A 210,598-nucleotide genomic window follows, 5' to 3' on the forward strand; every position below is an offset into this window, starting at 1 on the left:
CGGATCAGCAGGATCTCATCCAGCATTTAAACGAGCGAATTACTGAATTGGAACATGTTGATACGGATGGGCGTTTATACAGCCGAGCGACAAAAATGGTCCAACTCGGTGCTGACATCAATGAGCTTATTAAAGAGTGTGAGCTACCTAAAGCTGAAGCTGAGTTGATGATGTCCTTGCAGAAGAAAATTGCAGGGCATGAAAGCATCCCGCCACTGAGTAGTCACCCGGAAGGTCGCGAGTCGGTGCAAAGTACGAGGCGACCTGCAAAAAAATAGTCGAAAGAGCGAAACTAGAGAGGGAAGCCAATGGCTTCCCTCTCTAGTTTTGAATGTGGTTAAATGTAGCCATAAAGTAGTAAATGAGACAGAAAATAATTAAAAATTAACAGTTTCTTACCTAGTTTCGTGACTGGTAATAGTCTTATTATGTTTTGTCTTAGGTGTGGTGTGCTAATATAGCGGCTCAAATTTCTCGATTTAGATGCACATGCTTGAAGTAAATAACCTGACCGCAATTCGTGATGAAAGAGTTCTGTTTGAAGCACTTAGCTTTGTGATTCATGCTGGCGAATTGGTGCAGATTGAAGGACGGAACGGCACAGGTAAAACGACCTTACTACGAATTATTACCGGGTTAGGTGATAGAGAGGATGGTTCTATTTTGTGGAATGGCATGAATATTGAGTCTAATCGTGATGATTACCACCAAGATTTACTGTTTCTTGGTCATCAAACTGGGGTTAAGCGCGATTTGACGGCATTCGAGAATCTTTATTTTTATCAATCAGTGCATAATGCAGAATCGTCTTCTCAAGAGATATATCAAGCCTTGGCTAAAGTGGGTTTAGCTGGCCGAGAAGACGTGGCTGCAGGCCAGCTTTCTGCCGGACAACAGCGCCGAGTTGCGCTGGCTCGTTTGTGGCTCAGTCAACAAAAGTTGTGGATTTTAGATGAACCGTTAACTGCGATTGATAAGCAAGGTGTCAAAGTGTTGGAAGCCTTATTTCTAGCGCATGCGCAACAAGGTGGCATTGTTGTATTGACCACACACCAAGATATGTTTGCTCACTATCCGCAATTGCGAAAAATTAAATTGGGGCATGAGTCATGATCGTGACCATGGGGATGATCATCCGTCGTGAATTATTGATCGCCTTTCGACGTCAAGCCGATATTTTTAATCCACTGTGGTTTTTTATCATAGTGATCACCCTATTCCCGCTGAGTATCGGCCCAGAGCCTGCTTTGCTCGCCCGTATCGCTGCAGGTATTGTTTGGGTTGCGGCGTTACTGTCGGCGCTACTATCACTTGAGCGTCTGTTTCGCGATGATTTTCAAGACGGGTCACTTGAACAAATGATGCTGATCCCAGTGCCATTACCCATAGTCGTTATTTCAAAAGTCGTGGCTCATTGGTTATTGACTGGACTGCCTTTAATTTTAATTAGCCCATTGTTAGCCGTATTATTGTCATTAGATTTTAATACGTGGCTTGCAGTTGTATTGACTTTGTTCATTGGCACGCCAACGTTGAGTTTTATCGGTGCTATTGGTGTTGCATTGACCGTAGGCTTGCAAAAAGGTGGCGTGTTGCTGAGCCTACTGGTCTTACCCTTGTATATCCCGATTTTAATCTTCGCTACATCAGCTATTGATGCAGCATCGCTTGGCATGCTCTACAACGGTCAATTGGCTGTTTTGGGGGCAATGTTTATGGGCGCGATAACATTAACTCCATTTGCTATTAGCGCAGCATTGAGAGTCAGCGTTAACTAAATTAAGTACGAACGATATTTTCAGCAATGCATTTGAGCGTTGCGTATCAACAACACAATAAACTGAGCAGACACATGCTCAGAAGCAATGAAGTAAGAGTGAGACAATACAATGTGGAAATGGCTCCATCCCTATGCAAAGCCTGAATCCGCCTATCGGCTATGTGGAAAGTTCCTGCCTTGGTTTGCAGGGCTCGCTATCTTATGCCTGGTAGTCGGTAATATCCTTGGTTTAGCTTATGCTCCGGCAGACTATCAACAAGGCGACAGCTTCAGAATCATTTACATTCATGTCCCTTCCGCCATTTGGTCAATGGGCATTTATATGTCGATGGCGATTGCGGCTTTCATTGGTCTAGTTTGGCAATTAAAACTGTCAGACATGGCCGCTGCTGCAATGGCGCCCATCGGTGCGGTATTTACGTTTATTGCGTTAATTACTGGAGCAATTTGGGGCAAACCGATGTGGGGTACCTGGTGGGTATGGGATGCTCGTCTGACGTCTGAGCTCATTTTACTGTTTCTCTATTTGGGAGTGATTGCGCTTTACCACGCTTTCGATGATCAAAAAACAGCCGCAAAAGCCGCAGGTCTGCTGGCCATCGTTGGTGTGATCAATCTACCTATCATTCATTTCTCCGTTGAGTGGTGGAATACCCTGCATCAAGGTGCCACGATTACTAAATTTGAAAAGCCTTCCATATCCAGTGACATGTTGTGGCCACTGCTGCTCAATATTTTTGGTTTTGCTTTCTTTTTTGCTGCGGTCACTATGGTCCGCTTACGCAATGAAATTATCAGTAAAGAGAGCCATCGCCCTTGGGTTATCGAATTGGCAACCCTTCAAACACAGAAAGGTAACTGATCATGCATTTTGACTCTTTGAGTGATTTCTTGGCGATGGGCGGTTACTCCGCCTATGTATGGAGTGCATTTGGCATTACCTTTTTATCCATGTTTATTTTACTGATGCTCAGCATCAAGCGTGGCAAAACCTTGTTGCAAGATGTGCAAGCAAAGGTTGAACGCCAAGCCAGAATTGATGCTGCAAAGCATATGGAGAACACCTTATGACCCCAAGACGTAAAAAAAGACTCACCATTATTTTGGCATTGATTATTGGGGCTGGTGCCACCATTGGTTTGATGTTGTATGCACTCAATCAAAATATGGACCTTTTCTATACGCCGACCGAGCTTGTACACGGTAAACCCGATGGGACAAAGCCAGAAGTGGGTCAACGGCTACGCATTGGCGGCATGGTGGTGGTGGGCTCTGTGAAAAGAGATCCGGGTTCACTAAAAGTAAGATTTCAGCTCCACGATGTTGGTCCAAATGTGACGGTCGAATATGAAGGCATCTTACCCGACTTGTTTAGAGAAGGTCAGGGTATTGTTGCGCAAGGCGTATTGAAAGATGCCACCACAGTGGAAGCGTTTGAAGTGCTAGCCAAGCATGATGAAAACTATATGCCACCGGAAATTGCTGAAGCAATGAAGAAAACGCATGAGCCGTTAACCTATAGCTCGGAACAAAAACAAGGAAGTGCTCAATGATTGTTGAAATAGGACATTTTGCCCTTATTGTTTCACTTGGGCTTGCCATATTACTCAGCTTACTTCCACTTGTTGGTGCTTCTAAAAACAATACTATGCTGATGAATACTGCGCGGCCATTAGCATGGGGAATGTTTTCATTGCTATTGGTCTCATTTAGCATTTTGCTGTGGGCATTTTATGTCAATGACTTCACGGTACAATACGTGGCGAGTAATTCGAATAGTCAATTACCCTGGTATTACCGTCTAACAGCGGTGTGGGGGGCGCATGAAGGTTCATTATTGCTGTGGGTTTTAATTCAAGCGGGATGGACTGTGGCGGTGGCTACCTTTAGCCGTGGTATGCCTCAAGAATCTGTGGCGCGAGTCTTATCCGTTATGGGGCTGATCAGCGTTGGATTCTTGCTGTTTGTCATCGTGACTTCGAATCCATTTTTACGCACCTTACCCTATTTCCCAATTGATGGTCGTGACTTAAACCCGCTGCTACAAGATCCTGGGCTAATCATTCACCCACCCATGTTATACATGGGATATGTTGGTTTTTCAGTCGCATTCTCATTTGCGATAGCCTCTTTGATGACCGGGCGTTTGGATACTGCATGGGCCCGTTGGTCTCGTCCTTGGACAACTGCGGCGTGGTTATTTTTGACATTAGGTATCGCGCTAGGTTCGTGGTGGGCTTACTACGAACTTGGCTGGGGTGGCTGGTGGTTCTGGGATCCAGTAGAAAACGCGTCGTTTATGCCGTGGCTTGCGGGAACGGCATTGATGCACTCACTTGCTGTGACAGAAAAACGTGGCACATTCAAAGCTTGGACAGTGTTACTGGCAATTTCAGCATTTTCGCTCAGTTTACTGGGCACATTCTTAGTGCGATCTGGTATTTTGGTTTCGGTACACGCATTTGCATCCGATCCCGCTCGTGGCCTGTTTATCCTTGGGTTTTTGGTGTTTGTCATCGGTGGCTCACTGCTATTGTTTGCCGTTAAAGGTGCGGCAGTGCGCGTCCGTGGCAATGCTGAATTGATCTCGCGTGAAAATGCGCTGCTCTCCAACAACATCTTATTAATCGCGGCATTGGTGGTGGTGTTGGTTGGCACCTTGTTACCTTTAATCCACAAGCAGATTGGCCTTGGTTCCGTATCAATAGGAGCGCCTTTCTTCAACATGCTGTTTGCATGGCTAATGGTGCCATTTGCATTTTTGCTGGGGATCGGTCCACTGATCCGTTGGAAGCGCGATAATTTTTCCAAGCTTTTGAAACCGATGTTGATTTGTGGCCTGATGGCGTTGATTCTTTCGGCGGTTATGGTGTACCTGCTAGCTGAACGCTTTAGCTTGATGGCATTTATCGGCTGGGTCATGGCGTTTTGGATCATCTTGCTACACGTTGTCGAGTTGCACCAACGTGCGACACATCGTCATAGCTTTATGATAGGGGTGACTAAACTACAACGTAGCCACTGGGCCATGATGTTAGGCCATGTTGGTCTTGCCGTTACTGTGATTGGTATTGCGATGGTGCAAAACTACAGTATCGAGCGTGATGTTCGTCTAGCACCTGGGGAATCTTTTGAAATCCAACAATATAACTTTTATTTCAAAGGGTTAAGGGATAAAGATGGCCCGAACTATGATGGTTATATTGCCGATTTTGAAATTACGCAGGATGGGCAATACGTGAATACACTCCATGCGGAAAAACGCTTTTATCGTACTGCCAAGTCAATGATGACTGAAGCGGCCATCGATCGTGGCATCACTCGCGATTTGTACATTGCAATGGGTGAGCGATTAGAAGATGGTCGTTCATGGGCGATCCGAATTTATTACAAACCATTTGTACGTTGGATCTGGGCTGGTGCTTTATTGATGTCATTAGGTGGTGCGTTAGCCATCAGTGACAAACGCTACCGCTTTAGAAAAAGCTCCCAACAGGAGGCGTAGATGAACAAGAAAATTCTATTTATTCCATTGGCGGCTTTTCTTGGTCTAGTTGCCGTGTTTGTTACTCAGTTGGTCAAAAATACCGAAGGTGATGATCCCACAAAATTGGAGTCGGTTCTGATTGGTAAGTCTGTGCCTGAATTTCGTTTGGAAGATTTAGCTGAACCCGGCAAGCTGTATGACCAAGCGATATTTAAAGGCGAGCCTTTGCTGCTGAACGTCTGGGCAACTTGGTGCCCGACCTGCTATGCCGAACATCAATATCTCAATCGGTTGGCGGGTGATGGTGTAAAAATTATAGGCTTAAATTATAAAGATCAACGAGATAAAGCGGTTCAATGGTTAAATGAGCTAGGTAATCCTTACTTGATCAGCCTGTTCGATGGTAATGGTATGCTAGGGTTAGATCTCGGCGTTTACGGTGCGCCGGAAACCTTTCTCATTGATGCCAACGGCGTTATTCGTTACCGCCATGTGGGGGATGTTAATCCAACCAATTGGCAAACAACTTTGCAACCTATGTATCAGAAACTTCTAGAGGAAGCGAAGTAATGAAGCGTTTTATATTATCGATCATTGCTAGCTTTGCTTTGGTATTTTCTGTGCAATCTGCAATTGAAGTGTACGAGTTTGATAATCCACAGCAAGAGCAGCAATTCAAAGAGTTGAGTAATACATTGCGTTGTCCAAAGTGTCAAAACAATACTATTGCCGACTCAAATGCTGCATTAGCACAGGACTTACGTAATAAAGTCTATGAAATGACCAAGCAAGGTAAGTCTGAACAAGACATTGTTGACTACATGATTGCACGTTACGGCAACTTTGTGACCTATAACCCACCGTTGACTTTGGCGACTTCCATCTTATGGCTAGGTCCTTTGAGTGTGGTGTTCCTGGGTTTTGGTTTTATTGTATTACGCAGCAAACGTCGTAAAGCATCAACCGCTCAAAGTGGTGAAGTTTGGGATGCCGAAAAGGAAGAGCGATTAAATCAGTTGCTCGCCGAAGACGCGGTTGATGATGAGAAGCATGGAGACAAACAATAATGACGTTTTTTTGGTTATCTACCCTCATTCTGACCTTCTTTGGTTGTGTCTTCATTGCACTGCCGATCCTCAAAAACAGAGCGAACAACGATGCAGCGCTGCGTGACGAATTGAACAAAGCGATCTTTAAAAACCGCCTTGCAGAGTTACACGAAGAGACGCAAGAAGGGTTGGTTGACAGCGAACAAGAGCTGATTGCTGATCTGAAACAGTCGCTATTGGATGATATTCCTGCGCAATCGGTGCAAGGAAATTCTTCACATGTATCACCGATGGTTGTTTTGATCCCCTCGATTTTATTGGTCGTCATCTTAAGCTATGGCTTTTACCTAAAATTTGGCGCGGCTAGTCAAGTAGAGCAGTGGCAGAAAGTGAACGCTAACTTACCTGCACTCTCAAAAAAAATGATGTCACCAGAAGGTGCCGCCTTAAGTGATGATGAGATGAATGATCTCACACTGGCGCTGCGCACTCGTCTGCATTATCAGCCTCAAGATGCGACCGGGTGGTTGCTGCTTGGACGTATTGGACTTGCTAACAGAGATATAGAAACATCGATTGGCTCAATGAAGAAAGCGTATGCGTTAGATCCAAAAGATGCAGATGTGAAGTTGGGCTATGCGCAAGCATTAATGTTGTCACAAGATGAGCTTGACCAAAATCAAGCACGTGAAATTTTAACGGCATTAGTACAACAAGATTATGTTGATCTACGCGTGTTTTCACTACTTGCGTTTGATGCGTTTGAACGCCAGGATTACCCAGTGGCGATGAAGTATTGGCGATTAATGCAGCAGATGATTGGCCCTGAAGATAGCCGTTATGAGATGCTTTCGCGCAGTATTGAAAGAGCACAAAGCAAAATGCAGCCTAAAGCTATCGATGGGAAAATGGTTCCTGTCACCATCTCACTCGGTGATGGTGTGACTCTTGAACAAAATGCAGTACTCATAGTCTCTGTGCACAGTTCTGATGGTGCACCTATGCCTGTTGCCGCAGCGCGTTATCCACTGACTCAATTCCCTATTAAGGTTGTGTTAGATGATAGCAATAGCATGGTTCAGGGTCGGAAGTTATCCGACCTTGCACAGCTTATTGTTCGAGTACGCTTGGATACGGATGGCAATGTTTCAACCAAACAAGGTGATTGGTTTGGTGAAAGTGCTCCCATGAGCCTCGGTCAACCTGTTGAAGTTGTGATCAATAAGCAGTATTAATAGCACTTATATACAATTAACGTATTGATAGGCCGATGTCTCATCGGCCTTTATACATGGAAATAAATAATGATAAGCCGCCTATCCCGACTGATATGCCCTATGCTGTTCCTTTTCGTATTAGCAGGGTGTGCAAGCGCTCCGGATTCAACGTCAGCCGAATCAAATCAAACGCAGTCGGGCGATCCTTTTGAGGTTTTTAACCGATCAATGTGGACAATCAACTACGATTATATCGATCCATACTTGGTTCGCCCTGTTGCGATTGCCTACGTGGATTACATTCCACACCCCATTAGCAAAACGATCGCCAATGTTCTGTCAAACCTTGATGAACCTTCAAGCATTATCAACAACATATTGATGGGTAATGGTACGAAAGCCGTTGACCACTTTAACCGCTTTTGGATTAATAGCACCTTAGGCCTGTTTGGGATGATTGATATTGCGTCAGAAGCGGGCATCACCAAACACAATGAAAAAGCGTTTAGTGATGCGGTAGGCCATTATGGTGTTGGTAATGGTCCATATTTAATGATTCCTGGATACGGGCCCTACACGATTCGAGAAACCACAGATGTTGTGGATGGCTTGTATGTACCACTTTCTTATCTCAATGTCTGGGCTGGCCTAGGCAAATGGGCTCTGGAAGGATTGGAGACCCGAGCAAGGCTCGTTCCCCAAGAAGTGACGTTGGAAAACTCCCCAGATCCATATTCATTAACTCGCGATGTTTATTTACAACGCCAAGATTTTAAAGCAGAAATTGATACCCAAACGTATGATGAATCGGAAGAAGAGTATCTTGACGATTATCTGGAAGAAGGGTTTTAATCATACCCATGTAGGTCGGCCTTGTACTGCTAGCTAGGCCGACATCACACGTCCGCTAAAGTATTCGTTAGCGACGATGTATTCCGTATTGCGGATCAATTCATCTTGCAGCTCAGCCCAATGGGGCTTCTCATCTACATCACCTTTTGCGCTAGGCACTACGCCTCCGACCCTTATGTTGAAAGGGGTTAGTTCTTTTGCCCAACTCTGCGTGAAACCAGAAACCATAGAATTCGCATTTTCAATTCCCGCTAGGTCATACTCATCATTTTGAGAAATGACGTTCACAATCACACCTGGTTTGTTGTTAATACGCATTCGCTCAGCACTTGCTTGACCAAAAGTGAATAAAGTTGAGGCCATCATGGCGAGCTTCTGAAGAAAGACTTCAGCTCGTTGTTCACCTATCAAGGGTGGGAGGGATGCGTTTGGCCAATTATTGACCAGTACATCCGGTGCCCCATGATAGGTTTGATCAATAAAATCGAACAGCCGATGGATCGTTTCTAAAGAGTAATCTGGTGTGTGGTAATAATGAACATCCTGAGAGATCGCTTTGCAACGAGCAAAGGTTTCCATTAATCCAAATTTGTCTTGGTCACACAAAATAATTTTTGCACCTAAATGTGCGAAATGAACGGCCAGCGTGCTACCAAGCATCGAACTTGCTGAAGTGATTAATATTATTGCACTTTTTATATCCATTGGGTGCCTCACCCTATTGTTTGTTTTATTGTTGTAGCGGGATTTAGTCTCAATAGGATGGTTGATTAACTGTGGGTAGGGTGTGAATAACATCAAATTACTCAGCCTAAGCGAGCGTGGTATGTGTTTTTTTTGGTCATACTCACATTCTGATCTAGAGAATGTCGTTTTGTGTTACATACAAGACATCAAACTTGGGTGCGGATCTGATCTCGCCGGTGGGCAACGGTGAGTTGAACCGACAGATCGGCAACTAAGAGCTCAACGTTTGAGTGGGAGGCAAGATGCCTTCGCTCATGTCCTGACAGATTAAGATATACCTCTTCGGGTAAATCATGCGTATCTTCAGGCAAATAGGCGAGTACTTCAGGAGTCAAGTAGTGGCTGAGTTTCGCACTGGCGAGTCCTCCGTGATGGAAAAGCTCGGCCTGTTTTGCTGAAACAGCGTAAGAGCTTTGGTCGGAACGCAGTGCTTGAGGCTCCGTAAGCTCAAATCGCTTACGTAACAATTCATCGCTAGTGGGTGGGTTTTCAATACGTTCAACAGGAGTGTTGTCGCGTACATCGTTAGAAAACATCGACAGTATGAGTGCAGAGTCCGCACGGCGTCCTTGCTGGACAGCATGGCTTAGCCCCGAGCCAAATTGAAGCTCGTTTATAATACTGGCTTTATCTAATGTATGTACTTGCATTTGCCTCTCCAACCGATGCATTTTTAGCGGCGAGAAAGCAGATAACTTTAGATAAAATAACAAAAAAGCCTGCGACAAAGCAGGCTTTTCATATGACTAAATACCAATCCAAGGGGAAAAGGTTATTTTGCTAGGTTTTCTGCAACGAATGCCCAGTTAACCAGTGCCCAGAAACCATTCATGTAGTCAGGGCGTAGGTTACGGTAATCGATGTAGTAAGCGTGTTCCCACAGATCAACCGTCAGTAGCGGAGTCACACCTTCGTGAGTCAGTGGTGTGGCTGCATTTGAAGTGTTGATGATCTCTAAAGAACCATCCGCATTTTTCACCAACCAAGTCCAAGATGAACCAAAGTTATTGATCGCTGAGTCAGTGAATTTTGCTTTAAAAGCTTCAAAAGAACCAAATGCGGCGTTGATTGCGTCTGCAACGGCACCTGTTGGTTCGCCACCTGCATTTGGTGCAAGGCAGTGCCAATAGAAGGTGTGGTTCCAAATTTGAGCGGCGTTATTAAATACGCCACCAGTTGAAGTCTTGATGATCTCTTCGAGAGATTTACCTTCAAATTCAGTGCCAGGGATAAGGCCGTTAAGCTTCACAACGTAAGTGTTGTGGTGCTTACCGTGGTGGAAATCTAGTGTTTCGGCTGAAATGTGTGGTTCTAGAGCGTCTTTAGCGTAAGGCAAAGCTGGTAATTCGAATGACATTGCTCGATTCTCCGTTGTGTAGAAAGAGTGAAAGTCTCTTTCAGTAGCTTCCAGATATTATAATGATATTCGTCGATACGACTGACTTGAAGGTATTTTAGCAAGTTTTTACTTTATTAAAAGTCCTAATGTTGAAAATTGTTGTATAGGCAGGATATCCATAAATAATATGTGCTTTTTATTCTCTATTAATGATTTAGAATGTCAGTAACAAACCGCACTATCCCCATTAAGAGGAAGCAATGGAAACTATTGATAAAATTAAACAGCAACTTGAAGAAAATGCCATTCTGCTATACATGAAAGGCTCTCCTAAGCTACCAAGTTGCGGATTCTCTTCTCAAGCTGCGCAGGCTTTGATGGCTTGCGGTGAGAAATTTGCTTATGTGGATATTCTGCAAAACCCAGATATCCGCGCTGAGCTGCCTGTATACGCACAGTGGCCTACTTTTCCACAATTGTGGATTGAAGGTGAGTTGATTGGTGGTTGTGACATCATTATCGAAATGTTCCAAAAAGGCGAACTGCAACCTTTAGTGAAAGAAGCCGCTGCACGTGCAGGCAATGAAGAGTAATACTGTATAAAATAACAGTTTTTCTTGATTTATTAAGGTCACATTGGTTAATGTGGCCTTATTTTTTGCGTTGATTTGAGTTTATGACCCGTTTATTCATTGCTGAAAAGCCCAGCTTAGGGCGCGCTATAGCCGATGCTCTGCCGAAACCACACAAGAAAGATCAAGGTTTCATTCGTTGTGCGAATGGCGACATCGTTACTTGGTGTATTGGGCATTTACTCGAGCAAGTTGAGCCGGATGTTTATGATGAACGCTATAAAAAGTGGAATTTACTCGACTTACCTATCATTCCTTCACAGTGGCAGCTTAGACCGCGCAAAACATCGAGCAAACAGTTGACTGTGATTCGTCAGCTTTTGAAAGAAGCATCGCAAATTATCCATGCAGGAGACCCGGATCGCGAAGGGCAACTATTAGTTGATGAAGTGATTGATTATTGCAAAGTAAGCCAAAGTAAAAAAGAGCAAGCATTGCGGCTACTGATCAGCGATTTAAACCTTCCAGCCGTGCAGCGTGCACTGAAACAGATGCGCAGTAACCGCGAATTCATCCCTTTATCGGTTTCAGCGCTCGCGCGTTCAAGAGCCGATTGGTTGTATGGCATGAATATGTCACGGGCTTATACTTTGCTGGGGCAGAAAGCGGGCTATCAAGGTGTCTTGTCGGTTGGACGGGTACAAACTCCTATTCTCGGGCTTGTGGTACGTCGGGATGAGGAGATAGAAAACTTCATCCCGCGAGACTATTTTACATTACATGCGTTAATCCCTTATCAAACTGATCAAGTGGCGTTTGATATCCGTGCGCGCTGGAAACCCAGCGCTGCTTGTCAGCCGTGGCAAGATGAAGAAGGGCGAGTCTTAAACCGCAAGTTGGTGGAAAATGTCGCACAGCGCATCGCAGGGCAACCCGCCACAGTGATTGAAGCCGAACAAAAGCAAACTAAGCAAGCCGCGCCGTTACCTTATTCCTTATCTGCACTGCAAATTGATGCAGCGAAGCGCTTTGCAATGAGCGCCCAGCAAGTGTTAGACACTTGCCAATCTCTGTATGAGAAGCATAAATTAATCACCTATCCGCGCTCAGATTGTCGTTACTTACCACAAGAACATTACGCTCAAGCTTCGTCAGTAACTCAAGCTATCGCGTGCAACGCCAAAGAGTTGTTAACGGCGGTCAGTGGCGCAAACTTAGCTCTTAAATCCAAAGCATGGAACGATAAGAAAGTGGACGCGCACCATGCCATTATTCCCACACCAAAGCAGGCATCCGTCAATGCCTTGTCGGGAAATGAGATGAAAATATACCAATTGATTGCGCGCCAATACTTGATGCAATTTTATCCCGCCGCCGTGTACGCGGAAGCCAAGCTGGTGTTTGATATTGCGGGTGGCTTTTTTGTTGCGTCAGGGCGACAACTGGTTGACACCGGTTGGAAGAGTTTGTTAGGCAAAGTCGATGAAGAAGAGAACGGAGTCGATGCCGTTCCACCACTGAGTAAAGGGACGGTGCTGACGTGTCGAGAAGGGGAAATTCACGATCGAAAAACCGAGCCTCCTCGTCATTTTACTGAAGCGACTTTGCTACAAGCGATGACGGGAATTGCTCGCTATGTTGAAGATAAAGAGCTGAAAAAAATCTTACGTGAAACCGATGGTTTGGGTACGGAAGCGACGCGAGCGGGGATCCTTGACACTTTATTCAAGCGGCAACTCTTAACACGTCAAGGTAAGCTGATTCTAAGCTCGCCAGCGGGAAGGGGTTTAATTCATGCGCTGCCAAATGAATCAACTTATCCTGATATGACCGCCCATTGGGAGCATCAATTGCAAGCGATGGCTGAACGTGGGCAAGCGTATCAACCCTTTATGCAAGTGCTGCAAGAGCGCATTATTCAGATCATGGAACAGGCGAAATCGGGCGCAGTGCCAGAGTCGCTTCGCTCATTGCCTAAAGTGGAGCGCCCTGCATTCAAACGAAAGACACGTAAATCCAGCAAAACCACGCGTTATCAACGTAATTCGGCTCAATAAAATGACATCAAAGAATCGGTCGCTAAGTAAGCAGAGGCCTGTGAATTAGGTAAGATGTTCACCGACCTGACGAGCTAATTATCACATTTTCGATAAAAAAGGCTGGTATCCCAATCGGTTACATTGTCAGTCACTTTGCCGACAAGTGGTAGTAAACGCCACGCCTCGCGCTCTTGAAAAGGGTGGCTTGTTATCACGGCAAAACCAGCAATACAGCATCTTCCACCTTTAGAACGGATAAACTGGGCAATCGAGCTGACCGCTTCTTCACTGTAGGATTCAATCTTATAGAGATGGCTCATACATTTCTCCTCTCTAACCATGTCATTAATTACGACATAACCGCTGAATAATGGGAAGCATATTTGATGCCAGTTTCTAAAAAATACACCTTTGGTATGTGATGAATGGAGAGGGTACTTATCTAATGAATGGCAACTGGTGCGTGGAATAAAATATCAGTATGAGAAAATGATGTTAATCAGATACGAAAAAGCCGCTGTAAAAACAGCGGCTTTTCTTAAAAGTGGCGGAGAGATAGGGATTTGAACCCTATCTCTTTGAAAACCTATATTTATCAAGCTCTTGAGTTTGTTAGCTTTCTTCGATTATCAATCAAATGTCGCGTTGACAGTTGTGAATCACATTTAGTATACAAAAACAGCTTAACTTAGCAAGTGAATCAAGCAGATAACTCGATAAAATTTTATAGGAATTTGCCTACTAAGAGTACTAGGGGAAACCGTATCCACTGTATAAAACAATGCTAATTTTAACCCCCATAGAGGATAAATGTGATATTATCCTCTATGGGGGTTAAAACGTTCTGGAGAGTACAATGTTGATTACGGGTCCCAAGCAGTTAGGCATATACCTGAGAGATATCCGTCGAAATCAAAAGCGCAATCAAACCAAAGTCGGCGATATTGTTGGCTTAAAGCAAACAACCGTATCCAAATTGGAACGAGATCCTGCCTCTTCAAGTATTGAGAGCTTAATGCGTCTTTTGTCATCTCTCGACCTTGAGCTACATATTGAAGATAAGTCTGCAAGCAGAGAGAAAGCCAAGTTTCGTGATGCTGACGATTGGTAAATCGTCTTAAACGAAACCAATATCGAAGAAAGCAGCCAGAACCTTGTAATAGTAACATCTACACATAAGCGGGAGATGGATGAGATCGTCGGTGATTACTAGGTTGACCTCAGCGGAAAGTTCTAGTGAATCATGATCCATGCTCAATGTTATAGACTAACTTGTAAATCTCAATATGTGTCCAGACGAATCGCTTGGTGATCACAGATGAATTGCAGCTTCTGAAACTCACAATTGGACAAAAGCTTGTTACAAGCCGAACTACTCAAACGAATACCGCCTTCAATATTCTAACTGCCAGTTGTGCATAATTATGAAATTTCACTAATGTTCAAATACGCTTAAAATCGTATCAACAAACTTATCTGGTGCTTCAAGCATCGGCGTATGTGATACATCTTCTAACTTAATCAGTTGTAATGACTGAAATGCGCCATCAATACTTTCCCAAGTTTCAATCGGAGCAATACTAAAATCGAGCACTCCATTAATGACGGTGACATTTAAGTCCGATGAAAATTGCGTAAGATCTATATCTCGGAATATTTCGCCCCAAAGCTTATCCAGTAGGGAGGTGTTCATTTCAACATCATCCCATAAAGATAACTCATCGAATGATGGGTCTTTCCATCTCATTGGGCCCAATCTTCGACAGATATGTGAAAACTTACGAGCAGGTTGTCTGGCAATGTCACTTTCTAGCTTAGCCATACTTATATCTAGCAACTTTTTTCTCTGTTCGGAGGCGTTTGCTGACCAATAATTAAATTGCTTTTCCTGCATATGACCCGACAGGTTTGGTGCTACACCAACCACTATTAACTTTTCAATCTCAATGTTGGCGTAACTTGCAAAGTGCATAGCCATATAGCCGTGGCCTGAATGCCCTAGTATGCTAACTTTGGTCAAGTTAAGACTATCGCATATTGCTTGGATATCACGGGTGATAATTTCTAAGCTGATCGATTTGACAGGCTTCGCAGCATGACTCTTGGCGAATCCACGATGATCCACATACACACAAGTAAAATTCTCATGCAATGCCTTAGGAATAATTTTTTTATAATAGTTAACACTACCAATAATCAACAGGTATGGCCCTGAGCCATATTGCTCGACATTAAGCTGATAGCCCCCTCGTTCAACTGCAAATTTTTTACCATTAGTCATAATTCTTAGCTCATTTTATTGCTTGAATTAATTACTCTACCGAGTTAAACATTTCAAATAAATGGGCTAAAATGAAACTAAATAACCTATAAAATGGGATAGTTGTGTTGGAGAGAATTGATAATGGTTGGTTGTATACTTTCATGTGTGTTTATGAACATCAAAGCTTTGCTAAAGCCTCGGAGTATCTTGATACGCCTAGCTCTAACGTGAGTCGGCACATTCAACAGCTTGAATATGAACTTGGTAGTAAGCTGTTCTACAGAACAACAAGGCGAGTGACTCCTACGCCAATGGGAGAGTTACTTTTTAGTGAAATAAAGGAGCCACTCTTTAATCTCAACCAATCACTTCAAAATATCACAGCGGCGTCATCCTCGCTAAAAGCAACAGTTCGTATGAGTGCTCCAGATATTCCAGAAATTGGTGACGTACTGGCCGATTTCCTTACTGAATATACAAACATCCACCTTTCATGCGAGCACAGCACCTCAATAGAAAGTGCAATCAAGGGAAGTCCTGATGTCATTATTAGTTTCGAACGAGGTGTTTTGGATGATAGAGATTGGATTTCAAAGCCCATTTACCAGTGGGAAAGTGTTGTCTTAGCTTCCCCAAAATGTATTAAGCAATACGGCTTACCTAGCACTATTTCTGAACTAGAGACTCTTCCATGCATTTCCAGCTACAAAGCCTTTAACGGTAATCCATGGATATTTAATGAACCTACAACAAACACGATTTTACGATTTGCGCCAAAGACAAAAATTGATGTTGATGGTGGTTTTATTGCTAAAGCTATTGCGATTCGAGGATTAGGCTTTGTAGCTCTTCCCAAAACTTTTTGCTCGCAAGAGGTTTCTTCTAATCAGTTGCGAGAAATCAAATTAGATTATCCACTATCACCACTCACGCTATTCATTCATTACCGTGCAATAAGTTATCACTCATTCATTACAAAAAGGTTAGTTGAGTTCATATTAAATCGAATATCTTGATAACTCGTTTTGGGGCAAAAGTTAGTCAAGTCAAAACAACGCTCGTGTATACGGAAACGCCCAAAGTTATTAGCTTTGGGCGTTTCTTCTAACAAACCTGGTTACGACAAACCGAGCTTTGAAGTGTCATATGCAGAATTGGAAAAGGTTTTCCCATATCATCAAGTGGCGAGCGAGAAACGACTTTGAACCCCATATGCTTGTAGAATCCTACTGCCTGTGGGTTTTGTTCGTTTACATCGACTTTGGTTGCACCTAACTGCTCTATTGCGTATTGCAGTAGCACCTTACCTACGCCTTGCCTTCTTGCTTCGTTTAGGATGAAAAGCATTTCAATCTTTGAGTCGTGGATACCCACGAAACCTTGAATTAGACCACTTTCATTTTTAACACATCTTAAAGTGACAGCAGGAAAAGCCTGCTCGATGATAATAGGTTTAAAAAACGCAATATCTTCTTCTGTTATGAAGTCATGAGTAGCTCGGACTGAATTTTCCCAAACATTAAGCATTTCTGCGTAATTTTTAGGAAGCACATTTTCTACAATCATTGGGTTTCTCTATAGTTGACTGAAATTGATGTGCAGCCGCGAGAGCGCACTTTACCGAATAAATATATGTCCGTCCATCTAGCAGCGACATTACTTTTATTTGGGAAAAGATCAATAATCAGCGCCTGTATTAGTGGCGAGGCTAACACCGATTGGGGCATATGTGATTTAAGGCAACTAAGAAGGTTCCCTTCCGAGTTATCAGTATGATTTGAGGCACCCAAAGATTAACATTTGCATAGATGCTGAAAAATCCATATGTTACTGATACTTATTACTATAATTCACACACGAAGGGAAACGAATGAAAGCTCGAATCGGAATTGTGTCAGAAGACACCATTCGTCAACATATGATCAATGTCGCTACTGGAGCAGTTCAGCAGAGCGAAGATATTCCCAAACTCTGGTTCACATCATTGGATGAGGTTTCAAAGGTTCTCAGCAGAGATAATGTTGAACTGATGCTTCTAATAGCAAAGGAGAAACCACATAGCCTTACTGAACTAGCTAATATAAGTAAAATTGATATCTGTGAGCTAGAAAATACAATCAAAACGCTTTCATCAAAAGGCTTTGTGCGTATCGAAAAGCAAGGAACAGCTTCGCGACCAATTGCTCTATTCTCCGATTTTGAGATTGTCTTCGGACAAGAGCTAGAGAATGGACTGCGAGGTAATCGATAGATAATGTTATTCAGTCCAACTCATTGCATAGCATATGAGTATTTCTACCGACGCGTTTTAAGTCTCGAATTGCCGCCGATTCCCTTGCGATTCTTAATGGTCTATCGTAAAGAATCGTATTGTTCAGGATGTCAATGTCACTACGTTCAGTATGTGTAAACTCGATAACACCATATGGCGTTTTAAAAGTCCCTTTTCTTCCCGTTGTCATCACTGTCAAACGATCAATTGGGATTTGAGAAATAGCACCATACTCTGAAAGAGCGGATTCAAGTGAGATGTAGTTATATTCACCACGTCTAAGGCTTTTTACAACATATTCAATGGTATAGCCGCCTTTATGACGACTTAAAGCAAAAACATAGACCCCTCTGCATGCTCGCTCTAGCACTCCAAATTTGATCAAACGCGATAAGCTCTGCTTAAAAGCTTCGGCACTGTCATCAAAAAACACTCGCCGTAGATTACCTTTGGTATAGACATAAATTCCCTGCCTATCGAATTTGTACAATCTTTGTAAGGCGGTCTTAATGTCCATGCTAGCGATCCAATTAAATCAACATTAAAGATAACAATAGCATACCTTATTGTTCACTTAATGGCTTATTGAGAGAATCACTTTTCTCTCCCCTTTGTGAAAGCTGCTGCTCAAGCTTTTGGTTTCTGGTGTTCAGATCGGTTATCGTCTCTTGAGACTGACGTAAACTGTTTTCCAATAATTTATTGTTAACTGAAAGCGCTTGATGCTCAGCTTGTACCTTTCGAAGAAGTTTGTCTGATTCCGCAAGTGCTGTTTGTGTTGACTTGAGATCAGCCAGTGTTTCGTTCAGTTTCTGGGCTGTATGTTCATAACGTTCTACTTGTTCTGACAGTTTCGACTCATATTTTTTTGCTTCATTACGTGAATATTCAAGCTGTACCGTTTGCGCAGCAAAACCTTTCTCAATTTTTGCTAAGCTAGCCTTTAGCTCATTGATAGTCTCATGATGACTGTCTAGCTTTTCCGTTGTATGTTTTAGAGAGTTTGTAAGCTGGTTGTTCGTCTTGATTAGATCAGATTGCTGATGCCTAGACTCCATAAGCAATTCGTCTATGTGTTCAATTTTTTCTTCGAGTGATTCATTCAGTTCGATTTGCTTTAATAGTCGAACTTCCATTTCAGCATACGTATTTTCTGCCATAGCTTGAGCTTTGATTGCTAAGTCAGTTTTTGTATCGAATTCGTGAATACGAGCATTCATCAAGTTTTCATAATGTTGATGAACTTGGCAATTTAAGGATGTGGTAATGCGCTGAATTATCTTGCAAATTTCTTGCTCAGACTGGGCTAGTAGATTTTGAACCTCAATGGGTAATTCATAAGAAGCGATTACAGGATTTTCTCTAGCAGCAGTATTTTGCTCTTTACGCGTCGTATCAATTTCACCAGAGTCGATTAGTCGTTCCAAATCTCTCTTGATAGTTGATAATTTTCCGCGCCCCAACTGTTCTTTGATACGCCATGTGGATACTTCATCTCCTTGACTTAAAATTTCTTGCACTATGTGAATAAGATCTTGATCTGTATAAGATTTAGGCCTAGCCATTATCATCACCATTATTATTGTTATTATCAAGGTTTGTTAAGTAACTAACTTACTAACTTACTTACTAACTTTACTTATCGAGCTGCTGTGTCTCACGATCAGGCATTTTGTTTGGTTCCAAATCGACGGATTTCAACAGTATTTTGGCTCTTGTTTGCATGTGTGACGGGAGCATGAGCATTTCTTTCATTGTCGTATCTAAAAAGGATTCCACCATCTTTTGTTGCCCTGATTGCTGGGCTTTTAACCCGAGGAATACCTTCTGACAGAATCGGCTAAGAGATTCAATAATTCCATCCTTCAACGAGTCTAAAACTCGTTCAAGTTTGCGTCTCTCAGTTCGAAGTTCAGTTATTGTTTGATGTTGAATCGTTAACTCTTGGTCATTTTGCTCTTTTTGATCTTCTTGCATCATCAATTCACCTTGCACGATGCTTTGCTGCATGATGGTTTCGTCTAATAACTGTTTTTGTATTTGTGTCTGCTGCTCAAGCTCAGTCAGTTTGGCTTGTTGAGCTTCAATTAAGCGGTTCTGAAAGTTATACGTTCTCTCTTCTTTTGGGAGTTTCGACTCTCTGTTCATTTGCTTCCTCTGCTGAGAGCGGCGCTCACTTTCAGGAGCCAGCTCCGCGTGAAGGCCTTTACAATGAAATAAATGCTTGTTAGCAAAATCAAAAACTAGTCGTTGGAAGTATTCGCCAAACTGCTTGTTTTGAGATCTGTTTAGTTTTCCGCCTTTAGGAAGCAATTCGATTTTTGGATGTCGGTCTTGGATATAACTGTTCACCACAGCAATCTGTGCTTTCAGTAGATCAAACTCGCCAGTCACTGAGTTTTGCGCTGAAAGAAAGTAATGTGTATGTACTCCCGTATCTTCATCTACTAATCTTTCATCGTCGTGGGCGACAACAAAAAAAATCGGATACTCTGGAAAGTGATGCTTCAAGAAAAACTCAGTAAAGTGAATATACTCTTCCGTGGTGATTAATTTATTGCTCACCCCCCATTTTGCTGGAATTTTAAAAATTCCTTCTTGTACATACAGGTTATTGGCATTTGGAAAGGAAACCAGCTGATTGTGTGCGTCTAGGTACTTTTCCAGCATCTTGATACGTTGCGCTTTATATGTCATCGGAAGCAGCTTAAATCGCGAAATTTTTCTGTATGAACAGCGACCTTCTGTATTTAAAATGTCATTAAGAAACTCAGCAGCTTTATCATTCCCAGCTTTTAACAAGGACGCAATAGCCTTCTTGATTTTGTGTTTATGGCTGGTGCGTTGACTTTGTAACTTCTTATGCATATGAAGTTTTGGAGCGGGTGCCACTTGATATAGTAAGCTCCACTTTTCTTCATGCCTCCACTGGTCTAAACGGGTGATGTTCCCGTTTACATATATTTTGTTGAAAGGCAATAACTCAGGTAACCATTGTATTGAAGTTTTTGTTTCAAATGGTTCGAAATTTCCATCTTCAGTTATGCGATGAGTGATACGAAGCGAATGCCTTAATGATGCCTCACAAGCTCTTCGGTCATCTTGTCTTGATGTATAGTTTACTCTGCTATGATAATGATGAATTGTCTTCATACCCGACCTCCGCAAGGTCGAGTAAACAACTGTAATAGAAAGCCAACTGGTCGTTGTATTTGTATTGCACTTTTACAATACGTGTTATTAAGAGTGCTCATCGCGCACTCTCCATAACGCTTTCTTGTTGCTGAGGTGCTTGAAATTTTTGCGATGCATCCAATGCAAGCTTAGTTGCAAAAGGCAGCTTTACGTCACTGTCTGGTATGAGTAACCCAAAAGAGTCTTGTAAATGCCGAGCAGCTTGTAATGAACAATCAGAGGAGTCTTCACGGATCCACTTTCCGTAGTGACGATCAATCATTTTGGTGTCACTATGCCCCATCTGCTGGGCTAACCACTCCTTGTTGATGCCAGCTGTTAGGCATTGAGATGCAAATGTGTGACGTAGCTGGCCAACTCCGCGATGTCTCACACCAGAAGCAATGAGATAGTTTTTGAAAAAACGCTCAGTGAACTCTTTAACATCTGTGAACGGTTGATTCGTTTTAGTATTCACGAAGATGAAGTTAAGAGATTCTTGTTTTAATGTTTTATTATCGCGTTGCAAAACATTCACGGTTTTACTTCGACGTTTTCCCATGAGTTTTAGCTGTGATTTCAAAATAGAAATAGCAAGCGGGTTTAGATCGACATCGCGCACCGAATCTGTTGTTTTCGGGCATTTATAAACATCAAGTACACAAGCACGACGAACATAAAGTTTTTTGTTTTTCCAATCGACATCGTCCCAGCACAAGGCGATAAGTTCGCTAATACGAAGACCTGTTAGGATATCCAATGCTGTTGCATTTTTTACTTGCGGGCACACATCGTTGCAATTCGATAGTCGAGCGATTTCTATCTTGGTGAAGGGATCGGGTTCTGTTTTTTCTACCAATAAGTTCTTTATGTTTTCCATGGGATTATGATCGATGATCTGATCCGCTAAACCTGTAGAAAAAACAAAGCGTAGGATAGTTAAGTGCTCATTAATAGTTTTATTTTTTAAGTGTGAATGCCAACCTGCAATCGTCATTCGAAGAGTACTATGCTTGATAGAACGTAAGTCATCTTTACCAAAAATTTTACGTAATCTGTTGATCCGAGGTTGTTCCCCATTTTTTGTGGATTTAACTTTGCGATACTCACCGTCCGCAATAAAAATGTCTAGATAGTGATTGAAGCTTTGAGTGCTGCTCATTGTTTTTACTGTCATAATTATTTCTCTTTTTCGATTTTTGATTGATTCGAAATGGAAATTACGACCAAGATAAAAACTTGTCAAACACACAAGTTACTGAAAAATAACAATAAATTATTTACTCTGACCTTGTTTATATATAATAAAAAACAAGCGATGTTAAATTTAAGATAATTTATCAAGCGGATAAGGAGTTGGAGTTTCTGGATTTACGGAAGCGAAATTTTTTTCGTAAAAATGAACTGTTTGAACAAAATTTAACCAATTCCGCAAAGGTAGCTAATTGGGGATTGATAGTTCAGAGAAGTTAAAAGGTGATTTCATCAGCTAATGTCATCAAAAAAAACATTGACGCTGACATCAAGAACCACAGCCAGATTGTGTAAGATTTCATCCGTCACACGTATCATGCCCGTCTCAATTTTTGCCAATTTACTACGAGTCATATCGATTCCGCGTAATGTCGCAATACGCTCTACATCCTGTTGAGACAACCCTTTGCCTAAGCGTGCTTTTTTTATATTTTCGCCCGTGATGTTCTTTGATTTTGTGATCGAGTTCATAGTAGTTAATGCACCAATATGGGTGCATTGAACTATCTCAGATAGTACTATACCCATGTGCACCCAAATGGGTGCACATGGGCTTTAATAGCATTTATCAAAATGATATCCGCTTCGATATCAATCAACTAATGGATTGAGATAGTTGTGCAACAACGAGAACCCATAGGACAAGGTGTTCGTATCTATCTCATTTATTTTTGAAAAATAGTAAGTAGGTTTAAATGGAACTCGCCATCAATCATTCGAAAGTAAAATCAGGCAATGGAAAAGCGAAATACTTTGTCCGTACAGGCGAAGTTATCTCGTCTAATCTCGAATCCACAACACATACCTATTCTGATACAACCGTAACGGGTAGATCGTACATAACCAGTAGAACTAAAAAGAAAACGGCATTTTGGCTTAGATTTGATAACGGACAGGAAAGAAAGTATGTACTCAATGGTGATGTAGACATTCTAAATGGTCAAAAAATAAGCTTACTATACTTGGAAGGGAAGAAGTCAACTTGCTTAGTTGGTATTGCGAATCATACAGCAGGTACATGTATTCCATACTTTAGTAGAACAGAGTTCCGTAAAGTATTTAAACCCAACAGAGAAAATATTACTTTGCTTACTAGCGTTGGTTTAGTGGGTAGTGTCGCCCTCTATCACTCTGAGGTCTGGAAGCATGATCTAAACATCGCCGAATGGTTGGTCGGCGGATTCTTCTATGTTGCGGGTGTCTTTTTTGTGTCGGGTTTGGTGTTTCTATTTATTGCATTAATTCAAACTATTTTAGACTTTGATTACTACTCGTTTAAGAAAGAAGTTACAAGTAACCTAAACAAAATTATTTAATAATTTAATTAAAAGGTATTGCTATTAATAGCGTGCCTTTTGTTTTTTTGAGTTTTAATTATTTAAGCTTTCTCATTAAATAAAGTTTAAATAATGTCTTTACAAATCAATTATTACTTGATAAATATATATTCAAGCCAGTGTGGTTAAGCTTATTTAAAGGAAGTGTAATATGAAAAATGTAGTGATTAAATTTAAAAATGGTCGTAAATCAAGTTATGTTATTGAAAAAGAAATCCTAAAAGAAAAAAACGAAAAGTTTCAACTTAAGTACAACAATATTTCTGATGAAGAAGCACTGCGTAGAGCGAATCAGATGCATTCTGAACATAAAGATAAGCCTGTATATCATGTGGCAAATAATTACTCAGGAAGTGAGAAGGTTAAGAAAGAGAACCGTGTTCCAGGTTTATACGGTTGCAACCGCTATAAGTCAAAGAAACCAGAAGTATTTAATATTTTATGATTTAACGTTTCACCACCATAGTTAATTCATTATTTAAGCCTCTAGTTTATGGGGAAACTATAAGAAAAAATAAAACCCCAGCTTTAAACTAGGGTTATATTAATATAATCAACAACTAATGCCGATAGATAATCGTTAAAGGCTATTCTGCAAGATTAACACAGATGAAATTATAAACATTATTTATAATTCTATCGCCGAGACTTTTATTGAATGGCTTAATTTCTAGGTTAATGTTATGAATTTCAAAGCTAAAAGTAGTACACCCTGATAAACAAAGTGATTTCAGGGTGTACTACTTGTTACATATAACTAGTTAACAATTTAGCCACGGCACTAAATACAGGCACAACAACAGAGTTACCAAACTGCTTGTATGCAGGCGCATCGGCACAAACAATACGGAATTCACTGTAAGGATCATTCACATCTTCAAAGCCCATTAGCCTTGCACATTCTCTTGGCGTTAAACGCCTTGGAGTTTTATACAGAGGATCAAACTCAGGGGCATAACGACCATGTTCTTGGTCATATTTAGCTTCGCCTTCTTTAATCATCTCTTTGTACTGTTTTTCCGTACACTCTGGGTTTTCTTTTGCGTATCGGTCAGCGAAATTAGTAGAGAACTCAAGACGCTCTTTGTTCTTTCTAAAGCCATGTTCACGGTTATCAGCAAGGTACTGTTCAGAGAGTCCTTGATGATTAATTAGTATCTCAGAGCCATCTTTGTAGTACCTCGCAGAAAGCGTTCTTGTCACAGCATTAGGATTTGAAGGGTCAACTAGTCCAAACCCAAACCCATTACCTTTACTTTGATGCTTCAGGGCATAGTGATACAGATAGTTCCACAAGTTTGGTGTTAACGTGTATTTCTTTGTCTCTTCTTCAGAAAGATTGGTCAGAATGTCACTAACGCGTAAGCGCTTTTGCGGAACTTCAATGTTTTTGAGAGACAGTTTTTTATACTCTGGATTTTTTTCTACGAGATCCTTACGCACTCCGACGAGGACAATACGTTCACGATGCTGTGGGGTAAAGTTCATACCGTCAATGATGGTTGGCTCTGGTTTACGTTTACGTACAACCTTGATGGCTTCTTCAATATCAGAATCAACATCGGTGATATCAGCCACCCAATAACCTACTTGGTCAAGCGTGCGTATGATTGTCGCGAACGTTTTGCCTTTATCGTGACTCTTGAGGTTCTTAACATTCTCTAGGACAAAGTATTTTGGCTGTCGTGCTTCTAGTACTTTCTGTACATCAAAAAACAGAGTCCCTTGAGTACCACACTCAAAACCGTGCGCTCTACCTAATGAGTTCTTTTTCGAAACACCCGCGAGTGAAAAGGGTTGACACGGAAAGCCAGCAAGAAGTACGTCATGCTTAGGAATATGTTTCAGAATGCTAGCCTGTTGTTGTAGCTCTGTTGCTTCAGGATCACCACTGAGAGTGATTTGAGTGATATCCATGAAGCTAGTATTTTTCGCACCATCTTCTTGCTCATTATTCAGGAAATATGGCAGTTCTGACTCATCTACATAATGATTTGCTAAGTAAGTTCGTCTGGCTTTTTCATCCCATTCACTAGTAAAAACACATTTTCCCCCAACGTTTTCGAATCCCTTGCGTAAGCCTCCAATACCAGCAAATAAGTCAATAAAGGTAAAGTTTGGCTTGTCCCAATGAGCAGGTTTTTTAGGGAGTAAAGTTGATCTCAATTTCTTTAGAGAACTATCACCAAGTGAAATAGGATTAGCTACAGGATCGGCTTTCCAACGATTCAGTTTCTCTCGGCTGATCTCGCAGAACTCTCCACCTAATTCTTGAAACTTAATGGCTAAGTTCTTTTGATCATATATTGTAATCAATAGTTTAAGTAGCTTATTTGTTTCTTGATGGCAATGCTCGATATAGCTCTCAAACTCTTGATCGCCTTTTAAAGTTGTATACTGATTCATATAGGTGACAAAAAGGGAATATTGTGTGCAAAAGTAACACACATTAATCCCTTTTTATAGACTTGAGTGACGTTTTATTTAGGATTGAGCGAAATAAAATGAACCTCTTCATAGAGTTCACTGGACGCCTTGTATATGTCATTGATACGCCACTGTGAGCGTCGCTTACTTTGCTTAGCATCAGTTGGATGAAATTTCGGTGCAGGATCAAGATACACAGTACCACTATGAATAGCTTGGAAAAGCCTCTCAGCATTAGTATTAAGACACCAGAGAACTTCATCTGGAAACTCAATCTTAAACGTATACCCAGCAGCTAAACTGTTGGGTTCATCATTTGGTAGTTTGGTTGCAGGTATATAGACGACCTCGTTGTGTTTAGCACCCCAGCAGTTTAAGAGGCGCTCGATGGACCAACTAGCTGCGATTTTTCCTTGTCTATCTTCTAATACAACTTCCATTCCCGTCATTTGCTTAGTAATGGGTTTCTTTGGGTTATATAGACCATGCTCAAAATGAGTAGTTTTTTTGCCGTTTTCATCTTTAGTTACAATGGGGTGAAAACACTGGATTTTTAACGTGAGCTGCGTTTTTTCATTTTCTTGATATGCTCTATGTAACCCTGTCAATCGATACACATCATTCTTCTTGTAACCATAAGTCGTCATAAAATCAGGAAAACTCTCCTTATACAGTCCTCCATCTGGCTCAGGAGTGAATAAGGTAAGCTTCTTGCGAGTAAAACATTTCAACTCAATACCGAAAATATCACCTTCTTTGTCAGCATTTGGCTCAATTCCCAGAGCATGCTCAAGTGTATAACCATGCACCTGCGAGCCAGTGAACGGTACTGTTTCACCTAGCTTGAGTCGGCAACCAAGCAAGGTTTTACCTGCTACATTAGCTTTCAGTAATTCTTTGAGCTTTTCTGTGCCGCTATCTTCACCGAGATCTATGGTGAACGCCTTGCAAACTTTTGAGCCGAAGTAGTTTTCAAGCTGATTAAATTGTTCAATGAATAGTCGGTTGGGATCCACAACTAAAACGGCAAAAGCATGACCTGAACGATTCGCACCTAAAACTAAGTAACGAGGTAAATAATCAGCCCGTTTAGTATATTCAATTGACATACAGCGAGGCATTTCTCGATTCACTGTTTGGAAGCCAGAGAGCCTAGCCTCTGGATACTGAGCATATACGATAGCTTTACACTGCTTAGCTCTTACCGCGTTACCATCTGTATCTAGCCATGAAAAATGGTGGAATTCAGCCTGTGGAATTAGCTTGCCAGGGTCTGAGGATCGCTTTGTTTCACTTGAACTTTCACCTCTATCACTAAACCTCAAATCAAAAATAGAGTTAAGTAGACTCGCATCTGAATGAAAATATACTTGGTTTTTATCGTTGGCATTCTTGGGTAATGATTTAATCAGTGCAATACTACATTCGTGCTTCTTTAATAGGCCACGCACATCATCTAAGTCATTGATATTTAAGTGGTCATATTGGTTTATTTCGTACACTATGATGTCTCGGTAACCTTATTGTTGGCTACGAAAGTACTCAGATTTATTCTTATATTCAATGAGATAGATCGAGTATTAGAAAGGTTGTGATATTAACTACGCAGATAATTGAGCCATTTACCATCCGCTATTAGCTAAACTGCTGATAAAATTCAAACTATCTGTACAACAACAAGCTTTAAATTATGAAGGATAAATTATCACTATATCCAACTTAAAGAGTCAAAGCATCGGAAACCTCTAAGAATTCTTGTTTTAGTTTTTTCATCGTCAATTTTGTGGGTTAAGCACTCTGTTACCTACGACTAATTTGCGATTAAATTGCTTTGGGTTCCACGAGTACTGGACGGATGAAGGGATTTGAGTACTCTGACCTGAAAGGCTTTGCCAAGAGAGGCTATCCATTTCAAAATCGACGCCTTTCATCTTCAAAATTTCACGCATCAGTGCATCAGTACCGCCAGGGTGTGTGGGCATAGGTTTACCCGTTAGGCTGTTGAGTTTGGCTTTGGTATACAGACCGTAGCCAATCTTAATCAAATCACCTTGTTTAACTAGTTGTCTTAGCGCTCGTCCAACCTGGTCGTAGCTTGCTACATCATCAAAGTCTTTACGTTCAAAGACGTAACGTCTAGAGCGTTTTATCTTTTGATAAATACATTCAATGGCTGTCATTTGAACCGCCTTCGCTTACATATTGGCTTCAGTATAACTTACCATGTTGCCAATAGGAATAAATACGGCATTTCAATAAGACAAAATGCGGCATAAAGATAAAGAAGATCGTTTTTAACTATTTGTATTTTAATTATTTTATTGTAAAATCGTAAATTATCACCTTACTCGAAATAGTTTATGCCACCTTATTTAGGTTCTGAACGGCTAGATTCTGTATTATTTTTTAAATAGGCGGCAGAAGCCGCCATGTCTCGATGTTACTACTCTTGTCTATTCAGCTCTTTTGCAATGACTTTAAGTACTTCCGCCGTGATATTTGCTGCTTTCGCTCTGGTAACGATTTTAATATTGTCACCATATTGAACCCAAGCATCCCCATCGTTCACAATTCTAACCATGGCAAAAGTATCTAAAGTCAGAGCATTGTCTATTAGTTGATTATCATCCATCACAACTCTCTACATCAAATTGACGAAAACTGAGAATGGTACTTGGATTCCATTCGTTTGAAGTCGCATTCCATGCTTCTCTAGAAAGTGCATTAGAAACAGAAGCTTATCCTCACGTTCTTGTTCATCTTCTTGCAATTCATAACCCAATATTAGTTTTAGCTGGCTAAATGACTCTATAGTGGAATAAATTGAATAGACACTGTCTAGCTCATCGAAAATTGTTCGGGTTGGGTTACGCCTCAAAGACAACTTAAGTCGATAAACTCGGCGGATATGTTCGATGTTTATTCCACAACTGACTAGATGCGTAAAATCATATTCTTGAGTGAAATCTGCATGTTCCAACGCTTCTGTCACGGCTTGAAGCTCAAAATTCGCTAGTTTACGCATCGTTTACCTCCAGACATGGAAATTTATTAACTGCTTCATGCAATTGATGAATTTTCGCTTGTTTTCCGTATCGTCCGAAGGTGATATTGGGATGAGCATGACCAACAATCTCAGCCACTATGTGCTCAGGTGTATTAGCAATCTTTAACTCATCGATAAAAGTGTGTCGGAACGAGTAGGCAGTTGGCCGAGCATTGGGTTTCATTCCAATGGCTGTTTGTAATTTTCCTAAGTTAGTGCGGTATCGAAATGACCAATCTTTATTCTCGCCATGTGGTTTATAGTTAAACAACTGTTTCTGCTTTTGCTCTCGGCGCTCTTGCACATACTCAAGAAACCCTCCTTTTATCAATTGATTGTGCAAGGGAACAATGCGGAAAGCATTGGTCGTTTTTAGCCTCTGATCCGCTTCGGAATCAGAAATCGAGATGCATGAGACACCATCAATCATTTGGATATTATGGGTTGTTAATTGACAAACCTCTGAAGGGCGGCATCCTTGGTAAATTTGCAGTTTAGTTGTCCACTGAAACTGAGCGTCTTTTTTACGAAATTCAGAGCTGGATAATAGCCTTTTGATCTCTTTCAACTGCCAGCGGTCACGTTGTTGTGATGCTTTTGTACCACGAGTCTTCGGTGCTTTTATGGCTTTGAAGACATTTTTATCAATGAGTTCAATTCGTTCGCAGTAATCAAAGAACTGTTTGTTAGCTGAAATGTATTCTTTTACCGTTTTGCAGCTTAATCCTTTTTCAATCAAGTGATCTCTGTAGGTGGTGGCAGCTTTGGCAGATAAGCTGACGTTTTGCTTGGTCAGATAATCCAAGAAATTGGTACAACGCTGATTCAACTGCGTCAGAGTCAGTGGTGTCACTTTTTCCAAGCGTTTACTATGGATAAAGTTGCCTAACTCGGTGATGAGTACTTGTCTGTCAGCCAGATTACGGTTTACGGTTACTTCAGGAGCAGGAGCAGGAGCAGGTTGAACCTTTATCCTTGCCTCATTATTAATGCTAACTATTGTACATTGTGATTGTGGGTTATCCTCATTGGGAAGGTTAGAGCTAAACTGCTGGCGAACCTTTGCTACTTGAGCATCAAGGTCCATTTTAAAACTGGCGTAAGGAATCCTCTCAGTGAGTGCTTGCTCGTACAAAGTGTGGATTACACCAGAAAGCTGAGAATTACGCTTAGAAGCAAGCCTACGTTGCTTAGTCAGAAGTGAGAGTCGAACCTCTCTCGGATAGCCAAGAGAAGTCTGTAATGCAACAGGAGTGGAAATACGTGTATAAAACACGTTATTGCTCAATTTAATCAAATACATATGTATCACCTATTTGTATTAGGTGACATTTGATCGTCTTAAAACGAGAAAAGCCCTTGATAAATCAAGGGCTTGAATGTGGCGGAGAGATAGGGATTTGAACCCTAGGATAGCTATTAACCATCGCCGGTTTTCAAGACCGGTGCTTTAAACCACTCAGCCATCTCTCCGTGTGGTGCGCATAATAGCGAGGCAATTTTACTTTGTAAAGTCTTGAGCTGATCGTTTGCTGGTTTTGTATACAATTGACGATAATTTTCCACTAATGGCTTGATTCTTAGCGCCTTGTTGGAGAAAAAATGTACATTAATGCGTGCTTCGTTATGGCGCATTTTTTATTTGGTTGCTGGCTTAACGGTGAATTCTTACGATGTTTGCCTGATGCTCTCTTGTAGTATCAGGCTACCGGAGTTTCATAAATGGAATGTTATTTCTTTTTTATGCTTTTATGTTCATATAATGCTTGAACCTCTGGGAATGACGGGTAACAAGCTAAAACTGGCAGGGAAATGGTACTAAACCTGAACCATAGCCAAAAGATGGCTTTCTTGACCCTGCGCAAGGTGAGGAGTAATTTGCAGCTTCCTGTGTTTAAGGCACTGCTTCCATTTCCAATCATTAAGTACAGAGTGTTTGCAGGAGTTTATCTTGCACTCACCTATGCTGATGATTGAAATCAGTCAATAAAAAGAACCATGCTAGAAGAAACGACAACCAATGACCCTCATGATGCTCAACCTGAGGGGACTGAACGCATTTATCGCCAACGTTTTGATTCCAAAATAGGGTTTCAAAATGAATACGATATTCTTGCTATTGAAGAGCCTTTACAAATCAGTTTGCAATGGAATGATACGGTTACTAACAAGCTGCATATCGAAGAGTGGAGCATGACAATGCGAACGCCCGGTGACGATGCCCATCTCATCGGTGGCTTACTTTACACGCAGCAAGTGATCGATTCATATGACCATATACTCAATATGGAATTGGTTGACGACGAATCACGCCATGGCCAGAATCACTGGTTGGTCACGCTCAATCATCCATACACTGATGTGATTCAGCATCAGGCCCGTCGTTATATGAGCCAGTCGAGCTGTGGCATTTGCGGTATGACATCCATCCGAGCCTTGAGTTTGAGGCGAGAAATTCGTGTTGATGATAGCCCGAAATGGCTCTCTTCTGATGTTGTTATTGCGCTTCCTAATCTGCTTCTTGCTCATCAACCACTGTTTGCAAAAACGGGGGCGGTGCATGGTGCGGGTTACTTCGTGAATGGCGAGTTGATTGCCGTTGCCGAAGATGTGGGCCGCCATAACGCAGTGGATAAGTTGATTGGTCGAATTTTGAGTGAGCAACGTTGGCACCCGCAAGGGGTATTGATTCTTAGCGGCCGAGTGAGTTTTGAGTTAATGCAAAAAGCGGCCATTGCTGGCATTTCAGTGGTGGTGGCTGTTGGTGCGCCATCACGTTTAGCGCTCGATATGGCGCGTCAGTTCGATATGACACTGATTGGTTTTATCAAAAAAAATCAGTTCAATATATACCATGGTCATGCACGTTTGCAGTCAGTGAAAGAGTGAGAAGAAGAATATGAGTATTAAACAATATACCGGTTCGGCTGGTGGTTGGGGAGCGCTAAAAAGCACCGCGCATCATCTATTGAAAAGTCATAATGTTGCCAAAAATATTTCCAATCTTTTAAAAACCAACCAAGACCATGGTTTTGACTGTCCGGGCTGTGCTTGGGGTGAAAAACATGTCCCAGGGCGTTTTCGTTTTTGCGAAAATGGCGCTAAGGCCGTCAACTGGGAAGCCACTTCTCGACGCGTTGGGGCGGATTTCTTTAGGCAATATTCGGTCACTTGGCTCAATAAGCAGAGCGACTATTTTCTCGAATCTCAAGGGCGTTTAGCGGAACCAATGCGCTATAACGCTCAAACGGATCACTATGAGCCAATCAGCTGGGATGAGGCGTTTGCACTGGTTGCACAACACCTCAATCAACTCGCTAGTCCAAATCAGGCGGAATTTTATACATCAGGCCGCGCGAGTAATGAAGCTGCATTTCTATACCAGTTGTTTGCGCGCCGGTTTGGTACCAATAATTTTCCTGATTGCTCAAACATGTGCCATGAAGCGACGAGCGTCGCCTTGGTTCGCTCGATTGGCATTGGTAAGGGAACTGTGACTATTGAGGATTTTGAAGAATCCGATGCGATTCTTTTATTTGGACAAAACCCAGGAACGAATCACCCTCGTATGTTGGAAACACTGGCGTCAGCCTATAAGCGTGGCGCTCGGGTCGTTGCGTTTAATAATTTAAAAGAGCGAGGATTGGAGCGTTTTACTAACCCGCAAAATCCTTTTGAAATGTTAAGCAATGGTTCAACACCGACCACTAGCCATTATTTCACTCCTAAATTAGGCGGAGACATGGCGGCGGTTCGTGGCTTGGTGAAAATTCTTCTGGCTCGTCATCAGCAAGCACAGACCCGTGGTGAATCGATATTCGACCTTGATTTCATTGCCCAGCATACCGAAGGGATCGAGTCTTATTTAGCCATGGTACAGGCTACGTCGTGGTCAAGTATTATTGAACAATCTGGGCTCACGCAACAAGATCTAGAGCTGGTGGCAGATATTTACCAAGGCGCTAAACGCGTGATCGTAACTTGGGCAATGGGGGTGACTCAGCATAAGCATTCGGTGGCAACCATACAAGAGTTGGTCAATCTACAATTACTGTTTGGCCAAATTGGTAAGGATGGTTCTGGGGTATGTCCTGTCCGTGGCCACTCAAATGTGCAAGGTGACCGCACGGTTGGAATTAATGAAAAACCGCCTGCATTTCTACTCGACAATATTGAAAAAGTACTGGGCTTTACGCCACCAAAAGCGCATGGCCATAATGTAGTTCATGCTATTGAGGCGATGCTACGGGGTGAAAGTAGAGTCTTTATCGGTTTAGGAGGAAACCTCGTTGCTGCTGCGCCCGATACCGAGCGTGTCGCACAAGCAATGAAAAACTGTAATTTGACCGTAAACATTGCGACTAAACTGAATCGGAGCCATGTCAACCCGGGCAAGGATGCGTTGATCCTGCCTTGTTTAGGTCGGACAGATATTGATATTCAGGCTCAGGGGCCACAGAAAATTACCGTTGAAGACTCATTCTCCATGGTTCATGCCTCTTCTGGGCGAATTGATGTTACAGGAGAGATGATGCGCTCAGAGCCTGCCATTATCGCAGGAATGGCAAAAGCGGCCTTAGGGGAGGGAAATCCAATCGATTGGCAATCCATGGCCGATAATTACGATAACATTCGAGATTTGATTGAAAAGATTATCCCAGGATTTGCCAATTTTAATCAGCGGCTCAAAGGGCCTGGCGGTTTTTATCTTGGTAATTCAGCGCGTGAATTTAATTGGAAAACGCCCACAGGAAAAGCGCAGATAAGCAGTAATGCACTTCCTGAATTTATCGTTCCGCTTAAAACTCAGCAGATGACCAAGAAACCGATTTTTGTGTTGCAGACGATGCGTTCGCACGATCAGTACAACACCACGGTTTACGGTTTGGATGATCGTTACCGAGGTGTATTTGGCGAACGTAATGTCATCTTCATGAATGAAAAAGATATTGAGCAGCTGCAATTAAAAGCGGGTGTACGAGTCGATATTGAGACACTGTGGGATGATGGTATTAAACGTGAAATTTTGGGCTTCAAAGTGGTCGCCTATGTAATTCCTCAAGGGAATGTGGCGGCCTATTTCCCTGAGGCAAATGCACTCATTCCATTGAGCAGTAAAGGCGACTTTAGTGATACCCCGACATCAAAATCTATTGCCGTTGTCATTCACCCAACCAAAGTTGCACCACTGTTAGTTCAAACAGACTAAAAAATCAGATACTAAAGCAAAAAAAATCAGATACTAAAGCAAAAAAGAGAGCCGAAGCTCTCTTTTTTTAGGTGTATGGTCGGACTGAGAGGATTTGAACCTCCGACCCCCGACACCCCATGACGGTGCGCTACCAAGCTGCGCTACAGTCCGATTGGCGTAATCTAATCATTTATCCCTTTAGCGTCAAGAGATAATCTTGCTAACGACCTGATTTAATTATCTTTGGCGTAAAATCTCTGCAATTCAGTTAAGCCTTGCATCAGTACTGGTAACGCTGGGCTAGAGTCTTTCTGACGTTGATAGTTTTCATCAAACAGCTTGAAGTTGCCAAATTTATCAATGAGAGTCGTTTGGGTATCGGTAATCAAGGCTAATTCACGGGCATCACCGGCTAAAATCCACTTCCTTTTGTTTTCATCAAACAAGTTTCTACCACTGCTAAATTCAATAGGGTTGGATGAAGCACCTAACAGATCCTGTAAAAGCGTGACTGAAAAATCTAAGTGACTTGAACGGTGTGAGTATTCCCCTGCCATTTTTCCAGGCCAATGGATGATCATCGGCACTTGTAACTGGTATCGGCTGTAATTGCTGTTAGCACCCCAGCTGTTAGTTTTTGTCTCGTTAAACTCCGCGCCATGATTTGAGGTGATCACAATCAGCGTATTGTCTTGCAATTGTAATTCGTCAATCTTAGTGAGCAGCAGACCTATTTCTTGGTCGGCTGCATTGACCGAGTTATTGTAACCAGCACGCAGGCGATCGCTGGCACTACCTTTACTTGACCGAGGGTCAAAGTCATTAAAGTTGTCAACGGTCGTCAATTCCAAATAGCTGAACCAGGGTTGTTCGGTTTGCTCGGATACCCATTTATGCCAGCGTTGTATAGTTTGGTTATCTGTGCTCGATTCTTGATCAAAAGGAGCTTTAGAGACCGTTAAAGTGCGGAAAATCGTCTCTTCGTATAAGGTGTCGTCAAAATTATCGCCACTAAAGAGGCCAAACTGATAATTCTGTTTTTTCAATACATCTATCAGTATCGGAGGGGTACCTTGTGAACGAATGGCGTTGGCATAACTGCTTGGTAAGCCATAAAATAAGCCAAAGATCCCAAACATGTCATTACTCGAGCTGTAATGATTATTAAACTTCAAATTTTCTGTCGCAAATTGGTAAGTGTTGGGCATGATTTCAGCTGTCAGCACATCACTTCTTAAATTATTGACACTCACTAGCAAAATATTGAGATTATTTGCTCTGCGGCCAAATTGAAGAGGCTCAAGAGGATAACGAACAATGTTAAGGTTCTCTTCATTATCCTTCAAACGCTTTAAGTACACATCACGATCAAATAGACCGTGTTTTTCCATGAACGATTTTGCCGTCATTGGATACGAGAGCGGGAAGTTTGATTTTTGGCTGGTCACTGATGTTTCTAAATACGCATCAGACCAAACGTAAATAAGGTGGCTGGTAATAAAACTAATGAAAAATACCGCCGCGATGGGCCGGCCAACGTGTTTATGCGATAGTTTTCGCTGCTTACGCCAAACCCACTCCGAAAGCCCAAGTTGTAAGAGGAAAATGAGCGGCATGACCACAAACAGATGCTGTAAGTCGGCGGTGATAGCGCTGGTCTCATCGCTAAAAAGCAGTTCCCATACAATCGGTGTTAAGTGCAGGTTGATTGCTTGATAAGCTTGGGTATCGATTAATAAGAGTGTGAGTCCTAACGTTGCAAAACAGACCGCCACGAAGCGAAATAGTTTGCGCGACGGAATGATGAATGTCAGAGGGAATAAAACCAGCAGATAGAGTGCAAAGACCAAAAATCCAAAATGGCCGACCCAAGACACAGCTAAATAAAACTGCCCCAACAAGGTTTCAGGCCATGGTGATTGTACGATATATCGAGTACCAATAAGCATTGCTGCAATGATATTGAAGAAAGCAAACCAATGCCCCCAACCAACCAACCGTGATACGCGTTCACCGTATGTATTTTCGCTATCTGCCATGTGATTTTCTATCTATGCATTCTATTAGTGAGTAGTAGTTTCTAAAGACGACATCAATGCCTGAGCAAATTTTTCCGCAATCGCCTTACGCTGTGAAGCGGCAACGTTTTGGTTTAAGACATTCGTTGCAATGTTTCCCGCAATCATGAGAGTAAGCTCAGGGGAAGCACTATGTTTAGCGAGGATGGCAGCAACTTCTGTCAGGATATTTTCAATTCTTTCGTCGCTGTATTTAGATGTAATAGGCATAAAGACTCTAATGATGATAGTAAAAGCGGCTTATGATAACCTACAATGCCTTACAACTGAAACCAGAACGATGATAATTTCACTATGAGTCTTCACCTTTCCAACGTGATTTTGCACCAATTAAGCAAAAACGAGCAAGATGAGTTGGTGGTTAAATACCGCTCTCAATCTTTAGATAATGATACGTCTGCCGAAAATTTAGTGGCTGAGTTGCATCGCGTGTTTAATTCGAAAGCGAGCAAAGGTTTTGGTTCGTTTAAGTCGGACAGTGATTTTCAAACTTGGTTGCAAGAACTTCGTCAAGGTGAGCGTGATTTTTACGATTTTTCACAAATCAGTGCTCAACGGCTGAAAGATGAATTATCAAAGTATCCGTTTGCTGATGAAGGGATCTTAGTGATGGCCGAATATCAGTCACTGGCTACTGATTACCTATTTATTGGGCTTTTACCTCTCAACCAAAGTTTGAAAGTAACAGAGGGGCTCGACATTAGCGCGACAGATTATCTTGATATCAACAAAATGGATATCGCGGCGCGTCTTGACCTCTCAAGTTTTGAAACGGACAAAAACTCAAACCGCTACCTTGCCTATATCAAAGGTCGCGTTGGTCGAAAAGTGTCGGATTTCTTTCTTGATTTTCTGCAAGCCGATGTCGGGTTAGATACCAAAGTGCAAAATCAAGTACTGATGCAAGCGGTACAGGATTTTTGCACGGATTCTAAGCTAGAAAAAGATGAAGCGATCGGTTACAAGAAGCAGGTTTACGATTACTGCAATGAGCAAATTAAAGCCGGTGAAGAGGTTCATATTCGTGAGTTGTCTGGTGAATTACCTGCTAGCCAAGACGGCACGGGTTTTTTCGAATATACGCAGGCACATGGCTATGAACTGGAAGAGAGCTTTCCTGGTGATCGTTCTACCGTGCGTAAACTGACCAAGTTTGTCGGTGCAGGGGGCGGTTTGAATGTGAGCTTTGATAGCTTGTTATTGGGAGAGCGTATTTTTTATGATCCTGAAAGCGACACGTTAACCATCAAAGGCACGCCACCGAATTTAAGAGAACAGTTAACGCGCCAGCGTTAATCGTTTACTACTAAGAGAGCTTGATATGGCTCTCTTTTTTGTCTTTTCTCCCGATGTACAACTCAGCACGGTCCAAACTTTAGGTTTATGCTTGTATTAATTACAAGTACAAATTGGTAATCACAGTGTTTGGGCAAAAGAAATCAAAACGATTCAGCGTGAGATCGTATGGAGTGATTCTGTTTGGTTGGTTAATCTCCGTTGGTCTTGTGTTTTGGCAAAGCCATTTAAGCTACCAAGCCATGCATGCGGTGAAAGAGTTACATTACAGTGTTGAAGAACTTAAAAGTTCACTCTATTTTAAAGAGCCTTATCGTTCGACGCGAGCGAATGATATCGCGCTGAATGTACAGCTACTCTATTCACTTAGGCTACAGCTGGAAGTTGAGCACCGAGATTTTTCATGGCGACCAGATATTCAGCAATTGCTTCATGTGACTGATCGCTATATCACACTGACCAAATCGTATTTGTCGATTGAGCTTAATATTCAACCCTTGGTTGAACGCCTACAAGTGCTGCGCGATAATCCCACTAATTCAGAACAACTCAAGCAAATGTATGTGGTGTTAGGCGCTTATGTATTTGAAGCGATGTTCAGTGACACTGAGCAAAATCCGGGCATCTATCGAGCATTAGATAAACTCTATGTGGATGGGCAATCTTTACCAGCCATTCAGAAAAAAGAGTTAGAGCAGACATTAGCACAAGCGTCTGATTTACTGAATCAATACGCCCAAGGTGCACGTTTGGTCGACAATTTAATCAATCACTCTATTTACAATCAGCTTATCCATGTTGAAAACCAATACCATCGTCTTTTAAACATCTATGCTTATCTTGTCACGGGGTTAAGTGGTGGTGTTATGCTATTGCTGGGTTGGTTGATGTTTCGGTCATCAGTTTTAACTCGTTCTCATGTTAATAAAGTTCCCAGTGCTGCGAAAGAGGATGCGTCATCTGAGATAAATCCCAGTCGTGTTTTGTCTACAGAAGAACCACAGGTGGAAACATCGGATCTTTCTGATGATTTGGCCATCGATATTGAATCCATGCTCATAACTCTCAATGGCGATGTTGAGTCTGTCACTCTACTGTTGAGCGTATTTATACAAGATCATCAGCATGATGCCACTGAATTGAAAAGATTGGTGCATTCTGATTTGGAGGAGGCGCAGCGCCGAGCACACAGCCTGAAAGGCGTCGCGGGCAATCTTGGTTGCCGTTCACTCAAGCAGATAGCGTCAGAAATAGATCAGCGACTTAGTCAGAAGCAACGACCTACGGAGAAGCAATTGGGGTTATTAACAACGCAATTAGCGGCCGCTATAGCCAGTGCGCAACACTACCTTGATCAAAGAAAACGATAAGCCAGTTCTATCGTGTCAGCTTTAAATGGTGATTCTGCTTGTAGTAAAAAAGAGCTCAGTTGAGCTCTTTTTTAATGGTTTTTTAGTTCAATGACTTTTGCAATACTCTGCTAGGCTGACTGTTGGTTGAGAACCGGTGCTTGTTCAGCACTATCTGCTGGTGCAGTAGGTTCACATTTATCAACAAACCAACCCATGTAAGAGGTAAAAATGGTCACCAAAATACAGACAAAGCTTAGCCACATAAAGGGGGCATATGAGAGCGTTGCAACGCCTAGAATGCTCGCCATGTAGATGCCATTATCGCTCCATGGCACCATACCGGAGGTGAGTGTGCCACCAAATTCAGCGTTACGTGATAGGTTCTTACGCTGATAGCCTAAACGATCATAGTTCTTGGCACAGATTTTAGGGGTCAGGATGAGTGAAACATACATAGCTGAGCCAAAAACGTTGCCCATAAATGCAGTACCAATGGTACTGGTTGCCAGTGAACCTGCGCTTGTCACGCGGCGCTCAAACAGTTTTGCGATGGTTTCAAGCACACCCACTTTATCTAGCAATCCACCAAACCCGAGACCAAAGACAATCACGGCAACAGAACCAAGCATAGAGGACATGCCGCCTCGGTTTAAGATTGAGTCAATGAAGCCAACGCCAGATTCAATATTGTAAGGTGCCCATGCGGTATTGAAAGCTTGCAAGAAGTCTACGTCTTGGATCATCACAGCCCAAATGATGCCCAGCAAAGAACCAAAGCTAATTACAGGAAACGAAGGCATTCTCATCGCAAGCAAGCCAAGTACAATCAGCACTGGCACAAAAGAGTATGGGGTAATGTAAAACTGCTGTTCCATCGCCTCAATCACGCTTTGTACTTGAGACATGTCTACGTTACCCGCATAGTGGAAACCAAATAAGGTAAACATGATACCCGTGATCACGTAGCTGATAAGCGCTATCGGCAGCATACCTTTAATGTGCTCCATCACTTCAACGTTAGACATCGAAGACGCAAGAATAACGGAATCAGATAATGGCGACATTTTGTCACCAAAGTAACAACCTGAAAGTACTGCGCCAGCGGTGATTGGTGCTGGAACGCCAAGACCTTGACCAATCCCCATCATGGCAATCCCCGCGGTACCAGCTGCACCCCATGAGGTTCCAGTTGCTAAAGCGGTGAGAGAGCAGATGATCATCGTTGCAAGAAGGAAAATAGAAGGATGGATTGCTTGAAGACCGTAGTAAATTATGGTCGGCACGATCCCGCCGGAGATCCAAGTACCAACTAATGCGCCAACAGCTAAAAGTATCAACACGGCACCTAAACCATTAGAAATACCATTCAGTGCTGCTTTTTCTAATTCTTTATATTGGTGACCTAAACGAACACCGAGCACAATAATGATGAACCAGCCAATGTATAAGGCCAGTTGGATAGGGAGATCGAGTTGAGCTGTAAACGAAAACGCGAGTAACAAAAACAAGCCTAGAGCAATAATTACTTGAATTAAGCTGGGTAGGCGTTGAGGGGCTTGCGTCATAAAAGAGCCTCTTGTCAGATTTATGATCTAAGGACAGAACGGTGCCCTTATTGAGTTCGATCGCACTTTACAATAGTTAGCATAATATATCGACATCAAACACCTCGGATGTGATTTATGTCGTTCAAATGGTTAATTTTCGATGTTAAATGTTGATAATAGTTAAATTTAGTGGTTGTAAATGTTTTGTAGTGTGGGCTTTTTGTGTAACAAGAACGTGATTATTTAGCGTTTCGTTGATTATTGAATGCTGAATCATAGTGCGGTTGAGTGATTTTTAGGCTTAAATGTGTTTTTTACAAAACTGGCTACGCAGAAAGAAAAAGTTACCACTTTTACTAAGAAAGTCTTGAGATTTTATGCTGAACCACTTATAGATGGAGCAATAAATTTTCATTTTAGATACATGGAGAGTGAGCGCGATGAGAGTAGGTTTAGTGGGTTGGCGTGGTATGGTCGGTTCTGTACTGATGCAGCGTATGGTTGAAGAAAATGACTTTGACTTGATCGAACCGGTTTTCTTTAGCACATCTCAAATTGGTATTCCTGCCCCAACGGTGCCTTCTAAGAAAGGCAATCATCATACAGGGTTACTGCAAGATGCTTACGATATTGATAGCCTCAAACAATTAGATGCCATCATCACCTGTCAAGGTGGTAGCTACACTGAAAAAGTGTACCCAGCGCTGCGTCAAGCGGGTTGGAAAGGTTACTGGATTGATGCTGCATCTACCTTACGGATGGATAAACAATCAATCATCACTTTAGATCCGGTCAACTTGACACAAATTCAGCACGGCATCCATTCAGGAACCAATACCTTTGTTGGCGGTAACTGCACAGTCAGTTTAATGCTTATGGCATTAGGCGGCCTTTATGAGAAAGGTTTGGTCGAGTGGATGAGCGCAATGACCTACCAAGCAGCTTCGGGTGCTGGCGCTCAAAATATGCGCGAGTTGATCTCGCAAATGGGAGTAATTAACGATGCGGTGAGCTCTGAATTGGCTAATCCATCGAGCTCAATTCTTGACATCGACAGAAAAGTGGCTGAAACCATGCGATCACCTTCTTTTCCTACCGAGCAGTTTGGTGCACCACTAGCGGGTTCATTAATCCCTTGGATTGACGTCAAACGCGACAATGGTCAAAGCAAAGAAGAGTGGAAAGCGGGCGTTGAAGCTAATAAAATTCTGGGACTTCAATCGTCACCGATCCCGATTGATGGAACCTGTGTTCGTATTGGCGCAATGCGCTGCCACTCACAAGCATTAACCATCAAGCTGAAGAAAAATGTTCCGCTTGATGAAATCGAAGAGATGATCGCTACGCACAATGATTGGGTGAAAGTTATTCCAAACGAGCGCGATATTACCGCACGTGAATTGAGCCCTGCCAAAGTCACTGGCACCTTGTCAGTTCCCGTAGGACGTTTGCGTAAAATGTCTATGGGTGATGATTTCTTAAATGCGTTTACGGTGGGTGACCAATTATTGTGGGGAGCTGCTGAGCCGCTTCGCCGTACTTTGCGGATCATTCTGGCTGAAAAGCAATAAAGATGGATCTTGGTTTAAAACCATTTGAGTAAAAATAAAAAAAAGGGGCGCTTTATGCAAAGCGCCCCTTTTTTTATGCTTTTTATCTGTAGTAACAGTGACGATGTTAACGCGGTTATGCAAGGCCAGGAAATAAATTTCTGAGCCCATTGGCAATAAACTCAATACCGAGTGCGCCTAGTATCAAACCCATGATCCGCGTAATCACGTTGATACCCGTTTGACCTAAGAAGCGGACAATATAGGGCGCTGAGCGAAACAGCAGCCAAGAGCTTAAACTAAATAACACCACAGTGATTATAATACCCACGGTATCGAACATGCTTGGGTAGCGAGAGCCATACACTATGGTTGAACTGATGGCACCCGGTCCTGCCATTAAAGGCATAGCGAGTGGCACAACCCCAATTTGTTCACGGCTAATGTATTCAGATTTCTCTTGTTTGTTTTGTTTATCTTCACCCAATTTACCGCTCATCATCGAAAACGCGATGCTCAGCAGCAATAGGCCACCAGCTACTCGAAACGAATCTAAAGAGATACTAAACATATCCAGTAACATCTGCCCAGCAAGCAGTGCGGTAATCAAAATTATTGCCACAGCAATATTCGCTGTAGCCGCCGTTTTGTGTTTCTCTTCTTGCGTCATATGCCCAGTGAGAGAGACAAATATTGGCATAATCCCCACGGGGTTCACAGCGGCTACAAGGCCTAAGAAAAACTGCAGGAAAATGGCTAACTCAAAGGTTTGCATGGCATTTATCTCTAATGGATCATTTCGATGAAATATTACGTGGCTAATGTAAGCGAAAGCAAAGGATAGCACGAATGAAAAAAACTAAAGCGATTGGGGTTTTATTGCTGAGAAAAACTAATTCAATGAAGAAAACGTTTTACAATTGTTTTTCTAATGTATGTGAGTGGTGTTGTTTTTTGCTCAACTGTTAACATCTGCACATTTTTAATAAAATTAGTGCTCCTAGCTGGTGGTAAAAGTGAGAGTCGATATACTCTCAGTAGCACGTAAAATGAGGTGTGTTCATTCATCTATCGCTCAAAAATGAAACTTTTTTACAGATTGTTGTAGTTTTTATAGTTTTCGTTGTTTAAGTAAATGTTTTTTATTCATTTAATTATCTATATGTTTTTTGTTTGTTTTCAGTGTCTTGTGGGCGATTTTGTAGGGTGGTTACCCCTAATTGGGTAATTAGTTTTTGAGAACTGATCTGAGTCAATTTTTTTCACACTCTGAAATATTATACTCAGTCCTGAAAGCAATTTACTAAGTCTGTCATTGTTTAAGCTGTTGAGAAAAAACAAAAACACAAAGCTGCAAACTTAATAAAGAGTTTTTAACATTTTTCTATTTTTAGGAGATCCATTATGCCTGTAACTAATTTAGCTGAACTTGATGCTCTAGTAGCGCGCGTTAAAGCGGCTCAAGCAGAATTCTCTACTTACTCTCAAGAGCAAGTAGATAAAATTTTCCGCGCAGCATCATTAGCAGCTAACCAAGCTCGTATCCCTCTAGCGCAACAAGCGGTAGCGGAATCAGGCATGGGTATTGTTGAGGATAAAGTAATCAAGAACCACTTTGCGTCTGAGTTCATCTACAACAAATACAAAGACGAAAAAACGTGTGGCATTCTTGAAGAAGATAAAAACCTAGGCACGATGACTATCGCTGAGCCTGTAGGCATCATCTGCGGTATCGTTCCAACCACTAACCCTACTTCTACTGCAATCTTCAAATCTCTCATCTCTTTGAAGACTCGTAACGGTATCATCTTCTCGCCACACCCACGTGCGAAAAATTCAACTAACGATGCAGCTAAACTCGTGTTAGATGCAGCAGTTGCAGCTGGCGCGCCAAAAGATATCATCGGCTGGATTGATCAACCTTCAGTTGAGCTATCTAACGCGCTAATGAAGCACGAAGGTATTGCACTTATCCTTGCAACAGGTGGTCCTGGCATGGTGAAAGCAGCTTACTCGTCAGGTAAACCAGCAATCGGTGTAGGTGCAGGTAACGTTCCAGTTGTAATCGACGAAACGGCAGACATCAAACGTGCAGTTGCTTCTGTTCTTATGTCTAAAACATTCGATAACGGTGTGGTATGTGCTTCTGAGCAAGCGGTTATCGTTATGGACGAAGTGTATGACGAAGTGAAAGAGCGTTTCGCGAGCCATAAAGCGCACGTTCTAAGCAAAGCAGATGCAGACAAAGTACGTAAAGTGCTACTTATCGATGGCGCCCTAAACGCGAAAATCGTAGGCCAACCTGCAACAGCTATCGCTGAAATGGCGGGCGTTAAAGTTCCAGCAGATACTAAAATCCTTGTCGGTGAAGGTATTGGCGAAGTTTCTTATGACGATGAATTCGCACATGAAAAACTTTCTCCAACACTTGGCATGTTCCGCGCGACTTCTTTCGAGAACGCGGTAGAACAAGCAGTAAGAATGGTAGAAATCGGCGGTATCGGCCACACTTCTGGTCTATACACTAACCAAGACGTTAATGCAGACCGTATCCGTTACTTTGGTGACAAAATGAAGACGGCGCGTATTCTTGTAAACATCCCAACCACTCATGGTGGTATCGGTGACCTTTACAACTTTAACGTTGCACCATCTCTAACGCTAGGTTGTGGTTCTTGGGGTGGTAACTCGATTTCTGAGAACGTAGGTCCTAAGCACCTAATCAACAAGAAAACTGTTGCGAAGCGAGCTGAAAACATGTTGTGGCATAAACTACCTAAGTCAATTTACTTCCGTCGTGGTAGCCTTCCAATCGCTATGAGCGATCTTGAAGGCAAAAAACGCGCATTCCTAGTTACTGACCGTTTCCTATTCAACAACGGTTATGCAGACGACGTAGTGACTCTGCTGAAGTCAAACGGTATGGAAGTTCAAACATTCTTTGATGTAGAAGCTGATCCAACTCTATCTGTCGTAGAGAAAGGCGCTGAAGCAATGAAGAGTTTCCAACCAGACGTGATTCTAGCACTTGGTGGTGGTTCACCAATGGATGCGGCGAAGATCATGTGGGTTATGTATGAGCACCCAGAAACTCACTTTGAAGAGCTTGCAATGCGCTTTATGGATATCCGTAAACGTATCTACAAGTTCCCTAAAATGGGTCAAAAAGCAGAATTGGTTTGTATCACGACTACTTCAGGTACCGGTTCAGAAGTCACACCATTTGCCGTTGTAACAGACGACAAAACAGGTGCTAAATACCCACTAGCGGATTATGAGCTAACACCTAACATGGCTATCGTTGATGCGAACCTTGTGATGAATATGCCTAAGTCTCTAACGGCATTTGGTGGTTACGATGCTGTGACTCACGCTCTTGAAGCCTATGTATCTGTTCTTGCGAACGAATACTCTGATGGTCAAGCCCTACAAGCACTTAAGATGCTGAAAGAGTACCTACCATCAAGCTACAAAAATGGAGCAGCAGACCCAATTGCTCGTGAAAAAGTGCACAATGCAGCGACTATCGCAGGTATTGCTTTTGCTAACGCGTTCTTAGGTGTATGTCACTCTATGGCGCACAAGATCGGTGCTGAGTTCCACATCCCGCACGGCCTTGCTAACGCATTGCTTATCTCTAACGTTGTGCGCTATAACGCGAATGATAACCCAACCAAACAAACTGCGTTCTCTCAATACGACCGTCCACAAGCACGCCGTCGTTACGCTGAAGTGGCTGACCACTTAGGCTTGAGCCAAGCGGGCGACCGTACTGCTCAGAAGATTGAACGTCTACTGACTTGGTTGGAAGATCTGAAGAAAGATCTCGACATCCCGCTATCTATCCAAGCGGCTGGCGTGAATGAAGCGGATTTCCTCGCAAAAGTTGACGTGCTATCAGTTGAAGCGTTTGATGACCAATGTACTGGTGCAAACCCACGCTACCCACTGATTTCTGAGCTAAAAGAAGTACTTCTTGCGGCTTACTATGGTACAGCGTTTGTTGAAGGTGAAACTTTCGAAGGCACTACCGTTATCAAGAAGAAAGATGACCAAAAACCAGCAAAGAAAAAGTAAGCTGAGTTATTGAGAGATTTTCGCTAGCACGAAACAATCTCTATCGGGAAAAGATAAAGCCTCACCGTCTGGTGAGGCTTTTTTGATCGAGTAACTTCATCATCAAAGCGTGGATGGGGATCTATCCCCACATGACTAAAATAGCGGCAATTGCGATTAGAACAAGCCCCAGCCCATCTTTAATTTTCACCGATTGTTTTAGCCAAAAAATAGAAATTAACATCGTAAAAAAGATCTCAATTTGGCCTAAAGTTTTTACATAAGGTACGGTTTGAAGAGACATTGCACTGAACCAACCAATAGAACCAAGACAGCTACTTGTGCTGGTTAATAGCGTCAGCTTAGGTCTTACCCATAATTGTTTTAATGAGTTGTTGTCGGTCACCATTAGGTAAATTAGCAGTAATAAAGTCTGCAGTGAAATGACCAACAATAATACCCAAGCAGCACTGTGTGGAAAGGGTAAGCCAAGTGCTAAGCTGGCTTCACGTACCCACAATGAAGTGAGTGCAAAGGCACTACCACAACTTAATCCCAGTAAAACAGTTGGCATTGAAAGCTGCTTAATATTGCCGTGCGTGCTCATCAAAAATACACCAATGCCACCAACGATGACGCCAATCCAGCCCAAGCCTGTCAAATGAGTCCCAAAAAAAATCATCCCTAAAATAGCGGCAACTAAGGCTTCGCTTTTGGCTAGCCCAGCACCTACAGCATAGTTATTTAATTTAAAAAGCTTAACCATGAGCGCTGTCGCGACGATTTGCATCAATGACGCGCCGATAATGAAAGCGATAAAGGTCAATGGCAATGTAGGTAATTTCGCGGGTATGAAATGATACAAAGTGATGAGATACAGAGCCGCGATAGGGCCAGCCCAAAGAAAGCGGGCAAGGGTAACACCAGTAGTACTGACCTCAGTTGCTAAGCGACTTTGGAATGCATTGCGCCAAGATTGCATGAATGCGGCCAGAAGGGTGAATAAGATCCAAGTCATGGAAGTCCATTTTGAGTGACAAGAAAGAGGCAATGCTATGAGATGCAGAGATATTGGGCAAGCGGAATATAAAAAGGGCTGCGAATGCAGCCCTTTAATGGTATTTAAACTCGGTTCAGAGATTAATACTGTGGTTTAGTCATTGCTGCACCAGCTTGACTTTGCGCTGACTGGCTGCCTGCTGCACGAGTTGCAATTCGTTCAGCATGGAAAGGTGCTGATACGATTTCAATCTCTTTGAGCAACAAAGAGCCTGAGGCTTTGGTCATCGGAGAGAATGCATGCGCTTTGATTGTTTTGGGTAATACGGCTTCAGGTGCCTTAGTTACTGCTTCAACCTTCAATGCTGGTACTTTCTCTGTCGTGGCTTTTTCTTCGACAACGAGCTCAATAGCGGTAGTCTTTTCAATAACAACTTCTGCGATCACTGGCTCTGAAATAACGGCTTCTACAGTGACCGATTCTGTGACTGAAACCGATTCTGTTACCACTGTCGATGGTACTTGAGGTTCAATAGCGTCCTGCAAAGAGACTGTAACAGGTTCTTCAACGACGCTCTGGTTCTCTTCGTGGCGAATAATGACCTTACCCATTGCCATTTCAGGGAAAGCAAAACCACCTAACGTTATCTCGGTATTGTTATCTACGACATCTGCCACTTGTTGAACAGGTTCAACCGCTGCGACTTGCTCTGTTACTGGTGCTTGATACACAGGTTTAGAGAGGTCATAGCGAGGCATCACTTTACCCATTGCCATCTCAGGAGAGGCAACCCCACCTTTGCGTAAACGGAATGGGTTAGGGCGACGATCACGACCACGGCGTCGACGTTGACCACTGGCTCGTAAATGACGAGGGGAGCGGCGATTGCGACGTTGATTTTGATCGTCATTCTCATTGTCGTCGTTTGGTGTAACGACCGATGTCTCAACAGATTGTGCTGTTTCAGCTTTTACGGCTTCAATAACCTCTGCTGCCGGGGTTGTATTGATCAACATTTCAGCTTCTGGTTGTTCTTGAGCGATTGTCTGATCTTTTACACGAACTTGTTTGTTTAACTTACGGCGTTGACGGCGTTCTTTGACTTTTGCCGTTTTCTCTTCCGTTTTATCTTCATTCGCTGTCAAGGTAACGGCTTGCGCTTCAGCCGCAAGTTGTAGCCCTTGCTCCGCTAACTTTTCAGATTTGCTGTCATCACGCTTGTTGCGGCGCTCTTGTTTTGGCTTGCGAGCTTGTGTCTTACGAGGCTCGTTGGTAGCAACAATTTCTTTGTCTTGTGTTTCTTCAACAAGAGCAGAGGTATTGACAGGTTTACGTTTGTTTCTGTCACGGTTTGCGTTGTCGCGATTAACATTTTCACCGCGTCCGTTACGACGACGTTGGTCATTTCGATCACGACGCTGGCGTGGTGCTTGGCTACGTTCGTTTTCTTGTTTTTGTTGCTCTTCCTCAGTTTTCACCTCTTCCGTGGTGGTTGAGAAGATGCTACCAAGAGCTTTAACGATGCGGCCAAATAGACCTGGTTTACCTGGTTCAACAGCGATCTCTTTGACTGGAACCGCTACCTCTGCTTTAGGTGTTGGAGCTGGAATAGTTTGTGCTGGAGCAGCAAACCCTTTCAACGCTGGTTCTTCAATGCGTTTTGGTTTGAAATCGATATCTGAGCTTTCTTTACCTTCTGCTTCTTTCAGTGCTTCTAGTTTCATTGGCACTAAGTAAGAGAGTATTTCTTGCTCTTCCCCTTCACGGACACGGATCACTTCAAAATGAGGCGTTTCCATTTCAGAGTTAGGGACAATGGTGATCTCGACTTCTTGAATGCGTTCAATATGATTGATTGAGCGACGTTTTTCATTGAGTAGATAAGATGCAATAGGAACGGGAACCACCGCCATAACTTGAGCGGTATTATCTTTTAGTGCTTCTTCTTCAATGAGACGTAAAACAGAGAGCGCAAGAGATTCATTATCACGAACCACTCCGGTACCAGAGCAGCGTGGGCAGATATGGTGACTTGCTTCGGCAAGTGATGGGCTCAAGCGCTGACGCGACATTTCTAACAAGCCAAAACGTGAAATTCGGCCAATTTGTACGCGAGCACGATCTAGGCGTACGGCATCTCGTAAACGGTTTTCTACTTCACGTTGGTGACGAACAGGAGTCATATCGATGAAATCGATAACCACTAATCCGCCCAAATCGCGCAGACGTAATTGGCGAGCAATTTCATCGGCTGCTTCTAAGTTGGTGTTAAGCGCCGTCTCTTCAATATCGCCGCCTTTTGTTGCACGAGCAGAGTTGATATCAATTGAGGTCAATGCTTCGGTTGGGTCGATAACAATAGAGCCACCAGAAGGCAAACGCACTTCACGCTGGAAAGCCGATTCGATTTGGCTTTCAATTTGGTAATGGCTAAATAGGGGTACTTCACCGTCGTATTTTTTTACACGACTCACGAAATCAGGACGCACCAAACGAATGTGCTCAAGGGCACGTTCATAAATTGTGTTGCTATCAATTAGAATTTCACCAATGTCACGACGCAGATAATCACGAATTGCGCGTACAATGACGTTGCTCTCTTGGTGAATAAGTAGCGGTGCAGGACGCAAATCGGAAGCTTGTTTGATTGCGCTCCAGTGATTGAGCAAAACGTTTAAGTCCCACTCTAGCTCTTCCGCACTTTTGCCCACACCTGCAGTGCGAACGATAAGGCCCATGCCTTGAGGAAGCTCTAAACTGCTCAATGCGGTTTTTAATTCGGTACGCTCATCGCCTTCGATACGGCGTGAAATACCACCGGCACGAGGATTGTTTGGCATAAGAACTAGGTAGCTACCAGCAAGAGAAATGAAAGTGGTCAACGCAGCGCCTTTGCTGCCTCGCTCTTCCTTTTCAACTTGGACAATAACTTCTTGGCCTTCTTTAAGCGCTTCTTTGATGTTTGGACGGCCTTGGTAAGTGTAGCCATCAGGGAAATATTCGCGGGCAATTTCTTTGAGAGGAAGGAAACCGTGACGTTCAGCGCCGTAATCAACAAATGCAGCTTCTAAACTCGGTTCAACACGGGTGATACGTCCTTTATAGATGTTCGCCTTTTTAGATTCATGCCCTGGACTTTCGATGTCTAGATCAAAAAGTCGTTGGCCATCAACCAGCGCGACACGCAACTCTTCTTTTTGAGTTGCGTTAATTAGCATTCTTTTCATTTAAAAATCTCGTTATCTTTCTTTAGTTTTGATTATTGGACTTGTTGCTGGGTTTCGTTTTCACGGTGCCAGATCCCATGACTAAAAGGTGCAGCCTCCCGGCTGGAGGGGATGCTCTAGGGCACTTCAGTTATCGCACGCACACGATTGCCTGCGATCCGCGTATTGGCGGAAAATACTCAACATGAAATGACGATGAGTAGAGCAACAAGATAGCTTCGCTCAATAGTGTCTTACGCCATGTGCAGCACATTGACGCTTAGCAGTCTACTCACTATTTTGCTCAAAAATGGACGGTAAAGAATAAAAAATCACCGAATCATTCATTGCAGTTGTGAACTATAGCAGTGACAGGTAAACACAGCAATCTGCTTTGTTATGAACAGGTCAAAAAAATGAGAATAGGTCTAAAAGTTAGATGGCTAATTTAATGTTTATCAAAGAGTTTTAGCTGTTAAAGTAAGAATTGTAATGGGTAATATTTAATTTTATCCACAGTCACATTTCAATTGGTGTAATTCTCGCCAATTTGCCATTAAACAGCAGATGAAAATATTCTTTTTTGTGGCGAAGAAAATGTGAATTTAAACAATTTACAGTGGTACAATGGCGCCCATGAGTGAAATTAGAACCCAAGTCCAGCTCATCGATATCGATGAAGATATGGCTGGTCAACGCATTGACAATTTTTTGCGTAACCAATTAAAAAACGTTCCCAAAAGTATGGTTTACCGAATCCTGCGCAAAGGAGAGGTTCGTGTAAATAAAAAACGCATCAAAGCAGAATATAAGTTATCGGCTGGTGATGTGGTGAGAATACCACCAGTGACTCTCGAACAGTCGGATCAAGAGAGCAACACACCCAATACCAAATTGAGTAAAGTCGCCGAGCTAGAACACTGCATTATTTTTGAGGATGAGCACTTACTTATTCTGAATAAACCTTCCGGTACGGCTGTTCATGGTGGGAGTGGTTTGAAATTTGGCGCAATTGAAGCGCTGCGGGCATTGCGCCCAGAAGCTCGCTTTTTGGAATTGGTGCACCGTATCGATCGCGATACGTCGGGCATTTTATTAGTGGCTAAAAAGCGCTCCGCGCTGCGTCATCTCCAAGCCCAGTTTAGAGAAAAAACGATTCAAAAATATTACTTTGCTTTAGTTATGGGGCAATGGAAAAGCAGCTGTAAAGTCGTGAATGCGCCACTATTGAAAAATGAAGTGAACAGCATTGTGCGAGTCAATCCAAACGGTAAAGCATCGGAAACGCGCTTTAAGATCCTTGAACAGTTTGCACAAGCAACTTTGGTGCAAGCCAGTCCGATCACTGGCCGTACTCATCAGATCCGCGTTCATACTCAGTATACAGGGCACCCGATTGCGTGGGATGATCGTTATGGTGACCGCCGTTTTGACGCATATACCGCACAGTTTGGCATTGACCGATTATTCTTACACGCGGCCAATATTCGTTTTATTCACCCTTCGACAGAGGCGTTAATGGACATTAATGCACCACTCGATACTCAACTAGAGCAAGCATTAGTCAAATTGAGAAACGCTTAAGGCCAGCTTTCATTCGCTAACGAGTAGCAACATAGTAGAAACATAAAGTAATGGTCGAAGTCATGGTATAAAAGTGAGCGCAGATCAAGGCGCTCACTTTTAATCATTATCCTAAAACGGTAATGCCTTGAGACTCAAGCATTGAGACTAGCTTAATTAATGGTAGCCCAACCAAACTATTAGGGTCATCACCTTCTAAACGTTCAAAAAGTGCAATGCCCAGGCCCTCACACATAAAGCTGCCTGCGCACTGTAGTGGTTGTTCTTTTGCCACGTAAGCCGTCACCATCTCGGTAGATAAAGAGCGAAAATGAACCGTGAAGGGTTCTACGGTGACCGTGCATTGGCGGGAGACGGAGTTGTAAACCGCAAGCCCAGTATAAAAAGTGATGGCTTTTCCACTTTGTCTGAGTAACTGTTTAATGGCTTGTTCTTGAGTATGAGGTTTGCCAATAATCTCACCGTCAATCACGCAAACTTGATCAGAACCGATGACTAAACTGGGTTGGTTTGGATGGCAAGATCTTGCTTTCGTTTCCGCTAAACGAGTCACCAGATCTTGTGCGGGCTCACCAGGTAACGGAGTTTCGTCGCAATTAGGCGAGCAGGTAACAAAAGGTAAATCCAGCTTTTTAAGTAATTGCTGCCGAAACGGCGAAGTAGATGCTAAAACTAGTTGGTAATTTTGCATTTTGATTTAGAATTGCTGCGAATTTTACCGCAGCATATATCAATCAGACATGCTGTACATAATTCTCTCAGTGGAAAGGGGAAAAAACGAACTTTTTTGCCTTTTTCTTTGACTAAAACCGATTTGGAAGATAATATTCGCGCCCTATGCAAAAGGTAAAAATACCGCGATCGATTGATCCGGCTAAAGCAGCTCAAAAACGACTTGATTGTGATGGTATCATCCAACTCAGTCTTTTTAAGCGTTTAGAAGAATCAGTCGCAGGCGTTAAACGCGACGCACAAGTCTCATTGTCATTTGGGCTTGATGAACAGCGACTAGTTGTTATCTCTGGTAAAGCTAACATCTCTGTCGATTTAGAGTGTCAACGCTGTAACAAAGTTTTCGCACATGAGTGCGAAGTCCAATTCAAGTATACTCCTTACTTGGGGAGTAAAACGGATGAAGACGCACCGGAAGAGTACGATTTGGTAGATCCGAATGAGTACGGTGAGATCGACCTTGTACAATTAGTTGAAGACGAGTTCATCATTAATTTGCCACAAGTAGCAATGCACGATAGAGCGGAATGTAGCGTTAATTCAGACAATTTAGTATTTGGTGAACTTCCAGAAGAACTAGCGGAAGAAAAGCCGAATCCATTTGATGTTTTAAAAAACTTAAAACGATAATTCGTTATAGGTTAAGACAAAGGAGTAGGGTCAATGGCCGTACAAAAGAGCAAAAAATCACGCGCACGTCGTGGCATGCGTCGTTCACATGATGCGCTAACTACATCTGCACTATCTGTAGATGCGACTTCAGGTGAAACTCACCTACGTCACAACATGACTGCTGACGGTTATTACCGTGGCAAAAAGGTTATCAGCAAGTAAGGTTGACCTTTGCAATATTTAACCGTTGCACTTGATGCAATGGGCGGGGATTTCGGTCCTCGCGTAACAGTGCCTGCCGCCGTGCAGGCACTGTCGCATTTCCCAGAGCTCAAAGTGATCCTCGTTGGTGATCAAGTTTTGATCACACATCAATTATCTCAATTAGGTTATGAACTTAATACTCGCTTGAGTATTTTGCACAGTGACCGCGTTATTTCTAACTCCGAAAAACCTTCTCTGGCCTTACGCAATAGTGCTGGAAGTTCAATGGGCATAGCAATTGACCTAGTTTCTGATAGCCGTGCTGATGCTTGTGTCAGTGGTGGTAATACAGGTGCGCTCATGGCGTTATCTCGTTTTCGTCTGAAATTGCTGCCCGGCATTGATCGTCCTGCATTAGTTTCAGCGTTGCCGACGGCTTCAGGTCAACGCACTTGGATGCTGGATTTGGGTGCGAACGTATCAAGTGATGCAGATTCTCTGTTTCAATTTGCTGTCATGGGGAGTGCGCTAGCCGAACAGCATTTAGGCCGCTCTGCAAAAGTTGCCATCCTTAATATTGGTGCGGAAGAGATTAAAGGGAATGATTTAGTGAAGCGTTGCGCTGAAATGTTGAATCAAACTCAGGCCGTCAACTATATCGGCTATATCGAAGGTAATCAGTTGTTGGATGATGTCGCTGATGTGATTGTTTGCGATGGTTTCGTCGGCAATGTTTGCCTGAAAGCATGTGAAGGCACAGCACAACTCTTTATTGATAAGTTAAAAAGCCAACTTTTGGGCTCATCCATAAAGGGTTGGATTGCACGAAAACTGTTTTCTTCATTATTTACTGAACTAAAAACATTGAACCCCGACCAGTATAACGGCGCAAGTTTGTTAGGATTGCGCGGCATTGTCATAAAAAGTCATGGAAGTGCTGATGTACTCGCCGTCGTGAATGCGATTTCCGAAGCGGTACACGAGGTCAAACGACAAGTCCCCAGCCGTATAAGCGATCGTTTGGAAGCGGTTTTACTCGAGAGGCATTATTAGTCTTCATGTATAGCAAAATTTTAGGTACTGGCAGCTACTTGCCATCTCAGGTGCGTACTAACGCAGATTTAGAGAAAATGGTAGAGACAAGCGATGAGTGGATTATTGCCCGTACTGGTATTCGTGAGCGCCGCATTTGCGCGGAGAATGAAACCGTTGCGGATATGGCTTTCTATGCAGCGCAAAATGCCATTCAAATGGCCGGCATTGATAAAAACGATATTGATCTGATTATTGTTGCAACAACCAGCAGTAGCCATGCATTTCCTTCGGCGGCATGTCAGGTGCAAGGTAAGCTTGGCATCAAAGGATGTCCCGCTTTTGATTTAGCGGCGGCTTGTTCGGGTTTTGTCTATGGATTATCGATTGCAGATCAACACATCAAATCGGGTATGTGTAAAAACATTCTTGTCATTGGTGCTGATGCCTTGTCTAAAACCTGCGATCCAACAGACCGCTCGACAATCATTTTATTTGGTGATGGCGCAGGCGCCGTCATTATTGGTGCAAGTGAAGAGCCAGGAATTTTGTCGACTCATATCTATTCTGATGGTGAGTTTGGCGAGCTCTTGAGTTTACCTGTTCCAGAGCGTGGTGGTGATGCTGATAAATGGCTCTATATGGCGGGTAATGAAGTCTTTAAAGTGGCAGTGACGCAACTCTCTAAGCTTGTTAAAGATACGCTTGCTGCCAATAACATGCACAAATCAGAATTAGATTGGTTAGTGCCTCATCAAGCTAACTATCGCATTATTTCCGCGACCGCGAAAAAACTATCGATGTCACTTGACCAAGTCGTAATAACGCTTGATCGCCATGGTAATACGTCTGCTGCTACCGTCCCAACCGCGCTCGATGAAGCCGTACGAGATGGTCGAATTCAACGTGGTCAAACGTTATTGCTTGAAGCCTTCGGTGGTGGTTTTACTTGGGGCTCGGCACTCGTTAAGTTTTAAGCGGATAGATTTTTATTTTAAGGGGTTGGTTCAACCTCTTGTTTTTACTTAAGGAAACAAACAATGAGCAAGTTTGCTATCGTATTTCCAGGTCAAGGCTCGCAATCAGTTGGTATGCTTGCAGAACTTGGTCAGCAGTATGATGTCATTCAACAGACATTTGCCGAAGCTTCTGAAGTGCTGGGTTATGATTTATGGGCATTGGTACAAAATGGCCCAGTAGAAGATCTTAACCAAACCTCTCGTACTCAACCGGCATTACTCGCTTCTTCTGTTGCCCTTTGGCGGTTATGGCAAAGCCTAGGTTTAGAGCAGCCAGCCTTGCTTGCTGGCCATAGCTTGGGTGAGTATTCCGCACTGGTGTGTGCAAGTGTAGTTGACTTTAAGCAAGCCATCAAATTAGTAGAGCTGCGCGGTCAGTTAATGCAAGAAGCCGTTCCGGCAGGCGTAGGTGCGATGTCGGCTATTATCGGTCTTGATGATGAGCTGATAGCAAAAGCGTGTGAAGAAGCCGCTCAAGGTGAAGTGGTTTCACCGGTTAACTTTAATTCGCCAGGCCAAGTTGTCATCGCAGGCAATAAAGATGCAGTTGAACGTGCGGGTCGGTTATGTAAAGAGGCCGGAGCAAAGCGCGCGCTGCCATTGCCAGTTTCTGTTCCTTCTCACTGTGCTTTAATGAAGCCAGCAGCAGACAAGTTAGCGGTTGCATTACAATCGATTGAATTTCATGCACCACAAATTCCGGTTATCAATAATGTGGATGTAATAGCAGAAATTGATCCGGCCAAAATTAAAGATGCGTTAGTTCGTCAACTATACAGCCCTGTTCGTTGGACGGAATGTGTACAGTTGATGAGTGAGCAAGGCATAGAAAAGCTGCTTGAAGTTGGCCCAGGCAAAGTTTTGACGGGCCTGACTAAGCGCATTATTAAATCGCTTGAATCAGCAGCAGTGAATGATATTGCTTCACTTGATGCCGTTAAGTAATCAAAGGAAAGAATAGATGATGAACCTAGAAGGCAAAATTGCTCTCGTGACTGGCGCAAGCCGTGGTATTGGCCGAGCGATCGCTGAATTATTAGTTGAACGCGGTGCAACAGTGATCGGCACGGCGACTAGCGAAAGCGGTGCAGCGGCAATCAGTGAATATCTTGGTAATAATGGTAAAGGCCTAGCGCTGAACGTGACGGATGTGGAATCTATCGCAGCGACGCTGAAAACCATCAATGACGAGTTTGGCGTGATCGATATTCTTGTGAATAATGCCGGGATTACTCGTGATAATCTATTAATGCGCATGAAAGATGATGAATGGTCAGATATTATTGATACCAATTTAACGTCTATCTTCCGCTTATCGAAAGCGGTGCTACGTGGCATGATGAAAAAGCGCAATGGTCGCATCATCAATGTGGGCTCTGTGGTCGGTACTATGGGTAACGCTGGTCAAACCAACTACGCAGCGGCAAAAGCGGGCGTAATTGGCTTTACTAAGTCTATGGCTCGCGAAGTTGCATCTCGTGGTGTGACGGTTAACACAGTTGCGCCAGGTTTTATCGAAACAGATATGACAAAAGCGCTGAATGATGACCAACGTACTGCTACACTAGCCCAAGTGCCAGCTGGCCGCTTAGGCGATCCACGCGAAATTGCGTCGGCAGTGGTATTTTTAGCTTCTCCAGAGGCTGCCTACATTACGGGTGAAACTTTGCACGTAAATGGCGGGATGTACATGGTATAAGTTGGTTTTTGAACGTTATTGATGAAATAAAGGCTTTGCTATTGTCAACAACGTGTAAAACTTGCTAACTATATGCGCAACATTTGTGCATGATTTAAGTCAAAAATGGTCTTAATTTCGGTTAAAATCGGTAAAATTGTGGTTTGACCAGCAATGACCCACTTGCAACTTTCCCTAGTTAGAATAAACTACGGAACCATCGCATTAGGCGAAATCTGTAAAGGAAAAGAAAACATGAGCAACATCGAAGAACGCGTAAAGAAAATCATTGTTGAACAGCTAGGTGTAGACGAAGCAGAAGTAAAGAATGAAGCTTCTTTCGTAGAAGATCTAGGTGCTGATTCTCTAGATACAGTTGAGCTAGTAATGGCTCTAGAAGAAGAATTCGATACTGAAATTCCAGATGAAGAAGCTGAGAAGATCACTACTGTTCAAGCTGCAATCGACTACGTAAACAGCGCTCAGTAATATCTCTCCCCAGGCGGCCCTCTGGCCGCCTGAGTTTTTCTAACTCTTCTATACCTCTCATAGAACTTTTCAACTCCGGAGAATATGATCGTGTCCAAGCGTCGTGTCGTTGTCACTGGCATGGGTATGTTGTCACCGGTAGGCAACACTGTAGAATCTTCTTGGAAAGCCCTGCTAGCTGGTCAAAGCGGTATCGTTAATATCGAACATTTTGATACCACCAATTTTTCAACTCGTTTTGCAGGTCTAGTCAAAGACTTTAACTGCGAAGAGTATATGTCTAAAAAAGATGCCCGTAAGATGGATCTCTTTATCCAGTACGGTATTGCGGCGGGTATCCAAGCACTTAATGATTCTGGTATCACAGTAACTCCAGAAAATGCCCCAAGAATCGGTGTTGCTATCGGCTCTGGTATTGGTGGTCTTGACTTGATTGAAACTGGCCATCATGCCTTGGTAGAAAAAGGCCCACGTAAAGTGAGCCCGTTCTTTGTACCCTCAACGATTGTCAACATGGTTTCAGGCAACTTGTCTATCATGCGTGGTCTTCGTGGTCCAAATATCGCTATTTCTACCGCATGCACAACAGGTTTACATAACATTGGCCATGCGGCACGTATGATTGCATACGGTGATGCCGATGCGATGGTGGCGGGTGGTGCAGAAAAAGCATCGACACCACTTGGCATGGCGGGTTTTGGCGCAGCAAAAGCATTGTCTACGCGTAATGATGAACCGCAAAAAGCGTCTCGTCCTTGGGACAAGGGCCGTGATGGCTTTGTTCTAGGCGATGGTGCGGGTGTTATGGTTCTTGAAGAATATGAACATGCTAAAGCACGCGGTGCGAAGATTTACGCTGAGTTAGTTGGCTTTGGTATGTCTGGTGATGCTTATCACATGACTTCACCAAGCGAAGACGGTTCAGGCGGTGCGTTAGCGATGGAAGCCGCGATGCGTGATGCGGGCGTAACAGGTACTCAAATCGGTTACGTCAACGCTCATGGTACTTCGACTCCAGCTGGTGATGTTGCGGAAATTAAAGGTGTTAAGCGCGCTTTAGGTGAAGAAGGTTCGAAACAAGTTCTTGTCTCTTCTACTAAATCGATGACTGGTCATTTGCTAGGCGCGGCTGGTTCTGTTGAAGCCATTATCACCGTTATGTCATTAGTTGACCAAATTGTTCCACCAACCATTAACCTTGATGATCCAGAAGAAGGTTTAGGCATTGATCTTGTTCCACACACTGCCCGCAAAGTGGAAGGTATGGAATATGCAATCTGTAACTCTTTTGGTTTTGGTGGTACGAACGGCTCGTTGATTTTCAAAAAAATCTAATGATTGTGGTTGTGACACTTGAGTTTGAACGGCTTGATGCTTAGCATTGAGCCGTTTCTTTTTGTGGGGTAAGCACGATGTTTTGGGTAAATGGACAACCTAGTGACACTCTATCTCTTACTGATCGCTCTTTTCAGTATGGGGATGGTTGCTTCACAACGATTCTCGTTTGCGCTGGTGAGCTTCAATATTGGGATATGCACGTTGAACGCATGGAATCTTGTTTGCGGTGTTTAGCTATTCCCGCCCCTGATTGGCGGCAAGTTGAAGATTGGCTCTCAACGATCGTTCCTAGTACCGCAAAATCCGGTGTGAAAATTCATATTAGCCGCGGACAAGGTGGTCGGGGTTATAGCCCTGCTAACGTTGGCGATTCTCAAGTCACTATCAGTACCTTTGAGTACCCAGCCCATTATATTCAGTGGATAGCTGATGGTATCGAGCTTGGTGTTTGCCAACAGCGGATGGGACTCTCGCCATTATTGGCGGGTCACAAACATAACAATCGACTAGAACAAGTCTTATTAAAGTCAGAGATGGATGTAAAAGGGTACGCTGACGGCATCGCGCTAGACATCAATGAGCATGTCATAGAAACTACGGTTGCAAATATTTTTTGGGTGTCAGGGGGTAGGTTATGTACGCCAAGCTTAGACAATGCAGGCGTAGCTGGGGTTATTCGTCGTGTATTATTGGCGGCGGCTACCGATCTCAAGGTTGAAGTGAGAGCATTCTCATTAGAAGAGTTATTGTCGGCAGATGAAGTGTTTATTACTAACTCCTTATTAGGCGTTGCGCCTGTCACGGCAATTGCAAATACGATTTTCCCTATTGGTAAAATAACACGCTATTTTCAGGAGCGTTTTAACTCGTGATTAATCGAATTCTCGTTGTATTACTACTGATCATTATCGCCGTTGGAGCTGGATATTTCTACATTGAGCGACAGGTAGATGCTTATTTAGAACAGCCTCTATCGCTTCCTTCATCGCAAGTCGTGACCATAAAATCTGGTACAAGCCTTAATGGCGTATTAACGCTATTGAATGAGAAAAAATGGATAACGGATTTTTCGATGTACAAGTTAGTGCGACGTCTGCATCCTGAAATAACCAAAATTAAGGCGGGAACTTACCAAGTACAACCCGGAGATCGATTGATCGATCTCTTAAGTGACGTGATATCCGGTAAAGAGCATCAGTTCTCTATTACCTTTGTCGAAGGGAGCCGCTTTAATGAGTGGCGAGCTCTGCTTGCACAAACCGAAGGCGTGACAAACACGATAGCTGATTTGGCAGAAGCCGACATTGCCCAAAAATTAGGCATTGAGCAGCAAAAGCTTGAAGGATTGTTTCTAGCGGAGACTTATCATTTCCCTTTTGGAACGACCGATCTTGAGATCCTAAAAAGGGCCAATAGACGTCTTGAGAAAATACTCGATCAACATTGGGCCAATCGCCAGCCAAATCTGCCAATTAAAACGCCTTATGAAGCGTTGATTTTGGCGTCAATTATTGAAAAGGAAACGGCTATTGCTTCAGAGCGAGGGCGCATTGCCTCCGTTTTTGTCAATCGACTCAATAAACGGATGCGGCTACAGACAGATCCTACAGTCATTTACGGGCTTGGCGATGCCTACGATGGCAATCTTCGTAAAAAAGACTTAAGAACACCGACGCCATTTAATACTTATACTATTTTTGGTTTACCTCCTACGCCTATTGCGATGGCGGGGGAAGCCTCAATCAAAGCGGCATTAAACCCAGAGCAGAGTAATTATTTGTATTTTGTTGCCAGTGGCTCTGGTGGACACGTTTTTTCTAAAACATTGAATGAACATAATCGCGCTGTTCGCGCTTATTTAAAACAGTTAAGAACCCAGTCATGAATGCTAAATTTATTGTTGTAGAAGGTTTAGAAGGCGCAGGAAAAAGCACTGCTATTCAATCCATTAGAGAAACACTTATTGAGTTCGGCGTGACAAATATCACTCATACTCGTGAGCCGGGCGGGACTGTTTTAGCAGAAAAAATGCGCGCTTTAGTCAAAGAAGAGCATGACGGTGAAGTGCTTCAGGATATGACTGAGCTGCTATTAATGTACGCCGCTCGTGTTCAATTGGTTGAAAATGTGATTAAGCCTGCACTTGCGGCTGGTTCGTGGGTGGTTGGTGATCGCCATGATATGTCCTCTCAAGCCTACCAAGGTGGTGGGAGGCAAATTCCGCTAGAAACGATGCAAAACCTTAAAAAGGTAACGCTAGGTGATTTTAAGCCAGATTTTACTCTCTATTTGGACCTAGATCCGAGCATCGGTTTAGAAAGAGCCAGAGGTCGAGGTGAGCTTGATCGTATCGAAAAAATGGATATTGGTTTTTTTGAGCGCACGCGTGAACGTTACCTTGCCCTAGCTAAGGAAGATAAAAGCGTGGTCGTGATTAATGCTGAACAAACAATAGAAGCGGTGGCATTCTCTATCAAAGCAGCGTTAACCCAGTTTCTAGAAACCAATATGCTAGAGAGAAACTAGGGCTAAACATTGAGTAACAAATTAATGATAAATGATCTGTATCCTTGGTTAGAAGGCTATTGGCTTCAGTGGCAAACCAGCCTCAATAACCAGCAGTTCCCTGCGGCAAGCTTACTCATTTCTCCCTCAGGACTGGGCGCTGAACGGCTCATTGAGAAGTTGAGTGCAGCAGTGATGTGTTCGCACAGCCATTCAGAAGCGTGTGGGTTTTGTCATAGCTGCGAATTGATGAAGTCTGGTAGTCACCCTGATTTTCATCTGATCTCGCCTGAAAAAGAGGGGAAGGCGATTACCGTTGATCAAATTAGGCAATGCAATAAGTTGGCTCAAGAATCGGCGCAGCTTTCTGGTGCTCGCTTTATCGTTATTAATCCCGCCGATTCCATGAATGAATCAGCAGCGAATGCACTGCTCAAAACGTTAGAAGCTCCGGGGCGCAATTGTTTTTTCTTACTTGTCGCCTCTCGTATCAACCCATTACTCCCAACCATTATCAGTCGCTGTCAAAAAACGGTGCTGACACCACCGAGCAGTGAACAAGTCTCGCATTGGTTAAGTGAACAGACATCGCAACCTGTCCCTTCTTATGCGGCGCATTTAAATGGTTATTCACCACTAAATACATTGGCGTTTATTCAATCGGGAGAGTTAGCAAAATATCAGGCTTTTGAGCAAAATATTGCTCATTGCTTAACTGATGCCAGTGCCGATATTTCCGCTTGTGTGAAGCAGATTAATGAGGCGCCTACCCAATATTTGGCTTGGTTGTGGACCATGTTGACCGATACGCAAAAGGTAAAATTTGGCGTGGTTGAACAGCAGCAGCTTCCTATTAGCCTTCGATTAGCAAAACAGATCAGCTACCCAGTACTTTATCGCCAAACCAAGGCATTAACTCGTTTAATGGAAGAACTAAAGACGTTTAGTGGGCTCAATAGCGAGCTACTGATCAGCGATTGGCTATTTAACTTTAATGATGAGAAAACATGTTTGTAGATTCGCACTGCCACTTAGATAAACTTGATTACGATACGCTCCATATCGATGTTGCTGATGTAGTAGAAAAAGCTCGTCAAGCCAATGTTAAGCAATTGCTTTCTGTTGGCGTAACGCTGGATTCTTTTGAACCAATGTTAGAGCTTATTCAGCCCTTTGATAATGTTCATGCTTCTTGTGGTGTTCATCCACTTGACGTTGAAAGTCATTTTGAATTGACCCGCTTCCATCAATACGCGAGTCATCCCAAAGTGGTGGCGATTGGCGAAACGGGGCTAGATTATCACTATCAGCCGGAAACGGCTGAGTTACAGAAGTTACGGTTTTCACAGCACATTGAAACCGCCGTTGCCCTTAACAAACCTTTGATTATTCATACACGAAATGCCCGGGCTGATACTCTTGAAATGCTCCGTGATGGTGGGGCAGAAAGGTGCGGTGGTGTTATCCATTGTTTTACTGAAGATCTTGCCTTTGCACAAGCCGCTATGGAGCTTGGCTTTTATATTTCTATTTCAGGAATTGTCACGTTTAGACAAGCGACAGAATTGAAAGAAGTTGTGAAGGCGCTGCCCTTGGAACGCTTGCTGATTGAAACTGATTCCCCTTATCTTGCGCCGGTTCCACACCGTGGTCAGCAAAATCAGCCAGCCTACGTTGTTGAGGTTGCTGCTTATATTGCACAGCTAAAAAGTCTGTCATTAAAAGTAATTGAAGAAAAAACGACCGAAAATTACCAAAATCTTTTTTTGCGACGGAAAGTTGAATTGTCATGAGAAATGCGTGTAAGACGGCGTTTTTTATCAAGTTAGCGTGGTAATTAACAACTTATTACCTTGTTTACTTAATCTGTTGAAAAAATAAGCTTGAAAGTTAAAAATGTAATTTTGTTACTAAAAATAACAAGTGCGCTAATTTTATTCACTCTGTGAAATTAATGGCATTGTTAACAATATCATTATAAAACATAAAGTTATATTAATTGACTGGCAGGGTTTACACCCTCCCGCATTGTGATCGGTCTATTGTTTTGAAACAAAATTTCGTTACTAACTAGAAAGTTTGAGTGGCATCAAGATATATTTAGAGGCGAAAAATATAATGCGATATGTGGTTACATTTTCATTGGGTGCTAACATTTAGGCTACGGGGGTGTGCCGTTAGAACCCAAACAATTCTAATAACTTAATCAGGAGCATAAACATGTTTAAAAACCTTTTTGCAAACCTGCAGAAAGTTGGTAAGGCTCTGATGCTTCCAGTATCAGTTTTACCAGTTGCGGGTATTTTGCTTGGTGTGGGTGCAGCGAACTTTAGCTGGCTACCAGAAGTTGTTTCACATTTAATGGAACAAGCTGGTGGTTCGGTTTTTGGTCAAATGGCACTACTCTTTGCAGTAGGTGTAGCATTAGGCTTCACGAATAACGATGGTGTTTCAGGCCTGTCAGCAATTGTTGGCTATGGCATCATGGTTGCGACGCTAAAAGTAATGGCAGTCGTAATGGGTGTTGATAACATCGAGACAGGCGTTCTTGGTGGTATCCTTGCAGGTGGTGTTGCTGCTTGGACATTCAATCGTTTTTACAAAATTCAACTTCCTGAATATCTTGGCTTCTTCGCGGGTAAACGTGCAGTACCAATCATTACGGGTTTCCTTGCGATTGCTCTAGGTATTGTTTTATCTGTCATTTGGCCTCCTGTAGGTTCAGCTATTGCAACATTCTCTGATTGGGCTGCTAACCAAAACCCAGTAACCGCATTTGGTATCTACGGTGTTGTTGAGCGTTCATTGATTCCATTTGGCCTTCACCATATTTGGAACGTACCGTTTTTCTACCAAGCAGGCGAATGTGTTAATGGGGCTGGGCAGACAGTTAACGGTATCATGACTTGCTTCTTGACGGCTGATGATGCATCTCGTGCTGCTGGTAATGGCTTTGGTCAACTAGCGGGTGGTTATCTGTTTAAGATGTTTGGTCTTCCTGCTGCTGCATTTGCTATTGCACATTCTGCAAAACCAGAAAACCGCGCTAAAATAATGGGCATCATGGCGTCAGCCGCATTGACGTCATTCCTAACGGGTATTACCGAACCTATTGAGTTCTCGTTCCTATTCATTGCTCCTGTTTTGTATGCAATCCATGCGGTACTTGCAGGCCTTGCATATGTATTGACTAACGCTCTAGGTGTTGTTCACGGTCACACGTTCTCGAACGGTTTCATTGACTTTGTTGTTCAGTCTCCTCGTGCTGAAAACATGTTGCTACTGGTTGGTCTAGGTATTGCTTATGCAGTTCTATACTATGTCGTGTTTACTTTCGTTATCCGTACGATGAACCTGAAAACTCCAGGTCGTGAAGATGAATCTGAAGAAGCTTCTTCTGCTACAGGTAGTGAGTTAGCTGGTGAACTTGTTGCGGCCTTTGGTGGTAAAGAAAACATCACTAACCTAGATGCATGTATTACTCGTCTACGCGTTTCTGTTGCTAAAACAGAAGCAGTAAACCAAGAGAAATTGAAACAGCTTGGTGCTGCGGGTGTTGTTGTTGTATCGGGTGGCGTTCAAGCTATCTTTGGTACTAAGTCTGACAACCTTAAAACTGAAATGGATGAGTGGATCCGTAACCACGGTTAATTCATATCTTTTCATTCCCCTATAAAAAAGGAGGCGAAAGCCTCCTTTTCTTTTGCCGCTAACTCGTTCATCAGCCATCCCCTATTTTTATAAGTTGATCATTGCCATCTCATTTATTAGTTGAGTTGTCCGCTTGCGGCGATAAGACGGATCTCTCGCTTGGCTTGTTGACTTAACTCTCTTTTATCTCAAACGATAATCAAGTAAGGGCTATTTCGCTCTATTCCTTTATTCACATCACTTGTTTAATTTTGCTGTGGTTTTGGGTGGTATGAATAGGTTTGGCTTCAAGAGGCAGGTGTAGCGGTTGTCGACAGGCATAAAAAAAGCCGATGATGACATCGGCTTTTAGAATCAACAGGATTATTGTTTGTTCATGGCTTTTTTAATGCAGATGGCGGCGCCACCCCACGTAATGCCCAAACCAATAATCATCATAATAATTGCACTTGTCGTCATTAGTTGCACTCCTTGCGGCTTGTTGCATTGATTGTTACGCCTATAGCGAATAGTAACCCGATCATGACCCATCCTAGGGTGAGGTCATAACCACCGTAACCCTCTGTGAATAGAGCGTTCAGTTTTGTGGCGACAATAATGGCCAAAATTACAGGTGAGATAAAGCGCAGACAAATATCAAACCACACGCCAATATTGAAATCGGAAATGCTGTTCACGTATTTGCGTACGTCAGAAATCTTAAATAGCCATGCCATGAGCGTAAGTTCCACTAGACAGCTCGCCATAATGCCCACGTTGTTTGCGAAGTGGTCGACAAGGTCGAGCAGCAACAGGCCACCGTTGGTCGCAAAGGCCATTGAAACCAAAAACCCTACGCTGATAACTACATTAGCGGCCTTTTTACGGCTCCATTTTAGCTTATCGATGACGGCTGAGGTGACGGCTTCAATGATTGATATGTGTGAGCTTAGGCCTGCAACAACAAGTGCAAAGAAGAAGATTGGCCCAAGAATATAGGGCGCTGGCAATAGGTTGATAGCCGCTGGCAACGTAACGAATGCAAGCCCAACGCCCGCAGACACGACTTCTGTCAACGGTTTGCCTTGTTCATGAGCCATGTAGCCAAGAACAGAGAAAATCATAATCCCCGCCAGAATTGAGAAACCACAGTTGATCAATACTGTCATGAAGGCGTTATTCGTTATGTCTGATTTCTCAGGAAGGTAGCTGGAATACGCCAGCATGATGGCAAAACCAATACTTAGGGTGAAGAAAATCTGTCCATAAGCAGCAGCCCAAACCTTCACATCCCAGATCTTGTCAAAGTCAGGCTCAAACATGTAGTTCACACCATCTAATGCACCTGGTAGGAAAATCATGCGGCCAATCAAAAGCAGTACCATGATAAACAGTATTGGCATCATGATTTTTGAAGCGCGTTCGATTCCAGATTTCACTCCACCGACGATAGCAGCATAAGTAATGGCCCATGCAATCAGCATTGCAATGGCGATTTTCCATTGAATACTACCGAGATTTGTCGGTGAATTATCGCCTAGTACTAAATAGTTGCTAAAGAAGAAAGCATTAGTATCGGTTCCCCAACTTTGTGTAAACGACATACCAAAGTAGGAAATAGCCCAGCCAATAACGGCCACATAATACACAGCAATAATAGCGGCAACCCCTACTTGGAACCAACCTAACCATTCAAATTTTGCGTGAATTTTAGCCAGTGTGGCTGGTGCTGAACCGCGATGCTTTTGACCCATACTGAACTCTAGGATCATAAACGGTATACCCGCTGTGATCATGGCGAAAAGGTAAGGGATGAAGAATGCACCACCCCCATTCTCATAAGCCATATAAGGGAAACGCCATATGTTTCCAAGACCGATAGCCGAACCTACGGCAGCCAGAATGAACCCTGCACGGGATCCCCATTGTTCTCGCTTCATTGTTTACTCCTTTACGACTTCCCTGAGGTATGAAGCTTCTCTTCGGCTGCGGAGCCAGTGTTGGAGTGATGAATACTATCGGTACACTAGGTAGACCGTGAATATTTGCGCCATCATCCATGAACTGGCAAAAAGTTAGTGTTATATGTTGTCAGCTTTCCGAGAACTCAGAATATTGTTCTTAATAGTTCGATGTGTGTTTGCTGTATCTGAAATAATCAGCTACGCATGGGTTCGAGACTACAGACTAATATAAGTTAAGGCAATAGATTGTAAATGTTATTCCCTGGTTTTTTGATGGTGTATTAGTTGTTAATTAATTGGTATTTAGGTGGAATGAACGTCATTTTTTAATAAGAATGGAATTTATAACTTCGTTGTCTAAAAAATATAAATGATAAAACTATTTTTTGTCGAAGAGTGTATGACTGAAAAACATACACTCACTAGTGAATCACACCACAATTTTATCTTGGTTTAAAAACGAACTGTTAGGCCGATATTAGCCGAAAATTGATTGATCCAATCAGATTTAAAACGAATCGCGCACGTTTCTGAAGAGGGCAGTGTGCAGGTTGCTGAAGTTTCGTTGTCAACAGAGGTACCTAACCAACGCACTTGGCTATTCAGCGCAATGTTATCGGTAAAGGCATACTCAAAACCCCCAAACAAGCTTGAAGAAAAACCATATTTATCTTTAGCCCAGTCAACATCCGTATAAGAACCACCGATACCTAGGCCTATATAAGCGGTCAATTGTTGGCTTGTCGGATAATAAATGCTGCTTTGAAAGTGGAGATAATGGATGTTGGCATCCGCGTTAATGGTTTCAACAGAGGTGTTTTGAGTGGCATAAAACAGACCAATTCGGCCTTTTTCGTAATCAGTTTCAATAGCGAGGCCATAACCAGAGGAAGCTTTTAAATCGTATTCATTGCTGGTTTGATCCTCGACTTCCCCCCCAATGATATACCCAAAAAAGGGAGAAACGATGACTTGCGCTTGTGCATAGGGAGCAGATAAAGCTCCTATGATAAGAATGATTTTATTGTATTGATGCATAATTATTAACCTAAGCCACTTTTTAACGATTAGGTTATTGTGATGGTAACTCCATAATTGTGCACGAAAAATCAACGATTCTTGAAGATACTTCACACTGATGTTATTACTTTGTTATCTGATAGGAGGTGGCTATGGAACTTGATCTAAAATATGCATTAGTGATTACTGCAACGGTCTTTACTATTCTCGTCGGTTTTGGTTTGATCGCTATCAGCCATTAATCAACGAGGGTTCTGCTGATGAACACTAGTGGAACTATCTCTGATAAAGAGACGAGAGCGGATTTAGATCGGCTCTCGAAGTACATTGGAGGAAAAAATGCATTGGTTGCCCAAGGTGGTGGCCAAAGAGGTATTTTTACCGCAGGTGTGTTAGATGCGTTCCTTCTTTCCAATTTTGACCCCTTTGATGAATTTTATGGCACCTCTGCAGGTGCATTGAATTTGTGCGCTTACCTATGCCGTCAACATGGGTTAGGCAAGGCTTTTATTTTAGAACTCACCACGGATGCTAATTTTTTTAATCTATTTAGCTACGTTCGGCGTAAGCAGTTCATGAACTTGGATTGGGCTTTAGATCGCATATCGGAATTTCCTTATCGGTTGGATGTCGATATGGGAGCCCAAGTCCTTGCGAAAAGAAAAGCTTATGCTGCTGTTACCTCAGCACACTCACTCCACGACCATTATTTCCCGATATTAGAAAGTAACTGGCGAGAGGTGTTGATTGCCACCTGTGCGATTCCCCGCTTATATCCGCATGAAGTCAAGCTGGGTGATGACCTATATATTGATGGTGGAGTATCGGCATCAATTCCAGTTCAGGAGGCATGGCGTAGAGGTGCCCGTTTTGTTGCGGTAATCCGCACTGAATGCCCTGATGCCGACGCGGTAGAGAGTGGGTTACCGATGAAGCCGTTGCCTTCTGCTAAGCCTTACAACGAGGCTCATTGGCTACATGAACCTTTGCAAAATATTCAAGGTCAGTGGCGACAAAAATTGTCTTACTGGAAGCAAGAGTGGAGTGGTCTTCTCCATCAACAAATAGAACGTTCTAAGCTACAAAAACGTGAGCAAATGAATTTGGAGCTACTCAATGGTGGACGCTGGTTATTTGGCGCTGATGATATTTATCGCTTGAGTCATTTAATTGGTGACAAGTTTGATTCGGGGTTAGCGGATATGTTAATGGTGCATTACCAAACTTATTCTCTTACTCAAGAATTTTTGCGTGCGCCGCCGGATGATGTTTACATCCTACAGATTGTGCCCAGCGAACCACTGAGGTCAAGATCTCTCTTAAGCAGCAAAGAAGATCTGCTTTATGATTATGAGCTGGGACTGACGGCGGGTTATCGCTTTATCGACCAATTTAACCAAGCACAGTCGGCATATCAGTCCCGTATTGCATCACCGGATTATTTTCCCCGCGACCATTAAGTCAACGGGGAGCACGGGTTATTCAAGGACCGGCAGGATACGCATGCAGTTGGTTGACCCTTCGACATCCATAATGTCACCTTGAGTGATGATCACTAAGTCACCGAACTCTAACAATTTTTTCTCCTTAAGCGTATTGAGAGCTGCAACGGCCACATCAAAACCAGTGTCTGCTTTGGTATCAAAATAGACGGGTGTGACTCCCCGATATAGAGCGCAGCGGTTTAAACTTCGTTCATTGGGCGACATAGCAAAGATAGGCAGTACAGAATTTAAGCGTGAGGTCATAAGCGCTGTTCTTCCTGATTCGGTCAGAGTCACCATGGCTTTGATTCCTTCCATGTGATTGGCCGCATAGATAGTGGACATCGCAATGGTCTCTTCAGCAGTCACAAACGAAGTATCGATTCGGTAATTTTGTTGGCTAGCTTCGATCATTTTTTCCGCGCCGACACACACTTCGGCCATCGAACGAACCGTTTCTACTGGGTATTTACCAGCAGCAGTTTCACCTGAAAGCATCACCGCATCGGTTCCGTCAAGCACCGCATTGGCAACATCCATTACCTCCGCGCGGGTTGGCATTGGGTTCTCTATCATTGACTCCATCATTTGTGTTGCTGTGATCACTACTCTATTGAGTGCCTTAGCGCGGCGGATCAGTTTTTTCTGCACACCAACCAGCTCAGGATCACCAATTTCTACCCCCAAGTCACCACGAGCGACCATGATCACATCGGAGGCCATAATGATGTCATCAATATTGTGATCACTGGCCACGGTTTCTGCTCGTTCCACTTTCGCCACGAGCTTGGCCTCAAGGCCTGCATCACGAGCGAGGCGGCGAGCGTATTTCATATCTTCGCCATTGCGAGGAAATGAAATGGCTAGATATTCAACCTGTATTTCGGCGGCGAGTAGTATGTCTCGTTTGTCTTTTTCGGTCAGCGCTTCCGCCGATAAACCGCCACCCTTTTTGTTGATGCCTTTGTTATTTGAAAGTGGACCACCGACGGTGACTATGGTGTGTATTTTAGCACCATCGACTGCTGTGACGAGTAGTTGTACTCGTCCGTCGTCCAATAGCAGCAAGTCATCCTGTTGCACATCTTGTGGTAGTTTTTTGTAGTCAATGCCAACCGAGTCTTGGTCACCTTGCCCTGGGGGGAGCTCTGCATCAAGAACAAATCGGTCACCTTCATTTAAGTAGACTTTTCCTTCTTTAAATGTGGAGACTCTAATTTTTGGTCCTTGTAAATCACCAAGTAAAGCGACATGGCGACCCAACTTAGCAGCGATAGCTCTTACTCGTTGCGCTCGCAGTTTATGGTCCTCGGAGCTACCATGTGAAAAATTCATGCGCACAACATTTGCGCCAGCTTTGATAATCGCCTCTAATATCTCGCCTTTGTCTGTTGATGGGCCTAAAGTAGTCACGATTTTTGTTCTTCTTAACACAGCGGTCATTGTGTTCTCCTGATGGGGCGGGAATCTAGATTGAGTATATGCAAGATCTGGCGAAAGAAAGGGGATAAGAGTGAAATTTATCGACAGGTGTCAGATGATTTTTGTCACAAAAAAAGAGGAGTTTCATATTTTTTGAATGTAAACAAATGGCAGTTTATTGGCTAAATACACGAAGATCTAGGTATATCCGTGATGCTTGTCACGGCAATATACTAAAGCGCTTCACAATTACTTCGCAAAGTAAAAAAATTGGCATGTTATTGATTTCTGGAGCTCCCAATGTATATGGCGCAACCAGGCCATATTGATCATATCAAACAGGTCAATGCTGGTCGTGTATATAAACTCATCGACCAAAAAGGTCCCATTTCTCGCATCGATTTATCGAAGGAGAGTGAGCTTGCTCCGGCAAGTATTACCAAAATTACTCGTGAGTTAATTGAAGCTCATTTAATCCATGAAACGACAGTACAAGAAGCGATCAGCCGTGGCCGCCCAGCCGTTGGTTTACAAACCAATAATGAGGGATGGCAATTTTTATCCATGCGTTTAGGGCGTGGTTACCTAATTATTGCCCTGCATGAGTTGGGTGGTGAAGTGTTGATCGACACCAAAATTGAGATCCATGAGCTAGACCAAGATGACGTGCTCGCTAGGTTGCTTTACGAAATTGAAGAATTTTTTCAAACCTACTCGTCGCAATTGGATCGAGTGACGAGTATCGCAATTACCTTGCCCGGTTTAGTGAATTCAGAGCAAGGGATTGTGCTGCAGATGCCTCATTACAATGTGGAAAATCTGGCTCTTGGTCCTGAAATTTATAAGGCAACGGGCCTACCTGTATTTGTGGCGAATGATACCCGAGCTTGGGCACTGGCTGAAAAGTTGTTTGGCCACTCGCAAGGCAATGAAAATTCGGTTCTTATCTCTATTCACCACGGTTTAGGGGCCGGCATTATCCTCGATGGCAGGGTGCTGCAAGGTCGGCACGGGAATATCGGTGAGTTAGGTCATATCCAAATTGATCCGCACGGTAAACGTTGCCATTGTGGCAATATTGGCTGTTTGGAGACAGTCGCCAGTTCGCAAGCAATTCGTGAAGAAGTGGCGCTGCGTATTGCAAACGGTGAGGTTTCATCATTGACCGAGCACAGTGAAATCACTATTGAAGATATCTGTGAGGCCGCAGCAGAGGGTGACCCATTAGCGGTGGATGTGATAGAGAAACTAGGACGTTATTTAGGGGCCGCAATCGCAATTGTGATCAACCTATTTAACCCAGAAAAAATTCTTATCGGTGGTGTTATCAACCAAGCTAAGAACGTGTTATACCCTGCATTGCAAAAATGCATCGAAGAGCAGAGCTTACCTGTCTATCATCAAGATCTCGAATTAGTGGAATCACGTTTTTATAAACAGGCAACCATGCCCGGTGCGGCTTTGATTAAACAAGCTCTCTATGATGGACTTTTGCTGATGAAAGTTGTCGAAGGTTAATTTTTTTGCGGTTAGATCATTTATATTTTTTACAATTAACCCATATGGCTATACTGTTATGTGAGTTCACTATAATTTTCGGGATTTCGTATGTCAGGTGTTTTAAATACGGTTGACCAGCGCACCAATCTTGTCGGAGAGAATCGACTTGAGTTGCTTTTATTCAGCTTAAATAGCCGGCAAATTTTTGCGATCAATGTATTTAAGGTGAGGGAAGTGATCAAAGTTCCTCAGTTAACGAAATTGCCCGGTTCTCATCATAATATTACGGGTGTAGCCTCATTGAGGGGAGTGCCAGTTCCTGTCATTGATTTGCGCAGTGCGATCGGTTTTCCTCCATCTCGCTTGGATAGCCAGGAACAGAACCTCATCATCACTGAGTACAATCGAACCATTCAAGGTTTTTTGGTTGGGCAAGTTCGCAATATTATCAATACCGCATGGACTGAAATTCAGCCACCACCGCGTTTAGCTGGCCGTTCTAATTACCTTACCGCTATCACCCATGTTAAAGAGGTCAACAGTAGCCATATTGTTGAAATCATTGATGTTGAAAAAGTGTTAGCTGAGATTATTGATTATGATGTTTCTATCTCAGAAGGCATTCTTGATCATGATTTGGTTGCGGAGATGGTCGGGCGAAAAATTCTGATTGTGGATGATTCTTCAACGGCTCGTAACCAAATAAAAGGGACGCTCTCACAGCTTGGTTTGGAAATTGTCGAATGCAGAGATGGCTTAGAAGCATTGAATCTTCTGAAGTCGTGGAGCGATGAAGGAAGAGATGTAACGAGTGAGCTTTTACTGATGATCACCGATGCTGAAATGCCAGAAATGGACGGCTATAAACTGACTTCCGAGATCCGTAATGATCCGAGAATGAAATCACTATTTATTACGTTAAACACGTCACTCAGTGGCAGCTTTAATGAAGCCATGGTACAAAAAGTGGGTTGTGATCGTTTTATCTCTAAATTTCAACCCGATTTATTAGTACAAGTGGCACAAGACCGATTACGTGATGTGCTTTCGTAAGATTTTTAGCCATCATTACAATAAAGCCGTCTCTAATGTAATGTGCTGACATGAAATAGTAACGTTCACCTCAAACGACAATGCCTTGCTGATGAGGCAAGGCATTGAAAGATTAAGAAAAAGCTAAGCCATTACTTTTTCGGTTGTGCATCGATACATTGACCATTCACGGCTTGGCTTTCCGGCGCCATTAAATAGAGATAAAGCGGCATGATATCTTTAGGCGTTTTCAACAACTCCACATCTTCAGCGGGATAAGCTTTAGCGCGCATGCCAGTGCGCGTGCCACCGGGATTAATTGCATTCACTCGAATTGATGTGTTGCTTAGCTCATCAGCTAGCACTTGCATCATCCCTTCTGTGGCGAATTTTGACATAGCATAAGTGCCCCAAAAAGCACGACCATCATGGCCTACGGTTGAAGAGGTAAATACAATCCGCGCATCTGGAGATTTGTGCAGCAATGGCAGCGCCGCTTGGCTGAGTAAGAATTGCGCTTTGACGTTGACCTGCATGACATCGTCATAAGAATCTTCACCGATCTGATCAAACGGGCTGATCACACCCAAAAGCCCCGCGTTATGTAGCACGCCATCTAAGCGACCAAACTGCTCTGCAATGGTATCGATCATATCGAGGTAATGTTGCTTGGTGGCTCCTTTCATGTCCAGCGGAACAATCGCAGGTGTTGCGTAGCCAGCGTTTTCTATCTCATCATAAGTTTGTTCTAACTTTTTCACCGTGCGGCCGAGCAAAATGACGGTTGCGCCGTGGGCTGCATAGCTGATGGCGGCTTGTTTACCGATACCGTCGCCAGCACCTGTAACTAAAATGACTCTATCTTTGAGGGCATCTGCAGAAACTGAATAATCCACCTTGTGCTTCCTTATTGTTATGATTTGCTTTAAGTCTTCGTGACAAGGTGGTTACAATACACCAAATCAAAACCTATGAGGATTAGGACGTTGGAATTTTTATTGGACTACGGCCTATTTTTGGCCAAGATTGCGACAATCGTCGTCGCTCTTGTTGTGCTATTGGTCATTGTGAAATCGGTGGGCGGAAAAAACAGCGCGCAGAAAGGCGAGCTGGAAGTAGTGAATTTAACCGAGCGTCATAAAGAAATGGTCGAGCAGATGGAACACCATCTGCACGATGATGCTTTCTTGAAGGCTCGCGATAAAGCAGAAAAGAAAAGCGAAAAAGAGAAAAACAAAGCACGTGACAAAGCGATCAAAAAAGCGGCCAAAGAGGGAGCGCTAGATACCATACGTGAACCGCATCTCTTTGTCTTGGATTTCAACGGCAGTATTGATGCCAAAGAAGTGAGTTCGTTACGCGAGGAAGTGACCGCCATTCTCGCCGTTGCTCGTCAAGGTGATGAAGTGCTGCTGCGTTTAGAGACTGGTGGTGGCATGGTGCATGGTTATGGTTTGGCTTCTTCGCAGCTCGATCGCATTAAAGCAGCTAGGTTACCCCTAACCATCGCAGTTGATAAAGTAGCCGCCAGCGGTGGTTATATGATGGCGTGTATTGCTGATAAAATTGTGGCCGCTCCTTTTGCGATTGTCGGTTCCATTGGCGTTATCGCGCAACTACCTAACTTTAATAAACTGCTTAAAAAACATGATATTGAATTTGAACAGTTGACCGCAGGTGAATACAAACGCACGCTGACTATGTTTGGTGAAAACAGTGATAAAGCGCGCGATAAGTTCAAGCAAGAACTCGAAGAGACTCACGAACTGTTTAAAGATTTTATCCGCGAGCATCGTCCAGCGCTTGACCTTGAGAAAGTGGCCACTGGTGAACACTGGTTTGGGACTCAAGCTCAAGAGCTCGGTTTAGTCGATGAGATCAAAACTTCTGACGACTTAGTGGTTGCTGCGTGTAAAGATAAAACGGTACTGGCAATCCATTATGTGCAGAAGAAAAAACTGACTGATAAATTGGCTGGTGTTGCGGGCGAAGCGGCTGATAGCGTGCTTCTGAAATTGATCAGTCGCGGTCAACGGCCAATCGTTTAGGTTAGGCGCGTCTTTCTCGAAGCAGGCAGATTATTTTTCGGAGAGTATTAAGCGGAGAAGTGCGTTACTTCTCCGTTTTTTTTGATCTCAGCCATTCACCGATGGCGAGTATCAACCCGGCCAACATGCCTGCTAAATGCGCTTCGATAGCCACGCGTGCATTAATAAGCTCACTGGTGTTACTTGAAGCGCCGAAAATTTGCTCCCAGACAACTTTGACAATAACACCAACCACCAACAGCCAACTGCTGCGACGCCCTTGCAGTGCTTCTTGCAGCGCCAAATAGGCAAACATTCCATGGAGCGCGCCTGAAAGGCCGACATAGACTTGCATACGGCTCAAAAAAAGGCTGACGCCTACCATCAGGCTGGTTGCCAGAAGGCTGATTAACCATTTTTTACTGCTCGGCTGAAACACAAAATGGATAATCCACAGCCCTGCGAGGTTCATACCAAGGTGTGTAAAGTTGGTGTGTGTGAAATTTCCTGTTAGGATCCGCCACCATTGGCCCGCTTCAATGGCAGGCCGATTCCACGCACTGAGGGCGGCCAGTGGCGGCCATTGCAACCCCAAGCAGACCAAGCTGATAGCAAGTAGTGCAAAATAACGATTTTTTTGATGGTTTATGTTTAGTAAGCAAAGGCGAAAGTAATTCACGTTATGTCTCGATACTGTTCTCAATGTGGTAAAGCGCGAAAAGCCTGCATCTGTTCTTTGATCGTACCGCTTTCCTCGTCGGTCGAGCTTATCATTCTTCAACATCCGACAGAAGAACATCGCCCAATGGGCACAGCCCGAATTCTCGATTTATCTTTAGCGAATTGCAGGCGCTTTGTTGCCGAAGATTTTAGCCAGCACACTCAGCTGAACGAGTGCTTAGCTGAGCCGGATGTGCTCAACTATGTACTTTACCCGCATGAGACTGCGCAGCCCGTGTCGGCTATGAATATCAATGCTGATACCAGAAAAGTACGAGTTATTTTACTCGATGGTACTTGGAAGAAAGTGTATAAAATGTGGCAACTCTCGAGCAATTTACATTCGCTACCGTGTTTGCACTTGCCGACCGATCTCAAAGGCAATTATCGCATTCGCAAGGCACCGAGTGAAAACAGCTTATCAACCGTTGAAGCTGGTTTTCATATCTTGTCATTGCTTGAGCCACGGCAAAATTTTCAACCGCTCCTTGATGCTTTTGATGCGATGGTTGCCTTTCAAATTAGCCAAATGCCAGCTGGGGTTTTTAAGCAAAACTATATCAGCGAGTAACCGCTATATCAGTGAGTAATGATGGCAGAAGCTACCACTCAACCAGCCATTAATAGTGATTATGAGCTGAGAAGAGTTGTTGATGGAGCCTTTGCGCATAGCCATCGGTCATAGCCGAAATATAGTCACAGATAACGCGCATACCATCGTTTTCATTGGTTTGGGCTTGCCACTTACCGCGCGTTGTTTCTGGCAGTAAGCGTTCAGGATCGGCGCTTAGCGCTTCAAATAGATCCATGATGATTTGTTGGCCTTTGTATTCAAAACGCTGCACTTGCGGAATTTGAATCACATATTGGCTCACAAATGATTTCAGTACTTCCAGTGCGGCGGCCATATTGGGTTCTAAATAGGCGTTGAAGGCGAGTAGTTCATTCTCGAAATGCGCATCAACGGCTTGAATATGAATGCTAGTCAGTAGCGCATTAACAATCCCGCCAATCGCATCTTTACGACGATAATGTTTGCCTGCAAACAGCATTTCACTGATGGAAGCGATGTGTTCTTCAAACCACGCATCGCCGCATTCGGCCAGTTTCGGGGCTGCGGCCTCTTGCCACTGTTGGCGAGTCACCATGCCAAGCACGATGGCATCTTCTAAATCGTGCACGCCGTAGGCAATGTCATCGGCCAGCTCCATGATTGAGCAATCGAGTGATTTAAAGCGAGTCTTGTGATGTTGATAAGGCGTTGTGGGCTGACCACGCATTTGACTGAGTAGAGCTTTATCTTGCGCAGAGAGCGGCTCCGTTACCCAAGAAAAAATCGCGTGATCGCAATCGTATATTCCCTTAGCAGGCGACCACTCTTTAGCTTTCAACTGACGCTGGTGAGCGACTGCATTGGGTTGCTGTACGGCGCGAGTTTGGCTCAGCAGCGCAGGGTATTTTAATAACCCCAGCACAGTGCGGCGTGACAGGTTCATACCATGGTGTTCGGTGTAAGGCTCTAAGCTGGTCACAATTCGGAAGGTTTGCGCGTTGCCTTCAAAGCCGCCGTGATCGCGCATCATATAATTGAGCGCCACTTCACCGCCATGACCATAAGGAGGGTGACCGATATCATGCGCTAGGCATAAGGAATCGATCAAACTATCCGAAGGCAGCAAATCACGAAACTCTGGTTGCTTGAGTTTAATTTGCGCCACTATACCAGTGCCGAGTTGCGCGGCTTCTAAGGAGTGAGTGAGGCGAGTGCGATGAAAATCATTCAAGCTAGTGCCATGTACTTGAGTTTTGGCTTGCAAGCGACGAAATGCTGCCGAGTGAAGAATACGTGCCCGATCGCGTTGGAAAGGGCTGCGGTGATCATCGCGGCGGATTTTATGCTCATCATCTTGGCGTTCAAGCCATTTGGGGTCAATGGATATATCCATGCCATCTCCTGCAGTACATTTATGTTTTTCAAACACTTAACAAGTAACTTAGCGTGAGTTAGCTGATCTCGTCCAGCGTTAATTCGAAACTAGGGGCAAAGGTATTGAGAAAATACTCCATCTCAGGTGTATGGCGATCTCGCAAGGTGACGTCTAAACGTTTTTTGGCCAGCGCATATTCATGGTTGCCCGCGCTGAGTTCTTCTAAGCATTTGAGATAGGCGCAGAGTGAATCTGCCTGTTTGACTATCGCCACATCTTCAGGGTGCGCGGCGTCTGAAACGAGATATGGAGCAAAATCCTCACGCAGCTCTTCAGGCAACATCGAGAGCAGTTTTTGTTCGGCGGCGGCTTCTATCTTTTTGTATTCTTTCGCAATATCGGGGTTGTAGTATTTAACTGGTGTCGGAAGATCGCCCGTCAACACTTCACTGGTATCGTGGTACATACCTAAAATCGCAATCCGTTCAGGGTTGACCTTGCCGCCAAATTTTTTGTTTTTGATTACGGCTAAAGCGTGAGCGACAAATGCCACTTGTAGGCTGTGTTCAGAGATATTTTCACTGGAGATGGATCGCATTAAAGGCCAGCGTTGAATTAACTTCATTCGGGCTAAGTGAGCAAAAAAGTGACTCTCTTTCATTGCAATAAACATCCTTGCTGTGTCGGGGGCCAAGAGAAAAATTGGCGATTAAAAGAAAACGGGCGCACTTTTAGTATCGAAAAGTGCGCCCGTTTAGCATATGGAAGTTTACGTCAGAATGCTACTGACTGTAGGTCGATAAGAAACGTTCGAAGCGGCCAATGGCAATTTCCAAATCTTCAATATGCGGTAAGGTGACAATGCGGAAGTGGTCCGGTTTTGGCCAGTTAAAGCCCGTTCCTTGAACCAATAGCACTTTCTCTTGTTTTAAGAAGTCGAGCACCATTTTTTGGTCATCTTTAATGCTGTACATTTTCGTGTCGATTTTCGGGAACAGGTACATGGCTCCTTTAGGTTTGACACATGAGACGCCGGGGATCTGGTTGATCAATTCCCACGCGCGATCGCGCTGTTCGAGCAGTCGGCCGCCGGGCAAAATCAGCTCATTGATACTTTGATAGCCACCTAATGCGGTTTGAATCGCATGCTGCATGGGCACGTTGGCACACAAACGCATTGAGGCAAGCATTTCCAAACCAGCCACATAACCTTTGGCGATGTGTTTTGGCCCGGTAAGGAACATCCAACCACCACGGAACCCGCACACACGGTACGCTTTTGACAGGCCGTTAAAAGTGACCATTAAAACGTCATCAGCCAGTGTTGAAATGGGCGTATGGGTTGCACCATCGTATAAGATTTTGTCGTAGATTTCGTCGGCGAAAATGATCAATTTATGCTTGCGGGCAATCTCAACAATTTCCAGCAGGAAATCACGGCTATAGACAGCACCTGTTGGGTTGTTGGGGTTGATCAACACAATACCGCGTGTTTTGGGAGTGATTTTGTTTTTAATGTCGTTGAGATCAGGATACCAATCGGCCTCTTCATCACATAAGTAATGCACAGCGGTGCCACCGGAGAGGGCGACCGAAGCGGTCCATAATGGATAATCAGGAGCAGGGACAAGCATTTCATCGCCATTATTAAGCAGCGCTTGCATCGCCATCACGATAAGCTCTGAAGCACCATTACCGATGTAAACATCTTCTACATCTAGGCTACGCAGCCCTTTTTTCTGGTAGTGTTGCACCACGGCTTTGCGCGCGGAATAGATCCCCTTTGAGTCGCAATAGCCTTGTGAAGTAGGCAGATTACGGATCACATCAACTAGGATTTCATCTGGGGCGTCAAAGCCAAATGGGGCGGGGTTACCAATGTTTAACTTCAGTATTTTATGCCCCTCTTCCTCCATGCGTTTAGCATGTTTGAGTACAGGACCCCTAATGTCATAGCAGACATTGTCGAGTTTTGACGACATCCCGATATTTTGCATTGTATAATTCCTGAAAAATAAATAATTTCTTTATTAAACTACACTAAATTGATGTTTGATAGAATAAAAATCTGCCACTGTGCGCTTTTAGGGTACAGATGAGGATGCCCGTTATCACAGGAATCTGCAAAAGATAACTCGTAACCTTGATTTCGTTTCCCTCTCTAAATAGAGTAGCCGTCAGTAGAGCCCGTGTCTCAATGTTTTCGAGGTCGATTTGTCGCATTTTCATCAAGCTATTGCTCGGTTAATCGAGCAAATAAACGACGCGAAGGATGATGACGTTCGTTTTGTACAAATACTGCAAGAAGCTCCCCCTTTCGCGCCAATTGATTGGCTTGAAGCGCAGCCCATTTTCCCTAAATTTTATTGGCAGTCACGTGATACGCGCGAAGAAGTAGTGGCATTAGGTCAACTGTATACTTTTTCTGAGGCTGAACCTGCCTACGCTATTCTTGGTCAGGAGCAGCGAGTTTGGGGTGGACGTTCTTTTGATGGGCATACGGACAAAAATCGCCGTTGTCTATCCTCATTTTTCTTTTTACCGCAAATTGAGCTGATTTGCTGTGATGGTCAGTGGTCATTGGCGGCGAATATTACCGCTGAACGCCAACGAACCTTGGTCGCACTGCATAAACTGCAACTTGATGTTAGTCCGTTACGTGGTATGACGTCACATATAAAACAAGTCACCCATCAACCTAATGAGGTGAAGTGGCAGCAGTTGGTCAATCAAGTGCTTGAGGGAATTGGTCATCAAGCGTTTAAGAAAGTGGTACTCGCGCGGCAAACGACACTCAGTTTAGATAAGCCGTTAAGCGCGGCGCAGTTGCTTAAGGCAAGTGCGGCGCACAATCATCACAGTTTTCATTTTTTATTAGCATTTGATCAAAAACACAGCTTTATGGGGTCGACACCTGAGCGTTTGTACGCTCGTCAAGGGCAGACTTTGTATACCGAAGCGCTGGCGGGAACTATAGGTCGGGGAGAAAATGCGAGCCAAGACATGGAGTTATCTCATTGGCTTACTCAAGACAGTAAAAATCTTAATGAAAATCAATATGTAGTGGATGACATTATTGAACGGTTAACGCCTCATTCTGAAAGGGTTGATGTTGAACAGGACGTCCGTTTAGTGCGTTTGCGCAAAGTGCAACATTTAAAACGGGGTATCCATGCGCAGCTGAAAAAGGGTGTGAATGGTGTACAACTGCTGAACGCGTTACAACCGACCGCAGCCGTGGCTGGCCTGCCGCGTAAAGCGGCGATGGATTTTATTCAGGCTAATGAGCCTTTTGCACGTGGTTGGTATGCTGGCTCAGTCGGTTATTTTAGCCATCAACAAGCGGAGTTTTGTGTGGCGATTCGCAGCGCTTTGCTGGTGGACAATCAGGTCCAACTGTTTGCCGGAGCGGGCATTGTTCCAGGTTCAGTTGCTGAGCATGAATGGCAAGAGTTAGACAAAAAAATGGCAACCTTACTGAGTTTGATCAGCGACCATTTTCCTCTAGGAGTGGCGTCATGAAGCATGACCAAGCAGTGCTGAACCGAATTTGGAGCCAAACGCTACTTGAGGAGCTTACTCGACTTGGGGTGCAAGAGATCTGTATTGCACCAGGTTCACGCTCGACACCTTTGACCTTAGAGGCGGCCGCCAATCACAAGCTTTCAATCCATACTCACTTTGATGAGCGTGGGCTGGGCTTTCTTGCTTTAGGTCTTGCTAAGGCGAGCCAAAAGCCAGTTGCGGTGATTGTCACTTCTGGCACGGCGGCGGCTAATTTACTGCCAGCGATTGCTGAGTCACACCTCACGGGTGAAAAACTCGTTGTACTCACGGCTGACCGGCCCGTTGAGCTCGTGGGATGCGGTGCGAATCAAGCAATCAATCAAGTAGGTATTTACTCATCACATGTCACGCAGGCGGTGAATCTACCCAGTCCATCGACGACTATTCCATTGACTTGGTTGTTAACCACAGTGGATGAGGCTATGGCCAACCAAGATTATATGGGTGGTGCAATACATATTAACTGTCCCTTTCCCGAACCACTTTATGCCGAACATGATGTAGATCTTTACGCGGACTATTTAGCTGTGATTGAAGCGTGGCGTCAGCGTGAGCAAGCATTCAGCTCTCGCCAGTACCAAACCCAAACTAAAACGTTAGATGATGGTGCATGGCTGAGTAAAAAAGGGCTGGTGATTCTTGGTTCGTTGACATTAGCTGAAGCGAAGAAGGCCAAGCATTTTGCCAACAAACTTGGCTGGCCAGTCTTATGTGATCCACAATCAGGCGTGAGCAGCGAATGGGCGCATTTTGATTTATGGTTGCAAAATGCGCGAGCACGTGAGCTGCTTAGTGAAAGTGAGGTGGTGATCCAATTCGGTTCACGGCTGGTCTCAAAACGGCTTACTCAATGGCTAGCTAGCCATGCTCACATGGGTAACGTGCAGTATATTTACGTTTCACCCCAAATGGCACGTAATAATCAAAGCCATCTGATGCAACAGCAGTTTGTCACTGATATTGCGTGCTGGGTCGATCGGCATATTGGTAAATTAACGGCTTTAGGTGCGGCGCAAGCGGGTTGGTCGGATCGGATAAAAAGTGTGGCGCAAGAGATTGCCCAACTGGCTAAATTACATTTGAACGGTGACTCTTCCATTACAGAGATTGGTTTAGCGCTCGATATGGCCGAGCGTAGCGAAGGGGCCAACCTATTTATCGGCAACAGTTTGTTCGTCCGTTTAGCCGATATGTTTGCTCAAATTGAGGGACGTTCGGTTTACTCCAATCGAGGCGCTTCGGGCATTGATGGCTTAGTGGCAACCGCCGCAGGAGTACAGCGAGCCAAGCATAATCCAATGTTGGTATTTATTGGTGACACGTCATTGCTGTATGATCTGAATTCTCTAGCTCTGCTTAGCCAAGTCAGCACGCCTCTGGTGCTGGTGGTGGTGAATAATGATGGAGGCGCTATTTTTGATCTATTACCCGTTCCCAAAGCGCACAAAACCGCCTTGTACCAAATGCCCCATGGCTACCAATTTGAACACGCTGCACGGCAGTTTCGTTTAGGTTATGTTTGTCCGCAAACCTTATCTACTTATCAAAGCTTAGTCCGTGAGCATTTACAGCAGGGTACTGGCACCTTATTGGTTGAAGTGACCACGCCGTCTGGGCAAGCCGGTGAGCAAATCACACAATTTACCCAGCAAGTCTATGCTTTGTAGTCGTTTTTATTGCAGCACCACCACAGGTTCGACGTCGGTCGAGCCTGTGGTGGTTTTTCTACATGGTTTACTAGGCAGTGGGCGAGATTGGTCGAAAACGGCGCTTTTCCTTTCGCCATACTCGCAATTATGGATTGATCTTCCCGGTCATGGCGGTAGTCAGTCTCTCTTATGTGATGATTTTGATGAGTGCTGCGCTCACATTTCTGCAACCGTGCTTAAGCAGCTTGGCGAAAAAACACCTATCGTATTGGTGGGCTATTCACTTGGTGGAAGGCTGGCAATGTATGGCGTGGCGATGCAGCGTTTTTCGGCGTTGAATATTCAAGGTTTGATCGTTGAGGGTGGCAACTTCGGCTTGCAGAGTTCTTTTGAACGTGAGCAACGATTGAAAAATGATCACCATTGGGCACATCGTTTCCAAACTGAGCAGATTGAGCGAGTTTTGGTCGATTGGTATCGTCAACCCGTTTTTTCTTCATTAAATCATGAGCAAAGACAAACTTTAGTCACTCAACGCAGTGCTAATCTTGGGGCGGCAGTGGCTCACATGCTACTTTCGACTTCATTGGCAAAGCAGCCTTATCTGCTCGCACAACTTGAGCAAGTCGCATTGCCAATGGTCTATGTTTGTGGGGAGAAGGACAGTAAGTTTGTTCATCTGGCACAGCAAAGCGGTTTCGAATATCGCCAAGTGCGGGCTGCAGGGCATAATGTCCATTATGAGCAGCCCGAAGTATTTGCTCATCTTATTCAAGAATTTATCAGCCAATGCTAACGCGTTGGTTCAAAAAATAATTAATAGAACAATGGAAAGCACCATGGCTAAAACAGTCGGTATTACTGAACAAGAATTGTACGCACCAGTCATCTGGAGTGACTGCAGCGCCGAATATGAAGATATTCACTATCACAAATCGCAAGATGGCATTGCCAAAATTACGATTGCCCGCCCTCAGGTGCGTAATGCCTTTCGCCCACAAACGGTTAAAGAGATGATCAGTGCGCTGGCCGATGCGCGTTATGATGAGCAAGTTGGCGTGATCATTCTAACTGGTCTTGGTGAAGCGGCATTTTGCTCTGGTGGCGATCAAAAAATTCGTGGCGACTACGGCGGCTATCGTGATGAGTCCGGTACGCATCATCTCAATGTGCTCGATTTCCAACGCCAAATTCGTACCTGTCCGAAACCTGTAATTGCGGCGGTTGCTGGTTGGGCTGTCGGTGGTGGCCATGTGCTGCATATGATGTGCGATTTAACTATAGCGGCAGAAAATGCCCAGTTTGGTCAAACAGGACCCAAAGTGGGTTCATTCGATGGTGGATGGGGTGCGTCTTACATGGCCCGTATCGTTGGGCAGAAAAAAGCGCGTGAAATTTGGTTCCTTTGCCGTTTTTATGATGCTCAAGAAGCGTTGGACATGGGGCTGGTCAACACGGTTGTGCCAGTAGCTGATTTAGAAAAAGAGACGGTTCGCTGGTGTCGTGAAGTATTGCAGCATAGCCCTATGGCGCTGCGCTGTTTGAAAGCAGCGCTCAACGCAGATTGTGACGGCCAAGCAGGTTTGCAAGAACTGGCGGGTAACGCAACCATGATGTTCTATATGACAGAAGAGGGGCAAGAAGGGCGCAATGCCTTCAATGAAAAACGCCGCCCTGATTTCAATAAATTCCCTCGTAATCCTTAAGCGTAAAATCGGCTCAAATCATCCAATTTTCCGTGATGATTTGGGCTAGTGGTCTCAATGAACAAAGTCGAATATCGAACAAAAGGTTGAAATTATGCGCAGCGCAACACTGTATCGCTACTGTTTACCGATGGATAGCGGCGTTATTCTCCGCAATCAGAAGCTGGTAGAACGTGAAGGTCTGATTATTGAATTACAAGATGATCACGGTTCAGCGTTGGGTGAAGTTGCCCCATTACCCGGTTTCAGTTTAGAGTCACTTGAGCAAGCACAGCAGCAGTTAATAGAGCAGCTTCAGCTTTGGGTTAGTGGTGAGCTTATTACCTATGATGATCTTTTTCCTTCTGTTGCCTTTGGTTTGTCGATGGCGGAGTTAGAGCTGGATGGTGGGTTGCCTCAAGCCGGACACTATCACGCAGCACCTTTGTGCTCGGGAGACCCTGATGAACTGATCCCGCTTCTGAACGCGCTACCGGGCGATCATAGAGTTGCGAAGATTAAAGTTGGGCTGTACGAAGCGATTCGCGATGGGATGATCGTAAATCTGTTTTTAGAATCCATGCCTGATTTGCAATTGCGTCTTGATGCTAACCAAGCTTGGACACCCGCTAAAGCTGAAAAATTTGCCCAATATGTCTCTCCTTCGCAGCGTCAACGCATTGCGTTTTTGGAAGAGCCGTGTCCATCTCCCAGTGACAGCTTGGCTTTTGCTATCAATACGGGCATTGCGATTGCGTGGGATGAAACCTTACAGCAAGCCGTTCGCCGTGCAGATTTTCAGCTAGAAGATCTGACGGGAGCGAAAGCCATTGTGATTAAACCGACCTTGATTGGGTCGGTACAGCGCTGTATCACTTTGATTGAAAAAGCTAAAACATTAGGCATTCAAGCCGTTATTAGCTCTAGCATCGAATCGAGCTTAGGGCTTTGCCAATTAGCTCGTTTTGCGCAGTGGCAACTGCCTAATGAAATTCCGGGGCTAGATACGATTAGTTTGTTTAAAGCACAACTCGAAAGCGCATGGCCCAACAGCGCATTGCCGATACAAACGCTCGCACAGCAAACGGTGGTTTGGCAATCTCAATGCGAGTAGGCGTTTCCTTTTGCCAAAAGCCGTGGCAACAACATGCTTTGTATTCGCCGCACGCGATCGCATTGCGTACGGCGAATCAAACCTACACTTGGCAGCAGTTAGCGAACCGTATTGACGCTTATGCTTTTGCAATGCAGCAGCAAGGTTTGCAGAACCAAGATGTGCTGACGTTAGTGGGTAAGAACAGCCTTGAGTTAGTGTTAATCTACCTTGCGTCGTTAAAACTTGGCGTGATCTGCGCCATCACCATGCCACAACCTGTGATGCTGCTGAAACAGAAACTCAGTACCTTATACGGAGAGAATCAACCACATTGGTTATGGTTAGGTGAAGGAGCTAAGCTTGAGGAGAGTGAGCTAACTTCATTGCTCGCTGAGGCTAACATCCAGCTTTTTACTCATGAACATATTACTAACGAACATGTTTCGCCGCCCACGAGCGCTATGGTAAACAAGGCTGAGACACAGTTTGCCTCAATCATCTTTACTTCTGGCTCTACTGGGGTTCCTAAAGCCGTTATTCATACTTTTCAGCAGCATTGGTCGTCAGCCAGTGGCTTACTTGAGGTATTTTCATTTAGTTGCCATGATACGTGGCTGCTGAGTTTACCGATGTATCATGTGTCTGGGTTAGCCATTATTTATCGCTGGCTAGTCGCTGGTGCTTGCTTAAAAGTCGGCAGCGGCGATCTCACCCAAGATATAATTCATGTCACGCATGCTTCATTGGTTGCTACTCAACTGAAGCGTTTATTAGACAGTAAAACACCACTCGCATTAACGCACGTGCTGCTTGGCGGAGGCCATATCCCAAACTATCTCGCCCAGCAGGCGGCAAAGCATGGCATTGAAACTTGGGTGGGTTATGGCATGACGGAAGCGGCTTCCACGGTCACAGCAAAACGTGTTAACGCAAGCCAGAGTGTTGGCCACGTGCTACCTAAACGGCAAGTGAAACTACAAGGCCAGCGCATTTTCATTGGCGGTGAAACCATATCCAGTGGCTATTACCAACAAGGCTTAATCACGCCTCTTATCGATGAACAAGGATGGTTCGACAGCCAAGATCTTGGCTACTGGCAGAATGATGAGCTGTGCATTATTGGCCGCGTTGATAACCAATTCATCTCTGGAGGCGAAAACATTCATTGTGAAGAGATTGAAGCGGTATTATCTCACCACCCCGATATTATTTTAGCGATGGTGATCCCTGTTCATGATGATGAGTTTGGCGCGCGCAGCGTTGCTTTGTTGCAATGCCAAACTATGCCTAAAAAAGAGGCGTTAGAGCAGTGGCTCAATGGCAGGCTTGAAAAATTTAAATATCCCATCGATTATTTTTTAATACCAAATCACTTGAGCGAAACGGGTATTAAAATATCGCGCAAGACCTTAAAAACATGGCTCACCGAACATCAGCTGCGTTATCGACCACTCAATGAGCGATCACCATTTGATGGTCTGGTGCTGCCAATCCACAAAACAGACGGGCTTATCTAACATTTCCTTTTGCTGAAGTTGATAAAGTTGCTTAGCCACAAACTCCGGTTCAAAGAGCTTATCGCTAGACACATTATGCTGAAATGGTTTAGAAAGCGGGGTGTCGGTGGTTCCCGGATGAAACAGAATGGTTTGTGTGTTGGGATGAGTGCGAGCTAGCTCTATCGCAAAACTTTTCGTCGCCATATTTAGCGCCGCTTTACTCATCCGATAGCTGTACCAGCCGCCACTGTGGTTATCCTCTAAGCTACCTATCCGCGCGCTAAAAACCGTAATTTTTGCAAAAGATTGACGATCAATAAGTGATGGTAAATATTGAAACCAACGCACTTGGCTCAAAACGTTACATTGTAAAAGCCATTGAAAGTAAGACTCGTCAAACCTTGAGATACGCTTTTCCGGTGTATAGGTGCCGTTGTGTAGTTGCCCATTAAAAAACACAATTTGATCGAACTTATGCCCGATGTCGGCCAATGTTTTGGCAATCAAGGCCGTTGATTCGATACTGTAGTCGGTTGGAAAATGTTCGCTTGAGGATTGGGCGAGATATTTTTGTCTTGAGACGGTAACGATTTCTGGCGCTAAAGTCTGCGCTTTGAGCTCCCTTATAAAAGCTTGGGCGATGATGCTTGAGGCGCCAATAATGAGGTATTTCATTGTTATCACTCTCTGTTTTTACAAACGCCATTACGGCATTGAGCATGACTAAACCAGCGAGATATCGACATGCGATGTTTTGCAAAAAGGAGATAAATTTGGTCGCTAATCCATTTTAGGATGGGCAAGCGCGTGATGAATAACCAGCGATGTTTGTTGACTAAACGCCAAGCTAGAACGGTCACATCCAGCCCATAAAGCAGATTGCCTTGTTGATCTAAGCCATGCAGTATCGATAACGCCTTGCTTTTGTCGATAGAAGGAAAGCTACGCATAGCATCGCCGTCATTGATGTCGATAAGCTGAACCCGACCATGGTGATCGAAGGTTTTTAATGAACGCATTTCATTGCAGCATAAAGGATACTGCGCATCGAAAAAAATCACTAAAGATGGGGTACTCATATGTATGTCATCAGCCTAACAGCCCGTTAATAACATATTTGTACGTTCACTCTTCAGTATAAGATCAAGCTAGTGTTTGGTTTGCACTCAATCCCAATCTAACGCCAATCCCCCCTGAGTTCTGCGACTTTTTGTTGCATCACTTGTGTTGTTGCCTCTTTGGGGGGGACGGGCTCGCCAGCTTCAATTTCTATATGTGACCAAAAACGAGTCGGTAGCCCACAGCAGGCGCGCCCTTTGGCACGGCTAAAATAGCTTCCCCACAACCCCTTCAATGCCATGGGGATGACAGGCACAGAGCTGCGTTTTAAAATAATATCCATCCCGCGCATGAAATCGCTGATTTCGCCATCCGCGGTTAACCGTCCCTCTGGGAAAATGCAGACGATATGCCCTTCTGCCAATGCTTGTTCTACATCGTTAAAGGCTTGGCGGATAGAACCGCGACGCGTTGCGGAAATAGGTATCACGCCTGCACGTTTCAAAAAGCGACGAAGTGGCGGCAAATTGGCGTAATCCTCTTCCATCACAAAACGAATTAAGCGAGGACAAACCGCGCTCAGCAACAGTGCATCCATATAGCTAACATGATTGCACACCAGCAGTGCTCCGCCCTTTTCAGGTAAGTGATGAAGATTTTTGTGGCTGACTCGATACATGGTATGCGTGAGCATCCACATTAGAAATCGCACCAAAAAGACCGGGACTTGGTAGCATAAATAGAGTGCAACAAAGCCATTAAGCAAAGCTAATATAATGAAGAACTGAGGGATCGTAAGCTCAAGAAAGCTCAAACAGACAATCCCTAATAGTGCGCTCGCCACCATAAACAGTGAGTTGTAGATATTCAAAGCGGCAATGACTTGTGCGCGTTGAGTGACTTTAGCACGCTGCTGCATTAGCGCATATAAAGGCACAATGAAGATGCCACCGCAGACGCCAATCAACAATAGGAAAAGAAACATCGGCCATAGTGATTGGTAGCTGATAAATTGATAAAAATCAGTAAATTGAGGTAATTTTTCTGGCACGGAGGTTGCCATTAAATAGCCAAATAATGTAATGCCAAAACTGCCGATAGGCACGATGCCGATCTCTATTCTATGATGCGATAATTTGTCACAGGTCAATGAGCCAGTGGCAATGCCAACAGAAAACAGTGCTAGCAAAAAAGAAACGGCGCTCTCTGTGCCATATAAATAGTGATGCGTGAAATTTGGAAATTGAGTTAAGTAGGCAGCACCTAAAAACCAGAACCAACTGATCGCCATTACGCATTGGAAAATAGTACGGTCTTGTTTGGCAATCGCAATGGTCTGCTTGGTTTGCTTAATGGGCTGCCAGCGAAAAACGAGATCGGGTGCGCAAGCAGGGGCTTTAGGAATATGACGGCTGGCTAAATAGCCTAACAACGCAAATAGCACCACCGCGCCAGCAGCCACGTATTTAGTGTAGGGCATCGAGGCAATGAGCCCAGCCCCCAATGTGCCTAATAAAATCGCTAAAAATGTGCCTGTTTCCACTAACGCATTACCCGGAACCAATTCATTTGGCTTGAGTTGTTGCGGCAATAAAGCGTATTTGACTGGGCCAAAAAAGGCCGATTGTGTCCCCATCAAAAACAGTAATAACAGTAAAATGGCGTAACTCTCGGTCATAAAACCGATCGCGCCAAGACACATGATGCCAATTTCAGCCAATTTCACTTTACGAATGAAAGCGGATTTTTCGTACTTGTCAGCAAGCACACCAGCAGAGGCAGAAAAAAGGAAAAAAGGAAGAATGAATAGCCCTGCGGCAAGGTTAATAAATAAATTACTGGAAACCGGTAACACGTTCGCTCCAGCAAACGCGACCAATAGCAGCAAGACATTTTTAAAGATGTTATCGTTAAATGCGCCAAAAAACTGGGTGATGAAATACGGAAGAAATCGTTGCTGAGTCAGCAATGAAGATTGAGATTGACTCATTGATGGTCCTTATCGCGCCCAGTGATTAAGATAGTTTGAGAGTAGGTTTTCAATCAGCTCTTTCCCATCGATGGGTTCGGCGGCGAAAAATTTATCATCTACGCTTAATAAGGTAATACCATGTACGCCAGACCACAGGACTCGGCTTGCTTGCAGCACTTCTTGTTGCGAGTGTTGTGGAGCAAGGATGGTCAATAAACCTTCAAGCATGGCGGTCATGTTATCGATGCGCTCTGCTTGCCACTGGGGAAGTCGTTCACCATTCATATTATGTTCAAAAATAAGTTGCCAGCGATTGGGGTGCAACTGAGCAAAATCGTGGTAGCAATAGGCCAATTTATACAACGCTTCTTTTGGATCGCTACACTTACCCACCACTTTTTTCGCTTGCGAAGAGAGTTCATCCAAGGTTTGAGCTACCACATGCAACAATAAAAGATTGTAACTGCCGAAGACATTGACCAAAGTGCTAGGTACGTAGCCAATCATGGTTGCGATTTTACGCAGGCTGAGCTCGTGATAAGTGTGATTTTGAAGAAAATGCTTCGCGGTCTTGAGCGTCAATGCAATCAGTTCTTCTCGGGTGTGATCGTTTCGTCTGGCCATGGTTACGTATCAATTATGAACAACGTTCGATATTCTAGTGGGGTGGTGTATAAGCGTCAACTTATGGACGGTTAATTTGCAATATTCTGATACATGTCTGCGAGAAGCAACGGTTTTCTTGTCTATCCGAAGTGGTTATGATGAGTAAGCCTCAATAATTATAACCCTAAGGAAAAACATGAAACGTTTTTTTTCCCTTGTAGCACTGCTGATGGTTGCTGTTGCGATCACACCGATAGCAGAAGCAAAGAAATTTGGCGGTGGTAAATCGTTTGGTAAAAGCTATAAAACGGCTCCAGCGCCCAAACAGCAGACTCAAAAAAATGACACCATTAAGCAAGATCAAGCAGGTAAAGCTGGTTCGACCAAAAAAGGTCTGATGGGCGGATTACTGGGTGGTTTACTCGCTGGTGGTCTACTAGCGGCTTTCTTTGGCGGCGCGTTTGAGGGTATTCAATTTATGGATATTCTGATCTTCGGCCTGATTGCTTTTGTGCTCTTTAAACTGATGCGCGGTATGCTTGGTGCGAAGCAGGGTAGCATGAATCGGCAGCAGCCTGCGTTTGGTGGCGTGAATAACCGAACGGAGTTTGAACAGCCGAACGTGCACAATTTTGAACAACAGCCTCAAGCCACGGGTGGTTTTGGAGCGAATGCACACAGCGATATCCCACATAACTATCCAGCCGGTTTTGATAAGGTAGCTTTCATTAATGGTGCGCGCGAACACTACCGTATTTTGCAAGGTGCTTGGAACCATAACCAACTTGAAACTGTTGAAGAATATGTATCGGCGAGCTTGTTTGAAGATTTAAAACAAGAGCGCGCAAAGCTAAACGGTGAACAGCACACAGATGTGATGTACGTAGACGCTGAAGTCGTTCGCGCCGATTACGATGCAAGTAAAGCGCAGTTGAGTTTGCAGTTTACTGGCCGCTACCGCGATTCCGTGGAAGGCATTGAAGAAGATATTAATGATGTGTGGCATTTAGAGCGTGATTTAACCGTACCTAATGCACCTTGGTTGATTGTCGGCATTCAAGGCTAAGACTTTTCACGATGGATCCAAAACGCCTAAGTTTGTCTTGGGCGTTTTGCTAGGTCACTAAGCTAATTTAGCCGTTGTTTCAAAGGCTTCTAATTTTGAAAGATAAGGTGTTAAATCACCAATATTGCTTTTCACCCAATCGGCACAGTAATAGGTATCTAAATAACGTTCGCCGCTGTCGCATAACAGCGTCACGATGGAGCCTGTTTCACCTCGTTGTTTCATCTCACTGGCAATTTGCAAAACCCCATAAAGATTGGTGCCGGTAGAAGGGCCTGCTTTGCGGCCGAGTAGTTTTTCCAACCAATAGATCGTAGCGACACTGGCGGCATCCGCAACGGTACGCATTTCATCGACTACGCCGGGAATAAAACTCGGTTCAACTCGTGGGCGACCAATTCCTTCAATTTTGCTACCACACTGCAAGGTTAAGCTTGGGTCTCGGCTTTTGAAATAATCATGAAATACCGAGTTTTCAGGGTCGACGACGCACAGTTTGGTATTGTGTTTTTGGTAGCGAATAAAGCGGCCTATAGTTGCTGAGGTTCCGCCTGTGCCTGGGCTCATTACAATCCATGTCGGAACGGGGTGATCTTCCATTTGCATTTGGTTAAAAATACTGTCGGCAATATTGCTATTACCACGCCAGTCGGTCGCACGTTCAGCATAAGTGAACTGGTCCATATAATGACCATTCAGTTCTTTAGCTAAGCGGTGTGATTCGGCATAAATTTGATCAGAGCGATCGACTAAATGCGCTTGGCCGCCATAAAGCTCAATCTGCTCAATTTTTTTACGTGCAGTACATTTGGGCATTACAGCAATAAAAGGCAAGCCTAGTAAACGAGCAAAATAAGCTTCTGATACCGCAGTACTGCCCGATGAAGATTCAATGATAGTCGTTTCAGGGCCAACCCAGCCGTTACAGATGGCATACAGAAAAAGAGAACGGGCTAGGCGGTGTTTGAGCGAACCCGTAGGATGCGTACTTTCATCTTTGAGATAAATATCGACCCCAGCGACACAAGGCAAATCGAGCTTGATCAGATGAGTATCGGCCGAGCGTTGGTAGTCCGCTTCTATTTTTCGAATTGCGTTGTTAATCCATTGATGATCGGTGCACATGGTTCTCTCTCCATCGTTATTGTGAGGGTAATTTACCCTTAATGTGAGAGAAAAACTTTGCTATGTTGCCTGTCATTTTGTAGTTTTAGAGAAAATTATTCTCTTATTCTGGGGAAGCTATGGAGCTTGATAGAATTGATCGCATGATCCTCTCATTACTGCAACAAGACAGCACTTTGTCGCTAAATGATTTGGCTGAAGCGGTGAACTTAACCACCACACCTTGCTGGAAGCGGTTGAAAAAGCTCGAAGAATCTGGCGTGATTGCGCGGCGAGTTGCCCTGCTTGACCCAGAAAAATTAGATTTGAGTTTTACCGCGTTTGTGTTGATTAAGACCAGCGATCACTCTCACGAATGGTACAGCCATTTTGTCGTGACTGTGTCTGAGTACCCTGAGGTGATGGAGTTCTATCGAATGGCGGGTGAGTACGATTACATGATGAAAGTGTTGGTCAAAGACATGAAGTGTTTTGACCAGTTTTATAAAAAACTGGTCAATGGCGTGAAAGGGATTAATAACGTGACTTCAACCTTTGCAATGGAGTCATTGAAGTACACTACCCAATTGCCTCTGGCATAGCCTGCTCGTCTGAGTCTTTTTATTTGGTGAAGCGCATCACACCTTCTTGCACTGCTGTTGCGACTAAATCTCCTTGGCGGTTGTAAATCTCGCCACGCACTAAACCACGGGTATTGCTGGCCGTAGGGCTTTCTATTGCGTAGAGCAACCACTCATCCATTTTGAATGGGCGGTGGAACCAAATCGAATGATCAATCGTCGCGACTTGAAAGTTAGGTGTCATCAAAGAGACTTTATGAGGATGCAACGCTGTAACTAAAAACCCCCAATCAGACGCGTAACCGAGCAAATATTGATGGATGAGTTGGTTGTTTGGCAACTCACCATTAGCGCGTATCCACAGGTACTGTTTTGGCTCCGCTTTTTGTGGTTTGAGCGGGTTAATTACGGTCACTGGACGCATCTCAATCGCTTTTTCGCCACAAAAAACCTTTTTTATTTTTTCAGGTAATAAGTGTGCAATCTGGGCTGCCAGTTCAGATTCAGAGGCAAAATTTTCAGGACCAGGGATGTCAGGCATGGTGTTTTGATGTTCAAAACCGGGCGCTTCACCGTGATAAGAAGCAGTGAGATAGAAAATCGGCCGACCATTCTGAATGGCTTTGACTCGTCTGGTACTGAAACTGCGTCCGTCCCTTAAATTCTCAACATCATAAATGATTGGTTTTTCAGGATCCCCGGGGTAAAGAAAATAGCTATGAAATGAGTGAACAGTGCGGTCGGAATCAACCGTATAGCGAGCCGCCGAGAGTGCTTGGCCAATCACTTGCCCACCATACACTTGTGGCAGACCTAAGTTCTCGCTCTCACCTCGGTATAAACCTTCTTCTAGCTTTTCCAGTTGCAGCAAATCCAATAGTTCATTTAATGGTTTACTCATAGACCCTCACCGAGATTCTTAATGTAATTATTATCATTGTTGACTAAGTCAATATCTTGTTAATACCAAATGGACGACCATGACAGCAGATAAAACCGAACCTATAATCATCACCTATCTAACACCATAACTGAGGTTTTATCCTTATGAAAAAGGCACTGTTGCTGATTATGTCGTCTGTTTTGGGTCTAATGCTTGTGGGTTGCCAGTCAGCGCAAAAACCAACCTCTTCCGAGAGCAATATTCAATCTATCATGGGTACGGTTTCGTACCGTGAGCGTATTGCACTGCCGGATAAGGCGCTTGTCACTATCACTTTGCAAGATGTTTCATTGGCTGATGCACCCGCTAAAGTGATCGCAAAACACCGCTTTGAAACTAACGGAATGCAAGTGCCGCTTCAGTTTGACTTGGCATTCGACAACCGAAAAATTGATGCTCGCCACCGTTACAGCGTCAGTGCTCGTATCGAAGTAGATGGAAAACTGCGCTTCATTACGGATACCCATTACGCCGTGATTACTGATGAGAATAACACTAAACGTGTTGATTTGCGTTTGGTTGGTGTTAAACAGTAGTAAAAACAGAAGCAATAAAATAGACGCAATACTATAAAAACAGTAAAACAAGAAATAGTAAAACAGCCCTTTCCCGTGCTAGATAAGCGGGAAAGGCGCTTGACCGAAAGGGGCTTAGGGGCGCCACTGGTATAATCGAAGTTTTATTTTTCCATGCTCGTTCACTTCGATGCCTTCGGCGATCAATTTCTGTCGTTGACGTAATAAATCCTCTCCTTTTAGCGAAATCTCTCCTTTGCTGTTGATCACACGAAACCAAGGTAATCGGCTGTTTTGAGGTAGGTTACCTAATGCTTTTCCAACATGGCGTGCGTAGCCGGGGTATCCTGCTAAACGAGCAATTTCCCCATAGGTTGTCACTTTTCCTGCGGGAATTTGATGTATAACTGCAAAAATCTGCGCTAAAAATTGGTTCATGCTGACAATTCGTCCATACTAGCAGTGTCCTAGTTCGATAGTTACCAAGGAACGGTATAAGGAGAGGGCATGCTATTTTCTACCTTTCAATTTTTAATCACAACCGTGTTGGCTGTGGTTTGTGCAAGAGCCATAGGTTTAAGCGAAGGGGACATCCCCGTGCTGGCCATCGTGATCCCTGCGCTGTGGATTTTACCGCAAGGGGGCGTCGCGGGTGTGTTGTTATTGGCTGCAATGACCGCTTATGGTTTCACTTTATCTTATCAGCCAATCGCTCTTTCTGTCAGTGTTTGGGTGTTGCTGCCTTTGTTGACGGTGGCCTTTTCTAAACGCAGTAGCATGGGCGTTATCTTAGTGAGCACGTTGATCGTATTGACGTTGCAAGTCGGTATCATCGTTACTCAATCGGCTGGGAAATTAGGCGGTACAGGCTGGCTGACTGTTATTCAGACTCTTTCTGCTATCGTTGTTTGGTGGTCGGTTGCGCACTGGAAGCCATCCAATAAGCACCGTTGGTGGGCGTTAGGGTTACTGCTACCGCTATGGATGGCCGATTTCTCGTATGCGGTGTTAGTTGCGTTAAGCATTACTGGCATTATGGCGTCGATGGAAAGTTTAACCCAATCCAAACCAGTCGCGGTGAATTGGAATGGTTTGTTATGCTGGACACTTCCAACGGTAGGCTTTGCAAGCTTAGTCGTCTCGCCCACAAGTGATGTACCAAACCCAGTATTCGTGGTTTGGATCTGTTTACTGGCTACTGCTTGGATGACTGATTATCTACTCAAGAGCACCGAAGAGAATACCGAATGACCAGAACACAACTGAATGTAGATTAGAGCATGTTGTGGGTGAAGTTGTGACTTCATTCTTATGCATATATAGAGCATTAGTATATGATGCTCACCTCTCATTACAATAATATAAACGTCATGGTTCGTGCATTTCGGCTAATAGGTCTTTTATGGCTAGCAACGGCGGCACACAGCGTCATCAGTGCTCCCATAATCAACGCTAAAACATATCGAGTAGCGACAGAAGCGGACGATGTTGTCACGCGTATTTTGTTTGATGCCATTGCTTACCAATTTCGCCTTGAGATTGACTATGTTAATTACCCCAGCTTTGATGCGATCTTGACCGCTATCGAACAAGGGGAGAGCGATTTTGCAGCCAATGTGACTTACACCGAACAGCGTGCTCAACGCTTTGATTTCTCAAGTCCTACCAATATTGAATATACCTATGCATTTAGCCACAGCAACGTACAGTTAACCGATCTGGCGAGGGTCGGGGTTCCCAAAGGAACGATTTATGGTGAGCTGATTGCCGCTTATTTTCCTCATATTATACAGATTGAGTATGATGGTGCTCGGCGTGCCAAAGAACTTTTAAGCACGGCTGAAGTCGATGTGGTCGTAGACGCGATTAATCAATTAAAGCCGATGTTGATGGCAGGGCTCGATGCGCAATTGCTTAATGACCAACTGCCTATTCAGCCGGTTGCCATTATTACGCCAAAAGGGCACAACACTTTATTACTCAACAAAATTCAAGAATATGTACACTCAGCGTCGGTACAAAAACTGCTTAGAGAATCAGTACAAAAATACCAATTTGATATCCGCAAGCAGGCGTTGCGTCAATCCGTCATCGATAGTGGCTTAAACGTGCAGCGACCGTTAAAAGTAAAATTGGAGAACATCAGCCAATTTGCTCAGTATCAGCACGATGGTAAAGTGAAAGGAATAAACGCGGACATTGTTTTTAAAGCATGTGACATTCTGTTACTCAAATGCGAACTGGCCAGCCAGCCAGACGAAACGTGGGAGAGTATGTATGCCGATTTGGTCAATAAACGCATTGATATCCTAGTACCAATTACCGTCTCTCAACAACGAAAATCCGACGTTTATTTCAGTGACACGTATTACCAGCCTGAAGCCGTCTTGATCAAACGTGAAAATTACAAAGACAATGTTTACAGCAATGTGTCGGAATTAATTGTTGAGCGCATCGGCGTGATTAAAGAAGATTTCTTTGAAGAGCTGTTAGGAAAAATGCTGCCCAATAAAGTGCTACATGTTTATAAAACTCAAAATGAATTGGTCAAAGCCTTGCTCGGTAAGGAGGTCGATTACATCGTTCTAAACCGTGCTAACTTTAACCAAATATTGCGCGAAGCGGATAACTTATTGCCGTTGGAGGAAGATCTATTTATCGGCAGTTTTTACTCGTCTGAGATTGCAATGGGCTTTCCCAAAAATAGCATGGGCGCTTCGCTGGCTCCTTTATTTACTCGTGCTATTAAGATGATTGATACGCAGAAAATCATCAACACTTATGATTATCAACCGAATTGGCGAGCAACGTTAGCGGCCGAGAAAACTTTTTCACGCCACACTCAATGGCTGTTTACGTTGGTATTTGGCTTCTTGTTAGTGGTCGCTTTCTATCTACACTCACAATCTGTTACCGATAATTTAACCAAGCTGCGTAATCGCCGAGCTTTATATCGCCGTTATTCGAGAGGCTTAAACAGCGATCTAACCTTGATTTATTTAGATGTGAATAACTTTAAGCCGATAAACGATAACTATGGTCATGAAGTGGGGGATGAAGTGTTGAAAGCACTTGCCAGCCGTATCGATTCTATTTGGCGTGGTCGTAGTTACCGAATCGGGGGTGATGAGTTTATCCTGATTGGGCAATATAGTGATGAGGAGCTTGAGCCTGTGTTAATGCAGTTAGAGTCCTTTACCTACAGCGATTCTGCTCGAAATTTAAACATAAAAGTCAATGTGGCGATTGGTGTGTCGAATTACAGAGATCATTTCATGAGCCTGGAAGAAGTATTGCACCAAACTGATATTGCCATGTACCAAAGTAAGCACCACGGTAGCGGCCAACGAGATAGTACAAAGCCTCTTCTCAAGATAATCAGAAGTTCAAACAAGAGCTAAAATAGTCCACCTATTTTATTGAGTAGAAGAGAAAATAGAAGATTTGCTCAAATGGTGTTCACTTAAAACAAAAAGCTTCCATCCATTGGGATTTCGGCTTGCAATCATTACTATGATGCTTGATAATCGCCGCACTCTTTGGCTAGCAAGCCAAGAAAACAAATCAATGGAGGCTCTGGTCCTCCCGCAACACTAACTTGTGAACTCGGTCAGGCCCGGAAGGGAGCAGCCGCAGCAGGCGACGTGTGTGCCGGGATGTGGCTGGGGCCTCCACCCTTTTTGTCGCTGACAAACTTTATCCGTACACTCCCGATTTCTTCGTTTCAAAAGCTAATGCAATAATGTTTTATCATATTGCAATCTGAAACATACATTTTGTCCAAAGACATGCTGATTCATTTATAATCAATTATTATTGAAAGTTGATTTATTAATAACTATTGGTTTATGACTATGCTCAATCCTATTTGGTTAAACACTTTTAAAACATTAGTCGATATTGGGCACTTTACTAAAACGGCTGAGTTACTCCATATGACGCAACCCGGGGTAAGCCAGCACATAAATAAACTAGAAGCTGCCTGCGGTTATCCTTTGATAAAGAGATTTAACAAGAAATTTGAGTTAACAATCTATGGGCGTAAAGTTTACGATTATGCTGTCAAACACTTTGAAGAAGAGTTTGAGTTATTACAGAATCTGGCACACGACGAACCTTTCCGTGGTCGCTGTACTATAGGCTGTTCGGGGACTTTCGCGTGGCTGATTTATTCACAATTACTTTCTTTGCAAGTGAGCTATCCAGGCTTATCCATTGAGTTAGAAGCAACGCCAAACCATCGTATATTTGAGCAGATATTGCAGGGGAAACTGGATATAGGTCTAGTGACAAAAGAACCTAACCCTAAATATTTCGCGAGCCGTATTGTTGGTGCGGAGTGTCTTGCTCTTGTATTGCCACTGTCCGCAGACGAAAGCTTGCCTATAAATGACTTGTTAATAGAATTGGGAGTCGTTCGTCATCCAGATTTCGCTCACTACTTCCAAACATATGTCAATCAAGCGAATAATGATTTGCTTCGTCTAGTCGATTTGGAGGATGTTTCGACGCAAAGCTATATTAACCAAGTGCACCAAATATTAGTTCCTATAGCTAAAGGGATTGGTTTTACAGTGGTTCCTCGATGGTGCGTTAACTTGTTCGCGGATAAAGAGCAGCTAAAAATATTCAACATTACCGAAGATATACAAGAACCTGTTTACTTGGTTAGCAAACTTAACTCACCTCTTGCTAGGCGTTATGAGCAAGTCATTGATGTTATTGATCACTCTTTTAAGGTTGTTTGACTTGATTGAACCTCACATAAGCAGATGATATTGGCATTAAAGCTTCATAGCTGACCTTGCAATAGAAACTAAAAAGGGCTGGTTGTGCTACCTGCCCTTGAAATTTTATTAATGCATCACAGATCGACTATTCGTAATCAGAGGCATAAGTTTCTTCGTATGAGTGCGAGTAAAGCTCAAATAGGTTGCCAAATGGGTCTTCTAGATAAACCATTTTAGCGAGCTTGTTATCATCTTCTGGATGGTAACGCATGATATCCATACGCGCTTTACCGCCATATTGTTCAATGCGCTTAATCGCGCCTTCAAAGTCGTCGGTTTGTAGACAGAAGTGGAAGATACCAAGGCGAGAGAAGTCTACTTCGTGACGCTCTTCGCGCTCTTTCATTTCAAACAATTCAACACCAATACCATCAGTTGTTACTAGATGTGCAATATTGAAACCTTTGAAACCCTCACCAAAAACAGCAATACACATGCGGCCAATCGCTGACTCTCGCTCTTCAATAACTTGTGTATTATTCATAACGATTTTTAAACCTAAAGCCTGAGTGTAGAACTCAACAGCTTTATCCATATCGCCAACCATAATACCGACGTGATTCATTTTCATAATTCGCTCCTAATACCTTTGATTTTTTGGCTTCGTTTCGATAGATCGGAGTATATGGAGATTAATGGATTAAATAAAATTATCAGTAATTATAAAAATGATAAATTATAATTATAAGCGAAACGTAAGATGTCACCGTGTTAGAACCAATACAAATGGCGATAGTAGAAAATGATAATTTTCCGTATCTAAGCCAATCCGTGACAGGCTAATTTAGAAAAATCGTTCAGTTCAGATTTGGCCACACATTTGCGAGTGAGCTAAGTGGTATCGGATATTCAACGGCTCCTCATCCATTGAGTTGAAGAAAAATCTCTTATTAAGGGATTCTTAAGTTACGTCCGTTATTTTTGTTCACAGAGTAAGCAAAAAGGAAATGCCGATGAAAACCATACGCTCAGCATCTGATCTGCAATTGGCCGTAATTGATCCTTCTCATCCTCGCTGGTTGGAAGCCATACACCTTGTGCGCGAGCGTTATCAGCAAGCGTTTGATGCACGCCTTATTACTTTTATGCCTGCTTATTTAGCTTTGCTTGATCATGACGAAATGAAATCCGTATGTGGTTTTCGCGTAGCGCAGCAAGAGCCTCTATTTCTCGAACAATACCTTGACCAACCTGCCGATGAAATTTTATCGCAGCGTTTTGATTGCCGAGTATCCCGAAGTGCTTTGATTGAATTTGGCCAACTGGCCTCTTTTGGTCGTGGTTTATCGGCGCTGCACTTTACTTTGATCGCTCAACAGCTGGTTGATTTAGGGTATGAATGGTGCGTTTTTACAGCAACGGATCCACTGCATGCTTTGATGCGTCGATTTGGTTTACAACCGACATTGATCGCGAAAGCGTCAGCATCTTGCATTCCTAACGCCAACCAAATTTGGGGCAGTTATTACCAACACAGCCCTCGAATTTTAGCGGGAAATTTGGCGCAGGGGCTGGCGTTGCTCAACCGATTTCATTTAAACCAGAAACAAGCGTGAGGCCTTTGCTATGAACCGAATTTTATCGGCGCTTCATCAACATGCGCAGCAAAAGCCAGATAGCATTGCCTTCATTGGGCACAATGCCAAACAAGAAAAGATAGCGCTGAGCTATCAACAGCTCTTAGAAAAGGTGGAAGCCACAGTACGCACATTACGCCAGTGGCAGGTTCAGCGTATTGCATTAAAAGCTGAAAATAGTTTGGATTGGGTGATCATCGACCTTGCGGCCATGCACGCAAAAATAGTGCTCGTTCCTGTACCTACTTTCTTTAGTAAGGCACAGGTTGAACACTTACTGTATGAATCGGGTGTTGATGTTTGCTTAGGTGATTGGCCAACGCTAGGTGAACCTTTCTCAACGCTCAGTCATCTACCTGCTTTTGTCTATTTGGCGAATCCATCAGCACAGGTGTTGCCTTTGACGCAAAAAATTACCTTTACGTCTGGGTCCACCGGAACGCCAAAAGGGGTGTGTTTGAGTGACGAAAACATGCAAGCGGTCACGCTGGCGATCGCAGAGAACATGTCCGCGCAAGTTGAGCGTCACCTCGTGATGCTGCCTCTCTCAACCTTGTTAGAAAACATCACGGGTGTGTATGTTCCTTTGGTTCTGGGTGTGACATCAACAGTTGTCTGTGGCAGCGAAGTGGGTTTGACCGGTTCTAGCCAGTTCTGTGGCGCAACGTTCGCACTCGCACTGCAGCAGTTTCAGCCGTCAAGCTTGGTGTTAACGCCAGCGTTATTGTTGGCATTAATTGAAGTCGTCAAGCAGAGCCCAGCTCTTGCGCTGCCTTTACGCTGGGTTGCCGTGGGCGGGGCGCGAGTGGCTCCCCAATTAATTGACGCAGCTCGCCAGCTCGGCATTCCCGCTTTTGAAGGGTATGGTTTGTCTGAAAGTGCTTCGGTCGTGAGTATGAATACACCCCAACAAAATAAGCCGGGGTCGTGTGGACAGGTGCTGTCTCATCTTCAGGTTTCGCTGGCACAAGATGGCGAATTGTTAGTTAAAGGCAACACGGCTTTGGGGTATTTAGGTGAGCCGTTTAGCCACGAGTGGTTGTCAACTGGCGATATGGCCACAATCGATGATGAGGGTTTTTTAACTATCATCGGGCGTAAAAAGAACCTCATCATCACCAGTTTTGGGCGTAACGTGGCCCCTGAATGGATTGAATCTCAAGCATTAGCTTTGATTGCGCACCATCGATTTGTGGTGGTGGGCGACGGGCAGGCAGGCCTCACGGCCGTCAGTGACAGTCCTTTACCTGATCTCGTTACGCGCGTGCAACAGCTCAATAGCGTGTTGCCCGATTACGCACACATCACGCAGCTTTGGTTGGTGAGCGATACTCATTGCTGGCAAAAGTGGCTGACCGCTAATGGTCGTCCAAAACGCTTAGCTATTGAAAACGCACTGCAAGAGGCTCGCTTGGCGCGCCACACCACTAATCCACAGACGGTTTTTATCTCTATTCCTTCCTTCTATTCAATGGCTGAGGAGCTTTAAAATGAGCAAATTTTTCCATATTTTAAAAACACAAACTGAGCCAGCACAGCAGCAGATGTTGCAAGCTCCGGTATTTGATGCCTGCGCAAGAGGAGAGATCAGCCTAGAGATGTATATTCGTTTTCTCACTCAAGCTTATCACCATGTTAAACATACGGTGCCACTGCTGATGGCATGTGGCAGCCGCTTAGGCGATGAATATGAGTGGGTACGAACGGCGATTGCCGAGTACATCGATGAAGAAAAAGGCCACCAAGAGTGGATCTTGAACGATATTAAAGCGTGCGGTGGTGATGTGGATGCAGTACGTAATAATGAGGGCGCAGGGCGGGTCAGCGCATCTATCGAACTCATGGTGGCGTATCTCTATCACCAGATTGATCGCGCCAACCCGTTGAGTTTATTTGGCATGGTGTGGGTACTTGAAGGAACCAGTGTGGGTGTCGGTGGGAATATCGCACGGTTAGTCAAACAGCGTTTGGAGCTTCCTGATGCGGCGATGACCTATCTCACTTCGCACAGTGAACTTGACCAAGGGCACATCCGCTTTTTTGAATCGTTAATGAACAACATTCAGTGTGTATCCGATCAAGAGGCCATCATCCGCTCTGCAAACATGGTGTTTGATCTGTATGGGCAGATGCTGCGAGAACTACCGCTTCCTTGCGAGTCAATGGTGCATGCAGGTTCGCAAGATTTAGCTTCGCAAGGTGTAAGGTCGCAATATGGATCTTAATCATCGACATGTTTTACTCACCGGCGCTTCCGGTGGTATCGGGCAACGCATCGCATTGCTGCTTGCTAAGCAAGGAGCCAGTCTAGTTCTGGTGGCTCGCGATGGTCAAAAACTCGAGCAACTTCGGCAAACGCTACCCATGCCTGAGAAGCATCTGATTTTGAGTGCAGATTTAAGCACAGAGTCAGGAATAGAGCAGATCAACACCTTCATTCAGCGCTTTTTTATGGGCCAGAAACGAATCAGTGTGGTGATCAATAATGCGGGCATTAACCAGTTTCGCTTATTAGCCAGACGAACCGCAGTTTCAGTGCAACAGGAGCTGCATTTGAATTTACTTGCTCCGATGCAACTGACTCAATCGGCGATACATTGGTTGAATAAACCGGGGATTATTTTAAATATTGGCTCAAGTTTAGGGGCTATTGGTTACCCGGGTTATGCCACGTACTGCGCTACCAAAGCAGGGTTGCACCGTTTTAGTGAAGCGATGCAGCGTGAGCTTGAGGGGACGGGTATCAAGGTACTTTACCTAGCGCCGCGAGCGACCAATACCGAGCTGAATAATGACACGGTGAACCAGTTTAACCAAGCCGTAGGCAATCACTGTGATGAGCCAGAGGTTGTTGCCCAGCATGTGCTTAGTATGCTCGAAAGCGAATCAACAACTCGCTGGATTGGCTGGCCAGAAAAAGTGTTGGTGCGATTAAATCAACTATGGCCAGCAGTGATTTCGTCGGCAATTAAAAAGCAGCAAGCAACCATTCTTGCCTTTTTAAACCGTTAAAGCGTGATAATTCAAGGAGAACAACATATGAAAACTGTGTTTAAATGGGTCAGTGCATTGGTCATCTTTGCGGTAAGCACGACACCCGCTTTTGCGATCACCCCTTTAGCTCAGGTTCAATCTGATTGGGCCAAATGCCAATACAAAATGAAGTCGAGCGATGATCAAGAACGTTGTTTTGAACGTGTCATTATGCGTAACACCTTAGAGATGCAATCAAGTAACAGCCCAGAACTCAAAGTGTGGCTTGCCATCAATAAATCCTCATTAGCGGGCGTAAAAGGTGGGTTGGGTGCGCTATCTTTAGTGAAAGAGGCGAAATTATTGTACGAAGAGGTTATCGATCAAGCGCCTAATACCTTAGATGGCTCGGCTTTCACAAGTTTAGGCACCTTATATTACAAAGTGCCCGGCTGGCCAGTGGCTTTTGGCGATGACGTTAAAGCGGAAGAGTTGCTGCAAAGAGCACTGCTGATTAACCCGACAGGAATTGATGCCAACTATTTTTACGGTGATTTTCTTGCCGAGCAGGGCAGAACCGATGAAGCAAGAAAGTACCTGTTGCAAGCACAACAAGCACCAGCAAGGCCACAAAGAGCGATTGCCGATGCTGGGCGTCAGCAAGAAATTGCTCTTTTGTTGGAGAATTTAAAATAACGTATGCGTTTATTATTAGTCGAAGATGACAAACAACTGGGCGAGTCAATGCAGGTGGCGTTGACTCGCCAAGGTTATACGGTGGATTGGCTAGAAAAAGGTGGCGGCGTGGCGTGTGCGCTCAAAACTGAACAGTTTTCGGCGGTGATCTTGGATTTAACCTTACCGGATATGGATGGTCTTGAGGTGTTGCGTGGCATTAGAAACGCTGGTTATTCGCTGCCTGTGATGATCCTAACGGCGCGTGATGATATTAGCGATCGCGTCAAAGGGTTAGATGGTGGAGCCGATGAATACATTGGCAAACCCTTTGCGCTAGAAGAGCTATTGGCACGTTTACGGCTTATCATTCGTCGCAGCTCGGGCAGCGCCGAGGCTCTGATTTCGATTGGTGATCTGAGCCTCTCTCTTTCCAAGCAGGAGATTGAATATCGTCAGCAACCCCTCAAACTGACGCGTAATGAATATAAAATTCTCGCCAGTTTGATCACTCAAGCAGGGCGAGTGATGAGCAAAGAGCTATTGCAACAAGCGCTTCATGGTTGGGACGAAGGCAGCAGTGACAACGCTATCGAAGTTCACATTCATAACTTGCGTAAAAAAATGCCAGAAAATGTCATCAAAAATATCCGTGGTGTGGGGTATATGATTGAAAAATAAAAAAATATTTTCGATTAAACGTCGTTTAACACAGTCGGCTGTATGGTTAAGCGGTGGCTTACTGCTCATTTCTCTTTATTTCAGTTTTTCTACTGCTCAACATGAAGTTGAGGAGGTCTACGATGCGCGCTTAGGTCAATCGGCAAAATTACTGTTGATGGCGACTTCTGTCTCTATAAAAGAAGGAGACAATGCCGATCTTCATCAACAGTTTGATCAGTGGATGCAAAGCATTGAACGTCTTTCGCAAGCCAACAAGGAGATGGCAACGCAGTATGGTCACCCTTATGAGCGGTACATTCTGTTTCAGTTTTATCGAGATGGTCAGTTGATGTATAGCTCTGATAGTCAGCAACCCGCTTTTAGCAGCAATGCCAGCAATAATGGATTTGGCAATGTCACCATTGATGGCCAAACATGGCGTTATTTTCAATTGGCGCAACCTCATCCTGATCACGGTTCGGAATACATTCTGGTTGCGGAAAAACAGAGTATTCGTGATGAAATGGTCAATGAAATTGCACTGTCGACCGCGTTGCCGCAATTGATCTTGATCCCATGCGTTATCTTAGTGCTGGTGATGCTTATTGGACGAAGTTTCAAACCACTGCAAGAACTAAAATCAGCAATCGCCATTCGCAGTGTCCATAAGTTGGATCGCATTTACGTTACAGAACAAACCACCGAACTCTCACCATTAGTAGAGACACTCAACCAACTGTTGGCTCAATTAGAATTGGCTTGGCAGCGAGAAAAACGCTTCACGCGCATGGCTGCTCATGAACTTAAAACACCACTAACGGTATTGAGATTAAATGCCGAAAACGCCATGCTCAGCCAGAATGAGCAGCAACTGAAATATGATCTGGACATGATTCTTAAGGGTATTGAGCGTACTGACCGCCTTATTCATCAGTTGTTGATGTTAGCCAAAGTCGAAAGCACTATGGAATTGTCATCACAAACGGTCGATCTCTCAGTCTCTATTAAGCAAGTTATCGCAGACCTTGCGCCGTTAGCGTTAAAGCACGACCAACAATTGAGCTTTGAAGGGCAGAGTTTGTCGGTTCAAGGCGACGAGCTATTACTCGGCGTGTTGTTTAAAAACTTAATCGATAATGCGATGCGCTATTCTGGCGTACACAGCCACATTGATATTACGTTGCATGGCGATGATCAGTTTATTCAAGTGAATGTGACTGATAGCGGCCCCAACATCACGAACGAAGCCCGAGAAAAAATATTTGATAACTTTTATCGAGCTAACAGTGAAAAAGGCGATGGGGCAGGGCTTGGAATGTCGATTTGCCGTGATATCGCCGCGCTGCATAATGCCACCGTCGAGTTGCTGCCGAGACACAACGACAGCAACATCTTCAGGGTTTGTTTTCATCTAAGTTAACGGATCTCTTCTGTTTTTATCCATACTCTTTAGCGGCATGGCGCAAAAATATCTTGCGCTTTCTCGTATGCATTGGTTGATACATCCATAATGCCAAGTAAAGAGTGAAAGAGATTACTGTGAGCATAGGGCTGAGTGGCTGTTTGACGTAAACAGGTTTGATTCACGCCTTTCGTACGGGCGAATTCGTCAGATAACCAGACTAAAAGCGGTACTTGAGTTTGATAATCGGGTGCTAGGCTGTACGGCATGCCATGTAAGAACAGTCCATTTTCTCCCAGCGATTCCCCATGGTCGGAGACATAAATCAATGCGGTGTTGTATTGAGCTTGCAGTGACTTTAGCTTTTCAATCAGCTGCGCCAAAACAAAATCTGTGTAACGAATAGTGTTGTCGTAAGTATTCACTATCTGCTCAACGCTGCAATTTTCAATATCCGCTCTTGGGCAATCAGGTTGATATTTCGCCATGTCTTTAGGATAGCGCTTAAAGTAGGTTGGCCCGTGACTTCCAATAATGTGCATGAAAATCATTCGGTTACCAGTTTGGTTGGCAATTTCTTCATCTAAGTTGTCTAGCATTGTGACGTCATAACAAGTGCTGCCGTCACATCGGCCTTCTCGCGCAGTTTTATCCAGCTCTTTCTGCGGAATATTTTTCGCGACGCCTTTATCGCCTCCATCATTCTCTTTCCATAAGAGGTCGACGCCTGCGCGCTGCAAGATATCGAGGACATTGTCTTGGTTATCCGCTTTGGTTCGATCAAAATTATGACGATCCATATTGGAAAATAAACAAGGTACAGAGACCGCTGTCGCAGTACCACAAGAGGCGACATCACTGAAAAATATAGGCTGATAAGGCGCGGTATAAGCATTGGTATCACGTGTGTAGCCGTAGTATTGGTAATTTTGTGCGCGAGCCGTTTCTCCTAGCACAAATAAGACTAAGGTTGGTTTTTCTGCATCACGGCTATGGGTAGTTTTCGGTTGCTGCTGCGCATCAGCGCCGATAATTTGATACACCACGGGCTCGGTAAAATAACGGTCTTTCACAAGACCATAAGCGCTATAGACAAAGTGAGTGGGGATGATCATTTTCTTGAGGTAACTATTGTTGCGTCCAACCGACGAATAGTTCTGATAATACAGCGCCGCAATAATGATGATGCCGAGTAAAGAGAGCAATATTGATAGCGCTTTATAGCCTAAAAAGCGGGAAATGGATTTTTCTACTTTAAGTGGCGAAAGCAGTAATAGAGCGGCAGGGAGGATGCCCAACGCAAAGATCCAGACAATGGAATAGAGACTGACATAAGAGCCTGCCTCACTGCTATTGGTTTCAACGACATTGATCAACATGTCTCGGTCGACAATCGTGCCGTAATTGTAACTCGCATAACTCACCACAGCAGAAAGGATGAGTAAGATCGCAAAAAAAGGTTTTAGAAAATAAGGCCACGAAAACAGTTGGAAAATAACGTTCAGCGCCAAAAAGAAAAAAATCGGTATTGAGAACGCAAACCCCCAATTGAACTGCTCAGCAGCCGAAAAAATCTGTGCCAATTTGGCATAAATAGGGATGTTGAGTACCAAGCTGAAATAGAGAGCAAGCAACAAGGTAATACTTGCGTATGAGAAGCGAGGATTTTTCATTGTGGGTTCCATAACATACCGTGTGATGAGAAGACGTTATGGAACTTATAAAGATCTTTTCTTAATAAAGGCTTAAGAAATTCAATCGTTAGAATGAGATGAGTTTTTGGTAGTTACTTATCTTAGTACCTTGCGCACCTTGTCGAATGCTAAAAGTGATGGCGTAAATACTATTGCCGTTCGTCTTTAGGAGAGTCCATCACCACCATGGTGGTGATCGATTTCACCGTTAAGCACTCACCAAGCACATCGGCGTGAAAACGTTTATAGGCGCTGAGATCTTTGCTTTCGACACGCAGCAAATATTCGTTCATCCCGGTAATATTGTGGCATTCGACCACCTCCTTGGCGTAGCGCACATGTTCTTCGAAACTGAGCTGCGCTTTTTTCGTGTGGCTGTTTAAGCCAATTGCCACATAAGCGACAAACCCGACATCAAGTTGGGTTTTATTTAAGACCGCTCGATAGCCTTTAATGATCTGCTTACGCTCAAGATCCTGCACGCGGCGCAACGTGGCGGAGGGCGATAAGCCGATGCGTTCGGCTAGCTCGACATTCGAGACTCGGCCATCAAGTTGTAGCTCTTGCAATATTCTCTCGTCAAATCTGTCCATGGCTTATTTTTATTGCTCAATATTAGTGGTATTGACCAATATAAGCACAATATTGCCAGCCGATACCATTATTATTTGTTCATCATTATTAAATAGAGAAAGAAGATGGATTACACACAATGGTGGCCACTGGTGGCTTTTGCTTTTGTTTCGACCTTTTCACCGGGTCCAAACAACATCATGCTGATGACATCTGGTGCAAATGTGGGCTTTATGCGCACTATTCCGCACATGCTTGGTGTAACGTTTGGTTTTAGCATTATGGTGCTATTGGTTGGTGTTGGGTTAACGGGTTTATTCCATCGTTATCCTATGTTGCAACAAGGCTTGCAAATTGCCTGCACCATTTATTTGGTCTATTTGGCGATAAAAATTGCGCTGAGTAATCCTTCGCAGGGAGAGAAGCAGTATCAACCGATGTCATTTGTTTCGGCTGTACTGTTTCAATGGGTCAACCCCAAAGGTTGGTCGATGGCGCTGACTGCGGTGAGTGTATTTAACCAAAGTGCGAGTTGGGTGCAGTTAATGCTGATTTCATTGGTGTTTGCTTTGGTGAACATTCCGTCGGTCAGTGTTTGGACTGCGGCGGGTAAACAGTTGAGCCACTGGATGAATCACCCAAGTTATGTCCGCTGGTTTAACGGCGCGATGGGCGCGTTGCTGCTACTGTCCGTTGTTCCTATGTTGTAGAGATTTGGTGAGACGTTGCTGTGTGGGAGCATTATCAACGCAGCAAAAGAAAGTGGGTACTGAGCGACCCACTTTGTTTATCTAGTTTGCCTGATATTAACCGTTCGCTATATTGCCCATAAAATTAACGCCAATATTTGCGGTGAGAGTATGCGTAGGCACATTACTAGCGGATAGACAGTGGCGTATGCTAACGCAGAAGCGCCGCTGCTTTCGTGCAGCGCATTTGCAAAAGCAAGAGCGGGTGGATCGGTCATCGAGCCTGCTAGCATGCCACAGATAGTGAGATAGTTAATATGGCCTAAAACACGAGCCAGTATTCCAACAGTGATCAATGGAATACCCGTGATCAACATGCCGTAGCCCATCCAACTGACGCCATCGCCTTGCACTAAGGTTTCAACAAAATTGCCCCCAGATTTTAACCCGACCACGGCTAAAAACAGCACAATACCAATTTCTCGTAGAGCAAGGTTCGCGCTGGGTGGCATAAACCAATACATTTTGCCAATGCTGCCGATACGCGCCAAAACCAGTGCAACAATCAGCGGTCCTCCAGCTAAGCCGAGCTTAATGGCGGCGGGGAATCCCGGTAGATAAAACGGAATAGATCCGAGTAATACCCCAAGTCCAATCCCAACGAAGACTGGTAGCATCTGCACATGCTGTAATTTTTGGTGCGCGTTGCCGACCATGCCACTGACCGCTTCAATCGCTTCTTGACGCCCGACTAAATTGAGAATATCGCCAAACTGCAAGGTAGATTGGCTGGTTGGGATAAGCTCAACCCCGGCACGGTTTAAACGCGAAACTACGACGTCGTATTTCTCTTTTAAATCCAGATCGCGCAGCTTTTTACCAAGCACAATCTCGTTAGTGACGACTAAGCGCTGTACTCGCAGCTCAGTGCCGCGTGTCGAAAGTGATGCATCGACCTCTTCGCCAATCACCAAGCGTGCTTTTTCTAACGCTTTTTTATCGCCGACCAGATGAAGCAAATCATTCACTTCAACTCGTGAATCGGGTTTGGGTACTGAAAGGTGTTCACCACGTTTGAGGCGCGAGCACACAATATCGCCATCACTGAGCGCGGGAATGTCTTTTAAGAGCAGGCCATTTAAGTTGGGGTTTTTAATCGCAACGTTAATGGTGTGTAAGCTCTCTTTTTTGTGGCCGTTGTGGATCTCAAACTCTTCGGCTTCGGCGTCAACACTGACACGAAAGGCAATTCTGAGCAGCCACATGGTAAGCAAAATACCGCATATGCCAAAGGGGTAAGCAATCGCATAACCCATACCCGTCAGGTCAAGCATGTTCTCTTGGCCACCTAGCTCAGTCAGGATTTGTTGCCCCGCGCCTAATGATGGCGTATTGGTGACTGCACCGGAGAATACACCAAGAATAACGGGTAAAGGCACATCAAACAGATAGTAAAGCGCGACCGTCACCACACAGCCCAGCAACACAATCAGTGCGGCAAAGGCGTTGAGTTTTAGTCCTGAGCTTCGAAGTGAAGAGAAAAAACCGGGTCCGACTTGTATACCAATGGTGTACACAAATAGGATAAGGCCGAACTCTTGAATAAAATGCAACGTATTGTAGTCAAGAACCACACCCCACATGCCTGTAAAGTGGCCGACGAGAATGCCGCCAAACAGCACCCCACCGATCCCTAAACCAACACCGTAGACGCGCCAATTCCCTATCCACAAACCCAGCACAGCTACCAGCGAGAGAATGCTGATAGAAAGTGCAATGTCACTCATGATGAGTCTCCTGAACAATTAAAAAACGGCTGGTGGGCAAGCTTAATGAACGACAGGGGTAGGCGTAAGAACTCGGTTAGTGGTTATGTCTACAGCTGGAGGGTTCAAATACGGCATTGAGAAGTCACCTAGTGAAATGAACTCTCGATGTCGTTTTGTGGTTGCCCTGAACTTATGACCAGTAATACTGTAATGAACTACAAATGTTAACTATAGGTATGCAAATTTGTGCACCGGAACGAATATTAAATTTCTCAGATAACTAATTGTTAGATAAGAGTTAAATTTATCCATTTCCTGTGCGTTGCTCACCACTATTTTTATCGAGAAAATAGCCCATACCGCGTTTAGTTTTAATCAGTGCTGATGAGAAAGGGTCATCAATTTTTTTGCGTAGACGACGCATATACACATCGACTACGTTGGTTAGGGGATCTTGATGGAGACCCCAAACATTAGCAAGAATCCGTTCTCGGCTAAAAATATGACCGGGTTTATGCATCAATAGCTCTAATATGGAGAGTTCTTTGGCGGTTAACTCAATGGCTTGCCCTGCCCGTGTTACGGCCATGGTTGATAAGCAGAGCGTTAAGTCTGCAATGTGTAGAGTGGGCATTGGCGCAGAGTCAGAATGTCGACGTTGCAGCGCATCTAGGCGAGCCAGTAACTCTTCAAAATGAAAAGGTTTTGCCAGATAATCATCCGCACCAATGCGTAGGCCCCGAACCCGTTCTTCAACTTCGCCCAGTGCAGAAAGCATCAAAATTCGCACATCAATACCGGCTTCACGTATTTGCTGACAAAGAGTTAATCCATCGGTGTGCGGAAGCATTCGATCTAAAATTAAAATATCGGGCTCGCCGCTTATGAGTGTTTCAAGTGCGTATTGCCCATCATTTAGTCGCTGAATGTGGTGACCTTCTGCTTTGAGCCCTCGCTCAATAAAGTTGGCAATTCTGGCATCATCTTCAATTAAAAGAATTCTCATGATTCTTCCTCTTCCAGTTCAAAGGTAAGTGTAACGGTTGTGCCTTGAGCCAATTGGCTTTGGAATGCGATGGTTCCGCGTTGCTGTTGCACAATGTTATAAGCCAGTGTTAAACCAATCCCCAAACCATCAGGGCGATAGCGTTTGCCGTTTTCGGACCGAAAATAGCGTTGGAAAATCTGTGCGAGGTCCTCTTGGTCAATACCAATACCGTGATCTTGCAATTGAAGATGAAATTGCTGGGGCTCAACTAGCAGAGTGAGCGTAATAGGCTGGTGATGTGGATCATAGCGCAATGCATTATCGACGATAATTCGCACGGTCATCAGTAGCTTATCTAAATCAGTATGAAAGATTCGAGCTTGCCAGTTTGCCTGTTGTGGGTGAAGACATTCAAGTTGCACTTGATGCGCGTGAGTTAAAAGGGTGGCTTGTCTCGTCACCGACTGCCATAGGTTCTCTAAGGTGATAGGGCTAAGAGTCGGTTGGAACAGCTTTTCATCTTGACGGATAAGCAGCAATAAATCGTCGATCCGGTAGGAAAGGTGGGTTGCCGATTCATTGATACGCTGTAGCGTTTGTCGATACTCTTCATCACTATTTTGACGACTGCGAAGGGTAATTTGCGCTTCTCCTAAAATGGCCGTTGCGGGAGTACGCAATTCATGGCTGACGTTCGCAAAAAACTCTTTCTGCTGACGTTTAGCTTGCTCCAATGTTTCGAGTGCATTGGCGAGTTCTTGGGTGCGTGCGGTGACTTCTCGCTCAATGAGTTGACGCGAAGCGATCTCTTTTTGCTGCGCATTTTCAAGGCTTTGTGCCATGTAATTAAAATGCTGGGCTAGGGTTCTGAGCTCACTTGGCCCGCTGACCGATACTCGATGGTTAAGATGGCCTTGTTCTAAAGCTGAAGTGCTTTTTAGCAGTTCAGCTAACGGTTTGGATAAGGTGCGCAGTAACCAGCCTCCGAGTAGCAAGCCCAAGACTACCCCTAGTAATGATAAGGTTACAATGACATTTTCTACATCAGATAATGATTTCATCGCTGCCGCTTCATAGCGTGCAGTACGTTGTTTCTGTAGAGAAATAGCTTGATTCAGCAGCTGGCGTAGGTCGGTGTTATCCACCTTATCAAAGGTGTCACTGAGTAAAAGCCAGCGATCATTATTGTCTGTGATTTTTGCGATTTCCCAGGATCGAAGCGCTGTTTTTAATCGTCCAAAGTTAGTTTCAAAGAGAGAAATGACTTTGATTTGCTGAGTGATCTCGGCAAAGTCTTGGTTGGTGATACCGTGTTGTTGTGCTTGCTCGGTTAGCAAATAGAGCTCGCTGAGCAAATCTTCAATCTTTGAAAAGCGCATGTCTCGTTTGAGCGTGCTGCCATCTTTCGTCAATAAATACTCGGCAAGCCAAATTTTTAACTGCTGTTTTTCCGTGCTCAACTGCATAAAGCTTTGCAAGATTTGATTGGAGATCTGTCCGCGCTGAATGTGCTCATTAGCGACGTTATTTGACCATAAAGCGGTGCCAGCTTGGGCTAAGATTAGGGTGAGTAACAGAGCCAGTACGAGAGATAATTGATAACGAAACATAATGATCGCCGCATAAATTCAATAGGTGAGCAGAGTAAGCGATCCGTTGGTATTGGGTAAAGAATATTCATCTGAAGTTAATCTAAGCGCATGGTTTAGGTTCATCGAGAGGCCGTAAATTACTCCCATCAACCACATTACTCCCATCAACTAGATAATTAGATAAGGCCTTCATCATGCAACGTACACATAAAAGAATTTCTATTTCAGCATTATTACTTTGCGGGTTGTTACCGCTATCCGCTCAAGCTTCTAACGTATTAGTTAATAACAACATTAACCACCAAGAGGTGCTTGATGCCCAGCAAGCTTGGGGAGAAGCGTTAATCAAGATCAGCCAGACTTATGAACAAAAAGGTCATGCTGAAGCGAAGAAATTGGCAGAGCAAGTGTTAGACCAAGCGTATGGCTACCAACAAGGTGCGGTGCTTTTCAAACCTACGCTTGCCAGTGGGGATCAAACCTTTCGTACAAAAGCGGACGGAGCGCTATCGTATTTTGTCGGCAGTGATAAGCAATACCCACAAGATTCTGGCTTTGCACTAAAAGGTTGGAAGGAGTACAGCTTTGATAATGCAGCAGTCTATATCAACGGCGATGTAGCCCTAACCATGGGGCATGTTAAGCTCATCGACAATAAAGGAAAGCAAACCGTGGTGGATAAAAGCTGGGCATTTAAGAAAGATGAACAGGGCCAACTGCGAATTGTTCTGCACCATTCATCACTGCCATTTCAGCCTTAACTGAGGGGAAAACTTTTAGATGTGGGTGATGGTAATACACCCACATCGCAGGTTTTGCAGTAGTGCCAGTTAAACGCCAGCACGCTTGAGCAGGCCAGCCATCAGTGGCGAGCTTGAACGAACCTGTTTTGATTTGTTCTGTAATGTTTTAGCCAGCGTCGGGTTATTGATGCTTTTGGCAATGTAGGCCATTGAATGATAGAAATCTCCTGCGGATTTCATTTTATTGGCGTCATTTAATGGTGCTAACAGTTGCACCATGGTTGTGCCACTCATCGCTTGTTGGGTGGCGTACTCTTGTACTGCATCGAGTAAAAGATCGAGATCGACCATCGCCTCGGCACTTTCCACACCATGTTTTTTCATCTCTTTGCGGTTACGTTTACGCATTTGTTTAATGACAAAGGACGGTTTGTTGAGCTTTTTAAAAGCAAAGTAACCAAGAACTACTGCAAGCACGACACCGCCCGCCACATAACCCCAAATAGAACCGGAAGATTCAACAACAGGCTTTAGGGTTTCAACGGTATATTCAACGGTAGTGGGTGTATCAGACATTATTATTTCCTTAGAATGCAGCTTCAAAATCAGAAGCTATTAATTAATCTGGCAGGGGGAAAAGCGCCTTGCGATGAATCAAAGATCCATGAAAAGGAGAGCTTCTGCCTCACATTACTCTCTTTTTGGGGTGAGGAGGCAAGAAAGCAAGTCCATTTTAGGGATTATTAATGAGTTTGTTGATAATTGTGCGAGTTGGTCACACAAATTACGCCATTGCCTCTGTGTGTATGAGCTTAACGAGGTGATATAAAGATTGAAATGCACAGTCGTCATGAGGTTTAATGTTACGGTAACATTCAGTTGGAAAACAGAATAAAAATGAGCAGTATGCAACGTAAAACTAGGCCTACCCTGCAAGATATCGCAGACCGCGTGGGGGTGACGAAAATGACCGTTTCCCGTTTTCTACGCGACCCCAATTCGGTCGCATTGGCAACCCAAGAAAAAATTGCCGCAGTGATTGAAGAATTAGGTTATATACAAAATCGCGCCCCGGCGATGTTGTCGAAATCGTCAAGTAAGGCGATTGGTATTCTTCTGCCTTCCTTGTCAAACCAAGTGTTTGCCAATTTAGTTCAAGGGATTGAGTCGGTAACCAAAGCAAGAGGTTACGATACACTTATTGCTCACTTTGGTTATAACGTGCAAGAAGAGGAGGAGAAAATTGCCTCGTTGCTGTCGTATCAAGTCGATGGTCTTATTTTGACCGAAACGCACCACTCCGAACGTACCATCCAGATGCTAAAAGCGGCGGGTGTGCCGGTGGTTGAAACGATGGAGCTGCCAGACAAGCCGATCAATATGGCGGTGGGGTTGGATCACGAACAGGCCTCGTATCATGTGGTGACGCAGATGATTGATAGTGGCAAACAGCATATTGCCTATCTCGGTGCGCGTCTTGATACTCGAACGCAGTTGCGGATGAATGGCTATGATCGTGCAATGCAAGATGCAGGCTTAACCGCAGTTCATATCCTAACTCAAGAGCATTCAAGTTTTACTCTCGGCGGTGATTTACTCGAACAAGCCCTAGAAGAGCGGCCAGAGATCAACGGCATCTTCTGTACTAATGATGACATTGCAATTGGTGCCATGATGAAGTGTGCACATCGAGGGTTGAAGATTCCTCAAGATATTGCAATCGTGGGGTATAACGCGCTCGATATAGGTCAAGCGATTTCACCAAAGCTAACCAGCGTAGAAACGCCTCGGTTTGAGATTGGCAAGAAAAGCGCTGAGCTATTATTGTCCGCACTGGCTGGTGAAGTGATTGAGCAGAAAGTGTTCGACTTAGGCTTTAGTGTCACCGATGGCGAGAGCCTGTAGTCAGCTTGTTATTCAGCCATTGAAGTGGTTGGGTTTGTCACTTCAATGGCTACATCAAGCTCATGTTGTATCAATTAGGGTAGAGGAACGAAGCCCCTTGATTGGCGGCAGAGACATTATCTCGGCACACTTTAAACAGATCGCGCCCCCAAGTTTGCTGTGTGAGCTCAGTATCACAAGTGGCGATATCGCGGCCTTCGGTTGGCGTTAAGTTCTCTAATCGGCCTGTCACCGCATCGACGCGGATCCTATCTCCCTCTTCAATAAGCGCAATTGCGCCGCCTCTTAATGCTTCCGGTGAGACGTGAATAGCCGCAGGAATTTTGCCAGAAGCGCCGGACAAACGACCATCGGTCACTAACGCAACCTGATAGCCCGCTTTTTGTAAGTTGCCCAAAATCGGCATTAACTTATGCAGCTCAGGCATGCCATTGGCTGCTGGCCCATTGAAGCGGACTACAACCACGCAATCTTGATTGAGCTCGCCGCGTTGATACGCCTGCTCAACCTGATGTTGGCAAGCGAACACTTTGGCGGGCGCTTCAACAATGCGATGTTGCTCAGCCACGGCAGAGACTTTGATCACTGCTTGCCCAAGGTTACCCGATAACACTTTAATGCCACCAGAGCGCTGAAATACCTTATCAGGCAGGGCGATTACCTTGGGGTTTTTAGTTTGAGTACACGCTTGCCATTCTAACGTATGGCCCACTAATTGTGGTGATTTTAGTTGATCTGCAAATTCACCAAACACGGGTTTTACGTCGCTGTGAAGTAACTGCGCTTGATGCAGACGCTTCATCAACATGGGTACGCCGCCTGCGAGCTCAAATTCATTGATATCCGCCGAACCATTGGGGTAAACATTCACCACAAGAGGAACGACGTCAGACAGATCACTGATATCTTGCCAAGTCAGCACAATACCCGCCGCGCGAGCAACAGCCAGTAAATGAATGGTATGGTTTGAACTGCCACCAGAGGCGAGCAAAGCCACTAGGCCATTGACTACGCTTTTTTCTGTCACCACCTCATAAAGTGGACGGAAATGCGCCGTGCCATCGCTCATGGCGGCAAGGCGGATTGCGGCATGTTGCGTCAATGCAAGGCGCAATGGGGAAAAGGGAGCGACAAACGCTGACCCTGCCAGCATTAAACCCATCGCCTCAAACACTAATTGGTTGGTATTGGCAGTGCCGTAGAAAGTACAAGTGCCTGGGGAGTGGTACGAAGCGCACTCCATATTCAGCAGCGCGCTATCATCAACCAAACCCGCTGCGTGTTTTTGGCGAACATCGACTTTCTCATCATTTGTAATGCCAGTGGACATTGGCCCTGCGGGAATAAAAGCCGTTGGTAGGTGCGCAAACGCCAGCGCGCCCATCAGTTGTCCGGGCGCAATTTTATCGCAAATACCGAGCAGTAATGTGCCATCAAACATATTGTGGCTGAGTGAAAATGCCGTGGCTTGTGCAATCAAATCGCGTGAGAACAACGACATATCCATGCCCGCTTGGCCTTGCGTTACGCCATCACACATCGCAGGAACGCCGCCAGCAACTTGAGCCGTGTGGCCAAATGGGGCGAGCACTTTTTTGATTTGCTCAGGGTAATCTTTATACACTTGGTGCGCGCTAAGCATATCGTTGTATGCTGTGATAATGGCTAAGTTAGAACGCGTTAAATCGAGAATGTGCGCTTTTTCTTGAGAGCAAGAGGCGGCGACGGCATGAGCCAAATTACCACAAGAGAGTGACGCTTTACCCTTGCCACTGTGCTGCTGTGCCTTGGCGCGGTTGAGAAACTCATCACGCAAAGTACGGCTGCGCTGAATAATTCGTTCGGTGACGGCTGTGATGGTTGGGTTTAAGGTTGTACTCATGCTGACACCTTTTGACCATCTAAAGTGAGCTCGCGCAATGCCACTAGGGCGCGCTCTACAACCTCATCAATATCCGTATCGATATCAACGATAGCGACTTTCACTTCGTTGTCGGGGCGCTCTAACGTATTGAACTGGCTTTCCACCATGTTCGCTTTCATAAAGTGGCCTTTACGCGCTTGCATGCGCTTCATGATTAAATCAAAACTGCCATCGAGAAAGAGAAAGGTCACATTTTGGTTACCGTCACGGATTTGATCGCGGTAGGTTTTTTTCAACGCAGAGCAAACAATCACGCCGTGCTCATTTTTACTCTCTAAGCTAAAAGCCGCGTCACGGATGCGCTCTAACCAAGGTTTGCGATCGTCATCATTTAGCGGATCTCCGCCTGCCATTTTGAGAATATTGGCTTTTGGATGAAGGTCGTCACCGTCGATGAATTTCGCCCCTAATTTCTGGGCCAGTTTCGCGCCTACAGTGCTTTTTCCGCAGGCGCATACGCCCATTACAATAATGCTACTACCAGTCATACGGACTCCTTGAGTGGTATTCTGAGCTGGATCTCATTTTTTAAATTCACTTGGAAATATGACTTTATCTTATCCATGTTATCGGTAACATGTTACCCGTAACTTAGAGATTTGTGAACTGAAACACAAACAAAACAATACGTGATATAAGGTGAAGAACATGGAATTGATGACTCAAAGCAGTAACCCTGCTTACCTATTAGCAATCGCGGGATGTGCGATTGCAGCACTACTGATTTTAATCATGAAGTTGAAGATACACGCCTTCGCTTCATTAACCTTAGTCAGCCTTGGCACTGCAATTGCCACCGGCGTTGCGGCGGAAAAAGTGGTTCCAACCATGATGTCTGGTTTTGGTGGAACCCTAGCGTCTGTTGCTTTGCTGGTCGGCTTAGGTGCGATGATTGGCAAAATTTTAGAAGTGACGGGCGGTGCTAAAGTGCTGGCCGATACCTTGATAGGCCGCTTTGGTGAAGAAAAAGCGCCGTTTGCACTGGGTATTGCTTCATTATTGTTTGGTTTTCCCATCTTCTTTGATGCGGGATTGATCGTGATGATGCCGATCATCTTTAGTGTAGCGAAGCGCTTTGGTGGCTCACCATTGAAATACGCGCTGCCTTCAGCCGGTGCTTTTGCCGTGATGCATGCCTTTGTGCCGCCTCATCCTGGGCCAGTTGCGGCTTCAGATCTTTTAGGTGCTGATCTTGGTCTGCTGCTGATTGTTGGTATCTTGGTCGCGATTCCTACTTGGTATTTTGGCGCTTACCTCTTTGGCCTGTATGCGGGTAAGAAATTTGATATTCCACTCTCCAAAGCGTTTTTTAATACCGAGCAAATTATTGATGAAAATAAATTGCCAAAATTTGCCACGGTATTAGCGATTTTAGTGATGCCAGTGCTGCTCATTTTTATGGATACAGGTCTTAATACCCTTGCGGTAGCAGGCGTGATTGACGGCAAAGCACCATTGGTTGAATTCTTGCGCATGTTGGGTAAAACCCCGGTGGCACTGTTGCTGACTCTGCTAACTTGTTTACTGGTGTTTGCCAAAGATTTTGGAATGAACAAGCTGGAAAAACTGTGCAGTGACTCGTTAGCGCCTATCTGTGCGGTAATTCTTGTGACAGGTGCGGGCGGCATGTTTGGTGGTGTGTTACGCGCCAGTGGCATTGGCCAAGCATTGGCTGACGTGTTATCCGATACCGGCATGCCTATCATAGTTGCGGCATTTGTGATCGCAACTTGCTTACGTGTGGCGCAAGGCTCTGCCACCGTGGCATTAACCACCACCGCCGCTTTGATTGCGCCAATTGTGGCACAAACCACGGGTTTGAGTGAGTTGGATTTATGTTTTATCGTGATTGCGATTGCTGGTGGTGCAACGGTACTATCTCACTTTAATGACTCAGGCTTCTGGCTGGTTTCTCGCTTGATGGAAATGGATGAGAAAACCACACTCAAAACTTGGACTGTGATGGAAACACTGCTTGGTAGCATCGCGTTTGTGATTGTCGCTGTCCTAAGCTTCTTATTATAAAAAGCGTTTTACTATAAGGTTATGAAATGAAAACTCTTGAACAACGATTGAAAGAAATCAAAATCGTCCCTGTGATTGCGATTAATGATACTAGCCAAGCGGTTCCTTTGGCCAAAGTATTGGTTGAAAATGGGTTGCCATGCGCGGAAGTGACCTTTAGAACAGAAGCGGCTGCAGAATCGATTCGTTTGATGCGTGCCGCCTACCCAGAGATGCTGATTGGCGCAGGGACAGTACTGACCACGGCACAAGTAGACCAAGCCATTGAAGCGGGCGTGGATTTTGTAGTCAGCCCCGGTTTTAACCCAACCACGGTGAGATATTGCCAACAGCGTCATGTGGCAATTGTTCCGGGCGTCAATAGCCCAAGTTTGGTTGAGCAAGCGATGGAAATGGGTTTGCGCACATTGAAATTCTTCCCAGCCGAGCCTTCAGGTGGCGTGGCGATGCTCAAAGCATTGACGGCCGTTTATCCGGTCAATTTCATGCCAACAGGTGGTGTTAGCCCAAGTAACGTTCAAGATTATTTGTCGATTAAATCCGTAGTGGCGTGTGGCGGTACGTGGATGGTACCGACAGATCTAATGGATAAAGGTGATTGGCAGGGAATTGCGGAATTGGTGAAAGCGCTATAGCCCTTTCTATTTTCTTTAAGAACAACGGCTTGCTTCGGTAGGCCGTCTTTTTATTCCGTGCGCACCTCCGACCATTAACGATAAAAGTAATCGAGAGTAACGCGCGATCAAAAATCTCGTTACAATCGTTCTCCTACTCATTTCACGATAAGCCAAGCTATGTACGCAAACCGACGCGCAGAATTAATTTTAGTTATCACGACCTTATTGGCCGCTGCGGGCTGGGTGTTTTCCAAACAAGCCATTCAAGGCCTACCGCCTTTTGGCTTTATTGGCGTGCGCTTTCTTTTAGCGTCGCTGTGCCTACTGCCATTTTGTCTTAAAGCGCTGCGCCAAGCCTCACTGCACGATTGTTTAAAATCGATGAGTGTGGGCGTGTTGCTAGGTGGCTCGATTTTTTGCTGGATCCACGCGATTTCCATTAGCGATACGCTAGGCGAGGGCGCATTCATCATGAGCCTCTCTATGCTGTTTGTTCCGTTATTAGCATGGCCGCTGTTTGGCACTAAACCGGCGCGCGCATTTTGGTTGTCGCTACCCATTGCACTGATTGGGCTTTTTTTACTGTCGTGGAACGGGGAGTGGGTCGTCGCGACTAGCCAGCTGTGGTTTATGGCTGCGGCCTTTAGCCTGGCATTGCATTTTAACTTTAACAGTCGTTTTTCGGCTAATCTGCCGCCGATGTTGCTCACTACATTACAACTGTTTGTTGGCGGCTGCCTTGGGGTATTACTCTCTTTACTGTTTGAGTCATGGCCAGATCAAATAAGTTTGATGACATGGAAGTGGCTTGCTCTGAGCGTATTACTCGCCACCAGTTTGCGGTATTTGATGCAAACCATAGGTCAAAAGCACGCCAACCCCACCAATGCGGCGATATTAATGCTGCTTGAACCAATCTGGACACTGGTTCTGAGCGTGCTGATTTATGATGAATCGATGCCAGCGAATAAGATTTTCGGCTGCGGCTTGCTGCTCTGTTCGCTTCTTTTCTATCGAATGGGCCATTTTCGTCATCGCTAAAATCATTGCTAATCTTTCAAAACGGTTTTTGCATACTTTCTAGAGTCAAGGTGTGGGCTGGGCTGTAGGCATTGAATACGATGTGGCTCTATTGCACATCGCCTAAAGGTCGACAAATTAGCCCGCCTTTTATCGTCTCTGGGATTATTATTGAGTCATCGCTGTTTGGTAAATACAGTGACTGTAATGAAATAATGGTATTTTCCAAGTCTTGATGACTGGATGCGCCAAACCAAATCAGTTGTTCACCTTTCCCCTGTATAAGCGCGTTTGAGTACTGAGGTTGCTCACCCGAGGCGGGCATTTGAAGCAAATACTGCTTCCCTTCTTGAACTGAACCTAACGCCAATAGGTTGAGATTTGGGTGTTCAACCGGATTGACGACAAAAATGATCAACTGTTGAGATGAAACCTGAATAACAAAGGATTGAGTTTGCTTATTGATAATGGTCAGGTGATACCAGCCGCTGTTCATCACCGAATGGTAAATAAGCTGTTTGGGTAGGTGGTAAGCGCTACCATCTGCTGGCAGTTCTTTGCTTTCTAGCCCTTGGAAGTTTGTAGGCATACTCGTACTGATTAACCAACATTCGAGTTTGCCACCATTGCCTTGAGTGATAGAGATAGAAATGGTAGAGGTATCGCTGCCAGAGATGAGAATCAAAGAGGCATTACCTTCGCCTGCTGTGGTTCCGGGAACGATAAGCGTAGCCGGGGGCTGTTGGTTACTCCAAGTTATGGTCAGTTCAACATTTCTGTCGTGTTGAGATAAATTGTAGACAACCACGCAATACATTTGACCGGACACCAGTGAAGTACAACTGGCGGTTTGCCCTTCTTCCAATTGAATTAATCGGCCATCATCCCAATCGATGCGAGAACCAGACGCTGGATCACTAGAGCTTGGATCAAAAGTGGCGAATGCTGAAGAAGGTGAGAGTAAATGAAATACGCCCAGACAGGCGATTCCGACGGATGAACGTAAGAAACGCCTTCTGGGCAATGACGTGACAAGCGGAACTGGCTGGCCTGTTTTCGCCATGTACTTAATCTTCTATAGCATCATGGCTATTTATAGGTACTGAGCAACAATGGTCGAATTTGAAGAGTTTTGCTGACTATCCGCATTCATCCACACTTTTTGGCGGCCGCTACCTTGGTCATCATAGGTAATGGTTTGAGGTAAGTCTTTTGGTTTGATGATCTCGTAGTCGGCGCCTTCGGTCACTGTACCTGTCGGTATTATGACGTTACCTGGGTCACCTACTGGGTTGTTGATAAAGACTTTCGCTTTGTTTTCAATAAACTGAACAGAAATAAACTGATTTTGTGGACTGCTAATGGTTAGTTGATACCAACGGCTTTCTGGCACGGCGTAGTAGCGATCACGCTTACCATACGAGTTGGTATCGCCATTGAAGGGTAATGGCATGTTATTGATACCTGAAGTATTGGTTGGCATCCCTACGCTGCCAATCCACGCATCAACCTTCCCTCCAGACTGCTGATCAGAGATCGAGATCGAAACGGTTTGAGTATTACTACCTGACACCAAGGCTAAGGCGGCTAAGCCTTTATTACCCGTTGTACCAGGCACTGTCACTGTTTTGGGTGGGTAGCCGTTACCAATGTTAACATTCACCGGAATATCATGATCCTCTCCAGATGCGTTATACAAAAAGATGGCATATAGCTGGCCAGCTTTAAGTGCTTCACAAGTTGCGGTATCACCTTTTGCTAGTGAAATGCTACGTCCATCATTCCAAACTGTAGTACTCATTGTCATTCCTTAAAATAAGTTAAAAGTAAATTTGAACACCATTTTGAGCGTTCACGGCTCAATACATCAGGTTCAAAAACTCTAGGTTAGCTTTTTTGTATATGCAAACAATTTCAATGCAACCAGTGTAAACTGGTTTTTACATAAGTAAGAATAATCGTCACTTATCAATGATGTGATCATTAATTAATTATGTGTATATCTTTTAAATGGTGAGTTAATCTTTGAAATGGTGAGTTAAAACGGTGGAGTAAGTTTTTGTGTCCACCGGTTTTAATCTGGTGTTTTTTTGTTTGTGGTGATTGAACAAAGGTGAAAATATCTTAGATTCCGCTTAAAGCAGATAAGTATTTTTGCTTTATCTACAGAGAAAGAGAAAATCTTTTATGACGTAAAAAAGCCCGATAAGAAGCAGTGTACTTATCGGGCTGAGGTACCAATTAGTGTACCGAAGAGGTGTCAACCGCGTATTTGGGTTTGGGAGCCAGCCAAATAAAGCAAGCCGCGAGTATAAAAATGGTCGCAATCGTCATAAAGAGCTGGTTAGTTGCCACCATTACACTTTGCTTTTGTACGATCCAATCAATCGCATTACGCACTTGATCTAAGCTCATTCCACTAGATTGCATGGTTTGGGTCGCCACACCATGTTGGTCGGTGAGCCCCGACAATTCAGAGTGGACATAGCGGGTATTTCGTTCCCACGCGGTATTGATCATCGAAGTGGCAAATGCACCGGACAATGTCCGAATGAAGTTCATTAAGCCTGCCGCCGATTCCATCTCACTCTCTTTGACACTCCCTAAGGCAATGGCCGTGAGCGGTACAAAGAACAACGGCATACCAATCCCTTGGAAGAAAATGGGCCAACTGACTTGGCTAAACGTCATATCTAAGTTGGCGTAACTTCGGATGAAAGTCCATAAACCCAACCACAACACACCACAAAAGACAAACGGACGAGGATCATATTTGCTCGATAAGTTGGCGATCAATGGCGCAAGAAAGACCGCTAATATCCCCATCACGGCTGTTGCGTAGCCCGATATTGTGGCTGTGTAACCCATGTAAATTTGTAACCACAAAGGCGTGATAACAGAGATGGAAAAGAACGCGCCAAAGGCTAATGAAAGTGTGACCATACTGGTGCTGTAGCCTCGATGGCGGAACACCTTCAGCGCGACAATTGGGTTACGTTCGGTCAACTCCCAAATGAGGAAAGAGACGAAGCTAATTGCGGCCACAACCGCTAAAGCCACGATGCGTGTTGATTCAAACCAATCATGGTCCTTACCTTCATCGAGCATAATTTGCAGCGCACCGACCCAAATAACTAAGAGGATTATGCCAATAACATCAACGGGTGTTTTACTGGTTTTAGTTTCAAATTTACGCAAAATGCGCCAGCAAACGATCCCAGCAATAATGGCAAATGGCACTTTGCAAAAAAAGATGTAAGGCCAACTAAGTTGGTCACACAACACTCCTCCCAATATTGGGCCCATGATCGGAGCCACTAAGGTTGTCATACTCCAAATACCAATGGCAACATGACCTTTGTTTTTCGGGAAGATACGCATCATCAGTGTTTGCGACAGAGGCATCAATGGCCCGCCAGCTAAACCGAGAAAGACCCGAAACATCACTAAGGTCGACATGTTGGTGGCAAATCCGCACAGCAGTGAAAAAATGCCAAACAAGATAAAGCAGGTAACAAACACTCTGATTGCGCCAAAACGAGAGGCTAACCAACCCGTTAAAGGCACTGAAATCGCTTCTGCTACCGCATAAGAGGTAATGACATACGTTCCTTGGCTGGTGGAAGTGCCAAGGCTACCCGCAATACTTGAAACCGAAACGTTCGCAATAGTGGTGTCTAAGATGGCTAAAAAATTAGCCATCGCAAGGCACAAGGTTCCAAAAAAGAGGGCACTACCAGTCAGTGGCTTGATGCCTTCGGATGCTTGAGTCATCTTGACACCTTAACCTTGATCGCCGCGAATATCGTAGCGAGCACGAGTGAGGTAACTCACGTCTTCTTGTGACAAAGTATCGATAGTCACTGTCATTGAGAGGCCAACTTGCAGTGGGTGGTCATGCAGATCGCGAGGATCTAACTCGATACGAACGGGGAGGCGTTGCACGACTTTTATCCAGTTGCCAGTGGCATTTTGAGCTGGAATCATCGAAAACGCAGAACCCGTACCGCCAGAAATACCCGTCACTAAGCCATGATAGCGCACAGCATCACCATGCAGATCTGATGTTACAGTGACGGTTTGGCCAATCTGCAAATCACGCAGCTCACCTTCTTTGAAATTGGCATCAATATGGATCTGGTCGATAGGAACAATGGTGAGCAGTGGAGCGCCTACGGGCACTTTTCTACCCACTTGTACTTGACGCTTTGCCACAACACCAGCAATGGGGGCATAGATGACGGTACGGGCTAAATCGACTTGTGCTTGCTGATAACGCGCGTTAGCGAGTAGAACTTCGGGGTTAGTTTCCACTGATGTGCCTTGGATCAACGCCGCGTTGGCTTTTTGGTTACCAATGGTCGAAAGTCGAGTCGCTACCGATTGATTCGCCGCGGCCTTCGCTGCATTTAAATTGGCTTGGGCTTGAGTAAAAGACGTTTGGGCGTTCGAGAGTTCTTCACCAGACACTGAGCCTGATTTTACTAAATCTTGACGGCGAGATAAGTCCAATTTAGCACGTTCAAAATTAGCTTGTGCTACGGCTAATTGGGCTTTAGTCCGGTTTTCATCGGCCATGCGCGCTCGCACTAGGGCATTCAAACCTTCATCGTTGGCAATGTAACTTTCGACTCGGCGTTTTGCCAAAGCCAGATCTGCCTCTGCTTGTATCAGTGCTAAACGTGCGTCGGTGTCGTCAAGCGTTACTAGCACATCCCCTGCATTTACCCATTGGGTGTCCACTACGTCAACTCGGGTCACAATGCCACTGACGGCTGGTGTCACTTCTGCAATTTCTACTGAGGCATAAGCATTGTCGGTAGTGACATAGCGTGAGGCAATGAAATACCAATAAGCAGTGCAACCAAGGGCTGCGATAAGGATAACAATGGCTAAGGCGGCAAAACCTGTAATTCGATTACGGCGCGCTTGATGCGCGTGATCAGATGGTGCGTGTGTCGTGTTCATGAATAGACCTATGGAAATTAAAGTGGGGTAGAGTGGTAACCACCACCCAAAGCATGGATAAGTGCGACATCTAAACTAAAAGAGCGTGATTCCAAATTGACCAAGGCTTGTTGGCTGTTGATCAATGCATTTTCGGCTGTCAGGACATCAAGGTAAGTTGATAAGCCGCCACTGTAGCGATGGCGAGAGGTTTGGTAAGCCACGCTGGCGGCATCAACCGCTTCTTGCATTTTAGCGATACGTGCACTGAGTTTTTGGTTGCTGGTGATGGCGTTGGCGACTTCTTGCAGTGCTTGGATCAGTGTGGCGTTGTACAAGGCGACGGCTTCTTCATAGTGTGATTCTGCAACGGTCAATTGGCCTTCAAGGCGTCCACCCGAAAACAGAGGAAGATAAATCGCGGCACCAACATTGCCGGCATCATTGCCACTGTTGAATAAGCTGTTTAACCCAAATGATTGGTAGCCGATAAACGCAGACAATTTGATGTCGGGATAAAACTGTGCTTTGGCATAGTCGATGCGATTCGCCGCCGCCTGAGCATGCCAACGTGCGATGGAAATATCAGCGCGATGACCGAGTAACCCTAGCGCTAAGTTACTGGGAATGCCGATAGCGTTTGAGAACACCAAAGCAGGTCTTGATAGTGACAATCCACGGTCCGGCCCATTGCCAAGTAACGCCGCAATCGCGTTTTTTTGTAGCGCAATTGCTTCTTGAATACTCAGGAGATCGGCTTCGACTAAAGCGGCGGTTGAGCGTGCTTGGTTGACGGCCACTTGTGTTTCAAGACCATTATCATAACGTTTTGTCAGTAGATCTAACGTGTGATGTTTGATGTCTAGCGCCGCAGTTGTTGTGTCCTGATTTGCGTATAAACGCGCAAGCTCAATGTAGTGATTAACCACGGAAGTGGAGAGAATCAGCGCTGCAGCTCTTTGTTGCGCTTGAGCGGCCGCATAATCGAACTGAGCGGATTCAATGAGCGCCTTATTTTTGCCCCAAAAATCAAAATCGTAAGAAAAATCTAAGCCGACAGAACCATAATCATTCCAATTTTCTGGGGGCATATACGCTTGGTAGGCGTAGCTGACTTTGGTTTCAGACGCAGAAGCAGCCATACCCACATTGGGTTTATTCAACGCGCCCGCTTGCTGCGCCATACCTTGCGCATATTTCAAGCGTGCTTGTGCTACTTGCATATTAGGTGAACTGCGCAAGGCTTCATTTACTAATGCATTGAGTTGTGCGTCGTCATAGCATTGCCACCAGTGATCGTTTGGCCAGTCAATTGCATTTAGCTCATTTAGCGCCTGTGCATATTGAAAGTGTGTTGCTAAATCTTGAGAAGGATCAGCAAGATAAGAGGGAGCAGAACAGGCTGAGAGTAAAACGATATTAAGTATCGAGAACACTCGCAGATGAATAGGCCGCCCTCCAAGGGTGAAGTGGGCACGGCGATGAATTTTCAATGTATCTTCCTTATAACTGAACTGTACGGTACAGTTATATACTTGACAAGGTTTCGCTGTCAAGGGAAAATCAAAAGCTACAAATTAGAAAGTAGTGGTAGTTATGCGAGTTAAAAGTGAAGAACGTCGACAGGCTATTATCGATGTGGCAAGAGAAGAATTTATAAAGCAAGGATTTACCCGAACCTCTATGTCTGGTATAGCGAAAACCGTCGGTGGTTCAAAAGCGACGCTGTATAACTATTTCAGCTCTAAAGAAGAAATTTTCCTTGCCGTAATGGAATCTACCGCTGCTGAGCTGCGAGCGACTGCGTTCCAAACGTTATCGACAAATAAACCACTCAAAGAGACATTGACCACATTTGGTTACCACTATCTCAAGTCCATTTTGTCGGCTGATCTCACCGCAATTCGCAAAATGGCCCTTTCAGAAGCAGAACATTCAGATGTTGGACGTTATTTTTATCACAATGGCCCACGTAAAGGATGGCTAGAAGTGAGTCACTTTCTGCGCTCTTACATCGAACAAGGGAAATTGCGTGAATGTGATGAGTGGATAGCGGCAAGACAGCTGAAAGTGTTGCTTGAAGCTGAGTTGTTAGAGCCGTATGAACTTGGCGTTATTGCAGCACCAAGCAAAAATGAAATTGAAGCGGTTGTTACAAGGGCTGTTGACACTTTCGCGCTGATTTACGCTAATTGCTGATTAGGATCATCGAGTTCCTCCATCTTTTAGTGGGAGGCTAGCAGAGGGGTTTGCCGTCTCCATAAAACTCATTGAAGTTATTGAAAAAACACCCCACCCTAACCTCCCCCTAAAAGGGGGGAGGAACAGCACCTCTAAAGCATAAAGTAGCAAAACCAAGCCAGCGGTTATGTTGGCCGAATTGGTTCGTATTTTAGGCAGCTTAGCGCTCATCAATAATATTGACGAAGGGAAACGTTGAGCGCAGACTCCGCTCGTTTGTGAGTCCAGTTCGTGTTTGATTATTTTGGAGTTTGTCTTAATGTTCACCCTTCCTCCCGTCGTGATGACTATTGGGCTTTTGTTGATCAGCAACGTATTTATGACCTTTGCTTGGTACGCTCACTTAAAAGATCTCAGCCACAAACCGTGGATTATTGCAGCGTTAGTCAGTTGGGGAATTGCCCTGTTTGAATATCTCTTCCAAGTACCCGCTAACCGGATTGGCTATACGGTATTAAACCTTGGCCAATTGAAAATATTGCAAGAAGTGATCACCTTATCGGTGTTTGTGCCTTTTGCATTGATCTACATGAAAGAGCCTTTCAGGCTTGATTTTGTGTGGGCAGGGCTCTGTTTGCTCGGCGCGGTGTTTTTTATTTTCAGACCGCAAATCCTTGAAGTGCTTGCGAAAGGTATTGGCTGATTGCTGGCGAGTATTTGGCAGGCGACCAATATTGAAGAGGCAAATGCCGGATAAATAAACTCGTAAAAAAAGCCGTTGTGTGGGCAACGGCTTTTTATGGGATTATTCGCTGAATTTCTTAAAAATAATCGAGGTGTTGATGCCACCAAAAGCAAAGTTATTGCTCATTAGGTATTGCACATCCAGCTCACGTCCTGTGCCTGTAATGTAATCAAGATCGCCACATTGCGGGTCGATGTTATCTAGGTTAAGGGTTGGATTAAACCAACCGCTGCGCATCATTTCTAAACCTAACCAAGCTTCAACCGCGCCACATGCGCCCAATGTGTGACCAAAATAACTTTTCAACGAGCTGATCGGCACTTTACCCAACGCGTTTGCGGTGGCGTGACTTTCGGCTATATCACCCCGGTCGGTCGCCGTGCCGTGAGCCGAAACATAGTCAATTTTATCTGCACTTAAATTGGCATCACGCAGCGCCATCTCCATGCAGATTTGCATGGTGTCCATTTGTGGTTGAGTGACATGGGCGGCATCGCAGTTGCTGGCAAAACCGATGATTTCTGCGTGAATGACGGCACCGCGTGCGATGGCGTGTTCATACTCTTCAAGCACTAAAGTTCCTGCACCTTCACCAATCACTAAACCATCACGCTGAGTATCATACGGGCGGGGGGTGGTTTTTGGCTGGTCGTTTTTGAGGCTAGTGGCAAATAAGGTATCAAATACGGCCGATTCGGTAGGGCAGAGCTCTTCACCACCGCCCGCCACCATTACGGTTTGGTAGCCGTGTTTGATCGCTTCGTACGCGTAACCGATGGCTTGACTACCAGACGTGCAGGCGCTACTGGTTGGAATGACGCGGCCTTTGAGCCCGAAAAATAGACCTACGTTCACCGCGGCAGTGTGAGGCATCATTTGCACATAAGTGGTGGCGGTAATGGCTCGAGTGGTTTTTTCGTTGAGCATGACACCAAACGCACCGATGGCATCGGTACTGCCTGTTGATGAACCATAAGCGATGCCGGTTTGGCCGTTCGTCAGCACTTCATGACCAATTAAGCCCGCCTGTAGCAGCGCATTTTCGGTGGCAACGGTCGCCAGTTGTGACACACGGCCCATACCTCGGACTTGCTTACGTTTGTAGTGGCTAGGCAGTGTAAAGCCCATTATTGGCGCGGCGAGTTTAGTGTTTAAACCCTCATACTGCTCATAGGAGGGCATATATTGAGTGGCATTTTCACAAGCTCTGAGTTTTGGCTCAATACTGGACCAGTCATTACCAAAAGCAGTCACGCCGGACATGCCTGTAACGACAACGCGGCGGGTCATACTAAGCCTCCATTAACCGAGATAACTTGGCGAGTGACATAAGCAGCAATATCAGACATTAAATAGCTCACAAGGCCTGCAACTTCTTCAGGTTCACCCATGCGGCGTAAAGGAACTTGTGGCAGTGCGTGCTCTTTGACGTGCTCATCCACCATGCCTGTATCGATTAAACCTGGAGCAACACAGTTGACGGTGATTTTGCGCTTAGCCAGTTCAAGCGCGAGCGATTTGGTCGCGCCAATCACGCCAGCTTTAGCGGCGCTGTAATTGGTTTGACCTCGGTTGCCCGTGATGCCCGACACCGATGCTAAAGTCACAATGCGCCCACCTTGGCGTTTTTGCACCATTGGCATCACACAAGGGTGGAGGACGTTATAAAAGCTGTCTAAATTGGTGTGAATTACACCATCCCATTCTTGTTCTGTCATGGCGGGAAACGCCGTGTCACGAGTAATGCCCGCGTTATTGACCACGCCGTAATAAGCGCCATGTAGAGCAATATCGGCTTCCAATACTTCGCGACACTGAGCTCGGTTGCTGATGTCAAATTGAATCAGTCGGCCTGAACCACCGTTTTGCTCGATGGTCGCTAGTGTTTGCAGGGCACCTTGCTGGTCGCCCATGTAATGGACAGCGATGGCAAAACCATCTTTGGCGAGCGCAATCGCAATCGCTTTGCCTATGCCTTTACTCGCACCAGTCACTAATACGTGTCGGGTCATGCTTGACTCCTCATTTTCATTTCTTCTAATTTTTGTTCTGATGGCACATACACATTTAATTGGCATTCGGCCAAAAGCTGGTGTTGGTGCTCGATTCTTGCCTTAAACACGGCCATGCCATTGTCTTGCATTAGCTGTTCAGCGTAGATATCGAGCGTTTGCCCTTTCAGGAATGCATCGCACAGCGCTCGATAACGGCGACTGCCGAGCAGAAAGCCAATTGGCGGTTGAATGCCTTGGACAAGTGAGTGATACCCAGACCATGCGGCAATGGCTTGTGCCATAAACTCGATACCGACATAGGCCGGTATGCTTTGTGTCGCTGGGTCAAAAAACAGGTGGTGCGATTCAATATCCACTTGGCAGTGGATAGATTCGCTCTGTACCTCAAGCGCGCGGTCGATCAAAATCATCGGCGCTTGATGAGGCAGCAGTTGATCAATTGCAGGAAGCTTTGTCATTAACGTAACCAAAAATGAGGCTAATATTGTTGCCACCAAAAGCAAAGGAGTTGCTTAAAATGGCCTTGTTTTCTAAATATTGAGTGGTTTCCACTAGCGTAATATCGATGTCTGGCGCTTTGTTAGCACAGCGCTGAATGGGCAAAGGCAATTGGTATTGCAGTATGTGCCAAGCAATGGCGGCTTCGGTTGCACTGGCCGCGCCGAGCGTGTGTCCAGTGAGTGGTTTGGTTGAACTCACCGCAACGTGCTGGCCAAAAACGCGGAAAATCGCTTTACTTTCCATGCTGTCATTGAGCGGTGTTGCGGTGCCGTGAGCGTTGATATAGCCGATATCACTGGCGGTTAATTTGGCATCTTGCAGCGCGTTACGCATTGCCTGTTCTGCACCGTTTCCATCTGGGTGGGGCGCAGAAATATGGTGTGCATCGGAACTGTCGCCTGCGCCCAATAGCGCAATGGCGTGAGCGTGTTGCTGAGACGGCGTTTTACCCAGCAGCATAAAAGCGGCAGATTCACCAATGTTGATGCCATCTCGCTGTGCATCAAACGGTTTACACAAATGTTGAGACAGCGCTTCTAAACCGTTAAAACCATTGAGAGTTAAGCGGCACAAAGTGTCAGCACCACCGACAATCACCGCATCAACCAACCCAGCATTAAGCATTCTTTTGGCGGTGATAAAGACGCGGCCACTGGACGAACAGGCGGTTGAAATGGCGTAGCAGGGGCCGCTTATTGCAAAATAGCGAGCGATAAAATCACTGCAATTGCCTAATTCCTGTTTGTAGTAGTGGTAGTCGCTTGGGAATTCGCCCTGCTCTAACTTGTGGGCGAGTGCGATTTCGCCATCAGCAATGCCGGACGTGCTCGTGCCAACCACCACTGCAATGCGATCTGCACCATAGGTGGCAATCGCGTGGCGGACGCTCGGTTCGATTTGTTGCAGTGCCGATAAAGCCAGTTGGTTGTTGCGCGTATTGAATGCACTTAAATGCGCTGGGATTTCTGGTAGCGGTTCACTTACTCGGCCTACGATGGTTGCGGTGCCACTATTGAGCGACGTGCCGTCAACCACCATGTTGTCACAATAGCCCTGCGCTAAACTTTGGTGAATGTGCGACGAGTCACTCCCCATCGCGCAGTGAAAACCGCAGTCTTGGACATAAATAGGTGAGCGAGAATCAATAGGAGAAGTCGAGGATGAGTTCATGATAGCTATCTACGGTTGTGTGGGCGGCAAAGGGTGCTGGGCACTGAGCGTTGTAATCGTAATGGTGTAATTCAATAATTGATTGTGGAAGCGAATATCGCCCTTCATCGAGAAGGGATGTTGATAATCAATAACAATCACTGTTTCACCCAGTTCATTGATGAGTGTTCGTCTATTCTCATCATCAATGATTTGCCACTTTACCTTATTTAACGGGGCTTCCCAAGCATTTCGCGGCCAGAGCGTGATCATCAGGTTAAAGAGTATCTGTTCGGGCTTCGGCAAGGTGTTTTCTAAGCCATTGAGTACGCTGGTCTCAATAGTATCTTGCTGATAATTGAGCGATAAAATCCTCGTTCCCCAAGATGAAAACCCTGCCAGCACAATCTTGTCATCGGTGACCTGCAACTGGACCGGAAGCTGTTGGTTATGCTGGCCGTTATCATCTTGCCAATGGGCGCTGATCAACTGACTTGCCGTGACTTGGTACCCAAGTTGCGCAGGTTTGGGCAGAGTAACGAATGTGTTGGGGCTAATTTCTACCTGCGTGGAGGCTTGGTTTGGCACTAAAGAGCAGCCAGACAACATCAGTAACAGCAAGGGCAGCGCACGGCGTATTCTCATCATCATAGTTTTTCCTCATGCGCTTTCATGGCGGCAGGTTGTGATTTGATCGCCATTGGTGAAAGCAACCAAGCAACGAAAATGCCGCTCAGTACCGTCAAACCAAAACTGTGGATGGCGTGAGTTTGGCTAAGAGCAAGCAGACCAAACGAGAGCAAAGTCGTTAGTGCCGAAAGGGTTATGGCAAGCAAGGTACTGTGACTGCGGGCTTGTTCGGCAAAAAAGAGCGTGTAATCAATACCGATACCTATCACTAATACCAGTGCTAATAGATTGAATAAATTGAGCGTAGAGCCTGTTGCGACGGTGACGGCTAACCCAGCGATGCAAGCAATCAGCGAAGGTAACATAATGCGAATGCTATGTTTCACGCCGTAGCGCCAAATAGTGAGAGCGCTGATCAAGGTCAGAGCCAGCGCAATTAACTCCATCACTTTAAGGCGATACTGCCCAAACAGGGTTGAGATCTCTTCGGTTTTATTCAAATAGGCGTAGTCGCTATTTTGCGCCGCAAACTGCTTAATTACTGCTGCTTGGTGAACCTCTTTCAACAGCACTACCGCCGCCACTTTTTGCTCAACTTTACCTAAATAAAGAAAGCGCAGCGGTTGGGAAACATCATGGGCTAAATAATGCGCCAGTGTCATGGGCAAAAATGACGCTTCCAGTTTAGGAGCCGAAGATAGTTTCAGCGTGTGAGCCAGTGCTGCGCCTTGGTTTGCGTACAGTGCTTCAACCAGTGCGTAGTTTTCTTGCTGACGCTTAAGCGAGCTGATGTTTTGGCTTAAACTTTGGTAGCCAGAAAGTACGCCTTGTTGTTGCCATTGTGAAAATTGCGTATCTAATTTTTCTAACTGCTGCATTAATGCTTCATCATCGTTGGCACTGACGACCAACATCTGCTGTGATGATTGAATACCAGTCAAGGTGCTGATTTGCAGCTCTTGCTGTTTCAAGTCGCTCGGCATGGCTTGTAATTGTCGAATGTCATCGTTGTAGTGCACTTGCGTCAGGGCAAGACTGCTGATGATCAATAACGCCGTGGGTAGGCCCCATTTAACCCATGGTTTTTGCCAAAGCGCAAACCATAATGACCAATAAGTGATGCCGGGAAGCGTTCTCGATGAACTTGGTTTTTTGGCCAAAATCGGATACCAAGCCACGACCGTCGCGTAAGCGGCAACGAGCCCTAAGGCGGAAAATAGCGCTAATTGTTGCAAGCCGGGGAAAGGGGCGACCAGTAGACCGAGATAGCCAATTAAACTGGTGATTAACCCTAAGGTAATGGCAGTCAGAATATGCTTTAGTCCTTGCACACTGTCCCAGTGTTCATTTGCGGCAAGGCGATCGGTCAGGTAGTGAAAGGCGTAGTCGATTGAAACGCCAATCAGGCTGGCCCCAAACACTAAGCTAAACAGATGGATCTGACCAAAAAACGCGGTGGTGATCACCATGGCAACCACTAATCCAACGGATACCGAGAGCAGTGCCAACAGTAAAGGCATGGCACTGCGAAAAACTAGCATCACCAACAGCACAATGCCGAGTAATGAGAAAAGGCCAATAGTGCTGATTTCTGACTTGGCACTTTGAGTACCAAAATCGGCGTAAAATAAAACACCAGTATGATAAATGTCCGCACTAAATTGTTGCTTGATGCGTTGTTGCCATTGAGCAATATCGGGCACCACTTGTTGCGCTTTGAAACTGTATGGTGAGTCGTTGAGCTGCGCAGTGATCAGCACGTATTTTTGGCCTTGATACTCGCGGGTTAAGTATCCATCTTGCAAACGAAAATGAGACGATAGCTGGCTAAGTTGCGCTAAGTAGTCGCGAAATAGCAGAAAAGGGTCGTGACTGAGCTCTTGCCCTGTTACCCCAGAAAAAGGGTTATATAGGGCTTGCACCACCGTTTGCACTTGTTGTTCGGGATGTTGACTGAGCTGATTGCGTTGCTCGCTGGTGAGCAGTTGTGCTCGATGTTGAAAGTAGTAACTGGCCCAAGCGCTCTGTTGAGTGGCATCGATTTTCCCAACCACATCCTTGAAATAGCCACTCTGCTTGAGCTCGCTTTCTAGCGCTGTAAAGGATTTGAGTCGGTCAGCCTCATTGGGCGCAGTGACAATAAAGACCACCTTATCGCTCATACTGGTAGTGACTTTTTCAAACGCTTGCTCGGCGAGCACACTTTGCTGGTTGACCGGCAGTAGCTTAAGGATATCCGTCTCGATCGGTGAAGCCGCCGAAAAGACCCACTGCTTGAGTAGTAAGCCAAGACAAAGGGTCACAAAAGCCAACCAGAACAATGCCAGCCGGTTCGATTTAGAAGTTAAACTGTGCTTGCTCAGCATGGGTTAAACGCTCTGGCTGGTGGTTTTGGTTAGTAAACTGAATCTCGGTTTTGTCGCCTCGCACTTCTTGCAGGATCAAACCATCAATGTCATCTCTCCCCGTTAATGTTATCGAGGTAAACACCGAGCTCAGTGGCGCATTTCTCGGCGTTAAATTTAACTGCCACTGGCCATCTTCGCTGTGCAGCGTCATCGTAAATTGTTCATTCAATTGCTGCGTGTCACCATGAAATACCGACAAAAAGAGATGGCTGAAATAAAACGCCATTGGGTTCTCTTTTTCGGTAATCACCTGTGGTGGTTGGTTAGCAAAAGTTTGGCGAAGCTTGTCTTGAGTTAGCACCAAATTAACTGGAAATGGTGAGTATTGTTGCCAAAGTAAGCCATTTTGTTTATCGAGCAAGAATTTCCCGGCTGACGACAATGGTTGTTCGAACATCTCAATATGGCGGAGTTGAGTAAACTCTCCGCGTACGAGCTGGTGTTTCGCCAACTGCGCTTGCAGTGAAGCAAGGTCGGTCACCTGTGCCCAGAGTAGGGGCGAGAATAGAGCTAAAGTTAGCCAGAGAAAACGGCGCATCATAATTTCCCATAGGTATGCCAGTGCTGCACTTTGTCGGTAAATAGCGTTGGTGAAGCGAAACACATCTCTTGCGTGTCGATGCGAACCGCTACTTGAGTGGTGTGCGCTTTACACATTCGTTGCCCGGTCTGGCTATCAAAAATCATGTAGTCAACACGCAAGCGATTTTCCCATTCTGTCAAGGTCGCTTTGACACGAATCGTATGGTTGAACGGGATCGCTTTCACGTACTTCACGTGGGCATCAATCACCGGCCATAGGTAGCCCGACTGAGTCATCGCGTGATAGCTGTAATCAATTTTTTCCATCAGCACGCGGCGTGCTTCTTCAAAAAAACGAAAATAGTTGCCGTGGTAGATAACGCCCATTGGGTCGGCATCTTGAAACGAGGTGACTAAAGTCACCTCACTTTCCAATGGATGGAGTACATCGCTCATCGCGCTTCCTAGTAAAGTGTCCAGTGGCGTTGTTGAATGCGGCTAATAAAGTGGCGCAAATCATGTTCTAGCGGACGATCTTCCACCACAAAGTCAAACTCTTGTAACACGGCTAAGCGCATCTGCTTGATATTGTGACTCATGTGTTGCTCATCCAGCTCATGATGACGTTTGCGCAATTCTATTGCTTGGGTCGCTGCCAACAGCGAGGCGGCCGCCACTTGTTCTGTCAGTTCAAGCACACGTAGACAATCACGCGCGGCAATGGTTCCCATGCTGACTTTGTCTTGATTGTGACACTCAGTCGAACGTGAAAAAACGCTGGCAGGCATGGTATGTTTCAAGGCTTCGGCCGTCCACGCTGAAATGCCAATCTGCACGGCTTTAAAGCCGTGGTTGATCGGTTTTCTTTCACCTTCTGCGCCAGTTAAGTTAAAAGGCAAACCGTTGTTGAATTTGTAATCCATCAATTGCGCCATTTGGCGATCGAGCAAATCGGCTAGGTTAGCAACCTGTGTTTTTAAGGTATCCATTGCCATGGCAATGTGGCCGCCGTAAAAATGACCGCCGTGCAGTACGCGTTCATTATCGCCATCGATGATGGGGTTGTCGTTGGCACTGTTGAGCTCATTTTCAATCAGTTGACGTAGCCACGGCAGTGCATCTTGTACGGTGCCAATCACATGGGGTGCGCAGCGCAATGAATAGCGATCTTGCAGGCGATCACTGTTGCGAGGTGGGCGCTCTGCTTGTAAGTCATCGCGTAGCCATGCTGCGATTTGTTGCTGACCAGGATGCGGCTTGACGGCAAATAGTGCGGCATCAAAATGGAAGTCGTTACCCTGAATACCGACAGACACCATGGCGGTAATTTTGGTGCAGAGTTGAGTTAAATACTCGGCGCGTTTATAGGCTAAACAGGCCAAAGCAGTCATGACTGATGTGCCGTTCATCAGCGCTAATCCCTCTTTTGGTTTTAGCTTGATCGGGCGAATACCCAGTTCGTTAAACACATCTTGAGTTGGGCGCATCTCACCTTTATAAAGCACGTCGCGCTCACCAATCAGTGTGGCCGCGAGGTAGGAGAGTGGCGTTAAATCGCCGCTTGCCCCGACCGAACCTTCTTGTGGAATACGAGGGGCGATATCGTGGTTGATCAAGGTGACGATTTGGTTAAGCAGTTCATGGCTCACACCAGAGACACCTTGCGCTAGTGAACACAAGCGCGTTGCTAATACTGCGCGAGATTGCTGATGGCTTAATACCTCGCCTAAGCCACAGCCGTGAAAGCGAGTCAAATGCAGTGGTAATTGGTCTACTAGATTCGGCGGAATGGCAACGGTACATGAATCACCATAGCCGGTGGTTACGCCGTAAATCACGCCTTCTTCTTTTAAAAGTCGTTCTAGAAAAGCGACGCCGCGATCAATTTTAGCGGTGAATTCCGCTGAAGAATTGAGGTTGGCCTGCGCGCCTTGCGAAATCGCGACAACATCTTCAATGGTGAGGCGATCGACGCCAAAAGTTATGCGGTTATCTGTCTGAATCATCATGCTGCTGTTTACTTAGAGTCCAAAAGTTGAAAAAGTTATACCACTGCAGTGGAGCTTGCAGTGTGTAATGTTCCAGCCGATCAGCGTAGCGTTGTACTACCTGCGCTAGCGCCGCTTGTCGCTCTTTTCTCGGTAAATCTATGTTGTCGCTAAAGTGCTCGAAATAGACGTTAAAATGTGGAGTTTTAGAACGTTCGTCTCTTAAGCCAAACAAAAGGTAGACGGGAGCTTTCAACACCGAGGCCAACATAAAAGGGCCTTGTGGAAACGGCGCGGGTTGGCCTAAAAAATCGGCCCATACGGCTCGGGTCTCTTTGCTGGTGGACGTTCTATCTCCGACGATCACCACCCATTCTCCCTGCTCTATTTTCTGTTGAAGCAAAATAGCAGTATCGGGGCCCAAACGGCTCACTTGAATGAGGTTCAGTTCTGAGTTGGGATTGATCGCTTTCATTACCGCATTGAAGCGTTCGGCGTGCTCGGTGAAGACTAACGCATTGATCTTAATATGAGAATGCCGACGTCCCAGAGCGCGGCACAGTTCAATATTTCCAAGGTGAGATCCTAAAAGAAGCACACCTTGTTTTCGTTCTGCTAAAGTTTGGAACGATTCTTGACCATGAATGGTCAAATTTTTTACCGAAAAATCGCCTTTCCATGCCGCCAATTTATCCAGCATAGTGTGGCCAAAAGAGAGCAGATGGTTATAGCTAGAGAGATGATTTGGCAGCGTGATTTGGCGACGGTTTGCGTAGCTTTGTAAGTGCTGTAAATACTGTTCAGAGGCTTGGCGAGCTTGTTTTCCGGTAAGGTAGTAATAGCTCATTACAAGTTTCAGCATCAGGTTAAAAATCGGTCGCCCGAGTAGGCTATATACCGCCAGTAACGCTTTAATACCCAGAACCGTTCCTCGTTCTTGACGCTTTGACCAGTGCTGGTTTGGCTCTGCGCCACTTTTGTTGTGCCTGCTTTGGTTGCGTTTCAGCAGTTGAGGAATACGCGGTAACATGCCAAAAAATAATTTGCTGTGCATCCAACTGATTTTGACGTTATCCCATAGTGCATCGAAATGAGAGACGCCTCCTTCAGGATAAATGACGCGAGTTTCCACAAAATCGATATCGACCCCGTGCCAATACATGCGAACTAAGATTTCGATGTCGAAATCCATGCGCGTGCCGATTTTATGGTTATTGAGCACCTCAACGGTGAGGTCTACAGGATACGCGCGAAAACCACACATACTGTCTTTGATCGTAAAGGATAGCGTTTCAATCCAAACCCAAATATGCGTTGCGTAACGGCCATATAAACGCGCTTTGGGTACGCTGTCATCGTAAATCGGCTGACCAGAAATTAGGTGGTTTGGATGTTGCTTTGACGCGGCCAGTAATTTAGGCAGCGCTTGTAAATCATGTTGGCCATCGGCATCAATTTGGATGACGTGGCTAAACCCCAACTGCTGCGCTTGGCGAATGCCAGCCATTACCGCGCCACCTTTTCCTTGGTTTTGTTCTAGGGTAATGAGGTGAACATGTGTTTGCTGGGCGACGTTGCTCAACGCCTGTTTTGTTTGCTGATTGCTGCCATCATCAACCAGTAAAATGGGAAGTTCAAATGCGCTGAGTGATGAGACCACTTCTGCTACTGTGCTGCCGTGGTTGTAGCACGGAATTAAAAAACAAGCTTGATAATCAGCCACAGATTTCACCCAACTTCATTTTTCCTGATGAGTGAATGATGTTTAAACCCTCACGCTGCGAACTATAACTAAACGCGAGTTTCTGTTTTTCCTCATCCCAACTTAATGCCAGTTGAACGGTCATGTCTGGCAAGATAGGTTCTTGGAATTTGATCACTTCCATACCTTGAAAGCTTGTGGGTACAGATAAGTATTCTCGTGCATAGCGCAGTGCCCAATCGATTTGGGTAACGCCTGGCAGCAATGGAAAATGTGCAAAGTGTCCTGAAAAATCAATAATGTCGGCGTCAACGCGCAGCGTCAAATTCACCGTGTGAGGCTGAGTTTCAGCACATAATAATGTGGGTGTTCTTTTGGCCATAATCTATTGGGCTTCGTTATTTTTATGGTTGGAATAGTGTTTCTAGTTCAGCAACAAGGCGCTTACCTTGGCTGTTGAGAGGGATCTCTTTTACCACTCTAAAGCGTCGAGGTACAGCAATAGGTTCTAACCATTGGCGCAGTTCAGAGCGCAGCAACAGCCAGAACTTCCCCTTTCCAAGTTGAGCTAATTTTTCAGTGCCGCTGGCTGACAGTACAATCGCTGAGATTAAGATCAAACGTTCACCGTCTTGCTGTGGTAACACGGCTGTTTCACTGATCCACGGCAGTTGTTCAATACGCTGCTCCACTTCAACCAGTGAGATCCGTTTTTCTTCGATTTTGATGATGCGATCGGTGCGACCTTTCAAGGTAAAGTGCTGCTGGTCGGAAAGCTCACATTCATCGGCTGTTTGATACCAATGATTTGGATCAATATGTGCAGAGCGCAAGGCTAAGCAGTGCTCGCTGTTAAGTCTTGCTTCAACAGTAGGAAAAAGCTGCCATTGCTGCGTTGCACTGTGCTGTTGCCGAAAAGCGATGCCGCCAGTTTCCGTACTGCCATACACTTCGATAGGTCGTTGCCCAAACAGGGTTTTTGCGTGACAAGAAGCAGAGTAGGGAAGCGGGCCACCGGAAGAAAACAGTGTGCGCATTGGGCTTGGCTGATGCTCTTGTGATAAGCGTTTCAATAGCGCAGGGCTACTAATCAGCACAGTGTCCGGATGCGCATGTGCGGTCACTTGTTCTGGAAATTCCAAGTTGTGGCGGGCAAATGCTCGCCCTGCACACAGTGGCCATAACACACGAAATAGCAGCCCATAAATATGTTGATGAGAAACTGTACTTTCCACTTTTGCACCAATGAGCTGTTCGCCCCAAAGCTGTTCTAAAATGGCAATTTCAGCTTCAAGCTGCCGCAGTGTTTTGATGATAGCCTTAGGCTGACCGCTGGAGCCTGACGTAAACAGCGTCACGGTTTGTGTCTCTAATGAAAGTGGTGCAAAACAAACGGCTTCATCGCGCATGTCGTTGGGTAGCGCTAAATGGTTAAGAGAGAGGGTTGGCGTAGAATTGGGTATTGTTATCGCCTCATCACACAGCAACAACTCAAAGTGTTGATTCAGTTCTGCCAGTGCCGCAGGTTGATAATTACCGGGCAGAATTAATGATTTTTGCGTGCAGCAGACGGCGAAAAAACCGACTGAAAATTGATAGCTATCGCCAGCACACAGTGCAATATGATGTTCATTTCGCGACGCTAATTGCCGGCTTAGTTGGCTGACATCGGCGACAAAGTTTGCCCAGTTAATGGTGTTATTGAGGTCAAAAGCAACACAATGCGAATCGTTTCTTGGTGAGGAGAGTAATGTTGCAAGCGAGCAAAAATCGGGGTTGCCGAAAGTCATAGCGTACCTAGCCTTTGCGAATCCTTTGTCTTACTAGCCATTCCGTTACAAAGAGGCTGCCAGCAAGGAGATAACTGATCAATCCGTTATACAACGTCCAGATCTCGATAGATTGGAAGCAGGTATAAAGTGCGATGGCTCCATTCATGATGAAGTAGAGGCACCACATTTTAGTGACCGTGCGTGTGTACTCAATGCCACTTTGAGGAAGTTCAGGCTCTTGCAGCCTCGCCAGCCGTTCAATCACTGTTTGCGGTTGCGTTAGGCTCAAGGCAAAAAGAGCCAAAAGACATACATTAACCACAACAGGGTAAAACAGTAGCCAACCATGCTGCTGAAAGAGCATCCCCAAAGTCACCAAAGTGATACCAACGAACCCACTAATCCAAGCCAGTTGCTTCAGTTCTTGAAGTTTGGCTTGCCAACCAGAAAGAATTCTTAAAGCAAAAATAGCGGCTAAGAAACCCCCTATAGCTTGCAAACCAAACTGATTAATCCCGAAGTAGACCGCGAGTGGGTAGGTAAGCAGGACGATTGCAGACAAAATCGTCAGCAATCGCCGCATTAGCTTTCCTTAACAAGTTCAATAACCGATTCCACCACATCATTGACGGTGCGAACGGTTTTAAACTCTTCAGGCTTGATTTTTTTGCCAGTCACTTTTTGTAAGTGAACGACAAGATCTACAGCATCAATACTGTCGAGATCGAGATCTTGATAAAGGTGAGCGTCTGGTTGAATATCGGCTTCATCAATTTCAAATAGTTCAACGAGAGCTTCTTTAACTTGATCAAATACTTGTTGTTGGTTTACTTCTGTCATAACGCTATCTATTTATTAGTGGCTAGTTTGAGATGAAATATAATTTGCTAAGTTTGCCACTGATGCAAAGTGTTGGCGAGTATTGGAGTCATCAGCGTCAATGACGATATTATACTTCTTTTTAATGGCCAAACCGAGCTCTAAAGCATCGATAGAATCTAAACCTAACCCATCACCAAAAAGTGGTGCGTCAGTTTCGATATCGTTAACTGAGATATCTTCAAGATTTAGTGCGTCGATAATGAGCTGTTTTATTTCTGTGTGTAGTAATTCCACTTCAACCTACTTATATAATGTTCTAGCCGTTTTGAACAAAACCTTGATATACACTTCCCCACTTAAAGTTGCAGCGGTGTTGGCTACGTTCGCTCACCCCAATCATATCGTTATCTATACGGATGGGGACTTACTCACTTTCCGCTTCGCTGCAACTTGACGTTATGGGTCGATAACTTCAATAGTTTTGTCATTTCTGGTTATTGTTTTGGGGGAAAATCACCTCTGCAAGGTGGCGATTTAAACGTCGTGCTGCAGTGGTGGGGTTATCAGCACCTTCAATAAAAGGTGTGACGGCAACTTTACCCTTTATCTCCACATGGAAAAAGGGTTTGGTTTTAGGAACTTGGTACCACTTTTGCTCTTTTGTGAGAAAACTCGGAGAAACGGTAATATGTACGATGCGTAAGTCTCTTTGAGTTCGGATTGCGATTTGCGCCGCACCGCGCTGCAATTTGGGTTTAACGCCGGGTGTGGTTCGCGTGCCTTCAGGGAAAATCAATAATACGTTTCCGCGACTCATGCGTTCCTCGCACACATTTAACAAATCATCAGGTGTTTCATTTGGGATATAACCTGCGGCTTGAACAATCCGTTTCATAAAAGGATTGGCCCAGATAGCTGACTTAACCAAGCAATCGCACTGATGAAGTTGTGATGCAATGAGAACATAATCAATTAAGCTTGGATGATTGGCGATAATAAGGCAGCTTTTATCCTGTTTTAATAGTTCTGCGTTGGTTATTTTATAGTCGATGGCACCTGTTAATTTCATCAACTTACAAAATATATTGAATGAGTTTTGGATTGATTTTTGAACTTTATATTCTCGACGATCTGTTTGCGATGAAAATAATGCAATCAGTGGGATAATAATAAAACTCAGCGTTAATCCGCCTAAACCAAATATAAAAAAACAAAAACCTGTAGCAGCAATACGCCAGTAGCGGTTGAACTCTAACATTTTCGTTGCCATTTCCAAGCGCTTTGCGAGCCCTCAATGATCCATTCAGATTTTTCTGATAAATAGTGGTGAAGAAACGACAATGCTTGCGGCTGTTGTGGCTTGGTATCAGATGTCTGCATAGAGAGTGTAAAATCTGAACCGTGAGACAGGGTTAACCCTAAGGCATAGCCTTGAAATTGCCACTCTTCGTATTGTTGGTAGTCGCTAGGTAATGGCTCATCAAAATCAACCAAAAGCACTTTGTGACTAGGGTGCCCATTTAAATAGAGCCAAGCTTCTAATATGGCACTTTGAAATGTGTTTTGTGCTGCTGCAATCGAGGTTAACGGGATCGGTTGTTTTGAAGCGATGGTTGCTAGGCCTGCCGCTGTATTATGAACAGATTGTGAAAATGCCATTGGTGAGGCTTCTTCGCCAGTTAATATTGACTTCACGATTTCAACGCTACGATGAAGTTCGCCATGACGACATGAAAATACCATGTAATCAATATGTTGTGATTCTATGGCAGTCAGTGCAGTCTGCACGGCTAATTTGCTCAAACGACTCATTCTGCGGCGCATCATTGGAGGAATATGGTCTGTGTTGAGCGTATTATCGTCAGGCCATATCTCTTCTCTCGCCCAATTTTGCCAATCAGAAGGGTGAGATAAGCCTGCAGAATTTGCAACCCAAGTATCAATATTTAACGTGATTATTTGCTGTTGATTTGACATAAGATATTGCATTGTTTTTGATAGGGTTAAATACTATGGCACAAGATTATTCTTCGCAACTATAAACGTTTGTATCCTTGACTTAAATATTGATTTTTAAGAATTGAGTCGAACTTAGATTAAGTGTTTGGATATTGTTCACAAATTAAAGTTAGGTTTTAATGTGTTAAATCAAAAAATAGATCCTTATAACGCTTTAGAGGCAAAAACCGAAGCTCAAAAATTATCTTTTGCCCCCATCGTTTTTCATACGGCGCGCACATTACGTGACTTAGGCATACTGGCTGCATTAGATAATGCTGGCGAAAAAGGTTTAAACGCAGAACAAATTGCTCAAGAAACGAGCGTGTCAGAGTATGGCGTTAAAGTATTACTCGATATGGCCATCAGTGCCCACATTGTTTTATGGGATAAACCGAATTATTCATTGGCTAATCTAGGCATTTTTTTGCTGCATGATGGGATGACGCAAGCCAATATGGATTTCATGGCAGACGTTTGTTATGCCGCCATGATGCACTTAACCGAATCGATCACCGAAGGCAAGCCTGCTGGTCTGAAAGAACTCGGCGATTGGGATACCATCTACCAAGGTTTATCGCGTTTGCCCCAGCAAGCTAAAGAGAGTTGGTTCAAATTCGATCACTTCTATTCCGATCGTTCTTTTCCTATTTTGCTGAAAGAAGTGTTTCGTAAAAAACCGAAACATTTGGTCGATATTGGTGGCAATACGGGTAAATGGGCACTGCAATGTTGTCACTATGATTCAGACGTTGAAGTGACGATTGTGGATCTGCCACAACAGTTGGAAATGGCGATGGCTAACGCGCAGCAACAAGGTTTTACGCAGCGTATTCATCCTTTTCCAGCCAACATGCTCGATAAAGAACAACCGTTACCAAAAAATGCGGACGTGTGGTGGATGAGCCAGTTTTTAGACTGTTTTTCGCCAATGGAAATTTTGAGTATTTTAAAACGCGTTCGCGCCAATCTTTCTGCATATTCGACGGTTTATATTTTGGAACTGTTCTGGGATTCACAGAAGTACGATGCGGCTTCTTATAGCCTCAATGCCACCTCTTTGTATTTTACCTGCCTTGCAAATGGTAATAGTCGCTTCTATCGCAGCGAAGATTTCTTAGAAATCGTTCAAGCAGCAGGATTACAGGTGATCAAACGAACCGACAATATTGGCCTTGGCCACACCTTGTTAGAGCTAAAAGCCCAAGCTTAATTAAAATCGATGCGAGTCAATTCATGAATAAAGAGATAACTCAAGTTGTTATCATTGGTGCGGGCCCTTCGGGTTCGACTGCCGCGGCATTACTCCATGCACAAAACATACGCGTGTTGGTTATTGAAAAAGCACTTTTCCCACGCTTTTCTATTGGCGAAAGCTTATTACCTGCTTGTATGGAAGTGATAGAAGCGGCGGGAATGTTACCTGATGTTATGCGTGCGGGTTTTCAATATAAAAATGGTGCTGCCTTTCGAAAAAATGGTGTATACGCCCAGTTTGATTTTACCGACAAATATTCGAATGGACCGGGAACCACTTTTCAGGTACAGCGCAGTCAATTTGATAAAGTATTAGCGGATTCTGCTGTTAAGCAAGGGGTTGAAATTCGTTATCAACATCAACTGACGAATATCGAATTTGAAGAGAATAAATCACAATTATTGGTGACGGATCAACACGGTATAACGTATCAAATTGAAGCCGACTTCGTGCTGGATGCCAGTGGCTTTGGCCGAGTATTGCCTAAGTTACTCGATTTGGAAGAGCCATCGTGTTTACCTCCGAGAAAAGCCATCTTTACCCATATCATTGATCATATCTCCCCTGAACAACCAGACTACGACCGAAACAAGATACTGATCTCCGTCCATCCGCGTAATCCTGACGTATGGTACTGGCTCATTCCTTTTTCTAACGGCACATGTTCATTAGGTGTTGTCGGTGAACCGTCGTTTTTTAACGGCTATCCAAGTGATAAAATTGCGGCGATCCAGCAATTGGTGAATGAAATGCCTGAGCTGGCGGAACTGCTTTCGAAGTCCGAATACCCTAATCCTGCTGGTGAGCTAGGCGGCTATTCTGCAAATGTTAAGCAGTTGGCCACGGTAAATTATGCGTTATTAGGCAATGCTGGTGAATTTTTAGACCCGGTGTTTTCATCAGGTGTAACGATAGCCATGAAATCGGCTCAGTTAGCGGTGTCTTGTGTTGTACGCCAACTAAAAAACGAAAGTGTAGATTGGCAGCAAGAGTATTCTCAGCCATTAATGGTCGGAGTGGATACGTTCCGCACTTATGTGGAAGGTTGGTACAACGGTATGTTACAAGAGGTGATTTTTTACCAAACGCCCAACTCAAGAATAAAGCAGATGATTTGCTCTATTCTTGCAGGATATGCTTGGGATCGTAGTAATCCTTATGTCGCTGAGCATCAACGACGCTTATCAAGTTTAGCTGAAATTATTCGTACTTCATCTCATTAATAATATCCGCACCGAAATTATGTTTTGGTGCGGATATGCATCTCACATTTTAATTTTATGGGTTTATTCTCTTGTAAGATTATTCCTACACTGCATTAACGTGTTGATAAATATGTATTTTAACCAGTTTTGTTCTGATGCCCTATTCTTGGCAATGACGAGCAGGATCGTTAAACTAGTTGGATATTGGAATCAATATCACGAGAATGAATTTGTTACGTATCTACTTGTTGTTAATTTTAGCAATTAACTTACTTTTTAATACTGTTTATGCCGCCGATTATTTATCAGATTCGGAACGTACCTATTTAAAAACAAAAAAAGTCATTGTAATGGGTGTATTGTCTGAACCTTGGCTACCTTATTGGGGCGGCATTGAGAATACAATCGGTATTCAACATGATTATGCGGTAGGAATAGGAAAAGAGCTTGATGTCAAAATTGAATATCGTAGCTATCAATCGATAACTGATCTTGTTGCTGCTGTGCATGGTGGTGATGTGGATTTTGCTATTGGTTTTAGCAAAACAAAAGAGAGAGAAAAAAACATTTTATTCAGTTTGCCACTCTATAATAACCTACGAGTGATTTGGCTAAGGGACAAAAAATTAAATCAGCAAGATATGAATCATTTGAAATGGGTTTGCGTACAAGGTTCATCTTATTGTGAAACATTAGAGCAGAGCCATTACCCACACATATTACCAGCACAAAGTTTCTTAGAATCAGCAGAAATGATGAAGCAAGGTTTAGCCGATGCAACGATAACCAACTATATATCACTCAATCATTATATCAGCCCTAATTCTGGATATGACGGTGAGATTATTGCAGATGGTCGATTAGGTGTCGAAATAAATAGAATCATTTTGCCGATGGGAAATAATGAATTAAAAAGCATTTTTGATAAACTCATTCTTGCTGAAGCAACAGGAAATACAGCTAATAAGATAGACTCGACTAATATTTATTTTTTGAATAATAAAGATAGCCTAAAATTATTAAGTCAAGAAAATAGCAATCAAATTGTCAGATACACCATAGAAGAAGATATATATCCACTCTCTTATTGTGATGAGGGTGATAATCAGGTGAAGGGATATGTCCATGATTTACTCAAGCTCATTGAGTCAAAAAGCTTTCTTAAATTTCAGTATGTGCCAGCCAATGGTAGAGATATTAGACAGATGCTTATCGATAATGAAGTCGATTTATTGCCTTCATTAAATGTCGATGACATCGATAATCGTGATTTTATAGCGACCCCACCTTACACTAATTTGCAATTTGGTTATGTGGTAACTAAAAAACCTTTTCAACAGAAAAAATTAGCGATATTAGATCGTACTGGTTACTTATATAGCCACTTAAAAATCTATGAAGATAATAAAAAAGTTAAAGTTTATAGAGATCTTAAAAAGGTTATTCTAGATTTAAAATCAGGCAAGATAACTCATGCCTTAATGAATCAAGATATTATAAATCAGCAAATGGCATATCTTGGTGATAAATTCTTGATACTTCCCGCAGTAGATAATAAAGGTTACTCTATTAATATCGGTATGGTCTTTCGAAAGGATGAGTCGATATTGTTTGAAATGCTCAGCCGATCTTTAACTATGGTAACTGAGTCTGAGATTAATGCACTAAAATCACTCCATAAGAAAGTGAATGTGAATTATGGTTATGATAAGCAGCAAGTTATAATCTATTCTTTGATTGCAATGTGTATTTTTTTGTTTTTATTATTATTTGGAATAATTATATTTTACAAGTTAAAAAGTTCCTTAAAATACAGTCAAATCAGTTCAAAACTTTCAGAAGTTCAAGTGCAATGGCTGACAGATTTGCTCGATAAAATACCCAGCATGATCTTCATCTCAGATGTGAATGGGAAAGTAGTGTTATCTAACCGTTCATATAAGCAATGTAGCAAGGCTTCTCTAATTAGTGATGATGTGAATTGCCTCATATGTACTGGCATCGGATCTGTCGATCTGTCGAATAAACACTATCAGATTGATGAGAAATATTATGTCATTAATCATGAATCGATTGCGCATCCCAAGAGTGGGGATACTCATTACTTGACCGTTTGCAGTGATATCACAGAACTCAAGCTCTCAGAATTGGCATTACGTGATTCTAATAATAAGGCACTAGAAGCTGTAGATGCGAGGAATCATTTTTTAGCTGTAATGAGTCATGAGCTTAGAACGCCAATTGCGGCCATGCTAGGGTTGATGGAGATTTTATCAACTCGAATTAAAAACGATGAGAGCCGTTTGCTATTGACGAATGCAATTCGTTCTGCCGAGAGAATTAAGCACCATGTCCATGAGATTTTAGATTTTTCAAAAATGGAAGCTCAGCAATTACAATTAGATATACGCCAGCATAATATTTTAGAAGAGTTATGTCCCACCATTAGAAGCTTTGAAGCGAGTGCTAAGTTGAAAGGCGTTGAGTTCGTTGTTGATTGGGTGCCGACAGCTATTATTTACGCAAAGTTTGATGCATTACGCTTAAATCAGGTTCTTACCAATGTATTAGCCAATGCTGTTAAATTCACTACGGCAGGTACGGTTTCCATCCATGTTGAATTGACGGAAGAACAGATAGTCTTTGCCGTAAAAGATACGGGGTGCGGAATGAATGAAGCGCACTTGGATTCGTTATTTAAGCCATTTATGCAAGCGGATAAAACCATTACTCGCCAATATGGCGGTACTGGGCTTGGTATGTCAATAGTATCGAATTTAGTCAATCTAATGGATGGTCATATTACAGTTTCCAGTACGCTGAATGAGGGGACTCAAGTAACAATAGTGCTTCCCATTTGTGGTGAGCCGCTATCTGAACCGTTGAGTCAACGTAACTACCGTTGCACTAACGAACGCATTATCGAGTGGTTGAAGTGTTGGCAAGTTTCGGTGAGTCAAGGTGGTGTATCCTTGGTCGATTTTGACGCGATAATGACCAAAAAACATCTCTATCCTGACCTGCTTATTGATAAGATAAAAGATAGTGAACAAGTGCTGGTTCAACCGAAAAAAATGAAACTTTGTGGGCATGTTTTGGTGGTTGATGATGACGCTATTAACCGTTTGTTATTAAAAAAACAGCTGCATGAACTTGGTGTGCAAGCAACCATTGTTGGTGATGGAGAAGAGGCATGCCATCTTTTACAAAACGAAGACAGCCAGTTTGATTTACTACTAACGGACTGCCATATGCCTAAAATGGATGGTTTCGCTTTAGCAAGATTTGTTAAAAATCATATTCCGCAAGAGAGATATAAGGTGGTTATCGGTTGTACGGCAGAAGACTCACGGTTGATCGCAGAGAAGGCTCACCAGTCTGGTATGGAACACGTGTTGTATAAACCCTACTCCTTGGCGTCGCTGTATACTATGTTGAGTGGTTATCTTTCTATGTATCCTTTAGTAAATGTTGACTCAAAAAGCTGGCTTGAGAGCTTTTTACCGGGTGAAAAAAGTGAAATTGCTTCTGTTGTGGCAGAATCTTTAGCGGCCGAGGTCGATAGACTCGAAAAGCATGATTCTGATTACAAAATGATAGCCCATCGTGTTAAAGGCTCTGCCGGAGCGCTTCAACTGGATTATCTCGCGAGTCTTGCGGTTAGCTTGGAGCGCGAATTAGAACCACAAGCTGTTGTATCTGCAAAACAACGACTGATAATGGAAATAAAAATCGTGATTACACAAGCACAAGAATGGTTAGATAAACAGCAACGAGTAGATGACGAATGAACATTTTGATTGTCGAAGATGATCGAATTCAAGCCACGAGTTTGAAACTGAAACTCAGACAACTTGGGTTGAATAACGTCGATATTGCAGCAAATGGACACCAAGCGTTGGCTTTATGCTTGCGCAAAGAGATATCGCTGGTTTTTTGTGATATTCATATGCCGGAAATGGACGGAGTTACGCTTTTGTCGATGCTTGGGGATAAACATCCTTCACTCGGAATTATTATATTGAGTGCTGTTGACGATGCTGTGTTAGACCTTACTTATAACATGTGCTGTTTAGCGAGCTTTAATTTTGTCGATGTTTTACGAAAACCCTATTCTATTGAGCAACTTGAAACCGTGATTCATGCGTTTCATGTGAAGTGTGAACAACAGGCCGCAAGCATTACGCCTATCTCATTAGGGTACAAAGAGATAGAAACAGCATTCAGTGAAGATTGGTTATTCAATTACTATCAACCTCAGTTTGATTTTAAAACGGGTGCCATGGTTGGAGTCGAGGCACTTGTCCGATTAGATCACCCAGTTCATGGTGTATTAAGCCCTGCGCATTTTCTGCCTCTTATTGAAGAGCTGAATTTGATGGATAAGCTGTTTTTAATTGTTTTGGATAAAGCATTATCGGCTTTAGGCAGTTTGTCAGCCGATCTCCAGTTATCAATCAATATCTCCCAGAGTAATTTACAACAGCTGATCTGTGACCCCATTCTTACTCTCTGTCACAAATACGCGTTTCCCACTGATAAACTCACGCTCGAACTGACGGAAGATCATGTCTATAACGGTACGACAGCATCACTGGCTAATCTTGCGCGTTTAAGAATGCATGGTGTTGGTTTATCCATTGATGATTTTGGCACAGGCTATGCCTCTCTAAGTCAGCTCTCGAAATTACCCTTTACAGAACTTAAAGTAGATCAAAGCTTTGTCCGTGATCTCTCCACCAATTATAAAAACCAGCAACTCACCAACATGTGCTTATTGCTAGCGCAATCCTTAGGCTTGCATTGTGTTGTAGAAGGTGTGGAGGACGAAGATACTTGGCAATATTTACGTCATTTAGGCGTGGATACTTGTCAAGGTTATTATTCGGCGATGCCGATGCCGATTGGCGATCTCGCTGAACTGTATAGCAAAAATATCAGCAAGCAGTTAAGCCATCAAAGTATTGAAGATGGTGTGTATTGCTTATTAGTTGGAGAAAATTCGACTAGCGCTAATGCCCTAAGAAAAATGTTGATGAGAGAAAAACGCGTTACGCAGGTAGTCGTTGCAAGTGATCTCGCTTGCGCTGTAAAGAGATTGCGTGATTTACCTTTTAATTTAGTGGTTGTGGATAGCTACTGCAGTAAAGACGCTAGTTTGCAGTTGCATCAGCATATTGAATCGATGAATTTTAAGGGGAGACTTATTTTTCTCAATGAATATCATGAAGCAATATCTGCAGAACTTGCACATGCGCGCCACATTGTGAAATCAGCTGCATTGACTGACACCATTCAGAGCATAATGGGGGAGGTTGGGCGAACAGTTAATTTTCAACCTAGTTTTCGACTCAATGAAAGACTATCCAGCAGAGAGTTGAGTGTGGCAAATTTGTTGATTCAAGGTTTGACCAATAAGCAGATAGCTAATCAACTGGATATTAATCAGAAAACAGTCAGTACTTACAAAGCGAGAATTCAAAGTAAATTGGGCATTCGTTCGGCCATGGAGCTGATTCGTTACATTGAGCTCGATCATCTTAGTGCCAGTTTGAGCATCGCTTAAACTGAATGTCGATTTGCGTAAGCATTAGATTACACTTTTCGGTGAAAGTGTTTATTTATTATTACCAATCAACACGTTGTTAATTTATTGTTAATTGATTTTAGTGACACTCTTCACGGATTTTATTTTCAGATGGCAGGATTATCCCTTTAAGTTAGATCTAACGTAACTAAGATGTTAAAAAAAGGCTGATTTTCCAGTGAAACGTGCTGAAAATGTACTCAACACTAGATGATTTAGCACTATGGTCTGACCAGATGGCGCTTGATAACTTTAATTCACTGAGTTTGAGTTAATTGTTGGGCTATTTATCTATTCCATTAGGTAAACCATGGAATTATGCATTTTTTTGCTACGATTTTATGGCAAATTACTTCAATGGTTGCTAATGTGTGCCGCTATCCTTAGGAGTTTTTAGATTTTTCTGCTTAGTTTTTGCGCTAAATAAATCTAAAGTTCTAGCGATGCTAGAGAGCTCTCAAGGAAGTCATGGATGCAAAAATAAAAACTTGGAGTTTATGCATGTATAAAAATAAAATCACCCAAGCCCTTCTTCTAGGTGCGGGTATGGCAGTGGCTGCCACTTCTACTTTTTCTCTCGCGGCTGATGTTCCAGCCGGCACTAAATTGGCCAAAGTTCAGGAGCTCGTTCGTGGTAACGGTACTGAAGTCGCCACACTCGATCCTCACAAATCCCAAGGTGTTCCTGAGTCAAACGTTATAAGGGATATTTTAGAAGGTTTGGTCAACCAAGATGGAAAAGGGAATACCATTCCTGGTGTGGCTGAAAGCTGGGAAACAGCAGACAACAAAACTTTTATTTTTCATTTACGTAAGAATGCAAAATGGTCAAATGGTGATCCTGTTACTGCTCATGACTTCGTATATAGCTTACAGCGTACAGTTGATCCCGCTACTGCATCTCCTTATTCTTGGTATATGGAATATACTAAGATGCTTAATGCCAAAGATATTATTGAAGGAAAAAAGGATAAAAGTACTCTAGGAGTAAAAGCTCTTAATGATTACACCTTAGAAGTGCAATTAGATGAAGCTGTCCCTTACTTTGTCATGATGGCTGGCCATACAATTATGAAGCCAGTTCACAAAGCAACTATCGAAAAATATGGTGATCAATGGACTAAGCCAGAACACTTTGTTGGTAATGGTGCATTCAAAGTTAATACTTGGGTGGTAAACGAACGTTTAGTTCTTACTCGAAATCCTCAGTATTGGGAAAACAATAAAACCATTTTAGATAAAGTAACTTATTTACCTATAGAAAACCAAGTAGCAGAAATGAACCGTTTTCTTGCTGGAGAAATTGATTTCACAGCAGAGCTTCCGATCGAACATTTTAAGCGATTGAGGAAGGAGCACCCTGAATCGGTTGCTATTACTGGGTTGCTCTCTACTTATTATTATCAATTTAATACTAAGAAGAAGCCATTTGATGATGTTCGTGTCCGCAAGGCTCTGTCTTATGCAATTGATCGTAATATCATTACTGATGCTATTCTTGGTCAAGGCCAAAAACCTGCTTATTTTCTGACTCCCGAGATTACAGCTGGCTTCAATCCTGTGCTACCTGACTACGGAAAAATGTCGCAAAAAGAGCGTAATAAAGAAGCACAATCTCTTTTGAAGGAAGCCGGTTTCGATTCATCGAATCGTTTGGCGTTTACCTTTCTTTATAACACTTCTGAAAACCATAAAAAGCTTGCTGTAGCGGCTGCATCTATGTGGAAGAAGACGTTAGATGTCGATGTTGTTCTTGAAAATCAGGAATGGAAAACTTACCTAGACACGAAAGATCAAGGGAACTTTGAAGTAGCTCGTGCTGGTTGGGCTGGAGATTATAATGAGCCTTCAACATTTTTGACCTTAATGACAAGCAGTAATACCAGTGCTGGTACTCATTATGGTAGTAAAGAATACGATGAAATAATCAATAAAGCACTTACATCAACCTCTCAGCAAGAACGTGAGTCATTATACGTAAAAGCAGAGGAAAAACTGGTGGAAGACATGCCTATTATTCCAATTTATCAATATGTAAGAGCTCGCTTGCTTAATCCCCAAGTTGGTGGTTTTGCGATTGATAACGCCGAAGAAAAGATCTACTCAAAAGATCTCTATATCAAAGCAAAGTAAGCCCCTTACGCTGATAACAATATCACGACTTAGACACTGCATGTAGCTATCTTCAGATAGTAATTTACATGCAGCGTCTTTCTAATTTTCATTGTCACAGACTGAAAGAGTGAGTTTATGCTTAAATTCATCGCAAAAAGGATATTGGAAGCGATACCAACCATGTTGGTGTTGATCACAGTATCTTTCTTTCTCATGCGTTTCGCTCCTGGTAACCCATTCTCAAGCGAACGTCCTTTACCACCGGAAGTGATGGCCAACATTGAGGCCAAATATGGCTTAGACAAACCCGTGTCTGAGCAATACTTCACCTACTTGACCAATATTTTGCAAGGTGATTTTGGCCCATCATTCAAATACCAAGATTATACGGTGAATGAATTGATCGCCGTTGCCTTGCCTGTCTCGGCAAAAGTCGGCTTTATCGCTTTTATTTTTACCGTTATCGCGGGTGTTTCCATTGGCACGATTGCCGCACTAAAACATAACACTTGGATTGACTACACCATCATGTCGACGGCAATGATTGGCGTGGTGATGCCGTCGTTTGTTCTCGCCCCAGCTTTAATTTATCTCTTCTCCTTGCATTGGAAAATATTCCCAGCTGGTGGTTGGTTAGATGGAAGTTTCCAATATTTAGTACTGCCAGTGCTGGGTATGTCGATGCTCTATATTGCCACCTTTGCCCGTATCACCCGTGGCTCAATGATAGAAACACTCAACAGTAACTTTATTCGCACGGCACGCGCGAAAGGATTGAGTTATCCCTATATCGTTGTTAACCATGCTTTGAAGCCTGCTTTACTGCCTGTTGTGTCGTACATGGGGCCTGCGTTTGTCGGTATTATTACGGGGTCTGTGGTGATTGAAACGATTTTCGGTCTACCGGGTATCGGTAAGCTGTTTGTTAACGCTGCATTTAACCGCGATTACTCATTGGTGATGGGTGTAACCATTTTAATTGGTTTCCTATTTATTCTTTTCAACGCCATTGTTGATATTTTGCTTGCGGTCATTGACCCGAAAATTCGCTACTAACAGGGACGTATGGTTATGTTAACGAAAAGAGAAAACCTAGCCGCGGTTGAGAAGTTTTCTGAAAACTTAGAAATAGCTGGCCGCAGCTTATGGCAAGATGCGCGAATTCGCTTTATGCGTAACAGAGCGGCAATGGTCAGTTTGTGTATTTTGACGATGATGACCCTTGCGGTGATCGTACTACCGATGATGGCCCCGTATACCTATGACAATACGGACTGGTATTCAATGCACGTTGGGCCCAATGCGGATCATTGGTTCGGCACCGATAGCCTTGGGCGTGATTTGTATGTGCGTACCTTAGTGGGTGGGCGAATTTCGTTGATGGTTGGCGTAATGGGCGCGTTGGTTGCTGTTCTGATCGGCACACTTTATGGTGCGGCGTCGGGCTTCATTGGCGGTAAAGTAGACCGCATTATGATGCGTATTTTGGAGATTCTATACGCTGTTCCTTTCATGTTCCTTGTTATTGTGTTGGTCACGTTTTTTGGCCGCAATATCGTGCTTATCTTCGTCGCTATCGGTGCAATTGCATGGCTTGATATGGCGCGAATTGTGCGTGGCCAAACCTTGAGCCTACGCAGCAAAGAGTTTATTGAAGCGGCGCATGTGTGTGGCGTCAGCAACTGGAAAATTATTACACGTCATATTGTGCCAAACGTGTTGGGTATTGTAGCGGTCTATTCGACGCTGTTGATCCCAAGTATGATTTTGACAGAGTCATTTTTATCTTTCCTTGGTCTTGGTGTTCAAGAGCCGATGACAAGCTGGGGAGCACTTCTACAAGAAGGTTCACAAACAATGGAAGTCGCTATTTGGCAACTTGCTTTCCCAGCCGCGTTCATGGTGGTCACCCTGTTTTGCTTTAACTATGTCGGTGATGGTCTGCGCGATGCGCTTGATCCTAAAGACCGATAATTAAAAGATTAAGGAAGCAATAATGAGCTTATTAGATGTCAAAGATCTGCGGGTCGAATTTACCACTCAAGATGGTATTGTTACTGCTGTCAACGATTTAACTTTTTCACTGGAGCAAGGCGAAACCCTCGGTATCGTAGGGGAGTCTGGCTCTGGTAAATCGCAAACCGTGTTCGCTATTATGGGCCTACTTGCCAAAAATGGTATTATCACGGGTAGCGCAAAATTTGAAGGGAAAGAGATCCTCAATTTGCCAGAAAAAGCCTTGAACAAAGTGCGCGCTGAACAAATTGCGATGATCTTCCAAGATCCAATGACGTCACTGAATCCTTATATGAAGGTCAGCGAGCAGTTGATGGAAGTGCTGATGCTGCACAAAGGAATGAGCAAGTCGGCTGCGTTTGAAGAGTCGGTACGTATGCTAGAGGCGGTTAAAATCCCCGAAGCGCGTAAGCGAATTACCATGTATCCGCATGAGTTTTCTGGTGGTATGCGTCAACGCGTTATGATTGCAATGGCGTTGTTATGCCGGCCTAAGTTACTGATTGCCGATGAACCCACCACCGCATTGGACGTAACGGTGCAAGCCCAAATTATGGATTTGTTGAATGAACTCAAAAGCGAATTCAATACCGCTATTATCATGATCACCCATGATCTGGGTGTGGTTGCGGGTTCATGTGACAAAGTATTGGTAATGTATGCAGGGCGTACGATGGAATATGGCTCTGTGGATGAGATTTTCTACAACCCGAGTCACCCTTACGCTGAAGGTTTATTAAAAGCCATTCCTCGTTTGGATACGGAAGGTGAAATATTACCAACAATTCCTGGAAACCCACCTAACTTGCTACGATTGCCACCGGGTTGCCCTTATCAAGAGCGCTGCCACCGAGTGACAGAACGCTGTAAACGTGAAGCACCTATTTTATTGCCATTTGCCGATGGTCGCCAACGTGCCTGTTTTTCTGATTGGGAGGCTTGGGTTAAATGAGCGAACAAAAACCATTATTACTGGATGTAAAGAACCTCAAAGTTCACTTCAACATTGCCTCTAAATCCGCGTGGCCGTGGTCTAAACCATCCAACCTAAAAGCCGTAGATGGCGTTAATGTGCGCCTATATGAGGGTGAAACTCTCGGTGTAGTAGGCGAATCCGGTTGCGGAAAGTCTACTTTTGCGCGAGCGATCATTGGTTTAGTCGAAGCCACCGAGGGTGAAGTGGTGTGGCTAGGAAATGATTTGACGAAAATGCATGAGGTTGAGCGTCGCAAAACCCGTAAGCAAATTCAGATGATTTTCCAAGACCCACTGGCGTCATTGAACCCAAGAATGTCGGTTGGCGATATTATTGCAGAGCCACTTCAAACCTTCTATCCAGAACTTTCGAAGCAAGAAGTAAAGGATCGTGTAAAAGAGATGATGACAAAAGTCGGTTTATTGCCGAACGTCATTAACCGCTATCCCCATGAATTCTCTGGTGGTCAGTGTCAACGTATTGGTATTGCCCGTGCGCTCATTTTAAAACCGAAAATGATCATCTGTGATGAGCCAGTTTCTGCTTTGGATGTTTCAATCCAAGCGCAGGTGGTTAACCTGCTCAAAGAGCTGCAAAATGAGCTTGGTTTAAGTTTGGTTTTTATTGCCCATGATTTATCGGTAGTGAAACACATCTCTGATCGTGTACTCGTGATGTATTTAGGCAATGCGGTCGAGCTTGGCACCTCGGAGGCGTTGTTTGCGAATCCATCACACCCTTACACCAAAGCTTTGATGTCGGCTGTGCCAATTCCAGATCCAAAACTGGAGCGTGCTAAGAAAATTCAGATGCTAGAAGGGGATTTACCCTCGCCAATTAACCCGCCTTCTGGATGTGTTTTCCGTACCCGCTGTCCTCAAGCGACGGAAATTTGCGCACAGCAAAAACCGCAGATTAAAGGTAGTGATGAACATGCTGTGTCTTGTTTGCATGTCGAGCTCTAAATTTAGCCTGTGACAGGCTTAAGCGCGACGCATTTCTGGGTCGCGCTTTTTTTATCTGTGCGCTTAGCGGGGTAAATCGCACTGTTCAAAATTTCTGAATAACAAGGACAACTTCCTCCGGTTTTACCATTTTCTATCCTACTTATAATAAAAAAGTCATCGGAATGAGGAGTGGAGATCATGGGAAAATTAGTTGAAGGCGTCTGGCACAATGTTTGGTATGACACCAAAAGCAGCGCTGGGCATTTTGTACGCGAAGACGCAGGATTCAGACACTGGGTCGACAGCCAGCCAGATGCACGATTTCAACCAGAATCGGGCCGTTATCATTTGTATGTCTCTTTGGCATGCCCTTGGGCTCACCGTACATTGATTTTTCGCCAACTCAAATCACTCACCGAACACATTGATGTCACGGTCGTTTGTCCTGACATGCTAAGTGAAGGCTGGTCTTTTGGTATTCCTGAACCTCTGTTCGGCTATACCAAGCTCCATCAAATCTACACCAAAGCAAAGGTAGATTATTCAGGGCGAGTAACTGTACCTGTGCTGTGGGATAAGAAGACCAATACCATTGTTAGCAATGAATCTTCTGAGATTATTCGCATGTTTAACAGTGCATTTAATGAGTTAACGGGTAACCAGCACGACTACTATCCGCAAGCACTCAGCAAAGCTATCGATGAATGGAATGCGTATATCTACCCCAATATTAATAATGGCGTCTATCGATGTGGGTTTGCGACCACGCAAGAGGCCTATGACGATGCTTATGATGCACTCTTTACGGCATTAGATAAGGTCAACAATCATTTAGCGACGTATCGCTACTTGGTTGGTAACCAGATCACCGAGGCGGATTGGCGTTTATTCACTACACTTATCCGTTTTGATGCTGTTTACGTCGGGCATTTTAAATGCAATAAACAGCGTATCGCCGATTATGAGAACTTAAGCGGTTACTTAAAAGAGCTTTACCAAATCGACGGTATCAAACAAACGACCGATTTTTACCACATCAAACGCCACTATTATTTCAGCCATATCGGCATTAACCCAACGCAAGTGGTACCTAAGGGGCCGGATCTTGATCTTGATACGCCCCATGAGCGCGGCTTTATTGGGTTATAACGAGGGTGGAAGTGTGCTATAAAAAAGGCTCTTATGTGATACATAAGAGCCTTTTAATCAGCAAGTTAAGCTAAGAATTTTATTTTGTTTCTTGGCTTGCTTGAATCGCCGTTAACGCGATTGTGTAAACAATATCGTCAACCAGCGCACCGCGAGACAAATCGTTTACTGGTTTACGCATGCCTTGCAGCATTGGACCGATAGAAACAAGGTCTGCTGAGCGTTGTACCGCTTTGTAAGTTGTATTACCTGTGTTTAGGTCAGGGAAGACAAATACCGTTGCTTTACCAGCGACTGGAGAGTTTGGTGCTTTAGAAGCCGCCACGTTTTCCATGATTGCAGCATCGTATTGCAAAGGACCGTCGATAATAAGATCTGGACGTTTCTCTTGAGCAATGCGCGTCGCTTCACGCACTTTATCTACATCAGCACCTTTACCTGATTCACCCGTCGAGTAGGAAATCATCGCCACGCGCGGGTCAATGCCGAATGCTGCCGCAGAATCGGCCGATTGAATCGCAATTTCAGCAAGCTGTTCAGCATTTGGATCTGGGTTGATGGCGCAGTCGCCGTATACCAACACTTGATCAGGCAATAGCATGAAGAAGATAGAGGATACAATTGAGGCATTTGGCGCGGTCTTAATGATTTGGAATGGAGGAACAATGGTGTTGGCTGTGGTATGAACCGCACCAGAAACCAAACCGTCAACTTCATCCGCTTCAAGCATCATTGTACCAAGGAATACTGAATCTTGCAGTTTTTCACGAGCCACAACTTCTGTCATGCCTTTTGAACCACGCAGCTCAACCAAGCGAGCAACGTAGTTTTCGCGCACTGAGTCAGCATCGATAATTTCAACGCCAGCACCTAACTCAACACCTTGCTGCGCAGCAACGCGGCGGATTTCATCAGGGTTACCAAGTAGAACACAAGTCGCAATACCGCGCTCAGCACAAATAGATGCCGCTTTTACCGTGCGTGGTTCATCCCCTTCAGGAAGCACAATACGTTTACCTGCACGACGAGCATACTCAGTTAACTGGTAACGGAATGCTGGCGGGCTAAGGCGACGAATACCTTGCGTGCCTTCAGTGAGCGAATTAATCCAAGGACCATCGATGTGGCTAGCAACATGATCGCTGATGAACTCGATACGTTCTTTATCGTCAGCTGGAACTTCTAGGCTAAAGCTTTGTAGGTTGAGTGACGTTTGCCAAGTGTTACCTTGTGCTTTAAAAATAGGCAATCCGCTTTCAAAGGCTGGTTTACATAGGTTCACAATCTCTTGTGGCATATCGTAACCGCCAGTCAGCAGCACCGCACCAATTTCAACGCCATTCATTGCGGCCAGAGAGGCGGCAACAATCACGTCAGGACGATCGGCTGATGTTACTAAGAGTGACCCTGGCTTAAAGTGCTCAATCATGTGTGGCAAAGAACGCGCACAGAAAGTGATGCTCTTAATACGGCGAGACTTAATTTCACCTTCATTAATGATTTCAGCTTTCAGGTGTTTGGCCATATCAATAGCACGAGTCGCGATAAGATCGATACTCCAAGGCACGCAACCTAACACACGAATTGGGCTAGTGTTGAAGATCTGCATCACTTCTAAATTGGCTTGTTTCGCGCTATCTGCATCATCAAAAATTTCTGATAAGTCAGGGCGAGTACGGCCTGCTTCATCAACAGGGGCATTAAGCTTGTTGATAATAACACCTGAAATGTTTTTATTTTTTGTTCCACCAAAGTTTGAGCACGCAACTTCAATACGCTCTTTCAACTGAGTTGGGTTGTCCGTTCCCGGTGTCGCGACAAACACAATTTCTGCGCCCAGTGTTTTGGCAATTTCTGCGTTCACTTGGTTCGCGAATGGGTGTTTGCGTGTTGGCACAAGGCCTTCAATCAGCGTTACTTCAGAATCTTTATTGATGTGGTTGTAACGCTCAACGACGGTTTCAAGCAACACATCCATCTTTTCGCTACCGATCAACGTTTCTGCCGCTGACATCATCATCGGTTCTGCAATGCTGATGTCGCTATTGCGACCGATAATCGTTGAAGTGAGATCAGGTTGATCACCACCCGAGCGAGGTTGTGCAATAGGCTTATAAAAAGAAACGCTAACACCTTTACGCTCCATGGCGCGAAGGACACCCATGCTCACGCTGGTAAGACCAACACCAGCGCTGATAGGGATAAGCATAATAGTACGGGACATGAGTAGAGTACCTCAAACTATTGAAATCAATCTAACCGAAACTAGATTGAAAAAGGAACAAAGCCCAACATGACCTTCTTCGGAAATAAGCCTGCTGACCTAAATCGCTAGAAACTAAGGGTTGAGCCCCGGTAAAAAACTGGCTAACTCAGAGAGTTAGCCAGAAAGTCAATTAAAGACCTGCCAGACGAGCAGTATCTTCAGCAATCACTAGCTCTTCATTGGTCGAGATAACCATAGCTGGAATACGGCTGTTTGCCGTTGTGATCACACCTTCGCCGCCAAAACGTGCTTTTAGGTTTGCTGCGCTGTCGACTTCGATACCGAAGATAGCCAAACGGTTTAGTACCATTTCACGGATAGGGCCTGAGTTCTCACCGATACCACCAGTGAAGACGATAGCGTCTAGGCGACCGTCAAGGCTTGCTGTGTAGCCAGCCACGTATTTTGCTAGGCGGTGGCAGAACACGTCCATTGCACGAGTCGCTTCTTCTTTCTCACCGTAGTTATCTTCAACAAAACGGCAATCCGAAGTCACTTGAGTTAAGCCTTGTAGGCCAGACTCTTTGGTTAGCATAGTGTTGATTTGATCAACAGAGTAACCCAGTGCATCGTGCAGGTGGAAGATGATTGCAGGGTCGATGTCACCACAACGTGTGCCCATCACCAAACCTTCAAGCGGCGTTAGACCCATTGAAGTATCAACTGATTGACCGTTTTTGATCGCACAAACAGAAGCACCATTGCCTAGGTGACAGTTGATGATGTTAACTTCTTCAACTGGCTTGTTGAGTAGGCCTGCAACTTCACGAGTGATGAATAAGTGTGAAGTACCATGCATGCCATAACGACGGATACCATGCTCTTTGTATAGATTGTACGGAAGAGCGTATAGGAAAGACTCTTCAGGCATAGTTTGATGGAACGCAGTATCAAACACAGCTACGTTTTGAAGCTCAGGGAAGTTTTTCTTAGCGGCTTCGATACCGATGATGTGTGCTGGGTTATGAAGCGGTGCAAAGGTTGCAGCGTCTTGAATACCTTTCAGTACATCATCAGAGATAAGTGCAGATTGAGTGAACTGCTCACCACCGTGTACGATACGGTGACCGATAGCGCCAAGGTTAGCTTTAAGCTCTGGCTTAGAAGCAAGAATAGTTTCAACCATAAACGCGAGTGCTTCTTCGTGCGCTGCACCTTCGCCTAGTTGCGCTTCGTGTTTACCGTCAAGTTTCCACTTGATACGTGCTTCAGGAAGGTGAAGACATTCAGCAAGACCTGATAGGTGCTCAGCACCTGTTTCTGCATCGACAACAGCAAATTTAAGAGAAGAACTACCGCAGTTTAAAACTAAAACTAGCTTAGACATGTGTGACTACCTGTAATAATCGGTTAGGATAAAAATCATTCACAAGAATAGTAGAACCGTTGTGGAGCGCTACTAATCTTGGTCAATAAAACTTGAATTTCCGTATAATGAGACGGGGCTTTTAACGTAAAGTCGTCGATGCATTCCTTGCAGATTTCATCTCGGAGTTGCCTAAATTGTAAATAACGGCAACAATGAGATTGAGGGCTCGCAAAGAATAGCGATAATGGGCCAATATAACAAAAAAAAATTGAAATAATATTAACTTCTATCAATTTTTTACTAGATTAGTTGAATCATTAAACTATTTTTTAGTTGAATGGGCAGCATCGAGAGTGAGGGCGCGCTATGAATAACAAAGTTGGAATCGTTCACAGCCTGAAAGATGGTCAGAAATATATGGATGTTTGGCCTGTGCGCAAAGAGCTAGGCCTCATTTTTCCTGAGCAACGGATCATTAAAGCCACGCGTTTTGGCGTTAAGGCTATGCCAGCTATCGCCGCAATCAGTGTACTGACACAGATGGTTTTTGAAAATACACAGGCGATGCCCCAAGCAGTGGTAGTGGCACTTTTTGCCATAAGCTTACCGCTACAAGGTATGTGGTGGCTGGGAAACCGCGCCAATACCCAACTTCCACCTTCGCTTGCTGGGTGGTACCGAGAGCTGTACCAGAAGATTGTCGATACTGGTTTTGCTTTAGAGCCAATCAAAGCGAAACCGAGATACAAAGAGCTGGCTGCTATCCTCAACCGAGCATTCCGTCAGTTAGATGACGCCGCGTTAGAACGCTGGTTCTAGCCACCCAGGTAGCATGTGAATAAAAGGCAAAGAGGACTTCCGCAGTGAACTCCTCTTTGTTATTCAACTTTCGCCTTATTCTTATCTCTCTTTTTGTTACTTTACTGTTAAACCTCACTTCCCTTTAGCCTGAGTTACTGGTAATAATGTTGTCAGCGACGCTCAGTGCGCGTACATAAAAATATTAAAAACACAACATCCAACATGTATACCCAAACAATATGAAGTTGTAAGCAATCTGCAATGGGATGAATCCTAATGTGGCACAGGTTAACAGTGTTTAACGGGATGAGCGCATTTGCTAGCACTGCTACCGCTTTAAGTAGGAAGGGTATAATGCTTAAATCAAGGAGTTAAGATGAAAGCAGGCAAAGCCATTGTTACCGCCGTTTTTGCAGGAGCAGTATTACTCTCTTCCACAAGCATCATGGCCAAAACAGCGAAAGTCGCCGTATCGCAAATTGTTGAGCACCCAGCTTTAGACGCAACCAGACAAGGTTTACTTGATGGTTTAAAAGCAAAAGGTTATGAACAAGGCAAAAATCTAGATTTTGATTTTAAAACCGCGCAAGGCAACCCAGCTATTGCTGTTCAAATTGCGCGCCAATTTGTCGGGGAAAATCCTGATGTGTTAGTCGGCATCGCAACCCCCACGGCGCAAGCGCTCGTCTCTGCAACCAAAACTATTCCTGTCGTGTTCACGGCGGTGACCGATCCTGTCGGTGCTAAATTGGTGAAAAAACTTGAGCAGCCGGGTAAGAACGTGACCGGGCTTTCTGATCTATCGCCAGTTGAACAGCACGTTGAGCTGATCAAAGAGATCATGCCAAACGTGAAATCTATCGGCGTAGTGTATAACCCTGGTGAGGCCAATGCAGTGAGCTTGATGGAACTGCTTAAATCGAGCACTCAAAAACATGGCATTAAACTTATTGAAGCGACAGCCTTAAAAAGCGCAGACGTACAAACTGCGACACAGGCGATTGCCTCAAAATCAGACATTATCTATGCCTTAATTGATAATACCGTCGCCAGTGCGATTGAAGGGATGATTGTTTCGGCAAACCAAGCTAAGACCCCAGTATTTGGCGCAGCAACCTCTTATGTTGAACGCGGAGCGATTGCTAGCCTTGGCTTTGATTATTACCAAATTGGCGTACAAACCGCGGACTATGTTGTCGCTATCTTGGAAGGCCAAGCACCGGGTAAACTGGATGTTAAAGTGGCCAAAGGGTCTGATTTAATGATCAACAAAACCGCAGCGGAAAAACTGGGCGTAACGATTCCTCAGTCAGTACTTGATCGTGCTACGAGCGTAAAATAAAGACCATTCAGAGCTAGAGCGAAGGCTTTAGCTCTGTTTAAGCAGAGAAAGGAGTTGTTATGTCTGCTTTTGCTTTTTTTGGCGCTCTAGAGATAGGGCTGCTGTACGGATTAGTGGCATTGGGTGTTTACCTCACTTTCCGTGTCCTTGATTTCCCCGATTTAAGCGTTGACGGCAGCTTCCCGATGGGTGCTGCGGTGGCCGCAACGGCGATTGTGGCAGGTATTAACCCTTGGGTCGCTACAGGAATGGCAATACTTGCGGGTGCCTTTACCGGTTGGGTGACTGCATTTCTTGCGGTTCGCTGCGGTATTTTGCATCTATTGGCGTCGATTCTCACCATGATTGCCGCCTTCTCCATCAATATTCGTATTATGGGACGCCCCAATATTGCTCTGCTTGGGGAGGAGACCATTCTTACGCCCTTTGAAGCCATGGGCGACTCGGTTTACATTCGCCCGCTGGTCGTGGGTGTATTGGTCTTGATGTCGGCCTGGTTTGTGGTGCGATTATTAAACAGTGACTTTGGACTTGGACTGCGTGCTACGGGCGTTAATGCCCGCATGGTGAGAGCACAAGGCGGAAGCACCTCGTTTTATACCTATTTTGCTCTTGCGTTATCGAATGGTTTTGTCGGTTTTGCTGGGGCACTGTTTGCGCAAACCAACAGTTTTGCTGATGTAACTGCGGGCGTAGGGACGATTGTAGTTGGCCTTGCTGCTGTGATCTTGGGGCAGACGTTGATCCCTGGGCGCCGGATCTGGGTTGCAGTGCTGGCGGTCATTGTCGGTTCAGTGCTGTACCGTTTAGCGGTCGCCTTTGCTTTGAGCTCGGGCATGTTCGGTTTGCAGGCGTCTGATCTCAACTTAGTTACTGCTGTGCTGGTGGCCATTGCACTGATTGCGCCAAAAATGAAAAGGAACTTCAAAGCAAAAAAGGGTAATTCTCCTGCTCAGAAGTCGGTTGTTGCTAAGCAGGATAAAGCGTCAGGAGAAACATTATGATTCGTTTAGAAGATATTCAAGTCACGTTTAACCCTGGCACAATTTTAGAAAATAGAGCGTTAAGAGGTGTTCACCTCGAAGTACCTGAACATCAATTTTTAACTGTGATTGGCTCAAATGGTGCAGGGAAATCGACCTTATTAGGCGCTGTAACGGGCGAAACGCCCATGATGGCAGGCAAAGTACTCATCGATGAAGTCGATGTCACGCGCCAGAGCGTGGATCAGCGTGCACGTTTATGCGCTCGCGTGTTCCAAGACCCACTTGCCGGTACATGTGGCGATTTAACCATTGAAGAGAATATGGCTTTAGCCTACATGCGCGGCAAGCGCCGAGGGTGGGGGCTGTCACTTTCTTCATCACGTCGCAAGTTGTTTCAAGAGCGAATCGCTATCCTTGGTTTGGGATTAGAAGATCGTTTAGGCGATAACATCGGCCTACTGTCTGGTGGGCAGCGTCAAGCGGTTAGCTTAGTGATGGCAACCTTATCTGACAGTAAATTGTTACTGCTTGATGAGCACACTGCGGCTCTGGACCCTAGAATGGCGGCCTTTATCATTGATTTGACCAAAACAATCGTCAAAGAATTTAACTTGACGGTGATGATGGTAACGCACTCGATGAAAGATGCCTTAGCGTGTGGTGATCGCACTGTAATGCTTCACCAAGGTGAAATTGTTCTTGATGTGTCTGGTGAGCAGCGTGCCAATATGAAAGTGCCTGATCTACTGGAAATGTTTTCGAAAGTTCGAGGCGAAGAGCTGGCAGATGATAGCCTTCTACTCAGTTAATGGTTTTATTTCGTTATCACAGAGGGTTAGTTAACACAGTGGTTGACTAAGCAGCAACAGGCTTTCTCGGCGTGATGTTGAGAAAGCCTGAAGAAAACGCATTACAAGGTGTTTTGTAACCGATCACGGTAACGCTGAATGTGCTCCACGATAGGTTCCGATTTGGTGAAGGTCCTGATTTCGCGAAATAGCTCGTTAGCTTGAGGATATTCTTGACGCAAGTAGGTAAACCATTGCTTGACTCGGTTGGGATAGTAAAAGCCTTTATCGCCTCTAATTTCAAATTGCGAATAGCGCAGGAGCAGATCAACCACTTCATGCCAAGGCATCACTTTATGGTTATGTTTCACCACATTGCCTAAATTGGGAACGTTGAATGCGCCTCGACAAACCATCAATGACTCTACGCCCGTCGCTTTAATACAGGCTTGACCATCGTCATAGTTCCAAATTTCGCCATTAGCGATCAGAGGCAGAGACGTCTTCTGGCGTATCTGATTAATGTAATCCCACTTAATTTCACTGGCGCGATAACCGCCCGCTTTTGTTCGGGCATGAACTGTGAGCTCGTTTGCTCCAGCTTGTTCAATCGCATCGACAATTTCAAAGCAGTCGTTAGGGTCTTCCCAACCTAAGCGGATTTTAGCCGAAACAGGGATCGCTTTCGGTACCGCATCTCGGCATGATTTTACCACTTGATAAATCAATTCCGGATGTTGTAACAGCGCCGCACCGCCTTTGTGTTTGTTGACCGTTTTCGCTGGGCAACCAAAGTTCAAGTCAATGCCGTGCGCGCCTAATTCAGCAACTCGTGCGGCATTTTCTGCCATCCAATGTGGCTCTTGGCCGAGCAGTTGAACGTGCACGGGAACACCTGCTTGCGTTTTTGAGCCTGTTTTCAGTTCAGGACAAAGGCGATAAAAAACGTGGTCAGGCAATAATTGGTCAACGACACGCACAAATTCAGTCACGCACAGATCGTAATCATTCATCTGGGTGAGCAGTTCACGCATCAAGTGGTCTAGCACACCCTCCATTGGGCCCAAAATTACACGCATCATCATTTCGCCTTAAAAATTCGAGGCGAGATTGTAGTGGTTACCGAATCAAAAGTCACTAAATGCAAGAGTTGGTATATAATCCCTGGTCAACCATTTTAACTGTACAGATTTTCATGACCTACTCATTGCTCTCTCTTCCTCAATCAACTCCTCAATCCGCTCATTTTTTTGAAGGGGCTATTTTGGCATCCAATTTCGCCACTAAGCCGTTAGAACCCACAACTTGGTTAGAACCTTTAGTGGGGGAGCAAGTCAAAGCACTTGAACCAGCGGTGATGGCGCAAATTAATCTGCAATATAACTTGCTCAAACGTAGCGAATATTCGGCGTTAGCCTTGCTAGATAATGCGACTCAGTGGGCTGATTTTGCTGAAGGGTTTATGAGCGTCTGGCCAGTCGTTGAACCGCAATGGTTAGAGACTCAAATTGGTGATGGCAGCCTGCGCATGCTGCAAGCTTTGTTGACCACCTTCATGTTAGCCATCGATGAAACACAAACACAGCAGCAGATGAGCGAAGCGGGTTTTGCAACACCACCCAGTTTGAGTGATTTTGCTGAGCAGTTGGATGTCATGCTCACTGAAGTGGCGTTAATGGCTGATGAATTAATGCTCGGCATGAAAACGCAGCGGGTTAACCCATTTAAAGAGATTGGACGCAATGATCCTTGTCCGTGCGCCAGTGGCAAAAAATTCAAACAGTGCTGTGGCCAGTAAAGTACGCCGCCTGAGGTTTAATCTCAACAAAACGCTGACAAACCCAAGCCAATAAGCCCTTATAAACGAGCTGTTCTTATAAGCGAATGCTTCTTAAAAGAATGGGGTCTTATCAATAGACGTTATAGAAAACGTTGTAGACAAAAAATTGTTATCCATGGAGTGTGGTAATCATGAAAAGAGTGTTAGCCCTGTTGCTGTGTAGTTTTTCTGTCGCTGTTTTGGCTGCGCCAAAAGACGAGTTGAGCCAACGCCTCGCGCTGAACGCTGGTTTTAGCGCTACCTTTGCCCAGCAAGTGATCAGCCCTGAAGGTGATATTGTGATGGAAGGTCAGGGGAAAGTTGATATTGTTCGGCCAAGCCTTTTCCGTTGGCAAACGACCGCTCCTGATGAAAACTTACTGGTGTCTGATGGTAAAACCTTGTGGTATTACAGTCCATTTATCGAACAAGTGAGTATTTATAATCAAGAACAAGCGACGGAACAAACTCCTTTTGTGTTGCTGACTCGTAATCGCGCCAGTGATTGGGATCACTATAAGGTTGCACAAAACGGTGATGATTTCACCCTAACGCCAACCGCGGTAGATTCAAACCAAGGGCAGTTTCAGATAGCGATTGATGAGAAAGGGATCGTGAAAGGTTTTAACGTGATTGAACAAGATGGGCAGAAGAGTCTGTTTACGTTTAGCGATGTACAACTAACACCGGCCGCTAAAGCGCGTTTCACGTTCCAGATCCCGCAAGGTGTCGAGGTTGATGATCAACGTAATTGAGATAGGGACTAAGGCGTGAGCAATTATAGTGTGGGTAACTACAGCTTAGATTTTTCGGGTGATGAAGATTTCCGTCCGTTGGCCGCTAGAATGCGCCCTCAGACGGTTGAGCAGTATATTGGCCAGCAGCACATTTTAGGTGTGGGTAAACCCTTGCGGCGTGCATTAGAGGCTGGTCATATTCATTCGATGATCTTGTGGGGGCCGCCCGGTACGGGTAAAACGACCTTAGCTGAAGTGGCGGCGAATTACGCCAATGCAGAGGTTGAACGTGTTTCTGCGGTGACTTCTGGCGTTAAAGAGATCCGTGCTGCCATTGAAAAAGCACGCGAAAATAAAATGGCGGGTCGACGTACTATTTTGTTTGTAGACGAAGTGCATCGTTTTAATAAATCTCAACAAGATGCCTTTTTGCCACACATTGAAGATGGCACTGTGACTTTCATTGGTGCCACGACAGAGAATCCCTCTTTTGAACTCAACAACGCTTTGCTATCTCGTGCTCGGGTGTACAAATTAACCTCGCTGGCTAGCGATGAAATTTTGCTGGCGCTCAATCAAGCAATCAACGATGCCGATCGCGGTTTAGGTAAAGTCGCAGCGCAGTTTATGGATAACGTGCTCGAACGTTTGGCTGAATTGGTCAATGGTGATGCGCGCATGTCACTCAATTATCTTGAGCTGCTGTACGACATGGCCGAAGAGAATGCGCAAGGTGAAAAACTCATTACGCTCAAACTGTTGGCCGAAGTGGCAGGCGAAAAAGTGTCGCGCTTTGATAATAAAGGCGATATTTGGTACGACCTTATCTCTGCGGTGCATAAATCGATTCGAGGTTCCAACCCCGATGCGGCGCTGTATTGGTCGGCCAGAATGATCGCAGCAGGCTGTGATCCACTTTATATCGCTCGCCGTTTATTGGCGATAGCTTCGGAAGATGTCGGCAACGCCGACCCAAGAGGCATGCAGGTGGCGCTCGCTGCTTGGGACTGTTTTACCCGCGTTGGTCCTGCGGAAGGTGAACGTGCGATTGCACAAGCGATTGTCTATTTAGCGTGCGCGCCCAAAAGTAATGCTGTGTATAGCGCGTGGAAGCAAGCCTTAGCTGATGCGCATAATTTGCCAGAGTATGAGGTGCCGCCTCATTTGCGTAATGCACCAACCAGTTTGATGAAAGATCTTGGTTATGGAGCACAATATCGCTATGCCCACGATGAACCGGGAGCTTACGCGGCTGGCGAAAGTTATTTGCCGCCTGAAATGAGCGATACACGCTACTACCAGCCAACAAATCGAGGTTTAGAAACCAAAATTGGTGAAAAGTTAGATTACTTGGCTAGTTTAGATGCAAAAAGCCCACAAAAGCGCTATGAAAAATAGTCTCTTTTCGTTATCTTTGTCGGGTTCAATTTTCTCTACGCGTCGCTCTTATTAGAAAGGGATGCAGGCGCGTTTTTCATAACTAAAAGCATAGGATTAGCAATGCTGGATTCTAAATTACTTCGCACTGAGCTGGATGAAACAGCTGCAAAATTAGCGCGTCGCGGTTTCAAACTCGACGTTGAGACAATTCGTCAACTTGAAGAACAACGTAAGTCCATTCAAGTAGAAGTTGAAAATTTACAATCCTCGCGCAACTCCATCTCCAAAGAAATTGGCCAAAAAATGGCCGTCGGCGACAAAGCGGGCGCAGAAGCAGTCAAGCTACAAATCGGCTCTCTAGGCAGTGACTTAGACGCGAAAAAAGCGCAGTTGAATGACATCCAAGCACAATTGGATGCGATTACTATGTCTGTACCCAACGTACCAGATGAATCGGTTCCTGATGGTAAAGATGAAAATGACAACGTAGAAGTTTATCGTTGGGGCGAACCCAAAACTTACGATTTTGAGCTCAGAGATCACGTTGATCTTGGTGAAATGGCCGGTGGTTTAGATTTTGCTAGTGCGACTAAAATTACTGGCGCTCGCTTTATCGTGATGAAAGGCCAATTTGCTCGTCTGCACCGTGCGATTGCTCAGTTCATGCTGGACTTGCACACACAAGAACATGGTTATACAGAAATGTATGTCCCTTATCTTGTCAACGCTGACAGCCTGTTTGGTACTGGTCAGCTACCTAAATTTGGTCAAGACCTATTCCATACTGAGCCACTAACTGAAAAAGTGAATGATGAAGAGCCACGTAAACTGTCTCTTATCCCAACGGCTGAAGTACCGGTAACGAACTTGGTGCGTGACACCATTTCTGACGAAGCCGATCTGCCACTTAAAATGACGGCTCATACACCTTGTTTCCGTTCTGAGGCGGGATCGTATGGTCGCGATACACGTGGTCTTATCCGTATGCACCAATTTGATAAAGTCGAATTGGTTCAGATTACGCGCCCAGAAGATTCAATGGCGGCGCTGGAAGAGTTAACGGGTCATGCGGAAAAAGTGCTGAAATTGCTTGAACTGCCGTACCGTAAAGTGGTGTTGTGTGCAGGTGACATGGGCTTTGGCTCTCGCAAAACTTACGATCTCGAAGTGTGGGTTCCTGCGCAAGGTACATACCGTGAGATCTCCTCTTGCTCAAACATGTGGGATTTTCAAGCGCGTCGTATGCAAGCCCGTTTCCGTCGCAAAGGCGGTAATAAACCTGAGCTTGTGCACACGCTGAACGGTTCAGGCCTTGCTGTGGGTCGTACTATGGTAGCCATTTTGGAAAACAACCAACAAGCCGATGGCCGTATTGCCGTTCCTAGCGTACTGCAACCATACATGGGTGGCGCAACGCACATCGGTTAATCATGATGCCTTAAACACAGTAAAAAAACCGACTTGCGAGTCGGTTTTTTTATGCATCAATAGTATGTGTCGGTTCTATTTAAGCCCCATCGATTTGAAAGCATTGCGAATTTTGCAATGCCACCACTACAGCGTTGATCAGTTTTTCAATGTCATCTACTTGGCTAATAAACGGTGGCATCACATAGATTAAACAGCCAAAAGGACGGATCCAGACCCCTTGTTCAACAAATAGCGCTTGAATGATTTCCATATTGACAGGGCGATGCGTTTCAATCACGCCGATAGCGCCCAGCCAGCGCGTCTCTTTTACCATCTCAAAACGGTTAAGCATGGGCAGTAAATGAGCAAATTGCGCTTCAATACGCTGGGTTTGCTGTTGCCAATCGCCCTGTTCGATGAGCTCTAAGCTAGCGCAGGCGACAGCGCACGCCAATGGGTTAGCCATAAAGGTTGGCCCATGCATAAAGCAGCCCGCTTCGCCAGCACAAACCGTATCGGCGACTTGCTTGGTCGCCAGTGTGGCCGAAAGCGTCATATAGCCACCCGTTAAGGCCTTGCCGACACATAAAATATCAGGCGCGATATTAGCGTGCTCACAGGCGAAGAGCTTTCCAGTACGGCCAAATCCAGTTGCAATCTCATCGGCAATCAGTAGCAAACCATATTGATCGCAAAGTGCACGCACGCCTTTTAAAAACTGAGGATGATAGATACGCATACCGCCAGCACCTTGCACAATTGGTTCTAAAATCACCGCCGCAAGCTCTTGATGAGCGTACATTATTTTATCTCGAAAATCATCGAGATCGCGTTCATCCCACTCATCCCAAAAACCGCAAGTTGGCGAATCGGCAAAAATATGCTGCGGCAAAAAACCTTTGTAGAGCGAATGCATCGAGTTATCTGGGTCAGTGACTGACATCGCGGCAAACGTATCGCCGTGATAGCCATGGCGTAAGGTGAGAAATTTCGCTCGCGGTTGACCTTTTGCATGCCAGTATTGCAGCGCCATTTTTAAGCCGACCTCCACGGCGACAGAGCCAGAATCGGCTAAAAATACGTGCTCAAGATTGCTTGGCGCTAATGCCAGTAATTTTTTACAAAGCGTAATGGCGGGTTGATGTGTGATACCGCCAAACATCACGTGTGACATTTTATCAATTTGCTGATGCGCAGCGTAATTAAGGTGTGGATGGTTATAACCATGAATAGTTGCCCACCAAGAGGACATTCCATCAATCAAGCGTCGCCCATCTTCCAAATAAAGATGGACACCTTGAGCGTGAGTGACGGGATAACAAGTCAATGGCGTCAGCGTTGAAGTGTAGGGATGCCAGATATGTTGGCGGTCGAAGAGTAAATCCATGATCAGTCCATATTGCTGGGTTTGTTTAAGAATTAATCAAACGTAAACTTATGCTTTCTTTGTTTGTTGACAGTTTATCGCTTGTCAGTAGACTAGCCAAGCAACAAAATAATAAAACTGAATAAGGAAGAGATGTGGAAGTTCGTCATAACTGGACCGTTGCTGAGGTGAACGCACTGGTCGAAAAGCCGTTTATGGATCTACTGTTTGAAGCGCAGCAAGTACATCGTCAATACCATCCCAAAAATTATGTTCAGGTCAGCACGTTACTTTCTATTAAGACGGGGGCGTGTCCTGAAGATTGTAAATATTGCCCGCAGAGTGCGCATTACCGGACTGATGTTGATAAAGAACGGTTGATGGAAGTCGAGCGGGTGTTAGACGCGGCGCAAAAAGCGAAGCGCTCTGGCTCGACCCGCTTTTGCATGGGAGCGGCGTGGAAAAACCCGAAAGCGCGTGATATGCCTCTCTTGAAAGAGATGATTAGTGGCGTGAAAGAGATGGGCTTGGAAACGTGTATGACGTTGGGCATGCTAACGCCTGATCAAGCAAGCGAGTTGGCCAGTGCAGGGCTTGATTATTACAACCACAACCTAGATACCTCACCTGAATACTATGGCAACATTATCACCACCCGAACCTATCAAGATCGCCTTGATACCTTATCGCACGTGCGCGATGCAGGAATGAAGATCTGCTCTGGGGGAATTATCGGTATGGGAGAGAGCGCTAATGACCGCGCTGGCCTGTTGGTGGAATTAGCGAACTTACCAACCCATCCTGAAAGTGTACCGATTAATATGCTGGTCAAAGTGAAAGGCACACCGTTAGAGCAAGCCGAAGATGTCGAAGCGTTTGATTTTATTCGTCTGATTGCCGTTGCTCGGATCATGATGCCACAATCGGCGGTGCGTTTATCGGCTGGACGTGAAAATATGAATGAGCAGATGCAAGCGCTGTGCTTTATGGCAGGTGCAAACTCCATTTTCTACGGTTGCAAGTTGCTAACGACTCCTAATCCTGATGAAGATAGCGATATGCAGTTGTTTAAAAAACTGGGTATCAATAGCCAACAAGTGAGCCAAAAACCGGATGAAATTGCAGAAAGTGAGCTGCTTGAGCGTGTCGTAAAACGGGTGGCAGCTCGTCCTACTAAAGATGATCTTTTCTACGATGCCAGCGTTTAATTCACGTATTTCAGCGGCGCTCAGTGCTCGTCGCGAGCTTGGGCTTTCTCGCTCTCTTATCGAGCTTGAGGGAGGCAACCAGGTTCGATTGTGCAAAGATGGCCGCCAGTATCTTAACTTTTCCAGTAACGATTACCTTGGCCTTGCACACGACTCAGAATTGATTGCCGCTTGGCAGCAAGGGCTGAGTATGTATGGTTGCGGTAGTGGCGCATCTCCTTTGGTCACAGGCTTTAGCTCAGCCCATCGCAACCTTGAAGCTAACTTGTGTGAGTGGCTAGGTTATGAGCGAGCCATTTTGTTTGGATCGGGGTTTAGTGCCAATCAGGCACTGCTGTTTAGCCTGCTCAATAAAGACGATTTGCTACTGCAAGATAAACTTAACCACGCCTCTTTGATCGAAGCAGGAATGCTTTGCGCAGCCAGTATGAAGCGTTTTCGGCACAACGATGTCACTCATCTTAAGCAACAGTTTAACCGCGATAGTCATACGTTAGTGGTGACTGAAGGGGTCTTTAGCATGGATGGTGATTGTGCACCGCTGTGCGAAATCACGGATGCACTGCAAGGTGAAGCGTGGTTGGCAGTCGATGATGCACACGGCATCGGTGTGTTGGGCGAGGGTGGGGCCGGCAGTTGCAGTGCGGCAGGAATAAAGCCACAGCTCTTAGTGGTGACCTTTGGCAAAGCCTTAGGGTTATCGGGTGCAGCTATCTTATGCAATCAAGAGGTGGGTGACTTTCTTACGCAGTTTGCTCGTCACCACGTCTATTCTACAGCCATGCCGCCAGCGCAAGCTTATGCAGTAACTCATGCTATTTCAATGGTCACTCAGCAGTCTTGGCGCAGAGAAAAACTGACTGAGCTGCAAGCTTATTACGCTGAATCTATGCAAGGTTTCGATGGCTATGTTGAAACGCTAACGCCAATCAAACCTTACCTTGTTGGTGAGGCGCAAACAGCATTGAATATCGCCGATCAATTGCGACATCACGGGTGTTGGTTGACCGCGATTCGCCCACCAACGGTGGCTCAAGGCCGTGCCCGATTGCGTATCACTCTAACCGCCAACCACACTATTGCTGACATAGATCAACTAACCACACAACTGCAACGTGCGCTAGAGGAGAGCTGAATATGTCACAAACTCATGCGATAGAGATAAATGCGCTGCATGACAAAGCCGCCATTGCCCATTCTTTTAGCCGCGCGGCAAAGCATTATGATGTACATGCCGCTTTTCAACGTGACGTAGGACACCGTTTATTGGACAAAATGCCGCACAGTCTAGTAGGGAAAAGAGTGCTCGATCTTGGTTGTGGTACGGGCTATTTTTCAGAGCAACTGCGGCGTAGAGGGGCGTATGTGGTATGTGTTGACCTCTCCAGTGAGATGCTAGTACAAGCTAAAAGACGTTGTGGTGATGTTGGCGTCACCTATTATCAAGCAGATGCTGAGGCGCTTCCTTTCGCCAACGCCTCTTTTGATTACGTTTTTTCTAGCTTAGCGCTGCAGTGGTGTGATGACCTTGTTCTACCACTGCGACAAATTCACCGCGTATTGAAACCACAAGGGATGGCTTATTTTTCGACATTATTGGACGGTTCGCTGTTTGAACTGAAACAAGCGTGGACAAAAATTGATACACATCAACACGTCAATGATTTCATCACACTCAATCAGGTAAAAATTGCGTTAGCGCAATCTCACGGTTACCACCATCAACTAGACTTGGCTTCGATCACAGTTTGGTATGACAAAGCTTTTTCCTTGATGAGAGATCTTAAAGGAATTGGTGCAAATCACGTAAGTGGACGCTCACAAGGGTTAACAAGCCGCAGTGCTCTACTGCAAATTGAGCAGGCATACCAAGCATTTCAAAACCATCAAGGTCTTCTACCTGCAACTTATCAGGTTTGTTTAGGGGTTATACATCGATGATTGATGCATTTTTTATTGCGGGTACGGACACCGACGTTGGAAAAACGGTCGCTTCAAAAGCGATTCTACAAGCATTAGCCGCCAAGGATTTGGTGACTATTGGCTACAAACCCGTTGCCGCTGGTAGCGAAAAAACGGAATTTGGCTTACGCAACTCAGATGCATTACATCTGATGAAAGCGGCAACCCAAGAGATGCCCTATGGTGATGTGAATCCATATTCTTTAGCGCTCCCTACATCACCACATATCGCAGCAAAACATGAACAGGTCGAGATTGATTATGGCGTACTCAGTAGCAAATTAGCTAAGCATAAAGCGAATGCTGACATTGTGTTGATCGAAGGTGCTGGTGGTTGGCGTGTTCCGATCTCTGATACGGACTGCTTGTCTACTTGGGTTAAACAAGAACAACTACCCGTTGTATTAGTGGTAGGGATTAAGCTAGGTTGCTTAAGCCATGCAATTTTAACAGCGGAAAGTATTATCGCCGACGGGTTGAAGATTGTTGGCTGGGTAGCCAACCGAGTGAACCCCGGAACTGAGCATTACGCTGAAATTATTGCAATGTTGGAATCGCGCATTCCAGCACCTAAGCTTGGTGAAATACCCTATGTGCCAACGGTAAAACGGCAACAAATTGGTAAGTATATTAATGTTGATCCGCTGCTTGCGTCAGAGTAAGCGATGTGAATCAGCCAAAAGGCATCTCTTAGCGAGATGCCTTTTTTGATCAAGCAGGTTATTACCGCAGCTTATTGACGGGGGTTTTCGCGAACTGAGCTAAAACAACAAAAGCGAGCACCAGCAAGTTAGCAGCATAGATGACCACTAGCCACTGTGGCATGGAAAGCGTTAAAAATTGCCATACCACTTTCGAACAGTCACCGTAAGCTTCGAACATCCAAGGTGCCCATTGATTGAGTGGTGCCCAGCTGGGGAAAGTGACAAATAAATCACAAGTGGCAAAAGGAGAAGGGTTGAATTGGTAATCCACATGTTGCAGAGCTAAGGTCAAACCTTTATAAGCACTGGCTCCCCAAGTAACGAGTCCAATCCAACGAACAATCGGATTATTGGGTGCGATTAAGCCAAGCAGAGCCGCTCCGCCAATTCCTAGCATCGCCACACGTTCATAAATGCACATCACACACGGTGCGAGCATCATGATGTGCTGAAAAAAAAGCGCACAAGCCTCAAAAAAAACCACAAAAAGAAGTAATAAAAACCAAGATTTTCTCGATTGAGAGAACAGTTTCAGAGTAGAAAAAAAAGTCACATTCAATACCTGTAAAGAATAAAAAGCCCTGATAGTTCAGAGCTTTTTAACTTAGATAAGTTTCATTATCAACCGAATATTTTAATGCCCGGCAGAGATGGCTTGAACTGCTTTGGCTGAATGGTGCGTAATCCACCCTAAGTCATAAAAATGCGCAGTCATGGGTTCAACTAAGAAGACAATGCCAAACAGACCAACTAATGCCAATACAATCGTGTAAGGCAGAGCCATGATGACCATTTTGCCATAAGAAAGGCGGATCAATGGTGCAAGTGCTGATGTTAATAAGAATAAGAAAGCGGCTTGGCCGTTTGGTGTTGCTACTGACGGTAAGTTCGTACCTGTGTTAATCGCGACAGCCAATAAATCGAATTGGTCACGCGTGATAACACCTTCTAGTAGCGCTGTTTTGACTTCATTAATATAGACAGTGCCAACGAAAACGTTATCCGAAACCATCGACAAAAGCCCGTTAGCCACATAGAAGAGAGCAAGCTGAGCCCCTTTATCTTCAACATTCAACACAGCATCGATAACTGGTTTAAAGAGTTGTTGATCGATAATTACGGCTACGATGGAGAAGAATACCGCCAGCAGCGCCGTAAAGGGTAGGGCTTCTTCAAATGCTTTGCCTAGCGAATGTTCTTCTATCACACCAGTAAATGCTGTCGCCAAAATAATAACTGAAAGACCAATCAATCCCACTGCCGCTAAGTGCAGTGCCAATCCAACAATCAGCCAGACAGCAATAGCGCCTTGGATCCAAAGTTTTGCGACGTCTTGATTGGTTCGATTTTTGCGCTCAGCCGTGTCAAAATCGACCAGAATTTGACGAACGTTAGCGGGTAATTCTGCGCCGTAACCAAATAGCTTCAGCTTTTCAACTAACACACAGGTCAAAATACCACAGAGAAAAACAGGTACGGTTACTGGAGACATACGGATGATAAACTCGCCAAAAAACCAACCGGCTTGATCGGCGATGATCAAGTTTTGTGGTTCACCAACCATGGTCATCACCCCGCCTAAAGCGGTACCTACGCCAGCATGCATCAGTAGTGAGCGCAAAAACGCACGATAGTTTTCTAGGTCATCACGTGTTAGTTCTGAGATATGTTCATCTTGAGTATGGTCATGAGCGGAGCTTGTCCCTTGTCCCGATGCCACTTTGTGATAAATCGAGTAAAACCCAACGGCGACACTGATGACCACGGCAATAACTGTTAAAGCATCCAAAAATGCAGACAGGAAAGCAGCTGTAATGCAAAAGGCGACCGAAAGCATCGCTTTTGAACGAATACCAAGTAGTATTTTGGTGAAGATGAACAGCAATAGCTGTTTCATGAAATAGATACCAGCCACCATAAACACCAGTAGCAGCAGAACTTCGATGTTATTCACAAGCTCATGTTTTACTTGCTCTGCACTGGTCATTCCAATGGCGATAGCTTCGATAGCCAGTAAGCCACCAGGTTGCAGGGGATAGCATTTAAGCGCCATCGCTAGGGTGAAAATGAATTCAACCACAAGTAGCCAACCAGCAATAAATGGGTCGACCAAAAAGAAAACAATCGGGTTGATGATGAGAAAAGCAATAATGGCAACTTTGTACCAGTCAGGGGCTTTACCAAGAAAGTTCTTGAGAAAAGCGCTTCCGAGGGACATCGGCATGGGTAGTTCTCTTACTGTTGAGATGATAGACGCTGTCAGCTTATCTTTAATTCATTATGTGAAGTGGCCAAATAGAACGTGTTAAACACGAAAATAGTATCTATCGGCAATGTTCTAGTGAAACAACAAACCGTTTAGGGATTATAGTTTTACCAAGACACTCCTTGAGTGAGACAAGCAATCCTTACTTCGACCGTCACTCTACTCCGCAAGCTTTTTTAGTCAATAATAATCAGGTTATTGATAAAACACTTACCGATATTTTGGTCAAAAACGCGATCAAAGTTGGGTAAGCATAGCATAAGAGTTGTGAAAAATTCACGCCGAGCCGTATTTTGAAGTGGAGTTAAGGTAATAGGCATCTAAATGACTAAAAAGAGCGAATTTTGCAAGCTTAAATTGATTATTTTAAGTTTATTAATGTGAGTTATATCTCTTTATTTTTTCTACTCTTATGTGTTCTTCCTTTTGAAGAACTGCTAAAAAATACTATTTCATTGACTCGGTATTGTTCATAAACGAGATGAATAAATTAGAGTTTAAGCTCTATTTTGTTTGTGATAACTTCGCGGATGGTTTGTTTCCGATAACGTTCAACTAGTGGTATGATGAGTCCCATTCGACCCAAATAAATAGAAAACTGGATAAGTACTTAATGGTCATTAAGGCAAAAAGCCCAGCAGGTTTTGCTGAAAAATACATAATTGAGAGCATTTGGAATGGTCGCTTTGCACCGGGTTCTATCTTACCTGCAGAGCGCGAACTTTCAGAATTAATTGGTGTAACACGTACAACGCTTCGAGAAGTATTACAACGCTTAGCCCGTGATGGTTGGTTGACTATACAGCATGGTAAGCCAACAAAAGTAAACCAATTTATGGAAACTTCCGGTTTACACATATTAGATACATTAATGACGCTCGATGCTGAAAATGCCACCAGTATTGTGGAAGATTTACTTGCGGCTCGGACAAATATTAGCCCCATATTTATGCGTTATGCATTTAAAGTGAACAAAGAGCCTGCCGAGCGCACTATTACTAATGTTATCGAAAGCTGTGAAGCACTATTAAGTGCCAAATCTTGGGATTCTTTTATGGAGTTATCTCCTTATGCACAGAAAATCCAACAGCATATTAAAGATGATGGTGAAAAAGACGAATATAAACGTCAGCAAATATTGATTGCGAAAACCTTTAACTTTTACGATTACATGTTATTTCAGCGTTTAGCGTTTCACTCAGGAAATCAAATTTATGGTTTGATTTTTAATGGGCTAAAGAAATTATATGACCGAGTTGGCAGCTATTATTTCTCTAATCCAGAAGCACGCGAGTTAGCCTTGCAGTTTTACCGTGAATTATTAGCAGTATGTGAAAGTGGCAATCGTGAGCAGTTGCCGATTGTGATCCGTCATTACGGTATTGACAGCGCTCACATATGGAATCAAATGAAAACAACGTTACCGACAAATTTTACAGAAGATGATCATTAGAAAATTCGTTTTACTGTAAAAAAGCCCGTATGAAACGGGCTTTTTTGTAGGTTAGATATCTTCGTTACCACCCGCTTCTTTAAACCAAGCGGCTAAATGTAATTTTAAATCTTTCAGTTCATCTGGGCCGATTAAGGCCAACCCTAAATCTTCTGCACGAGTAATGTCATTATGGCGGAGTGGGCGAAAGCTCACGAGCATAGCGCGAGCTTGTAGGCCACCAAGCAAATCACGTAATGATTCTAGCTTATAAAGCGTATCATCGCCGTCATCACGCATACCTTTCGTTTTACATTCAATAATATGCAGTTTGTTATTCACCACTGCAGCGACATCGAGTTCATTTCTGACTTCTCGCTCACCTAATTGACGGTAGACTTGAACATTCAAAGAGCGATCTTGAATGGTTGGCATATCATCTTGGAGCTGCCTTATTGTACTGTGCACTAATGTTTCTAACCATTCTCCATTGGAAAATCGGCGCGCATCTTCGTTGGCGAAGGTTAAAATGCCATTTTGATAGGTGGCGATTTGTGCTTCGACCAGATCGGTCAACAGAATATGAAGTTCACGATAGCCTTGTTGTTTTTCTGAAAGTGCAACATCTAGCCGCTGCTCTTTGCGGCACGTCGTCGCTAAATAGTTTAATGTGGCTAAACCAGGACCAAGTTCTAATGCATTACTTGCCCAGCGCTCGCCGAGTTCGTAAAGTTTTTGGTCAAGTTGTGGCGGAATATGATGCTCACTAAATTCACCCCGTGCGCCAAAAATGGTTAAGTAGTCTGAAATGGTAATGTGGTCTTGCACTTGGGTATTATTTTGACCATCGGGATAAAGCCAACACAGCTGATCACTGTTCGGTTCGACGACAAAAATAGGCCATTGATAGCTACGGAACACCTCATAAACGGATAATAAACGATGTCTCAAACCACAACTTGCGTTCAGCTTGACTTCATCGTATCTGGTTTTCAAATCTTCCGCTAAAAACTGGATAGCTTGTTTGATTGCTGAGGTATTGGAACCCGATGGGATTTCAAAAAACTCAGAAGTGATGTCGCGCTGACTCAATACCGAGTGTAAACGTAAATACATTGATTTTTGGTCTTGATCACCGATGAAGACAATGTGCGAACTTACCGTTCGATTATCAAGCAGGGGAGTAACCAAGCGAATAGGGTCTTGGTCGATAATGCCAACATGAACAGCCATAGATCATCCTCATGTTTGGCTTGCAAAGAGTAGGAGGTAGATAATAATGCGCAAGCCGATAGTTATCATATAACGATGTGGCATCAAAAAAACAAGGGCGACTTTAGATTAAAAGCCGCCCTTGAGACATAATTTACATGCAACTTACAAATGGGGTTGGGTTTGTTAACGGTCACTCATAATGTAAAACGATGGACTAATTCATTCTGCTGATTAGCAAGCTGAGTTAGGTTGGCGCTTGCCTGTGCAATTTGAGACATGGCTTGATAGCTACCATCTGCGATTAAATTAATATCCTCGATACTGCGTGCAATGTCACCAGTTGTTTCACTTTGCTCGGCGGCCGCCTGTGTAATATGAGTACTCATCTGACTGATTTCTAGAATTAACGCTTGGATCTCTTCCATTGCGCTATTCGCCGTTGATGCTTGCTCGACAGAAAGTTCCATATCAGTCATGCAGCTTTCAATAACAGTACTGGCAGAAGATGAGCTGGATTGCAAGTTGCTGATCATGCTTTCAATTTCAGACGTCGAATCGGTTGTGCGTTTTGCCAAAACACGAACTTCGTCAGCTACGACTGCAAACCCGCGCCCTTGCTCTCCAGCACGAGCAGCTTCGATCGCGGCATTGAGCGCCAATAAGTTAGTTTGTTCTGCAATATTACGAATCACATCCAAGATAGAACCAATTTGGCTGCTCATCTTTTGTAGTTCACCGACAGCATCAACCGATTGATTTAAGCGAGTCTCCAATTGATTAATAGTAGTGATATTGTCACTCATAATTTTACGGCCTGATTCAGAAGCCGATTCAACTTTCTGCACCATCTCTAGCGAACTTTGAGCACTTTGCGCTACTTCTTGTACTGAATGAGCCATTTCTGTCATTGCGGTTGCCACGCTCGCGGTTTGCTCACGTTGGGTGCTGAGTTGTGACTGTGCTTTTGAAGAAGTGGTTTGGTTGTGGTTAGCTGTGTTGGTTAAATTTTCAGAAGCATCATTCAACTGCACCAAAATATGGTGCAAATTATCTGCTAGCGAATTGATGTGGCCACTTAAGCGACTAAACTCGTTGTTGTAACGAATTTCAATGCGTTGTGTCATATCTCCTTTTGTCAGCCCTTCTAGCGTTTTGAGTATACGATTTAACGGCTCACGAACACTTTGCGCAATGTGGTAACCAATACCCGTAGCCACTAGCACAACCGCAATACCAATCACGATCGCTTTAATAACTCCTTGCTTATAGACTTCCCCGGCTTCTCGCAGAGAGGCATTTAAACCATCGGTCGCAGTATCGTTAAAAGAGTCTAAAATCGTCATTGCTTTATCGACCTCGATAGCCAAATTCGCAATGTTTTCATAAAGGGCTGTTTTCGCTAGTAAGTAACTATTGTGTTGATCAAGCACACCACCCTTTTGCCCAATATCTTGAGAGAATTTTTGGACAAGATCGTCAAAGGTTTTTTTCAGTTCAGGTAATTGGGTCGATAAGCCTCGGTAAGCGTAGTTGAGGTGCGTGACCGCTTTTTTATTCATGGTGACGGCCTTGTCAACAAAGGCGACATCCGAACTGGCCAAAGCGTCTGAAGTGATTAATTCCGCATCTTTCAATTTAATGAAATAACTTTTCGCCATGACTTTAACTGAAATACTATTTTGCCCATCGACAAAATCTTTCATTCCGGTGCTTAAATCGGCATGAAGTCTTTGAAATTCACGAGTTGATTTTTGCACTTGAGCTTGCGCCTCAAACATCGCCTGATAATTATTCATGGCTTGTTCTGCTTCTGAAAAGTAGCGGAGTTCCATCTGTTTAAGTTGGCTTATCCGCTCTTCAAGAGAGGGGTTCATTGCACTTGCTTGTTGGAGCTGGTTTAGCACGTCAGCAAAATCTTGTTTTGCTTTAGCAAATTCTGAACGCATCACATTCATGCGATCTTGGTTTTGTGTCGTCAAAAAGTCCTTAAAAGATTTATCGGCAGAAAGCAGTTGAACACTTGTTTTGTTTGACAAAGAAACGAGCGGTAAGGCGGTGGTTGATACACTTTCGAAATTAGAATGAATTTGATTCATTCCTCCCATCATAATGGCGGTCGTTACTGCAAACATGATGATGATCAGTGTGAAACCAGCGTACATTCGCCTAATCACTGAACCCTTCATAATCCTCTCCCTAGAAAAATAGTGTTTTGTTTTAAAAAATAACAAAATAATGAGTATTGTATTGAATGTGAGACGTACATTTTATGACGGGCCTGGCAAAACGCATTTTTTATATTAGTGTTCTGTCATTTATGCTACGCGTACGGTGTTTTTTATTGAGCTTTTGACAGGGTTCACGCATACTCAAATCCAACTACACACCTATTATATTCAGTAGCATTAAGGTTAAATTAGTGTCGGTTCTATCGGTTGTCGATATGTTGTCGTGGCCCACTTAGGTATTAGCCTTGAACCACTTATCTCGATCTAATGTACTTTGATGTGACTGCGTAGGCCTATTTACTAGTGGAGTATTTCATGGCTGAAGAAACCATTTTTAGCAAAATTATCCGTAAAGAAATTCCTGCAGATATCCTCTATCAAGATGATTTAGTTACCGCCTTTCGGGACATTAACCCTAGAGCGCCTAGCCATATTCTTATCATTCCCAATGCGTTTATTCCGACGACCAACGATGTTGAACTTGAGCATGAAGCGGCTATGGGACGTATGTTTACAGTGGCAAAAAAAATCGCTCAACAAGAAGGTATTGCACAAGATGGCTATCGCTTGATAGTGAATTGTAACGCTCATGGTGGTCAAGAGGTTTACCACATTCATATGCACTTGGTTGGCGGTCGCCCGTTGGGTCCGCTTTTGATGAGCTAATGCATGGGTCGCCCAGCCACTATTGGGCGCTCGATTGATACGATTAGAGTTAAATATGGAGTATTGAGTGAAGCGTTACGTGCGACATATTACGGTTTTTTTATCGCCTTTTTTTCTCAATGCCTGTGCTAATTTTTCTGCGGGGAACTTGTTTAGTCATTACAGCGCTCAAAATGGCGCTGTCTATCAGTCAGTTAAATCTGGGCAGTATCAAGATGCGGAGAATGAACTTGCGGAATTTGTCACGGGTGACATTCTGGACAATCTGGAAAAAGGGCGAGTCCATTTTCTTAACCAGAATTATGTAGACAGTAAGCGTAGTTTCGAATTGAGTGATTCTGCGGTTAAAATTCAACAAGATAAGGCATTGATTTCACTAAGTGATACGGCGACAAGTGTCGGTGCGTTGGCTGTGAATGATAACTTGATGGAATACGTTCCTGCGGATTATGAACTCGGTTTTTTACATCTTTATCTCGGTTTGAATTATTTACAACAGAATGATTTGGATGGAGCTCTGGTTGAAGTTCGGCGAGCGAATCAGGTACAAGAGCAAGCAAGGCAGGCTAGAGAAGCGGAACTTGAAAAGGCGCAAAAAGAGCTAAAATCACAAGGTGTGACACCAAACTTAGGCAGCGTACTAGCAAACTACCCTGATGCAGGAAAAGCTTTGCAGGCGGTGCAGAATGGTTACCTTTTTTACCTTTCTGCTTTGCTTTATGAAGCCTCTGGTGATCTTAACAGTGCCTATGTCGACTACCGACGCGCTTTGGCCGTCACTCCCGATAATATTGAGGTTATAGAGGGGACATTACGCGTTGCGAAACGATTAGGGATGAGAGAAGACCTAATCCAATTAGAGAAACGCTACGGGAAATCTCATTCACTGACTGCTTCTCAAGGTCGTGTGCTTATAATAGAAGAGCAGAGTGTGGTGAAAGCCTTAGATAGCTGGCGTCAATCTTTACCCTTGTATGACAGCAGAGGAAATGGCGCATTGTATTCTCTCGCCTTACCTTATTATCCGAATACACCCGTTGAATCATTTTCATCACTGACGATGAATGACAAAGTACTCACTTCTCATTTTCTGACGGATGTGAATTTAATGGCAAGTCGAAACTTGTCTGAGAAAATGCCCTCTATAGTAATAAGGCAAGTGTTGAGAGTGCTGGCGAAAGATCAATTGCGCAAAGAAGCGGCCAAAGATGACAATGTTGGTAATTTAGTCTTCAACGTTTGGAATCTGCTGACAGAGCAGCCCGATACGCGCAGTTGGCTAACGCTGCCAGGGTTGGTGCAAACGGCCAGTCTGCAAGTCAATGCAGGCGAGCAACGAATAAAGGTGGGAGAGCAAGAATATCAGTTTTCTGTACCGGAAAAAGGCACCACTTTGGTGTGGGTTTCTCGTCAGGGACGTCATTCAACCATCTGGCATAAACAACTAGGAAGATTGTAATGAAAAAGTGGATATTGGGACTGTTAGTCACATTCTCATTGATTGGATGTGCTGAAAATACCGCAGGATTAAGAGTTGATGGCGCTTCGCAAAAAGTGCTATTTGGCGACAATGTATTAGGTAATCGCTTGGTTGTTGAAGACATTGCAACTAACCAAGTGGATGGTCATACGAGGGGACTTGTGCGTTTAGTGAGTCATTACCAAGGTGACCAAATTATCGAGTACCGTTTTTCTTGGTATGACGATGATGGGCTTGAAGTCAATAACAGACAAAGTCCTTGGAAACAAAAGATAATCAGTGGGATGGAGACGGTGTCGTTGTCGGAGATTTCTGTCAATCCAAATGGAAAACAGTTTCGCGTACAGATCCGTGGGTCAAATAATTAAATTGGGAAAGTAAGGAACCAATATGAACAAAAGTATTATCGCATTGCTAGGGCTCGCTGTCATTTTGGGCGGCTGTTCAAATAAAGTCAGCTACGGAGATGCACAATCCGTTGAAACGACGACAGTTGATTTTGGTTCAACAGATTTACAAAAAATCGCGGGGGAAATGGTTGATAGCATGATGATGTCAGGTTCGGTAGCAGCGATTACCCGTGATTCTCGTCCTATCGTGTTTGTTGAGCGAATCAAAAATAAAACCAGTGAGCACATTGATACTGAATCTATCACTGACACCATCAGTACTAAGATGTTGAATTCAGGTAAGTTCCGCTTCGTCGACATGGATCGTGTTGAAGCCGTGCGCGAACAGCTCAATTTCCAAAATAATGATGAGTTGGTCAACCAAAGTACCGCCATTCAGTTTGGCAAAATGGTTGGCGCGCAATATATGCTGTATGGCAACTTGTCGAGTATTGTGAAAAACGCAAGCAGTGATAAAGATGTATATTACAAAATGACGATGCGTTTAATGGATCTTCAAAGCGGCCTTATTGAATGGGCAGATGAAACCGAAATTCGTAAACAGCAGTCAAAAAGTTTACTCGGTTTTTAATTACAAAATTGAGTAATTGAGAGAAGAGGTCCTTATGGCGAGAATGTCTTGGCGTGAAGCTTGTCAGCTTGATCGTACCTTAACGTCGCTAGAAGGATTCTTCTCTGCTCCCCCTGATTACGCACAAACGCTGACAGGGGGGTTAACAAACCGATGTTGGAAAATTGTCACGGAGGAATGTAGCTTTGTTTGGCGGCCTAATACGCCGATCACTCAAGCCTTTTCCATTTCGCGTTTTCAAGAATATCAAATTCTCTCTGCTATCGAATCTTCTCACTTAGGCCCCAAGCCACTTTCCATTAATGATCAAGGATTATTGGTTGAATGGATTGATGGCCAATCCCTTACTGGTGGTTTACCTTTCGATTCTCTATTAAAAACACAGATAAAGATCCATAATCTCAGTACAGCACGCATCCCAGTTGCCCCTTTCAGTTTTATCGCTCGGGTTGATCATTATTGGCTACAGCTCAAAGCTGAGTATAAAAGTGAGGACTTGTCGGCTTTATATCAACGTTGGCGCACCGCACCTAACCTTGCTGATGTTGGTCAGACTTTGTGTCACTTTGATTTGGCTGGCTACAATATGGTTAAAACCGATGAAGGTAACCGCGTGATTGATTGGGAATACGCCTCAATTGCCGACCCCCGACTCGACCTGGCTTTAAGCATTGATGTTGCAGAAGAAAAACCATTAGAGGCGGTCTACCGTTATTGTCAATTGCGTGAGATTGTGGGGGTCGATGATTGGGTCGAAGGTGTGGTGGCTTGGCATCCAAGAGCAACAATGATGGCCATGTTATGGTATTTGTTAGCACATCAATTATGGGGTGATGACTATTATCGTCAACAAGCCGAACATCTAAAACGCACATTATGTAGCTAGGATCACTGTTTCGTCGTTTTGTTGCAGTAAATTAAGGTTAAAGTCTTTGAAACCACAATCTTCGTGGTAGATTAAAAACCTCAAGGAGTGGGGAGTTATTATGATTATTTATCTGCACGGTTTTGATTCAACAAGCCCAGGAAACCATGAAAAAGTACTGCAATTGCAATTTATTGACAGCGATGTCCGTTTTATTAACTACAGTACACAGCACCCAAAACACGATATGCAGCATCTTCTAAAAGAAGTGCATAAAGTGATTGAGTTGTCTGATGACCCACATCCGATTATTTGTGGTGTAGGCCTCGGCGGCTTCTGGTCTGAGCGGATTGGATTCTTATGCGGAATTAAGCAAGTGGTGTTTAATCCTAACTTGCATCCGGAAACAAACATGACTGGACGCATCGATCGCCCTGAAGAGTATGAAGATATTGCGACTAAGTGTGTTGAGCAATACAGGGTAAAAAATAAAGGACGCTGTTTAGTGATTTTATCTAAAGAAGATGAAATTCATGACAACAGCAAAACAGCAGCAGAGCTCGAAAACTACTACGATATCATTTGGGATGAAACCCAGAACCATAAGTTCAAGAAAATCTCACAGCATTTGCAAGCGATGAAGGCATTTAAAGAATCAAATTAAGCATCCGTGCATCATAGTTTCGACTGAACGACTCACAATTGTGAGTCGTTTTTTTATGGCCCAATCCCCCTATATCTCGTAGTGAAATAGAGGAATTCTTTGGTTGCACCATGAGTTTTGCTCTATATAATGATTAAATTATAAATATTTTGATAAATATCAAAAAAATTGAGAGCAAGTCTTAAATTTGCCTAATTTGTGTGTAGTTACATGCATTTATCCTAATGAAACGTGCTGCGAAGATAGCTTCATTTGCTGAACAAGATTTATCTGAAGCAAGCGCATTACTGAGAATTCCTTCAGTGTGAGATTTCACGCTGAATCATGTTTATTTCTTTTTGAGGATTATTGTTGTGACACGAATTATCGTAGTCGGTGGTGGCGCGGGTGGTTTAGAGCTCGCGACTAAACTTGGTCGCACTCTTGGCCGTAAAAATCGCGCAGAAATCACATTAGTGGATCGTAAAGCAAGCCACTTATGGAAACCGTTATTGCATGAAGTGGCAACGGGTTCATTAGATGAAGGAGTGGATGCGCTAAGCTATCGCGCTCACGCAAAAAATCATCGTTTTGATTTCCAAATGGGTAGTCTTGCTGATATCGATCGTGAACGCAAAGTGATTGTTCTTAGTGAATTGCAAGATGAGCATGGTGAATTGTTAATGCCAAGTCGTGAGCTTGAATATGACATTTTGGTGCTGGCAATCGGTTCAACGTCTAACGACTTCAATACTCCAGGAGTTCGTGAGCATTGTATCTTCCTTGATAGCCCTGAACAGGCAAATCGTTTTCGTACTGAAATGAACAATGAGTTTCTAAAACTTCATGCGAAAAATGGTAACGGTACAGTTGATATTGCGATTGTTGGCGCAGGTGCAACGGGTGTTGAATTATCTGCAGAGCTACATAATGCAGTAAAAGAGCTGCGGACTTATGGTTTTGGCGATCTTGATTCAAGCAAACTGAATGTCAACCTTGTGGAAGCGGGTGAGCGTATTCTACCCGCTCTTCCACCTCGCATTTCTAGTGCTGCGCACAGCGAATTAACGAAATTAGGTGTCAACGTTCGTACTGCGACTATGGTCACGCGAGCAGATAAGGATGGCCTAACAACTAAAGATGGCGAAAAGATTCCCGCTCAGATCATGGTGTGGGCTGCTGGCATCAAAGCACCGGATTTTATGAAAGAGATTGCTGGTTTGGAAACAAACCGCATTAATCAGTTAGTGGTAAAAAACACCTTACAAACCACAAGAGATGACGATATTTTTGTGATCGGTGATCTAGCACAATGTACACAAGCTGATGGTTCATTTGTGCCACCTCGTGCACAAGCAGCGCACCAAATGGCAAGCCAAGCGTTCAAGAATATTGTTGCTAAGCTTAACGGGCGTGAGCTCAAACCGTATGTTTATAAAGATCACGGTTCGTTGGTTTCATTAAGTCGTTTTTCTACCGTTGGTAGCTTAATGGGTAATTTAACCAAAGGCTCAATGATGGTTGAAGGTCGTATTGCGCGAGTCGTGTACATTTCTTTGTATCGCATGCACCAAATGGCGCTGCACGGTATGTTCAAAACAGGGTTGATGATGTTAGTTGGTCGTATTAATCGTGTGTTGCGTCCAAATTTAAAGCTTCACTAATATTCCCAGCGTACTGGCCATAAAAAAGCCTCGCCTTTGTTAAAAGGCGAGGCTTTTTTTGTCATCCCACCACCACCGCCTTGGGCGATAGTGGTGGTTATATCAAATTCAAGTTATTTAATGGTACTTGAGCGATAAGTGTTATGTGTTAGCCAACTAGGCTGAGCATTGGTTGGTACTGAGCCATCTTGGTTAATGTTTGAGAAATGGAATGAATGTTGGTTCCAAATTCTCGTTGCATTTTTCCATGGTTTATCAGCATCGGCTGATTCATAAACGTAGACGCCGTGGTTGATTGCGCTTTCTTTTGCATAATCATTTGCGACAACAATAAGCGATGCATTGTTGTTGCCTTCGAGATCCGCCACAACAGGATATTCCCACAAGGTGTTCGACGAGTTAGCAATCGTTGCTAATACTGCTCCTGTGCGCCCATCAAGAATACGGACTCTCAGAAGATCTTGTACGATAACTTCATCAATGCCATCACCAGTGAAATCGTAAGCTGAGACACCAATTTTTCCACTATTAGAGTCATCATTTTTCACAGACCAAACCTTACTGCCTTGCGCATTGTACATGTCAACAGCATAGTAACCAGCGTATACGATACCCATATTCTGTATGTTGTTGTTGATTTTTTCACCCACAATAAACTGTACAGCATTCACATGCTTTTTGAAGGTGAAGATAGGCTTTGGTTTACTCCACACATTTAAGCCTACCAGTTTGGTATTGCTTGGGACTGTATATCGTTCAGTTGTTGCTTTGCTCTTCATGACAGGAAAAGCATAAGGAATCGTTTTAGTTTTCCAAACAGGAGCTAGGTAAGAAACTGTTTTGGTATGCCAGCCAAAGGACCAGTAAGAAACTTGTTTTGTTCTCCACTCCAATCCAAGGTATGGAACTTCTTTGGTTCGCCACTCTAATGCTGGGTATTTAAAGGCTGAGTCTTTTGAACCTAACGTTATTTTCGAACCATCATTGAGAGTGAATTCCATCTCGAGTACGCCATATGTCCACCACGTTTTATATTTGCCGTAGGTTACATCGACAGAGCGGACTTTGCTTGCATCAATAGTATGCAGTGAACCGCCTTGAGCACCCACCATATTACTTGCTGTTGATCCAATAGCGTCAATCAGATCTCCTGAGCGGATTTTAAGTTGGTTGTCATCTGCTATTTTAACTGGATGGCTGTGATGTAAATGGGTATATCCATAAACAGGGGACTTAGCTATTTCATTGGTAGAGTTAGTTGCCGCATTACCAAGGAAATTAGAGATAGCTTGTACACCACCGCCTGGGTTTTCAAGGTTATTAACCTCCCATTTTACTGAGCCGTCATGCTCTAATACGGCAAAGCTACTATTTTGTGCAGAGCCTTTCGAGGCCGGAACTGATACCACAATTTCTGGTTTATTGTCGCTATCTAGGTTGGCAACGGAAGAAAACCAAACCGTATCATTCGCTTGATATTGCCAAGTAAATGAGCCATCGCTTTTATAAAGAGCGCCGTTTGAAAATACTTCTTGGATACCATCGCCATCCGCATCAAAACTGATCGGTGATGGAGCCCACTCTAAACTAAATAGCAAACCAGTATCGTAATTATAAACACCATCGGCAGAGAGAATATCAATTGAACCATCATTGTTTAAATCAGATAGTGAAATTGCGCCAACCGAGCGCCATCCAGAAGCACTCTTCAGGATTTGTTTTTTTATCTGACCTTCATTATCTAATATATTGATGTAAGGGCTGATTGTGCTCGTTGTCACAATTTCAACTACACCATTACCATCAAGATCTGCAATTGCAGGAGAATAGCGAGCATCGGCTATAATGCCACCATTATCATACGACCAAAGCTCAGAACCATCGATACCACTTAGCGCCCTAACTAATCCACCTTGCGTATATTTATTACCTTCAAAAGTAATAACGATAATATCAGCGATATCATTCTCGTCGATTTTTCCATCACCATTATCATCATTTAACTGAGCAACGATAGGTGCCGCCATCACTTGGTTAGACTCAGGTTTAAATGAACTGCCTTGCCAAGACCATTTTAATTGGGTGTTTATCTCACTAGGGCTTGATGCGATTGCAATGTTACTTGCTGTGATACTGCCTATTGACAGTAGCCCGACCGCACATAACGAAAATTTAGAAGTCATTAGGTAACATCTCTCTCAGTATGTTTGTGTAAATTCCGATTTAAATTGATGTTGTTAACCTGTGCTCTACTTCAACGATAGGTATTACGGTAAATGAGTCGAACATGGCACAACACGAGATGGGGAGATTATCAAGACTTAATAAGAGGGATTCAATCTTACATGGCTCTCATAAATGAGAGGTCTTAAAAATGAAACACTCACTAATGAAATACATTGTCAGTTTAACTTTTAGAAGATCACGTACCCAAACCATTGGAACGGTCTGTAGGAGGGTTGTGTTATTGGTTTTAATAAGAATAGTTAACAACAGAATAGCTCTAACCGGTAAGGATATTAAATCAGTGAGCTAAACTGTATGAGAGATGAATAAAAGAAAAAACGCCCAGACAGGGCGCTTTGTTAGGCTTTATTCTGCAACGCGGCGAACTTGAATGATCATTCCCATTAATGGATGGTCTAGATAGTGGGTTTCGTTGCTGCGCATACGGCGTTTTTGGTCCATCCGATAGCTCTTTAAAAACTCTTCCTTTTCCACTGTTGGGGAGATAGCTTCTAGGTTCCCCAGTTGAACCTCGGCATTTTGCTCTTCAGGTGTAATATCTAACTCCAATGGTTTACTTTGGAGCATGATTTCTCGCACACTCGGGGCTTTAAGGTCGAGCGTAGTTTCAGCATAAAGATAGTGCTGCACATAGATTTGTAATTTACCGTCGAGTTCGTAAAGGGGACTCGCGATGTTTTGTTCTAGCACACCGTTTACTGGCGATTCTTCTAGTACGGCTACTTTTTCACTGCCGTCAGTATTGAATTTAGCGGAGTAATCTTTACCCGCCTGAATATGGAAAATCGGCGCGGAAGCTCTGCCTTGATCGCCTTGACGCCAAGCCGTATGCAATAGCACTTCAAAGCCGGCGTGGTTTTTCAGTTTTTGTGCTTGGTCGTTTAGTTGGTAGTCGGAAAAAGGCAGCATTTTCACGCCTTTTTCTTGGCGATAGTTTAAGTCACTAAAACTGCCCGCGCGTTGAATATTGATTTCAGGCAATGAGTTAGGCCACGACTCACTGAGCTTCTCTGCATCAATTGCACGCTTAAAAATGATCACTTCTATGTCAAATTGCCGTTGTGCCAGACTTGGCATCGAAATAAGCAAAAGTAGGAGTGGGATCAGTTTTTTCATTATGGCTCCATCATTTTTTGTGCGTAATTTATGCTCTAGGCATCAGGTTTTGTTGGAATTCGCTGAGCATACTCGACACAAATTGAATTCGTTCACGTCTATCAGCTAATGGTACAGCAAACTTAAACTTAGTTGGCCCTTCCATTGCAAATTTTTTCGGTTGTGATTGCAGAAGTCTAACCAAAAAGACGGGATTAATGTCAGCATCTGGATAGAACTCAATGTAGCCGCCTTTTTCATGCGCTTCGATTTTCTTCACTTTTATACGTGCAGCATCAATTTTGACTTCAGCAACGCCGAGTAAGTTATTTGCAGCATCAGGTAATTTACCAAAGCGATCAATCAACTCGACTTTGAGCTCGGCGAGTTCATCTCGGCTAGCGACACTCGCTATCTGTTTATACATGGAGAGGCGAGTATTTACATCAGGAATGTAATCATCGGGTAATAGCGCTGGCAAACGCATTTCCACTTCGGTTTGTTCACGAAGCAAATCGTCAAGAGAAGGTTCTCTGCCATTTTTTAATGCTTCAACCGCTTGCTCTAGCATCTCCATATAGAGAGTAAAACCAATTGATTGGATCTGACCGCTCTGTTCATCGCCCAATAATTCACCCGCTCCACGGATTTCTAAATCGTGCGTTGCTAGAGTAAAACCGGCTCCAAGATCTTCAAGAGATGCAATCGCTTCTAAACGTTTCACGGCATCTTTAGTGATGGCTTTAGGATGTGGAGTGAGTAAGTAAGCATAAGCTTGATGGTGAGAACGTCCTACTCGGCCACGAAGTTGGTGTAGCTGCGCTAAGCCAAGGTTATCTGCTCGGTCCATAATGATGGTGTTCGCGGTTGGGACATCAATCCCGGTTTCAATGATGGTTGTGCAAACCAATACATTGAATCGTTGGTGATAAAAGTCGTTCATCACTTTTTCCAGCTCACGTTCACGCATTTGTCCATGGGCGACGGTAATTCGAGCTTCAGGGACCAGCTTTTCTAAATCGGCAGCCACTTTGTCGATAGTTTCTACTTGGTTATGTAGAAAATAAACCTGTCCACCGCGCATGATTTCACGTAATACGGCCTCTCGAATCGTATTGTCATCATGTTGGCGTACAAAGGTTTTGATGGCTAATCGTCGTGCGGGTGGTGTGGCGATAATCGATAGATCGCGCATTCCGCTCATCGCCATGTTTAACGTGCGCGGAATCGGCGTTGCCGTTAGCGTGAGAATATCCACATCAGCACGCATCGCTTTCACTTTTTCTTTTTGGCGAACGCCAAAACGGTGTTCTTCATCAACGATCAAAAGACCAAGATCGCTAAATTTTAGCTCGCTGGAAAGCAGTTTATGCGTGCCAACCAAAATGTCGACTTTGCCGTCGGCGACATCTTGTAGTATCTGCTTTTGCTCTTTCGCTGATTTGAAGCGTGATAAAACTTCGACACGGATCGGCAGGTTAGCAAATCGGTCTCGAAAGTTTTCAAAATGCTGCTGCGCGAGTAAGGTTGTCGGCACTAATACGGCCACTTGTTTATTGTTGTCGGTGCAAACAAAGGCGGCGCGCATGGCGACTTCTGTTTTGCCAAATCCAACGTCACCACACACTAATCGGTCCATCGCTTTTTTCTGACACATGTCCGATAGCACGGCGTTGATAGCTGTATTTTGATCATCGGTTTCTTCAAATGGGAAACCTGCTTTAAAAGTCGCATATTGGCCACGATCCAGAGCGAACTTATGGCCTGGTTTGAGCTCTCGTTTGGCGTAGACATCCAGCAGTTCCGCAGCAACATCGCGGACTTTTTCGGCCGCTTTTCGTCGTGCCTTGGTCCATGCTTCACCCCCGAGCTTATGCAATGGTGCGCTTTCTTCCGCGCCGCCAGAGTAACGACTAATGAGATTCAATGAAGCGACAGGGACATAAAGTTTGGCTTCGTTTTGATACTCAAGGGTGACGTATTCGGTCATCATGCCACCCGCTTCAAGCGTCTGTAACCCGAGATAACGGCCGATACCATGATCAATATGAACAACGGGTTGCCCTGGTTTGAGTTCGGCTAAGTTACGAATGACAGCGTCACTATTGGTGACTTTACGGTCTTTCTTACGGCGAAGAATGACACGGTCACCGAGTAAATCACTTTCGCAGATGAACGCTAAGTTAGCATTGTTATCGATAAAGCCGTGCTCAGATGCCCCTAATACGAGACATTGTTTTTCTTTTGCTTGGCACGCTTGCTGGAAGGTTTCTTTTTCGATAGGGCGCAGTTTTACGCGTTGCAATAGCTCTAGTAATGCTTCGCGACGGCCTTCTGATTCGACGGAAAAAATGATTTTCCCAGTGAAACTTTCACTAAATTGCCGGATGGCGGCTAAAGGCTCTTTATTTTGATGCATGACCGCCAAGTCGGGTAATGCACTGACCGCTAAATTGATCCGCCCTTGCTTTTCTGAAATCGGTTCTACACTGAGTTGGAGCTGAGCCACGTTTTTGAAAAGACTGAAAAGCTCATCTTTTTTAAGCCACAATTCATGAGGCGGCAGTAACGGGCGAAGAGGGTCAACTTTACGCTGCTGGTAACGATATTCGACGTCGGTTAAAAACTGGTCAATCGCTGTTTCGATATTTCCTACGACAATTAGTTGGCTTTCTGGCGCGATATAATCGAACAAAGTTTCGGTGTGTTCAAAAAATAGTGGTTGCCAGTATTCAATACCGGCTGGCCAAATCCCCTTTGAGACTTGCATATAGACAGATTCTGGTTCACGACGCGCTTCAAATCGTTGACGCCAGCGGGTGCGAAAATCTTCAATTGCACTTTCTGTGGTGGGAAATTCATGAGCAGGTAGCAAGCGTATCTCACTGATCTCGTCAATTGAGCGTTGATTCTCAGGATCGAAGGTGCGTATGGTGTCGATTTCATCATCAAAAAAATCAATGCGATAAGGATCGCTGCTGCCCATTGGAAATAAATCAAGAATCGAACCTCGGCTGGCGTACTCGCCTGGGCCAAACACTTGATCAACATGACGATAGCCCGATTTTTCCAGCTGAATACGCAGTTTATCTAAGGAAAACTGATCGCCAGTTTTAACCATCAGGGTATGCTGTAGCAGAAATTCTCGCGGCGTCTGACGCTGCAATATGGTGCTCACTGGCACAATGGTAATGCCTGTTTTCAAGCTCGGTAATTGATACAGGCGCGCGATGCGATCAGAAATGATCTCTTGATGAGGCGAAAAACTATCATAAGGCAAAGTTTCCCAATCAGGAAACAGCGCCACTTCGGCGTCACTAAACTGCTCAATTTCGTGCTGCAGCTTTAAGGCGGTTTGAGGATCAGGTACAGCCAGTAAAGTGTGGCTATTATGCTGGTTGGCCAGCTCTGCAATTGCCAACGCAAGGCTTGCACCACGTAGGTTACCAATGTGTTTTTTGTCGCCCGCGCCAGCAGGTTTAATCAGAGTCAGTAAAGAGTGTGTAGTCATGAGAACGCTTATGGTTTATTTCGGTCTAAAGAGCGTTGACGCAGCAATTTTTGCTGCTGGTACAGTGCGGCTTTAATCAAGAGATCTTGGTCAGTATCTCGCAGTAAATCGTATTTCATCGTGATGAGATAGTGTTGCTCGTCCGCTTGGCAATCAATCACCGAACTATAGCAATAAATAGCGGCTGCAGGGTGGTCCAAAAACAGTTTACAGCGGGCTTGGGTACCAATTTCTAGTGCGTTTGGATAACGAAGTGAGAAGCGACTGGCCCCAAATGTGCTGGTGATGAAGCGTGAATGTGGCTCATCTTGCTGTGATAACATAAAGGTCAGCAACAAATTCAGTTTCGAATTTTGAGTATCAAGTAACTGAACGACGTGCTTGAAATCATTATTTTTCAGTTCTAGTCGTGCACTTTCGGTGAGTGCATCCAACTGGCTAAACTCACTGGCCACAATAAATGGGGCAGGAATCTCCGCTTCAAATATTGATTGGGAAGGTAGCATAAATGTGCTGTCTAAAAGTTCAATATTGGTTGTCAGTCCATAGTGAACCGTAAAAAATTCTTGCTCGGTCATAAAGGCATCCTTCTCATCGCTTTGTTGATTATCGTCATACCAGCGAACTAATCAAGGTATGTCCTTGTTATCGAGTCTATTTAACCGATTTTTGGCAAATTAAAGCTACAACCTTCCACCGTTTCTCGTTACAGTACTGAGCATCACTTTTAGGCGGTTTTTCTTATGTTTCATCCTATTTCGGCGTTCATCGGCTTGCGTTATTTACGTGGGCGATCCGGTGATAGATTCAGTCGATTTGTCTCTTATATGTCTACGGCGGGGATAACCATTGGTGTGATGTCACTGGTGACGGTGCTTTCGGTCATGAATGGTTTTGAATCCCAGCTCAAAAATAGAATTTTAGGTGTGTTGCCTCAGGCTGTAGTTTCGCAAAATGGCGATCGCACTTTGCTCACGCAAGATGTGCCTCAATTCATTAGCCAGCTCTCTAGCGCCAGAGCGGCTGAACCGATTGTGCGCAGTGAAGCGGTTGTTCAAAGCTCATCGCAACTGGCCGCAGGCTTGTTGGTGGGAATTGAACCTAATCAACATGATCCGATTGCGGCGCACTTGATTGCGGGTCAAGTGAGTGCGCTCAAGCCGGGCGAATATCAACTCTTTCTTGGCCATTCACTGGCGCGGGCGCTCAACGTGACAATTGACGATAAAGTGCGTTTGATGGTCACTTCAGCTAGCCAATTTACCCCCTTAGGTCGTATTCCTGCGCAGCGTAATTTTACAGTCGCAGGCATCTTCAATACGGGGTCTGATGTGGATGGACAGCTGATGCTGACGCACATCAAAGATGCAGCGCGATTGCTTCGTTTACCATCAAATACTGTGTCGGGATGGCGGCTCTTTTTTGATGATCCTTTTGTGGTTGCAGACCTAGCTAGCGCACCTTTGCCTGAGGGATGGCAATGGAGTGACTGGCGAGATCAGCGTGGCGAGTTGTTCCAAGCTGTTCGCATGGAAAAAAATATGATGGGTTTGATGCTTGGGTTGATTGTTGGCGTGGCGGCTTTCAATATCATTTCCGCGTTGATCATGGTGGTGATGGAAAAACAAGCTGAGGTCGCGATTTTGAAAACGCAAGGCATGACAGATCAACAAGTACTGGCCATTTTTATGGTTCAAGGCGCGAGTAGTGGAGTGATTGGTTCGCTTGTCGGTGGTGTGTTAGGCGTATTGCTGGCGGATAACCTCAATGGATTATTAGAAAGCATGGGTGTAGCGCTGTTCTCTGTGGGGGGAACGCTACCTGTAGTGATTAACCCCATGCAAATTATGTTGGTCGTGATCGCAGCCATCACGCTCAGCTTATTCGCGACACTGTTTCCTTCCTACCGCGCGTCATCCGTAAAACCTGCCGAGGCTTTAAGATATGAATAACCTTTTACAATGCCATAACGTATGCAAAACCTACCAAGAAGGGGAGCTACGGACTCAAGTGCTAAAAGGCGTCAGTTTTGGCATTCAAGCGGGGGAGTTAGTCTCAATTATTGGGACTTCTGGATCTGGGAAAAGTACGTTATTACACATTCTGGGTGCACTGGATGAGGCAACCGAAGGTTCAGTGTCATTTTTAGGTCAGGATTTATCGAGCTTAAGCTCCAATAAACAAGCGAACATTCGCAATCAACATTTGGGTTTTGTGTACCAGTTCCACCATTTATTAGCCGATTTCACCGCTCTTGAGAATGTTGCCATGCCGTTGCTTATTGGTGGCCAAAAAGCATCGCGTGCTAAACAGGCCGCGCAAGCATTGTTAGAAAAAGTGGGGTTGGGACATCGTTTATCTCATCGACCCTCTGAGCTCTCTGGTGGAGAGCGGCAGCGGGTAGCGATTGCGCGAGCGCTTGTCAATCAACCCGATTTGGTGTTAGCCGATGAGCCTACGGGCAACCTTGATCACAAAACGGCGCTGGCGATTTATGATTTGATGCGTCAAATGAATCAAGAGTTTGGCACGGCATTTTTAGTGGTAACGCATGATAGCGAACTTGCTGCAAAAATGGACAGACAGATGCACATGCAAGATGGTTTGTTGATTAATGTGGAGGCATCGTAGATGTTCACCTCGCTCTCGTTAGTGATTGGTCGGCGTTTTAGCCTGGCAAAGCAGCGTAATAAAATGGTGTCGTTTATCTCGCTCTCTTCCATTATTGGTATCGCCGTGGGCGTTGCGGTGATCATCGTGGGTTTGTCGGCGATGAATGGTTTTGAGAGAGAGCTGCAGAATCGCGTGTTATCTGTCATTGCACACGGAGAGTTTGAAGGGGTTCAACAACCCATCGCGAACTGGTCGTCATTAGTCAAGCAAGCCGTGCAGCATCCAAAAGTGGAAGCGGCCGCTCCTTATGTAAAATTGACGGCGCTGGCAGAGAAAGGCGCACAACTGAAAGCGATTGAGGTGCGTGGAATTGATCCGCAAATGGAGCGCGCCGTGTCGCGTTTATCTCAATTTGTCTCTTCCGATGCATGGCAAGGTTTTGTCGCAGGTCAGCAACAGGTCATTTTAGGCAAAGGAGTGGCGGATAAATTGGGCACGGCAGTCGGTGACTATGTCACTTTGATGATCCCCTCTGCGAATGAGAGCGCTAAAGTTCAAGCGCCAAAGCGCGTGCGCGTCAAGGTCTCAGGGCTTTTGGAGCTCAATGGCCAAATTGACCACAGCCTTGCATTAGTGCCATTGGCAGATGCACAAGCTTACGCCAAATTAGGAGAGCGAGTGACGGGCGTTGCTATCAAGGTCTCAGAGGTATTAAATGCAACTCAAATTGTAAGAGAGGTCGGCAATACGCTTGATCAATACGTCTATCTACGCAGTTGGCAGCAAAAATTTGGCTTTTTGTACCGTGATATTCAGCTGGTCAGAACCATTATGTATTTGGTGATGGTGCTGGTGATTGGTGTGGCGAGCTTCAACATCGTTTCAACACTTATGATGGCGGTAAAAGATCGTGCGGCTGAAATCGCCATTTTGCGCACTATGGGCGCGACCGATGGATTAGTGAAACGAATTTTTGTCTGGCAGGGTGTTTTCTCTGGTGTATTAGGCAGTGTGATAGGTGGCGTGTTAGGTGTGTTGATTGCGTGGAATTTAACAGCGTTAATCAAAGGATTAGAACGGTTAGTCGGCCATCAGTTTTTGTCTGGTGATATCTATTTTGTCGACTTTTTGCCATCACAAGTGAACCTATCGGATGTGGTGCTTGTCTCTTCGACGGCGATTGTGTTGAGCCTATTAGCTACTTGGTATCCGGCCTCTAGGGCCAGTCAACTGAATCCGGCGTCTGTGCTTAGCGCTAAATAATCTCAACTCGGATTCTTTTCGTTCATCAGCATTGAGCTATTTTTAGCAAACAAAAAGGACCATTTGGTCCTTTTTCAACATCATGCGACATCGTTTTACATGCTCAGTTGTATAGCCAGTCTCAATCTCTTGAAGCTTTTATCTCGTTTGGCGCTTTTGCCAGCTTCTTACGACAGAATAGCGCCATAAACCGTGAATGCCGAAGTAGCCGATTATGGCGGAGATCACTCCACACATCATGCAACCCAAAAGGAATGGCGGACCAATGGTACTCATTTGTTGCATGATAAAATGCCAAGAGAGTTCAAAGTGAAATGGTTGTGGTGGTGTTTGCATTACCCATGCGCCAAGCTTGTAGGCGAAGTAGAACAGCACTGGCATGGTGATGGGGTTGCTAATCCAAACCAAGGCTACAGAGAGCGGTAAATTGACGCCGCACATAATGGCAAGGCCAGCGGACATGATCATTTGACTCGGAAGTGGAACAAAAGCCATGAACAAACCTACGGCGAAGGCACCTGCTGCTGAGCGGCGGTTCAAACACCATAAATTGGGGTTGTACAGCACATTGCCAAAAATTTTTAATGCCTTCTGACGCTTAATCACTTCATGGTTAGGCATAAAACGTTTGATGAACTTTCTTGGCATCGTGACATGACTCTCTTATCTAATTACTGGACCCTAGCTTCGTTTTCGCTAACCGCCATTTCTGCTTCTTATTGGCCTTGGATGCCAGATTGGAAATGGAGTATGCCTCTATTCGCCATTCTCATACTCTCTGTCGGTTATAGAAAACTGCGCTTTCTCTCAGGAGTAACAATGGCTTTAATGGTCATTGTGATCAGCGGGAACTTATTACGTGAGCAGTCCAACACTATTTTTCAGACAGGTTCGGATATTACCATAAACGGACAGGTTAACAGCTTTTTTAGACAAATTACTCATGGTTATGAAGGAACAATTTCGATTCGATCAATCAATGGTCAAACCTTAGGCATTTTTTTGCGGCCCAAGGTGCGATTAATTGCTCCTTTACCGTTGAAGTATGGTGACGTGGCTGAATTCTCCATCACAGTAAAACCTATCTTTGGTCGGTTAAATGAGACCGGGTTTGATGCAGAGGCGTACTCTTTGAGCCAAGGTATTGTGGCTCGTGCAACGGTTAATAATGGACAGTCTTATCGCATTGAATCATTGCCAGAATGGCGAGCACAATGGTACCAGAAGATCAAAACCTGGCTCGCTGATGATCCCAATCTTGGTATTTTAATGGCGCTTACGTTTGGTGAGCGTAGTGATATTTCAACGGCACAGTGGAAAGCATTACGAGACAGTGGGCTGATTCATTTGGTTGCCATTTCTGGTCTGCACATTGGCATCGCGTTTGGTTTTGGTTATAGCCTTGGGCTCGTATTGATGCGTTTGCATCATCGCATGGGGTGGTCGCCATTCGTCGTAGGAAGCTTGTGCGCACTAGGCTATGCTTGGTTGGCTGGCTTTACCTTGCCCACTCAACGCGCGCTCATCATGTGTTTGCTCAATGTGGCGATGATTGTCCTCAATGTCCGTATCAATACGTTGCAGCGACTGCTTATGACGTTATCGGCGGTGCTGCTTATCGATCCTTTTGCTGCGTTATCCAGTAGCTTTTGGATGTCCTTTAGTGCTGTCTCGGTTGTGTTCTACCAACTTTCTCTACCTCAAACTAATCGATTTTTTTTATGGCGTTTATTGACGATGCAGATTGGGTTAGTGCTGTGTATGCTTCCGGTAACCGCTTATTTTTTCGGTGGGGTCAGTACCAGTGCGGCGCTCTATAACTTAGTGTTTATTCCTTGGTTCAGTTTTGTGGTGGTTCCGGCGATCTTTGTTGCTTTAGTGTGTACGGTTTTGACTTTTGATGGCGCACCTATGGTGTGGCATTGGGTGGCCAAATTACTCATTCCAGTTGATTGGTCAATACATTATTCAAGCCTCAGTTGGTTTCCTATTTCTGGGTCTGTTTTGGCTCTGTTGAGCAGTGCTCTGTTGCTGTTTGTGTTTTCACCGTTGATCTCGCGTTTTGCACTTGCGGTTTACAGCCTCATTGTGATGGTTTCTTGGCTCACCATTCCGATAAAAACAGGTTGGCGGATTGATGTGTTAGATGTTGGGCATGGGTTGGCGGTGTTGATCGAAAAAGAAGGACGCTACGTGCTTTATGATACTGGTGCAAGTTGGCAAGGCGGTGATCACATCCAGGCAACAGTTGCCCCCGTGTTAAACAAACGGGGAGCTACGCAATTAGACGGGTTGATTTTGAGTCACTTGGATAACGACCATGCAGGTGGAAGAGCGGAAGTTGAGCGTGTTTGGCAGCCCAAATGGAAACGTGCTAGTCAAATGATAGCGGGTTACCAACCTTGTATTGCTGGCGAACAATGGCAGTGGCAACAACTCTCTTTTGATGTTATCTGGCCACCAAAAACTGTAGCGCGGGCTTACAATCCTCACTCTTGTGTGATTCGAATCTTTGACCCAAATACCGGTTTTTCAGTGCTTTTACCCGGGGATGTGGATGCTATGAGTGAGTGGTTACTTGCGCGAACAGAGCAATCCTTACAAAGTCATATCCTGCTTGTACCACACCACGGTAGTAGGACATCTTCTACTGTTGCTTTGATTAGTAAGGTTAATCCTGAGGTCGCTATTGCCTCGCTCGCCAAAGGCGGACGCTGGCAATTACCTTCCGCACAGGTTGTTCAACGCTACCAGCAACATGGAGCAAACTGGTTGGATACGGGTGAAGCAGGGCAAATTAGCGTTATTTTTGGCATGCAGAATTATCAAGTTAGCAGCTTGCGTATCTCTCACTCTCAGGCTTGGTATAGGCAGATGCTCCGTAACGAGGTAGAATGAGCGCAATATTTTCTTAAAAACAAAGCATTTCTATGTCACTCAATACTGACGAAACCACTTGGCAAACCTTCAAACGCCTGTGGACCTATATCCGCCTATATAAATCTGGCCTAGCAGTTGCGGTTGTCGCATTGATTATCAATGCGGTCTCTGACACCTATATGGTGTCATTACTTAAGCCTCTTCTAGATGAAGGATTTGGTAATGCGGAATCCGATTTTTTGCGAGTGCTGCCTTTTATTATTTTGGGGATGATGGCGCTGCGTGGTTTAAGTGGCTTTGTCTCCTCGTACTGCTTGAGCTGGGTTTCTGGCAATGTTGTGATGTTGATGCGTCGAAAAATCTTCAATCAATTCATGCACATGCCTGTCAGTTTTTTTGATAGAGAATCAACGGGTGGTCTGTTATCACGTATCACCTATGATTCAGAGCAAGTGGCTGGGGCGACCAGTCGTGCATTGGTCAGCATTGTTCGCGAAGGTGCGAGTATCATCGGCCTATTGACCTTGATGTTTTGGAATAGCTGGCAGTTATCTTTGGTATTAATCGTGGTTGCGCCAGTGGTTGCGATGGGGATTGGTATTGTCTCTAAACGTTTTCGCAAGATCTCAAAAGGGATGCAGACCACCATGGGTGATGTGACCTCTTCAGCAGAGCAGATGCTAAAAGGGCACAAAGTCGTACTGAGCTATGGTGGACAAGACGTAGAGCGTAAACGTTTTGACCATGTCAGCAATCAAATGCGTCAACAAACAATGAAGCTGGTTGCGGCGCAGTCCACTGCTGACCCTATCATTCAAATGATTGCTTCTTTAGCACTTGTTACTGTGCTGTTTTTAGCCAGCGTTGATTCTATTCGTGCCGAATTAACACCAGGTACTTTTACGGTGGTGTTCTCGGCAATGTTTGGCTTGATGCGACCACTGAAAGCGTTAACGAGTGTTACCTCCGATTTCCAACGTGGTATGGCGGCCAGCCAAACATTATTTGAGCTGATTGATTTAGAAACCGAGCGCGACACTGGTCAGTTTGAAGCCGAAAAAGTACGTGGTGACGTTAGAGTTCAGGATGTGACCTTTACTTATCAAGGTAAAGAAAAACCAGCGCTGTCTCATGTGAGCTTTGAGATTCCTCAAGGTAAAACGGTCGCGCTTGTTGGGCGTTCTGGCTCAGGGAAAAGTACTATCGCGAGCCTCTTGACTCGTTTTTATGATGTCGATTCAGGTGCTATCTATCTAGATGATCATGATATTCGCGATTATAAACTGAAGAACTTGCGCACCCACTTTGCGCTGGTTTCGCAAAATGTTCACCTCTTCAACGATACCATTGCCAATAATATTGCTTACGCGGCAGAAAATGAGTATACGCGTGAGCAAATTGAGCACGCGGCTAGGCTTGCTCATGCCATGGAGTTTATCAATAACATGCCTGATGGCTTGGATACCATGATTGGTGAGAATGGAGCCAGTTTATCGGGTGGTCAACGTCAACGAGTAGCGATTGCACGAGCGTTATTACGTGATGCACCCGTACTTATCCTAGATGAGGCGACTTCTGCGTTGGATACAGAATCTGAGAGAGCGATTCAATCAGCACTTGAAGAGCTACAAAAGAATAAAACGGTATTGGTCATTGCGCACCGCTTGTCGACGATTGAAGAAGCCGATGAAATTCTGGTGGTCGATGAGGGTGAAATTATCGAACGTGGTCATCATGCTCAGTTAATTGCACAAGATGGGGCGTATGCCCAACTACATCGAATTCAATTTGGTGACTAATCAGTGATTGAAAAAATCTGGTTCGGACATCACCCAGCGTGTTTTTTGTTGTGGCCACTGTTGTGGCCACTGAGTGTCTTGTTTCTGTTGGTCAGTCAAGCACGTAAGCGAGCATTCCAAGCGAACAAAAAAGAGCGCTATAAGGCTCCCGTTCCTGTGGTGGTGGTGGGTAATATTACGGCGGGTGGTAATGGTAAAACACCGTTGGTTGTATGGTTAGTGGAAGCTTTACAAGAACAAGGTTTCAAACCAGGAGTTGTTTCGCGTGGGTATGGTGGTAAAGCTCCGATTTATCCATTAGTGCTGCAAAGTGACACGCCAACCACTCACTGCGGTGACGAACCTAAATTGATTCACCAGCGCACGGGTGCTCCGGTTGCTGTTGCACCAAAGCGCTCACAAGCAGTGCAAGCCCTGCTTCCGTTGGGTGTTGATGTGATCATCACTGACGATGGCCTTCAGCACTATGCATTGGAGCGTGATCTCGAATTTGCAGTCGTGGACGGCGTTCGTCGCTTCGGTAATGAGCAGTTCATGCCTTTAGGTCCGTTAAGAGAGCCACTCTCTCGGTTAGCGGAAGTTGATTTTATTGTGACTAATGGCGGTCAAGCTCAATATGGCGAATTGGCTATGCACCTTTCACCTAGCTTAGCCGTTAACTTAGTGACAGGTCAGCAAGCGCCAGTGAGCCAGTTAGCTGCATTAGTGGCTTTTGCTGGCATTGGTTATCCCACGCGCTTTTTCAATACATTAGAAGCTTTAGGTGCAAAGACGGTATTGACCCAAGGTTTTGCGGATCACCGAGAGTATCAATATTCAGAATTAGAGGCGCTTGCGCAACATGGAGCAAACGTCATCATGACAGAAAAAGACGCAGTGAAATGTGCGGCCTTTGCACAAAAAAACTGGTGGTATCTTCCCGTTTCTGCGCAATTTAGTTCGCCAGATGAAAGGCGTATTTTGGACAAAATAAAAGAGGTAATGGAGTCATATGGATCACCGTCTGCTTGAAATTGTAGCTTGCCCTGTATGTAAAAGTAAGTTGACTTATGATAAAGAAAATCAAGAGCTTATTTGTAAGTTAGATCGTTTGGCCTACCCAATAAAAGAAGGGATTCCTGTGTTGCTTGAGCCAGAAGCGCGCAGCATGACGATGGATGAGGGGCGATAATGGCTTTCACCGTTGTTATCCCTGCTCGTTATCAGTCAACTCGCTTACCTGGCAAACCTTTGGCTGATATCGGCGGTAAACCCATGATTCAGTGGGTTTATGAGCAAGCGTTACAATCGGGAGCTGAGCAGGTCGTTATTGCTACTGATGATGCTCGTGTTGAAGCGGCTGTCCATGCGTTTGGTGGCAATGTTTGTATGACATCATCACATCACGAGTCCGGTACTGAGCGTTTAGCCGAAGTGGTGAAATTAATGGGCATTGCCGATCACCACATTATTGTTAACGTACAAGGTGATGAGCCACTCATTCCACCGAGCATCATCAAGCAGGTCGCTAACAATTTAGCCAACAGTAGCGCGCCGATGGCGACTTTAGCGGTTGAAATTACTGATCAAGCTGAAGTGTTTAACCCTAACGCGGTTAAAGTGGTAACAGATCAAGAGGGTTACGCGCTGTATTTCAGCCGTGCGACAATTCCTTGGGATAGAGACAATTTTGCAGCTGGTGGTCAAACGGTGATTCAGCCATTGCTACGTCATATTGGTATTTACGCTTATCGGGCTGGTTTCATCAATACTTATATCAACTGGCAACCCAGTGTACTTGAGAAAATTGAGTGTTTAGAGCAGCTTCGAGTGCTGTGGTATGGTGAAAAAATTCACGTTGCCGTTGCTAAAGAAGCACCACCTGCAGGGGTAGATACACCAGAAGATTTAGAGTTAGTGAGAGCGATAGTAAGCCAACGTTAGCTAAAAAAGGAGCAATTATGCTCCTTTTTATTGTCACCCCTAAACCACCGCCTTGGGCGGTGGTGATTGAACCTTGGGGCTATTGCCCGCAGAAGTGCCCATGT

At 44.5% G+C, this 210,598-nt stretch carries 194 protein-coding genes, 2 tRNA genes and 1 other RNA gene (1 of these 197 running past the window's edge); 111 read left to right on the forward strand and 86 right to left on the reverse strand.

Annotated features, from left to right (window positions below; all coding sequences use genetic code 11):
- From AACR75_RS12140 to AACR75_RS12190, 11 genes are all read left to right on the forward strand, one after another.
- Positions 1–278, forward strand: partial view of a DUF2802 domain-containing protein gene (locus AACR75_RS12140; RefSeq protein ID WP_081989641.1) — the 3' portion only. Its footprint begins 247 nt before the window's first position; only the last 278 of its 525 coding nucleotides appear in the window; the start codon falls outside the window, past its left edge; it ends in the stop codon at positions 276–278.
- Between the two features lie 211 nt (positions 279–489).
- Complete coding sequence (gene ccmA, locus AACR75_RS12145; protein WP_047687984.1) at positions 490–1,113, forward strand: cytochrome c biogenesis heme-transporting ATPase CcmA; 624 nt, start codon at positions 490–492, stop codon at positions 1,111–1,113.
- On the forward strand, positions 1,110–1,778 hold the full coding sequence (ccmB, locus tag AACR75_RS12150) for a heme exporter protein CcmB (RefSeq protein ID WP_013856375.1): 669 nt from the start codon (positions 1,110–1,112) through the stop codon (positions 1,776–1,778). The genes ccmA and ccmB overlap by 4 nt, the downstream gene beginning before the upstream one ends.
- A 111-nt stretch (positions 1,779–1,889) precedes the next feature.
- Positions 1,890–2,642: a heme ABC transporter permease gene (locus AACR75_RS12155; RefSeq protein ID WP_019280903.1), complete on the forward strand. Its 753-nt coding sequence runs from the start codon at positions 1,890–1,892 to the stop codon at positions 2,640–2,642.
- Positions 2,643–2,644: 2 nt separating this feature from the next.
- Complete coding sequence (gene ccmD / locus AACR75_RS12160; RefSeq protein ID WP_013856377.1) at positions 2,645–2,851, forward strand: heme exporter protein CcmD; 207 nt, start codon at positions 2,645–2,647, stop codon at positions 2,849–2,851.
- The gene (ccmE, locus tag AACR75_RS12165; protein WP_013856378.1) at positions 2,848–3,333 is read left to right on the forward strand and encodes a cytochrome c maturation protein CcmE; all 486 of its coding nucleotides are present in this window, start codon (positions 2,848–2,850) and stop codon (positions 3,331–3,333) included. Before ccmD ends, ccmE begins: the two co-directional genes overlap by 4 nt.
- On the forward strand, positions 3,330–5,285 hold the full coding sequence (locus AACR75_RS12170; RefSeq protein WP_017045241.1) for a heme lyase CcmF/NrfE family subunit: 1,956 nt from the start codon (positions 3,330–3,332) through the stop codon (positions 5,283–5,285). The genes ccmE and AACR75_RS12170 overlap by 4 nt, the downstream gene beginning before the upstream one ends.
- Positions 5,286–5,837: a DsbE family thiol:disulfide interchange protein gene (locus AACR75_RS12175; RefSeq protein WP_047687820.1), complete on the forward strand. Its 552-nt coding sequence runs from the start codon at positions 5,286–5,288 to the stop codon at positions 5,835–5,837.
- Positions 5,837–6,334, forward strand: a complete 498-nt coding sequence (locus AACR75_RS12180; protein WP_013856381.1) for a cytochrome c-type biogenesis protein — start codon at positions 5,837–5,839, stop codon at positions 6,332–6,334. Before AACR75_RS12175 ends, AACR75_RS12180 begins: the two co-directional genes overlap by 1 nt.
- Positions 6,334–7,551 (forward strand): c-type cytochrome biogenesis protein CcmI, encoded by a 1,218-nt coding sequence (gene ccmI / locus AACR75_RS12185; RefSeq protein ID WP_047687821.1) that lies wholly within the window; start codon positions 6,334–6,336, stop codon positions 7,549–7,551. The genes AACR75_RS12180 and ccmI overlap by 1 nt, the downstream gene beginning before the upstream one ends.
- Positions 7,552–7,620: 69 nt before the next feature.
- Positions 7,621–8,385, forward strand: coding sequence for an MlaA family lipoprotein (locus tag AACR75_RS12190; RefSeq protein ID WP_047687822.1), 765 nt, complete (start codon positions 7,621–7,623; stop codon positions 8,383–8,385).
- A gap of 33 nt (positions 8,386–8,418) precedes the next feature.
- On the opposite strand, the gene AACR75_RS12195 is transcribed toward AACR75_RS12190, so the two are convergent.
- The 3 genes from AACR75_RS12195 to sodB form a co-directional block, all read right to left on the reverse strand.
- The gene (locus tag AACR75_RS12195; protein ID WP_370685854.1) at positions 8,419–9,045 is read right to left on the reverse strand and encodes an SDR family oxidoreductase; all 627 of its coding nucleotides are present in this window, start codon (positions 9,043–9,045) and stop codon (positions 8,419–8,421) included.
- Between the two features lie 233 nt (positions 9,046–9,278).
- Positions 9,279–9,782, reverse strand: coding sequence for a VC2046/SO_2500 family protein (locus AACR75_RS12200; RefSeq protein WP_047687823.1), 504 nt, complete (start codon positions 9,780–9,782; stop codon positions 9,279–9,281).
- A gap of 122 nt (positions 9,783–9,904) precedes the next feature.
- Positions 9,905–10,489, reverse strand: coding sequence for a superoxide dismutase [Fe] (gene sodB, locus AACR75_RS12205; RefSeq protein WP_010318866.1), 585 nt, complete (start codon positions 10,487–10,489; stop codon positions 9,905–9,907).
- 242 nt (positions 10,490–10,731) lie between these two features.
- Here sodB and AACR75_RS12210 point away from each other — a divergent pair, with 242 nt between their 5' ends.
- Positions 10,732–11,064, forward strand: a complete 333-nt coding sequence (locus tag AACR75_RS12210; protein ID WP_010318865.1) for a Grx4 family monothiol glutaredoxin — start codon at positions 10,732–10,734, stop codon at positions 11,062–11,064.
- Positions 11,065–11,147: 83 nt separating this feature from the next.
- Entirely contained in the window at positions 11,148–13,100 is a 1,953-nt protein-coding gene (locus AACR75_RS12215; protein ID WP_047687824.1) for a DNA topoisomerase III, read from the forward strand.
- 74 nt (positions 13,101–13,174) lie between these two features.
- Here AACR75_RS12215 and AACR75_RS12220 read toward each other — a convergent pair whose 3' ends face one another.
- Positions 13,175–13,402 (reverse strand): hypothetical protein, encoded by a 228-nt coding sequence (locus AACR75_RS12220; RefSeq protein ID WP_026028272.1) that lies wholly within the window; start codon positions 13,400–13,402, stop codon positions 13,175–13,177.
- A gap of 536 nt (positions 13,403–13,938) precedes the next feature.
- On the opposite strand from AACR75_RS12220, the gene AACR75_RS12225 reads away from it, so the two are divergent.
- Positions 13,939–14,193 (forward strand): helix-turn-helix domain-containing protein, encoded by a 255-nt coding sequence (locus tag AACR75_RS12225; protein WP_045545705.1) that lies wholly within the window; start codon positions 13,939–13,941, stop codon positions 14,191–14,193.
- Between the two features lie 324 nt (positions 14,194–14,517).
- Here AACR75_RS12225 and AACR75_RS12230 read toward each other — a convergent pair whose 3' ends face one another.
- Positions 14,518–15,363 carry an alpha/beta fold hydrolase gene (locus tag AACR75_RS12230; protein WP_047687825.1) on the reverse strand — a complete coding sequence of 282 codons (846 nt, stop codon included), beginning with the start codon at positions 15,361–15,363 and terminating at the stop codon, positions 14,518–14,520.
- 107 nt (positions 15,364–15,470) lie between these two features.
- Between AACR75_RS12230 and AACR75_RS12235 the strand changes: the two genes are divergently transcribed.
- On the forward strand, positions 15,471–16,361 hold the full coding sequence (locus tag AACR75_RS12235; protein WP_331415534.1) for a LysR family transcriptional regulator: 891 nt from the start codon (positions 15,471–15,473) through the stop codon (positions 16,359–16,361).
- 88 nt (positions 16,362–16,449) lie between these two features.
- On the opposite strand, the gene AACR75_RS12240 is transcribed toward AACR75_RS12235, so the two are convergent.
- The gene (locus tag AACR75_RS12240; protein WP_047687827.1) at positions 16,450–16,911 is read right to left on the reverse strand and encodes a GNAT family N-acetyltransferase; all 462 of its coding nucleotides are present in this window, start codon (positions 16,909–16,911) and stop codon (positions 16,450–16,452) included.
- A 304-nt stretch (positions 16,912–17,215) separates the two neighbouring features.
- On the opposite strand from AACR75_RS12240, the gene AACR75_RS12245 reads away from it, so the two are divergent.
- Positions 17,216–17,596, forward strand: a complete 381-nt coding sequence (locus AACR75_RS12245; RefSeq protein ID WP_047687828.1) for an HVO_A0114 family putative DNA-binding protein — start codon at positions 17,216–17,218, stop codon at positions 17,594–17,596.
- Positions 17,597–17,606: 10 nt separating this feature from the next.
- On the opposite strand, the gene abiEi is transcribed toward AACR75_RS12245, so the two are convergent.
- The 5 genes from abiEi to AACR75_RS12270 form a co-directional block, all read right to left on the reverse strand.
- A complete protein-coding gene (gene abiEi, locus AACR75_RS12250; RefSeq protein ID WP_047687829.1) occupies positions 17,607–18,134 on the reverse strand; it encodes a type IV toxin-antitoxin system AbiEi family antitoxin in 528 nt (175 codons plus the stop codon).
- Positions 18,135–18,180: 46 nt separating this feature from the next.
- Positions 18,181–19,182 (reverse strand): hypothetical protein, encoded by a 1,002-nt coding sequence (locus AACR75_RS12255; RefSeq protein WP_047687830.1) that lies wholly within the window; start codon positions 19,180–19,182, stop codon positions 18,181–18,183.
- Between the two features lie 70 nt (positions 19,183–19,252).
- Positions 19,253–20,770 carry a hypothetical protein gene (locus tag AACR75_RS12260; RefSeq protein WP_047687831.1) on the reverse strand — a complete coding sequence of 506 codons (1,518 nt, stop codon included), beginning with the start codon at positions 20,768–20,770 and terminating at the stop codon, positions 19,253–19,255.
- Between the two features lie 97 nt (positions 20,771–20,867).
- Positions 20,868–22,037, reverse strand: coding sequence for a tyrosine-type recombinase/integrase (locus AACR75_RS12265; protein ID WP_231564155.1), 1,170 nt, complete (start codon positions 22,035–22,037; stop codon positions 20,868–20,870).
- A gap of 239 nt (positions 22,038–22,276) precedes the next feature.
- The gene (locus AACR75_RS12270) at positions 22,277–22,516 is read right to left on the reverse strand and encodes a helix-turn-helix domain-containing protein (protein WP_001084862.1); all 240 of its coding nucleotides are present in this window, start codon (positions 22,514–22,516) and stop codon (positions 22,277–22,279) included.
- 224 nt (positions 22,517–22,740) lie between these two features.
- Here AACR75_RS12270 and AACR75_RS12275 point away from each other — a divergent pair, with 224 nt between their 5' ends.
- Both AACR75_RS12275 and AACR75_RS12280 read left to right on the forward strand, forming a co-directional pair.
- Entirely contained in the window at positions 22,741–23,361 is a 621-nt protein-coding gene (locus AACR75_RS12275) for a hypothetical protein (RefSeq protein WP_047687833.1), read from the forward strand.
- A gap of 172 nt (positions 23,362–23,533) precedes the next feature.
- Positions 23,534–23,827, forward strand: a complete 294-nt coding sequence (locus AACR75_RS12280; protein WP_031854366.1) for a hypothetical protein — start codon at positions 23,534–23,536, stop codon at positions 23,825–23,827.
- Positions 23,828–24,129: 302 nt separating this feature from the next.
- Here AACR75_RS12280 and dcm read toward each other — a convergent pair whose 3' ends face one another.
- The 7 genes from dcm to AACR75_RS12315 all read right to left on the reverse strand — a co-directional run bounded on the left by dcm (position 24,130) and on the right by AACR75_RS12315 (position 30,328).
- Complete coding sequence (gene dcm, locus AACR75_RS12285; RefSeq protein ID WP_047687834.1) at positions 24,130–25,788, reverse strand: DNA (cytosine-5-)-methyltransferase; 1,659 nt, start codon at positions 25,786–25,788, stop codon at positions 24,130–24,132.
- Positions 25,789–25,862: 74 nt separating this feature from the next.
- Positions 25,863–27,311, reverse strand: coding sequence for an MvaI/BcnI family restriction endonuclease (locus AACR75_RS12290; RefSeq protein ID WP_047687835.1), 1,449 nt, complete (start codon positions 27,309–27,311; stop codon positions 25,863–25,865).
- 273 nt (positions 27,312–27,584) lie between these two features.
- The gene (locus AACR75_RS12295; RefSeq protein ID WP_047687836.1) at positions 27,585–27,989 is read right to left on the reverse strand and encodes a DUF6088 family protein; all 405 of its coding nucleotides are present in this window, start codon (positions 27,987–27,989) and stop codon (positions 27,585–27,587) included.
- A gap of 263 nt (positions 27,990–28,252) precedes the next feature.
- The gene (locus AACR75_RS12300) at positions 28,253–28,441 is read right to left on the reverse strand and encodes a hypothetical protein (protein WP_000342585.1); all 189 of its coding nucleotides are present in this window, start codon (positions 28,439–28,441) and stop codon (positions 28,253–28,255) included.
- 9 nt (positions 28,442–28,450) lie between these two features.
- Entirely contained in the window at positions 28,451–28,834 is a 384-nt protein-coding gene (locus tag AACR75_RS12305) for a hypothetical protein (RefSeq protein ID WP_045545715.1), read from the reverse strand.
- Positions 28,827–30,158 carry a tyrosine-type recombinase/integrase gene (locus AACR75_RS12310; protein ID WP_047687837.1) on the reverse strand — a complete coding sequence of 444 codons (1,332 nt, stop codon included), beginning with the start codon at positions 30,156–30,158 and terminating at the stop codon, positions 28,827–28,829. The genes AACR75_RS12305 and AACR75_RS12310 overlap by 8 nt, the downstream gene beginning before the upstream one ends.
- 79 nt (positions 30,159–30,237) lie before the next feature.
- Positions 30,238–30,328 (reverse strand) — tRNA-Ser (locus AACR75_RS12315).
- A gap of 525 nt (positions 30,329–30,853) precedes the next feature.
- Here AACR75_RS12315 and AACR75_RS12320 point away from each other — a divergent pair.
- A complete protein-coding gene (locus AACR75_RS12320; protein ID WP_047687838.1) occupies positions 30,854–31,744 on the forward strand; it encodes a formate dehydrogenase accessory sulfurtransferase FdhD in 891 nt (296 codons plus the stop codon).
- 10 nt (positions 31,745–31,754) lie between these two features.
- Complete coding sequence (locus AACR75_RS12325) at positions 31,755–34,064, forward strand: FdhF/YdeP family oxidoreductase (protein ID WP_047687839.1); 2,310 nt, start codon at positions 31,755–31,757, stop codon at positions 34,062–34,064.
- A gap of 76 nt (positions 34,065–34,140) precedes the next feature.
- Here AACR75_RS12325 and AACR75_RS12330 read toward each other — a convergent pair.
- From AACR75_RS12330 to AACR75_RS12340, 3 genes are all read right to left on the reverse strand, one after another.
- Positions 34,141–34,217, reverse strand: a tRNA-Pro gene (locus AACR75_RS12330).
- A gap of 62 nt (positions 34,218–34,279) precedes the next feature.
- Positions 34,280–36,085, reverse strand: coding sequence for a DUF3413 domain-containing protein (locus tag AACR75_RS12335; protein WP_017049110.1), 1,806 nt, complete (start codon positions 36,083–36,085; stop codon positions 34,280–34,282).
- Positions 36,086–36,109: 24 nt separating this feature from the next.
- Positions 36,110–36,334: a YejL family protein gene (locus AACR75_RS12340; protein ID WP_013856392.1), complete on the reverse strand. Its 225-nt coding sequence runs from the start codon at positions 36,332–36,334 to the stop codon at positions 36,110–36,112.
- 84 nt (positions 36,335–36,418) lie between these two features.
- On the opposite strand from AACR75_RS12340, the gene yejK reads away from it, so the two are divergent.
- Entirely contained in the window at positions 36,419–37,420 is a 1,002-nt protein-coding gene (gene yejK / locus AACR75_RS12345) for a nucleoid-associated protein YejK (protein WP_017042553.1), read from the forward strand.
- Positions 37,421–37,593: 173 nt separating this feature from the next.
- A complete protein-coding gene (locus AACR75_RS12350; RefSeq protein ID WP_047687840.1) occupies positions 37,594–38,790 on the forward strand; it encodes an Hpt domain-containing protein in 1,197 nt (398 codons plus the stop codon).
- A 110-nt stretch (positions 38,791–38,900) separates the two neighbouring features.
- Here AACR75_RS12350 and nhaC read toward each other — a convergent pair whose 3' ends face one another.
- Positions 38,901–40,337, reverse strand: a complete 1,437-nt coding sequence (gene nhaC, locus AACR75_RS12355; protein ID WP_017048541.1) for a Na+/H+ antiporter NhaC — start codon at positions 40,335–40,337, stop codon at positions 38,901–38,903.
- Positions 40,338–40,759: 422 nt separating this feature from the next.
- On the opposite strand from nhaC, the gene asd reads away from it, so the two are divergent.
- Positions 40,760–41,890: an aspartate-semialdehyde dehydrogenase gene (gene asd, locus AACR75_RS12360; protein WP_026028273.1), complete on the forward strand. Its 1,131-nt coding sequence runs from the start codon at positions 40,760–40,762 to the stop codon at positions 41,888–41,890.
- 115 nt (positions 41,891–42,005) lie between these two features.
- Here the strand turns inward: asd and AACR75_RS12365 are convergent, their stop codons facing one another.
- Complete coding sequence (locus tag AACR75_RS12365) at positions 42,006–42,644, reverse strand: YchE family NAAT transporter (RefSeq protein WP_010318853.1); 639 nt, start codon at positions 42,642–42,644, stop codon at positions 42,006–42,008.
- Between the two features lie 629 nt (positions 42,645–43,273).
- Here AACR75_RS12365 and adhE point away from each other — a divergent pair.
- A complete protein-coding gene (gene adhE / locus AACR75_RS12370; protein WP_047687841.1) occupies positions 43,274–45,946 on the forward strand; it encodes a bifunctional acetaldehyde-CoA/alcohol dehydrogenase in 2,673 nt (890 codons plus the stop codon).
- Positions 45,947–46,067: 121 nt separating this feature from the next.
- Here adhE and AACR75_RS12375 read toward each other — a convergent pair whose 3' ends face one another.
- Positions 46,068–46,943, reverse strand: coding sequence for a DMT family transporter (locus tag AACR75_RS12375; protein WP_047687842.1), 876 nt, complete (start codon positions 46,941–46,943; stop codon positions 46,068–46,070).
- 122 nt (positions 46,944–47,065) lie between these two features.
- Entirely contained in the window at positions 47,066–50,152 is a 3,087-nt protein-coding gene (rne, locus tag AACR75_RS12380) for a ribonuclease E (RefSeq protein ID WP_047687843.1), read from the reverse strand.
- Between the two features lie 615 nt (positions 50,153–50,767).
- Here rne and rluC point away from each other — a divergent pair.
- On the forward strand, positions 50,768–51,715 hold the full coding sequence (gene rluC / locus AACR75_RS12385; RefSeq protein ID WP_029189776.1) for a 23S rRNA pseudouridine(955/2504/2580) synthase RluC: 948 nt from the start codon (positions 50,768–50,770) through the stop codon (positions 51,713–51,715).
- 106 nt (positions 51,716–51,821) lie between these two features.
- Here rluC and AACR75_RS12390 read toward each other — a convergent pair whose 3' ends face one another.
- Positions 51,822–52,406, reverse strand: coding sequence for a Maf family protein (locus tag AACR75_RS12390; protein WP_047687844.1), 585 nt, complete (start codon positions 52,404–52,406; stop codon positions 51,822–51,824).
- 146 nt (positions 52,407–52,552) lie between these two features.
- Here AACR75_RS12390 and yceD point away from each other — a divergent pair, with 146 nt between their 5' ends.
- The 14 genes from yceD (at position 52,553) to ptsG (ending at position 64,975) form a co-directional block, all read left to right on the forward strand.
- Positions 52,553–53,077: a 23S rRNA accumulation protein YceD gene (gene yceD / locus AACR75_RS12395; protein WP_010319120.1), complete on the forward strand. Its 525-nt coding sequence runs from the start codon at positions 52,553–52,555 to the stop codon at positions 53,075–53,077.
- A 33-nt stretch (positions 53,078–53,110) separates the two neighbouring features.
- Positions 53,111–53,281, forward strand: coding sequence for a 50S ribosomal protein L32 (gene rpmF, locus AACR75_RS12400; protein ID WP_010319119.1), 171 nt, complete (start codon positions 53,111–53,113; stop codon positions 53,279–53,281).
- Positions 53,282–53,290: 9 nt separating this feature from the next.
- Positions 53,291–54,316, forward strand: coding sequence for a phosphate acyltransferase PlsX (gene plsX, locus AACR75_RS12405; protein ID WP_017042562.1), 1,026 nt, complete (start codon positions 53,291–53,293; stop codon positions 54,314–54,316).
- A gap of 5 nt (positions 54,317–54,321) precedes the next feature.
- Positions 54,322–55,272: a beta-ketoacyl-ACP synthase III gene (locus AACR75_RS12410; protein WP_010319117.1), complete on the forward strand. Its 951-nt coding sequence runs from the start codon at positions 54,322–54,324 to the stop codon at positions 55,270–55,272.
- A 63-nt stretch (positions 55,273–55,335) separates the two neighbouring features.
- Positions 55,336–56,259: an ACP S-malonyltransferase gene (gene fabD / locus AACR75_RS12415; protein ID WP_047687845.1), complete on the forward strand. Its 924-nt coding sequence runs from the start codon at positions 55,336–55,338 to the stop codon at positions 56,257–56,259.
- A 19-nt stretch (positions 56,260–56,278) separates the two neighbouring features.
- Positions 56,279–57,013 (forward strand): 3-oxoacyl-ACP reductase FabG, encoded by a 735-nt coding sequence (gene fabG / locus AACR75_RS12420; protein ID WP_026027249.1) that lies wholly within the window; start codon positions 56,279–56,281, stop codon positions 57,011–57,013.
- A 234-nt stretch (positions 57,014–57,247) separates the two neighbouring features.
- A complete protein-coding gene (acpP, locus tag AACR75_RS12425; RefSeq protein WP_014204679.1) occupies positions 57,248–57,481 on the forward strand; it encodes an acyl carrier protein in 234 nt (77 codons plus the stop codon).
- A gap of 90 nt (positions 57,482–57,571) precedes the next feature.
- Entirely contained in the window at positions 57,572–58,816 is a 1,245-nt protein-coding gene (gene fabF, locus AACR75_RS12430) for a beta-ketoacyl-ACP synthase II (protein WP_026028275.1), read from the forward strand.
- 77 nt (positions 58,817–58,893) lie between these two features.
- A complete protein-coding gene (gene pabC / locus AACR75_RS12435) occupies positions 58,894–59,691 on the forward strand; it encodes an aminodeoxychorismate lyase (protein ID WP_047687847.1) in 798 nt (265 codons plus the stop codon).
- The gene (gene mltG / locus AACR75_RS12440; protein ID WP_017049103.1) at positions 59,688–60,704 is read left to right on the forward strand and encodes an endolytic transglycosylase MltG; all 1,017 of its coding nucleotides are present in this window, start codon (positions 59,688–59,690) and stop codon (positions 60,702–60,704) included. Before pabC ends, mltG begins: the two co-directional genes overlap by 4 nt.
- Positions 60,701–61,345 carry a dTMP kinase gene (gene tmk, locus AACR75_RS12445; RefSeq protein WP_047687849.1) on the forward strand — a complete coding sequence of 215 codons (645 nt, stop codon included), beginning with the start codon at positions 60,701–60,703 and terminating at the stop codon, positions 61,343–61,345. The genes mltG and tmk overlap by 4 nt, the downstream gene beginning before the upstream one ends.
- Before the next feature lie 9 nt (positions 61,346–61,354).
- The gene (holB, locus tag AACR75_RS12450; protein WP_081989646.1) at positions 61,355–62,341 is read left to right on the forward strand and encodes a DNA polymerase III subunit delta'; all 987 of its coding nucleotides are present in this window, start codon (positions 61,355–61,357) and stop codon (positions 62,339–62,341) included.
- Positions 62,332–63,117: a TatD family hydrolase gene (locus tag AACR75_RS12455; RefSeq protein WP_017049100.1), complete on the forward strand. Its 786-nt coding sequence runs from the start codon at positions 62,332–62,334 to the stop codon at positions 63,115–63,117. The genes holB and AACR75_RS12455 overlap by 10 nt, the downstream gene beginning before the upstream one ends.
- Positions 63,118–63,544: 427 nt before the next feature.
- Positions 63,545–64,975, forward strand: coding sequence for a PTS glucose transporter subunit IIBC (ptsG, locus tag AACR75_RS12460; RefSeq protein ID WP_047687851.1), 1,431 nt, complete (start codon positions 63,545–63,547; stop codon positions 64,973–64,975).
- A gap of 363 nt (positions 64,976–65,338) precedes the next feature.
- On the opposite strand, the gene AACR75_RS12465 is transcribed toward ptsG, so the two are convergent.
- The 3 genes from AACR75_RS12465 to AACR75_RS12475 form a co-directional block, all read right to left on the reverse strand.
- Positions 65,339–65,434, reverse strand: a complete 96-nt coding sequence (locus AACR75_RS12465; protein WP_010319106.1) for a MetS family NSS transporter small subunit — start codon at positions 65,432–65,434, stop codon at positions 65,339–65,341.
- Positions 65,434–66,894 (reverse strand): sodium-dependent transporter, encoded by a 1,461-nt coding sequence (locus AACR75_RS12470; RefSeq protein ID WP_047687853.1) that lies wholly within the window; start codon positions 66,892–66,894, stop codon positions 65,434–65,436. The genes AACR75_RS12465 and AACR75_RS12470 overlap by 1 nt, the downstream gene beginning before the upstream one ends.
- Positions 66,895–67,371: 477 nt before the next feature.
- Positions 67,372–67,956, reverse strand: a complete 585-nt coding sequence (locus tag AACR75_RS12475) for an outer membrane beta-barrel protein (RefSeq protein WP_047687855.1) — start codon at positions 67,954–67,956, stop codon at positions 67,372–67,374.
- 134 nt (positions 67,957–68,090) lie between these two features.
- On the opposite strand from AACR75_RS12475, the gene cydH reads away from it, so the two are divergent.
- Positions 68,091–68,180 (forward strand): cytochrome bd-I oxidase subunit CydH, encoded by a 90-nt coding sequence (cydH, locus tag AACR75_RS12480; protein ID WP_094123948.1) that lies wholly within the window; start codon positions 68,091–68,093, stop codon positions 68,178–68,180.
- Between the two features lie 18 nt (positions 68,181–68,198).
- Positions 68,199–69,398: a patatin-like phospholipase family protein gene (locus AACR75_RS12485; protein ID WP_017048554.1), complete on the forward strand. Its 1,200-nt coding sequence runs from the start codon at positions 68,199–68,201 to the stop codon at positions 69,396–69,398.
- Positions 69,399–69,416: 18 nt separating this feature from the next.
- Here the strand turns inward: AACR75_RS12485 and pyk are convergent, their stop codons facing one another.
- Positions 69,417–70,865 (reverse strand): pyruvate kinase, encoded by a 1,449-nt coding sequence (gene pyk / locus AACR75_RS12490; RefSeq protein WP_017045267.1) that lies wholly within the window; start codon positions 70,863–70,865, stop codon positions 69,417–69,419.
- A gap of 279 nt (positions 70,866–71,144) precedes the next feature.
- Here pyk and mlc point away from each other — a divergent pair, with 279 nt between their 5' ends.
- Positions 71,145–72,362 carry a sugar metabolism global transcriptional regulator Mlc gene (gene mlc / locus AACR75_RS12495; RefSeq protein WP_013856420.1) on the forward strand — a complete coding sequence of 406 codons (1,218 nt, stop codon included), beginning with the start codon at positions 71,145–71,147 and terminating at the stop codon, positions 72,360–72,362.
- A 90-nt stretch (positions 72,363–72,452) separates the two neighbouring features.
- Positions 72,453–73,397, forward strand: a complete 945-nt coding sequence (locus tag AACR75_RS12500) for a chemotaxis protein CheV (RefSeq protein ID WP_013856421.1) — start codon at positions 72,453–72,455, stop codon at positions 73,395–73,397.
- Positions 73,398–73,528: 131 nt separating this feature from the next.
- Here AACR75_RS12500 and AACR75_RS12505 read toward each other — a convergent pair whose 3' ends face one another.
- Positions 73,529–74,272, reverse strand: coding sequence for a YciK family oxidoreductase (locus AACR75_RS12505; RefSeq protein ID WP_017048556.1), 744 nt, complete (start codon positions 74,270–74,272; stop codon positions 73,529–73,531).
- A gap of 90 nt (positions 74,273–74,362) precedes the next feature.
- Between AACR75_RS12505 and sohB the strand changes: the two genes are divergently transcribed.
- The gene (gene sohB, locus AACR75_RS12510; protein WP_047687857.1) at positions 74,363–75,424 is read left to right on the forward strand and encodes a protease SohB; all 1,062 of its coding nucleotides are present in this window, start codon (positions 74,363–74,365) and stop codon (positions 75,422–75,424) included.
- Between the two features lie 64 nt (positions 75,425–75,488).
- Here the strand turns inward: sohB and rrtA are convergent, their stop codons facing one another.
- Positions 75,489–76,082, reverse strand: a complete 594-nt coding sequence (gene rrtA, locus AACR75_RS12515; protein ID WP_017045270.1) for a rhombosortase — start codon at positions 76,080–76,082, stop codon at positions 75,489–75,491.
- A 3-nt stretch (positions 76,083–76,085) separates the two neighbouring features.
- Here rrtA and AACR75_RS12520 point away from each other — a divergent pair, with 3 nt between their 5' ends.
- On the forward strand, positions 76,086–76,694 hold the full coding sequence (locus tag AACR75_RS12520; RefSeq protein ID WP_047687859.1) for a tRNA-uridine aminocarboxypropyltransferase: 609 nt from the start codon (positions 76,086–76,088) through the stop codon (positions 76,692–76,694).
- Between the two features lie 49 nt (positions 76,695–76,743).
- Here AACR75_RS12520 and AACR75_RS12525 read toward each other — a convergent pair whose 3' ends face one another.
- From AACR75_RS12525 to AACR75_RS12535, 3 genes are all read right to left on the reverse strand, one after another.
- On the reverse strand, positions 76,744–78,069 hold the full coding sequence (locus AACR75_RS12525; RefSeq protein ID WP_047687861.1) for an anti-phage deoxyguanosine triphosphatase: 1,326 nt from the start codon (positions 78,067–78,069) through the stop codon (positions 76,744–76,746).
- Between the two features lie 58 nt (positions 78,070–78,127).
- Entirely contained in the window at positions 78,128–78,712 is a 585-nt protein-coding gene (gene yfbR, locus AACR75_RS12530; RefSeq protein WP_026028390.1) for a 5'-deoxynucleotidase, read from the reverse strand.
- 121 nt (positions 78,713–78,833) lie between these two features.
- Complete coding sequence (locus tag AACR75_RS12535) at positions 78,834–80,048, reverse strand: pyridoxal phosphate-dependent aminotransferase (RefSeq protein WP_047687863.1); 1,215 nt, start codon at positions 80,046–80,048, stop codon at positions 78,834–78,836.
- 217 nt (positions 80,049–80,265) lie between these two features.
- Here AACR75_RS12535 and AACR75_RS12540 point away from each other — a divergent pair, with 217 nt between their 5' ends.
- From AACR75_RS12540 to menE, 6 genes are all read left to right on the forward strand, one after another.
- Positions 80,266–81,573, forward strand: coding sequence for an isochorismate synthase (locus AACR75_RS12540; RefSeq protein ID WP_047687865.1), 1,308 nt, complete (start codon positions 80,266–80,268; stop codon positions 81,571–81,573).
- Positions 81,570–83,285 (forward strand): 2-succinyl-5-enolpyruvyl-6-hydroxy-3-cyclohexene-1-carboxylic-acid synthase, encoded by a 1,716-nt coding sequence (menD, locus tag AACR75_RS12545; protein ID WP_047687867.1) that lies wholly within the window; start codon positions 81,570–81,572, stop codon positions 83,283–83,285. Before AACR75_RS12540 ends, menD begins: the two co-directional genes overlap by 4 nt.
- Positions 83,275–84,063 (forward strand): 2-succinyl-6-hydroxy-2,4-cyclohexadiene-1-carboxylate synthase, encoded by a 789-nt coding sequence (menH, locus tag AACR75_RS12550; protein ID WP_047687869.1) that lies wholly within the window; start codon positions 83,275–83,277, stop codon positions 84,061–84,063. Before menD ends, menH begins: the two co-directional genes overlap by 11 nt.
- 43 nt (positions 84,064–84,106) lie before the next feature.
- Positions 84,107–84,973, forward strand: a complete 867-nt coding sequence (menB, locus tag AACR75_RS12555; RefSeq protein WP_026027256.1) for a 1,4-dihydroxy-2-naphthoyl-CoA synthase — start codon at positions 84,107–84,109, stop codon at positions 84,971–84,973.
- Positions 84,974–85,067: 94 nt separating this feature from the next.
- Entirely contained in the window at positions 85,068–86,066 is a 999-nt protein-coding gene (gene menC, locus AACR75_RS12560; RefSeq protein WP_047687871.1) for an o-succinylbenzoate synthase, read from the forward strand.
- Positions 86,057–87,565, forward strand: a complete 1,509-nt coding sequence (menE, locus tag AACR75_RS12565; protein WP_047687873.1) for an o-succinylbenzoate--CoA ligase — start codon at positions 86,057–86,059, stop codon at positions 87,563–87,565. Before menC ends, menE begins: the two co-directional genes overlap by 10 nt.
- Here the strand turns inward: menE and AACR75_RS12570 are convergent.
- The 4 genes from AACR75_RS12570 to AACR75_RS12585 form a co-directional block, all read right to left on the reverse strand.
- The gene (locus AACR75_RS12570; RefSeq protein ID WP_047687875.1) at positions 87,512–88,222 is read right to left on the reverse strand and encodes an SDR family NAD(P)-dependent oxidoreductase; all 711 of its coding nucleotides are present in this window, start codon (positions 88,220–88,222) and stop codon (positions 87,512–87,514) included. The two genes, menE and AACR75_RS12570, sit on opposite strands and share 54 nt — an antisense overlap.
- Before the next feature lie 5 nt (positions 88,223–88,227).
- Positions 88,228–88,626 carry a thiol-disulfide oxidoreductase DCC family protein gene (locus AACR75_RS12575; protein ID WP_047687877.1) on the reverse strand — a complete coding sequence of 133 codons (399 nt, stop codon included), beginning with the start codon at positions 88,624–88,626 and terminating at the stop codon, positions 88,228–88,230.
- A gap of 98 nt (positions 88,627–88,724) precedes the next feature.
- The gene (locus AACR75_RS12580; RefSeq protein ID WP_047687879.1) at positions 88,725–90,596 is read right to left on the reverse strand and encodes an MFS transporter; all 1,872 of its coding nucleotides are present in this window, start codon (positions 90,594–90,596) and stop codon (positions 88,725–88,727) included.
- Between the two features lie 9 nt (positions 90,597–90,605).
- Complete coding sequence (locus tag AACR75_RS12585) at positions 90,606–91,202, reverse strand: TetR/AcrR family transcriptional regulator (RefSeq protein WP_017048569.1); 597 nt, start codon at positions 91,200–91,202, stop codon at positions 90,606–90,608.
- Positions 91,203–91,380: 178 nt separating this feature from the next.
- Here AACR75_RS12585 and AACR75_RS12590 point away from each other — a divergent pair, with 178 nt between their 5' ends.
- On the forward strand, positions 91,381–92,250 hold the full coding sequence (locus AACR75_RS12590; RefSeq protein WP_017048570.1) for a Tim44 domain-containing protein: 870 nt from the start codon (positions 91,381–91,383) through the stop codon (positions 92,248–92,250).
- A gap of 57 nt (positions 92,251–92,307) precedes the next feature.
- Here AACR75_RS12590 and AACR75_RS12595 read toward each other — a convergent pair whose 3' ends face one another.
- Complete coding sequence (locus tag AACR75_RS12595; RefSeq protein ID WP_013856440.1) at positions 92,308–93,375, reverse strand: PLP-dependent cysteine synthase family protein; 1,068 nt, start codon at positions 93,373–93,375, stop codon at positions 92,308–92,310.
- Between the two features lie 119 nt (positions 93,376–93,494).
- Here AACR75_RS12595 and AACR75_RS12600 point away from each other — a divergent pair, with 119 nt between their 5' ends.
- Entirely contained in the window at positions 93,495–93,956 is a 462-nt protein-coding gene (locus tag AACR75_RS12600) for an Lrp/AsnC family transcriptional regulator (protein ID WP_013856441.1), read from the forward strand.
- A gap of 19 nt (positions 93,957–93,975) precedes the next feature.
- On the opposite strand, the gene tesB is transcribed toward AACR75_RS12600, so the two are convergent.
- Positions 93,976–94,836 (reverse strand): acyl-CoA thioesterase II, encoded by an 861-nt coding sequence (gene tesB / locus AACR75_RS12605; protein ID WP_013856442.1) that lies wholly within the window; start codon positions 94,834–94,836, stop codon positions 93,976–93,978.
- A 146-nt stretch (positions 94,837–94,982) separates the two neighbouring features.
- On the opposite strand from tesB, the gene AACR75_RS12610 reads away from it, so the two are divergent.
- Complete coding sequence (locus AACR75_RS12610) at positions 94,983–95,414, forward strand: YbaY family lipoprotein (protein ID WP_047687881.1); 432 nt, start codon at positions 94,983–94,985, stop codon at positions 95,412–95,414.
- A gap of 114 nt (positions 95,415–95,528) precedes the next feature.
- Here the strand turns inward: AACR75_RS12610 and AACR75_RS12615 are convergent, their stop codons facing one another.
- Complete coding sequence (locus AACR75_RS12615; RefSeq protein ID WP_047687883.1) at positions 95,529–95,831, reverse strand: MGMT family protein; 303 nt, start codon at positions 95,829–95,831, stop codon at positions 95,529–95,531.
- Between the two features lie 69 nt (positions 95,832–95,900).
- Here AACR75_RS12615 and AACR75_RS12620 point away from each other — a divergent pair, with 69 nt between their 5' ends.
- The 4 genes from AACR75_RS12620 to AACR75_RS12635 all read left to right on the forward strand — a co-directional run bounded on the left by AACR75_RS12620 (position 95,901) and on the right by AACR75_RS12635 (position 100,141).
- Positions 95,901–96,644 (forward strand): hypothetical protein, encoded by a 744-nt coding sequence (locus AACR75_RS12620; RefSeq protein ID WP_017049084.1) that lies wholly within the window; start codon positions 95,901–95,903, stop codon positions 96,642–96,644.
- Positions 96,645–96,727: 83 nt separating this feature from the next.
- A complete protein-coding gene (locus AACR75_RS12625) occupies positions 96,728–98,794 on the forward strand; it encodes a GGDEF domain-containing protein (protein WP_047687885.1) in 2,067 nt (688 codons plus the stop codon).
- 173 nt (positions 98,795–98,967) lie between these two features.
- Positions 98,968–99,064, forward strand: an RNA gene (gene ffs / locus AACR75_RS12630) — signal recognition particle sRNA small type.
- A gap of 177 nt (positions 99,065–99,241) precedes the next feature.
- Positions 99,242–100,141 (forward strand): LysR family transcriptional regulator, encoded by a 900-nt coding sequence (locus AACR75_RS12635; protein WP_047687887.1) that lies wholly within the window; start codon positions 99,242–99,244, stop codon positions 100,139–100,141.
- 127 nt (positions 100,142–100,268) lie between these two features.
- Here AACR75_RS12635 and AACR75_RS12640 read toward each other — a convergent pair whose 3' ends face one another.
- A complete protein-coding gene (locus AACR75_RS12640) occupies positions 100,269–100,754 on the reverse strand; it encodes a VOC family protein (RefSeq protein ID WP_047687889.1) in 486 nt (161 codons plus the stop codon).
- Positions 100,755–101,130: 376 nt separating this feature from the next.
- Between AACR75_RS12640 and AACR75_RS12645 the strand changes: the two genes are divergently transcribed.
- From AACR75_RS12645 to AACR75_RS12675, 7 genes are read left to right on the forward strand one after another with little or no spacing between them, the layout of a single operon-like run.
- Positions 101,131–101,739 carry a thermostable hemolysin gene (locus AACR75_RS12645; RefSeq protein WP_013856449.1) on the forward strand — a complete coding sequence of 203 codons (609 nt, stop codon included), beginning with the start codon at positions 101,131–101,133 and terminating at the stop codon, positions 101,737–101,739.
- Positions 101,740–101,749: 10 nt separating this feature from the next.
- Positions 101,750–103,249 (forward strand): AMP-binding protein, encoded by a 1,500-nt coding sequence (locus AACR75_RS12650; RefSeq protein ID WP_047687891.1) that lies wholly within the window; start codon positions 101,750–101,752, stop codon positions 103,247–103,249.
- A 1-nt stretch (position 103,250) separates the two neighbouring features.
- Positions 103,251–103,985: a TenA family transcriptional regulator gene (locus tag AACR75_RS12655; RefSeq protein WP_047687893.1), complete on the forward strand. Its 735-nt coding sequence runs from the start codon at positions 103,251–103,253 to the stop codon at positions 103,983–103,985.
- Positions 103,975–104,772, forward strand: coding sequence for an SDR family oxidoreductase (locus AACR75_RS12660; RefSeq protein ID WP_017047061.1), 798 nt, complete (start codon positions 103,975–103,977; stop codon positions 104,770–104,772). Before AACR75_RS12655 ends, AACR75_RS12660 begins: the two co-directional genes overlap by 11 nt.
- A gap of 27 nt (positions 104,773–104,799) precedes the next feature.
- Positions 104,800–105,429 carry a tetratricopeptide repeat protein gene (locus tag AACR75_RS12665; RefSeq protein ID WP_047687895.1) on the forward strand — a complete coding sequence of 210 codons (630 nt, stop codon included), beginning with the start codon at positions 104,800–104,802 and terminating at the stop codon, positions 105,427–105,429.
- A gap of 3 nt (positions 105,430–105,432) precedes the next feature.
- A complete protein-coding gene (locus AACR75_RS12670; RefSeq protein WP_013856454.1) occupies positions 105,433–106,089 on the forward strand; it encodes a response regulator in 657 nt (218 codons plus the stop codon).
- Positions 106,079–107,491 (forward strand): sensor histidine kinase, encoded by a 1,413-nt coding sequence (locus tag AACR75_RS12675; protein ID WP_047687897.1) that lies wholly within the window; start codon positions 106,079–106,081, stop codon positions 107,489–107,491. Before AACR75_RS12670 ends, AACR75_RS12675 begins: the two co-directional genes overlap by 11 nt.
- Before the next feature lie 29 nt (positions 107,492–107,520).
- Here the strand turns inward: AACR75_RS12675 and AACR75_RS12680 are convergent, their stop codons facing one another.
- Both AACR75_RS12680 and AACR75_RS12685 read right to left on the reverse strand, forming a co-directional pair.
- A complete protein-coding gene (locus AACR75_RS12680; RefSeq protein ID WP_047687899.1) occupies positions 107,521–109,158 on the reverse strand; it encodes a phosphoethanolamine transferase in 1,638 nt (545 codons plus the stop codon).
- 158 nt (positions 109,159–109,316) lie between these two features.
- On the reverse strand, positions 109,317–109,760 hold the full coding sequence (locus AACR75_RS12685; protein ID WP_019280913.1) for an Lrp/AsnC family transcriptional regulator: 444 nt from the start codon (positions 109,758–109,760) through the stop codon (positions 109,317–109,319).
- 105 nt (positions 109,761–109,865) lie between these two features.
- Between AACR75_RS12685 and AACR75_RS12690 the strand changes: the two genes are divergently transcribed.
- Positions 109,866–110,450: a LysE family translocator gene (locus tag AACR75_RS12690; RefSeq protein WP_017049052.1), complete on the forward strand. Its 585-nt coding sequence runs from the start codon at positions 109,866–109,868 to the stop codon at positions 110,448–110,450.
- Between the two features lie 107 nt (positions 110,451–110,557).
- Here the strand turns inward: AACR75_RS12690 and AACR75_RS12695 are convergent, their stop codons facing one another.
- From AACR75_RS12695 to AACR75_RS12705, 3 genes are all read right to left on the reverse strand, one after another.
- Positions 110,558–112,216, reverse strand: coding sequence for a putative transporter (locus tag AACR75_RS12695; protein WP_026027818.1), 1,659 nt, complete (start codon positions 112,214–112,216; stop codon positions 110,558–110,560).
- A gap of 286 nt (positions 112,217–112,502) precedes the next feature.
- Positions 112,503–113,204, reverse strand: coding sequence for a response regulator transcription factor (locus AACR75_RS12700; protein ID WP_013856461.1), 702 nt, complete (start codon positions 113,202–113,204; stop codon positions 112,503–112,505).
- On the reverse strand, positions 113,201–114,796 hold the full coding sequence (locus AACR75_RS12705) for a sensor histidine kinase (RefSeq protein ID WP_047687901.1): 1,596 nt from the start codon (positions 114,794–114,796) through the stop codon (positions 113,201–113,203). Before AACR75_RS12705 ends, AACR75_RS12700 begins: the two co-directional genes overlap by 4 nt.
- Positions 114,797–114,972: 176 nt before the next feature.
- On the opposite strand from AACR75_RS12705, the gene AACR75_RS12710 reads away from it, so the two are divergent.
- Complete coding sequence (locus AACR75_RS12710; protein ID WP_047687903.1) at positions 114,973–115,539, forward strand: phosphoribosyl-AMP cyclohydrolase; 567 nt, start codon at positions 114,973–114,975, stop codon at positions 115,537–115,539.
- A gap of 69 nt (positions 115,540–115,608) precedes the next feature.
- Here AACR75_RS12710 and AACR75_RS12715 read toward each other — a convergent pair whose 3' ends face one another.
- Positions 115,609–116,097, reverse strand: a complete 489-nt coding sequence (locus AACR75_RS12715) for a hypothetical protein (protein WP_047687905.1) — start codon at positions 116,095–116,097, stop codon at positions 115,609–115,611.
- Between the two features lie 321 nt (positions 116,098–116,418).
- On the opposite strand from AACR75_RS12715, the gene AACR75_RS12720 reads away from it, so the two are divergent.
- The gene (locus AACR75_RS12720; protein WP_026027817.1) at positions 116,419–117,426 is read left to right on the forward strand and encodes a substrate-binding domain-containing protein; all 1,008 of its coding nucleotides are present in this window, start codon (positions 116,419–116,421) and stop codon (positions 117,424–117,426) included.
- Positions 117,427–117,496: 70 nt separating this feature from the next.
- Here AACR75_RS12720 and edd read toward each other — a convergent pair whose 3' ends face one another.
- Positions 117,497–119,308, reverse strand: coding sequence for a phosphogluconate dehydratase (gene edd, locus AACR75_RS12725; RefSeq protein ID WP_047687907.1), 1,812 nt, complete (start codon positions 119,306–119,308; stop codon positions 117,497–117,499).
- A complete protein-coding gene (locus AACR75_RS12730) occupies positions 119,305–119,838 on the reverse strand; it encodes a gluconokinase (protein ID WP_047687909.1) in 534 nt (177 codons plus the stop codon). The genes edd and AACR75_RS12730 overlap by 4 nt, the downstream gene beginning before the upstream one ends.
- Before the next feature lie 160 nt (positions 119,839–119,998).
- Between AACR75_RS12730 and AACR75_RS12735 the strand changes: the two genes are divergently transcribed.
- The 3 genes from AACR75_RS12735 (at position 119,999) to AACR75_RS12745 (ending at position 123,033) form a co-directional block, all read left to right on the forward strand.
- Positions 119,999–121,375, forward strand: coding sequence for a GntP family permease (locus AACR75_RS12735; RefSeq protein WP_026027816.1), 1,377 nt, complete (start codon positions 119,999–120,001; stop codon positions 121,373–121,375).
- Positions 121,376–121,401: 26 nt separating this feature from the next.
- Positions 121,402–122,010 carry a bifunctional 4-hydroxy-2-oxoglutarate aldolase/2-dehydro-3-deoxy-phosphogluconate aldolase gene (locus AACR75_RS12740; RefSeq protein ID WP_047687911.1) on the forward strand — a complete coding sequence of 203 codons (609 nt, stop codon included), beginning with the start codon at positions 121,402–121,404 and terminating at the stop codon, positions 122,008–122,010.
- A 159-nt stretch (positions 122,011–122,169) separates the two neighbouring features.
- Positions 122,170–123,033, forward strand: coding sequence for a DMT family transporter (locus AACR75_RS12745; protein WP_047687913.1), 864 nt, complete (start codon positions 122,170–122,172; stop codon positions 123,031–123,033).
- An 88-nt stretch (positions 123,034–123,121) separates the two neighbouring features.
- Here the strand turns inward: AACR75_RS12745 and AACR75_RS12750 are convergent, their stop codons facing one another.
- From AACR75_RS12750 to AACR75_RS12770, 5 genes are all read right to left on the reverse strand, one after another.
- The gene (locus tag AACR75_RS12750) at positions 123,122–124,075 is read right to left on the reverse strand and encodes a hypothetical protein (protein WP_017045126.1); all 954 of its coding nucleotides are present in this window, start codon (positions 124,073–124,075) and stop codon (positions 123,122–123,124) included.
- Positions 124,076–124,105: 30 nt separating this feature from the next.
- Positions 124,106–124,813, reverse strand: a complete 708-nt coding sequence (locus AACR75_RS12755) for a hypothetical protein (RefSeq protein ID WP_017045127.1) — start codon at positions 124,811–124,813, stop codon at positions 124,106–124,108.
- Between the two features lie 440 nt (positions 124,814–125,253).
- Entirely contained in the window at positions 125,254–126,786 is a 1,533-nt protein-coding gene (locus AACR75_RS12760; RefSeq protein WP_017045128.1) for a DHA2 family efflux MFS transporter permease subunit, read from the reverse strand.
- 9 nt (positions 126,787–126,795) lie between these two features.
- Positions 126,796–127,980: an HlyD family secretion protein gene (locus AACR75_RS12765; protein WP_017045129.1), complete on the reverse strand. Its 1,185-nt coding sequence runs from the start codon at positions 127,978–127,980 to the stop codon at positions 126,796–126,798.
- A gap of 17 nt (positions 127,981–127,997) precedes the next feature.
- Complete coding sequence (locus AACR75_RS12770) at positions 127,998–129,446, reverse strand: efflux transporter outer membrane subunit (RefSeq protein ID WP_052190314.1); 1,449 nt, start codon at positions 129,444–129,446, stop codon at positions 127,998–128,000.
- A 109-nt stretch (positions 129,447–129,555) separates the two neighbouring features.
- Between AACR75_RS12770 and AACR75_RS12775 the strand changes: the two genes are divergently transcribed.
- Positions 129,556–130,158, forward strand: a complete 603-nt coding sequence (locus AACR75_RS12775) for a TetR/AcrR family transcriptional regulator (protein WP_047687917.1) — start codon at positions 129,556–129,558, stop codon at positions 130,156–130,158.
- A 301-nt stretch (positions 130,159–130,459) separates the two neighbouring features.
- Positions 130,460–130,843, forward strand: a complete 384-nt coding sequence (locus AACR75_RS12780) for a DMT family protein (protein ID WP_047687919.1) — start codon at positions 130,460–130,462, stop codon at positions 130,841–130,843.
- 102 nt (positions 130,844–130,945) lie between these two features.
- Here AACR75_RS12780 and AACR75_RS12785 read toward each other — a convergent pair whose 3' ends face one another.
- The 17 genes from AACR75_RS12785 to AACR75_RS12865 form a co-directional block, all read right to left on the reverse strand.
- On the reverse strand, positions 130,946–132,175 hold the full coding sequence (locus AACR75_RS12785; RefSeq protein WP_047687921.1) for a beta-ketoacyl-ACP synthase: 1,230 nt from the start codon (positions 132,173–132,175) through the stop codon (positions 130,946–130,948).
- Positions 132,172–132,897, reverse strand: a complete 726-nt coding sequence (locus tag AACR75_RS12790) for a 3-ketoacyl-ACP reductase FabG2 (RefSeq protein WP_017045136.1) — start codon at positions 132,895–132,897, stop codon at positions 132,172–132,174. Before AACR75_RS12790 ends, AACR75_RS12785 begins: the two co-directional genes overlap by 4 nt.
- On the reverse strand, positions 132,894–133,358 hold the full coding sequence (locus tag AACR75_RS12795; RefSeq protein WP_017050420.1) for a hotdog family protein: 465 nt from the start codon (positions 133,356–133,358) through the stop codon (positions 132,894–132,896). The genes AACR75_RS12790 and AACR75_RS12795 overlap by 4 nt, the downstream gene beginning before the upstream one ends.
- On the reverse strand, positions 133,336–134,571 hold the full coding sequence (locus tag AACR75_RS12800; protein WP_047687923.1) for a beta-ketoacyl-[acyl-carrier-protein] synthase family protein: 1,236 nt from the start codon (positions 134,569–134,571) through the stop codon (positions 133,336–133,338). Before AACR75_RS12800 ends, AACR75_RS12795 begins: the two co-directional genes overlap by 23 nt.
- A gap of 9 nt (positions 134,572–134,580) precedes the next feature.
- A complete protein-coding gene (locus AACR75_RS12805; protein ID WP_047687925.1) occupies positions 134,581–135,201 on the reverse strand; it encodes a DUF3261 domain-containing protein in 621 nt (206 codons plus the stop codon).
- Positions 135,198–137,546 carry an MMPL family transporter gene (locus AACR75_RS12810; protein WP_047687927.1) on the reverse strand — a complete coding sequence of 783 codons (2,349 nt, stop codon included), beginning with the start codon at positions 137,544–137,546 and terminating at the stop codon, positions 135,198–135,200. Before AACR75_RS12810 ends, AACR75_RS12805 begins: the two co-directional genes overlap by 4 nt.
- The gene (locus AACR75_RS12815) at positions 137,518–138,129 is read right to left on the reverse strand and encodes a LolA family protein (RefSeq protein WP_047687929.1); all 612 of its coding nucleotides are present in this window, start codon (positions 138,127–138,129) and stop codon (positions 137,518–137,520) included. Before AACR75_RS12815 ends, AACR75_RS12810 begins: the two co-directional genes overlap by 29 nt.
- Positions 138,126–138,566, reverse strand: a complete 441-nt coding sequence (locus AACR75_RS12820; RefSeq protein ID WP_047687931.1) for an acyl-CoA thioesterase — start codon at positions 138,564–138,566, stop codon at positions 138,126–138,128. The genes AACR75_RS12815 and AACR75_RS12820 overlap by 4 nt, the downstream gene beginning before the upstream one ends.
- An 8-nt stretch (positions 138,567–138,574) precedes the next feature.
- The gene (locus AACR75_RS12825; protein WP_013856481.1) at positions 138,575–140,119 is read right to left on the reverse strand and encodes an HAL/PAL/TAL family ammonia-lyase; all 1,545 of its coding nucleotides are present in this window, start codon (positions 140,117–140,119) and stop codon (positions 138,575–138,577) included.
- The gene (locus AACR75_RS12830; RefSeq protein WP_081989654.1) at positions 140,100–141,830 is read right to left on the reverse strand and encodes a glycosyltransferase family 2 protein; all 1,731 of its coding nucleotides are present in this window, start codon (positions 141,828–141,830) and stop codon (positions 140,100–140,102) included. The genes AACR75_RS12825 and AACR75_RS12830 overlap by 20 nt, the downstream gene beginning before the upstream one ends.
- Complete coding sequence (locus tag AACR75_RS12835; protein WP_017045145.1) at positions 141,814–142,182, reverse strand: ApeI family dehydratase; 369 nt, start codon at positions 142,180–142,182, stop codon at positions 141,814–141,816. The genes AACR75_RS12830 and AACR75_RS12835 overlap by 17 nt, the downstream gene beginning before the upstream one ends.
- 22 nt (positions 142,183–142,204) lie before the next feature.
- Positions 142,205–143,590, reverse strand: coding sequence for an AMP-binding protein (locus AACR75_RS12840; protein ID WP_047687933.1), 1,386 nt, complete (start codon positions 143,588–143,590; stop codon positions 142,205–142,207).
- Between the two features lie 7 nt (positions 143,591–143,597).
- Positions 143,598–144,155 (reverse strand): septation protein IspZ, encoded by a 558-nt coding sequence (locus AACR75_RS12845; RefSeq protein WP_047687935.1) that lies wholly within the window; start codon positions 144,153–144,155, stop codon positions 143,598–143,600.
- Positions 144,155–144,412: an acyl carrier protein gene (locus AACR75_RS12850; protein WP_013856486.1), complete on the reverse strand. Its 258-nt coding sequence runs from the start codon at positions 144,410–144,412 to the stop codon at positions 144,155–144,157. The genes AACR75_RS12845 and AACR75_RS12850 overlap by 1 nt, the downstream gene beginning before the upstream one ends.
- A 15-nt stretch (positions 144,413–144,427) precedes the next feature.
- Positions 144,428–144,688: a phosphopantetheine-binding protein gene (locus AACR75_RS12855; protein ID WP_013856487.1), complete on the reverse strand. Its 261-nt coding sequence runs from the start codon at positions 144,686–144,688 to the stop codon at positions 144,428–144,430.
- Between the two features lie 190 nt (positions 144,689–144,878).
- The gene (locus AACR75_RS12860; RefSeq protein WP_026028155.1) at positions 144,879–145,652 is read right to left on the reverse strand and encodes a lysophospholipid acyltransferase family protein; all 774 of its coding nucleotides are present in this window, start codon (positions 145,650–145,652) and stop codon (positions 144,879–144,881) included.
- Positions 145,646–146,383, reverse strand: a complete 738-nt coding sequence (locus AACR75_RS12865; protein ID WP_017048102.1) for a beta-ketoacyl synthase chain length factor — start codon at positions 146,381–146,383, stop codon at positions 145,646–145,648. Before AACR75_RS12865 ends, AACR75_RS12860 begins: the two co-directional genes overlap by 7 nt.
- A gap of 115 nt (positions 146,384–146,498) precedes the next feature.
- On the opposite strand from AACR75_RS12865, the gene AACR75_RS12870 reads away from it, so the two are divergent.
- The 10 genes from AACR75_RS12870 to AACR75_RS12915 all read left to right on the forward strand — a co-directional run bounded on the left by AACR75_RS12870 (position 146,499) and on the right by AACR75_RS12915 (position 161,645).
- Positions 146,499–147,605 (forward strand): methyltransferase, encoded by a 1,107-nt coding sequence (locus AACR75_RS12870; RefSeq protein WP_047687938.1) that lies wholly within the window; start codon positions 146,499–146,501, stop codon positions 147,603–147,605.
- 23 nt (positions 147,606–147,628) lie between these two features.
- The gene (locus AACR75_RS12875) at positions 147,629–148,873 is read left to right on the forward strand and encodes an NAD(P)/FAD-dependent oxidoreductase (RefSeq protein ID WP_047687940.1); all 1,245 of its coding nucleotides are present in this window, start codon (positions 147,629–147,631) and stop codon (positions 148,871–148,873) included.
- Positions 148,874–149,052: 179 nt separating this feature from the next.
- Positions 149,053–152,646 carry an ATP-binding protein gene (locus tag AACR75_RS12880; protein WP_231564158.1) on the forward strand — a complete coding sequence of 1,198 codons (3,594 nt, stop codon included), beginning with the start codon at positions 149,053–149,055 and terminating at the stop codon, positions 152,644–152,646.
- Entirely contained in the window at positions 152,643–154,421 is a 1,779-nt protein-coding gene (locus AACR75_RS12885) for an EAL domain-containing protein (RefSeq protein WP_017048098.1), read from the forward strand. The genes AACR75_RS12880 and AACR75_RS12885 overlap by 4 nt, the downstream gene beginning before the upstream one ends.
- A gap of 522 nt (positions 154,422–154,943) precedes the next feature.
- Positions 154,944–156,575, forward strand: a complete 1,632-nt coding sequence (locus AACR75_RS12890; protein ID WP_156117084.1) for an ABC transporter substrate-binding protein — start codon at positions 154,944–154,946, stop codon at positions 156,573–156,575.
- A 117-nt stretch (positions 156,576–156,692) separates the two neighbouring features.
- Positions 156,693–157,613 carry an oligopeptide ABC transporter permease OppB gene (gene oppB / locus AACR75_RS12895; protein ID WP_013856495.1) on the forward strand — a complete coding sequence of 307 codons (921 nt, stop codon included), beginning with the start codon at positions 156,693–156,695 and terminating at the stop codon, positions 157,611–157,613.
- Positions 157,614–157,628: 15 nt separating this feature from the next.
- Positions 157,629–158,531, forward strand: a complete 903-nt coding sequence (gene oppC / locus AACR75_RS12900) for an oligopeptide ABC transporter permease OppC (RefSeq protein WP_026028150.1) — start codon at positions 157,629–157,631, stop codon at positions 158,529–158,531.
- 22 nt (positions 158,532–158,553) lie between these two features.
- Positions 158,554–159,525, forward strand: a complete 972-nt coding sequence (locus AACR75_RS12905; RefSeq protein WP_010319733.1) for an ABC transporter ATP-binding protein — start codon at positions 158,554–158,556, stop codon at positions 159,523–159,525.
- Positions 159,522–160,514: a murein tripeptide/oligopeptide ABC transporter ATP binding protein OppF gene (oppF, locus tag AACR75_RS12910; RefSeq protein WP_010319732.1), complete on the forward strand. Its 993-nt coding sequence runs from the start codon at positions 159,522–159,524 to the stop codon at positions 160,512–160,514. Before AACR75_RS12905 ends, oppF begins: the two co-directional genes overlap by 4 nt.
- Before the next feature lie 180 nt (positions 160,515–160,694).
- Entirely contained in the window at positions 160,695–161,645 is a 951-nt protein-coding gene (locus AACR75_RS12915; protein WP_029189787.1) for a glutathione S-transferase family protein, read from the forward strand.
- A 79-nt stretch (positions 161,646–161,724) separates the two neighbouring features.
- Here the strand turns inward: AACR75_RS12915 and pta are convergent, their stop codons facing one another.
- Positions 161,725–163,869: a phosphate acetyltransferase gene (gene pta, locus AACR75_RS12920; RefSeq protein WP_013856498.1), complete on the reverse strand. Its 2,145-nt coding sequence runs from the start codon at positions 163,867–163,869 to the stop codon at positions 161,725–161,727.
- A 172-nt stretch (positions 163,870–164,041) separates the two neighbouring features.
- On the reverse strand, positions 164,042–165,238 hold the full coding sequence (locus AACR75_RS12925) for an acetate kinase (RefSeq protein ID WP_013856499.1): 1,197 nt from the start codon (positions 165,236–165,238) through the stop codon (positions 164,042–164,044).
- 348 nt (positions 165,239–165,586) lie between these two features.
- Here AACR75_RS12925 and yfbV point away from each other — a divergent pair, with 348 nt between their 5' ends.
- The 4 genes from yfbV to AACR75_RS12945 all read left to right on the forward strand — a co-directional run bounded on the left by yfbV (position 165,587) and on the right by AACR75_RS12945 (position 169,158).
- Positions 165,587–166,039 carry a terminus macrodomain insulation protein YfbV gene (yfbV, locus tag AACR75_RS12930; protein ID WP_013856500.1) on the forward strand — a complete coding sequence of 151 codons (453 nt, stop codon included), beginning with the start codon at positions 165,587–165,589 and terminating at the stop codon, positions 166,037–166,039.
- 358 nt (positions 166,040–166,397) lie between these two features.
- The gene (locus tag AACR75_RS12935; RefSeq protein ID WP_013856501.1) at positions 166,398–167,363 is read left to right on the forward strand and encodes an ABC transporter substrate-binding protein; all 966 of its coding nucleotides are present in this window, start codon (positions 166,398–166,400) and stop codon (positions 167,361–167,363) included.
- 59 nt (positions 167,364–167,422) lie between these two features.
- On the forward strand, positions 167,423–168,367 hold the full coding sequence (locus AACR75_RS12940; RefSeq protein ID WP_047687946.1) for an ABC transporter permease: 945 nt from the start codon (positions 167,423–167,425) through the stop codon (positions 168,365–168,367).
- Complete coding sequence (locus AACR75_RS12945; protein ID WP_010319725.1) at positions 168,364–169,158, forward strand: ABC transporter ATP-binding protein; 795 nt, start codon at positions 168,364–168,366, stop codon at positions 169,156–169,158. The genes AACR75_RS12940 and AACR75_RS12945 overlap by 4 nt, the downstream gene beginning before the upstream one ends.
- A 101-nt stretch (positions 169,159–169,259) precedes the next feature.
- Here AACR75_RS12945 and dusC read toward each other — a convergent pair whose 3' ends face one another.
- Entirely contained in the window at positions 169,260–170,216 is a 957-nt protein-coding gene (gene dusC / locus AACR75_RS12950; RefSeq protein WP_088718024.1) for a tRNA dihydrouridine(16) synthase DusC, read from the reverse strand.
- A gap of 62 nt (positions 170,217–170,278) precedes the next feature.
- On the opposite strand from dusC, the gene AACR75_RS12955 reads away from it, so the two are divergent.
- The 4 genes from AACR75_RS12955 (at position 170,279) to serS (ending at position 174,501) form a co-directional block, all read left to right on the forward strand.
- Complete coding sequence (locus tag AACR75_RS12955) at positions 170,279–170,935, forward strand: YecA family protein (RefSeq protein WP_052190313.1); 657 nt, start codon at positions 170,279–170,281, stop codon at positions 170,933–170,935.
- Between the two features lie 173 nt (positions 170,936–171,108).
- Positions 171,109–171,711, forward strand: coding sequence for an outer membrane lipoprotein chaperone LolA (gene lolA, locus AACR75_RS12960; protein WP_047687948.1), 603 nt, complete (start codon positions 171,109–171,111; stop codon positions 171,709–171,711).
- Between the two features lie 30 nt (positions 171,712–171,741).
- Positions 171,742–173,091: a replication-associated recombination protein A gene (locus AACR75_RS12965; RefSeq protein ID WP_026028684.1), complete on the forward strand. Its 1,350-nt coding sequence runs from the start codon at positions 171,742–171,744 to the stop codon at positions 173,089–173,091.
- Between the two features lie 102 nt (positions 173,092–173,193).
- On the forward strand, positions 173,194–174,501 hold the full coding sequence (serS, locus tag AACR75_RS12970; RefSeq protein WP_047687950.1) for a serine--tRNA ligase: 1,308 nt from the start codon (positions 173,194–173,196) through the stop codon (positions 174,499–174,501).
- A gap of 79 nt (positions 174,502–174,580) precedes the next feature.
- On the opposite strand, the gene bioA is transcribed toward serS, so the two are convergent.
- Positions 174,581–175,870 carry an adenosylmethionine--8-amino-7-oxononanoate transaminase gene (bioA, locus tag AACR75_RS12975; RefSeq protein WP_047687952.1) on the reverse strand — a complete coding sequence of 430 codons (1,290 nt, stop codon included), beginning with the start codon at positions 175,868–175,870 and terminating at the stop codon, positions 174,581–174,583.
- A 134-nt stretch (positions 175,871–176,004) separates the two neighbouring features.
- Between bioA and bioB the strand changes: the two genes are divergently transcribed.
- Genes bioB through bioD form a run of 4 tightly spaced genes read left to right on the forward strand, consistent with a single transcriptional unit; the run spans position 176,005 to position 179,681 of the window.
- Positions 176,005–177,057, forward strand: coding sequence for a biotin synthase BioB (gene bioB, locus AACR75_RS12980; RefSeq protein ID WP_017048088.1), 1,053 nt, complete (start codon positions 176,005–176,007; stop codon positions 177,055–177,057).
- A complete protein-coding gene (gene bioF / locus AACR75_RS12985) occupies positions 177,029–178,192 on the forward strand; it encodes an 8-amino-7-oxononanoate synthase (RefSeq protein ID WP_047687954.1) in 1,164 nt (387 codons plus the stop codon). Before bioB ends, bioF begins: the two co-directional genes overlap by 29 nt.
- 2 nt (positions 178,193–178,194) lie before the next feature.
- The gene (gene bioC, locus AACR75_RS12990; protein WP_047687956.1) at positions 178,195–178,998 is read left to right on the forward strand and encodes a malonyl-ACP O-methyltransferase BioC; all 804 of its coding nucleotides are present in this window, start codon (positions 178,195–178,197) and stop codon (positions 178,996–178,998) included.
- The gene (bioD, locus tag AACR75_RS12995; protein WP_047687958.1) at positions 178,995–179,681 is read left to right on the forward strand and encodes a dethiobiotin synthase; all 687 of its coding nucleotides are present in this window, start codon (positions 178,995–178,997) and stop codon (positions 179,679–179,681) included. Before bioC ends, bioD begins: the two co-directional genes overlap by 4 nt.
- Positions 179,682–179,742: 61 nt before the next feature.
- Here the strand turns inward: bioD and dsbB are convergent, their stop codons facing one another.
- Positions 179,743–180,282, reverse strand: a complete 540-nt coding sequence (gene dsbB, locus AACR75_RS13000; protein WP_013856513.1) for a disulfide bond formation protein DsbB — start codon at positions 180,280–180,282, stop codon at positions 179,743–179,745.
- 75 nt (positions 180,283–180,357) lie between these two features.
- Entirely contained in the window at positions 180,358–181,947 is a 1,590-nt protein-coding gene (gene nhaB, locus AACR75_RS13005) for a Na(+)/H(+) antiporter NhaB (protein ID WP_013856514.1), read from the reverse strand.
- 655 nt (positions 181,948–182,602) lie between these two features.
- On the opposite strand from nhaB, the gene fadR reads away from it, so the two are divergent.
- Positions 182,603–183,442 carry a fatty acid metabolism transcriptional regulator FadR gene (gene fadR, locus AACR75_RS13010; protein ID WP_010319711.1) on the forward strand — a complete coding sequence of 280 codons (840 nt, stop codon included), beginning with the start codon at positions 182,603–182,605 and terminating at the stop codon, positions 183,440–183,442.
- A 51-nt stretch (positions 183,443–183,493) separates the two neighbouring features.
- Here fadR and AACR75_RS13015 read toward each other — a convergent pair whose 3' ends face one another.
- Positions 183,494–184,654 (reverse strand): DUF1887 family protein, encoded by a 1,161-nt coding sequence (locus AACR75_RS13015; protein WP_047687960.1) that lies wholly within the window; start codon positions 184,652–184,654, stop codon positions 183,494–183,496.
- Between the two features lie 176 nt (positions 184,655–184,830).
- Entirely contained in the window at positions 184,831–186,822 is a 1,992-nt protein-coding gene (locus AACR75_RS13020) for a methyl-accepting chemotaxis protein (RefSeq protein ID WP_026027184.1), read from the reverse strand.
- Between the two features lie 357 nt (positions 186,823–187,179).
- On the opposite strand from AACR75_RS13020, the gene hinT reads away from it, so the two are divergent.
- From hinT to AACR75_RS13055, 7 genes are all read left to right on the forward strand, one after another.
- Complete coding sequence (hinT, locus tag AACR75_RS13025) at positions 187,180–187,530, forward strand: purine nucleoside phosphoramidase (RefSeq protein WP_026028145.1); 351 nt, start codon at positions 187,180–187,182, stop codon at positions 187,528–187,530.
- A gap of 67 nt (positions 187,531–187,597) precedes the next feature.
- Positions 187,598–188,989, forward strand: a complete 1,392-nt coding sequence (locus tag AACR75_RS13030; protein WP_047687962.1) for a COG3014 family protein — start codon at positions 187,598–187,600, stop codon at positions 188,987–188,989.
- Complete coding sequence (locus tag AACR75_RS13035) at positions 188,989–189,378, forward strand: YcfL family protein (protein WP_013856520.1); 390 nt, start codon at positions 188,989–188,991, stop codon at positions 189,376–189,378. Before AACR75_RS13030 ends, AACR75_RS13035 begins: the two co-directional genes overlap by 1 nt.
- A gap of 22 nt (positions 189,379–189,400) precedes the next feature.
- Positions 189,401–189,991, forward strand: a complete 591-nt coding sequence (gene lpoB, locus AACR75_RS13040) for a penicillin-binding protein activator LpoB (RefSeq protein ID WP_013856521.1) — start codon at positions 189,401–189,403, stop codon at positions 189,989–189,991.
- Between the two features lie 34 nt (positions 189,992–190,025).
- Positions 190,026–190,877, forward strand: a complete 852-nt coding sequence (locus tag AACR75_RS13045) for a phosphotransferase (protein ID WP_047687964.1) — start codon at positions 190,026–190,028, stop codon at positions 190,875–190,877.
- Between the two features lie 100 nt (positions 190,878–190,977).
- Positions 190,978–191,520 (forward strand): alpha/beta hydrolase YcfP, encoded by a 543-nt coding sequence (gene ycfP / locus AACR75_RS13050; RefSeq protein ID WP_013856523.1) that lies wholly within the window; start codon positions 190,978–190,980, stop codon positions 191,518–191,520.
- Positions 191,521–191,873: 353 nt separating this feature from the next.
- Positions 191,874–193,163: an NAD(P)/FAD-dependent oxidoreductase gene (locus AACR75_RS13055; protein ID WP_026028144.1), complete on the forward strand. Its 1,290-nt coding sequence runs from the start codon at positions 191,874–191,876 to the stop codon at positions 193,161–193,163.
- A 113-nt stretch (positions 193,164–193,276) separates the two neighbouring features.
- Here AACR75_RS13055 and AACR75_RS13060 read toward each other — a convergent pair whose 3' ends face one another.
- The 4 genes from AACR75_RS13060 to AACR75_RS13075 form a co-directional block, all read right to left on the reverse strand.
- Positions 193,277–195,346 (reverse strand): beta-prism lectin domain-containing protein, encoded by a 2,070-nt coding sequence (locus AACR75_RS13060; protein ID WP_047687966.1) that lies wholly within the window; start codon positions 195,344–195,346, stop codon positions 193,277–193,279.
- Between the two features lie 409 nt (positions 195,347–195,755).
- The gene (locus AACR75_RS13065) at positions 195,756–196,526 is read right to left on the reverse strand and encodes a peptidoglycan binding protein CsiV (protein WP_047687968.1); all 771 of its coding nucleotides are present in this window, start codon (positions 196,524–196,526) and stop codon (positions 195,756–195,758) included.
- Positions 196,527–196,554: 28 nt separating this feature from the next.
- Positions 196,555–200,016, reverse strand: coding sequence for a transcription-repair coupling factor (gene mfd / locus AACR75_RS13070; RefSeq protein WP_047687970.1), 3,462 nt, complete (start codon positions 200,014–200,016; stop codon positions 196,555–196,557).
- A gap of 8 nt (positions 200,017–200,024) precedes the next feature.
- Positions 200,025–200,594, reverse strand: a complete 570-nt coding sequence (locus AACR75_RS13075; protein ID WP_047687972.1) for a hypothetical protein — start codon at positions 200,592–200,594, stop codon at positions 200,025–200,027.
- A 165-nt stretch (positions 200,595–200,759) separates the two neighbouring features.
- Between AACR75_RS13075 and lolC the strand changes: the two genes are divergently transcribed.
- From lolC to lolE, 3 genes are read left to right on the forward strand one after another with little or no spacing between them, the layout of a single operon-like run.
- Positions 200,760–201,968, forward strand: coding sequence for a lipoprotein-releasing ABC transporter permease subunit LolC (gene lolC / locus AACR75_RS13080; RefSeq protein WP_047687974.1), 1,209 nt, complete (start codon positions 200,760–200,762; stop codon positions 201,966–201,968).
- Positions 201,961–202,647 carry a lipoprotein-releasing ABC transporter ATP-binding protein LolD gene (lolD, locus tag AACR75_RS13085; RefSeq protein WP_047687976.1) on the forward strand — a complete coding sequence of 229 codons (687 nt, stop codon included), beginning with the start codon at positions 201,961–201,963 and terminating at the stop codon, positions 202,645–202,647. The genes lolC and lolD overlap by 8 nt, the downstream gene beginning before the upstream one ends.
- Entirely contained in the window at positions 202,648–203,892 is a 1,245-nt protein-coding gene (gene lolE / locus AACR75_RS13090) for a lipoprotein-releasing ABC transporter permease subunit LolE (protein WP_047687978.1), read from the forward strand. It begins immediately after the preceding gene.
- A 138-nt stretch (positions 203,893–204,030) separates the two neighbouring features.
- Here the strand turns inward: lolE and AACR75_RS13095 are convergent, their stop codons facing one another.
- The gene (locus AACR75_RS13095) at positions 204,031–204,540 is read right to left on the reverse strand and encodes a DUF2062 domain-containing protein (RefSeq protein ID WP_017042300.1); all 510 of its coding nucleotides are present in this window, start codon (positions 204,538–204,540) and stop codon (positions 204,031–204,033) included.
- A 6-nt stretch (positions 204,541–204,546) separates the two neighbouring features.
- Here AACR75_RS13095 and AACR75_RS13100 point away from each other — a divergent pair, with 6 nt between their 5' ends.
- Genes AACR75_RS13100 through kdsB form a run of 5 tightly spaced genes read left to right on the forward strand, consistent with a single transcriptional unit; the run spans position 204,547 to position 210,494 of the window.
- On the forward strand, positions 204,547–206,790 hold the full coding sequence (locus tag AACR75_RS13100) for a DNA internalization-related competence protein ComEC/Rec2 (RefSeq protein WP_081989660.1): 2,244 nt from the start codon (positions 204,547–204,549) through the stop codon (positions 206,788–206,790).
- A 32-nt stretch (positions 206,791–206,822) separates the two neighbouring features.
- Positions 206,823–208,571, forward strand: coding sequence for a lipid A ABC transporter ATP-binding protein/permease MsbA (msbA, locus tag AACR75_RS13105; RefSeq protein WP_013856533.1), 1,749 nt, complete (start codon positions 206,823–206,825; stop codon positions 208,569–208,571).
- A 3-nt stretch (positions 208,572–208,574) separates the two neighbouring features.
- Positions 208,575–209,582, forward strand: a complete 1,008-nt coding sequence (gene lpxK / locus AACR75_RS13110; protein ID WP_047687982.1) for a tetraacyldisaccharide 4'-kinase — start codon at positions 208,575–208,577, stop codon at positions 209,580–209,582.
- Positions 209,563–209,742, forward strand: coding sequence for a Trm112 family protein (locus tag AACR75_RS13115; RefSeq protein ID WP_013856535.1), 180 nt, complete (start codon positions 209,563–209,565; stop codon positions 209,740–209,742). Before lpxK ends, AACR75_RS13115 begins: the two co-directional genes overlap by 20 nt.
- Entirely contained in the window at positions 209,742–210,494 is a 753-nt protein-coding gene (kdsB, locus tag AACR75_RS13120; protein ID WP_017045182.1) for a 3-deoxy-manno-octulosonate cytidylyltransferase, read from the forward strand. The genes AACR75_RS13115 and kdsB overlap by 1 nt, the downstream gene beginning before the upstream one ends.
- The last annotated feature ends 104 nt before the right edge of the window (positions 210,495–210,598 follow it).

Origin of the sequence: Vibrio sp. ZOR0018 (assembly GCF_963865925.1) — a bacterium.
Taxonomy (GTDB): domain Bacteria; phylum Pseudomonadota; class Gammaproteobacteria; order Enterobacterales; family Vibrionaceae; genus Vibrio; species Vibrio anguillarum.

Coding starts and splice junctions, on each gene's coding strand:
- AACR75_RS12210 (WP_010318865.1), top strand. CDS start 10,732: ATGGAAACTATTGATAAAATTAAACAGCAACTTGAAGAAAATGCCATT.
- AACR75_RS12600 (WP_013856441.1), top strand. CDS start 93,495: ATGGAGCTTGATAGAATTGATCGCATGATCCTCTCATTACTGCAACAA.
- AACR75_RS12155 (WP_019280903.1), top strand. CDS start 1,890: ATGTGGAAATGGCTCCATCCCTATGCAAAGCCTGAATCCGCCTATCGG.
- AACR75_RS12670 (WP_013856454.1), top strand. CDS start 105,433: ATGCGTTTATTATTAGTCGAAGATGACAAACAACTGGGCGAGTCAATG.
- AACR75_RS12220 (WP_026028272.1), bottom strand. CDS start 13,402: ATGAGCCATCTCTATAAGATTGAATCCTACAGTGAAGAAGCGGTCAGC.
- AACR75_RS12200 (WP_047687823.1), bottom strand. CDS start 9,782: ATGCAAGTACATACATTAGATAAAGCCAGTATTATAAACGAGCTTCAA.
- edd (WP_047687907.1), bottom strand. CDS start 119,308: ATGAGTACAACCTTAAACCCAACCATCACAGCCGTCACCGAACGAATT.
- AACR75_RS12270 (WP_001084862.1), bottom strand. CDS start 22,516: ATGAACTCGATCACAAAATCAAAGAACATCACGGGCGAAAATATAAAA.
- yejK (WP_017042553.1), top strand. CDS start 36,419: ATGAGTCTTCACCTTTCCAACGTGATTTTGCACCAATTAAGCAAAAAC.
- ccmA (WP_047687984.1), top strand. CDS start 490: ATGCTTGAAGTAAATAACCTGACCGCAATTCGTGATGAAAGAGTTCTG.
- AACR75_RS12340 (WP_013856392.1), bottom strand. CDS start 36,334: ATGCCTATTACATCTAAATACAGCGACGAAAGAATTGAAAATATCCTG.
- AACR75_RS12790 (WP_017045136.1), bottom strand. CDS start 132,897: ATGACCCGACACGTATTAGTGACTGGTGCGAGTAAAGGCATAGGCAAA.
- tesB (WP_013856442.1), bottom strand. CDS start 94,836: ATGAGTAAACCATTAAATGAACTATTGGATTTGCTGCAACTGGAAAAG.
- asd (WP_026028273.1), top strand. CDS start 40,760: ATGAGAGTAGGTTTAGTGGGTTGGCGTGGTATGGTCGGTTCTGTACTG.
- nhaC (WP_017048541.1), bottom strand. CDS start 40,337: ATGACGCAAGCCCCTCAACGCCTACCCAGCTTAATTCAAGTAATTATT.
- AACR75_RS12650 (WP_047687891.1), top strand. CDS start 101,750: ATGAACCGAATTTTATCGGCGCTTCATCAACATGCGCAGCAAAAGCCA.
- AACR75_RS12940 (WP_047687946.1), top strand. CDS start 167,423: ATGTCTGCTTTTGCTTTTTTTGGCGCTCTAGAGATAGGGCTGCTGTAC.
- AACR75_RS12390 (WP_047687844.1), bottom strand. CDS start 52,406: ATGCAAAATTACCAACTAGTTTTAGCATCTACTTCGCCGTTTCGGCAG.
- AACR75_RS12475 (WP_047687855.1), bottom strand. CDS start 67,956: ATGCATCAATACAATAAAATCATTCTTATCATAGGAGCTTTATCTGCT.
- bioA (WP_047687952.1), bottom strand. CDS start 175,870: ATGGATTTACTCTTCGACCGCCAACATATCTGGCATCCCTACACTTCA.
- AACR75_RS12865 (WP_017048102.1), bottom strand. CDS start 146,383: ATGCAATATCTTATGTCAAATCAACAGCAAATAATCACGTTAAATATT.
- AACR75_RS12245 (WP_047687828.1), top strand. CDS start 17,216: ATGAAAGCTCGAATCGGAATTGTGTCAGAAGACACCATTCGTCAACAT.
- oppB (WP_013856495.1), top strand. CDS start 156,693: ATGCTTAAATTCATCGCAAAAAGGATATTGGAAGCGATACCAACCATG.
- rluC (WP_029189776.1), top strand. CDS start 50,768: ATGAGTGAAATTAGAACCCAAGTCCAGCTCATCGATATCGATGAAGAT.
- AACR75_RS12740 (WP_047687911.1), top strand. CDS start 121,402: ATGAAAACTCTTGAACAACGATTGAAAGAAATCAAAATCGTCCCTGTG.
- AACR75_RS12575 (WP_047687877.1), bottom strand. CDS start 88,626: ATGAGTACCCCATCTTTAGTGATTTTTTTCGATGCGCAGTATCCTTTA.
- AACR75_RS12325 (WP_047687839.1), top strand. CDS start 31,755: ATGAGTATTAAACAATATACCGGTTCGGCTGGTGGTTGGGGAGCGCTA.
- AACR75_RS12520 (WP_047687859.1), top strand. CDS start 76,086: ATGTCTCGATACTGTTCTCAATGTGGTAAAGCGCGAAAAGCCTGCATC.
- AACR75_RS13035 (WP_013856520.1), top strand. CDS start 188,989: ATGAAAAAGTGGATATTGGGACTGTTAGTCACATTCTCATTGATTGGA.
- AACR75_RS12850 (WP_013856486.1), bottom strand. CDS start 144,412: ATGACAGAAGTAAACCAACAACAAGTATTTGATCAAGTTAAAGAAGCT.
- AACR75_RS12225 (WP_045545705.1), top strand. CDS start 13,939: ATGTTGATTACGGGTCCCAAGCAGTTAGGCATATACCTGAGAGATATC.
- AACR75_RS12180 (WP_013856381.1), top strand. CDS start 5,837: ATGAAGCGTTTTATATTATCGATCATTGCTAGCTTTGCTTTGGTATTT.
- AACR75_RS12800 (WP_047687923.1), bottom strand. CDS start 134,571: ATGAACTCATCCTCGACTTCTCCTATTGATTCTCGCTCACCTATTTAT.
- AACR75_RS12765 (WP_017045129.1), bottom strand. CDS start 127,980: ATGAACACGACACACGCACCATCTGATCACGCGCATCAAGCGCGCCGT.
- AACR75_RS12745 (WP_047687913.1), top strand. CDS start 122,170: ATGTACGCAAACCGACGCGCAGAATTAATTTTAGTTATCACGACCTTA.
- AACR75_RS12785 (WP_047687921.1), bottom strand. CDS start 132,175: ATGACCCGCCGCGTTGTCGTTACAGGCATGTCCGGCGTGACTGCTTTT.
- AACR75_RS13100 (WP_081989660.1), top strand. CDS start 204,547: ATGACTCTCTTATCTAATTACTGGACCCTAGCTTCGTTTTCGCTAACC.
- dcm (WP_047687834.1), bottom strand. CDS start 25,788: ATGAATCAGTATACAACTTTAAAAGGCGATCAAGAGTTTGAGAGCTAT.
- lolC (WP_047687974.1), top strand. CDS start 200,760: ATGTTTCATCCTATTTCGGCGTTCATCGGCTTGCGTTATTTACGTGGG.
- AACR75_RS12945 (WP_010319725.1), top strand. CDS start 168,364: ATGATTCGTTTAGAAGATATTCAAGTCACGTTTAACCCTGGCACAATT.
- AACR75_RS12295 (WP_047687836.1), bottom strand. CDS start 27,989: ATGACAGCCATTGAATGTATTTATCAAAAGATAAAACGCTCTAGACGT.
- AACR75_RS13075 (WP_047687972.1), bottom strand. CDS start 200,594: ATGACCGAGCAAGAATTTTTTACGGTTCACTATGGACTGACAACCAAT.
- AACR75_RS12775 (WP_047687917.1), top strand. CDS start 129,556: ATGCGAGTTAAAAGTGAAGAACGTCGACAGGCTATTATCGATGTGGCA.
- AACR75_RS12685 (WP_019280913.1), bottom strand. CDS start 109,760: ATGGACAGATTTGACGAGAGAATATTGCAAGAGCTACAACTTGATGGC.
- AACR75_RS12875 (WP_047687940.1), top strand. CDS start 147,629: ATGAATAAAGAGATAACTCAAGTTGTTATCATTGGTGCGGGCCCTTCG.
- AACR75_RS12240 (WP_047687827.1), bottom strand. CDS start 16,911: ATGATTGTAGAAAATGTGCTTCCTAAAAATTACGCAGAAATGCTTAAT.
- AACR75_RS12690 (WP_017049052.1), top strand. CDS start 109,866: ATGGATTACACACAATGGTGGCCACTGGTGGCTTTTGCTTTTGTTTCG.
- hinT (WP_026028145.1), top strand. CDS start 187,180: ATGGCTGAAGAAACCATTTTTAGCAAAATTATCCGTAAAGAAATTCCT.
- AACR75_RS12175 (WP_047687820.1), top strand. CDS start 5,286: ATGAACAAGAAAATTCTATTTATTCCATTGGCGGCTTTTCTTGGTCTA.
- AACR75_RS12755 (WP_017045127.1), bottom strand. CDS start 124,813: ATGAGTACTACAGTTTGGAATGATGGACGTAGCATTTCACTAGCAAAA.
- AACR75_RS12705 (WP_047687901.1), bottom strand. CDS start 114,796: ATGTTTCGTTATCAATTATCTCTCGTACTGGCTCTGTTACTCACCCTA.
- sodB (WP_010318866.1), bottom strand. CDS start 10,489: ATGTCATTCGAATTACCAGCTTTGCCTTACGCTAAAGACGCTCTAGAA.
- lolD (WP_047687976.1), top strand. CDS start 201,961: ATGAATAACCTTTTACAATGCCATAACGTATGCAAAACCTACCAAGAA.
- menC (WP_047687871.1), top strand. CDS start 85,068: ATGCGCAGCGCAACACTGTATCGCTACTGTTTACCGATGGATAGCGGC.
- AACR75_RS13015 (WP_047687960.1), bottom strand. CDS start 184,654: ATGGCTGTTCATGTTGGCATTATCGACCAAGACCCTATTCGCTTGGTT.
- AACR75_RS12715 (WP_047687905.1), bottom strand. CDS start 116,097: ATGTCTGATACACCCACTACCGTTGAATATACCGTTGAAACCCTAAAG.
- AACR75_RS12275 (WP_047687833.1), top strand. CDS start 22,741: ATGGAACTCGCCATCAATCATTCGAAAGTAAAATCAGGCAATGGAAAA.
- AACR75_RS12305 (WP_045545715.1), bottom strand. CDS start 28,834: ATGCGTAAACTAGCGAATTTTGAGCTTCAAGCCGTGACAGAAGCGTTG.
- AACR75_RS12795 (WP_017050420.1), bottom strand. CDS start 133,358: ATGACAAAGCTTCCTGCAATTGATCAACTGCTGCCTCATCAAGCGCCG.
- dusC (WP_088718024.1), bottom strand. CDS start 170,216: ATGCGTGTAATTTTGGGCCCAATGGAGGGTGTGCTAGACCACTTGATG.
- yfbV (WP_013856500.1), top strand. CDS start 165,587: ATGAATAACAAAGTTGGAATCGTTCACAGCCTGAAAGATGGTCAGAAA.
- tmk (WP_047687849.1), top strand. CDS start 60,701: ATGAATGCTAAATTTATTGTTGTAGAAGGTTTAGAAGGCGCAGGAAAA.
- AACR75_RS12660 (WP_017047061.1), top strand. CDS start 103,975: ATGGATCTTAATCATCGACATGTTTTACTCACCGGCGCTTCCGGTGGT.
- AACR75_RS12300 (WP_000342585.1), bottom strand. CDS start 28,441: ATGGATGATAATCAACTAATAGACAATGCTCTGACTTTAGATACTTTT.
- AACR75_RS13045 (WP_047687964.1), top strand. CDS start 190,026: ATGGCGAGAATGTCTTGGCGTGAAGCTTGTCAGCTTGATCGTACCTTA.
- AACR75_RS12700 (WP_013856461.1), bottom strand. CDS start 113,204: ATGAGAATTCTTTTAATTGAAGATGATGCCAGAATTGCCAACTTTATT.
- serS (WP_047687950.1), top strand. CDS start 173,194: ATGCTGGATTCTAAATTACTTCGCACTGAGCTGGATGAAACAGCTGCA.
- AACR75_RS12410 (WP_010319117.1), top strand. CDS start 54,322: ATGTATAGCAAAATTTTAGGTACTGGCAGCTACTTGCCATCTCAGGTG.
- AACR75_RS12890 (WP_156117084.1), top strand. CDS start 154,944: ATGTATAAAAATAAAATCACCCAAGCCCTTCTTCTAGGTGCGGGTATG.
- nhaB (WP_013856514.1), bottom strand. CDS start 181,947: ATGCCGATGTCCCTCGGAAGCGCTTTTCTCAAGAACTTTCTTGGTAAA.
- pabC (WP_047687847.1), top strand. CDS start 58,894: ATGTTTTGGGTAAATGGACAACCTAGTGACACTCTATCTCTTACTGAT.
- menH (WP_047687869.1), top strand. CDS start 83,275: ATGCTTTGTAGTCGTTTTTATTGCAGCACCACCACAGGTTCGACGTCG.
- AACR75_RS13115 (WP_013856535.1), top strand. CDS start 209,563: ATGGATCACCGTCTGCTTGAAATTGTAGCTTGCCCTGTATGTAAAAGT.
- pyk (WP_017045267.1), bottom strand. CDS start 70,865: ATGACCGCTGTGTTAAGAAGAACAAAAATCGTGACTACTTTAGGCCCA.
- AACR75_RS12840 (WP_047687933.1), bottom strand. CDS start 143,590: ATGACTTTCGGCAACCCCGATTTTTGCTCGCTTGCAACATTACTCTCC.
- AACR75_RS12805 (WP_047687925.1), bottom strand. CDS start 135,201: ATGATGATGAGAATACGCCGTGCGCTGCCCTTGCTGTTACTGATGTTG.
- AACR75_RS12710 (WP_047687903.1), top strand. CDS start 114,973: ATGCAACGTACACATAAAAGAATTTCTATTTCAGCATTATTACTTTGC.
- AACR75_RS12190 (WP_047687822.1), top strand. CDS start 7,621: ATGATAAGCCGCCTATCCCGACTGATATGCCCTATGCTGTTCCTTTTC.
- AACR75_RS12590 (WP_017048570.1), top strand. CDS start 91,381: ATGAAACGTTTTTTTTCCCTTGTAGCACTGCTGATGGTTGCTGTTGCG.
- rpmF (WP_010319119.1), top strand. CDS start 53,111: ATGGCCGTACAAAAGAGCAAAAAATCACGCGCACGTCGTGGCATGCGT.
- ccmB (WP_013856375.1), top strand. CDS start 1,110: ATGATCGTGACCATGGGGATGATCATCCGTCGTGAATTATTGATCGCC.
- oppC (WP_026028150.1), top strand. CDS start 157,629: ATGTTAACGAAAAGAGAAAACCTAGCCGCGGTTGAGAAGTTTTCTGAA.
- AACR75_RS12465 (WP_010319106.1), bottom strand. CDS start 65,434: ATGACGACAAGTGCAATTATTATGATGATTATTGGTTTGGGCATTACG.
- AACR75_RS12695 (WP_026027818.1), bottom strand. CDS start 112,216: ATGAGTGACATTGCACTTTCTATCAGCATTCTCTCGCTGGTAGCTGTG.
- AACR75_RS12645 (WP_013856449.1), top strand. CDS start 101,131: ATGCCGATGAAAACCATACGCTCAGCATCTGATCTGCAATTGGCCGTA.
- AACR75_RS12915 (WP_029189787.1), top strand. CDS start 160,695: ATGGGAAAATTAGTTGAAGGCGTCTGGCACAATGTTTGGTATGACACC.
- mfd (WP_047687970.1), bottom strand. CDS start 200,016: ATGACTACACACTCTTTACTGACTCTGATTAAACCTGCTGGCGCGGGC.
- AACR75_RS12735 (WP_026027816.1), top strand. CDS start 119,999: ATGGAATTGATGACTCAAAGCAGTAACCCTGCTTACCTATTAGCAATC.
- AACR75_RS12570 (WP_047687875.1), bottom strand. CDS start 88,222: ATGAAATACCTCATTATTGGCGCCTCAAGCATCATCGCCCAAGCTTTT.
- yfbR (WP_026028390.1), bottom strand. CDS start 78,712: ATGAAAGAGAGTCACTTTTTTGCTCACTTAGCCCGAATGAAGTTAATT.
- AACR75_RS12655 (WP_047687893.1), top strand. CDS start 103,251: ATGAGCAAATTTTTCCATATTTTAAAAACACAAACTGAGCCAGCACAG.
- mlc (WP_013856420.1), top strand. CDS start 71,145: ATGTATATGGCGCAACCAGGCCATATTGATCATATCAAACAGGTCAAT.
- AACR75_RS12455 (WP_017049100.1), top strand. CDS start 62,332: ATGTTTGTAGATTCGCACTGCCACTTAGATAAACTTGATTACGATACG.
- AACR75_RS12750 (WP_017045126.1), bottom strand. CDS start 124,075: ATGGCGAAAACAGGCCAGCCAGTTCCGCTTGTCACGTCATTGCCCAGA.
- AACR75_RS12885 (WP_017048098.1), top strand. CDS start 152,643: ATGAACATTTTGATTGTCGAAGATGATCGAATTCAAGCCACGAGTTTG.
- AACR75_RS12835 (WP_017045145.1), bottom strand. CDS start 142,182: ATGGCCAAAAGAACACCCACATTATTATGTGCTGAAACTCAGCCTCAC.
- ccmE (WP_013856378.1), top strand. CDS start 2,848: ATGACCCCAAGACGTAAAAAAAGACTCACCATTATTTTGGCATTGATT.
- AACR75_RS12905 (WP_010319733.1), top strand. CDS start 158,554: ATGAGCTTATTAGATGTCAAAGATCTGCGGGTCGAATTTACCACTCAA.
- AACR75_RS12310 (WP_047687837.1), bottom strand. CDS start 30,158: ATGTATTTGATTAAATTGAGCAATAACGTGTTTTATACACGTATTTCC.
- AACR75_RS12195 (WP_370685854.1), bottom strand. CDS start 9,045: ATGCTTGGTAGCACGCTGGCCGTTCATTTCGCACATTTAGGTGCAAAA.
- AACR75_RS12610 (WP_047687881.1), top strand. CDS start 94,983: ATGAAAAAGGCACTGTTGCTGATTATGTCGTCTGTTTTGGGTCTAATG.
- AACR75_RS12860 (WP_026028155.1), bottom strand. CDS start 145,652: ATGTTAGAGTTCAACCGCTACTGGCGTATTGCTGCTACAGGTTTTTGT.
- lpoB (WP_013856521.1), top strand. CDS start 189,401: ATGAACAAAAGTATTATCGCATTGCTAGGGCTCGCTGTCATTTTGGGC.
- ccmD (WP_013856377.1), top strand. CDS start 2,645: ATGCATTTTGACTCTTTGAGTGATTTCTTGGCGATGGGCGGTTACTCC.
- menB (WP_026027256.1), top strand. CDS start 84,107: ATGGCTAAAACAGTCGGTATTACTGAACAAGAATTGTACGCACCAGTC.
- AACR75_RS12730 (WP_047687909.1), bottom strand. CDS start 119,838: ATGACTGGTAGTAGCATTATTGTAATGGGCGTATGCGCCTGCGGAAAA.
- AACR75_RS12525 (WP_047687861.1), bottom strand. CDS start 78,069: ATGGATATATCCATTGACCCCAAATGGCTTGAACGCCAAGATGATGAG.
- AACR75_RS13065 (WP_047687968.1), bottom strand. CDS start 196,526: ATGAAAAAACTGATCCCACTCCTACTTTTGCTTATTTCGATGCCAAGT.
- ccmI (WP_047687821.1), top strand. CDS start 6,334: ATGACGTTTTTTTGGTTATCTACCCTCATTCTGACCTTCTTTGGTTGT.
- fabD (WP_047687845.1), top strand. CDS start 55,336: ATGAGCAAGTTTGCTATCGTATTTCCAGGTCAAGGCTCGCAATCAGTT.
- AACR75_RS12720 (WP_026027817.1), top strand. CDS start 116,419: ATGAGCAGTATGCAACGTAAAACTAGGCCTACCCTGCAAGATATCGCA.
- oppF (WP_010319732.1), top strand. CDS start 159,522: ATGAGCGAACAAAAACCATTATTACTGGATGTAAAGAACCTCAAAGTT.
- AACR75_RS12845 (WP_047687935.1), bottom strand. CDS start 144,155: ATGCGGCGATTGCTGACGATTTTGTCTGCAATCGTCCTGCTTACCTAC.
- AACR75_RS12640 (WP_047687889.1), bottom strand. CDS start 100,754: ATGAAAATGAATCACGTCGGTATTATGGTTGGCGATATGGATAAAGCT.
- AACR75_RS12170 (WP_017045241.1), top strand. CDS start 3,330: ATGATTGTTGAAATAGGACATTTTGCCCTTATTGTTTCACTTGGGCTT.
- AACR75_RS12615 (WP_047687883.1), bottom strand. CDS start 95,831: ATGAACCAATTTTTAGCGCAGATTTTTGCAGTTATACATCAAATTCCC.
- ptsG (WP_047687851.1), top strand. CDS start 63,545: ATGTTTAAAAACCTTTTTGCAAACCTGCAGAAAGTTGGTAAGGCTCTG.
- AACR75_RS12925 (WP_013856499.1), bottom strand. CDS start 165,238: ATGTCTAAGCTAGTTTTAGTTTTAAACTGCGGTAGTTCTTCTCTTAAA.
- AACR75_RS13095 (WP_017042300.1), bottom strand. CDS start 204,540: ATGCCAAGAAAGTTCATCAAACGTTTTATGCCTAACCATGAAGTGATT.
- AACR75_RS12625 (WP_047687885.1), top strand. CDS start 96,728: ATGATGCTCACCTCTCATTACAATAATATAAACGTCATGGTTCGTGCA.
- cydH (WP_094123948.1), top strand. CDS start 68,091: ATGGAACTTGATCTAAAATATGCATTAGTGATTACTGCAACGGTCTTT.
- lolA (WP_047687948.1), top strand. CDS start 171,109: ATGAAAAGAGTGTTAGCCCTGTTGCTGTGTAGTTTTTCTGTCGCTGTT.
- AACR75_RS12215 (WP_047687824.1), top strand. CDS start 11,148: ATGACCCGTTTATTCATTGCTGAAAAGCCCAGCTTAGGGCGCGCTATA.
- AACR75_RS12255 (WP_047687830.1), bottom strand. CDS start 19,182: ATGGCTAGGCCTAAATCTTATACAGATCAAGATCTTATTCACATAGTG.
- AACR75_RS12780 (WP_047687919.1), top strand. CDS start 130,460: ATGTTCACCCTTCCTCCCGTCGTGATGACTATTGGGCTTTTGTTGATC.
- rne (WP_047687843.1), bottom strand. CDS start 50,152: ATGAAAAGAATGCTAATTAACGCAACTCAAAAAGAAGAGTTGCGTGTC.
- lolE (WP_047687978.1), top strand. CDS start 202,648: ATGTTCACCTCGCTCTCGTTAGTGATTGGTCGGCGTTTTAGCCTGGCA.
- AACR75_RS12595 (WP_013856440.1), bottom strand. CDS start 93,375: ATGTGCACCGATCATCAATGGATTAACAACGCAATTCGAAAAATAGAA.
- AACR75_RS13020 (WP_026027184.1), bottom strand. CDS start 186,822: ATGAAGGGTTCAGTGATTAGGCGAATGTACGCTGGTTTCACACTGATC.
- AACR75_RS12955 (WP_052190313.1), top strand. CDS start 170,279: ATGCAAGAGTTGGTATATAATCCCTGGTCAACCATTTTAACTGTACAG.
- AACR75_RS12825 (WP_013856481.1), bottom strand. CDS start 140,119: ATGATGATTCAGACAGATAACCGCATAACTTTTGGCGTCGATCGCCTC.
- AACR75_RS12485 (WP_017048554.1), top strand. CDS start 68,199: ATGAACACTAGTGGAACTATCTCTGATAAAGAGACGAGAGCGGATTTA.
- AACR75_RS12810 (WP_047687927.1), bottom strand. CDS start 137,546: ATGCTGAGCAAGCACAGTTTAACTTCTAAATCGAACCGGCTGGCATTG.
- AACR75_RS12815 (WP_047687929.1), bottom strand. CDS start 138,129: ATGATGCGCCGTTTTCTCTGGCTAACTTTAGCTCTATTCTCGCCCCTA.
- AACR75_RS12470 (WP_047687853.1), bottom strand. CDS start 66,894: ATGAAGCGAGAACAATGGGGATCCCGTGCAGGGTTCATTCTGGCTGCC.
- fadR (WP_010319711.1), top strand. CDS start 182,603: ATGGTCATTAAGGCAAAAAGCCCAGCAGGTTTTGCTGAAAAATACATA.
- adhE (WP_047687841.1), top strand. CDS start 43,274: ATGCCTGTAACTAATTTAGCTGAACTTGATGCTCTAGTAGCGCGCGTT.
- acpP (WP_014204679.1), top strand. CDS start 57,248: ATGAGCAACATCGAAGAACGCGTAAAGAAAATCATTGTTGAACAGCTA.
- bioD (WP_047687958.1), top strand. CDS start 178,995: ATGATTGATGCATTTTTTATTGCGGGTACGGACACCGACGTTGGAAAA.
- AACR75_RS12280 (WP_031854366.1), top strand. CDS start 23,534: ATGAAAAATGTAGTGATTAAATTTAAAAATGGTCGTAAATCAAGTTAT.
- pta (WP_013856498.1), bottom strand. CDS start 163,869: ATGTCCCGTACTATTATGCTTATCCCTATCAGCGCTGGTGTTGGTCTT.
- kdsB (WP_017045182.1), top strand. CDS start 209,742: ATGGCTTTCACCGTTGTTATCCCTGCTCGTTATCAGTCAACTCGCTTA.
- AACR75_RS12635 (WP_047687887.1), top strand. CDS start 99,242: ATGACTATGCTCAATCCTATTTGGTTAAACACTTTTAAAACATTAGTC.
- AACR75_RS12585 (WP_017048569.1), bottom strand. CDS start 91,202: ATGGCCAGACGAAACGATCACACCCGAGAAGAACTGATTGCATTGACG.
- AACR75_RS12365 (WP_010318853.1), bottom strand. CDS start 42,644: ATGCAAACCTTTGAGTTAGCCATTTTCCTGCAGTTTTTCTTAGGCCTT.
- AACR75_RS12820 (WP_047687931.1), bottom strand. CDS start 138,566: ATGAGCGATGTACTCCATCCATTGGAAAGTGAGGTGACTTTAGTCACC.
- msbA (WP_013856533.1), top strand. CDS start 206,823: ATGTCACTCAATACTGACGAAACCACTTGGCAAACCTTCAAACGCCTG.
- AACR75_RS12935 (WP_013856501.1), top strand. CDS start 166,398: ATGAAAGCAGGCAAAGCCATTGTTACCGCCGTTTTTGCAGGAGCAGTA.
- AACR75_RS12760 (WP_017045128.1), bottom strand. CDS start 126,786: ATGACTCAAGCATCCGAAGGCATCAAGCCACTGACTGGTAGTGCCCTC.
- AACR75_RS12335 (WP_017049110.1), bottom strand. CDS start 36,085: ATGGCAGATAGCGAAAATACATACGGTGAACGCGTATCACGGTTGGTT.
- AACR75_RS13060 (WP_047687966.1), bottom strand. CDS start 195,346: ATGACTTCTAAATTTTCGTTATGTGCGGTCGGGCTACTGTCAATAGGC.
- AACR75_RS12320 (WP_047687838.1), top strand. CDS start 30,854: ATGCTAGAAGAAACGACAACCAATGACCCTCATGATGCTCAACCTGAG.
- ycfP (WP_013856523.1), top strand. CDS start 190,978: ATGATTATTTATCTGCACGGTTTTGATTCAACAAGCCCAGGAAACCAT.
- AACR75_RS12260 (WP_047687831.1), bottom strand. CDS start 20,770: ATGAAGACAATTCATCATTATCATAGCAGAGTAAACTATACATCAAGA.
- AACR75_RS12665 (WP_047687895.1), top strand. CDS start 104,800: ATGAAAACTGTGTTTAAATGGGTCAGTGCATTGGTCATCTTTGCGGTA.
- AACR75_RS12375 (WP_047687842.1), bottom strand. CDS start 46,943: ATGACTTGGATCTTATTCACCCTTCTGGCCGCATTCATGCAATCTTGG.
- yceD (WP_010319120.1), top strand. CDS start 52,553: ATGCAAAAGGTAAAAATACCGCGATCGATTGATCCGGCTAAAGCAGCT.
- fabG (WP_026027249.1), top strand. CDS start 56,279: ATGAACCTAGAAGGCAAAATTGCTCTCGTGACTGGCGCAAGCCGTGGT.
- bioC (WP_047687956.1), top strand. CDS start 178,195: ATGTCACAAACTCATGCGATAGAGATAAATGCGCTGCATGACAAAGCC.
- AACR75_RS12580 (WP_047687879.1), bottom strand. CDS start 90,596: ATGAGTCAATCTCAATCTTCATTGCTGACTCAGCAACGATTTCTTCCG.
- AACR75_RS12680 (WP_047687899.1), bottom strand. CDS start 109,158: ATGGAACCCACAATGAAAAATCCTCGCTTCTCATACGCAAGTATTACC.
- AACR75_RS12620 (WP_017049084.1), top strand. CDS start 95,901: ATGCTATTTTCTACCTTTCAATTTTTAATCACAACCGTGTTGGCTGTG.
- menE (WP_047687873.1), top strand. CDS start 86,057: ATGCGAGTAGGCGTTTCCTTTTGCCAAAAGCCGTGGCAACAACATGCT.
- menD (WP_047687867.1), top strand. CDS start 81,570: ATGAAGCATGACCAAGCAGTGCTGAACCGAATTTGGAGCCAAACGCTA.
- AACR75_RS12535 (WP_047687863.1), bottom strand. CDS start 80,048: ATGCAAAATATCGGGATGTCGTCAAAACTCGACAATGTCTGCTATGAC.
- AACR75_RS12500 (WP_013856421.1), top strand. CDS start 72,453: ATGTCAGGTGTTTTAAATACGGTTGACCAGCGCACCAATCTTGTCGGA.
- bioF (WP_047687954.1), top strand. CDS start 177,029: ATGATCTTTTCTACGATGCCAGCGTTTAATTCACGTATTTCAGCGGCG.
- abiEi (WP_047687829.1), bottom strand. CDS start 18,134: ATGGACATTAAGACCGCCTTACAAAGATTGTACAAATTCGATAGGCAG.
- AACR75_RS12230 (WP_047687825.1), bottom strand. CDS start 15,363: ATGACTAATGGTAAAAAATTTGCAGTTGAACGAGGGGGCTATCAGCTT.